The organism is Paenibacillus sp. NPDC056933 (genome assembly GCF_042674385.1).
Classification (GTDB): Bacteria; Bacillota; Bacilli; order Paenibacillales; family Paenibacillaceae; genus Paenibacillus.
This window is the reverse complement of the sequence record NZ_JBHUQN010000002.1, coordinates 57,672-288,357: the sequence shown is the minus strand read 5'-3', so window position 1 is coordinate 288,357 and position 230,686 is coordinate 57,672. Positions and strand designations below refer to the sequence as shown.

Genomic DNA, 230,686 nt, shown 5'->3' with positions numbered 1-230,686 from the left:
ACTCTTAATGTAAAAGCAGGAAGCATTGGAATTCAACAAGCATTCGAGCAAAGTGGTATCAAGCTTCCTTTGATGATCTCAGGAACGATCGAACCGATGGGTACAACACTAGCTGGTCAGAACATTGAGGCCTTTTATATATCCCTAGAACACCTTAACCCAATTTCAGTGGGACTAAACTGTGCTACAGGTCCGGAATTCATGCGCGACCATATTCGATCGCTATCCGGGATGGCTTCAGTTGCGGTAAGTTGTTATCCAAATGCAGGTCTTCCGGATGAGAACGGTAATTACCATGAATCCCCTGATTCGCTTGCTCAGAAGATCGGTGCTTTTGCCGAACAGGGCTGGTTGAACATCGCGGGTGGCTGTTGTGGAACAACTCCTGCGCACATTCGGGCAATGCGGGATACACTTGCCAAGTACCCTCCAAGAGAAATGAACGGAACACATCCACCAGCATTGTCGGGAATTGATCCAGTATACGTTGAACAGAACAATCGCCCATATATGGTTGGGGAACGTACGAACGTGCTTGGATCACGGAAATTCAAGCGTCTTATTGTTGAAGGGAAATATGAAGAAGCATCGGAAATTGCTCGGGCTCAGGTAAAAAATGGGGCACATGTTGTCGACGTTTGTGTTCAGGACCCGGACCGTGAAGAAGCCGAAGATATGGAGAAGTTCCTTGAACTGGTTGTCAAAAAAGTAAAGGTACCACTCATGATTGATACGACAGATGCAGCTGTCATTGACCTTGCACTGCAATACTCACAAGGTAAAGCGATAATTAACTCCATTAACCTTGAGGACGGCGAGGAAAAGTTCGAGCTGGTCACTCCATTGTTGCATAAATACGGCGGTGCTGTCGTTGTCGGAACGATTGATGAACGTGGACAGGCGATTAGCCGTGAGGACAAGCTGGAGGTAGCCAAGCGATCTTACGATTTGCTGGTGAACAAATATGGACTAAAAGCAGAAGATCTGATCTTTGATACCCTGGTGTTTCCGGTGGGTACGGGCGATGAACAATATATCGGTTCGGCCAAAGAAACGATTGAAGGTATTCGTGTCATTAAAGAAGCAATGCCTGAATGTCATACCATACTGGGCATTAGCAACATTTCATTTGGTCTGCCTGAAGCAGGGCGTGAAGTGTTGAACTCTGTATTTTTGTATGAGTGTACCAAAGCGGGTCTCGATTATGCCATCGTTAACACAGAGAAGCTGGAGCGTTATGCTTCTATTCCGGAGGAAGAGCGCAGACTCTCGGAAGAGCTGTTATACAATACAAATGACGAAACACTGGCCGCTTTCGTTGCCGCCTTTCGTAATAAAAAGGTCGAGAAAAAAGAAAAAATTTCGAACCTTTCGCTAGAAGAACGTCTCGCTTCATATGTTGTTGAGGGAAGTAAAGAAGGATTGCTGCCCGATTTGGAGCAGGCACTCACCAAGTATACAGCGCTTGAAGTGATCAATGGTCCCCTGATGCGGGGGATGGAAGAAGTAGGGCGACTGTTTAACAACAATGAGCTGATCGTGGCAGAGGTGTTGCAGAGCGCGGAGGTCATGAAGGCTTCTGTCGCTTATTTAGAGCAGTTCATGGAGAAGAACGAGACGTCAGTAAAAGGTAAGATCATCCTAGCGACGGTGAAGGGCGATGTACACGACATCGGCAAAAACCTGGTGGAGATCATCCTTTCCAATAACGGTTACCGGATCATCAATTTGGGTATAAAAGTACCACCAGAGCGAATTATCGAGGCGTATAGAAAAGAAAAAGTTGATGCGATCGGTCTATCCGGTCTATTGGTTAAATCGGCGCAGCAGATGATTCTTACCGCTCAGGATTTGCGAACAGCAGGTATTGATGTACCTATTATGGTTGGTGGGGCGGCATTGACACGTAAATTCACCAAAAACCGTATACGTCCCGAATATAACGGAATGGTTGTCTATGCAAAAGATGCCATGGACGGCCTGGATCTGGCCAACAAGCTGATGAATCCAAGCACGCGTGAAGTGATGCAACTTGAGATGGAGGCTGAAAAAGAGGCTGACGCTTCAGGTGCAGAAAATGTACAACCACTTCCCGAGCTTACTCGGGTAGAGCGTTCGGATATCGCAATCGACAATCCGGTTCTTATTCCGCCGGATCTGGACCGACATGTCTTGCGAAACTATCCGTTGTCACACATATTACCGTATGTGAACATGCAGATGTTGCTCGGGCATCATCTTGGTTTGCGCGGCTCTGTAGAGCAGTTGCTTGCGTCGGGTGATCAGAAAGCAACTGATCTGAAAGCGGTAGTGGATGATATTATGCAGGAGGCTGTACGTGACGGAATTATTCAGGCGCATGCCATGTATCGTTTCTTCCCGGCCCAGTCCAGCGGTAATAGTGTCATCGTCTATGACCCTGAGAATACGAGCAATATCTTGCATACATTCACGTTCCCGCGCCAAAAAGTTGAACCCTTCCTGTGCCTGTCTGATTTCCTGAAGCCGGTAGAATCCGGACAAATGGATTACGTTGGTTTCATGGTTGTAACAGCCGGACACGGTGTAAGAGAATTATCAACTGCTTGGAAGGATCAAGGCGATTATCTTCGTTCACATGCTCTGCAATCCGTAGCGCTTGAAGTAGCAGAGGGATTAGCCGAGCGGGTTCATCATATGATGAGAGATATCTGGGGATTCCCTGATCCAGCCCAGATGACCATGAAGCAACGTCATGGAGCACGCTATCAGGGAATAAGGGTATCATTCGGATATCCGGCCTGTCCTGATTTGGAGGACCAAGGACCGTTGTTCAAGTTGTTACAGCCTGAGGATATCGGTGTGGAGCTGACTGAAGGTTTCATGATGGAACCTGAAGCATCTGTATCGGCGATGGTTTTCAGTCATCCGCAAGCGAAGTATTTTAACGTAGATAAGGCATAAAAGTAAAATGTCAGGCAAAGCCCTCCGCATTGTCGGAGGCTTTTTGCTGGCAACAGAAAGAGGTGCGATCCAGAGTGGAACTATATTTCCTGGGAACTAACGCTGGTGTACCTACGCTTCAGCGGAATGTAACGTCTATAGGGCTGCGTATGTTGGATGAGCGCAGAGCATTGTGGTTGTTTGACTGCGGGGAAGGAACTCAGCATCAGATTTTAAGTTCTCCGCTTAAATTGAGCAAATTGGAGAAAATATTCATAACCCATCTTCATGGAGATCATGTATTTGGACTTCCGGGTCTACTCTCCAGCAGAGCGTATCAAGGTGGCACTACACCGTTAACGGTGTATGGTCCGCCAGGCACTGAACGAATGATCATGACTACGATGGAACTTAGCCAGTCACGTCTAAACTATGATCTAAGCATTATAGAACATACAGGTGGAGTGCTTTTTGAAGATGAGACCTTTATCGTGGAATCAGCGTTGCTGGAACACCGTATCGACAGTTATGGGTATCGAATTACCGAGAAGGATCGTCCAGGTAGTCTGGACCCTGCGAAACTGGCTGAGTATGGCTTGAAGCCTGGGCCGTTATTTGGTCGTTTGAAACGTGGAGAAACCATTACTTTAGACAACGGTGACTCACTTCGTCCAGAAGATGTATTGGGAGCGCCAAAGCGTGGAATGATCGTTACCATTTTGGGGGATACACGCCCATGTGACAATGTACAGCCACTAGCTCGTCATGCGGATGTCCTCGTACACGAAGCTACGTTTCTGCATGATTTGGCTGATACGGCTCATGAATACTATCATAGTACCTCGAAGCAAGCGGCCGAGGCGGCGAGAGCAGCAGATGCAGGACAGCTGATCATGACCCATTTTAGCTCCCGCTACAAAGATGAAGATCAGTTGCAGCCACTTCTGGAAGAAGCGCAATCGATATTCCCGAATACAAAACTTGCGATTGAACACGAGCTTATTCCAGTTGTTCACCGTAAGAGTGAATCCTAATGATGGATGTGCGAAGCAGTACAGTCAAACACGACGGGAGAAGAAGCCGTTAATTGCACGGGACTGAGGGGAAGTTACTCCCGAGGTCCCTTTTGCAATCTGGCTGGAAAGCGTGTAGGATGGGCAATATGAGCAGGGAAATGATTCAAATTATTTTCCGGGAAAGCGCAGGAAATGACAAGCTTGTACAGAAGGCGCGCGGGGTAAAGCGTCCATGTTCGATTCAGTTCGACGTGTTGCGTGCAGATGCGAGCAATCCATTTTTTTTACTGTATACATAGATCGGCATCGAAGTTCAAGGTAAATGGTTAAGGACATGAAATGTTAATGGGATAAAAGAAGGGAAGTGCTGTATATGATTAAGGCCTACCTGATTGATCTGGATGGTACACTCTATCATGGCAGACATCGTATTGAAGGAGCCGATGAGCTTATTCGGACATTAAATGAACAAGGCATGCCTTATTTGTTTGTGACTAATAATTCTTCGCGTACCCCCCAAGGTGTGGCAGATCATTTGAAGGGGATGGGTATCCCGGCCGAAGCATCTCAGGTTTGTACATCTGCGGTGGCAGCTGCGGAATATGTGGCTGAAGAAGCTCCTGGCGCGAAAGTGGCCTGTATCGGAGAGGAAGGACTGTTGCAAGCGCTAGAAGCAGCAGGGCTTAAACTCACGGATGATAAACCGGAGTACGTTATACAAGGCATTGATCGTGAATTTTCCTATGATAAACTGACCAAGGCACTTCGTTGGATCAATGGCGGCTCCAAATCCATTCTGACCAACCCTGATCTACAGCTTCCTTCTGATGATGGTCTTACACCAGGAGCGGGGACAATTGGGGCAGCGATAGAAGCAGCCACCGGAGTTCACCCTACCGTAATTGGCAAACCATCAAGTATTATTATGAAGTCTGCCATTAGTCGATTGAACTTAAAGTCTGATGAAGTTGCTGTAATCGGAGACAATATGCGTACAGATATTGCGGCAGGAGCAGCAGCGGGTTGTGAGACTATTCTGGTTCTTACCGGAATTACAACACGCGATAACATGGACAGTCACATCCAGGCGGCCAAGGTTCGTCCTGATCATGTCTTTGAAGATTTGCATAAACTGATTGAGTGGCTGTCGCAGACGACAGGCCAAGCATCCAAGAAGGGGTAGATGAACGATGCCGGAATTGCCGGAAATGGAAAACTACCGGACCTTGCTGTCCGAGAACATACTTGATTTACCAATTACAGGTGTGGTGGTTAATCGTGAAAAATCGATTAATGCCGAGCCTGATGTGTTTACCCGTGAATTGACAGGTAATCGTATCATATTTGTAGAACGCCGTGCCAAACATCTGATTTTTCATCTAGCTAATGGTAAGCGCCTGGTACTGCACCTCATGTTGGGCGGAATGATTTTCTGGGGCACGGAAGCTGAACGGCCTGATCGTTCCACTCAAGTGGAGATTCAGTTTGGAGAATATACTTTATTCTTTATTGGGCTTCGTTTGGGATATCTGCATCTGCTGACGTCGAAAGAAACAGAAGAGGCCATGTCGGACTTTGGCCCTGAACCTTTGGATCGGCGCATGAATACAGAACGCTTTGCTGCCCTGTTGAAGGGACGTCGGGGTACACTCAAAACGACACTGGTCAACCAGCACATTATTGCAGGCATCGGAAATTGTTATTCGGATGAGATTGCATTTGCAGCAGGCCTGAGACCAAGCTCCAAGACGCAAAATATTGCTGCTTCGCCTGAGCTAACAGCGCGTTTGTACCATGCGGTACAATCCGTGTTGCGAGAAGCTGCATCGGAAGGCGGTTATATGGAAATGCCGTTGATGCAGGGAGATACCAAGACGGGAAGTTATGATGAGCAGTGCCGGGTGTATGATCGTGAAGGGGAAACTTGCCCTCGCTGCGGGGGAACGATAGCACGCGTGGAAATTACGGGTAAGAAGGCTTTCTTCTGTCCGGATTGCCAGCATGAGGCCTAAAAGCGGAATAGGGGCACATGTCAGCACCAGAGGCGGATTTCTTCAGGCAGCCAAGCGGGCATATGAGATGAGGGCTACGGCATTTCAATATTTTCCAAAGAACCCTCGGAGCCTTGGCTTGAAAGAACTGGACCTCAAAGATGCTGAACAGTGTCGGGATTGGTGTGAGAAGCAGGGTCTTGCTTCGATTGCTCACTCACCCTACCCCACGAATCCGGCTTTGGGCAAAACCCGAGGAGAGGCGGGTTTTCATGCTACCATCGCATCGATACGTAATGATCTGCACATTGCAGATGCCTGCGGTTCGGTTGGGACTGTAGTTCACTTTGGACATCTCAAGAGCAATGAACCACTCGAAGGATATCAGAATCTCATATCCTGTCTGGATACCGCATTAGCGGAGTGGGATGGACAGGCAAAGGTTCTGCTTGAAAATCAGGCTGGAGATCATGGTCCCATGGGTACGACGATGGAAGAATTGATACAAATTCGCAAGCTAAGCCGGTATCCCGAGCATATTGCTTTTTGCTTTGACACGTGTCATGCTTTTGCTTCAGGCATGTGGACGACAGGCAATGAGGCATCGATGCTGGAGAAAGGCAGACTGCTGGGATACTGGGATGCTCTTGCGGCTGTTCACTTTAATGATTCGAAATATCCATCCGGTTCATGCAAGGACAGACATGCACGGATCGGACAGGGTTATATAGGAAAAGAAGCGATGCAGGAACTGTTATGTGCGCCCGAGTTTCAGCAAGCTGTAGTTGTGCTGGAGACCGAATCAGGCGAAGATGGAACACACCGCGGTGACATTGAGCTCATGCGTTCCTGGCTTTAAATGGGGAGAGGAGCGATTGTAATGCATGTTTTTTTGGATGATTACCGAGCTTGTCCAAAAGGATTTGTTCTGGCTACCAATGCAGAAGAATGCCTAATGCTGCTTAGGGAAGGTGAAGTGGACATTTTATCCCTGGATTATGAACTGGGTCCGGATTCCCCGAATGGCGGTGAAGTTGCTGCTTCCATCGTCCGGGAAGGTTTATTCCCGCGACAGATCTATTTGCACACGTCCAGCATGTATGGCAAACGTCAGATGTACGAATTGTTATACAGCAATAAACCAGACTCTGTTACGGTCCATAATGGTCCGATGTCTGGGGAGGTAATGCTTCGTGTTGCTTCGGGAGAAGAAAGCGGATGAGGCCGATTACGACCAAAATGTTAATGCGCGGTGTATGGGAAGGCATGCCTCAGGCTGTATTTATTTATACCCCGCTCTGCGGAACTTGCGGAGCAGCACGTCGAATGCTGGAAATTGCCGAGCATTTACTGCCTGAGGGAATTTTGACTGAGATGAATATTCACGATATACCTGAACTGGTCCAGCAGTTTCAGATTTCGAGTGTACCTGCGGTTATGTTGTTTGATGGTGAACATGATGTGCCCAAAATGGTCTATCGTATGAACTCTGTCGAGCATCTGCTAGGGGAAATCCGAAAGGCGGTGGTAAAATGAGTATGATCTCGATGGAGCATGTATCTCTTAGACGGGAAGATAATCAGATTCTGGATGACGTTCATCTGCATATCAAGGAAGGTGAGCACTGGGCCATTCTCGGACGCAATGGATCGGGCAAGACAACGCTGCTTGAAATGATGAATGGATATATGTTTCCAAGTCAGGGGCGCATTGAAGTACTGGGCAATCTCTATGGTCAGTGCGACGTTCGGGAGGTTCGTAAAGACATTGGTTATATCAGTCAGACCTTGATTGAAAAACTGACGCTACGTGATCCGGTATGGGAAGTGGTTGCAACAGGAGCTTATGCTTTTTTGCGTTTCTATCAAACGATCCCGGACGATGTGAAGGCCAAAGCAATGAGTCTGCTTGATGAAATGGGCTTTGCAAAATTGGCTAATCATCCGCTAGGCACCCTTTCTCAAGGGGAGCGTAAAAAAGTAATGCTGGCTCGTTCACTGATGGCAGATCCCAAATTGCTTATTATGGACGAGCCTTGTGCCGGCCTTGATCTGTATGAACGCGAGAAAATGTTGGCCGAAATTGATCGGCTGCATAAGCGTAATATCACTGTCGTTTATGTGACTCATCACGTCGAAGAGATCGTACCACTGTTCACACATGTGGCATTGATCCGCGATGGACGTATTGCTGCGGCAGGTCCCAAACATGAAGTCTTAACACAAGAAACAATTAAGCATACGTACGATGTTCCAGTTGATATCCAGTGGGATAATGGACGTCCCTGGATCCGCGTACGTTCTGGAGGGTAACACAATTTGAGTACACAGTCATCTTGGGGAGAAGGAGACTTCTCCCGTTTTATCTGCACAGCCAACCATGGCTTTGCACCCTACGCTCAGGAGGAATTGCGCCGTACGTTTGGTGCAGTCAAGAGCACGGTACTCGTACCGGGTGAAATACTGCTTGCCGGTCTTCCGATTGCCGAAGAAGAGGTGCCGATTACGCTTTTGCAGGCTAACCCAACGTTTTTACGTCATATTCAGCCTGTTCAATTTCAGGAAAACACGGAAGATTCAGCGCAAGCGATGGAAAAGTTAATTTCATTTGTGCTCAACCATACTGAATTAACAGGCACGAATGTTGCATTACAAGTTCGTAAAACTGAAGGGGCCTTCTGGCAGGAAAATGCGGCTTCTTTGAAACAGCTCTTGACCGAGAAGCTGGATGATCTTGGCTGTGAGTGGGTTGTTCGTGATGCGGAATATGTGATATCTGTCTTTGTTTCGAATGACATGATATACGCCGGAGTATCCAAGCCTGAACAAAATTTGTCTGACTGGAGTGGGGGGGCAGTTCGTTTTCAGAAGGAGGACGGACAGATCTCCCGGGCCAAGTTCAAATTGCTTGAAGCGGAGCAGACATTTGGCATCGACTTTACTTCTTTTCACAAAGCACTGGACATCGGTGCTGCACCTGGTGGATGGACTTCTTTTCTGCTTGAGCGCGGGCTTGAAGTTACAGCGGTTGATCCGGCTAAGATGGATGCGTCCCTGCTACAATCGCCCAAACTGACCTTTTTGAAAAAAAACGCAGGCGATGTACGCTTCCGCGAAGGAGAGTTCGATCTGCTTGTATGTGATATGAGTTGGAGTCCGAAGTTGATGAGCCGCCTTGTATCGGACCTGTTATATAGCCTTCAATCGGGAGGAACAGCAGTTGTTACGGTGAAGTTGCTGCATAAGAAGCCGCTCGCGTTGATTAAGGAAGTCATCGACACATTTGAGCGCTCGAGAATGCAAATTCAACGCTCCAAGCAGTTGTTCCACAACCGTGAAGAAATCACGCTATATATGATTAAATATTAAGTTATTAAAGGCATTAAACTTTATGCTTTACAATACCTCATTGCCTATACTATAATGATAGCAATATTAACCATAACAAGTTGAGGGAAAGCATCCCGAAGGTGAACGAGTCCGGTTATCCGGTCTGTTCCGCTTCGGTGAAGCTTTCCCTTTTTTGTTATGTAACTAAGGAGGGGTCCATATGAGACATCCGGCCAGGCTCGAGCACGGAAGCCTGCTGGGAGGAAGATATCGTATCGTGTCCATTCTGGGTTCGGGTGGAATGAGTCATGTATATGAAGCAGAGGATTTGAAGTTGCCAGGCAAAACCTGGGCGATCAAGGAAAGTGTGACGGCGATGCCATATGAAGGCAGTATGGAGTCAGAAGCTGCTCTCCTGACATCTCTGCGACATCCCAGATTGCCGCAAATTGTAGATTTTTTTGTTCCGGATGAGCACGGGTACACCTATCTTGTAATGGAGTACATTGAGGGATTAACATTAAGTGATTATTTCAAGCAATGTCGTGGAAAGATTCCGCTTGAACATATGACAGAGTTTGTACTTCAGTTGCTGGATGTATTGAGTTATTTGCATAGTCTGGACCCGCCTGTCATCTATCGGGATTTGAAACCATCTAACATTATGATTACACCGGAACATGAAGTCAGACTGATTGATTTTGGAATAGCGAGGAGCTATAAAGCACAAAAAGTTGATGATACGGTTAAATTGGGAACGGCGGGCTTCGCTGCACCTGAACAATATGGCTCAGGACAGACGGATGCGCGTTCAGACCTGTACGGGCTTGGGGCATTGCTGCTCTATCTTATGACTTGTGGAGCTTATACGGAATGGATTCAGGGAGTGGAGAGCTCCATTCGCAGTGATGTTCCACGTACCTATCTCCCAGTTGTGCGAAGGTTACTGCGCCTGAATCCGAATGAGCGTTTTCAATCTGCAGATGAAGTCCGCAAGGAACTGCTGCGCAGACCGGGTATAGCAGCTGGTGGTGCAGAAACCACGGTGACCATAAGCGGAGGAACCAGAGTGATCGCTCTGACGGGCGCATCATCCGGTGTTGGGGTAACGCATACGGCTATAGCCATCAGTCACTACCTGGAACGGCAGAATTTCAAAGTGGCCGTAATCGAGATGTCTCCCAGGTCTCAGTCATTTGCTCGTATTCAACAAGTGGCTTATATGGGTAAACCAGTGCCAGCCGGCAGACAGTTTGCAGTGGATGGTGTACATTACTGGAAACAATCGGGACGTGCAGACATCCTGTCTTTATTGGGAGGCAGCTACCAGTTCATTGTGATGGATCTGGGCAGTGGTCAGGATCAGAACCGGCTTGAAGAGTTTCTCAGAGCCGACTTGCCCATTGTTATAGGTTCCGGTGCTGAATGGAGACAAGCGGAGATTGGATCTTTTGTCCGTTCACACAACCGGTACCCGCGAGACAAATGGATCTACTGCCTGCCACTTGCAGCAGCTGAAGCCGTTCAACACATACGCAAAACGTTGGACACTTCCAGTGTATACGGATTACCTTTACATATCGATCCATTCGATCGGGAACCGCAGATGGATAAGGTTTTTGCTCATATTCTGACTCATATGATTGGGCAGCTTCCCAAGAAACGTTCATTCTTTGCAAGAAAAAGAGCACATGATTAGTAGAGATTGCGAAAGGAGAGCCTCTTTTGTCTAAATTAAGAAAACAAAGCCGTCAACTGATTTACGCTGGATTGACGGGAGCAGGAGCAATTGGTTTGTTGTTTGGGGCATATGTCATTTACAATATCAAAACCATGAGTGATACGAGGTCTGAAGTGGAGGCCCATTATTCAACAGCCTACGAACAAAAAGAAGCTGAATTGATGCAACAGTGGAATTCGGGAGCACAGGGATGGGTGACTATTCGGGATGTTGAAGCAGGAGAACCGATATTGTCTGAGGACATCAAACTCATTGCGGTTCCGGATGCACAGGCGCCAAGGAATCTGTGGTCCAGCTCCAAGCAGATGGATGGTCAGGTGGCGAAAATAGAATTAAAAAAGGGAACAGCTATCACAACTGAAATGGTGTATGAGGATACTCCGGCGCCGCCGGATTTAAGAAACCGTGAACTACAGGTTGTTTTATTACCATCTTCACTCGTGAAGGGTGACATTATTGATATTCGTATTCAGTTTCCAACGGGGCAAGACTATATTCTCCTGTCCAAAAAGAAAGTCGAAAGATTAAATGCAGCTACACTATGGATTACGATGACGGAGGAGGAGATTCTTTCCCTTTCAAGTGCAATTGTAGATGCTTATTTACATAAAGCTTCAATCTATGCCTTAACCTATGTAGAACCGCAGTTCCAGACTCCGGCAATCCCGACTTATCCTGCCAATAATGAAGTGTTAAAACTGCTGGAGAGTGATCCGAATCTTGTGCGACGGGCTGAAGTGGAGTTAGCACGACAGGTGCGAAGTTCACTCGAAAGCTCTCTTGCTGCCTCCTTGTCAGCACCGTCCCAAGGTGTGGAGCAGGACGTTGCACAATCCTCTGTCTCTTACAATAATCGTCCTGGAGCGAATAATTCTTCAGGTACCGATAGTGTCATCTGGAATGACGGTTCAGGTAGCGCTGGAACGACTGGCAAAGGAAGCAATGATTCTTCAGCGTCAGCTTCGAGTACGAATGAGCAGAAAAGCCTGCTGACGGGTGGGGAATGAAAAAAACGATTTATTAATAATAAGTTCATATAACAATGACTTTTAGAACCCGAAAGGAGATTTTTAGAGCTATGCCAACATGGATTTTTGCCGGGTTATGCGAGAAGAATGACCTGATGCTGTATCTTTGCAAAATACTGGCCTCCACTGGTAAACGTGTATTGCTCGTTGATGGAACATTACAACAAAAATATGGGTATGGTGTTGGAGAAAGTCAGCAATCTTTGCGAGTTACAGAGTTTGAAGGCTTTGATATAGCCTGTCAGTTTGTAACCTCAACCGCAGTTGAAAGTCACCTTGAAGCGAGTGGTGAGCAATTGGAAGCATATGATTACGTTCTTTATGACATGGAGACATCACACTTTGCATCACGTGAGCTATGGCTGAAAGCAGATATACGTATCTGGGTTAGTGACTATGAACGTTACAACCTGGAACGGGGCAAAGGCTGGCTAAGGCGATTGCTTGAAGAACAATCTCTGCCAGCAGAATTACCATTTCAACGGATTTTGATTAATGCAGTTGATTGCAAACTGGAGGCACGATATCTCTGGGCGTATCTGGAAGGCAGTCCGTTTGAATGGACGGGGGAACCGTTGATGCTTCCATGGGATGAGTTGACTGCAGCAGTCAAGCTGGAAAACGAGCATCACCGTCGAATCCATCTGGCGCCATTATCACGGAACTATAAAAAATCGCTATGCAGATTAGTGGAACAGTTGACGGGTTGGGAAAATGTCCAGAGTCGTCGGGCCATTAAAGAAGCAGAAAGGATGAGGGCATGAGCACCATTTCGTTTTGGAGCCCTTTCGCAGGAACGGGCAGCACGTCAAGTGTATTAATCGCCGCGTATGCGATGGCACTTCACTATAGAACAAGAGTCCTGCTTGTAAATACAGGGCCTGTAGGGAGCAGTGCAGAGGCTGCCCTGCCACTCAATGAAATAGGAGTAACAGGGTCAGAATTTACTTTTGAAGAGGGGGGTTGGGATGCGATTGAACGTCTCCATATCAGTGGGAGTCTGAATAAGCATAATTTGAGGGATTATACCAAGCCCCTTCTCAAAGATCGTCTAGACTTGTTGACCGGCAGAATTAACAGGATGGAACGTTCCCCACAGGAGCATGTGGAGACTTTAAAGAGACTGTTGGACGTAGCGAATGAATATTATGATCTGGTTCTTCTGGACGCAGACCGGGCAGGCGCAAGTGCTCAAATTCTGTTGGATCAGGCTGATTATGTTGTTGTAAACCTGAATCAAAATATGAGGGATTTGGAGAAATTTTTTGAAGAAATCAAACCCGAGAGCATGAGTAATCAGAACATGCATGTCGTATTGAACAAGTATGATCCCCATTCTCGCTCAACCATTACCAACATTCGGCGGCGCTTTCAATACAAGGGGTCGATATCGGTATTGCCGTATACAACCGAATTTCTGGATGCGTTCAATCGTCGCGATGCGGCGGCATACTTGCAATTGGAAGGCTTAAGGGACCATAAGGACATTCGTAAAGGGAGCTTTGCTGCAAGTATGGCTGAACTCGCTCGCTTCATTATGGACGGTGCTGGTATGCGTACCGTTCTGAAGAGGCTCGAAAGGGGCGCCTGATCCTCCCATGCTCTGGAATACCCTCTGTTTAATTTTAATTTTGCTGTTAGGCCTTGCTTATATCTGGTTCAAATATAGAGCTTCCCATCGTGAAAAGATTAACCGTTCTCCTGAACGAGAGTCTTTCACGATTGAAGTATTGACAGAGAAAGTGAAACATTCACTTCATGAGCTCAGTCATAGCCAACTTGCTGACGCTGGACTGCATGAGGAAGAATATCGCCGGAGAATCAATCAGCGCGCGGAAATGCGGAAGGCTCTTAAAGGCTGTGTATCCGGCAGCATCAGTGATAAAACGTATGTCAAAAATCTGATCGGTGATCTGCTGACTCGCAGTATAGGCTTGAACAAGTCAAATATAAATGAAGTCATTTATTTTGAAGAAACCGAGTTGCTGACGATCCAGGATCAGTTTGAAATTGTGTTTTATCTATACCGCCAGCAATTCGGTGTCGATGCTTTGTCACGCATGATTGACACGTATGACCTTGGCAGATTGAGGCTGGATGAACGTGCTGATGACGGAGGAAGTTACTATATCTCCGAAGAGGACATCCGGTATGTGTTCGAGTGTGAGTATAGAGAGCTGGGATTCAGAGAAAAAACGGATATTATCGTTCAGCGCATCTACCAGCATTACAAAGGCTTTTCGGTAGTTGATGAAATAAGGGACCAACGGATTGATGGGGTTAGTGGTGGTGTTAGTGGCATGCTGGATGCCATTCAGGATATGGGGCTGCGACAGCCGGCTTCGTGGAACGATCTGTTGGAGGATGGACTCGAAGATGTTTCCCTTGAGGAACCACTTAGTGGGATGGAAAGTGTCTGGATTTTCTATAAAGGTAAATCCATTCATCTGTCCTTCCTGTCTTTTGGGAGTATCCGTGAACTGAAAAGGGTATGTCAAAATATTTACAAATACAACTATCCAGGGCAGCTTTCAGAAGCGAATGGATACAAGGTGAACGAGATGAAGGACGGCTCCCGTGTCGTTGTTGTGCGTCCTCCCTTTGCTGAATCATGGGCTTTCTTTGTCCGGAAATTTGATATTCCCAATGCTTCACTGGAACAGCTGATTACCGGAAATAATGCAGATCTGCCAATTACGTTGCTGCAGTATCTGATGAAAGGCAGTCGAATTACAGCCGTAACAGGAGCACAAGGGTCGGGCAAAACGACGCTGCTTATGGCGATGGTGAAGCATATTTACGCCTCGTATACCCTAAGGGTACAGGAGATGGCGTTCGAACTACAGCTGCGGCGTATATACAGTCGGCGTAACATTCTAAGTTTCCGGGAGACGGAGCACATTTCAGGTCAACAGGGACTGGACTTACAGAAAAAGACGGATGGTACTGTGAATATTCTTGGTGAAGTTGCAAGTGACGAAGTAGCTGCTTGGATGATTCAGATGTCCCAGGTAGCCAGTCTGTTCACCCTGTTTACCCATCATGCCAAAACGTTTCGCGATCTGGTCTTCTCTCTCCGTAATTCACTGCTCAAAACAGGTATGTTTCAACATGAACATATTGCTGAGGAGCAAGTAGTTAGTGTCATTAATTTCGATGTACATATGAAAAAGGATGCTGAGGGACGAAGATATATAGAACGAATCACGGAATGTCTTCCACGTGCGGATAAAGGCGACAGTGTGGAAGAAAGAGCTGGTTTTGCGTTTCGCAATGTGATCGAGTACAGGGACGGAAATTACGTCGTCACAGCTCCGATCTCATTAGGGAGTATCGCGGATATGCGAGATCAGATGACACTACAGGACGCTGCACTGTTCGAACAGTTCATCAAGCAACATTGGGGTGATACCTATGACGCTTGAATTGGTTTTTCTTTTGATATTAGGGATATGTGCAGGTGGTCTGGTGATCACACTACTTGTACTGAATCTGTTACGTCAAAGAGGAGGTGACACTGCAAGTAAATCCGTAGGGATCGCTACGTTGAACGGAAATCGTACGCTGCGGTGGGGAACATTCCTGTTACAGTCCTATCGCTGGGGCATGAAAGTGCCGCTGCTCTCTGCTTATATTTTACAAGTGCAGAAACGGATCTCATTCCGGCATGTTGGCGACGAACCAGCATTAAGACGAATGACCATGAGCGTGGTTCTCATTATTTTCGGAGGATACGGAAGCATCAGTGTAATTCTGTTTATTATGCAACCAGGTATCGCCTTTGTTGTATTGTCGGTACTTTGCGCTGTAGTTCTGAACAGTCTTGTACTGGATATGTGTCTGAATCGTATAGAGAAGCGATTGTTGGTGCAGATGCTGGACCTGTTTGCCGACGTGAGACATCGTTATCACCAGCATGGAATGGTAGAGGAAGCACTGTATGAAGCAGCTGAAGCAGGTAAAGGAGAAGCTGCAGAGCAAGTACTGTTGATCTATGAGGCATTGACTTCACCAGATCCGAACGAAGCATTGGAACGGTACTATGAGATTGCACCGAATCGTTTTCTCAAGGGTTTTGCCGGCATTTCATATATGGTGATGGAGTTTGGGGACAAAGACAGGGCACAGGGTTCAATCTACTTGAAAGGTCTCGGGAATCTGACGCAGGAAATTCATCTGGAGATTTTGCGGCGGGACAAACTGGACTATCTTTTAAAAGGACTGAACATCATTGCGCTGGCTCCCGTTCTGTTCACAGCTCCAATTGAACGCTGGGCCAGAGGAAGTTTTCCGACAATGGATGAATTCTATCGCAGCAAAATCGGATTTGTAACCAAAATATCGATCTACATCATTATTATCCTTGCCTACCTCCTTTTGCAAAGACTACAGCAATATGATGAAACCCGCTATCGGACAGGACGCAAACACTCCAGAATCGATCAGTTTCTGTACAGGCAGACATTCATTCGTAAAGTTGCAATGTTGTTCGCGCCTAAACCTGGCAGTATCAACTACAGTCAAACGATAAGGCTGATGCGGGAAAGCAGCTCAGAACTAAAATACGAATGGCTGGCTATACGCAGATTAATGTTATTTGCAAGTTGTTTTGTCCTGACTATTGGCTGTGTCTTGCTGCTGCATCAGATTGAACGAAATCACGTCTTGCATGATCCTGTGAGAGATGACCGGATGTTTGGCGCGATGGGAGAGGTGGAATTGAAGCAGGCTAGAGAAAAGACAAGCTTGGATCAAGCCGTGCTTGAGAGCATCGAAATGAGGCGGGGAGCAACCTATGATGAAATATCGAATGCTTTACAGGCCCTGAACCCCATACAGCTGGATCATGATATACAGGCTGAAACCATCGCGCGCATCATGCAGAAGCTGAAGATATACAACAAACAATATCTTCACTGGTGGGAGCTGATGATTGCAGTCATGACGGGTTTAGCGGGTTATCACATGCCGATCTGGCTTATGATGTTCCAGCGCAAAATGCGGAGCATGGACATGAGGCATGAAATTTATCAATTTCAGACCGTTATATCAATCTTGCGGGAAATGGACCGTATGTCTGTCGAGGAAATATTAGAATGGCTCAATCGATTTGCAGTCATATTCAAAAGACCACTGCAAAAATGTTTGTTGCACTTTGAGCATGGGCCGGAGCAAGCACTTGAACAATTGAAAGAAGATGCGGGTCTGCCTGAATTTCAGCGTCTGGTTGATAAACTGCAACTTGCACTTGGGAAAATTTCAATTCGGGAAGCTTTTGATGATCTGGACAGCATGATGGCCTTTTACTTTGAACAACGCAAGCAGGAATATACGAAGATGATTGATGTGAAAGCATCATGGGGAAGACTGATCGGATTCACACCGATGTATGCCCTAATCTTTCTCTACCTGGTCATTCCACTCGTAGGCATGAGTTTCCTGCAAATGAACATTTATTATGAACAGATTCAGAAACTGTAACGACCATGTACGTCACAGTCTGAAATAAATTAAAAACAATAAATTTAGGAGGATTTATCATGAACAATGCATCAAGCGCTTTAAAAGTGGCCGCAGGGATTTTTCTGACCATCGCCCTCATTACGATTGTGGTCCTGTTGTTTATTTCGGCACAAGAGGCGACCAAAACAGCTCAGAACAATTTTGCTGATATCCAAACCGAGCTGTCCCAGGCGGCATTTACGGTGTATGACGGAACAACCATTAGTGGATCACAGGTAACCAATGCATTGCGTAAATATGCGGACAAGGATCAGTTTGGAATTCAGGTTATTACAGGTAAAAACAAGGGAGGTCAATGGTATGGAAATCAATTGAACATCTCTCAGGATCTCAATAATGCAGATTATGGTTCAGTCATTTCTCCAGATGATAAAGTGGGCGTTATTAATCAGACTATGAGTGAAAAAGACAACCAATATGTCAATCCAAGCGGTAAATTCAAAGCGGTTATTGTAAAAGACAGATCCAATGTGGTAAGAGGGCTTATTTTCCAGCAATCCTGACAGGAGTTGGTTGATGATGTCCCAGAATACACAGCAGCTCATGTTGTTTTGTACGGCGGTTGTCCTGTTTGTGACAGCCTGCCTGTACGGGCAACAAAATGTGAAGGTTTTGTCAGACGGTTTGAACCACATGGTGCAGACCACTGCAAACATGGAAGGACGAATAAATACAACTTTGCATATAAGCCAGCCAGAACGTTACAGCGGCGCTGAAGTCTTACATATAGTAAGACAGATGACAGGGACAACGACCAGCGTGGAGGTAGACGGGAAATCCTATGTCATTGATCCCCTTTTAAATAGAACAGTGACTATCCCTGTCCAGCTTGCTGCATCGTACAGACCGGAGTTCATTAGAAGTGAGACTGGTGAAGTGCTAAAGATTGCGTTTTGGAAGGAGGCCAGCATACCTTGATTAATGCCGCATCCAAGCTGCTTGCCGTTCTTCTGGCAGTCGTATTGCTGTATGTATATCCGGCAGCAGAGACAGCTGATCGGCAGGATGACATGGCACGCATGACCGTTGTACAGACGGTTACCCGTTTTGTTGATGCAGTCAGAACAAAGGGGTATATTTCCCCTGGCATGTATGCAGAGTTCGAAGAACAGATGGCCCGAACGGGTAATTCCTATGAAATTGCCATGGAACACCTACACAAAAAGTATGTACCTCATTATTCAGACCCGCTGAATCAAAGTACATTCTCTGGTACTTATGAGACTGTACAGGATGGCTATTATTCAGCTCAGATCAAAGCAAAGCTATTTCCATCGTCCGGTGTACTGGCGTCAGATGATCCTAGGCGCAGATATACTCTGGTTATGGGGGATTTTTTCACAGTGACCGTCAAAAATACAAATCGTACACCTGCCATGCTGATTCGTGAGTGGTTAAACGGGTCTGCGCAGGCTGCAGCCGTGTTTGCCACATATGGGGGTATGGTGCTCAATGAAGATTACTGATCTATCCATTGTGTTTGTGCTTATCTTTTTACCTATATTCTGGGTTATTTCTCACAATACAGATAATGCCCAAGAGGCACAATATTTAAGCAATCGATATAAGATGGCACTTCAGACTGCTGTAATGGATGCAGGGGCTGTGATGCATCAAAATGAGAAGCAGAACGATGAAGCAGGGTATGATTCCAGCAAATTTGTAAAAGCGGACAAAGAGCTTGCCTTGATTACCTTTACCCAAACCATGGCGCTAAATATGGGAATTCAGGATGATCCTGCTGCTATACGGGCCATGTTTAATTACATTCCTGCAATGGTCTTGCTGGATTATGATGGTTACTACATTTTGGCGAACGAAACTGAGATGACTGGTGATCTTGAATATTCATTGCGGCACGTGTGGAGTCCCAAAAAGCCCTATACATATTCTGATTCAAATGGTAACAGTATTAACTTCACACTTGATGGGTATGTGTATGCCTATGATGCAAGTTTCGGCATGTGGGTGGAGGGTTTCCAGAAAGAACTGGCATCCAGCACACACATCTCTCTGCTTCAAAATGCCGAGACGTTTGAGCAGGTCAGACGAAGTCGAATCGTGACAAGTGTGCAGGAAGATTTGGTTGAGGTTATCAACAGGCATAATGAGTTTGCAAGAAGGAATGGCGTTTCCTACACCTTTACCATGCCTTTGATTTCTCAAGAGGATTGGTACAATTCAATTAGTGATACAGGCCTTATGGCCTTTATTCAGGGGATACCTGTAGGGAATGAAAAGATTAACAATTATGCCATCGGTGGTGGCAGACTGGTGAAGAAAACAGCGATTGTAGGCGGAGTGGATCCGTTAAGTGGAATTAAATACTATTATCCCTCCACATGCCGCAATGGTTACAGAGCCGAAGAAGTGTTCACAAGTGCCAAACAAGCGGCAGTGCAAGGGTATTTTGAGTATAATTGTTCCAATAATTAAAGGCAGTTTATTTGGAATATGAAAGTGAGGTTGCATGAGATGTTTACATTACTTTCAGAAAAGGCGGCACCTGTGCTAAAATAAGGTTTCGGAACGATAGTAATGTCCAAATAGATAGGAGCAACCTCATCTTATGAGTTTATTGTCAGTTGAGAACGTGAGTCACAATTTTGGCGACCGCACGTTATTTAAAAATGTTTCTTTTCGTTTACTCGCCGGAGAGCGTGTAGGCCTTGTGGGTGCAAATGGTGTGGGCAAGTCCACATTGATGAACATTCTTACCGGGAAATTGTTAAAGGACGAAGGGAAGGTCGAATGGACCCCAAAAGTTCGCTATGGATATCTGGATCAGCATACCAAGCTAACACCAGGCAAGACCATTCGTGACGTGCTTAAGGATGCGTTCCTGCCCTTGCTTGAGTTGGAAAAAGAAATGATGTCTATTACGGATCAGATGGCAGACGCCGATCCGGACAAGCTTGAATTGTTGCTGGAAGAAATGGGTGATATTCAGGAACAACTGGAGCAAGGTGACTTTTATTTGATTGATGTGAAAGTGGAAGAAATGGCAAATGGACTTGGCTTGTCCGCCATCGGTCTGGATCGTGACGTGGCTGCGCTTAGTGGTGGTCAGCGTACGAAGGTATTGCTTGCCAAGCTTTTACTGGAGAAGCCTACAGCTCTTTTGCTGGATGAGCCGACGAACTATCTCGATGTAGAGCACATTGAATGGCTGACGCGTTACCTGAAGGATTACCCGTATGCGTTTATTCTGATTTCGCATGATACGGAGTTTATGAATGAGGTCGTTAACGTTATATATCATCTGGAATTTGCCAAGTTGACGCGTTATGCAGCGAACTATAACAAATTCCTTGAAATGGCTGACATGAATAAAGCGCAGCATATTGATGCTTATGAGAAACAGCAGGAATTTATCAAGAAACAGGAAGATTTTATTCAGCGGAACAAAGCCCGCGCTTCCACTTCCGGTCGTGCCAAGAGCCGTGAGAAGCAGCTTGGCAAGATTGAACGGATCGATCGTCCAGACGAAGCAGCCAAACCCACATTCAAATTCAAGGATGCCCGGGCGAGTAGCAAAACCGTCTTTGAGGGTATTGATTTTGAAATTGGATATTCATATGCATTATTGCCTAAAATGACGATGACGATTGAGCGTGGCGAGAAAATTGCCATTGTTGGGTGTAACGGTGTAGGTAAATCAACTCTGCTGAAGACCATCCTTGGGAAAATCCCGCCAATCAGTGGTAAGACATTCTTGGGTGACTATCTGGAAACAGCCTATTTCGAACAGGAAGTGCGTGCAGGTAATATTACTCCGATCGAAGATGTGTGGAATGAATTTTCTCATCTGACACAGAATGAAGTCCGGGGCCATCTCGCACGATGTGGATTGAAAAATGAGCATATCACCCGTCCGCTTAACGCGCTTAGTGGTGGAGAACAAGCAAAAGTTCGTTTGTGTAAGCTTCTGATGCGTGAAAGCAACTGGATTTTGTTCGATGAGCCGACCAACCATTTGGATGTGACAGCCAAAGCAGAGCTAAAACGCGCCTTGCAAGAATTCAAGGGTACCGTGCTGCTCGTATCACATGAACCTGAGTTCTATGAAAGCTGGGTAACCAAAACATGGGATGTTGAAGCTTGGTCCGAGAAACAATAGTATGTATCTTCGAACCTCGAACAAGATCAGCTACTTTTATAACTACATCAAACCTAAGCAATGAATGAACAACGTAATCCATGGAAATGTACGGTGACAAAAAAAGGTGTCTATGGTAACATAGGCTACAACTTCATATGAACACTAGGGGGGCCGCGCGATGCGGCTGAGATGGAAGAATTAGATTCCGGACCCTTTGCACCTGATCTGGATCATACCAGCGTAGGGAAGTGGCCGTTTCAACTAATGACAAAGTGAGCAATTATCGTTGATTTTATTGCGATGTTGCCTGCAGTGTGAAACATGCATATACACATTGTTACAACTATGGGTTCCGTAGTTGTTATGCAGTGAGTAACCGTATGCAGCAGTCATTCAGTTGATCCATGAATTCTAAATTCGTGGCCACTCCCCTGCGGAAGTGGCTTTTTTTGTTGTTTATATTAGTGTAATCACATGCAAGAGGAGGGCGAACAAGACGAAAATCTTCCACGAACATGTAACAAGACGATCATTCGAACTGCATGCTGTTTCACCAGGGAAAGGTGACATGAACTCTTTTTTGCATGCTGCCATGGATGTTTGGCGCTGGGTCGATTATATCCACATTCGAGAAAAAAAACTGACCCTGGAGCAACAGATGCAATGGGCCCAAAGCCTGAAAAAAAAGGGTGTTCCATCTAACCGAATCATCATGAATGGCTCAGATCAGCTGGCTCAACATGGGTTGTTTGGTGGTGTGCATTGGGGCCAAGCTGCTATTCATAGCTACGATAAGGAGCTGGGGAGAGTTGATCGGCTTCGCGTAGGGGTGTCGGTTCATTCTCTGGAAGAAGCAAGAGTTGCAGAAGAACGTGGGGCGGATTATCTCTTTTACGGGCATGTGTACGCCTCACCCAGTAAACCGAATTGCGAGCCTAGAGGACTTGCTTCGTTGGCTGAGGTATGCACCAAAGTTTCAATTCCAGTGATCGCGATTGGTGGGATTGGAACTGAGAATATTGCTGCTATTCGAACTGCTGGCGCCAAAGGGGCTGCGGTAATCTCTACGATTTGGAAAAGCAATAACCCGGAACTGGCAGCAGCTTCATTGCGGCGGGCGATCACGGATTCACAGAAGTACGCCGAACCAAGGAGATGAGATCATGAGAGAGGGAGCAAGAAGTATAAGGAAACGTTCAGGTTATCATCCAAGAGCAGTATCAAGGAGTAAACTTGGATCGGAAATTCGAGGCAATCTTCATGCTGAAACCATTATTGTAGGCGGCGGAGTGATCGGTTGTGCCATCGCATGTGAACTCGCTACCCGAGGCCATGATGTTCTTCTGGTTGAGCGTGCGCGGATTGCTGGGGGAACTTCCTGTGCAGCCGCCGGGATGCTTGCTGCTGACAGTGAGGAATTCACTCATGCCGTTATGGCGAGGCTCGCGAAGGAGAGCAGAGAATTACTTCATAAACAGAAGGAACGAATCAGTTCACTTAGTGGAGTGGAGATGGGTTTGCAGCAATATGGGTTTATTACTCCCTTTCGTTCATACAGTGAGGTCAGCAATTACAAAAATAGCAGATCTTCGAACTCCTCTGAAGAACCTTTTTGGTGGGATCGTGTCTCTGTCCAACAGGAAGCATCATGGTTAAACAGGGATATCTATGGTGCATATTACAGACCTTCCGAGAGCGAGATCCTTCCTGTTAATCTCACGCAGGCGTATGTCAGGTCGGCTCAAGCGATAGGTGCAAGGGTTATGGAAGGCATACAGGATGTACGTTTGCATATGGATGTGAACGGAGTTCAAGGGATCCAAACTTCCATTGGAACGATGACATCGAAGAACGTCATTGTTGCAACAGGGTTACATGGAGAAGAGTTGATGAGGCATGCAGGACTGATTTTGCCTGTTTTGCCTGTGAAAGGAGAGATTGCAGCGGTGCATTTCTCACCTCGCCACATCGGATACAGACCTGACAAAACGGTGTATGCAGATGATATATATATTGTCCCAAAAGCCAATGGAGAAGTGTGGCTCGGTGCAACGAGCCTTCCCGGAAGAACAGACACAAAAGTCTCGGTTCAGGGAATTCAGAAGCTGCTTACAGCTGCGACAAGCTGGGTGCCTGGCATGAAGGAAGCACATTTTCTCCGAGCATGGGCGGGTGTTAGACCTTCGACTCCGGATGGATTGCCCTACATAGGGGCTTGTGAAAGTATTCCCGGGTTATTCACTGCTTTTGGACATTATCGTAATGGCATACTGCTTAGTGCGATTACGGGCAGCTTAATGGCTGATATGATCTACGGTAAAACTTCCGAAGCGTTGGGAATTCAGGACCTTAGTCCGGATCGTATGAACCGAAAGGAGATATTGCAGTGAATATCATTGTCAACGGACAAACCATGCAAATTGAAGATAGCTTAAATCGTGTGGACAAATTGCTCCATTCGTTTAATCTGCAAGTAAAAACCGTCGTGGTTGAATTGAATCGGCAAATTTTAACGCGGGAATACCATGAGACGACGGCATTAAGAGACGGAGATCGGATTGAAATTGTACATTTTGTGGGAGGCGGTTAACTATGTTGAGGATTGGGAATTATACGTTCGGGTCTAGACTATTTCTGGGTACAGGCAAATTTTCGGATTTGGAAGTGCAGAGCCAGGCGGTTGAAGCTGCAGGTACGGAAGTGTTAACGTTCGCTGTTCGGCGTTTGAATCTGGAAGATCGAAACAAACAACATTTTCTGGACACGCTGGATTTGAAAAGGTATACCCTGCTCCCCAATACAGCGGGTGCTTCAACGGCAGAGGAGGCAGTGCGAATCGCTGAACTTGCTCGTGCTTCAGGACTTTGTGATATGATAAAAGTGGAAGTCATCGGCGATGGAATCACATTGCTTCCTGACCCGATTGAAACGTATAAAGCATGTGAGATATTGCTTGAAAAGGGATTTACGGTACTGCCTTATATCTCGGATGATGTTATTCTGGCCAAGCGATTGCAGCTGCTCGGTGTACATGCTGTCATGCCAGGGGCTTCACCCATAGGGGCGGGGAGAGGAATTATTAATCCCTATAATCTGGAGATAATTATTGAACAAGCCGTCGTTCCTGTCATTGTGGATGCAGGACTTCGAGCACCCAAAGATGCGGCTCATGCGATGGAATTGGGAGCTGACGGTGTATTGTTGAATACGGCTGTCTCCGGATCTGGAGACCCAGTGAAGATGGCTAAGGCCATGAGAATGGGGGTTGAAGCAGGCAGACTGGCTTATGAGGCAGGCATGATTCCCGTTAAGCGTTACGCGGCAGCAAGTAGTCCGGCGGAAGGAATGGTTCATACATGACAAATCAGACACGACCCTTCGAGCAGGCAGACCGTTACTCCAGACAGGAACGGTACGCTCCGATCGGTAAGGAAGGTCAGCACAGATTGAGTAACAGCAGAGTATTAATTGTTGGAGCGGGTGCGCTTGGCACCGGCATTGCAGAGTCAATGGTACGTTCAGGTATTGGCCACATTACCATTGCAGATCGTGATTATGTGGAGTGGAGCAACCTCCAGCGACAACAGTTATATGTAGAACAAGATGCCATTCAGCGAATGCCCAAAGCGATGGCAGCCGAGAAGCGCCTGTCTGACATTAACTCTACCGTTGAAGTTGTAGGCAAAGTAATGGACGTGAGAGTGGATGAACTGGAAGAATTGGTTCAAAGTGCAGATTTGATCATGGATGCAACGGATAATTTTGATACACGTTTATTAATTAATGACATGTCTCAGAAGTACCGCATTCCCTGGATTTATGGCGGATGTGTCGGCAGTTATGGAATTACCTACACGTTTCTGCCAGGAGAAACTCCATGCTTAAACTGTTTGTTAGGTGAGGTTCCGTTAGGTGGAGACACCTGTGATACGTCAGGTATTATCCCTCAAGCGGTGCAGATGGTTACGGCAAATCAGACAGCTGAAGCCATGAAGTTACTTAGTGGCAATTCAGATGCATTGAGACGCAAGTTACTGTCATTTGACGTGTGGAGGAATGAATACATATCCATTAACGTTGACGGTGCCAGAAAAGCAGATTGCCCATCATGTGGTGAAAAAGCTACATATCCGTACCTGTCTGCCTCCAATCTGGAAAAAACAGACGTGTTATGTGGAAGGGATACAGTCCAGATCCGCCCTTCACGCCAAATGAAACTGGATTTGCAACAAACGGCTGTTCGTCTGGGGAAACTGGAGGAAGGCAAAGTGGAAGCCAATCCGTTTCTGGTGTCTTTTACAACTGGAACGTACCGAATGGTCATTTTTCAGGATGGGCGGGTTCTTGTTCATGGAACAAAAGATTCCGCAGAGGCCCGTACACTGGTTCACAGATATTTTGGTTGAAACATAATGCTCTGAGTCTGTTCCTTCGAGGAATGGACTTTTTCATTTTACGGCATGATAAACATACAACATTGCTGCGATGCTACGTGATAACAAGAAGAAATTGACCGCTCGCAAGGGAACCATGCAGCAAGCGTATAGAGACAGGCCGGGTGAAAAAATGAAAACATCCATGTTACTGGTTGGCAGGGGAGAGCAGGTTACAATTATTAAAGACGTATTTTGTGCTGAAGGATATCATGTTGAACTAATGGAATGGTCTGAATTGAAGCGTGGTTCCAAAATACCATTGATGGAACTGAGCATGATCATATTAGTTAATGAAAAAAATCAGGAAGATCAGGTGAAGGTTGGACTGGAATCGTTAGTACAGATTGGCGCGATTTCTCCACTTCTTGTTATAACTCCCAAGATCTCTCCTGAATTAATCGTGGAATGGCTGGACTATGGTGCTAACGATGTGATGGAAGAGCCAATATATCGTAATGTGCTGATGGCCAGAGTGCGAAATCTGTTACGTGTGTTTGCACATGTCTCACAGGAAGATGAAGAAGTCATTGTAGTGCATGATCTAAAAGTGAATCTGCGTTCACGTCGAGTAAGTCGAGCAGGTGAATATCTAATGCTTACTCCGAAAGAATACGAATTGTTGGAGTTTCTTGCCCGTCATGTCAACGAGGCATGTGCGCGGAGCGTCATTTTAAGGGAAGTTTGGGGATATGATTTTGCAATGGATACCAATGTGGTAGACGTATATATCAAACATTTGCGGGTAAAGGTGGATAAGGGAAGGGACATGAAATTAATTCATACGGTTCGTGGAGTCGGCTATATGCTGCATACCAAATAAAAGAGTTTGTTTAACAAAAACGGATCATGTTTACCACATACCTCCAGTTTGGGAAAGGCGGTTTATCGGGTAAATATAAAAGGACCGGATCATTAGATCCGGCCCCACTCGCTTTGTTATTTTCGAAATAAACTACAGTACGCGGCGAGCTTTGATATAAGTCTTTTTCCAGTTCCCCGAGTTCAAATCGGAAAGCGTTACACCAGGAGAACCGTACGTGTGCAGAATTTTTCCGTTTCCTGCGTATACACCAACGTGAGTAATATTGGAACCTGTGGAACGACTACCACTGGAGAAGAATAGCAGATCTCCAACTTGCAGATTTGCTTTGGACACAGCTACGCCTTCTTTGGATTGCTTAACGGATGTACGCGGCAAGTCTACACCATACTTTTTGAAGATGTATTTCATAAAAGAAGAGCAGTCAAAATTTCTGGTAGTAGAAGTTGACGCACCAAATTTATATGGAATTCCTGTGAAGTTTTTACCATAGTTTACAATTTGTTGTCCTGTGGATACAGAAGCGCTTGCTGCCTGTGCAACAGGTGCATGAGTCATTAATACAGCTCCAAAACCTAGTGTAGCGCACAACCCGACGGTTACGGCCTTTTGGACAAAGATGTTTGTTTTCATGTGAGTACCTCCAAAATTCGTTTTCGTTTAGTTGCTAGAGCGAGTATAACAGCTTTGTAACAGCCTAAAAATTGGATGAGTAGCGAAAAAGCTTAGAGCCGCAACGGTTTAGGTTTGTTTATTAAAATACCATTAAAAATGTCAAAAAATTAATCATTGACGAGTCACCCCATGTTTTAAACACAGAAAAGACCCTTGATATCAAGGGTCTTTTGACGTTTTGACGATTGTTTTTAACCATAATTATAGATTACAGAATCGTAATAAGTATATTCAAAAAGTTAATCTTTGCTCTGAATAATAAGCAATAACCCGCTTTCGATCGAGACGTTCCCCGATTTTCCAAGCAGTTTGTTACTAATTCCCAAAGACTGCCCCATGCGTATGGTGGCATGATCTAACGGGTACATGAATCCCTCCAATGTAATACCGGTCACTTCATTGGTTAGTGGCAGCAGGGAGATATATTCATAACCACGGTCTTCCACAAAAGCTTCGGAGGTCGTTAGCATCATATAATTGTGTTCATCCTGAAGTGTACAGGAAATATGATGCTGCATAGCGCGAACCATAATATGTACGTTGGCGAGTGTGTGATCCATGCGTGTACCTGTTGCACCCAGCATCAGAATATCGGTAGGTTCAAGATCCAGCGCTGTTTCAAAAGCCATCTCGGTATCCGTCAAATCTTTATGAACGGGGTCGCAGGTGATGATTCGCTCGCTATGCTCACGTACAGTTTCGCGCTCCTGCTCGGTAATAGAATCAAAATCTCCAACAGATATATGAGGTTGAATCCCATGTTCTATTAGAAATAAGGCACCGCGGTCGGCTGCGATTATAGTATCGTCTTTACTGATTTCTTTGAGGAACTCAGGAGAAAGGCTTCCACCTGTAAAAATAATAACTCGTTTCTTAGTCATTCTATTTCATCCTTCCTGATTAATGAAGAAACTGGTTCCCTTCTTATACAATGTGGTCGACCTGTACAAGAATCATTCACAAAACCAGTATAATCCACAAAATGTAGTTGCACAATTTCGATCCTCGCGGATACAATGGGTAGAGCGACATGGAGATGACTTGAAAAGTGAGGTTTGAACAGGTTGGACTTGCACATTTTTGAAGTATTCAGCATTATAGGCACCATTGCCTTTGCAATGTCAGGGGCCTTTGTAGCAATGGAAGAAGAGTATGATATTTTGGGAGTACTGGTGCTTGGTCTTGTCACCGCATTTGGAGGCGGCGTGATTCGTAACGTGCTGATTGGTGTACCTGTGACAACACTATGGAGCCAGGGTGCGCTTATCATGCTGGCCCTTGTATCTGTAGCCATAGCATTCATACTGCCTCTCAAGTGGATTGGTCACTGGAAACGTACGGAAGCGCTGTTCGATGCGATTGGACTTGCGGCTTTTGCGATTCAGGGTGCATTATATGCGGCCAATATGGGGCATCCCATTAGTGCAGTTATCGTAGCCGCAGTAATGACCGGAATAGGCGGAGGGATCATTCGTGATTTGCTGGCAGGACGGAAACCGCTTGTGCTGCGTGATGAAATCTATGCCGTCTGGGCAATTACAGCTGGTTTTGCGATCGGCATGGGGTGGTTCACAACGAATGTTGGGCTGCTAATATGCTTTGGTGCTGTTGTGTTCTTTCGGATGTGTTCGGTTCATTATAAATGGAAACTGCCCCGTCGTTCTCTCGTACATAAAGAGAGTGTGAAACCTCAGGCAACACAACCGGCACTTAACCACACTTTGAGTAAGGGGGAATAACATGATTCACGTTTTGTTTGTATGTTTGGGCAACATTTGCCGTTCTCCGATGGCTGAGGCTGTACTGCGACACAAAGTTAAGGAAAAAGGTTTGCATCAACTGATTCAGGTAGACTCGGCAGGCACAGGAGACTGGCATGTCGGTAAACCGCCGCATGAAGGTACCCGTAATTTGCTTGATTCGTATCGGATTTCTTATGCCAATATGGCCGCAAGACAATTCGAGAGTGCAGACTTCTCACAATTTAACTACATCATATGTATGGATGATTCCAACGCAGCGAACGTACGTAATGTTCCAGGGGGAGAAGAAGCTGAACTGATCAAATTGATGGATTTGCTCCCTGATGAAACACTTCGTGAAGTGCCTGATCCATACTATACAGGGAATTTTGAAGAAGTGTACAGGCTCGTTGATGCGGGCTGTGACGCGTTGCTGGAACGGATTGAGAAGGAGCATTCATTGGTTGAACTGCGGTGAAGTTTGCTGTATATTTACAAGCGAGATAGAAGAGAAGAAGATGGACCAAGAAAGCAGGAGAGCCTGCTTCTTTTTTTGAATTGATTTGTAAGCGGTGTCATTTGGAGGTGAAACAATAGCGGCATTTCAGCCGCCTGTTGAAGTTGTTGAATTAATGTTCTTGTAGAAAATAAAGCAAAGCTTCGGGCAGTTCCTTCTGCCAGAATCCCCACTGATGATGACCGTCTTTCTCCCGATAGGAGACGAGTGCACCGCGTTTTTCAAGCAAATCGCGAGTATCCTGATTCAATTGTACAAAATTATAGGTTCCAGTGTCAGCTTCGAAAGCAGTTTCCTGTAATCCAACGATCATCCAGATCGAGAGCCAGGACAAGTCCTGCTCTGCAGCATAGATTTCCTGAGAAGCAGAGTAGAAGGCGCCGGACATGCTGATGACACGTGTAAACAGATCAGGGTAAAGCAGGGCAAGATGAAGTGAAACGCTACCACCGAGTGAGTCTCCAGCAAGTATACGTTCCTGGGGAGATCGGCGTACAGGATATTTCTCTTCTACATAGGGAATAATCTCTTCAGCGAAACATGCGGTATATGCCTTGAATCGATTGCCGAAGGGGGCATATTCCTGAGTTCTCACGGAAACGTCAACCTGAACCCCTACTATAATGAATGGTTCGGCTCCCTCGTCAAGAATAATACGGTTGGCAGTGGTGGCAATACGACCAAAGTTGAAAAATTCTTCACCGTCCTGACAGTATACTACAGGATAGCTTAACAATTCGTTATAGCCCGGGGGAAGATAAATTCGCAGTGTACGCTTCTCTCCGAGATAGCGACTATCAATCTCTTCTTTTACAATCGTACGTTTCAAATAGCGGGAATCCGTCATAAAACGTCACCTTTCTCGGTTAATTTTTGCAATCGACCGCGCAATACGGTAAGATTAACCGTGTGCGGGGATAGGTTAAACACGCAAACATGTATTATGCTGTTATACCAATATTAAGCCCCTGTTATACATACAATCCGGAAGGAAACATAAAAAAAATACGGATATCTTTGACGTATGCAGTGAAACAGGTGTATAATAATATTATAACAGCGGAACTTGATATTCAAATTTTTTGTTGAGGTGAAGAAAAAAATGAGCAAGGTTCCTTATGAAGTATATACGGAGGATGTAGAAGCTCTGTCCGTGCTGTCTCCTGACGGCGAAATCGTTAACAAAGACATGATGCCTAAACTTTCCGACGATCAATTAAAAGAAATTATGTATCGCATGGTATTTACCCGTACTTGGGATGACCGTGCTGTAAACCTGGGCCGTCAAGGTCGTCTTGGTTTCTATGCTCCAGTATCTGGTCAAGAAGCTACAATGGTTGGTAGTGAATTTGCAATTGAAAAAGAAGACTTTGTATGTCCTGGCTATCGCGACATTCCGCAACTCGTGTGGCATGGACTTCCTCTTTATCAAGCGTTTCTGTACTCCCGTGGACACCAACATGGTGGACAAATCCCGGATGGCGTTAATGTATTGATGCCGCAAATCATCATTGGTGCACAAATTCTGCATGCAATGGGTATTGCAATGGGTTACAAATTGAAGAAACAAAAACAAGTTGTAATTACGTACACAGGTGATGGTGGTTCTTCAGAAGGCGACTTCTATGAAGGTCTGAACTACGCTGGTGTTTACAAATTGCCTGTTATTTTCTTCGTGCAAAACAATGGTTATGCCATCACAACTCCTTTTGCCAAACAAACGGCAGCTCTGTCCATCGCTCACAAAGCGGTAGCAGCAGGGATCAAAGGCGTTAAAGTTGACGGTATGGACATCTTCGCTGTTATCAAAGCGGTTCAGGAAGCTGCTGAACGTGGACGTAACGGAGAAGGCGCAACATTGATCGAAGCAGTAACATATCGTTTCCGTCCTCACTCCCTTTCGGATGATGCTTCCAAGTATCGTACAAAAGAAGAAGAGGCTGAATGGAATGCGAAAGATCCAATCGCACGTTTTGCTAAATATCTGGAGAAAAAAGGTCTGTGGACTGAAGAAGATACAGCACGTGTGAAAGAAGAAGCAAAAGCAAAAGTGAACGAAGAGATCAAAAAAGCGGAAAAAACCGAGAAAATGACGATTTCAGGCTTGATCGACAGCATGTTCGAACAAACGCCTAAGCACTTGGAAGAGCAAAAAGCTGATTTCCAATAAGTTTTTTCCGATAAAGCATAAACATCCGGGACGGGTTCCGGTGTCCCGGTATACATCTATGAATTCAAATGTGAACTGTCAATGTTTAAGGAGGAAATGAAGCAAATGGCACAAATGAACATGAAAGAAGCAATCCGTGATGCGCTTCGCGTTGAGTTGAAACGTGATCCTAACGTTCTGCTTTTCGGTGAAGACGTAGGTAATGTAGGCGGCGTTTTCCGTGTAACGGAAGGTCTGCAAAAAGAATTTGGCGAAGAGCGTGTATTTGATACACCACTAGCTGAGTCCGCTATTGGTGGTCTGGCTGTAGGTTTGGGTGTTCAAGGCTTCCGTCCGGTTGCTGAGATCCAATTCGTTGGTTTTATCTTCGAAGCACTTGACCAAATGGTAGTTCAAGCAGCTCGTATGCGTTTCCGCTCCGGCGGTAAATACAATTCTCCAATCGTATTCCGTACACCATTCGGTGGCGGTGTAAAAGCGGCAGAATTGCACACAGATTCCCTTGAAGGTCTGCTCACGCAAACTCCGGGTATCAAAGTGGTTGTTCCTTCTAACCCTTACGATGCAAAAGGTCTGATGATCGCATCCATTCGCGACAACGACCCTGTATTCTTCATGGAGCACTTGAACTTGTACCATGCATTCCGTGCAGAAGTACCTGAAGAAGATTACACTGTTGAATTGGGTAAAGCGAACATTGTTCGCGAAGGTTCCGATGTTACGATCATTACTTACGGTATGATGGTTCACACTTCTGTGAAAGCAGCAGATGAGCTTGAAAAACAAGGAATCAAAGTTGAAGTTATCGACCTTCGTACGGTTAGCCCAATCGATATCGATACCATCGTTGCTTCCATTAAGAAAACAAACCGTGCAATCGTTGTACAAGAAGCTCAAAAGAGCGCAGGTGTTGCAGCAGAAGTCATTGCCCAAATCAATGAAAAAGCAATCCTGCATCTGGAAGCACCGGTTCTGCGTGTAGCAGGTCCGGACACTGTATATCCATTTGCACAAATCGAAGATACATGGCTTCCTAACCCAGCACGTATCGTTGCTGCGGTTAACAAAGTCGTAAATTTCTAATTTAATCATCTGACATGCCGCAAGGCGCAGTATGGTGATCCACACCGCAGCGCAAGCTGCACTGTAAACAGCCATTAGCCCCTTGAGTAACAGTTTATTGCACTAGCAGTAACGGTTGTTTCTTGGAGTTAAGGGTTGTTTTCAGGATTGAGACATAATCAAGGAGGTTTTTCAGTTGGCTAAATTTGAATACAAATTCCCTGAACTGGGCGAAGGCCTTCACGAAGGCGAAATCATCAAGATGCACATCAAAGTCGGTGACAAAGTAACTGACGACGATATCATCATGGAAGTACAGAACGACAAAGCAGTCGTTGAAGTACCTTGTCCGGTTAACGGAACAGTAACAGAAGTGTTCGCTAAAGATGGTCAAGTTTGCCACGTAGGCGAAGTTGTTGCTATTATCGATGCTGAAGGCGAGCTTCCTGAGCAAGACGACGCTCCAGCTGGCGATCAAGGCGAGCAAGAAAAAGATGCAGCTCAAGGCGGAGCGGACACTAGCGGTTCTTCCGCAGCAGCATCCAGTTCTGATGCAGCTAAAGAAGGCGGCAACAACAGCGTTCCGGCAGTACCTGCCAAAGACGTTCTGGCAACGCCAAGCGTGCGTAAATTTGCTCGCGAACAAGGCGTGGACATCGCTCAGGTTAACGGTACTGGCAACAACGGTAAAGTAACCAAAGAAGATGTTGAATCTTTCAAAAACGGTGGCGGTTCTTCCGCAGCGGCATCTTCAGAAGCTCCGGCTCAAGAAGAGAAGAAATCCGCAGCACCAGCAGCTGCAGCAGCTGATCAACGCCTTGAAGAAGAGCGCGTACCATTCAAAGGTATCCGTAAAGCAATCGCCAATGCGATGGTTAAATCGGCTTACACAGCACCTCACGTTACCATCATGGACGAAGTGGACGTAACTGAACTCGTTGCTTTCCGTACTCGCATGAAACCTATCGCTGAGAAAAAAGGTACAAAAGTTACGTATCTGCCATTCATCGTTAAAGCACTGGTTGCGGCTTCCCGTCAATTCCCTGCTTTGAATGCGATGATTGATGAAGAAGCTAACGAAATTGTTTACAAAAAATACTACAACATCGGTATCGCTACAGATACAGACAACGGCCTGATCGTTCCTGTTATCAAAGATGCTGATCGTAAATCCATCTGGATGATCGCTGATTCTATCCGTGATCTGGCAGCTCGTGGCCGCGACGGCAAATTGAGCGCGAATGAAATGAGAGGAAGCACAATCTCCATCAGTAACATTGGTTCTGCTGGCGGTATGTTCTTCACTCCAATCATCAACTTCCCTGAAGTTGCTATTCTCGGAACAGGACGCATCAGCGAAAAAGCGGTTATCAAAAACGGCGAAGTAGTTGCAGCGCCTGTAATGGCTCTTTCCCTGAGCTTTGACCACCGTATCATCGATGGCGCAACAGCACAAAACTTTATGAATTACATTAAACAGCTGCTCGCTAACCCTGAGTTGCTTGTTATGGAGGTGTAAGATATGGTAGTAGGCGACGCTTCTCTCAATATCGACACATTAGTAATTGGTGCAGGACCTGGCGGCTATGTAGCTGCCATCCGTGCTGCTCAATTGGGCCAAAGCGTATTGATCGTAGACAAATCCGAACTGGGCGGCGTTTGTTTGAACCGCGGATGTATTCCATCCAAAGCTCTGATCTCTGCTGCACACCAATACGAGTCTGCACTTCACGGTGAAGCATTTGGTATCTCTGCTGAGAACGTAAAAGTGGACTTCAGCAAAACTCAAGAATTCAAAAACGGCGTTGTTAAGAAAATGACTGGCGGCGTAGCCGGTTTGCTCAAAGGCAACAAAGTTGAAGTTTTCAACGGTGAGTGCATGTTCATCAACGAAAACGAAGCTCGTGTATTTAACGATCACGAGTCACCGCGTTACAAATTCAAAAATGCAATCATTGCAACAGGTTCCCGTCCAATCGAACTGAAACCTTTCCCGTTTGGCGGACGCATTCTGTCTTCGACAGAAGCTCTGAACTTGCCTGAAGTACCAAAAAGCATGATCGTTATCGGTGGCGGTTATATCGGTGCTGAGCTTGGTCAAATGTACTCCAAATTCGGTGCGAAAGTAACCATCATCGAAGGTTTGGATACTGTACTGCCAGGTTTCGATAAAGACATGACTAGCCTCGTAGCTAAAAACATGAAGAAAACAGGCATCGAAATCGTAACGGGTGCAAAAGCTGAAAGTGCTGAGCAAACGGATAAAGATGTAACTGTTAAATATTCTGTAAATGGTGAGTCCAAAGAAGTGACTGCAGATTACCTGCTCGTTACGGTTGGACGTCGTCCAAATACAGACGGTGAGCTTGGTTTGGACCTGATTGGCGTAGACGTTGACGAGCGTGGATTTGTCAAAGTTGACCACCAAGGACGCACAAGCATTCCTCACATCTTCGCGATTGGTGATATCGTATCCGGTCTGGCACTGGCTCACAAAGCTTCTTATGAAGGTAAAGTGGCTGCTGAAGCGATCGCAGGACAACCATCTGTAGTTGACTACAAATGTATGCCTGCAGTTGTATTCACAGATCCTGAGTGCTCCAGCGTAGGTTACACCGAGAAAGAAGCGAAAGAAAAAGGCTACAAAGTTAAAGCTGGCAAATTCCCTTATGCGGGTAATGGCCGTGCAGTATCTTTGAATCATGCTGAAGGCTTCGTGAAAATCGTAGCTGACGAAGAAAGCGGCCTCGTGTTGGGTTGCCAAATCGTAGGTCTGGAAGCTTCCAACCTGATTGCTGAGCTTGGTCTGGCAATCGAGATGGGCGCTACTCTGGAAGATCTGGCGCTGACTATTCACGCTCACCCAACTTTGGGCGAAATCGTGATGGAAGCTGCGGAATTGGTTATGGGTCACCCGATCCACATCATTTCCCGTTAAGATCGTCTAAGCTCCGGATTCGTCTGGCATTATTCGTAAATTAAAAAGGGGTGGATAACGTCATTCGATGTTGTCTATCCTTTTTTTATGTGAACACCTAAAGAGAGAGGCTATTTAAGACTTGAATTTATGAAGCTACAACAGCACAAGAATCATGCAATCTGAAGCTCAATGTGGTACACTGTAACAACGAATATGACAGCATCGACCTTAGCTCTGTGCTGTTTTCAATAAAGCAAATTGGAGCAAACACAACCTCTGTGAATGTTCTCGTTTGTTTTTTATTGCTATGAAATAAGAAGTGCGAGGGGAATATAATTTGAAAAACTATCTCGATTTATTACAGGATATCCTGGATACAGGCGTGCATAAGGGAGATCGTACCGGAACCGGAACACAGTCTGTTTTCGGTAGACAGCTTCGCTATGATCTTTCCGAAGGTTTTCCACTTGTTACGACCAAACGAATCCATTTGAAATCGGTTATTCATGAGCTGTTGTGGTTTTTGAGCGGGGATACGAATATATCCTACTTGAAGGATAATGGCGTGAAAATTTGGGACGATTGGGCAGATGAGAACGGTGACCTGGGACCAGTGTATGGTTCGCAGTGGCGTACTTGGGAAGCACCCAATGGAGAGAAAATTGATCAAATTGCAGCGGTTATTGATTCGATCAAAAATAATCCGGATTCGCGGCGTCACCTCGTTAGCGCCTGGAATGTGGCGGAGATTAACAACATGAAATTGCCTCCTTGTCATTTCGCGTTTCAGTTCTATGTGGCTGAGGGTAAACTATCGTGTATGCTTACCATGCGTTCTGTAGATACGTTCCTTGGGTTGCCATTTAACATTGCCAGCTATGCGCTGCTCACACACATGATTGCCCAGCAGTGTGACCTTGAAGTTGGAGAATTCATCTGGTCTGGAGGGGATGTACACATCTACTCGAACCATGTGGAACAAGTGAAAACCCAGTTGGAGCGCGAACCTTATGCGTTGCCTAAACTGGTGATCAAGCGCAAGCCGGATTCCATTTTCGATTATACGTTTGAAGATTTTGAGTTTGAGAACTATCAGCATCATCCGGGCATTAAAGCCCCGATTGCGGTATAAACAAACACAGATTGAAGGAGTGTGTAATCTTTGAGCATTGAACTCGTATGGGCGATGGGAGAAAACGGTGTTATTGGACTAAATAATGCCATTCCATGGCGCCTGCCTAAAGATATGGCCTTTTTTAAGCAGCGTACATTGAACAAGACGATTATCATGGGACGTAATACATGGGAGTCTTTTGGGGGCAAGCCACTTCCACAGCGCCGAAATATTGTAGTAACCAGAGATCTGAACTACAAAGCGAATCAGGCTGAAGTGGTGCACACGATTGAAGAGGGCCTGGAAGTTACAAAAGGTGAAGAGCTTTGCGTCATTGGCGGTTCCCAGGTCTATCGTGAGTTTTTGCCACTCGCAGATCGCTTGGTGGTGACCAAAATTCATGAGAATTTTGAAGGAGATACCTTTTTCCCGGAAGTGGACTGGTCGGAGTGGGAATTGAAGGAACAGATTGAAGGCGAACAGGATGAAAAAAATGTTTATGCGTATACGTTTGAATTCTATGAACGAAAACGCTAAAGGGGCATAAGCTGGTCTGGCAGAACCCGAACATTTTTCTATAAACAAATGATTTGGGACGCTGATTTACGAATTATTCGTGAACAGCGTCTTTTTTTAAAAAATACATAGATCCCCATACGAAATGACACAAAACTAACATTAACTTTACGTTAAATTGACGATACAGATGAATATTATACATAGCACTACTGGTCTTTTAGTGAAAAAGTATAAATAATGTAGAGTTTTACCGTTGTAAAGCCCTAAAATTAGGATAATATTCGGAATTGGTAATACAATACAAGGAAATTTGTTGTTTTAAGTGATAAATTAGCTCACATTTAATTGACATTCGAACTTTCGGGTACGAAATCAAACGCTTATTTTACTGGATCTAAACCTGGTTAAAGACCAAATTAAGGGTATTGACCCATGGTAGACTAGAACGATATGATGTATAAAATACAAATAATTATGCGGATAATCCATTTAATATTCAACAAGCAAAGTGCTACTATAATTGAAATATCTTCGAGAAGATTTTGTGATACAATATACAAAAAACTCAATCATGAGTAATCCATTTCATATAGAACCATGCAGATGAAGGGATTAAGACAAGAACGGATGGGGGAAACGTAAGATGTCTACACCTACTGGATTTATGGAATACAAACGGCAACTGCCTGCGGACCGTGAGCCGTCAGAGCGGGTTAAGGATTGGGAAGAGTTTCATAAACATATGGCTGAAGAAGAGCTCAGAACACAAGGTGCACGATGCATGGATTGTGGTACCCCGTATTGCCATACAGGTATAGATATGACTGGCGGAACGTCGGGCTGCCCTGTGCATAACCTGATTCCGGAATGGAATAATCTGGTGTATCGTGGATTGTGGAGAGAGGCACTTGATCGCCTCCACAAAACGAACAATTTCCCTGAGTTTACAGGTCGCGTCTGTCCTGCTCCTTGTGAAGGATCATGTACTGTTGGACTGATCGGTGAGCCTGTAACGATTAAAACCATTGAAGAAGCCATAATAGAAAAGGGTTTTGAAGAAGGATGGGTTGTTCCCCAACCTCCGGAGAAACGTACGGGTAAACGTGTAGCAGTCGTAGGTTCAGGTCCTGCGGGATTAGCTACAGCAGCTCAGTTGAACAAAGCGGGCCATTCGGTGACGGTATACGAGCGTTCCGACCGTGTGGGCGGTTTGCTGATGTACGGCATTCCAACCATGAAACTGGACAAAAACGTAGTTCAGAGACGTGTTGATTTGCTTGAAGCTGAAGGCATTCAATTTGTAACAAACACGGAGATCGGGAAGGACATTGCTGCTCAGCAGCTGGTAGACGATTATGACGCCGTTGTGTTGTGCGGTGGTGCAACCAAACCGCGTGAGTTTAGCATTGAAGGCAGTGACCTGAAAGGCGTACACTACGCTATGGACTTCCTGAATGGCAGCATCAAAAGTTACCTGGACTCCAACCTGGAGGATGGAAACTACCTGTCTGCACAGGACAAGGATGTAATCGTTATCGGTGGCGGGGATACAGGTTCTGACTGTGTCGCTACATCGCTCCGTCACGGTTGCCGTTCCGTTACTCAATTTGGTACGCACACCCAAGCTCCTATGGAGCGTGATCGCATCAACAACCCTTGGCCGCAATTTCCTAACGTATATACACTTGACTATGCCCAAGAGGAGGCCAAAGCGTTATTTGGTCAAGATCCACGCGAATTCTCTATCATGACAACCAAATTTGTTGGTGATGAGGAAGGTAACCTCAAAGAATTGCACACTGTGCAAATCGAGCGTATTGTAGATGAAACCGGTCGCAAGATTTATCAGCCCATTCCTGGAACAGAGCGTGTATTCCCGGCTCAAATGGCAATGATTGCTATTGGTTTTGATGGACCAGAACAAACTTTGGTTGAGCAGCTTGGACTTGCTACAGACCGTCGTACTAACGTTAAAGCCCGTTATGGCAAATATAATACCAATGTGGATAAAGTATTTGCAGCAGGCGACATGCGTCGTGGTCAAAGTCTGGTTGTATGGGCTATCAATGAAGGTCGTGAAGCTGCCCGTGAAGTGGACAAATACTTGATGGGTGCTACAGTTCTCGTGTAAAGAGCAGATGAAGTCTTCTGCGATGTAATCGTAATTGCACTCATATCATGTAAAGGATGAATTTCATAAAATGACAACCCTTGTGTTTATACGAGGGTTGTTTTTGTTTATAAGAAATCGAGAGTTGTTCTCATTTATCTTTTGCAAGTGTGCGTTATAGCATTGCTTTTTAATCCATAAAGACTTATTATTATATTATAATTATGAGTATGATCATGATTAAATTACGAATGAATAGTACATCTTGAAATTGACTTGAACATTTTGAATGGTGAAGTTATTAAATTCGGAGGTGCAACCTTATGACAAGTAATCGGGGCAAATCCATTTCAGAGCACATCTATGACATTAAAAATCAACTGGTTGAAAAAGGATATAAGTTGACACAGCAACGGGAAGTTACCGTACGTGTATTGCTTGAGCATGAAAAGGATCATTTTAGTGCAGAGGAAGTATTTTTGCTGGTAAAAGAACAATTTCCGGAGATTGGCTTGGCTACGGTGTATCGCACACTTGAGCTGCTAAGTGATCTCCATGTGGTCGAAAAGATTAACTTTGGAGACGGTGCTGCGCGCTTCGATCTGAGAAGTACGGATGGGTCACATCACCATCATCATCTGATCTGTACAGATTGTGGTAGTGTGGAAGAAATTATGGAAGACGGCTTGCTTCGTCTGGAACAACAAATTGAGCGACAGTATGGCTTTGCTGTAACGGATCATCGGCTTGATTTTCAGGGCGTATGCAAAGAATGCAGGGCAAAGCGGGCTGTAAATGAACAGGAAGCGGGCTAATTCCACTGGAGAGGATGCTCCTGCAATCAAAATCTGATATAATAAGGTTCAGAAGCAAGGGGCTTCCGTAGGCGGAAGGCCCCTTTTTGCCGTCATTCGGGCGGTGAAGGAGGAGAGATGGACGGATGAAGACACTGGTTATAGCGGAAAAGCCCGACATGGGCCGAACCATTGCCGCCGTCATAGAGCCAAGGGCCAAGAACAATCGCAATTATTTGGAGGGTGAGCATTATATCATCACTTGGGCGATTGGTCATCTACTGGGACTGGCTGAACCGGATGCCTATGATACGAAATATAAGCGGTGGAATATCGGGGATCTGCCGATTATTCCGGATCAGTTCAAGATTGTGCCCAACCCCAGAACCAAAGATCAGCTGAAGATAATCGGAGAACTTGCAAAGAGGGCGTCTGCCATCGTTAATGCTTGTGATGCGGGGCGAGAGGGACAATATATCTTTGCCTTGATTCAACAGCAGTTAAAGCTGCGTCAGCCCGTAAAACGTTTGTGGATATCGGATCTTACGGCTGAAAGTATTAAGCGTGGTTTCGAAGGATTGAAGGATGCCTCGGAATTTGAAAATTTAACCCAAGCTGCCAGGGCCCGCAGTGAAGCGGATTGGCTCATCGGCATGAATGCGTCACGGGCGTTTACCACGCGTCATAATGCATTGCTGTCTGTAGGACGAGTTCAGACTCCGGTACTGGCCTTGATATATGATCGTGAAATCGAAATTGAAGCGTTCCAGTCCCAAACCTTTTATGAAGTGGCCGCATGGTTTCGTCAGGAGGGAGTAGAGTATAGAGGGCTGCGTCAAGGGGACAAGTTAACCGATCCGTCGGTTGCGGAATCCATTGCTGCCAGTGTGAAGGGCAAGCAAGGACGGATTACCAAGTATGAAGCAAAACAGACCAAGGAGTATCCGTATCGGCTGTATGATCTCACCCTTTTGCAACGAGAGGCGAATGCCAAGTATGGTTATGGAGCGAAGAAAACACTGGATATTGCGCAGGCGCTTTATGAGAAACATAAGGTCATTTCCTATCCGCGGACCAATTCCAACTATGTTACAGAACAAAACATCGAAGGAATGCACAAAACACTCAATCTGCTCAAAAATGGGACCTATAGTGAACTGGCGCAAGGAGCGAAGCCTGAACTCGTTCACAAAAATAATAAAGGCGTATGTAATCCGTCCAAGGTGGAGGATCACCATGCGATTTTACCTACGTTGAAACGACCGGGTACGTTATCCAAGGATGAACAGAATATCTATGATCTGATTGTCAGACGTTTTTTGTCCCATTTCTATCCGCCAGCCGAGTATAAGCAGCATACCGTGCTCACTGACGTTGAGAAGCACGAGTTCAAGACATCTGTGAAAGAACTGCTGTCCCTGGGTTGGAAGGTGGTACTGGGCTCTGGAGATCAGGAGCAGGGTGGCTCTGGCAAGAAAAAAACGAAGAAAAACAGTAATGAAGAAGAGGAAGCCGAGGAATGGACGGACAAGGCCTTTTCTGTACAGCCTGAAATGCCTGTTCAATGTACAAAAAGTGAATTCAAGGAGAAGGCAACACAGCCTCCAAAGAGTTATACCGAAGGGACCTTGCTGAAAGCGATGGAGAGTGCAGGCAAGCAGATCGAGAATGAAGAGCTGCGTGATGCAATGAAAGACAGTGGCCTTGGCACTCCAGCTACTCGTGCAGCAACGATTGAGCGTCTCAAGAATGTGGGTTACATTACGATGCAGGGTAAAAAGATGCAACTGACGTTGAAGGGGCGAACAGCCATCGAATTGATCCGCAAGGCAGGTGTAGATTTGTTAACCTCCCCTGAGATGACAGGCCAATGGGAGAGAAGATTATACCAAATATCCAAAGGTGAAGCAGGTCAGGACAAGTTTATGGAGAACGTCAAAAAATTCACGATGTCCATCATTGATAAGGTGCGAGTGCAAGCCCCAGCACCAGCGGATGCTTTTGGCGAAGATTCACGTGGAGGGCGGGGGAAAGGCAAAGGAGCCAGAACCCAGAAGAGTAGCGCAACAACGTCTACCAAGACGTCCGGCACGAGTGCAAGCGGGGGAGCGAAGGCGTCACGTCAAGTTTCAGGAGCAACAGGGAGAACGGGCAGTGTCAAGACAGCAACTGCCAAAACGCAAGCTTCGAGTGCTGGTCAACCGGGTGTCCGCGAAACGCTGGCATCTTGTCCATCTCCAGGTTGTACGGGGCAGATTATTGAAGGCAAGAAAGGTTATGGCTGTACACGATTTAAAGAAGGCTGCGGGTTTGTCATTTGGAAAGAATACGTTGGCAAGAAAATTACCAGTACCATGTTGAAAGCGTTGATTGAAAAGGGGAGTACGCAGGTACTGTCTTTTAAACGAAAAGACGGAAGTACAGTGAAGGCACGTATTATTTTGCAGGACCCGACAACCGGTAAACTATCTGCTGAAAGGCAAGAAACATAAGTCGTGGACTTGAAGGCAGGTATGTAAGCTTCATGTAATGAAGCAGAAGTTGTTTATTTTCACCCTGGATATAAGTAAAAGGACCCTTTGTTAAAGGGTCCTTTCTTGTTGCTGCTGTTGGATATTTTCGTGGATGACCTTCGGCACCTCTTCCAATGCCGTGATGGTATACATCGATGTCTCAGGATTGGGCTGTAGCTCCACAATGTTATATTGCCACTCGTTAGGTTGTTTGATATATATGCTATGGATGCCGGCTGTCACTGCTGGCATGATATCCGTGCGCAGTGAATTTCCAATCATCCATGTTGCACGACGTTCAAACGGGCCGGTTGAGAGGATGCCTTCAAGCGCCTCAATGTTCTTGTGCTGACGAATGTAAATTCGGTCATCAAAGTAAGCCGATAGCTTCATTTGGTCAATTTTCCGTTGCTGAATTACGGTTTCTCCGCCTGTGTACAGGTAGAGGGCATGTCCAGCCGATTTTAAGTTTTCCAACGTTTCAACCATATGCGGATAAGGTTCAACCTCTTGGTCGTACACACTCATGCCCAGTTTGGTGAGATAAGACTCTTCTTGGAGAGAAGTCGGCTTAGCAAACTTCTTGGAAAAGTAACGGTACGTATCAATAAGGGATTGTGGAAAATGGTGGCTTGCAAACCCCACTTTGTTGACTCCGGTCACATCGATTTCCAGCTGTTTCTCCCGGATCTGTTGAACGGTCAGGGCATGTCCGTCAAACCATTCTTGCATGTTCTCAAAGAACTCGCCAAGCACCAGGTTAAAATATTTATTGCAATACACCAGTGTATCGTCAAGATCAAACATAATATGCTGTTTAATTAATTTCATATCAAAATTCACTCCTTGCAGCCAGCAGGTCCACAGATGTTCATATGTTTATGCGAATATAGGATTCCAGGAACATATTCAATTCAGATACGCCATCCGGCCGGATACTATATTTCTCTTTGCGGTTACTGCCAAGCAGATGAGTTCGTAGCAAACCGGCGATACGAAGAGCCATAACCTGGTCTTTAACCATATCCTCGTCTTTGCCCAGTTCTTCACACATCTCAGCAAGCGATTTCGGCTCCTCTGATACATAACGAAGCAGACGGAGTCTTTCTGGATCAGCCAGAGCATGGGTGAAACGAAGCAGGCAGGTTGGCGGCTGATCCTCATCTTCTTCGGGAGCATCCACGGGATACTGCATAATCATCATGCCCTCGTAGAAACAGTACATATTAATGGGGCGGTTGTGAACGGTTGGAAATAGAATGACCTCATCCAGCCCAGGCATCGGTTCAACCAAAACACCGGCAGTGGCATACTCAATGAGTAATTCCGGTCCCATTTTATCAAGCAAAATGCGTTTCTCCTCAGCGTCTTCCTCCAACCAGGTACGATAATCCTCACTCATATGCTGGCAGTAATGCTGATCCCAGAGTCGAAGCAGGGGAACATAGCTGTCCCGAATACGAGTTGATTCTTCTATGGTAAGACTGGGCAGCAAAGGTGAAACGCGTGCGAACAGTTCATTGGCTGTCTGGCCCGCAAGCATGTCCAGAAAATCGCGATTTTCTGTGGAAGCATCTCGGTATGCAGCCCATGCGAACAGGACGTCAAAGTCATCAAAAGGCCAAGTAGAAGCAGGTGCGAGCGCAGCTCGTACATTGGAACTTAGTTTGCCTTCCACTTCAATAATCCATTCTGGACCAACATCGAGATGTTGAATCCATTTCTTCGTTACATATACCAAAAAACTGTTGAGCATTTCATATATCGGTGAAACATCGATTTTAACATGATAAGCCATATGTTGCAGAATCCTCCCGTCACATCTAAATGTACGCAGCGACTTAAGTACTATTATGGCTTGTTTTGCAGGGCGTTGTCCACTATAATGTTCAAGTCCAGGGCAAAGCCCCGGTATAACCATGCCCGATCAACAGAATAGTTATAACATGCGAAAGGTCGTCAGTGATGGCGATTTTTCTTTGTATGCTTGCAGGAGGAATGAAATTTAGTGTCATCTACAACCAAAACCAAATTGTCAAATTCTACATCGAACTATCTCGTACTGATAACCGTTATTGTTGTAGCGGGTATAAGTCAGGGACTTTTATTGCCAGTGCTGTCCATTTTCCTGGAGCAAAAGGGAGTTTCTTCGGGTTTGAACGGATTAAATGCTGCCGCATTATACGTTGGTTCTTTTGCCATGACTCTGGTCGCTGAACGACTGCTGGGAGCGATCGGTTTCAAAAAGCTGATCATCGGTGGTCTGTTATTTGTCATGATTCCCCTCATTTTGTTTCCTTATTTTCCAGATATCAAAATCTGGTTCATTTTGCGTCTGGTTGTCGGAATCGGTGACAGTGCACTTCATTATGCTGCGCAATTATGGGTTCTCCTGGTTACGGCACCCGAGAAGCGGGGACGATACATTTCTCTTTACGGCATGTCCTATGGACTTGGATTCAGTATTGGGCCTTTGGGAATCAAGCTGCTCGGCTTTGGTGATGCTGTTCCATTCTGGGTATTATTTGTTTGTATGGGGGCTGTACTCTTCCTGGTATTAATGAAGCTTCCCGATACGAAGCCCGAAAAAACAGAACATGGGCAGCTGCCTGAACGTCGATTCCGTCGAAGCCTGGCGTGGGCATGGTATGCATTGTTGCCTGCGCTGTTATATGGATACATGGAAGCCGGGATGAATAGCAACTTCCCTGTTTACGGACTGCGTATTGGATTCGATGCCAATCAGATATCTTCGTTACTGCCGTTCGTCGGAATCGGTGGTTTGTTTCTTCAATTGCCTCTGGGTATGTTAAGCGACCAATATGGTCGGAAGAAGACGTTGATGTTTGCCGGTATAACGGGCGGCATCGTCTTTATGCTAGTTCCTGTGGCAGGCACACACTTCTGGTGGACACTTGTGCTGCTGACGATAGCTGGTGGTTTGGTAGGGTCGTTTTTCTCGCTTGGCCTGGCCTATGCCGCAGATATTCTTCCTAAAGCGCTTCTGCCTGCAGCGAACGTGGTTGCTTCGTTTCATTTTACGATTGGGAGCATTATCGGACCGAATCTGGGTGGGCAAGTCATCAACTGGATCTCACCGGGAGGCATGTTTACTTTGCTTGGATTCATGTATCTTCTTTTTGGTGCAGCAGGTGTGTTATTTCGTCGTAAACCTGCGCTCGAATCTGTGTTAAAATAGAAGCTGGTGTTCGCATGGAAATTGATGTCCATTTCCGAGTACACTAGTAGTTAGGGAAAAACATGGACAAGAGGAGACATCGCGATGATCAGAGTGGAAGGCTTAAGCAAATCCGTAGGGGCGGACCGGGTTCCGGTTCTGCGGGATATTCGATTTGATATGCAACAGGGAGAAATGATTGCAATAGTCGGTTCAAGCGGGAGCGGAAAAAGCATGCTGCTTAAATGCCTTGCCATGATGGAGAAATGGGATGGCGGCCGATTTACGGTGGACGGTGCCGAGATTTTGAAAGAGGGCTGGTCCGGAAAACGGAAAATTAAACGGGAATGGGCATACTTGGAACAGAATCCGCAATTGTATCCGAGACGTACTGCTTTGAAGAACGTATTGATCGGTAGGTCGGGTCAGACCCCTTTGTGGAGAATGGTGACGGGTATGGTACGTTCCGATGATTATATGGGCGCCATGGATTATCTGGAGGGATTGGGATTACTGGATAAAGCGCACATGACGGCAGAGAAGCTCAGTGGTGGTGAGAAGCAGCGTGTTGCCATTGCCCGGGCGCTTGCACATGGCGCCAAAGTTGTCTTGGCGGATGAGCCGGTAGTCGGTCTTGATCCTCATACCGCAGATGCGGTCCTGGAAACACTGCGCAAATTGTGCGAAGAAGAACGGGCTACCGTAATTGCGGTATTGCCGATTGAACTGGCAGAGAAACATGCCACCCGCATTTGGGGGCTATCAGAAGGCAAAATTGTTTTTGACATTCGGGGGCGTCGATTGACACAGCAAGAAAAAAATATGATTTAAACTATTGAAAAGAGTGATGAATTTGCTTAATTCTCGGTGGGGACGGCTGTTGGCAGGCGGAGCAGTAAGTATCCTGCTCGGTTCAGTCCTTAGCGGATGTACTGTCATAAGCGATCCTAAAGGCATGATGAGAAAACCATTGATGTCTACAGACAAGGAAAAATTATTAAATGTGGTCCAGCATGAGCAGCCACCCGAAAGCAAATTGATTCGTCCGAAAGACATGAATAATACCAGTATGATTCGTGTAGAAGATCTAAATGGAGATGGCACTCGGGAAGCTATCGTTTTCTATGAGACTCCTAATGAGAATGTGCGAATTCATGGCATGTTACTGGAAGAACAAGTGGGCTCTTGGGTTAAAAAGCTGACTTTTGATGTTCCGGGAAATGAACTGCAATCTTTCAAGGTGTTGGACATTACAAATGATGGGAACCCGGATATTATTCTCGGTGTCAGTTTACAGGAACAGAAAGCATTAACTGCGTATTCTTATAAAGGTGGAGCACTTGAGCAAGTATTGGGTGGTGTTCCATACAACCAATATATTATAGATGACGTTCAGGGGAACACGTTGGATCTGAACGGGGATAACAAAAATGACTTTACGATCTTATCTTTGAACAATAGCGGGTTTGTATCCATTGCGTTGTATCAATACGACGAGGGTAGCTTCAAGGAAGTTGACAGGATGCAGACGGACTATACGGTGAAAGAGATCTATAATGCTTTAGGTGGTCAGATTGCGAAAGGTAGAATGGGAGTAGTACTGGACTTGGAGCTGGATGATCGAAGTACATTCTCACAGATCGTATATGTAAAAGATAACAAATTAGTGAATGCATTCAAATCGCCTGATCAAACCTACAGAGATGACAAAATTTTAAGCGGTGATGTCAACAATGATGGTATTATTGAGTTTGGATTGAAGGAAACACCTAAAGGCTGGGAGCATTATGTATTTGATTCCCGGATGTGGTTCTATACCTTCTATCAATGGGACGGTAAAGAGGATAAGAAATTTGTCTCCTTCCAATACCGGGACGATGCCGACCTATTCCACTTAAACCTGAAACCTGAATGGTATGGAAAGATTACCATTGATACGAAATCGGAAAAAGAAAAATATATTCGTTTCAAGATGATTGATACAGATGAAACGGTAGGAGAAATCAAATATTTTACTCTTTCTCAGTGGGATCAGGAAAAGGGTAAAAATTGGAAGGAAATAACTCGTACCAATGATCGGGTCATCGCTTCACGCGGTGCGCAACTGGATGCGGATGAGGGATTGCTTAACAATATTGCAACTGAATAGAAAGGAAGAACTTAATGAGTAAAGTACTTATTCTTGAGGATGAAGAATCCATCCGCAGTTTTATTGTTATTAATTTAAAAAGAAATGGATTTGAAGTACTTGAGGCAGGGGACGGGCATGAAGCCCTTCGCATACTGCAAACTGTACCAGATATTGATCTGGCTTTGCTAGATGTTATGGTCCCTGGCATTGACGGATTCGAAGTGTGTCGGCGCATTCGTGAAACGAATGAGCGGCTTGGCATTATTTTCCTGACAGCGAAGGTACAGGAACAAGATAAGGTATATGCGTTATCAGTCGGAGCGGACGATCATGTAAGTAAGCCTTTCAGTCCAACAGAGCTGATAGCAAGGATACAATCCTTGCTGCGCCGAGTGAACGTACATCGGGAAACGGCTGCCAAGGTAACGTTCCAGTCAGGACCGTTTTCACTGGATCTGATCTCGAAGCAATTTAAAAAGCAGAATGAATTAATTGAACTAACACCGACAGAGTTCTCACTGATCCAATTTTTCCTGGAAAAAGAAAATACACCACTTAGTCGTGATGTGCTGCTGGATCATGTGTGGGGCAAAGAGTATATGGGTGATCCGAAAATTGTAGATGTAAACATTCGTCGCTTGCGCCAGAAAATTGAGAACAATCCTTCCGAACCTGAATACCTGCAGACTGTATGGGGTCACGGGTATAAATGGAAGGGCCGGGATCAATGATCAAAAAAGGAATTACCCGGCAGATCGTACTACATTATTTTATAGTAGTGTTTCTGGCTCTGCTGTTGGTGGAATTTGTATTTATGCTGGCGATTCAAAGATATTATTATGAAAGTATTTATAATACAATCAGTACCCATATCTCCAACTCAAAGGATTTTTTTGAGCCTCTAGCCCGTGAAAGCAATACCGAAGACGGGAAGAACCTTTCCAAACTTCTTGTTAATTTGGCACTTGATAATACTGAACTTGAAATTCTGGATTTGAGTGGTCATGTGGTAGCCAGTTCGACTGCTTTTGAATCTGATCGTGCCGTATTGCAAACCAGTGATATTCAACAGGCCTTGAATGGTGGCATGGGACGGTGGGTAGGTAGACAACCGGGCACTGGCGAGCAGGTGATGGCCGTCTCACACAAGTTTGATCTAGGCGGCGAAAACACCTATGTTATTCGATATCTGACCTCGCTCGACAACGTAAATTCCAAGTTATTGTTCATGGGTATGCTTGCCATTGCGGTTGGTATTGGTGTGCTTGCCATTGTCTTGATTATAAGTATTGGTATGGCAAACTCCATTGTACGTCCGATAAACAACATTACGGCAGTGTCTGCTCAGATGGCCCGAGGACGGCTGGATGTCAGGGTTAAAGGAAATTATAAGCACGAATTGGGCGAGTTGGCATCGACGCTTAACTTCATGGCACATGAAATCGTGCGAAGTAATCAGATCAAGGATGATTTTATCTCTTCGATTTCACATGAATTAAGAACACCCCTGACCAGTATCAAGGGCTGGAGTGAGACACTGGATTCAGGTGGTTATGATCCGGAAGAAACCCGTATTGGGATGGGTATTATCTCCAAGGAAACCGAACGACTGATTGGACTTGTTGAAGAGATGCTGGATTTCTCCAAATTACAACAGAATCAGATGAAGCTGGTCAAAGGAACCGTCAACATACGTGAAATTGTGCAGGAAACGATGTTGAATGTCTGGGCCAAAGCAGAACAAAAACAGGTTCATCTCAAGTTGGAAACGGATGAGACTCGTGCTTATAATGTCCATGGAGACGGCAACAGACTGAAACAGGTCTTCCTGAACGTTGTGGATAATGCGATCAAATTTTCACATGAGAATTCCTGGATCTTCTTGTCCGTCAAAGAGGAGAATGGTCAGATCATTGCAGCTGTTCAGGACACCGGTATCGGAATCAGTGAAGAACATCTTATTAAAGTACGTGACCGTTTCTTCCAGGTAAATCACCAAAATGGAGGGACAGGACTGGGGCTTGCGATTACGCAGGAATTGGTCGAACTGCATGAGGGGACAATTACGATGCAAAGTGAACTCGGAACGGGAACAACGGTAACGGTGTCGTTACCAGCTTTGCAGGAGGAAGAGACGGTGGAGGAAGACACTGTGCAGAATAATGAAGTGGAAGATAAACTCACTTCAGACTTAACTCAACCTGAATCTGATCAGGATAAGTAACCGTGTCTTCAAATACCTTAAGCGTATCAAAGAGGTTTTAAGGTTGAATATTAACAAAGAGCACCAAAAAGGCGAGCCATATTCGGCTCGCCTTTTATTATCTTTATGAGGAAAGTTCACCAGCGCGCAGGCGTCCGCTTTTCTCATACACTTCTTTTAGGATACGAACAGGTTGTGTACGCACTGCCGGTTTGGCGGAGACAATTTCATTGGGTCCTACTACCACAATTTCATCCGCAGTGCCTTTGACGATGGCACCGTCTTTAATGATGGCACCTTCACCAATGATGGCACGTTCGATATGAACCCCACGGCCTACCCTTGCGTTTGGCATAATTACACTGTCTTTAACCTCTGAACCTTTGCCGACCTCAGCCCCGCAGAAAATAACAGAGCGTTCTGCTCGACCTTCAATGGCGCAGGATTCATGAATCATGGATGCCAGAAGTTCAGCCCGCGTATTACGTGCTTTGTATGCACTTGGTTTAGATCTCCAGTCACGAGTGAACATCGGCCAATCTTCTTTATGCAGGCTCCAGTTTTCATCGTTATGAAGCAGGTCCATATGTGCATCCCACAAACTCTTAACCGTACCTACATCCTTCCAGTACCCATTAAAGTTGTAAACGAAGAGAGGTGTGTTTTCGTTCAGCATCTGAGGAATCACATCTTTACCAAAGTCATGGCTGGATTCCGGGTTTGCAGCATCTTCAATCAGGTGACGCTTTAGGTAATCCCATTTGAACATATAAATCCCCATGGAAGCCAAGTTGCTTTTCGGTTCGGCCGGTTTCTCCGCAAACTCGGTAACACGCGAATTGGCGTCCGCTGCCATAATACCGAAACGGTGTGCTTCATCCCATGGAACCTCCATAACAGAAATGGTGGCTACCGCTTCATTCGCTTTATGAGCATCCAGCATCTCACGGTAATTCATATGGTAGATATGATCACCCGACAAAATTAGAACATTTTCGGGGTTTTGTTGATCAATATAGTCTATATTTTTATAAATAGCATCCGCAGTTCCCAAGTATTCGTCATTTCCTGTATGATAAGATGGAAGTAAGGAAATTCCAGCCTCTTTTGACGTTTCGAAGCCCCACGGTTCTCCTTCACCAATGTGATCATGTAATGAATCAGCTTGATACTGCGTCAGTACACCTACAGTGTCGATACCTGAGTTTACGCAGTTGCTGAGAGGAAAATCGATGATCCGGTAGTGCCCGCCAAACGGTACAGCGGGTTTTGCGATACTTGAGGTTAAAGGGTTTAATCTTTTCCCTTCTCCTCCCGCCAACAGCATAGCGATGCAATCTTTCTTAAACATAATCGTTTCCCTCCCAAAATATTTGTGCAGTGTAGTACATACTTAACGCAATGCGGGGCTATTGAAACGATGTATATTGTAAAAATCCTGAAAAATTACAACATTTTTTTACACACCGCATTTTTCTTTTCAACTTGGCTAGAATGGGGTAATGGTTACTGTTACATCTATTTTCTGGAGAAGAAGGTGATCTCTTGGCCATTCAACCATTGGCAAACCCGGAAATATCGCCGGAGCATATTTATTTGTTTCATGAAGGAAACCTTCATCACAGTTATCGAATATTGGGCGCACAGCCTGCGATCGAAGATCATCGTCAGGGATATCGCTTTACCGTGTGGGCTCCTAATGCCAAAGAAGTAGGTCTAGCGCTTGACCGCAATGATTGGAAAGGTGAACAGGAACCATTATATAAGATACCCGATTCTGGATTTTGGACTCGTTTTTTTCCGGAAATCAGTGAAGGAACTTTATACAAATTCCGTATATTAACGGAAGAGGGTACCGAATTGCTTAAAGCGGATCCCTATGCGTTTCATGCTGAAGTCCGTCCACGTACAGCTTCTATTACAAGTTCCATAGAAGGTTACAAATGGAATGACGGAACATGGAGACGTAAACAACGATCCATGTATAACAAACCTCTACATATTTATGAAATGCATGCAGGAACATGGAAACGTAAAGAGGACGGTACCCTCTACAGTTATCGTGAAATTGCCGACTTGCTTGTTCCGTATTTATTGGAGATGAAATATACCCATGTAGAAATGATGCCCCTGAGTGAACATCCATACGACCTTTCGTGGGGATATCAAAATACAGGTTTTTACGCGCCGACAAGCCGTTACGGACAGCCCAAAGATTTGATGTACCTGGTTGATACGCTACATCAGGCCGGAATTGGTGTATTACTGGACTGGGTTCCTGCACATTTTGCAAAAGATGCACATGGTTTGCGTTTGTTTGATGGAACACCTTTGTATGAGTACGCAGATCCGCTGTTAGCGGAGAGACCAGGCTGGGGCACCTTAAGCTTTGATTACTCCAAACCTGAGATTCGTTCCTTCTTGATCTCCAATGCCCTGTACTGGATGGAGATGTACCATTTTGATGGACTGCGTGTTGACGCAGTGACCAGCATGCTTAAACTGGATTTCGAAAAGCAACCGGGACAATTTCGAACCAATAACGAAGGCGGTCTGGAAAACAAGGAAGCGGTCGCTTTTTTACAGCAGCTTAATGAGACCGTCTTTAAATACTTTCCATATGCACTGATGATGGCAGAAGAATCCAGTGCATGGCCGATGGTGACATCGCCAGTGGATCAAGGCGGATTAGGTTTCAACTATAAATGGAACATGGGATGGATGAACGATACGCTGGATTACATGAAATCAGATTTTCACGAGCGTCCCTCCAAACATCATTTGCTGACATTCCCGGTCGTATACTCCTTTGCTGAAAATTACGTGCTTCCTCTGTCTCATGACGAGGTCGTTCATGGCAAAAAGTCACTTCTAGACAAAATGCCAGGAACATACGAGCAGAAATTTGCCGGCATGCGTGCCTTTTTGGGTTACTTTATGACATTCCCAGGCAAAAAGCTGCTGTTTATGGGTGGAGAATTTGGCCAGTTTATCGAATGGAAAGATGAAGATGAACTGGACTGGTTTTTGCTGAACTATGACAGTCACCGTAAACTCCACAAGTTTGAACGGGATCTGTCCGAGTTATACTTGGGCGAAAAAGCTTTGTGGGAGCTTGATCATTCCTTTGAAGGGTATGAATGGATTGCTCCGGATGATCAGGACCAGAGCGTCATTTCATATGTGCGCAAAGGAAAAAAACCTGCGGATACACTCCTTGTGCTCATTAACTTTCAGCCTGTCAAGCGGGAGCGTTACCGGATTGGCGTCATGCGTCCCGGTATGTACACCGAAGTCCTGAACAGTGATCATTCCGATTACGGAGGATCAGGTATACTCAATGATATGCAGGTGGCTACTGAAAAGATTCCTTTTCATGGTCAGCCACATAGCCTTGAGCTGGTCCTGCCTCCGCTAAGCGTAGTTATTTTAAAAAAGAATACTCGTCGGAAAACGGATGCATCGACACTTGAAGTGAAATCCGTAAGATCAAAAACCATGGCAACGAAAGAAAGGAAAACAAGTGCTACTAGTACATCAGGTAAACCGAAGAGGAGGACGAAGGCATGAACATTCTATTTGCTGCTGCTGAAGTACATCCATTTATCAAAACAGGAGGTCTTGCTGACGTCATTGGTGCATTGCCACAGGCATTGAAGAAAGGCGGGGCAGATGTTCGCGTCATTTTGCCCAAATACAAAGGTATTCCGGATGAATACAAAGACGCCATGGAGCCAGTCATTACAACGGAAGTACCTCTAGGCTGGCGCAGACCCTATTGTGGGATTGAAAAGCTGGTGCATGACGGCATTACGGTTTACTTTGTAGACAATGAATATTATTTTGGACGTGACGGTGTGTACGGCTATATGGATGATGGCGAGCGATTTGCTTTTTTCAATCGTGCTGTTCTTGAAGTGTTGCCGCAAATCGAATTCAAGCCGGATGTATTGCACTGTCATGACTGGCACGCAGGGATGATTCCTTTATTGTTGGAAGCTCACTATGCTCATGATTCTTTTTACAGTGAGATGAGAACGGTGTTCACGATACATAACTTGTTATATCAAGGTGTGTTCCCACATGAGCTATTTAGTGATCTGCTGGAGTTGGATGATCGGTACTTTACGGTGGATGGGGCAGAGTTTTATGGTAACGTCAATTTCCTGAAAGCAGGCATTGTGTATGCGAATCATGTAACGACGGTCAGTCCCACGTATGCGAAGGAAGTACAAACTTCCTATTATGGCTATGGTCTAGATGGATTGCTTGCCTCGCTTGGGGACCGATTCAGTGGAATCGTGAATGGGATTGACACCAAAAGTTACAACCCGGCAGCAGATAACAAAATTTCTGTTAAATACAGAACGAGCCTGTCCAAGAAAATAGAGAACAAGATTGAGCTGCAGAAGGAATTGGGACTGCCAGTTCGACCAGATGCCCCACTTATGGTCATGGTTACAAGGCTTGTGGATTCCAAAGGATTGGATCTGGTATGTCGTGTATTGGATGAATTATTGTATTATGATGACATTCAATTCGCAGTTTTGGGTACGGGTGATCCGGCTTATGAGCATTGGTTCCGTGAGGCAGCCAATCGTTATCCGCTGAAAATGTCTGCTCAGATTACCTTCAATGATGGGTTATCCCGCCGTTTCTATGCAGGTAGTGACCTATTCCTTATGCCATCGAGGTTCGAGCCATGTGGTATTAGCCAGTTGCTTGCACTCCGTTATGGCAGCGTACCCCTTGTCCGTGAAACAGGGGGTCTGAACGATACTGTGCAGGCATACAATGAATTCAGCGGTGAGGGGAATGGATTTTCATTTACAAGCTTTAACGCCCATGACATGATGAATACCATTCGCCGTGCCGAGGAATTTTACCGTCAACCAGAGCACTGGAAAAAGATTGTGAAAAACGCAATGAGCGGGGACTACAGCTGGAACGTATCAGCTGAAGAGTATATGAATATTTATCGCCGCATTACGCTAGAATCCAAAAAATAGTCCTTCAAATGAGCCGCAGTTTAAACGTACTGCGGTTTTTTTGTACGATGATAAGAGGGGGCTGATGATAATGAACTTCATTAATTTTAACACTACGTACAATCCTAATTTGCAGGCTTTAAGTAGTGCTGACGGGTATAACTCGGTCAAAATGAATGAAATGTTTAGTCAGGTTATGGGCAACATCGCCGCTGTGCAATCCACCCTCTCAGGCAATATCATTGATGTGAGAAGTTTTGCGCCAGGAGATGGCAGCAATCAGTCCGTGCAGATCAAGGCTTTTTTTGATTCGGCACAGGAAGGAGATGTTTTATTATTTACGCCAGGACACTATAAGGTGGTGAAGACAGGATGGTTTTATACGTTTAGCGGAAGATCAGTCATCATTAGGGCGCTACCGGGAGCAATATTGGAGGTCTCGGATCAAGGAATACGGATTGAAGGAAGTAATCATGTAGAGATCAGTGGTTTGACCTTGGTGCGAACTACTCAAGCTGCTTGGAGTAAAAACAAGACAGGGCTACACGTCGAAAATTCGAGCCATGTAATATTACAACATAATGATATTAGCAAGTTTACCGATGGAATCGCAGTCAATGGTTCCAACAATCAAGACAATCCTGCCCGTGATATCGTTATACGGAACAATAAGCTGCATCATTTAGGAGAAGAGCCGATTGCAGTTCGTAGTAACTTGGTTTTTGTAGTGATTCGCGAGAACGATTGTTCCAGATATCTCGGAGATGGAATCCTAATTAAGGCAACGTGGCATGTTTCAATAACTAACAACTTTCTTCACTCACCTGTGCTATCCAGTGACCAGGACTATGCTAGTTTTTCAGGAGGACAACAGTCTCTTATGCCCACCGTTGGTGGGGGGATTACTTGCAACAATGAGGGTGGGGAGTCCGGGGCAAAAAACATGCATATTCACGGAAATTCCATAATCGGAACAGCATTTGGTGTAGGGTTAATTGGTTTCGAAGGTGCGTTTGTAACCTCTAATTATTTTAATGAAATCAAAAAAACTTCTGTCATTTCGGTGTCTTTCTCTCCGTCACAGTTTAATCCCGACGATGTTAGCAACCACCTGTTTATTATCCAGGGTAATCTGATTGACACAATCTCCATGTCTAGTGCGACAGCTGCCATTGAAGCCAGTACCAGTAAAGGTACAGAAGGCATGGACATCGGAATTATATCAGACAACATCATCATTCCAAGAGGAAAACACTGGGGAATTGTTGCGGATGGTCATATCATTGTAAAAGGTAATTACATTGCCAAAGCTGGCATAGCTATGAATATTACCAATGGGGTTATTGCATCGAATAACATTATTGAGGCGGGTTTTGATTCCGAAGGCCCTGACCGGATGGTCAGTTTAGTTAATAATGTTACCTTTACCAATAATTCAATAGCGGGAAAAGGCACAAGTCTCCAAATACGAGGCTCCAACAATATTATTACTGGAAACCGATTGAGATATGATGGAACGTGGTGGGCAGTTCATCTCGATAGTGTCGGTTACACGGTGGAGAACAATATTATCAGAGACAATATCTTAACTGTAGCGGCGAATGTAACGGGGCGTTATTTGTTTGGTTCCAGTCCCTGGTCAGACGGGAAAAACATAGTGGTTGACCTGGTTAAGGATAATAATGGAACAGTATATCAACTGGTAAACGAAATTGTCATGATGGGTGCGAATTCTACGCGGTGGAGAATAACGATCGATGCAAAAGGAGATTTAAAAACCACGAAGCTATAATTTTATCATACTTGTTAAACTCCTAAAAAACGTATGGAGCATCCGATGAATTGAATCATTCATCAAATACTCCATACGTTTTTGGCATGAGTTAGATCGTTTCCAGTTGTCTGTACAAAATACGATATCCGTATGGATCAAGTTTGATATTCATCATACCATCCGTTGGAGCCACAGGTTCTTCAGTCAAAGCATCTCTCCAGTCTCTCGTTTCCATCGGGTGAGACAGTGTACGGTCTTGCGGGGTATTGTTCATCCATATAGTAAAGTGAAGCGTGTCGTCCACGCGTTCATACACGATACAGGGATCGTTGTGATCTGCTTTGAGGAAACGGAAACGACCTTTCCGTAATGCCTCATTACTTTTACGCAAATCAATCATCAGGCGGTAGAAATCATAAAGCTCCCGATCTTGCTTGGCAGGGTCCCATTGCATACATTTGCGGCAATCCGGATCTGCCTCCCCACTTATGCCGACCTCATCCCCATAGAATATACACGGCGTACCGATATAGGTGAAAAGAAATACAACGGACAACTTTAACCTGCGTTTGTCTTCTCCGGACCGAGTGAGCAGGCGAGGGGTATCATGGCTGCACAGCATATTGAAAATAACTTCGTTTGTCTGTTGCGGGTACCGCATAATGAGTGAGCCCATCTCGTTGGCAAAGTTATAACCATCCATAGAACCACAGAAAAACTCAAGCACTTTGTCAGCAAAAGGGTAGTTCATCACGGAATCAAATTGATCCCCCATGAGCCAGGTCAAGGAATCACTCCAGACTTCACCTACAATATAGGCTTCCGGATTGGCGGTTTTGACCACTTTGCGGAAGTCCCGCCAGAAATGGTTATCCACTTCATTGGCAACATCCAGTCGCCAGCCGTCGAGTTTGATTTCCTTGATCCAGTATTCAGCGACGTCAAGCAAATACGCTTTAACTTCAGAATTGGCAGTATTAAACTTGGGCATATTTCCATAAAACCCAAAGGTATCGTAAGTAGGGATTCCATTCTTGATCTGGACAGGGTATTCATTGATATGAAACCAGTCTGCATATTTGGATTCCTTACCATTCTTCAGTACATCCTGAAACGGGGGGAAGTCTTCGCTGCAATGGTTAAAAACCGCGTCAAGCATGACCCGGATTCCGCGGCGATGGCATTGTTCTGCCACTTTTTTGAGCATTTCATTGTCCCCAAATTGAGGGTCTACTTTTTTATAATCAATGGTATCGTATTTATGGTAGGAGTTGGCTTGGAACAGAGGGGTAAAGTAAATGGCATTAACACCGAGTTTAGTCAGATCATCCAGGTGATTGAGAACACCTTGCAGGTCTCCACCAAAGTAGTTATCCAGTTCAGGTCGGCCGCCCCATTCCTGAGTTCCTTCCGGGTTCAGGTCCGGATTTCCATTGGCAAACCTTTCCGTCATGATTTGATAGAACACGGCTTCTTTTGCCCACTCGGGGACCTTGAATACATCAATTTCATGTATGTAGGAAAATTCATAATATCCTCCGGTCGGATAAGGGGCATCATAATGAATTCCATTATCGGCCAAAAAAATACTTTCTGTTCCGGCGGTTATGCGGAAGATGTAGGTCAGGCGCTTGAATTTGGGATTGACAGCAGCCTCCCAGTAGTCAAACATGCTGTCTGAAGCAGCCTTCTCCAGTTGAATCTCTTTGTAAGTTCCATCCCAATCGTACTTATCACCGGTCAGTGCAGTCACATATTCAACGTCATTTCTCTTGGTTCGTACACGCAGGTGAATGGTAGACGGGTTATATGCATAAGCCCATTTGTCGCGGGGAACGTGATACATTGCTTCGAGCAGCATGACAGCACCTCCTGAACTCAAGATAAAGTTATAGCTATAAATAACCAAGTTATACAGCAAATGAACCATGATTACTGCAATAAATGTGAAATTTTCAGTGACTTTCAATGTTTTCTTTTCACAGGATCTCCAGCTTGTTTCTGAATATACGTATCAAAATGAACAAAAGGAGTGCTCCATCAGCCCTGAATTGCAGGTCTGAGAGAACACCCCTTGAAGAATGCACGCCAGTTTGCGACAAATTTAGCGATTTACACCATCGAATTCTGTTCGAATCGTTTGCAGCAGTTCAGGCTGGGTCAAGACATCATACGCTGTTGCAGCAAGTGCTTTGGCTCCGAAGATCATACCATCCAAAGCCCGTTCCTGCAGCGCCAAATCACGGAACTCGATCGAGTGAAGGGTATGGACTTCGTCCACAACGCGAATATAAGGGTGGATGGCAGGACAACGCAGAGAAACGTTACCAATATCCATGGAGCCGTGATCGTTACCGCTCACAATCTCCTCTTGAGGAATGCCCAGTTCAAGCAAGTTTGCACTAAAGGTAGACGATAACGATTCATTGGTAACCATCTCATCATAAGAAGTCTCATAATTGGATGTAACCAGTCGGCACCCCGTTTGCAGAGCAGAGCCTTTCGCAATCTGAATCACACGCTCGGTGAGGATATTCAATTCTTTTCTCGTCGAGGCACGGACATAGAATTGGGCCGATGCGTAGTCCGGAATGATGTTGGCTGCCTGTCCTCCGCTATTGATAACACCATGAATACGAACCGTACTTTTCACGTGTTGGCGGAACGCATTAATTCCATTGAACGTCTGGATTACCGCATCCAGTGCATTGATCCCTTCGTGTGGACTTGCAGCAGCATGTGAAGATTTTCCATGAAACTCAAATTGTACCGCGTCAATCGCCAGAGAACTGCCTGATTTCTCATACGCATAGTATGGGTGAGCCATCAGTGCGATATCACAATCATCGAATAAACCTGCTTCAGCCATTGGCACCTTGGCACCCCGTGTTTCTTCCGCCGGTGTACCGAACACTTTCAATGTTCCGCCTGTTTCATCCAGTATAGATTTAAGACCAACGGCAGCTCCCAGGCTCATCATGCAGATCAGATGATGACCGCAGGCGTGACCGATTTCAGGTAGTGCATCGTACTCACACAGGAGGGCAATGGTTGGACCTGGCTTGGAGGCAGAATACGTACCGATGAAGGCAGTATCCAATCCAAGAACAGGAGCTTCTACTGTGAATCCGTGATAGGCAAGTTCTTCCTTTAACCGAGCAGAAGCGAGATATTCTTCATTCCCGAGTTCAGGATGGGCACCAATGTATGATGAAATCTCCTTAAAACGGGAAGCATATTGATCAATAACCGTTAAAATTTGTGTTTTAGTATGTGTCATGATGGACTCCTTAGCAAAAATGAAAATAATTCAATAATTATATCATAGTTGCAGTTATTTTTCAGAAACAAGCTGTAATCGTTCATGTCGAAATGCATTGCATAATCATGCATTCTACTTTATAATGACTCAGGCATCAACAAGAGAAGCACACAAAGTATTATAAGGGGAGAACAGGGTTGAAATTGATTAGTCGTTACACTATGATGCTGCTGGCTTTTGTGGTTTTGCTAACAACAGTTGCACCTGTTGCATCGGCAACGGGAACCACAGGCAATTCAAGCAGTAAAAAGCTGGTGCTCGGTACAAGTGCCGATTTTGCACCATATGAATTCCATAAAGTCATTGATGGTAAAGACCAAATTGTGGGCTTTGATATTTCCATTGCCAAAGAAATTGCGGCCGATCTTGGAGCAGAACTTGTGATCGAGGATATGGGTTTTGACGGACTGCTGCCTGCATTGCAGAGTGGTCGTGTGGATATGGTCATCTCGGGAATGACACCGACAGATGAGCGCAAGAAAAGTATCGACTTTTCCGATACCTATTATAAATCAAAACAAGTTATCATGATACGTAATAAGGATAAAGACAAATATCCTACGATGGCTGAACTGGAAAATGAAAAAATTGGAGTCCAAAAAGGCTCCATTCAGGAAACGATTGGTCAGGGAATCCCAGGCGCAAAACTGACAGCACTCGATAAAATATCCGATATCGTGCTGCAATTGCAGACCAATCGTGTGAATGCGGCGATCGTCGAAGATACGGTAGCTGCTGGTTATCTGGATGATATTATCGGACTAGCTCCTGCTATTCCGGATGAAGAGCAGGTAGAAGCGGCGATCGGGATTCGCAAGGGTAATACGGAATTGCTGAACGCTGTGAACGGGACGCTCGAACGTCTGAAAAGCGAAAATAAAATTGAGCAAATGGTTAAAGAAGCGAGTCAGTTGAATGCAGACAAGCTGGACAAAAATCAGAACATTTTTGAAGTGTTCTGGCAGTACAAAAGCTTTTATGCGACAGGTGTGGGCTACACCCTTCTACTGTCTGCACTCGGTGTGATATTCGGGGTTATTATCGGTTTGATCATCTGTCTGTTCCGTTTGCATGACGTTGCGATTTTGCGCTGGATCGGTACAGCTTACGTTGAGGTCATTCGCGGTACGCCAATGCTGGTTCAACTGATGATTATCTATTACGGTCTTGCACTGACTCTGGGTATTAATTTCACGCCACTTCAGGCAGGTATCATTACACTTTCCATTAATAGTGGAGCTTATCTTGCGGAGATTTTCCGTGCAGGTATCCAGGGGGTAGATCGTGGTCAACTGGAAGCGGCTCGTTCGCTCGGAATGGGGAGAACTGCTGCAATGCGTTACATCGTGCTCCCACAGGCTTTCAAAGCAGTACTACCGGCAATCGGTAATGAGTTTGTGACCATTATTAAAGAGTCCTCCATTATTTCGGTTATTGGTATGGTCGACATTATGTACCAGGCAAGTGTAGTCAAAAATATTACGTACCAAGGAATGAACCCATTCCTGATTGCAGCAGCCATATACTTTGTGCTGACGTTCATTTTGTCCAAGCTGCTGGGTCGATTGGAAAGGAAGTTGAGTGCAAGTGATAGACGTTAGACAATTACACAAATCATATGGAAATAACGATGTGCTCAAGGGCATTAACGTAACAATAGGCAAAGGTGAGGTTGTCGTGGTCATCGGTCCGTCCGGATCGGGAAAAAGTACATTTTTACGCTGCCTGAACCTGCTGGAGCAGCCGACTTCCGGCGAAATTAATTTTGAAGGTGTGTCAATCACAGATCCCAAACACAACATCAACGCGACTCGTGAAAAAATGGGCATGGTGTTCCAGCACTTCAACCTGTTTCCGCACAAAACGGTGCAGCAGAACATTACAATCGCTCCCATCAAAGTGAAAAAGCAATCCGTTAAGGAAGCTGAACAAATCTCGGCAGAGTTGCTCAAGACGGTCGGCCTGTCCGACAAAAAAGACGCTTATCCGAATCAGCTTTCCGGTGGTCAGAAACAACGGATCGCTATTGCAAGAGCTCTTGCAATGCAGCCGCATGTCATGCTGTTTGACGAGCCAACTTCTGCACTTGATCCTGAAATGGTCGGTGAGGTGCTGGATGTCATGAAGCGTCTTGCTGAAGGTGGTATGACAATGGTTATTGTAACGCATGAGATGGGCTTTGCTCGCGAAGTAGGAGATCGTATCCTGTTTATGGATGGCGGGGTCATTGTAGAAGAAGGAACCCCTGCTGAAGTGTTTGGTGAACCCAAGCATGCCCGTACACGGGACTTCCTTGCCAAAGTGCTCTAATTTAATTCAAACTTGACAAAACAGCCTTGTCGACACACAGTCGTCAAGGCTGTTTTGTCATGTGAACATAAGAATGAATTTACATAGAAAGTAACGTTTCTGTCATCAAAGGAACAACTTCAGTCAGACTGTATGTTGAAAGATTCGCATATTTTCAGCATTTGTGATGAACTGTTTCTCCATTTGGTAACATTTACTACGACTCATGGTTACAAAATTGTGATATATTTGTTCCTGCCGAAACTTCCGGACAGGAAGTGTGGGGGATGTAATGATGCAGAATGTGCAGGGGAAGAAAGATGGCACGCTGCTTGGGGTGAATTAGGGCGTACATATAGCTTTTGATGTAATTAGGACCTATAGGGTGGTCTCCTCCATCCGAATCCGACAACTAACTTCGCAGGCACAATGAGGGAGGAAGACCATGATTAACAAGAAACGTATAGCCAAAACAGCAACAGCTTTGCTGACAGCAGCAATGCTAATTCAGGCGGTTCCGGCTCACGCTGATTCAGTTCATGTGGCCAAAGAGGGGGATACCTTCTACACCTTATCCAAGCAATATGGAGTTGGGTTAAACACACTCATTAAAGCTAACAGTGACATTTCCGCTTACAACATCTACGGCGGTTTGGAAATTACGATTCCAGGCAAAACAAACGCAGTATCTGCAGCAGCGGCTACAAACGCAAAAACAATAACTACAGCCAGCCTTGATGTCAACGCAGGTAACAAGGTAGTCCAAGCCTGGGGAAAAACATTTGACTACAGCAAGTCAGTCGATGTAAAAGCAACCGCATACTCTGCCGACCCTTCAGAAAATGGAGGATGGGGTGCTGTAGATTACTTCGGTAATCCGCTCGAATTGGGCACAATCGCAGTAGACCCGAGTATTATTCCACTGGGTACGAAGGTCCTCGTAACGGGTCATACACATCCAGGACTTCCGAAACAGGCATTTGTTGCTACGGCCCGGGATGTGGGGAGTGCTATTAAAGGTCATAGGATTGATATCTTTATTCCGGGAAGCCAACAGTCTGTGAGTACATTTGGTATTCAGGATGTTGAACTTTACATTTTAAAATAACAACACAAACTAGCTGCACATATCCAGTGCAACTGTACTTTGAACTTACTAATTAGCATAGGGTGTCCTTCTGTCACGGTAATGTGATTGAAGGACACCCTTTTGTTTTATACGAACTCCTCACAAACAGATCCTACTTGCCCTTTGGCAGGCCCAGCATTTCGTCCAAAGTGACCAGCTCGTACCCCCGATTACGCAATTCCTCAATAACTTCAGGCAGCGCCTCGATAGTGCCGTTTAGATTCGAACCCACCCCGCCACCTGCATGCTGCAAAACAATGGAACCGGGTTTAACGGCCGACAGAATGTTTTTCTTTACTTTGTCTTTGCTTAGGCCCTTCCAGTCCAGGGAATCAACGTTCCAGTTCACAATGCTGTAATGTTGTTTGGCTGCCCATTGCAGCTGTTGTTCGTTAATGTCTCCATAAGGTGGTCGGATCATCTTGGGAGTGTAACCCGCCAAATTGCGAATAATGTCTCCGGTATGTAAGATTTGTTTGCGAAATGCATTCATGGACAGCTTGCTGAATTCCGGGTGATTGTAGCTGTGATTACCCACAATATGTCCTTCTTTCACTATGCGTTTCACCAAATCCGGATGTTTCTCCGCGCGACTTCCCACAATGAAAAAAGTAGCCCGTACCTTGTATTTTTTCAAAATATCAAGTACCAGCGGGGTGAACCTAGGATCAGGTACATCATCAAAAGTCAAAGCCACCTGTTTTGTTGATGGACCATTCGTTTTGAATGTATCGGCATATTTCTGCCTAAGCTGTCCAAGTGTCAATTGTTCCTCCTCGGATGAATCCGACTTGGAAACAGGTTTATCTTGTGGGCTTGAGGCAGCCCTTAATTGAGCAGGGGCAAAGCTCCCTCCCAGAAGAATGACCATGATGGATAACATAATGAGGCGTAGACGCATGTTAGTGCCTCCTTTTCCCAAATTGCGTTCTCTTTGGTATGCCCGGGAATGCAGTCATTTATTCGTGATGTGTGAGATGTTTCATTGCTGATTGATGGAATTCGATCCATACTTTCACCATTCATATTTCAGATAGAAAAGGATAGGTGGAGCAAGATGAGCACATACGACTTGAAATCCGTTCGTATACAGGTGATTGAGGCTGGAGAAGACAAAGTATTTCTGGTGACTGGAGGAAAATCACATATTGGAGCGGTAGCGACATTTTATCCGGATGGAGAACGGGTGAGCGGCGCTACGGTGCATATTCCAGGGCATAAAGAACAAGAATTGTGTGAGAGGCTTGCACGTAAAGCGGCCATGCATTTGAAAGTATCTGTGACCGTTATAATGGGAATTCATTTTGATGCAATTACGCGGATGCAGATTGATGAGATTGTGCAGACTGCAGAGAGGCTGCTTGATGAAGAGTTGATTCAATTCGATCAGCTGATTCAATAGTTTCATTGGAGCCAAAATCGTCTTTTATGATTTTTTTTGTTAAAATTGAAACGAGTAGAAGGTTGCCACGTATGTATGACTATATACAAGGATGTAATATCGACTAGGAGGAATACCATAATGTCTATTTTCAAACGATTGCGCGATTTAACGATGTCTAACATTAATTCCATTATTGACAAGGCAGAAGATCCGATTAAAATGACGGATCAATATATCCGTGACATGCAGGAAGATCTGGAAGATGCAGAGAAAGCTGTAGCCGCACAGATTGCCATTGAGAAGAAATTTAAACAACTGTTCGAAGAACAGGAAGCTCTTGTGAAAAAACGTGAAGAGCAGGCTCACACCGCTGCCCGTGCCCAGAATATGGATCTCGCACGTCGTGCGCTGGAAGAGAAGAAAGTCGCTGAAGAAAAAATGGCCGAATACAAAACAAGCTACGACCAGAACAAAGCGTCTGCTGATAATCTTCGCGGCAAGCTCGACGAAATGCGCAAACAGTTGAGTCAGATGAAAAACAAACGTGAGACATTGGTTGCGCGTTACAATGCAGCAAAAGCTCAAACCGAAATCAACAAGGCAATGAACGGATTTGGTTCTGACACAGCTAGCGCGGGTATGAAGCGTATGGAAGAAAAAATGATGCAGATGGAAGCTCAGGCAGAAGCCAGCAATGAAATGTCATCCAAAGGAAAATCACTGGATGATGAATTTGAGAAGCTAGGCAAAGATCAGGCTGTTGAGGATGAACTGGCTGCATTGATGAAGCAGTACGAAAATAAGAACTAAACCTTGTATAAGCAGGGGCACCAGCGGAGGAGAGACCAGCGTTTCTCCTTCGCTTTTAATTGCGGTTCATGTTGAGATGTGGGGGCTATGTAGATGGATTTGAACATTTTGGCAATGCTGGTCTGGACGTTATCGGGTTCGGTTTTGCTGTTTGTCTTGATGTATGTAGATTCGTTGTTCACAAAATATAAGGATTTTGCCGAAGTGAAAGCGGGCAACATGGCCGTTACGACACGCATGGTCATGAAGCTTTTTGCTCAAGGTTATGTGCTCGCTACCTCCATATCGACAGCGGGTCATCTTGGAGAAGCGTTACTGGTATCTGTCGTTTCGTTTATCATTTTGTTAATTCTGGAGAGTGTGGTTCATTTCATGATTCGGACGTGGGCTAATCTGGATCTGGATACGGGAATTCAGCAGGGAAAGACAGGTTACGGTTTATTCTCAGGTGCACTTCATATCGTGGGCGCATTAATTATTGCAGCTTGTTTATAAGATAAAGAACAGGAGTAATAGGCATGAGTGTGTGGAAACGGATTAAAGGGATATTAGCGAAACCGGAACCTCCCCGGGCAGAAAAAACGATGCTCCAATTGACACCTGGTGATATCTGCGAGGTTTCACTGGTAACTTATGAAGTTGTTGGACGTGTGCATCATCGCGCACGGAATGCGGCTGTCCTTACATTGCAGGATGGTACAGCAATTCGGCACTTGCATATTGAAGAACGAGAAATGACACGTTATGCTCTCTATACACCGATCGATGGTCGGCTTGATGCACCTGATGAGGTGCCTACCTTGCTGGACCTGGATGGGCGTGCGTATCACCTGGAGGAAGAATACGGAGGAATGGTAACCACTGCAGGAAGGACACCCTATGGTCAGGCTGGAGAGCAGCTCGTATGGCAATATCAGTCGGATGATAACAAACTTCTGCGTGTGGAGTGGCAAGACAGAAGATTTACACTGTATGAGGGAGAGTCCATTCTTCCTGCGGATATCAAAGTGATTCGTTCGAGCTAGGAGAGGTTCCAATGAAAAAGCGCTTGGCACACGGATTAAAATTAATGCTGGTTCTCAGCCTTGTGATGTCCCTGTTGTCCGCGTGCGGAGCACCTTCCGTTCAGGACACATATCCGCTTGAATCGGTCAGTGGCAGTGGTAACACAACGTCCTATGTGTACCGGGCTGCCGATCGAACGGTTCCGGAGGTAGCTCAGGAATTGTCTGAACAGCGTAAACCGGATCAGATTTCGGCGGAAAATACAGAGCGGATGTTCCTGGTGTATCAGGACCAGTACTATCATTTACAGCAAGACCCGAAAAAAGCGGAAGATACTTTGGTTGAGGTCGATTCCAAAGAGTATGTACGGCAAAATTATGATTCGTCCTTTTTGCAAGGTTACTTAACTGCAACGCTAATTGGTAATTTGTTTGATTCATTTGGAGGTAGGGGATACGGAAAGTATCGAGGCTATACAAACAAGGACACGTACAAACCGAGTGAAGGTTCTTATCGAACACCAACGAGCAGTGATAAAAAGGTGGCACCACCGATTACCGTTGATCGAAAAGGGTCGATTACCCGACGTGGCAGCGATAAGGATACGAGTGTAGGCTCGGGTGGGGGACTATTCAGTCGGAAAAAGGAACAAAGCAGAGGCACAATTGATCGTAATAAGAGCAGTGGTGGCCTGGGAGGATTATTTGATTCACCGAAGAGTTCGTATAAAAAACCCAAAACAAGGGTTGGTGGCGGCCGGATCATGAGGCGCAGATAACAGGTGATCATAAGCAAGGTTCTGATAATGCTATTGTGATTGGCAAAAGAACAGTGAAAAGGGTAGGTGGAGAAGTTCAGCCACTGAAAATTACCTTGGACGCTGTTCTTTTTGTTTTACGATTTACGGACATGTTGGGATTTACGCACGCGAGGAATAGTTGTCGCTGGTTGTAGACAGGATGGGCAGCACTTGTCACAAGCTTGCTTTCGAGCTACACTTTCTAAAACGATTAAAATGTCCTGGGGAGGATCAAATACCATTGAAAATGAACTCACATTCGGTTGATATGACGACTGCCAAATTTGTCCGTAAGGCTATTCAGGTCCCGGATGCTCAAGCAAAAATTGCAGCTCATGTCACTTCAGCTCCGACAGAAAAAGTAACTCTGGAAACCGCGCATGGCCGAACACTTGCGGAGACGATCCATGCCCCTCATCCTTATCCGTTCTTTCGCCGCTCCGGAATGGATGGCTTCGCTATTCTAAGCTCAGATACAGTTGAAGCATCAACGGACCAGCAAATATGGTTGCGTATTATTGATGAAATTCCATGCGGGTACACATCAGATCTTACGATTACATCCGGTACAGCGGCCCGGATCATGACAGGTGCTCAGGTACCGGAAGGTGCAGACGCGGTTGTCATGATGGAAATGACGGAAAGCAAAGAAGAGCATGGCGAACATTGGATTGCACTGAAGCGACGTATTGAAACGGGTGTCAACATTACACCCATTGGACTGGAAGTCCAAGAAGGACAATTGCTACTTGAAGCAGGAACCATCATTCAGGCAGGCGAGCAGTCCGTGCTGGCAACATTCGGTTTCGCTCAAGTGAATGTATATAAACGTCCTAAGGTTGCAATTTTTGCAACAGGTACTGAATTGCTGGACGTGGATGAACCGTTACAACCGGGGCGAATTCGAAACAGCAACAGTTATATGCTGCGCTCTCTGGTCGTTGAAGCAGGAGGGGAGCCGGTTATGTATGGTTCAATTGCGGATGATGTGGACACGGCACGTGTGAAGCTGGCAGAAGCGGTCGAACATAACGATATGGTGGTTACAACTGGCGGGGTATCGGTTGGGGATTATGATATTATGGGTGATCTGGTTCGGGAAGGGAATATGGATATGCTGTTCAATAAGGTAACCATGCGTCCTGGCAGTGTGACAACAGCTGCTGTAATCCGTGATAAGTTACTCTTTGCCCTTTCAGGCAATCCCGGGGCGTGCTTTGTCGGATTTGGATTGTTTGTTCGGCCAGCGATTCGCTCAATGCAGGCCGATGCACATCCATATCTGGAAGAATGGACGGCCATTATGGATGAAGCATATACGAAGGTGAATAATTTCACTCGATTTGTACGTGGACGGATCGAGATACGCAATGGGATGGTGTATGCCAAACCTGCTGCTGCCCGTATAGACGAATCCAGTGTCATGATTACTATAAAGGATAGTGATTGTCTGATTGTTGTTCCACCAGAGAAGAAAGGCATTCCTGCGGGTGAACAGGTACGCATTCTCAGACTTCCCACAGGACAAGTAAGGTAGGTCATACATGAATATGATACGCAGTACAGCACCATACATTGTTCAGATCGTCGGATACAAAAACACGGGTAAGAGCACGTTAACGGCTGCTCTAACCCGGTTTCTGACATCTATTGGACGAAAAGTAGCAGTAATTAAACATGATGGACATGACCATTTTGAGATAGATCATGCAGGAACGGATTCTTATGGCTTTACGCAGGCAGGGGCTGCTGCTGTGGTCATAATGTCGGAGAATCGTACGGCAATTATGGAGCAGCAACCGACTAGGTTGGATGATATGTTGAGATACCTATCGGACTACGACTGGATTCTCATTGAAGGGTACAAACAAGCGACTTTTCCCAAGTTGCTTCTAGTACGTGAAGAGAAAGACATTGCTTTGATTGAGACATTGCATGGGGTGATTGGTATTATCTCATGGTTGCCGGTTGAAAAAGATAAGTTAGTGCAGGCAGAGGGAGATCTTGTATGGCATTCTGTTGATGAGACTGAACAGATAGCGAAGTGGTTGGTATCGTTAGAGGGTAACATGGAGGAGAATTCTTGATTTTTACGTAATAAATATTATGTAAACAAATTCATTGTGTCAATTAAAAATATACGATTGGTTGCTTTCATGATATGAAAATTACGAATAGACAAATAGCGATCCTTACCAGAAAATCTTCTTGAACGGATCGCTATGTCGTATTTCTTTTTGATACCTTGAGATTCTGTACTGGAAAAAGGCTACATGCCATCATCCGTACGGCGTTCAATAGCTTCCGACATTGTTTTGTCAGTAAGATGAGCGTAAATCTCGGTTGTTTCTGTAGATGCGTGTCCGAGTTGCTCTTTGGTTTTATAAATATCATTCTGCAGATAATAGTCGGTTGCAAAGGAGTGACGCAGTTTATGCACGGTTAGATACGGTTTGCCAAATCGTTTGGCGTACTTCATAATCATCGCCTGTATCGCTCGTTTGGTCATCCGGCTTCCTTCGGAATCCCCGTTGCGAAGAGCGATGAACAACCCTTTTTCCCGCTTGGGTGTACGGTAACGTGATTGACGCAGATTGATATAGGTTGCGAGCTCGTCCTTGGCTTGCTCTCTGAAATAAACGGGTGTTTTAAAGGTCTCATCATTATTACCTTTGCGATATACGTATAACAGCTTGTTGTTCAAATCGAGATCATCCACGTTCAGGTTCACAACTTCCGATACACGCAAACCCGAATTCAGAATGAGGCTTGCAATACATGCATCTCTTTCTTTGTTTAACTCATGCGAATATAGTGCCTGCTTGTTTTTCTCCATATCCACAGCGTATCCTTCAAGGATATACCCGATAAATTCCAGCAGTTCTTCATCTTCCAAGAGCTTTCCTTTTAATTTCGCTGCTGTATCTTTTGGCTTATGGGTACGTTTAATTTCAATTTTTGCCATGATGTTTCGTTTTAGCAGAGGATAGAAATCTTCATCTTCAGCAATCTGACTTAAATAATGAAACAGTGAACGCAGGGATGAAAGCTTGCGGGAGACCGTGATTCTGGAGTTCGCTCCTTCACGTTTGGTGGCCAAAAATAAACGGTATGAAGTCACTGATTCCATTCGAAGCACTTCCAGTTCAGTCAGTGCAACCTCTTTATTGGAACCAGCCTGGGACAAACCTTCTGCTCGCATCCAGCCAAAAAAGGCTTCATAATCCCTTATGTACTCAAGCAAGGTAGACGGTGATAAATCGGGTAATTTATAATCAATGAATTGCTGAACGAACCAGGGCATGGAAGGAAGTTTATCATCCAGCTTGCGTCGGTCGATCTCTTTTTGCACATTGGTCAAGTTCTGCACCTCCATGGTAATATATGTTCTAAGATATGCTATAACTCAGTGTACCATATTTATATCGTCACAGCTGTTCACAGAACCCTGTAATGAAGATCGAGGTTTCCTTGCCCTTGCGGGCTTAAGGCATTAAAGTATGAATTATAAGTAGAGCAGAGGAGTTGAACCGGATGAGTATGAAAATAGAGCTGGTTCCTCGGGAACGAAGTCAGGTGATTCGTCATTTGATGCAATTTTATCTATATGATTTTACGAAGTATCTTAATATTGATGTAGACAACAATGGGATTTTTCCGGAATACCCTGGACTTGACGCATTTTGGACGGAAGAAGACACCAAGTTTCCTTTTCTCATTACGAGTGACGGGTCACCGGCTGGGTTTGCATTGGTCGAACGTTGTGAACCAGGCAGCAAGGATAATGACTATTATTTAACCGAGTTTTTTGTCATGCAGAAATATCGACGTAGCGGGGTGGGGACTTGGGCCGCTTATGAATTGTTCCGACGTTTTCCGGGGAGATGGAAAGTGACCCAGGTTCGGAATAATGTGATTGCACAGGCATTCTGGCGTAAAATCATTGGGGATTACACCGGAGGCCGTTTTCGGGAAAAGTTCCATCCTGAACTGGGCAACCCGAGTCAGTTTTTCGTAACCTGATTGACTTATTGACGAGTGTAGACACTGCTACAAGAAATCCTTCGAAGTTTTACATAATCACATTGGAAAAATGGGTGTATTGTCCAAGTATAGGGTAATAAATACGGAAGGCGGATCAGTTTTATTATACATCCTTTCATTATTCACAATTCTGTACCTAAATTTACGAAGCTCGGAGGAATGAACCCAATGGAACTACGTAATTACGGGAACACGGACATGATAGTAAGTACACTCGGGTTTGGCGGAGCAGAAATTGGCAAAAATGTATCCAAAACCGAAGTGGAGAAACTACTGAACAGTGCGCTGGATGCAGGATTAAATGTGATTGACACCGCTGAGTGCTACGGGGACAGCGAAGAATTGATCGGTGAGGTGTTGTCGCATCGCCGAGATGACTATTATTTATTTACCAAATGTGGACACGCCGCTGGGATAGAGGGCCCCGATTGGGATGCCAAAGTTCTGGAGCAAACGATTGATCGAAGTCTTAAACGGTTGAAAGCTGACTATGTGGATGTCATTCATTTGCATAGTTGCTCAGAGGAAGTACTGCGGCAAGGAGCGGTTATCGACGTGCTCCAGCGGGCCAAACAAGCCGGTAAAACGAGATTTATTGGATACAGCGGGGATACAACAGATGCCCTATATGCGATTCAGACCGGGCTCTTCGATAGTCTGGAGACCTCATTAAACATTGCTGATCAGGAAGCAATCGAACTTACGCTACCTGAGGCGCGAAAGAGAAACATGGGTGTAATCGCCAAGAGGCCGATTGCCAATGCGGCGTGGACGTATGATACGCTTCCGGAAGAAGCATACCCTTATGTTTATTGGAAGCGCTTAAGTGAATTGAATTACGGTTTTCTGAGTGAAGATGCCCAGACAATGGTAGAAACAGCACTACGTTTTACACTAAGCACTGAAGGTGTGGACACCGCAATTGTAGGGACAGCGAAACCGAATCGCTGGCAGCAGAATGCTGATCTCGTAGCTCGCGGACCACTTCCTCAGAATATATATGATGAGATCAGAACGCGCTGGAAAAAAATTGCCGGAGCTGATTGGACGGGCCGCACCTGATCCAATGAGAATGGATAAATAGGGACCATTTGCCGAAAGCCGCCATATGGCGGTTTTTATATTGCTAACAACCTTATATTTTCAATATATGAAAAATTCAAAATAGCAAATATTTTTTAAATTCAGTCGAATCCTTCCTATATGAATCATGAAAAAGTGATTGAAAAAGTGATTATTGTACTGTATCCAGTACTCTATCCAGGTTCGCAAAACCTATGTAAGTCACTATTTTCAACGAATTTGAGAAAAGCAGCCTTCAATCCTCTTTATTATATTATTTCAACATATGAAAAATTCACAATAGAAAACCGATTTATCTCCTTAGATCATCCCTTCTCATATCTTCTTCTCTGCACCCTCCATGTTAAAACGAACTATTCCTTATACGGTTGCAAGTCAACCTATTTTTTCACCAAAAAAGTGAAACGGCTACTCCCTGTATGAAAGGAACAGCCATAGAGATTTTACAATGGATATAATGGGGGAGCATCTGCGATGCAGATCGTCTAAAACTACTGAAAGTATTGCCATAGGGAGAGAACAAATTTGTACAAAAAATAGAAGGAGAATCCGATTAAAAGTACTCCTGCGAGTGCAGAGACAAGCTGGATCATTTTCTGACTCATCATTTTTCGTGTAACAGAAACGATGGTGAGCAGGCCCAGATCATGTATGAGAATGCCGCACAATACACCCAATGCCGCAATGACAAAACTCAATTTGCCTGCTGAATGATATGAATCAGACAACACAACTCCGAATACGGATATCCAGAAGATTAGATTCCCCGGGGAGATGGCAACCAATAACCCATTCCGGTATGTTCTCCAAAATGATTTTTTGATTTTATCATCTGTTGTCGTTATATTCAGGTCTGCATTTCGAATCGAATCATAACCCAAATAAGCCAAAAAACCAGCACCTGCAAGCCATAATGGAATCTGGATATAAGGAAGCGATAACAGGGAGGCAAACCCGAAATACATTGCAAGAATTAAACTCGTATCTATGGTCATTCCACCAAGACCGACAGCCCAACCATGACGGAATCCGTTTCTCAATCCCTGTTTGGTCATTTCAACGGTGATCGCTCCGACAGGCATAGCGATGGCAAGACCGATTAGTATGAATTTTATATAGATTTCCATAGTCATTTCCCTTTCATTGGAGATGAGATTCTGCATAATCTAGGGGGTTGTCCACTATAAGTCACGGCTTGTACACCAAAGCAAGGATTTACCGATCTCAGGTTGAATGAGGTAAACAAAACCAAATCCCAGGTTTACCCCGACCTTCAAGTTGAGTGAGCTCCTCCCATAAACTGATGGTATACAGCTTATTCGGAGGAGAGCCCTTTTAGAATGCGGCTTCGTACTAATCCTTAATTTTATCCAGCGGAAGTGAACGCAGAAACGGACAAGGAGAGAGAGAGGTATCATCATCTCGCAAAAAATACTGTTTATACTCCAGATTTCCCTGAGCTCCATATTGTTTGAGTTCAGGATGGGCAGGGACGGTGTCGTACGCGGCTAATCGTTCACGAATTTTTGGTGCGATGGCTGCTGCTTTTTGAGGTTGTGCATTCCATATGTCGAGCACCCAACGTGGTGTCATCGCCAACATGAAGTAAGGGAAATATCGACTCTGACGTGAAGTATGGGCAGGCGTACCGCAATAGACGAAATAACGTTCGTCACTGAAACAGAATTCCCACATGGGTTGCTCCGGATCTTCAGGAATACCTTCTGGCCAAGATTTGTCGTCCAAACTTCTCATCTGACTTAGTAAACCCCAGAATAGTTCTTCATATCGTCTGACATCGAGTATCTCCTGCTCCTTTTCGAAAAAGACAACCAATGATGAATATTGACCAAAGGAACGCGAAGATTGGCCATATTCCTTGATGATATTCGATAATGTACGGCCGGCGGATTCGCTTCCAGGGGAAGCAACAAAACCATATCGGAGGTGACCCAGAGCAAAGGCTTTTGTAGCCGGTATGCAGGGGAATCGGGCTTCTCGATTACTCATTTTGGCGGAAAACAAACGATATGCATCTCTCTTCCAGACCTCAAGATGAACTTCTTCATTCTCCATATCAGAAGATGAAAACAACAACGACATGAGCAGTCCTCCTTTACCTATAGGATATAACCCAAGGGCAAAATGGTGACAGTCCACATGAGTTCCTTCAAAAAATGAATGAACACCAGCGCGATAAGGAATTGGTGAGCTAACCAAAGATTGTTAGTTGAGCGATTATTGACGGGGGCCGGGGCAGAAGGTGCAGGCAATGCAGGGGTGGACGGTGCACCACTGGATGAAGCGATCAAACATGCTAATCGGTTTCTGTTAAGGCTTAAGTCTTTTCATATAACAACAAAGTTAAAACAAAAAAAGGAACCCTTTTTAATATAAAAGGGTTCCTTTTTCAGTGTTTTCATGCAGCTATTGGGGACGATGCTGATTCGAATAAGTTCCGAATGATTGGCCCGTAGAAATATTGGGGTTGTTGTTATATGGCTGTTCTAAGTAGGAAACTTGCTGTGTAGAGGTATTGACAATTTGTTGAGCAAGATTGGAGATTTGTTGCAGTTGCTGTATGGCTGTCTGGTGTCCTTGCAGAGCAGTTTGGATGATATGCGCAGCTTGTTGCTCCCGTTGTGCTAACTGTTCGAGTTGTTGAGCGTTGCTCTGTTCTTGTCTCAGAAGTTGTTGATATTGCATTGAAGCCTGTTGTGTCTGTTGCGTGAGCTGTTGCGCAAGTTGAGTAATTTGTTGGGTCTGTGAGAATTGATTCATATCTGTTGTAGTATGCAATGAGCTCAATATAAATATTCAAACATCCAATTTCCATGAAATCTGCTATGCTCTACAAGCTGCATCTTCAAGTCAGGCCAAATGGATGAACATGTTTAACTCTGAATTGGGAAGGCTACCTAAAGAGGCCTAAAATGATACAGAAGAGGAATGACAACATGAGCAAAGCATCAACAAGTTCAACAGAAGAAAAGAAACTGAAATGGTGGCAATTAAGTCTGCTGGGTGTGGCGGGCACGATTGGCACCGGATATTTCCTGGGTTCCAGCCTGGCCATCTCTATTGGAGGACCGGCGGTATTGCTAGCCTATGTCTTTGCTGCTTTAGGTACATATGTAGTTTTTGATGCTTTGGCGAGAATGACTTCCGATCACCCGGAACAGGGGTCCTTTCGTTCCTATGCGAAGAAAGCGTTTGGAAGTTGGGCTGGGTTTGCCAGCGGTTGGATGTACTGGTTCTCCGAGCTACTGATTATGGGAAGTCAGTTAACGGCTTTGTCCATCTTTTCTCGCTTTTGGTTCCCATCGATTCCACTATGGATCTTTGCTGCGGGATTCGGTATTTTAGGGCTGTGCATTGTGTTCTTTGGTAACAAAGGATTTGACCGGGTTGAGAATGTGCTGGCCATTATTAAAATCGCAGCAATCATCATGTTTTTGGTTATTGCTATCGCACTTCTGGCAGGGTGGATCGGGGGAACGAAGTACGAGCATAAAGTACCAATGGACATGAACGCTATTTTTCCAAAGGGTGGAATCGGCCTGTGGTCTGCATTTCTTTTTGCGTTCTATGCCTATGGAGGGATTGAAGTGCTTGGAATTATGTCCTACCGGCTTCAAAAACCGGAGGATGCCCCGAAGGCCGGGAAAGTCATGCTCATTGCGCTATCAACAGTATATGTGGTATCCATTGGACTGGCGTTGGTCATGGTTCCGTTGAAGGCATTCAATCCCAAAGAGAGTCCATTTGTGCTGGCCCTCAGTAGTGATCATTTGGCGTTTGTTCCACATTTGTTCAATGGTGTACTGATTGTGGCTGGATTTTCGACGATGACGGCTTCTCTCTACGCCGTAACCTCAATGATCATTACCCTGGCACAGGAGAGAGACGCTCCGCAGTTATTCTCTCGAAAATGGAAGAAGAAGTATCCGTTATGTGCCCTCTCCCTCATTGGTTGTGGCTTAATTGGTACCATTATTATGTCTCTATTACTCCCAGGAAAAGTATATGAATACATTACGACTGCAGCAGGTCTGATGCTTCTGTATAACTGGTCAATTATTTTGCTATCCTCCGGCAGACTGCTGAAATCAGGAAAGTTCGATAACGTCAAGCGATGGATCGGATTAGTGCTAATCGCCACTGCGATAACAGGGACGCTTTTTCATACACTCAGCAGACCAGGATTCTATATAAGCTTACTGCTTGTCTCTCTGATTGCCATTAGTGATGTCATTGTACAGCGTATTCGCAAGAAAAAGTCCACGACTAAAACATCCAACACCCTAACGGAAGAAGAGGATGAAGATGAACACGTCGCAAAGGATCTGTCCGGTTATCATATCACAGGTATTCGGTTACGCAAAAAAAAGCAAACTTAAATAAAGAAAAGAAATTGGAGCCAAAAATGATTGCACCGCTATAAATCAACAATTGGTTCATAGGAAAATCATTCACAGCTTTAGCCAGAACAGAGCCGTAAATTCCAAGCCAGAACATGAACAAAATTCTTCAGAGTGCATTTATAGGACACATAGGACACATAGGACACATAGGAAGCGGTTGCAAAAAGCAGTGTGGAGATTCCTAAAAGGAAATGAAGGCCAGAGGCTGGTTCATAAAGAGTCCCACATGAGTATGTATTACTCACATAGTAGTGAATCAAAAAACGACTCATTCAGACACTGAGTCGTTTTTTGATAACCAATTTAGTTGTCACATCTCATCCAGCAATTTCAAGCCGTATCTGACTTCTCCAAAAATACGCTACTGAACTATTTATCGCTCGATTTCCCATCCAGATCATGGTGAAGTTCTGTGGCAGGGATAACAGGTTCATGAATCTGTCCCTTTGGGACAGGATTGGAGATGTAAACATAGTCTCCGGTTCCATCAGGAGCACTTCCTGTCGCCCATAACCCTTCACTGGATTCAGTTCCCTCGGACAAATTCCAGAACTCATATGCCTGTGGCTGAGATTCTTGCTCTGCCTCAGGAGGGAAGGAAGCAGGAACAACAACTCCGTTCTTTTCCTCCAGTTCCTGAATGGCTGCCATCCATTGATACTGGTGATAGCGGACGCGTGCCAACATCTTACGGAAAGTTGCCCGAACGCCCTCATCGGTTGTCATATGGTACAGTCTGGCTACCTGAAGGCGGCCCTGACTTTCGGCATGAAGGTTAGAGCGCATGTCTGCAAGCAAATTACCGCTTGCCACGATATAGGCTCCATTCCACGGAACACCGTTTGAGTTGGTAGGTAAACCACCAAGACCACTGACCAGCAGATGTTGCGGATTAATACCACCCATAATGGCAGCTGTCACAGGATCTTCAGCAGCTTTTTGCTGTTCGGCAGGTGTTGCACCATCGAGTAACTGGCTAATTAATGAGCAGAGCATCTCGACATGTCCAATTTCTTCGGTGCCAATATCCATGAGCATATCCTTATATTTTTCCTCACCTCGACAATTGAATCCTTGAAAAAGGTACTGCATCATGACTGTCATTTCGCCAAATTGTCCTCCCAACACTTCTTGAACCTGACGTGCAAACATGGGATCAGGACGATCTACTTTGACTTCAAATTGCAACTCTTTCTGATGTCGAAACATGTAAATCCCTCCATATGAATGTCTATTAAATTCAAAATTAGTTAACCTGATCATAGGAAATTAAACAGAAGAATAAACAAAAAAGACCAAGAAGAAGAATCGACGATTCTTCTTCTTGGTCTCATAAATTCACTACAAAATGAGTTAGGTCGCCAGATTTTAGTTACTCCGAATCCGGTCTTTTAACTTGCAGCGGTGGGGGAATAAGCCAGCCTTTTTCTTTGGTCAATTGAAGAATTCGGAGCCCTAAAGCCGTTTTGGTTGCATGATATTTGGCGAACAGAGCACCGATATCTTCTCTGATTGATTGACCCATCGTTTGGCTTGCAGCAACCAGACCCAACGATGTATCTGCTGCCACTATTGCAGCAATCTCTGGATCCGTGAATCTTGCGCCTGCCGGAATATCTTCCAACTTAACAGGAGGTCTTTCCGGAAGCGTTGGAGCAGGAGCGATGCCATTCTCGGTTAATAGCGCATCGCATTCTTTAATTTCGAGTTTGGCCTGATCGAGCAGGTCATCCAGAATTTTTTTCAAGTCTTTGTCTCCAGCATGGTTCGTGAAGGCTTGGTAACAAGATACAGCGCCTTTGGCTACCATGGAACATTGCCACACACTATAGATTTCTCCATAATGCATAGGCTCATTTTTGGGATTACCGCTTAGAATACCCATGATTGATTTCCCTCCATTAGGTTGATTTTTCACCGACTTATGATCCCCTATATGCCAAGATCTTATACATAGGATAAAAAAGCGTAAAGGAATCTTAATGTTAAAATTAACGTCATAATTATTATGTAAACTTTCGCTGAGATCTTTCCCTTTCAACGATTTAAAATAAAACAAGCCAGCAGAACAGGTCTGCTGGCGAGATAGGGCGGCGTATTGAGTATTTATGCTGGAAACAACGGATTTCCGTTCATTCCGATCCAGAGTTCTGAGGCTTCAAGCTGGCCAGCCAGATGGAGCAGCCAATCTTCACGTCCTTTGGTCGCCATCACTTGAACCCCCATGGGCAAGCCTTCTGCAGTGGTATGAAGTGGTACACTCATAGCAGGTTGTCCTGTGAGATTGGCGAGTTGAGTGAACGGTGTATACGTGAGACTGGGCTCAAACATCTCGTATATTAATTGCTGCTGCTCGTTTTTGTTCAATTCGCTGATGCGCATCAGGTTCTGAATCTGTTCGTCATGAGGCGTCAATTCTCCGACCTTGGGCGCAGGAAAAGCATTAACGGGTGTCACAAAGAAATCATATCGCTCAAACAATGTAGACATCTGAGCTGCAGCAACATCCCATTCGGCGAGACTGTGTACGAATTCCGCAGCAGATACTTTTTTGCCGGCTTCAGCCAGAACCCAGGATTCAATCTCCATGTCATCCGATGTTAGCACTCTGCCCATGGATCGTTCCATGGAAGAAATCATCGCAGCCATTTCGCCGCTATTCATCATGTAATAGTTCTCCATCAGCTTGACTCCGTTGACCGGACTAAGCATTTCTTCAACGTGATGACCTTGTTCTTCCAGCCAGCGAATAAGCTTGTAGACGGCTTCTTTGGCTTCTTCACTAACAGGTGTGTCTACAGGTGAATCTGTCGTATATGCAATCTTCAGTTTACGTTGATGTGGATAGTTCATATCAGCAAGGTAACTCCCTGGGAAAAGAGGAGTATGAAACGCTGCCTCAGCCTGAATGACTTGCAGCGTATCAAGCAGCGCAGCACTGTCCCGAACAGAACGGGATAGGGCAAAGTCAATAGATGCCCCCTGCCATTGACGGCCAACACCGGGGCCCACGGGTGTGCGCCCACGGGTGGGCTTTAGTCCAAACAACCCACTGAAGGAAGCGGGAATGCGGATCGAACCGCCGCCGTCACTGGCTCCGGCAAGAGGAACAATGCCTGAAGCTACAGCGGCAGCGGCACCCCCGCTTGAACCACCAGGTGAGTGATGGATATTCCAGGGATTCCGACTTGGGCCATGCAGGCGGGGTTCGGTAATATTTTTTAAGCCAAACTCTGGTGTATTGGTGTGCCCTATGATGATAAATCCTGCTTCACGGAGTCTAGTGACATAATTCGAATTGCGGATTGCGCGATGCTTGCTGAACAGTTGGGAGCCTGAAGTCAGGATTTCTCCCTCCAGGGATTGAGAAATATCTTTTAAGAGCAGGGGGACGCCGGCGAATGGTTGTTCCCCCGGACGAACAAGCCCTGCTTCCCGACGTGCTCGTGTCTCATATGTACGTACCACCGCATTAACCTGAGGATTTACTTCTTCCATGCGTACAAACGCCGCTTCCAGTAATTCAACGGGGGAAACCTCCCGGGATCGAATCAGTTCTGCCAAACCTACGGCATCGTAGGAAGTATATGAAAATGAAGACATGATGATCGTTCCTCTCTGAATATAATTTATCTATATTATCCATATCTCATCGTACCATTGCAGTTGATAAAAGCATACAGAAAAAAGGAATCTGAGATAAGTTCTTATACTCATATATCGAAAAGCACCGTTCATCCATTCGGACAACCGGTGCTTTTGTCTTTAGCTTTTACTCTATATTTACGTTGCAAATATGATGCATTCAATCTGTACGAAGCTTTGGTGCGGCGTCAGCCGGAGTCGATGAGCGTTCCTGCTGTTTGGAGATGGCGAACAGCGCAACCCAGATGAGAATGAATCCAACCAACTGCTCCCAGGTAATCAATGTACGGAAAGCAATCCAGTTAACCAGCACCCCAGCCATCGGGAAGCTAAGTTCCGCGAGCGTGGCAACAGAGGCTTTGGTGGAAGAAAGCCCTTTATAATATAACAGAAGACTCAGTAACCCTGGCAACAATGCCTGGCCCAGAATATTGAGTGCCACAGCAGCCTGTTCGCCTGTTCCGGAAGGGAAGGTCCATGCAGCGCCCTCGTTCCATGTCATAAAGATCAGCAGTGGCAAGGCTACGACAAAGCGCAGGGAGGTGACCGTTTCATAACGGGTTTGTCCCAGCATCAGCCTGCCCATAACAGTTGAACCTCCCCATAAGGCAGCAGCGCCCAGCGAGAGCAGACTGCCTGCATGAACCCAGTTGTCCCAGTTCCCAAGGGGAAGGGTGAATCCGAATGTCAGTAGATATGTTCCTGCAAGTGCAATGATAAACAGTCCGCCAAAGCGACGTGGTAATGTTTCCTTTAACAGCAGCTTTGCCAGAACAATCGCAAATAGTGGCTGCATCTTTTGCAACAATAAAACGGTGTTGGGATCATTATGTGTGAGCGCAAGTGTGAATAATACCGTGGCGAGCGCTGATCCACCCCAGGAGATAAAAATCACGGCAATCCAGTGGCGGGCACGCAGGTTTTTCAGATCGGCCCGAAACTTCCACAGCACGGGAATCGCCACCAGGCTGACAATGATATGTTCCACAAGCACAATCTGAGTGGATGTCATCGTTTTGAGCAAAATAATGCGGAATAACGGATCTACACCCCAAAGGGCAGCGCCGAGAACAACCAGCCAAAATCCGGTATTACTTCGTTCCTTACGATAAATTGTTGATGCAGATTGGGTCTTTTCCATATTCAGGACTCCTTCGTCAGAACACGGAATCTTCAGTTGGCAAAATCGACAAAAGCCCCCGTTTTGGTATACACCAAATAAACGGGGGCTCAATCATGGACATGTCGTAAGGAAATAAGACTTCCCGTAAAGGCATGCCAATGTGTTGATCTTCTCTCATCCGGACTGTACCGTCGGCCTTGGAGTCACACCAAGTCAGTCGCTGAATATCCAAAGTCTGTTCAAACAGCGAGTCGCGGGCTGGTTCTATAAGAACATCACCGCCGGTCGGGAATTGCACCCTACCCCGAAGATCCTATTCAATTATATAGTGTATTGAACAAGCTGTAACATTAATAAGTTCATCTTATTCCTGTAAGCGCTAGCAGTTCAAGTGTTTTTTTAGAATATAATATTCCAACTTCCCTGTTGCCTACGCAGCAGTACAATCTGGCCAGCATGATAGGCATCGTGAAGGACCCAGCGGGCAAGTGCATGTGACCATTTTTCATCGGAGTTCATGTAAGGAGCTTCGAGATCGGATTCTTGTAATGTAGCAAGCTGATCTCGGAGCTGCCCTGCTAATTGAGTTGTGTCTTGCATAAGTTTTCTCCAGCCTCTGATATCGGAAGGGTCCCCGGAATCACCGAAGGTGGAATCATTGTTTTCGGCAGGTGTACCGGAGGGGGTTACACCCTGAATGCGATTCAACAAGCGTTGATTATAATAGTACATATGGTTAACCAACTGCCAGATACTTAATCCACCGGATGATGGAACCCAGGCTGCTTGTTCAGCAGTTAGTCCTTCGAGCGCCTTGGATAAAGGCACAATCCAATTACATTGATCCCAGGTGTCATCCTTCTGAATGAGCAATAGATCTTTTGCCGTTGTAGTCATTGATTTTCCTCCCTAAAATGAATTTCGTAGTAACTAGCTAAAGTGCTTGAATGTGGTTACAATTAATATAACCCAAATTCGATTGGTTGTAACTATCTTTCTTCGTTTAAATGGTTACATTTTAGTGGAGGTACGTATGGATAGACTATGGACTGATTTTGTGAATAGTGATTATCATGACTGGCGTGGTGGGGATCGTTCGGAGGACAGGCTTGGCAAAAAAGAGTGGCAGCAACGTTTTCTGGAACAATGGAAAATGAGCGCATCTATACCCGCATCTCCTGAAGAAGAGGGTGTCATGAGAATTTTCAGAAATGAATTGCAGGCGCTTGCGACTCGTTTATCTGCCGGAGAATCTTTAACGGACAAAGATCAAAAATGGCTTAACGGCAAGATGGCTGAAGGTCAGGTGATCCGAAGACTGAACTCTGCAGGTGAAGGACTCGAACTTTTGCTAATTCCTGTAGAAACTCATTGGCAGCAGGTCATGGCAGAGGTCGCAGCTGATTTTGCCATCACCGTGGTTGAAGGGGATGGGGGAAGAATTCGGATCTGTGATAATAAGGATTGTCGCTGGATTTTCTATGATGATACGCGCAGTCGCACCCAGAAATATTGTGATGATAAGATGTGCGGCAATTTAATGAAAGTTAGAAGGTTTCGGGCGAAAAAGAAGGTGGATCAGCAGAAGTAGTAAGAAGTTGACGAGAAAGTAAGTTTTTCTGTACGCGAAACAAGAAAAATACTTGAATGGAAATATTCAACTCCAGAAATTGAATATTTCCATTAGTTTCTATATAATGTATATGTACTTAAAATATTTCAGTTAGTCATTCAGCCAGAGATCAACATCCGGGATTCAAGCGTATATCCAACAAAAAACAATGATTGGAGATGTGTCTTGTGAGGACAAGTTATCTACTGAAAAATGGTTGTGTATTGTCTATGGATTCGTCAGTGGGGCAGTATAAGAGGGCGGACGTTCTAATTGAGGATTCTCTTATTACTGCCATCCAGCCCGACCTGAGTTGTACGGAAGCGGAAGTGATAGATGCATCAGAGATGATCATACTCCCTGGATTCGTCGACACCCACCGGCATATGTGGGAGTCGCTTGTCAAAACAGCGGGAACCAACTGGTCACTGCCGGTCTATCTGCAAAATCTCTACTATGGGGCGATGGGAAGCAAACTCCGGCCACAAGACAGCTATATCGCCAATTTGCTGGGTTCTTTGGAAGCGCTTAATGCTGGAGTGACCACGGTACTTGACTGGAGTATGCCGTATTCCCCAGAGCACACAGATGAACTGATTCGTGGACTTCAGGATGCGGGTATTCGGTCGGTTTTCGCTCATGGCGTACCGGGGGAGACACCCTACTGGAACAGAGAAAGCCAGCTAACCTACTCGAATGATGTGAGAAGGGTCAAGGAACAGTATTTCTCCTCACAGGATCAGTTACTTACGTTCGGTCTTGCCATTCGTGGTCCGGAGTTCAGCCATTGGGATACCACGGTGAAGGAAATTCAGCTGGCTCAGGAGCTGGATGCGATATGTTCAATGCATGTTGGATTTGGCAGCTGGGGATCTGTTGATCGTTCGGTGAGTAAATTGTATGTGGCTGGTTTACTGAGCCCCGGTCTGAATATAGTCCACGGAAACACGATGGAAACGGATGAGTATAAAATGTTGGCCGATAGCGGTGCCTCACTGTCTGTCACACCGGAAGTGGAGATGATGATGGGGCATGGATATCCCGCAACGGGTTATTTTCTTGAACATGGGGGAACCCCAACGCTTGGAGTCGACGTTGTAACATCAACAGGCGGGGATATGTTCTCCCAGATGAAATTCGCACTTCAGGCAGAGCGTTCCAGAATGAATGAACAGCTCTTGCGAGAGGGTGAAATGCCGGGGGAGCTGAACTTGCAGTCCAGCCAGGTTCTGAGATTTGCAACGTCAGCTGGGGCACAGGCTCTGGGGCTTGAGCGGAAGATTGGCTCACTTGCGCCCGGTAAAGAGGCAGATCTGATCATGATTCGTACCACCGATCTTAACTTGTTCCCGGTACATGATCCGGTTGGAGCCGTCGTTCAATTTGCCAATCCGTCGAATGTGGATACAGTATTTGTAGCCGGTCGGCCAGTGAAGCGTGCAGGCAAGCTGCTGCATGTCGATCTGAACGAGGTCCGTCGTAAAGCGTTGGAAAGCAAGGAATATCTACTATCCCAGTATCGGATGTCGGATGCGGAGCGAATTATATTTTCATAAGTGTTAATAAAGAATAATGAAATGGATGGGATTCGTTTCAGTTTCATAGATTCATATCGTTTTAATGGATGAAGGGCCGCATAAGGATATGCGGCCCTTTAATATGCCCTTTTACCGAGGAATAAGACAGAATTAGCAAGGAACAGACAGCGAAAAAAGGCGAAAAGGTCCCTTATTTCAAGAAGTGCATGTAACAACGAAAATATGATATTTAAGTCCGGAAAAAGACCATTAAAAAACTGCGCATAATATAAATTATACGCAGTTTTGTTTTAAATCCATTTTCATATGGGGCCCTGTCCAACAGATCATGATATTTTTCGTCCGAAAAGTACAAAATAAACCATCACACGAAATAAATTTAATCAAGCAACGCGACAACGTGTAGAAATCAATAGTTTTTTATAGATGTTCGTTAAGATAGAACAAACGACTTTTTCATAGAACAGATGAACCAAATGATCCATTGAAGCAAAGCGTCAGATCGTTATCATTTTCAATACGAGAGGAAATTGGGTATGAACCAAAACCAGGAACGAACTTCAGTGTTCAGAAAAAAGCCGATTGATACTGGAGGCAATGAAAGCAGCATGCTGAAAAGAGTGCTGGGTCCACTTGACCTCATGACTCTCGGTGTAGGGGCAATCATCGGTACGGGGATCTTTGTCCTAACAGGCGTTGCTGCTGCCACATATGCAGGTCCAGGATTGGTACTGTCTTTTCTGCTGGCAGGTATAATCTGTGCCTTCGCTGCATTATGTTACTCCGAATTTGCATCCAGCGTTCCTGCATCAGGAAGTGCGTATACGTATAGCTACACTGCTTTTGGTGAAGTCATTGCCTGGATTCTGGGGTGGGATCTTATCCTGGAGTATGGATTTGCAAGTGCGGCGGTTGCCAGTGGCTGGTCGGGATATTTTCAAACGTTATTGTCAGGATTCGGATTGGAACTGCCACATGTGCTCACTAGTGCATTTAGTCCTGAAAAGGGAACCTATTTTGACATCACCGCAGCGGTCATTACGTTAATCATAACGTTCCTGCTTACTCGAGGGGTAAAAGAGGCTGCGCGTGCAAACGGAATCATGGTAGCGATTAAAATTATCGTGGTGCTGATCTTTGTTGGTGTAGGTGTGTTCTATGTGCAGCCAGCTAACTGGCAACCGTTCCTTCCGTTTGGGATCTCGGGTGTAACCGCTGGAGCGGCAACGGTATTTTTTGCTTACATTGGATTTGATGCCGTCTCTACGGCTGCGGAAGAAGTAAAGCGACCACAACGGGACTTACCGATCGGAATTATTGCGTCCCTTGTGATCTGCACCGTTCTATACATCGTCGTATCGTTGATCCTGACAGGCATTGTGCCTTATCACATGCTAAATGTGAGTGATCCGGTTGCCTTTGCGTTTGAATTTGTGCAGTTGAAAGGATTGTCCTGGATTGTTTCGCTCGGGGCGATTACTGGCATTACTACGGTGTTGCTTGTCATGATGTATGGTCAGACACGTCTGCTCTATTCCATGTCACGGGATGGACTGCTGTCCCCGGTATTCTCCAAGGTCAGTGGCAAACGCCAAACACCGGCTATAGGGACTTGGGTGGCAGGGATCATCATAGCTCTATTCTCAGGGTTTATTTCACTCGGCCATCTGGCGGAATTAACTAACATCGGGACATTGTTTGCTTTCGCGGTTGTGAGTCTGGGGATTATCGTATTACGTAAAAATAACCCGGAACTGAAAAGGGGCTTCCGAGTGCCTTTCGTTCCATGGATTCCTATACTCAGTGCCGTTGGCTGCATGTATCTCATGACACGGCTTGCCGCGTTAACCTGGATTACGTTCTTTGGCTGGTTGATTATAGGTTTAGTCATTTATTTTGCCTATGGTCGTCATCACAGTCATCTGAATCCAGCACGACACATGTCGAACAGCTTCAGAACGAAGGGGAAATAACAGTATATATAGAAGTTCAAATAATGAGTATTTAACGGGTACTCTGATGAAAGAACAACCTTTTTAGCTTCGCTTCTTCGGGTTATTTCAGGGTTAACGAAGAATCGATATCGATCGGATTGATCGTAAATCAAGTGAAATGGTGAAGTAAGATGAATTTGCCCATATCGTGATTCGCCAAGGCGAAGCGGTGAGGGCTTTTTTTATGGAAACAGATCTCTTGATCTGCGCAAAACGAGTTAGTTTAGGCGGTAAATGGGTATGTAATAAGGGATGCGTCAGTCCTTGTGATCGGAACCGGGGTTGCGGTCAGATCAAATATGAAATATATTTGGGGGTGTGACATGGCATCAGACATAGGAGAGGGGATGTATCATGAACACACCATTACATACGAATCCAGATCACGTACATTCGCATTTTGGCTTTGCATTAGCTGATTCAACCGTGCTTGCCGAGACAAAAGTAATCATTTCTAATCCAGAGGACACCCAAGTTGTTCAACTGGATATCGATCCAGAGCGTCGCTTGAAGGATGGGCGAAAAGTATCGGTTGTGGCGCAACAGATGAATGCACCACTGCATCGAAAAAATGCAACAATCTTATATGGTGAGGAGTTTGGTTTTGTACAATATACAGTGAATTTGCGACCAGAGAGTACATTTACCCTTGCTCCCATAGAAGGAATAGACCAGTCCATTCAATTGCATTGGGCAAATTTTGCAGAAGGGGAGTACGAACTGCGGATTTCCTTGCATATTAAAACACCCCGGATCGCAGAGGGGCCGCTGGAGCCCGAGCAGCATGCGATGGTAAAATATGCTCAGGTCGTAACTGTAGCCATCTGTCTGTTTCCAGCCGATGCTGTGCAGAGGAACACAGAACCCGAAGCGGTGTGGACACGGGAGAATCATGTGTTTGACTCCTATGGTAGTGGCGGCTTTATTCTCGCTGATTTGCCTCGCATGGCCAAACGTGTCGAAGCGTTGATCGGACCCGGAAACCATAATCTGATCGAACGATTCGGTGAGGGCGACCTGTCGGATACCTTGCTGGATGAAGGGCTAATGGCGATGGCATGGGGGTTGAGCCCATGGTGTTATTCGATCTATTCGGCACCTGATGAAACTTCCGGTCTGAAACTTTCGGTGGACAAGCTGGGAGATAAACCCCTGACAACCGGTCTATATCGCGTGAATGCGGAAAGTAAACAATTAAGCATTTTGCCAGTGAACGAGTTAGCGAACTGGCCTGCCTGTACGGAGAAAGAATGGCCCGTCATTAATGTTGTAGGTGAAGGGGAGACGCTACGCATGGACCTGTATGTTCAGATCTGTGAATCGGTGAATGGGCTGCACGAGAATCCGCTGCCTTCCTTTGTACTTACTCGCAGTGAGGGCCGTCCTGAGGCAATTATTCCACTAATCGACGTTGTGGTCGTTGACTAATAATAAATAGAATCGTGGTGACGAATACAGATGATGACCGAGGAGATTCAGGAGCAATACGCCGATGAGCTTGAAGCTTTTCACATATGGATGAAGGATGCCGGTTACACAGGACATACGGTGAAATCATACACGGGTGACGTTGCAGAATTTCTCATCTCTATTCAAGGAAAGTCACTGGATCAGGTCAAAAAACTTCATGTGTTATCCTTCCTGTCCCGAGCCCGGGAACGCGGGGTCAGTGATGCAACGCGAAATCGGAAACATGCAGCGGTAAACTGTTTTTACAAATCACTGATTGAACTTGAATTGTTGACGAATAATCCGGCATTTGGGATCAAGAAATCCAAAACCGAACAAAACCGTGCCCCCGTCTTCCTGGACGAAAGCGGTCTGGAACGATTTTTACAATCCGTCGAGGGCAAATACCGAACACGCAATCTGGCTGTTTTTCTGCTAATGGGGTACATGGGATTGCGGGTTGGAGAGGTGCATGCCTTGAACTGCAAAGATTATAATGCGGAACGGCGTACACTGGACGTATTCGGCAAAGGCCGAAAATGGCGTACACTGCCTGTACCGGAGACCGTTGCTGAACTGTTGTCCCAGGCGATCCAGGAACGCTTGTCTCCGTGGCGGGCGAAGGAAGAAGCATTATTCGTCTCACAAAAAGGAAAGCGTTTATCGATTCGCAGCATCCAGCTCATATCAACCGAAACCTTTGAACGCTTTCAGCGGGAGTCGCCGTCCAATCAGCGTTTGAATTATTCCAGCCATAAGCTGCGCCACTCATTTGCCACCATGATGCTCAGACGTGGAGCGGATTTGCGAACCGTTCAGGAACTGCTGGGTCACTCTTCCATTCAAACCACGACGGTATACACTCATGTAACCAGCCGGGAGAAGGAGGAAGCAATGGCCCTGTTGGATGTCAAACTTCCCGCGTTTGTGGCTGAAGTATGATGGGAACGTTAATTTTGGCCAATGTTAAGGTTGACTCCATCAAAAACAGGATTTGTGAGAATAGAGTCGACATTGATGATACAGAATATTTATTATGTAAACCAAAAACAGAATCTTATATATATCTAATCCTAATGTATGTCTTTAAGAATATCGCTCATCCTATTTATAATAGGACAAAAGAGCCACGTGCATCTTCTTTAAAGAAGAAACATGTGGCTCTTTGGTTGTGCAATTTTGATAAAAGATGTTAAGAAATAAGGTGTAAAGGTGTATCCTTTAAACGTTTGGGGATTTACTCCAGTCCGGCAATTTGTTCCTTCAATTTGTTCGCAGATGCCTGGAAAGCAACTTTCTCCGTCTCATTCAAAGGAAGCGGCAGAATCTCGCGTACGCCGTTGCGATCGACTACACATGGAACACCCAGATATACATCCGATACGCCATTGTAATCTTCCAGCAATGTGGATACGTTCAATACGGAACCTTCGTTACCCAGAATGGCAGCCACGATGCGGTCCAATGCAAGCGCAATTGCATAGGAAGTGGCTCCTTTGGCATTAATAATCTCATAAGCTGCGTTTTTGGTCCGGTTAAAGATATCCTGCTGCGTTTCTTCATCCAGCTCCAGATCCGTACCTGCTACGTTCGCAAGACTCCATACCGGTACTTCTGAATCACCATGCTCCCCGATAATATGAGCGTGAATGCTGCGTGGATCAATACCTTTGTTTTTACCAATAAGATAGCGGAAACGCGCACTATCCAGTAAAGTACCTGAACCAATGACACGGGAAGCCGGCCAGCCGCTTTGTTTCCATGAGGTATAGGACAAAATATCTACTGGATTCGTAGCAATCAACAGAATACCATGAGAATTAACCTCAGTAATACGTTCAATGATTTCTTTGAAAATGCTTGCATTTTTCTTCAACAGATCAATTCGAGTCTCACCAGGTTTCTGGGAAGCACCCGCCGTAATGATGATGATATCTGCGTCCTTGCAGTCCGAATAATCGCCTGCCCATACTTTCACGCCTCCGGTAAATGGAAGACCGTGGTTCATATCCAGCATTTCGCCGGTAGCCTTATCATGATTCACATCCACAAATACCAACTCGGACGAACGCTGTCTTAACATCAGCGTGTATCCCGTTGTTGTTCCTACCGCACCCATGCCTACTATAACGACACGACTTGGTTTGAGCGCTGCACTGTTTACCATTTTCATATCCTCTCCTTTTTGGGGTATACTTCCATCCATATTAAGGGATACGTGTCCGAAAAGCGAGCGAAGTCTATAAACTTTTTCACATCCCCTGTCTATTTGCGGAATATTTCGTCGAAAACAGGGTTTTGATTCATAGAAGAAATAAACGTTGCAAGCAGATCGCTTCCTGCTTCCAGGGTGGAGAGGAGCCTTTTCGACATGGTTTGTGTTAGAATAGGAGCAGTGGATTCAGATGAATCGTAAATAAAACTTGAATGGACAGGCATGCGCGCCTGCTTATTGGATGAGAGAGGTGGAAACCACTTGCGTTCGCAATGGATCAAAATCGCGCAGACAGCATTGCTGTCTATCGGTATAGCCGCTTTGCTGGCAGCTTGTACGGATTCAGGACCGACACCGGTAGCAAAGCCGCCGCAGGAGCAAGAAGATAGCGGGAATGTGGGCCAGACATTAACAGTGGTTCCCCCCGCAAACAGTACACAATCTGCAGATACTGCCAAATATCAAATTCAGACCCGGTTAACCGATTTTCAGCTGCTTAATGGGAATGGTGGATTAGCCTGGGGAGTGACGCGAAACGCCTTGCGTCTGTATTACACTCAGGATCAGGGAAGCACTTGGACCAACATTTCTCCATCGGAGAATGTACAGTTCCCGGCGAATCCGCAATACGGACAAAGCATTTATTTTGTAGATAGTACACATGGATGGATCGTTCGTGAAGGGATGGGCGGGACGGATACGATGGTCCTCCGCACGAACAACGGGGGAGTGAGTTGGAGCTTGTCTTCTTTGTCGAAGACCGATAAGGTGACCGCCATTACATTCGTATCTCCTGAGAAAGGTTGGATACTGACCACGGCCGATACATCCATTGGCAAACAGGATAAGAAATTGTATCTGACCGAGGATGGTGGCATTACCTGGAATGAGATGTCCTCGAGTGATGTGGAGGGCAAGTCGGCCACGGCGGAGATCCCGACACGGGGATATACTACAGGTCTGACCTTTTCCGATTCACACCACGGGTTCCTGACAGCGCTGGAGTTCGGTACACCGAAACTGTATGTCACAACGGATGGCGGTGAACATTGGAAGTCGGGACCGTCTTTCTTTGACCGAAACAAATTTAACGGATGTGGCAATTTTAATATCAGCTCGCCACAATTTTTTGGAAGAGAGGCTCAGGGAGCCTGGATGTCCATGTCATGTTCCCAAGGAGAAAGCACGAAATTTAATGGCTTCTTTACAACAAATGGTGGACAGAACTGGACTCTGTCAACGTTCAGTCTGAACAAACAAACGGGCATTAATCGTAATCTGGCTCCTTCATTCCTGAACCCTTTAGAAGGTTGGGCCATGCAAAAAGGAAAAACCTATTATACCAAGGATGCCGGTAAAACATGGAAGGCACTTCCTGTGAGTAAAGTGTTGGAAAGCATTCATAAAGACTACCCGGAAATCGTTAAGCTTCAGATGGTTTCCTCGAAGCTAGGCTGGATTTTGGTTGAAAATACGGATGCCAAACGATCACTCTTACTGCAAACCGTAGACGGCGGGGTGCACTGGAAAGTACTATAATGCAGTGGAATTGAAGAGCCTAAGAAGAGGAACCTGCGGGTTTCTTTTCTTTTGAACGAGTTTGTGAAATAAATCACAATAAATCACTTCAAAAGATGTTATATTGAATTCAAGAAGAGATGGGAGTGATGAACATGAGAACGAATGAACAAGCTCAATTCACGCAGGCGGACGAGTTAACCAGATACATGCTTCAATTATGCTATACATGTGACGATGCCAACCGTTGTACAACCGAGGAAGAGGTCAAAGCTTGCATGGCCAAACATGCACAGGCTAACGAGACGGAGCAGGTTGAGGGTGGAGAAGTAACACGCGGGTTCATGGACCTGATGTACGCTTAGACTTATAGGAAGAATGTAAAGTATGCAGTATTCTGAATATTGAAGTTAGATCATCAGGGAACGACTCCAAAAGGAGGCGTTTTCTTTTTTTGGTATGTTAAATAAACACAGTACTTGAGTTGTACTACATTCGAAGTTCGCATATAAGGGCGTTTGGGGATAATATAATGGAAGTATTTTTTTGTGGATTAGTAGAATATTTCATTTGGGATTAGCACTCCATATGAAACAACCCAAGTTAAATTATGCTAAAATGTAGTTAATGTAAGATGTAGATATCCTTCATGAACAAAGGAGAACTGAAAATGAGAAAACTCGTTCTATTTCTGCACGCATCGCTTGACGGTTTTGTAGAAGGGCCGAACGGTGAAATGGACATTGGCTGGGTTTCCTACGATGCTGATTTAGAGAAACATGCGAAAGAAATTCTGAGTACTGCCGACACGGTCATTTGGGGACGTGGGACTTATCAGATGATGCACAGTTACTGGCCATCGGTGCCTTCGAACCCATCAGCTTCGCAGCATGAACGGAATCATGCCGAGTGGATCGAAAAGACAGCCAAAATCATTTTTTCCACGACGCTGGAGAAAGTCGAATGGAACAATTCCAGACTGGTGAAAGAAGATGTCGAGGAAGAGATCAAGAACCTCAAACAGCAGCCAGGCAAGGATATGGTCATTCTCGGCAGTCCTAGGTTCGCACACTACCTTATGCAGCTTGATTTAATAGATGAGTATAAAATTACGGTTTCTCCTGTCCTGATCGGCAGCGGGTTGCCGTTATTCCAAGGTCTCAAGGAGAAGATCAATCTTAAACTTATCGAAAACAAGACCTTTGATTCTGGAGCCATAGGTCTCGTTTACCAGACGATAAGATGACCGTGTCACCTAAAGTAGATTACGCTAACGGGTAAAGATCGTTCAAAAAAACGGATGAAGTTATTTCAAAGAATACGCTCAGACTACACGCGACCCAGCCTAAGATAGGAGCTATCTATGGCTGGGTCGCGTCGTGAACACGGAACGGTAAGTGAAGCACCCAAATAAATAAAACCATTTAAAACGGCCCGACCCTTGGTCCGGAAGAGGCATTTCGGAGGAGCAATTTCACCGGACACATTCAACTGACACCCGGCATTACGTGTCTTAAGCCGCTTGAACATTGTGAATGAGAAACGATCAGCAAAGGATGGTGATTAAATGATTAGAGGCATAAGTTTTGAAATTCCAAATTCATATGGAAGTTTTCTTGGAGAAATATTAACACCAATTGATGTAGCTAACTTCAACTGGTTTATAGGTGGAGAAGAATCGTACTTTGTTGATGATAATCACTTAGGAGAGAGTCTCTTTCCTGACAGGGTAATTGGAATGAATGGAGAAGAACTTAAAAAAATCATTGAAAATAACAAGTACTACTTAATATTTGCGGATTTAAAGGCATATCCAAAAGGAGCAAATATAATAGATGTAACATCTTATGAAGAATATGTTTTAAGTAATTGTCAGCTTGTTCTTCTAGTGATTGACAGCGTACATATAACGGTTTATTGCAGAGACCTTGAGAATATAGAGGACTTATATCACCATATAAAGAAACATGGGTTTGAATCTCTAGAATATATAACGGATGAAAATGATACTAGAACAGGACTTTCAGTCTGGTGATAAAATTGACACAAAGATAACAATGAGGGAGGTTAGATGCTTATGGTTTCTCTAAATTTCTATTATCCATTTGGAAAACAAGAGGAATCGAGAACGTAAAAGTTTTGCTGGGAAATAATACATTTCAATTATCTTAACTTTGCAAGTATTCTTCGGAACTGGCCGGGGCTCAATTCACAGATCCCATTCAATTTCAATCCCGATAACAAGTTCCCTGTTCATGCGCATATATATTACAGGAGACGGGTCAAGACTCCGGCTGTCCTAGGTTTGATGAACGGAGGGGAGAGACATGGGCATTGAATCATCCTGGATGTTTGATTTTTTTGGAACCGTCTTTCCGGTAGTATTTGTCCTGATTATAGGTATTGTTCTCTTGTCGGTTGGGAAAGAAGTATGGAGATGGGGGCGGAACAACTCGGAGCCGCTGCTAACCGTACCTTCACGGATTACCAGCAGGAGGATGCAGATGAGTCAGTCGCACTCTGAACCAGGAAGCACAGCCCGTACGCTGTATTACATCACTTTTGAAGTGGAGAGCGGGGATCGTCTCGAATTCAAAGTGAATGGTGATGAGTACGGCTTGTGCGCCGAGGGAGATGAAGGCCGACTCTCTTTCAAGGGAACGCGTTATGTAGGCTTTGAACGCTACAATCGTTTGTATTCAGAGCGTGTACGCGGATAAACCGGCTGGCTTGCGCCACAGTGGCGTAAGCTTTTTTTTGTATCTTTTGTGGACAGGCGTTTCTTAATGGGGTTAACGTGTTTCTATATAAGAAGAGACTTTATTCCATTTATGGTCATATTCAGTGAGTTGTATGTCGACTTATGTGCTGAAGGGGCCATCCCAATAGAGGAGGCAATAAAGATGTCATTTACTGATCAGGTCGTGGTTGTAACGGGAGCAGCCCAAGGTATCGGACGGAGTGTGGCTGAGGCCTATGCGATTGCAGGGGCTAAAGTCGTACTTGCCGACTATCAGGAAGCCGAGGGGGCTGCAGCAGCAGCTTCCATTCGCAATGAAGGCGGGGAAGCCATCTTTGTCCAGTGTGACGTTCGCAAGGAAAAGGATATTATGAATCTGATCCAGACCGCGATAGAGGAATTCAAGCGGATTGATGTATTGGTCAACAATGCAGGGGTTGCGAGATGGAAGTCGCCCTATGAGCTAACCCTCGAAGAGTGGGACGATGTACTCAATACGAATGTGCGAAGCTGCTTTCTCGCAAGCAGGGAAGCGGCCAAACATATGAAGCATAATGAAGATGGTGGAGCGATCATAAACATGGCCTCTACGCGTGCCTTTATGTCTGAACCCGAAACAGAGGCTTACGCTGCATCCAAAGGCGCTATCGTGGCGTTGACGCATGCCATGGCGGTCTCCCTGGGAAAGGATCAAATTCGGGTCAATTGTATCAGTCCGGGATGGATTGAAACTGGTAATGTCGAGGAACTGAAGCCAGAGGACCATGAACAGCACCCAGCAGGCCGTGTAGGTGTTCCTTCGGATATCTCCCGCGCTTGTTTATATTTGTCCGATCCAAGCAATACCTTTGTCACAGGGACCAACCTGATTATTGATGGGGGCATGACCCGAAAAATGATATATGAGGACTAGTACCGGGATTTATGCGACCGTTTGTAAACTTTTGAAAACATAGCAGAAATAAGCCCAAGTTAAGCACTTGGGCTTATTTGTTTTTGATAACTCGGTTGCTATAATAAATGTGATTTACCACAGTACAGGAATGGAGGGAGAATATGTTCGGGAAACCATCCCGGAAAGTGTTTTGGCTATTACTGTTGATTGGAGGGATTATAATGACAGGCTTCGAATCTACTGCAAAAGCAAATGCAGATATACGAGCAGCCTGGGTATGGCAGGCCAAGTCTGTCAGTGACGGAGGAGATGAGCTGCTGGACAATGCAGCTAAACATAAGATAAACAGATTATATGTGAATGTGGATATGAATCTGTCAGAGGAGGTCTATCATACATTTATAGCCAAAGCCAGCGAGGCTGGAATTGCGGTGGAAGCTCTTGGCGGAGATCCGTCATGGGCAGTGAGTGGGCGTGAAGGGCCGATGCTCAAGCTGGCGTCCTGGGTGAGCAATTATAATCTGGCTGCTGAGCCGAATGAACGGTTTGACGCCTTACATCTGGATATCAAACCTTATGTACTGCCGCAGTGGAAAGAAGATGCCAAGCCGCTTGTTCAATCCTGGGTTGCCAATATGAAGCTGTTGCTGAAACAGGTGAGACAAACCGGGGCAGTAGAAGTCAATATAGACTTGCCTTTTTGGTTGGATTCTTACACCGTGACGGGCAGCAAACTTGCTGAGGATGCAGATAACGAGTCGTTGTCACATTGGTTTATCGGACAATTTGATCATATTACGTTGTTGGCTTATCGTGATAACGCCCAAGGGAACAATGGTATTATACGTTTGATTGAACAAGAAATGATATGGGCTGACGCCAGAAATGTGTCGGTTACCATTGGAGTCAATACCAAACCTATGCCTGGTGAAGAGTTCACCACATTTGCCGGGAAAGGTACAGCACAACTGGAGAATGTCATTAAGGAAGTGGCGTCTGCATTCACGGATCACACTTCCTACGCGGGCTCGGCTGTACATGACATTGTATATTGGGGACAGCTGGAGCCGGATGAACCGTCTCTGCCTGAGACTCCAGCCAATCAACCAGAAATTCGGGGTACGTATATCTGGCAGGCCTCTGAGGTTACGGATGATGGTGGAGATCACATTCTGGAGTTTGCCAAAGAACAAAAAATTAACTTTTTATATGTCAGGCTTGATTTGGATCAACCGTACTCCAGCTACCGCAGTTTTGTGAAACGTGCTCAGGCTCAAGGTATTGAGGTTCACGCCATGGGAGGCCATCCTATTTGGGGGAAAAAGGAGAACCGACCACGGATCCAGCGTTTGATCGATTATGTGAAAAATTATAATGCCGAATCTGAACCGAACGAACAATTTAAGGGGATTCACCTTGATATTGAACCCTACACCTTGCCGGAATGGGAAAATAATCGGGATATGCTGCTGACCGAATGGGCTGCGAATATTGCTTATTTTCAGGAAGAGACGAAAAAGGATAGCAATTTGGAAACGAGTGCAGATCTGGCTGTTTGGCTCGATACGTTCCCGTTACCCGGAAGAGACATGTCTGTCAGTGAATACATGATAACTACCCTGGATCACGTATCGCTGATGGCCTTCCGTAACATTGCCGAGGGCTCCAATGGTATTGCTAACGTTGTCAGTCAGGAGATGGAAATTGCAGATCGTCTGGGTAAACCACTGCTCCTCTCGGTGGAAATGAAGGAGAATTTTGAAGGGAAACATATATCCTTTTATGATAAGGGAGCAGCGGAGATGGAAAGACAACTGGCCATGCTTCCAGATCTCTTAAGTGAGTATAATGCCTATAAAGGTAATATCGTTCATGCTTATGATTATTGGATTGAAGCCAAGCCCTGAATAACGGGGTATATAGGAAATCATTTTTCTCGGGACCTCACCTGCAGTGAGGTTCCGGGCTTTTTTTTACGCCAAAATGCGAAATGGTGTCACCGAATGGGCGTCTGCACAATACGATGTACGGTGAAGAAGAGATTCAACAAGGGAGGAAACAGGATATGGCTGTTATTAAAGCCAACTCGGGAGACGTCAGGTTGCTTGCAAGGCTGATGAGGGCCGAAGCTGAAGGTGACGGCGAACAAGGCATGCTGCTTGTGGGTAATGTGGGTGTAAACCGGGTGCTGGCTGATTGCTTGGACTTTGGCGATATTCGGGACATTAATCGAATGGTCTTTCAGAATCCCGGTGGCTTTGAGTCCACGCAAAAAGGATACTTCTACCAACGGGCAAGACAATCGGAAATACGTTTGGCACAGCGTGTCATCAATGGTGAACGTATATGGCCCGCCAGTAATTCGTTGTGGTTTTTCCGACCTGTAGGGGAATGTCCGCCAACCTGGTATAACCAGCCAAATACAGGCCGTTTCAAAGCGCACTGTTTCTTCAGTCCGACAGGTGAAGACTGTCCGAGTGTATATTAAATTTTGGGAGGAATCGTAATGATTAACCAGCCTTATCAACCAACACAGGTTATGGGCCAACAGGCCAATTCGCAAGTACAAGGGACTTCTTATAAAATCGGTAACGGTATGCCAATGATGTCTCCAACACCAGGCATGGTATCACCTAGTTCCACAAGTGTACCCCCGCTCGTATCGAGCGGTGCTCCAATGACTCCGGCGGGTGGAGTTGTAACAACAACTGCACCGCAGTTTGAACAATCCTACATTGAGAATATCTTGCGGCTTAACCTGGGGAAATGCGGAACATTTTACATGACTTATGAAGGGAATAAAGAATGGAATGCTCGCATTTTCCAAGGCATCCTGGAAGCAGCAGGTCGTGACCATATCATTATCAGTGATCCGAATACCGGAAAACGCATCATTCTGCTGATGGTCAATCTCGACTATGCAACTTTCGATGAGCCGTTGTTATATCAATATCCAGGTGTGATCGGGAACTATCCGCAAGCACCAAGCAGACGTTAATCGTAGTGGAAAATAGAACATAATAGAACCTGCCCTTACACAGGCTGTCTCAAATGTGGATATTATTCCGCATTCGGGACAGCTTTTCCTATAATATAAAAGTAACCTTTTTCTAAAATCAGGGCACTTAAAGATAAATACATCAAGCAGCAAGCGCACAGGAAGGAGAAAGACACATTGAAGATATGGATCGATGGGGCAATCCAGGGGGAAGCGGGGGCTTATGAACAGCTGGTGACACAATTTCGGGGGATGGCATTGGCTGTCGCTTATCAAAAATTAGATGACATGTTTCTGGCTGAAGATGTGGTTCAAGAGGCGTTCACAGAGGCCTTTGCTAATCTGTCAAAGCTGGAGAATCCCGATGCTTTTCCCGGGTGGTTCAAAGTCATCGTGGAAAGACAATGTTACCGTCAAATGAGGCGTAAGCAGCATGCCACTGTTCCAGTCCTGGAAATTCAGGACCTCATTCAGGAAGAGGATGAAGCTCACAATCCTGAGGAACAGGCTTTGAAAAGAGAAGTGCATCGTCTCTTACGAGAGTCAATTGCCATTTTACCTTCTTCCATGCAGCTTGCTGTGGATCTGTTTTATTTTCAAGGCTATTCACTCAAGGAAATGTCAGAGTTCCTTGGTGTCAAAGTTCCAGCGTTGAAGAAACGCCTGCATGATGCCAGGTCCAAACTCAGGAGATCATTGCCTGTGGCAGACGTCATCTCGGTATTTAGCGATCTATATGAAGGGGGAAAAGGAATGCTTCACATTATGAATGGTGACCATGCAGCTGACCGGTTAAGACAAAGCGGGATTCAAGGTGACATTTTGGTCTGGCGAGAGCTCTATACATTTGGACCAATAACGAGAAATATGAGGAATGAGAAGGCGCAAAGTGGACGTGCACAATATTTGGTGCAGCATTTGGGCATTCCGCAGACTGAATATTTGAAAATAAAAGAACTGGAGCAGAGGTTAAGCTCATTCCATCAATACAAAGAGATCGTTCTGTGGTTTGAGTATGACCTTTATGATCAGTCGATGCTATCGTACTTGCTGCACTATTTTAAGGAACAGAACCTAAAGGATACGAGGTTGAATCTGTTATGTATTGATTCCTATCCGGATATTGAGCATTTTCGGGGACTAGGGCAGCTTACCCCTTCGCAAATAGGGCATTTATCCGGTACTTGGCATGTAATGGAATCAGAGGAAGTCGAGGCTGGCAGCGAGTTTTGGGCTGCCTACGCATCGTCTGACATTCAGGATCATCAGGACTATTTGCGGGGAAATGCATCGGTGCTTCCTTTTGCACACGCTGCATTCAAGGCCCACCTGTCCCGTCTGCCTTCTGTATTCAATGGACTGAGCATAATTGAACAAACCACGCTGAAGGCTGTAAGCGAGGGCGTGGATCACCCCTATCCATTATTCAAGCATGTTGGTAACCAACTGCATATCTTGGGGATGGGGGATCTGGAGTACTGGGCTCATCTGAAGAGAATGACAGAGGAACCTCATGCCTTACTTCAATTAAGCGGTGTACAAGCCTTTCCTGATTTCCAGCAGCAACATGAGGATTTCCGTCAAAGTGTCCTTTCTCTGACCGAACTAGGTACTCAGGTGCTGAACGGAGAAGCGGATTGGGCGTTGGTAAGAAAAGAAAGATCATGGGTTGGCGGTCTTTCGGTCGAAAAAGGGGAAGCAGCCCCTTGGCGTTGGGACACGGATAATGAGAACGTAGTGATACAGTAGTGATACAGTATGGTGTCACAGTGAAAGAAAGTATTTGTAGTAAAGGGAGTAAAGCATTAAAGGCAGTACAGTAAGTGGGCGTACTAGCCATGCCATATCCATAAATCGTGAACAAAGAGTATCCCCGCATGCCTGAGCATGAGGAGGATACTCTTTGTTTGCCTAACGTTATTTTACTTGGACGCATCCAATTTTAATGCGGTTACCATCTTGCGGAACACATCCGTATTATCCAGATAACCGGAGAACAGGCGGGACCCAGGTCCTGAGGCATTGATTGGTACATCGTCGAATGTGTGGACTTCCTGGCCTTCATCATGAGGCAGGTTACCCGTATAGTGGACACCGTCCGGATCTTTATCCGGGTTAGCGATATACCATGTTTTGTCCTTCACATTAGGGTCCTGAATCGTAGGACTGATTGGCACCGGATTGGAGAGATAGTCCTCATTATTGTCCGGCATATTGCCCCAGCCAACAGCAATCTTCCACTCCGAATCCGGATTGTCTGGGAAGCCATCTCCGTTTGCATCCACATACGTCGGGAACTTGGAATCAGCATATGTGCCGATCAATTCACGGAGTTCGTCGCCCGATTTACCTTTGGAGGCTTCCGTGTTATATGTTCCGTTTAGGGTAAGGGAATGACCATGGTCGGATGTGACGATAACGAGCGTATCCGGGTGTTCCTTCGCATATTCCTTAACCCGACCCACCGTTTGATCGAATTCTATTGCATCCCATACAGAGCGTTCAAAATCCATGGTGTGAGCCTGTTTATCAATCGATGCGCCTTCGACCATCAGGAAAAATCCGTTCTTGTTCTGTTCCAGGACCTGAAGGGCTGTGTCCGTCATTTCCATCAACGTTGGCTGATCGGTATCCTTGCCCACGATTTCTGTGTTGTTGGGCTGAGTATATTCCCGATCATAATATACACTCATGTTGCCTTTGCGGAATAATCCAAGCAAGGATTTGGTAGAGGAAGACTTGTCCAGATTCGTTGCATCTGTAACGTAGGTATAGCCTTCTTTTTTGAACTCCTCCACGATATTGCGTCCGTCTTTGCGTTTTCCACCATCATTCGCTGGAAGGAACCACTCCAGTCCACCGCCCAGAATAACATCCGGACGATTCGCTTCATTCAGATACATACTGGCAATCGCTTCTTGCTCCCCGCGTTTACGCGTGTGAACAGCCATCGCTGCCGGTGTCGCATCCGTCACATCCGCAGTCGTTACAAGGCCCGTAGCCATGCCACGTGTCCGCTTGACCAGCTCAACGATGTTTTCCACCTTTGGATCGTCAAAAGGATCAGGTGTATTGTCCGGGTAGACCCCCTCGGCATTTACGGCCGTTTTATGACCGGTTGCATAAGCGGAAGCACTATTGGCTGAATCGGTGACGATGGAATCCATGCCAGACGTGGTGACCATGCCCATGGAATCCATTTGTTCCATCTCCAGCCAGCCATTGAATTTGCCTTCGTGAATACCCTTGGATACAACGCGAGCGGCGGTGCGAATATTGGCACTCATGCCATCGCCGATCATCAGAACGACATTCTTGGCTTGTTCACCGTTTGTTAGTATGGCTGTGTCTTTGGAAGGATTGAATACTTGGTATACGACCCGTGAATATGTACGCTTGCCTGTAGCCGTTGTTTCGGCAGTTACCACAATGGAATCACTCTCATTGAAGGTAACATCCCGGATGGTGTATTCTGTGCTAAGATCCGTGCTGCTTGTCCATGTTCCGGATTTGCCGAAATATTTGTCTGGTGACAAACCATTAACCTGGATTTTGATATCTCCCGATTTGAGCTTGGCACCGTTCAGCTCAACTCTGAAATCCAGCTTTTGTCCTGCCAGAATCTGAGCGCGGTCGATCGGTAAAATGGTAAATGCGGCCGGGGCCGTTTGTTGCTGGGTAGATACGGGTTCAGCATTGACCTGCCAAGGCACTGCAGTAATCGCAACAGCCGCGCTGAGTAGTAGAGCATTCCATTTCATAGCATGATGGCTTTTCATTTTCAATGTACATACCTCCGGAATCCAAAATTGTTGTTCTATTTGGAAGTATATAGCTGAATGATTAACTGAGCGTAAGAGAAAAGTTAAACCGTGAGCAAGAAGATGCATATATTTGTTAGTAAAACGTAAAAGAAACAGCGTATTCAGTACATTTGTTAATGAAATAACCCGTATGCATCATTTCGTTGTCATAGGACACGGATTGACTGTGTAGTGTAGAATTATATAATAAAAGAAGCATATCTTTGTTATTCGACAGAAGAAGGTGGAGGTGAAAGCATTGGGAAGTTGAAACTGCATATGAGCGGCAGAATGGCAAATATCCTACATTTTCGAAGGAGGTGGACCTATTTGCCGAAGAATGACGGCGAATAGGATGATAATTTGAGTGACCCCTTACCGAGTATATTCAATTTAATTTTAATTGCTTTGCTTGTATTGATGAATGGTTTTTTTGTCTCGGCAGAGTTCGCGATGGTCAAAGTTCGTGGCAGCCGGATCGAAGCTTTGGTGGAAACAGGCAATAAAAATGCGATTTATGCTTCCAATATTGTACGCAACCTGGATGCTTACCTATCTGCGTGTCAATTGGGCATAACGCTTGCTTCACTTGGACTCGGGTGGCTGGGAGAGCCAGCAATAGCTCACCTGTTAGAGCCCATCTTTACTGCATTTGGATTGGGTCCGGTATACGTACACGGGATTTCCATTGCGATTGCTTTTGTTATTATTACGATTTTGCATATTGTACTCGGGGAACTTGCTCCCAAGACGATGGCAATCCGCAAATCAGAGACGATCACGTTATGGTCTGCGGCGCTGCTTACGTTCTTTTACAAATTAATGTATCCTTTTATCTGGGCACTGAATGGAATGGCGAACAGCCTGCTGAGAGTGTTTCGCATGGCACCGGCCTCGGAGCATGACTCGGCGCATAGTGAAGATGAGATACGCATTCTGATGAAAGAAAGCAATAAGAGCGGTTTAATTGACAATACTGAATTGGCGCTTGTTGATAACATATTTGATTTTACGGCAACGACCGCCCGTGAAATTATGATTCCGCGGACGGAAATGATCTGCCTGAATGCCAATCAGTCCATGCTGGAAAATTTGGAAATTGCCAGTGAGAGCATGCGCACCCGTTATCCGGTTTATAACGGTGACAAAGATCATATTATCGGTTTTATTCACATTAAAGACCTGATGCGGTCTCAGCTTACAGATACGATCTCGGTAATCCGGCCGATTCTCGCCGTACCCGATTCTACCCCGATCAGTGACCTGCTCAAGCGGATGCAGCGCAGCAAGACTCAGATAGCCATCCTGATTGATGAGTACGGAGGAACTTCCGGTCTTGTAACGCTTGAAGACATCATGGAAGAGATCGTAGGCGAGATTCAGGACGAATTTGACCAAGAGCGTCCGGCGATTGAGAAAGTGGATGAAATGGAATACTCCATTGACGGCCTCATGCTGATTGAAGAGGTTAGTGAGCGCTTTGGTCTGGATATGGACCGGGCGGACTATGATACGATTGGCGGCTGGTTATACTCCAGAGTAGAGACCATCCCACCAGAAGTGGGGCAATCGGTAGAGTATGGTGGATATGTCTTTGTTATTCAGGAGACCGAACATAAGCGGATTTCTCGTGTAAATGTGATTAAGCTGGATCTGATGGTTGAAGGGGAAGGCGCCTAATCCAAAGTATTATTTTTGGAGTCAGGTGATTCCGGTCTATAGAGAGGCCGTACGGTGGATTAATTCACTGTGCGGCTTTTTGTGTTTACCCTATAATCGTAGCTTGCATGGCTGCAAACAGGGTATAATGGAACGACTTTGCAAGATAGGAGAGGTTGAGATTGAGCTATCGCATTGAGGTGGGATTTACGCCTGTATTTGAATTCATGGCCAGTTTGCATACATATATTTGCCGGAAATCGCATAAAAAGATTGATTTATCCATAGCTTGGGCGCAAGGTACAGAAGAGCAGCTAACCCCTGAGCTTGCTACTGTTTTGCAAAATATGAACGTGGATGATGATTGGAAATGGATGTATTTGCTTGTCTGTTTGCGAATGGAAGCTGAGGAACCGGAGGATTTTATTGAATGGTTCAGCCAACAAACAGTGCCTGAGCTTCGTGACATTTTTGCCCGGTACAGTTTCCCTTATACGGATGATATCGCTGCCTTTCAGACCAAGATGATCTATGTCTTAACCGGGTGGAACGAGCAATATTTTCGCTTGCTTGATCCAGCGATTATTCAGTGTTTAAGGCAGGAGGTGCTCAACCGCAAAGCGCAATTGCGCCAATTTCCTCAAGAGAATGTACTGGACGAGGCAACCAACGGTTTGATGTTCCGGGATGTAAATGGACTGGAAAAATTGCTGCTAGTGCCTCAATTTCATTTTCAGCCGTTAAATGTCATCCTGCATTTTGGGGATACCCTGCTGTGTCATTATTCCTCCAGATTGTATATGGGAGACAATGAGTATATTCCGACCCATCATTTGCGTGTGATTCGCAGTCTGGGAGAGAAGAATAGGCTGAAAATTATGCGTTTTCTGCATCAGGGACCGCGCTCGTTCATAGAGATTGTTCGTCACTTGAAGCTCTCCAAAGGAATTACTCATGATCATCTATCCAAGCTTCGTGGGGCTGGACTGGTCTATGCGCATTTTGAAGGAGAGAGCCTGGTAGAGTATTCACTCCGCCTTCATGCTCTGGAGCAAATTTTGCCAAATGTCATGGATTATCTGGAGCAATAACGTTTATCAAAATGTGGTTTTTAGTAAAAATATATTCCTCCGATACAGCCGTAGGTTTGTGGTGGCCGAACTGAAATTTATTCAGGAAATCCGCGCAGAACATACGGCTATTTTATCGCTTTAAAGTGGATATTAATGGGTTTAATATAAATATTTTTTTGTGGTTCTCTATTTACAGAACCGAATGCGGTTCTTATAATAGGGCTTATCGAACTTATACCTACTAATTTCATAGGAATTATATATATTCTGAATTATTTCGGGAATTAGGAACGGCTGAGCGAGAAAAATATGGACTATTTATGAATTGGGGAGGATTTTATGAGAGTGAAAGGTTTATCTGTGGCATCGTTAATGATCAGTAGTGCGATTGTGTTATCTGCATGTGCTGGCGGTGGAGGAACAGAGACCACTACTTCTGGAAGCGGAACAACGAATTCGGGCACAAAGGCGACTCCGGTTGCAGCAGCACTGGATGTACCCTTTCATGCGACGGACCTGAATCTATTACCTGAGACGGCAAAAAAACGGACGGATACGGTTATTGTGGGACTTACGGATCCCAGCGGGGCTTTCACACCGTATTTCCACCAGAGCGGATATGATGGCAACGTTGCCTCATTGCTTTTTGCTTCGCTGGTTACTGTGGATGAGAAAGGATTGCCTGTGCCAGACCTGGCTGAAAGCTGGGACGTATCCGACGATCAGCGTACATACACGTTTCATCTGAGAAAAGATTCCAAGTTCAGTGACGGCTCTCCGCTCACGGCAGATGATGTCGCTTTTACATGGACCATTCTGCATGACAAGTCGTATGACGGGGGATTTGATATTTTCTCCACCAAGGTGAAAGGCGGCAAAGCGTATACCGAAGGAAAGGCAGATCACATCGAGGGTATTAAGGTCATTGATCCGTTAACGATCTCAATCACGCTGGAACAACCAAACGCAACTGCTCTGCTTACATTGGGCTCAGAGGTGTTGTCCAAAGCCTACTACGGCAAAGACTATCAATTCGGAAAGCTCGAATACATTAAAAATCTTCATGCAACACCTGTAGGCAATGGCCCTTACAAACTCGAAAAGTTCATTCCGGGTCAGGAAGTACGATTCGTTGCCAACGAGTACTATTACAAGGGCAAACCAAAAACCGAGCATTTCATATATAAAACATCGGAAGGAGACACCTGGCAGTTTATTGAGACCGGAGAGATCGACTTCACTTCGTTCACGGCTACCCAGGAGAATATTGATAAGCTGAAAAATATCCCCTACCTCAACCTTCTGCCTTACACACCAAGTACATACGGATATTTACAGCTCAATCTGGAACACGAACAGCTTCAGGAAAAAGAAGTACGGCAAGCCATCACCTATGGCCTGGATCGTCAGTCCATCTATGTGGACGCCAACCAGGGGGCAGGGGCTGTTGCCAACATCCCGACTTCACCTATTTCCTGGTCATATACGGAGGAAGGTATTAATCCATACGCCTATGATCCAGACAAAGCCAATCAATTGCTGGACGACGCAGGCTGGGTGCCTGGAGCGGATGGCATCCGTGAAAAAGACGGGAAGAAGTTGTCCCTGCATTTCCTCGGAACGAAAAGTCCGGCCACGGATATCTTCATTGCAGTAGCCAAAGAAAACTTTGAAGCAATTGGCGTACAGTTCCAGCCTGAAGTCTTCGCTGATTTCAACTCGCTTGTCTCCAAAGTGGAGAGCGGCGACTACGACATGGCTTCCTTCTCTACACCGATGTTAACCGATCCTTCGGATGGGGTACTGCAATTTGTGGATGGTGAGCTGAAAGGCTACGACAATCCCAAAGTGAAAGAGCTGTACAACAAAGGTCTGGCTACGACAGACATTGAGGAGCGCAAGGCAGTATACAAAGAGCTGTACCAGTTGCTCAACGATGAGCTGCCTGTCATTTTTACCAGCTACAAAAAAACAGTCTATGCCTATAACGGTCGCATCGATGGACTATCTGTCAGTCCATACCGTGGGATTGCAACCAGCTTGCCGGAATGGTCCCTGAAATAAGCGGTGGTATGAATCAAGAAACATCAATACCGAAATAAACAAAACGTCCCTTGCGTTTGCGATGCCGCAGATGCAAGGGACGCATTGATAAGGAGCCTGATATGAGCACTTACATTGTGAAACGGATGACATATATGGTTCTTATTTTGCTGGCCGCTTCCGTTCTGATTTTCAGCTTATATGCACTTACTCCTGGAGACTATATCTCCAGCAACATTAAACTGAGTCCTGAGCGCAAGGCCGAGCTGCGCGAATTGTACGGGCTGGACAAGTCAGTTATCGAGCGGTATCTGATCTGGATGAAAAATGCCTTACACGGGGATTTTGGATATTCATTGGCCCAGCAGAAGCCCGTGCTCGCGCTGTTCAACGAATATATCTGGAATTCATTCCTGCTGGCTGCCGTGACCACGTTTCTGACCTGGTTCATTGCGGTTATTATCGGTGTGATTGCCGCCTACAAGCAGTACTCGTGGTTCGATACTTTCGTGATGATAGGCATATTTGCAGCCATGTCCGTGCCATCCTTTTTTATCGGATTGTTTTTGATTAAACTGCTGGCGGTTGACTTAAAATGGTTGCCACCGGGCGGCATGATGACCACCGGAAGTAATGCTACCGGTCTGGCATATGTCAAAGAGGTGATTCAGCATATGACCTTGCCTGTAATTGTCATGACCCTGCTCGGTGTAGGCTCACTTACCCGTTATTTCCGCAGCAACATGATTGATGTGATCAAGCAGGATTATATTCGAACAGCACGAGCCAAAGGGTTAAAAGAAAGCAAAGTGTTATATACTCATGCTTTACGTAATGCTCTTTTACCCGCGATAACATTGATTGGCTTCGAGCTGCCTTCCTTGTTCGGCGGTTCACTGATTATTGAGAAAATATTCAGCTGGCCCGGTATCGGTCAGTTATATATGCAATCCTTCTCGTTGCGGGATTACCCGCTGCTGATGGGCTTCACGATGTTTATCGCCATCCTGACTGTCATTGGAACGCTGCTGTCTGATGTGCTCTATCACATCGCAGATCCGCGTGTCCGTTTGCAATAAGGGGGATATGAAAATGACAATCACTTCATCGTCTGTAACGAGAAGTGCCGCAGAAGCTGCCTCACCTATAAAGGTTCCGGCCAAATCTTCTTTATGGAGATTATCGCTCCGAAGACTGCTCAAAAACAAACTTGCCGTTGGCGGATTCATCGTGGTTTTGTTGATGTTTGTAGCCTGTTTCATTGGACCGCTGTTCTCACCTTACACCGATAACAAGATTAATATGGCAGCGATGAAACAAGGTCCAGGCATTCATCACTGGCTTGGTACGGATGCGTTAGGCAGGGATGTGCTTACCCGTGTGTTAATGGCTGGTCGTATCTCGCTCACCGTTGGTTTAGCTTCCATGGTTCTATCCGTATTTATTGGCTCCTTGCTTGGAGCTATTGCCGGATATTATCGAGGCATTGTTGATCAGGTCATTATGAGGATTGCCGACTTGCTGCTTACGATCCCGGGACTGCCGCTGCTGTTCATTTTCGGCGCGTTGTTATCGGATTGGAAAGTTCCGCCGGATTCCAGAATGTATATCGTCATGCTGATGCTCAGCTTTGTCAACTGGCCCGGTATGGCCCGAATGGTACGGGGACAGATGTTAAGCTTGCGGGAGCGTGAATTCATGCAGGCTGCTGTTGTTCTTGGCTTGCGTGACCGTCGCAAACTGTTTCACCATCTTCTGCCCAATATCGTTCCGCTTCTTATCGTCATGGCTACTCTGAATATCGGAGGGTCCATTCTCAGCGAATCGGTACTTAGCTTTTTTGGACTGGGTGTCATGCCGCCAACGCCTACATGGGGCAATATGATCGATGCGGCCAACAACATGATTGATTTTCAACAGCATCCTTGGTTATGGATTCCGCCAGGGCTGTCCATTTTCGTGACCGTTATTGCCATTAACATTTTTGGTGATGGTCTTCGAGACGTATTAGATCCCAAACAGAGGAGAAGGTGAGCACGCCTCATGCAAAATATGATTGAAATTGAACAACTTGAAACTCATTTTTACTCCGAAGAAGGCCATATCAAAGCCGTGGACGGCGTAAGTCTGAACGTACGTGAAGGGGAGACGGTGTGCATCGTTGGTGAATCAGGCTGTGGTAAAAGTGTAACTGCCATGTCGATCATGGGATTAATTGAAGAACCGGCAGGCAAGGTAGTAGGTGGTGCGATTCGTTTTGGTGGACGGGATCTGCTCCGTGAAAGTAAATCCTCGCTGCGTACCATCCGGGGCAATGACATCTCCATGATTTTTCAGGAACCGATGTCCTCGTTGAATCCCGTGCTGAAAATCGGTGAGCAATTAATGGAGCCGCTGATTGTACACTTGAAAATGAGTAAAAAGCAGGCTCGTGCCAGAGCGGTTGAGCTGATTGCCGAAGTTGGTATTTCACGCCCGGAACAGATTGCGAACAGCTATCCGCATGAGCTGAGTGGAGGCATGCTGCAGCGCATTATGATTGCCATTGCCATCTCATGTAACCCGAAACTGTTAATTGCGGATGAACCAACCACCGCACTGGATGTGACCATTCAAGCGCAGATACTGGATATGTTGCAGCACATCAAATCCCAGTCAGGAACCTCCATTCTGATGATCACACATGACCTTGGAGTTGTAGCCGAAATGGCGGATTATGTTGTTGTGATGTATGCAGGCAAAGTGGTGGAAGAGGGGGAAGTTGTGCAATTGTTTGAGTCTCCCAAACATCCTTATACCCAGGGATTGCTTCGCTCCAAGCCGATTATCAATCAACGGCAGGATGAATTGTATTCGATACCCGGACATGTACCTGATCCACTATCCTTGAAAGATTCCTGTCATTTTGCTGATCGTTGTGAGCACTGTATGTCGATATGTACCACACAAATGCCGACGCTCAAGCAGCTTGGACCTGGACAGAAGGCTGCATGCTGGCTGTATGAGGAGGCATTAAGTCATGTCTAAACCTTTATTGGAAATCGAACATCTTAAAACCTATTTTCCTGTGCGCAAAGGCTTATTGAATCGTACAGTAGCCCATGTGAAAGCGGTCGATGATATCAGCATCACGATTCATGAAGGCGAGACGTTTGGATTAGTGGGTGAATCCGGCAGCGGCAAGAGCACCGTTGGAAGAACCATCGTGCGCTTAACAGAGAAAACGGAGGGACAGATTCGTTTTCAAGGTGTAGACTTGCATCATTTATCTATGCAGGAAGTGCGGAAGATTCGTCCGCAGCTTCAACTTATTTTCCAAGACCCCTACAGTTCACTGAACCCGCGCATACGTATTGGTGATGCGATCGGGGAGGCCGTATTGGATCACGGGTTGGCTACCGCAAGCGAGGTTCGTGATCTCGTCAAAGAGGTGCTCGGAGCCTGCGGATTGTCATCTTATCATATTGATCGTTTTCCCCATGAGTTCTCTGGTGGACAGCGACAGCGGATTGGGATTGCGCGAGCTTTGATCTTAAATCCAAAACTGATCATCGCAGATGAACCGGTATCAGCACTGGACGTGTCCATTCAGGCTCAGATTATCAACCTGTTCAGACGGCTTCAGCAAGAGCGCGGTCTTGCTTACTTGTTTATTTCGCATGATCTGAGTGTGGTGGAACATCTGTGTGACCGTATTGGCGTAATGTATCTGGGCTCCATGGTCGAGACGGCCTCCAGAGATGAGTTGTTCGGCAATCCACTGCACCCGTATACGAAAGCTTTGCTATCAGCTGTACCTGTGCCGATTCCCAAATTGAAACGGGAACGAATTGTGCTTAAAGGGGATATCCCCAGTCCAGTGAATCCGCCAACTGGCTGCAAGTTCCATACACGTTGTCCATGGGCAGAAGATATCTGCAAGCAGCAAACTCCAACATATCGGAACGTAGGAGCGGATCATTTTGTAGCCTGTCATTTGATCTGAGCATCGTTACTGCGACGATGGAGCATGAATGATGAGGTCGGCTTAGAATGACGGTGTCTTCATGATATGGATTGATGTATACGCAAGAGGTTCTGTACTATTTTAAAAAGGGATTTTTTTGAAACCGTATAGCTTCATATCTCGTAAACACCTATGAATATCCAAAATATGAAATTGGAGGAATGAACTAAATGATGATAAAGAGTTTGAAGCCTGTCTTAAAGGTGACATTAGCAGCCGCATTAACTTTACCCATGATCTTAGCAATACCTGATGGAAAAGTCGAAGCTACTCCAGATATTTCGAGTGTTAAACCCGTAGCCTTGACCGCACCACCACCGGAGAGCCAAAGCATTCAGAGCTTGGCTCAATTCGAGAACATTTATCAAGCAAGTGGCAATGTTATTCCTGTAGGAGGACTCACTGCATTGGTGAGTACAACGACAACAACTTACACCAAAATGAACAGTATAACGGTACAGTATAGTCTCCAACGGTGGACAGGATCCGCATGGGTCACATATCAATCGAATTCTGTCACGAAAAATAATGTTTCGGCATTGGATGCAAGCTCCAGCTGGACTGTTATAACTGGTTACTATTATCGTGTGGTGAGCATTCACAGCGCAAATAATGGATCAAAAACTGAAACAAGCACACATACATCATCAAATGTGCTATTCTAGTCAACTTTAATGACTGTTCCAAGGAAACCTTTGATTCTGAAGGTTATTGGCAATGGATAACATCTCTTCTTCGCTGAGAGTACCGAACAAGCTGACGTTGGTTGAACCCATCATCCATTGAAAAGTGTTATAGCGAGGGCCAATTGACATAAAAGCCTCGCTACCATCGCCCAGTTTAACGACACTTGTCTCTCGAAGTAAAGGACCTTCAACTACTTCACCAGGATGGATCCAGGCATAATCAAATTGTAATATTTCTTCTTGTCTATCTTTGATTTTACCAGTGTAGAGTACTCGCATATGGGTTGATTTAATATTACTGTCTATAGGGAGTGGCAACTCTGCATCAAGCATCAGCTCGAACTTGATGTCGGTAAATCGCTCGGGGATTACATTTGAAAGTAGAAAGTCACCAATAAACCCTGAGCGTGCTTCTTCCTCAGTTACTTCAACAGGAACCAAAATTTGTGTTGAATCTATATCGAATTCATAGGGATTGTCATCATAATTTTCAGGAGAAATTTGAGGAGCGTCCTCGATACCAGGCTCAGGTGGTACAGACGTCTTTGCGGCTAAAGGATCCAATCCAACTATTTCGTTTGTACGGTCTTTAATAATAATGGATTTCATTCCATTACCCCAATCTTTGATCGTTTGCACAAAAGGGGACACTGCCTGTGTGTTCGTAGGAACACTGAATAAAACTGCACCTAAGGCGACTGAAGCGGCGATAACGAAAGAAAGCCGTAAGGTCCGCCTTCTTTTTTTGCGTGCGTTAATCTTATTAATTTCATATTCAACTTTAAGCCAGGACTCATGCATAATTTGGAAATTTGTATTATTTGGATCTAGGGGAGCAGATACAGCCTGATGGAAGGCTTCGTCAAAAGCCATATCAAACACGGCATCGAAAAAATCGTCTTCTAGCTCTGAATCGAATGAATCAATCTGCTTATCGGACTTGCCTTTGCTCAATACTTCCACCCCATTCCTTATGTAATTTCTTCTTGATACTTCCCCGGGCTCTAAACAAACGTTGCTTCACAATTTCTTCGGATGTATCAAGCAGATCAGCCATTTCCCGATAGGAAAGACCCTCTTTCCAGCGTAGTTCCACGAGTACACGGTATTCTGGCTTAAGTTGTTCCAGGTAGAACTCGATGGATTCCTGCATCATTTGTGTCTCCACCGTGCTCTCCACGGAAGCTGCCGTCTGATTCATTGTCTCCATATCTATAAAAACACTATCCGTATCCAGTTGGTTACGGTTATTTTTATTTTTTCTCAGATAATTAATGGCGGTATTCCGTGTGACTACCTTCAGCCAGGCTTTCAGTTTGACCTCGCTGTCGAAGAGAGGTTTGTTTTTAATGATTTTGATAAAAGCTTCCTGGATAATATCTTCTGCTGCTGCACGTTCTTTGATGATGTAAACGATGAGACCATGTACCATATTATAGTACTCGTAGTACACTTCTTCTTGAAGTTGGGGGCCCAAATTATGGAAATTCGAGGCTAAAAGTAATTGGAGCCGATTGGCCATGATGTTCTCCTTTCTGGTGAACAATCCACAAACATTGGTATCATTTCATTTTACAACATTATATGGAAGCGATACAATGGGAGGTTAGTCCGACAGTAGAAAGAGAAGTATATTCAGAATTACAAAGAGGCCGCCTCATTAACCAGAAAATGATGGTTAATGAGGCGGCCTTTATGTGATATTTAATAATTATAGGATTATCGATCCAACTGTTTTAGAAAGCCCAGTTGCCTTGCAGGAAGATGGCTTCACGCTCGCCATTCGCTGTCACGCCGTAAATGTTCGTTTCCGGCGATCCCATCATGAAGTCCACGTGAGTAATGCTGGAGTTCATGCCGCGAGCTGCAAGTTCCTCGGTTGACATGGTTTTGCCACCATCGATATTGAAGGCATAGGAACTGCCGATAGCGAGGTGACATGAAGCATTCTCATCATATAACGTTGTGTAATAGAGAATACCGCTTTCAGAGATTGGTGAATGGAAAGGCACCAAAGCAACCTCACCGAGGTAATGGGACCCTTCATCCATGTTAATGAGCCGTTCGAGTGTATCTTGCCCTTCTTCGGCATGAAAATCAATGATGCGCCCCTTCTCAAATGTTAGGGAGAAGCGATCAATGATACTTCCGCCATAACTGAGTGGTTTGGTACTGGTCACTTTACCGCTCACTCCGTATTTGGCTGGGGCAGTGAATACTTCCTCTGTCGGAATGTTGGCAACAAAGTGGGTACCTTGTTCGTTAATGCTTCCCGCCTGCGCCCAGATATGCCCTTCAGGAAGCTCAACGGTAAGGTCTGTTCCAGGTGATACAAAATGCAAAGCTTTATATTTTTTGTTGTTCAGGGCAACTGCTTTGTGCTCCAAACGCTCAATATGCTGCTCCCAAGCCGCTACAGGATCATCCAGATCGGCTCTTACAGCAGCAAAAATGGCTTCCCAGAGCTGTTTCATCTGCTCGGCAGGTGAAAGGTCGGGAAACACTTTGGCGGCCCAATCCGGTGAAGGACAGGCTACTCCTGTCCAGCTCATTTTGTCGGCCTGCTGATATTGACGATATTTGGACATCGCCTGACCGTATGTACGCTGATGGGTGGAAATGCGTTCAGGATCGATGCCTTTCAATAGGTCCGGGCTGGATGACAATACGGTCAAGAATGCAGCATTGTTCGCTGCCAGCTCCTCAAGTTCAGCAGCATGCCATTTCGGTGGGTCCTGGAAGGAATCCTCAGGCGCCATTTCAAAACGCAATCGATTGACAGTCTCGTCCCCGTATTTGACGATGACTTTCTTAGCTCCGGCCTCGTAGCCTTTGCGCACCAACAAACGCACGAATTCAGCTGTATCAATCATGGCGCTGATGACGAAGATTTGCCCGGGCTGAACGTTGGCTCCAACTTTTACGGCCAGTTCAGCATAATGATCCAGTTTTTGTTCAAAACTCAACATATCGTGTTCCTCCATATCATGAATGCCCCGCTTACGCAGGAAAAGAGAGGAGTGACCCTCTCTCTCATTTACATCGTTTAAATTAGAAAGCCCAGTTTCCTTGCAGGAAGATCGGTTCTTCGCTGCCTTCGGAAGTGACCCCGTGAATGTTCATTTCTCCTGATCCAATCATGAAATCCACATGAGTGAGACTGGAGTTCATGCCATGGCTGATCAATTCATCCTTGGACATCGTTTTGCCACCTTCCAGACAGAAGGCATAGGCGTTACCGATCGCCAGATGGTTGGATGCATTTTCATCAAAGAGGGTGTTGTAGAACAAAATATTCGTATCGGAAATTGGCGATTGATGTGGAACGAGAGCTACCTCACCCAGATAATGTGCGCCTTCATCCATTTCGATCAGGCTTTTCAGTGTATCGAGTCCTTGATCGGCAGTATAGTCAACGATCCGACCATTTTCGAAAGTCAGGGAGAAGCCGTCAATCAGGTTGCCGCCGTAGCTGAGAGGCTTCGTGCTACGCACAGTGCCATTAACTCCGGTTTTGAGTGGAGCGGTGAACACTTCCTCTGTAGGCATATTGGCAACGAAGACATGTCCTTGTTCATTGATGCTGCCACCGGACACCCACAGATGGCCTTCGGGAAGCTCAATCGTAAGGTCTGTGCCAGGGGCCGTATAGTGAAGCTTTTTGTATTTTTTTTCGTTGAGCAGATCGGCACGGGAATCGAGATTTTTCAAATGCGTTTTCCATTCTGCGACAGCATCCTGTTCCCCAATGCGAACGGTTTTGAAGATAACATCCCACAATTTATCGATTTGCTGCTCTGCCGGAAGATCAGGGAATACTTTGGCTGCCCATTCAGGAGAAGGAACGGCTACGATGGACCAACTGAATTTGTCTGCCATTTGATAGGAGCGATATTTTTCCAATGCTTTACCGCGAACTTTCTGACTTGTCACGATCCGTTCCTGAGGAACACCAGCTAGTAAATCCGGGTTTTCTGCGATAACATGCAGAACGGCGGCGCCTTCTTCAACAAGTTCGGTCATTTCACCTGCAAACCATTTCGGCTCAATGGAGAATGATTCTTCTGGTGCCAGATCATAATGAAGACGTGTGATTACTTCATCACTCCAGTTCACTTTGACCAGTTTGGCTCCTGTCCCATAAGCGGCTTTGACGATCAAACGAACAAAATGTGCTGCCGAAATTGGTGCGTTCACGACGAGAGTCTGCCCAGGATGGACATTGACACCGACTTTGACCGCCAGTTCGGCATATTGCTGTAAATTCGATTCAAAATTGTTCATGCTATTTGTTCCTCCAATTTGGTATAATTTTTGTAGCTGATAGTTATTATATTCCTCATTACAAGTATGTAAGGAGTATGTATTGTTCCCTCATTGAATAAGGTATACGTTGCTACGATATATATTGTACAATTAACCAATAATAATTACCAAACTAGGTTTACCATAAATTGTGGAGACCCGCAACAGATGAGAGATTAAAGGAGAGAACGAGTGTGAATATTGAGATTATTCGTGCAGAGATGCGTCGTGAAGACGAAAAAAATTATGTGGGTAATACCGTTTTTCGTGCAGAAGGCGAAAAGTCAGTATATGAGATTACGTTCATGAGCAAGAACGGCAAGGATTGGGATTATAGTCTGCATTTCACCGAACAGTCTGGTGATGAAGAGGAATTGCTGCGCATGGACGAACTGCTGGAAAACGACGACGATATGTACAATCAGTTGCTTGATGCAGCACTGGATGCTTACCCGGCGTAATTTGTCCGAGATGTTCATGTTCTAATATGGAATGTAGCTGATTATACTAGACGGTGTATGCCTGAAACAGGGTGTACATCGTCTATTTTATTGGAAGTAAGGAATAGATGCTCCAGAAAAGGGAAGTCTATGACAGATGAATGGAACCAGAGAGACAATCCGCCTGAATGGGAGGTAACCGTGAATGGCATCTGACAATCTGATTACAGCAGGGATGACGGGACTCGAAGAAGTCGCGCACGATATCCTCAGTCTGCGTACACTGTTCGTTAATGTTGTGTTTATCGGTGAGCCGGGAAGCCGGAACTGGGTGCTCGTGGATACAGGAGTAGCGAGTTTCACCGATCAGATCCTTCATGTTGCATCTGAACGATTTCCTGGTCCTCCGTCTGCTATTATTTTGACACATGGTCATTTTGATCATGTAGGGACCGTCATCGAATTGGAACAATTCTGGGGTGTCCCGGTGTATGCACACCCGCTGGAACTGCCTTATTTGACAGGTGTGAAGGATTACCCTCCAGCGGACCCTTCCGTAGGTGGTGGTTTGATGGCGCGGTTGTCATTCACGTATCCCAATGAAGCCATCAATCTGGATGATCGGATATTCAGTCTGCCGGATGACCATTCCATTCCGGGAGTTTCTGCTTGGAAATGGATACACACCCCCGGTCACACTCCGGGGCATGTTTCGCTATTTCGTGAAGAAGACCGTATCCTGATTGCCGGAGACGCGATTGTCACGGTGAAACAGGAATCGCTATGGAGTGTGCTGCTTCAGGACAAACAGTTACACGGTCCACCTGCATATTTCACGACAGATTGGCAAGCGGCTCATCAATCCGTACGTCATATTCGTCGATTGCAGCCGAAGGTTGTTGTTACAGGGCATGGACATACCTTAACCGGCGATATGTTGAGGGGTTCACTGAAGCAACTCGATCTGGAATTCGAAGAGACTGCTGTTCCGGATCATGGCAAATATGTAGACTGACTGAGCAGGGGGTAGGAATACATTCCAAAGAATTGTGGAAGGATTCTGTTATGGCATCATGAGCCTGTAGAGACAGCTGCGTAGCTCCGTGGCTGTCTTTTTTGTCTTTCCATCATGAATTTGTTCTCTATCATAGATTGGTATTTTGTGCCCGGGCGTGATATAGTCGAGCCGTATAATATAACCTTAGTATGCAGGAGGTACATATAACGATGACACAGCAGAATACAGCTTTTGAAGAACAATTTGGAGGTATACCCGCTGTCTGGCTTCGCTTTGATCAGTTTGAAGCGGCTGTCATTCCAAGCGTGGGTGCCAACCTTGTCGCTTTCCGCGATACAGAGCGGGGATTCCGCTATTTACGGGAGCCGGATCAGGAGCATATGGACGATTTTATGGCTGCTCCTGCCGTATATGGAATTCCGATTCTTTCTCCACCAAATCGCTATGAGGATGGTCGTTTTCCCTGGGATGGCAAAGTCTATCAATTGCCTATAAACGAACCAGCTACAGGCAACCATTTGCATGGGTTTTTGCACAATGTTGAGTGGAAGGTTGAGGGTTATGGATCTGATAAGCTGGAGAGTTATGTCGTACTTAGCCAGGAAGTCAAGGAAGGACATGTGTTCCATCAATACCTGCCATTCACATTTACTGTGACGCTCCGTTATTCGCTAAGCAGCCTTGGACTTCAACAGCAATTGAATGTTCGCAATAATGGTCAGGAACGTATGCCAAATCTGTTTGCATTCCATACAGCAATCAGCGTTCCATTTGCACCGGAAAGCCAAGCATCCGATTATACGGCCAAAGCAACGATTGGACAGCGCCGGGAGTTGAATGAACGCTCTTTGCCTACGGGACAATTTCAACCGCTTACACCAGAGGAAGAACAATTAAAAGGTGAGGGTGTCAGTCCATTTTTTGCAGCCATGGATAACCACTACACGGCAGAACCTCAGAATGGGCGTAACTATATGGAACTGACTGATCATCGTACCGGCGACAAGCTGGTGTATGATGTAGGGACTTCCTACAAGCATTGGATGATCTGGAACAACAACATGGCGGGCGACTTCTTCTGTCCTGAACCACAGATGAACCTGGTTAATGCTCCGAATGTACAGGGCTTACCTGCTGAAGAGATCGGTCTTATTGGTCTTGAGCCTGGTGAAATATTCGAACAATCCAGTCGTTTGTACCCAATCAAGCCACAAAAATAAACATTTTCACATTTTGCGTCACGCTTACAATTTTGTCGAAAAGGTGAAAACCTGGCAGGCAATCATGTATAATATGACAAGATACACAAGCTTTTCTCAAAAGAGCATCTTGCATAAATCACAAAGATCACATTGGAATCAACAAATGCAAGATGCTGTGAAGCAAAGAATGTATGCGTATTTTGTAGAGACACAAACCATCTTTTTGGAGGAGGAGAAGCAAGTGGAATACCGCATTGAGAGAGATACGTTAGGTGAAATGAAAGTACCAGCCGACAGGCTGTGGGGAGCTCAAACGCAGCGCAGCAAGGAGAACTTTCCGATTGGTCGCGAGCATATGCCGATGGAAGTTGTACGTGCTCTTGCCATTTTGAAAAAAAGCGCTGCTGCAAGCAATCATAAATTGGGTAAACTATCGGCTGCCAAATCAGATGCGATCGCTTATGCAGCTGATGAAATTATTGCTGGCCGGATTGATGATCATTTCCCGCTCGTGGTATGGCAGACGGGCAGTGGAACACAGTCGAATATGAACGTAAACGAGGTCATTGCCAATCTGGGTAACCAGTTGCTTGAACAGAAAGGCAAGGAAGAACGCCTGCATCCAAATGATGACGTGAACATGTCTCAGAGCTCGAATGATACATTTCCAACCGCTCTGCATGTTGCGGGTGTGCTCGCGGTTGAAGATCAGCTCTTGCCAGCAATTGCGGTGCTGAAAGCTACTTTTGCAGACAAGTCGGAAAAATTCAAAGATATTATCAAAATTGGACGTACCCATCTTCAGGATGCAACGCCAATTACACTCGGTCAAGAGATCAGCGGTTGGGAAGCGATGCTCGACAAGAGTGAACGCATGATCCGGGATAGTGTTCAGTATATGAAGGAACTGGCAATCGGTGGTACGGCTGTTGGAACCGGAATCAATGCACATCCCGACTTTGGTGATTATACAGCCAAGGAGATTGGTAAACATACGGGTAAGGATTTTGTATCCGCTCCAAATAAATTCCACGCCCTTACGAGTCATGATGAAGTCGTTTATGCTCACGGCGCCGTTAAAGCGCTTGCAGCTGACTTGATGAAAATTGCCAATGATGTACGCTGGCTCGCGAGTGGCCCACGCAGTGGTTTAGGAGAGATCCGCATTCCGGAGAACGAACCGGGTAGCTCCATTATGCCAGGTAAAGTGAATCCAACCCAGAGCGAGGCGATGACCATGGTCGTTACGCAAGTGATGGGGAACGACGCAGCGATCGGCTTCGCGGCAAGTCAGGGTAACTTCGAGTTGAATGTGTTCAAACCGGTTATTATCTATAACTTCCTGCAATCGGTTCAGCTTCTTGCAGATTCCATCGTTGCATTTAATGATAAATGTGCAGTCGGCATTGAACCTAACCTCAGCCAGATTGAACACAATCTGAATAATTCGCTTATGCTGGTTACTGCTCTCAATCCCCACATCGGTTATGAGAATGCAGCCAAAATTGCCAAGCTCGCGCATAAGGAAGGGTTGTCTCTGAAAGAAGCAACATTGCAGACAGGTCTGCTTACGGAAGAGCAATTCGATCAGTATGTTGATCCAGCGAAAATGATAGCTCCGAAAGCCTAATTCATCCGGATTGAAAACATCGTAATCCTTAAGAAGACGACCTGCCCCGAGCAGGTCGTCTTTGGATTGGAACAATGACCATATAAATGCTTGTCAGACTATACATATACGTATAAACTACAGATGCACTCTTTGTTAGGTTTGGGAATTGTTTATTTCATTGGAGGTTTCAGCGTTGTCGAAAAAGAGAAGATTTACGATACGCTCCAAAATTCTATTGGGCTATCTTATGGTGGTGCTGCTATTTGGTGCCGTCTTACTGATTCTATCAGCTCAAATCAATGTGTTGCAGAAAGAAAATGATTTTATCAGCCACCACGACCTTGAAGTGCACAACCTGACCAACACGATTGAGAAAAATGTGCTGAACATGGAAACAGGACAGCGTGGATACATGATTACAGGGGATGAAAGCTACCTGGAGCCGTACAGACAGGGGCTTGCGCAGTGGAACTACAACTATGACCAGTTATTTGCATTAATAAGTGACAATCCTTCTCAGCAGCGGAGTTTGCAAAACATCAAAACACATATTACACGGTGGATTGAAATAGCTGGAGAACCGTTGGTGGAACTGAAGAAACAAGGGGATCAAGCGAAGGTGATTGCGTTTTTTCAATCCGATCCAGGCAAAAATGAAATGGATTTGTTGAGGTCTCAGCTTGATGCCTTTCGGACCACAGAGATTGCACTGACCGAAACGAGGGTAAACGAACTAGCTTCGCGAAGTTCTGCGTTACTTACAATCATGTACACATTATGGGGAATTATTGCTGCATTGTCCATTACGGCAGGCTTTGTTGTATCAAGTAATATTGTTAAAACTTTGCGAGATGTAATGCAAACGATCACTGATATATCCAGAGGGGGGAACCTAACACAGCGGATTCATGTACGAACACATGATGAAGTAGGTGATCTTGGGCGAGAGACCAATAACTTGCTTGATACGGTACAGGAACAGAACCGATTGAAAAGCAAGATTGCCGATATAGCCACTCTGCTGCAAAATCCAAATCATTTGGAGGGGCTGTCACGGCTGTTCCTGAATCAAATCGCGATTCTGTTGGAAATTCCTTATAGCGTCTTATATTACTGGAAGGATAATCGACTGATTCGTATTGCGGCATATGCGGCTGATGGAGATAACGAACGTTCACTTGGTAAAGTATCAATCGCACCTGGTGAAGGTCTTGTCGGTCAAAGTGCTATCGAGAAACGGATTTTGTGTATGAATGACCTGCCGCAAAACTATATTCGCATTTCCTCAGGTCTTGGACATACAACAGCTACGTCGGTTACGGTTGCTCCAGTAATATTTGAAGGTAAAACGATTGCTGTGATTGAACTCGCCTCTATGAAATCACTGCAAGAGAATGATATGAAGATGCTTGGCGAATTGATTGAAATTTTCAGTGTTTCTCTGCATTCGACAGCTACACGCATGGAATTGCAGCAATTATATAATGAGTCTCAGGTACTCAATGAAGAATTGCAGGCACAGTCTGAAAAACTTCAGCTTCAAACCGAAGAGATGGTATCTCAGACGGAAGAGTTACATATGCAGACAGAAGAACTGCATATACTGAACGAGCGTTTGGAAATACAGAAAAATGCGGCAGAAACTTCTGCCGGGGAGCTTGCCAAAGTAGCGGATCAGCTGCGGACCAGTTCCGGTTACAAGTCTGAATTTCTCGCGAATATGTCGCATGAACTGCGTACTCCGCTCAACAGTATGCTGATTTTATCCGAGATTTTGGCTGAGAACAAGCATCAGCACTTAAACAGTGAAGAGCAGAAATATGCTTCGGTGATCCATGCATCAGGCAAGGACCTGCTCAACCTGATTAACGACATTCTCGACCTTTCCAAAGTGGAAGCCGGGGAGATGGAAGTGGATTTTGATGATGTGTATCTTGAAAGTCTGCCCGAAGTGATGAATCAATATTTCCTAAAAACGGCTGAGCAAAAAGGAATTGACTTCCGGATTCAGCTTCAAAGCCCTTTGCCGGAAACGATTGTTTCTGACGAGATGCGGTTACACCAGATTTTGCGGAATTTGCTCTCCAATGCATTCAAGTTTACCAATGAAGGTGAAGTGGCATTAACGATCTCCAGAGTGAGTCTGGCCAGTCCTGAAGGGAACAGGATGGAGAGGGATGCTATTGCCTTCTCGGTTAGTGATACGGGAATTGGCATTGCTGACAACAAACTGTTACAGATCTTTGATGCGTTTAAGCAGGCAGACGGAGCCACGGCCCGAAAATATGGTGGAACCGGACTGGGACTGTCGATCTCCCAATCCCTTGCCAATCTGTTGGGCGGATCCATCTCGGCCACAAGCCGTGAGGGACAGGGAAGTGTTTTTACCCTGTTCCTCCCGCTGAGAACGGAAGAGCCAGAGGTTATGCAGACTTCCAGATTGTTCTTGAACGAGGTTGCGGTCACGGCTACTGAAACAACTAATACTTCAGAATTGACTTCAACAAACGTCGAGACGTTGCTGACTCCACTGGAAGAAGCGTTACTGAACGGGCGCCAAGTGCTTGTGGTTGACGACGATATTCGAAATGTATACGCCTTGGCGAACGCCCTTGAACAATATGGCATGAATGTGATCACAGCTCAGAATGGATACGAATGTCTGGAGATGCTGGAACGTGGGGAGGCGAAGCCGGATATTATTATGATGGACATCATGATGCCAGAGCTGGATGGGTATGAAACTACTCGCCAGATCCGTGAGAGATTGAGTCTCAAGCAGCTCCCCATTATAGCTCTAACTGCGAAGGCCATGAAAGAAGATCGTGACAAATGTATTGCAGCAGGAGCCTCGGATTATATTAGCAAACCGCTGAATATGAAAGAGGTACTGTCCCGAATGAAATTATGGCTGAGTCATGAAACATTGGGAATCTGATCTTCAGTACCTGGATAAACCATATTGAAACTAAAATTGAAACCTATGCCAGTTGCGCAATGATTGCTGCAATTGTGTCATAGGTTTTATTTTTTTCTCATGTAAGCTTTAAAAACCGAAATGATGTTATAATACTTAACAACATTCCAAGTGAATTTCAAAAATATGGACGAAAATAAGTGTGAAACCTTGGTTTTGTCCAAGTCAACCGCTATAAGTGTTATATATATGGGAGGTAAGGTCCATGCAGCTTACAGTTAAAGAGGCTTTAAAGGTATACCCATTGTCTGAGGCCAGACTGGTTGCGGGTGGGGAAGGGACTTCGCGGATGATGAAATCCGTTAACGTCATGGACGCTCCGGATATAGCGGATTGGATCAAATCCGGAGAATTGCTGTTTACAACAGCATTTATTATGAAAGATAACGAGACGGATGCACTTCGTTTGATGCGCCGCCTGAATGAACGCGGTTGTGCCGGACTTGGCATTAAATTGGGCCGCTTCTGGCAGTCCATTCCGCAAGGAATCATTGAGGAAGCGGATCGACTGAGGATGCCCCTGCTCGAGCTGCCGTTTCAATTTACGTTTTCCGACCAGATGAATGCGTTGTTCAAGGCCGAACATGAACGCAGCAATCGGTTGCTCCATGAGGTGGTACAGAAACAGAAAAAATTGATGCAGTTTGCACTGCAACAACAGCATCGGAATGTATTTGCCGAACTTGCCACTGTTTTGAATTACCCGCTTACGGTGATTGGCTCTCGAGGACATGTGCTCTATGGAAGCGACGGTATTGCCGGAGACGCGGTTGTACAGGGTTGGCCCTGGAAATCCGTCATGCACCGGGTGAAATGGAATCAGGGTAGTTGCCACCGGGTGCCCATCAAGCAGAATGATGAAGAATACGGTTTTTTGCTCGTCTTTACAGACGCGGCCCTGTCTCTTAGAGCGGAGGAAGAATTATTCCAGCAGGCTGCGGATGTTCTGGCATTCTATATGGATATGACCTATCGGGAACACATTAACCCGACCGTTCAGGATGAGATGCGTACGCTGCTAACCCAGTATCTGGATAACAAAATGACGGTAGATGAACTATCCAGGCTCAGCGAGAATAAAGGTGTTCACCTGTTTCAGGGGACCTATCAGTGCGTGTTGATCACATTGGAACCGTCTGTTTTTGCCGAAGGAAAACTGCTGAAGCAGATCCACCGTGAGTTGCAGTACAATCCGCTGATGCAGTTCACAGCCTCACAGCATTTTCAGATCGAAGATGGCATATTGTCCATCTATACCTGTCCAACGGGACGGGATTATGGAGAGGAATTATCAGCTTTCCTGCTGAATCGGTTCGGTGATGTTCTTGCTGCACAGGAAGCCAAGGGGGAATCTGCTCCGCGGTTCTGGATCAGCAAAATGAAGCATGAGCCAAAATCGTTGCGAGAAGCTTATCAGGAATGCCTGGATACCCGTCAATTGGCTCGTCGATTCGGCATGAAGGATCGGGCTCTCCAGTTCGAGATGTTGGAATTTGCCTATGTATTCCAACATGTACCGGATAACATCATGGAGAATTACTGCAACAAAGTACTTGAGCCATTATTGGCCAGGGATGGTGATCCCAATCAGGTGCTTATGAATACGCTGGAATCTTTTATCGAGAATGATGGACTCATTAACGAAGCTGCGAAGCAACTGTTTGTGCATCGGAACACCGTTACCTATCGGATGGAGAAGGTCGGAAGTTTGCTGCAAATGGACTTTAAGAAGACGAATGATCTGCTGAAATTAAAGCTGGTGTTCACCTTCCGTAAGTTTGTTCGTGACCAAACATCGGCAAAACCGCATTCGCAGCAGCATTAATCTGACGGCGGGCCCGTATACGTATATCCTTTTAGGATGATCATCAGTATCCTGAACAAGTGTTGTGCAGCATAACAATGAAACAGCCATGTTAGATAAAACCGTATTTCCCTTGAGGGAATGCGGTTTTTTTAGGTTTTTATTGCATTTGAGTAATCAAATCCCGTGCATTGCAAACAAATCACATCTATGATGTTATGTTATATTACAAATTTGCGTGATTATTGTTGCCGCAGTGCAGAGCGACACTTAGAATGAAGAACAACAATCTACAAAAGACCGGAGGTTCTAACATGACCGACTTCATTAAACTCGTTAACAGCTGGTCTATCACACAGTTCGTGCATACGTTTGGCGGACTGTTCGAAGAATCACCTTGGGTGGCAGAGCATTCCTGGGCATTACGGCCATTCGACTCTTTTGAACACATGATGAATGTAATGAAGAACGTAGTTCAGACATCCGATGAAAAGGTCAAGTTGCAGCTGCTTTGCAATCACCCGGATCTCGGTGCGCGGATCAGCATGAGCAGCAATTCCGTTCAGGAACAGGCTGGTGCAGGGCTTGATTCACTTTCGCCGGAGCAATATAACGAGCTTAGTCAATTAAATAAAGAATATACAAGCCAATTCGGCTTTCCTTTTATATTGGCCGTGAAAGGTCACACAGCTCAGTCCATCCTGGAGTCCATACGGAAACGCAATCGAAGAGGAAGAGAGGAAGAATTCCAGACCGCCCTCAAGGAAGTGTTCAAGATTGCTGCCATTCGATTGGAGCAGTGGCTGGTGCAGATGGGTCATGAACATGAATTTGAATTAAAGACATCAGAAGTAAAGCGGCGGACTATGTATTACGGCAAAGGGGATGTATGGATGTACCGTTCCTACGCCAAACCGTTGACGGGTATTCAGGCCATACCAGAATCTCCATTCACCGGACGCAATAATATCCTGTTTGGATTAAACATTAAAGTAGCTGTTCAAGGCGACGAATTTCTGCCTTCTTTTATTGATGGGGATAATTCTCTCGTCATTGCAACGGATTCGATGAAGAATTTCATTCTGAAACATGCTGCGGATTACTACGGAGCTACGGTGGAAGGTTTTCTCGCCTACGTCAGCCGACGTTTTCTGGAGACATATCCGCAGATGACCAAAGTGCAAATGACGGCAGATCAGATTCCTTTTGAAGATGTGCCTGTTCGCAGAGAGGGAAGCCTTCGTGCAAGCGAGCTGGTATTCCGTTATTCCCAGAATGATCGGGCGACGGCTGCAATTGAAGCGCAGCGAAAAGGAAGTCAGGTCGAGCTAAGCAATCATTTCAGTGGCGTCGAAGATATCAGGCTAATTAAGGTCAAAGGCAGTGAATTTGCCGGTTTCGTCAAGGATGAGTACACCACCTTACCCGAGACATGGGACCGTCCACTGTTCATTTTCCTAAATATCAATTGGCGTTACGAGGACCCGAGAGATGGCATGGACGATCAGCGCGGGCGTTATGTTGCGTCGGAGCAGGTAAGGGATGTAGCTGCTTCGGTGTTTCATGCGTGTCGTTCCGCCTCCATTCAGCATCTGATTTATCAGATTGGATTAAGGCTTTTGAAGCGATTTGGACAGCTCAGTGAAGTTTCCTTCGAGTCCAATAATCGGACTTGGGAGACGGTGCTGGATGAAGTGAAAGAAGGAGAAGGCAAAGTATTTACCGAGCCCAGGCCTCCTTATGGATTCCAGGGCTTCTCGATGACAAGGGACGATCTAGAGGCTGACAACAGTCGCTCGAAGAAAGAAGGGGAGGCATGATGTCGGTGGCTGGAGGACGGATCACTACGCATGTGCTGGATACATCCAAGGGCGTTCCGGCTGCAGGCGTACGGGTTGAACTCTATGTATTGCACAGGGACGGCGAGAAGGAAACCAAAAGGAAAGTTGCTGAATCGGTGACGAATAGCGATGGACGTCTGGATGCCTCATTGCTGGACAGTGGGAGGCTTGAGCAAGCGGTGTATGAGCTTCAATTCAACGTTGAGGGTTATTACGCGGAGCGATCTCTTGAGGAACTAGGGCAGGCGTTATGGACGGTTGTACCGATTCGGTTTGCCGTATCCGATGCTGCGAGTCACTACCACATTCCTTTATTGATTGCTCCAGGAGGTTACAGTACATACCGGGGAAGCTGAAATATATGAATCCGGTGCTGATCAGAGGAGGGTCATCCATATGACAAGATTAGATACGATCATCCGGGGGGCCCGGGTTGTATTGAGAGATAGCGTCGAAGAACTGGATATTGGGATTACAGGTGAAAAAATAACAGCTTTGTCCTTACAACTGATAGGTAATGAAGACACTGAAATCATAGAAGCGAATGGCCTTACCGTGATGCCAGGAGCGGTGGACATTCATGTTCACTTTAATGAACCTGGACTCGCGAGTTGGGAGGGATTTAAGTCGGGATCAGCATCGCTGGCTGCTGGTGGAATTACGACATATGTCGATATGCCTCTAAATGGTGTCCCCCCAACGATCAGACCAGATGCGTGGGCGTTGAAAATGAAAGCAGCCGACGGTCAATCCTATGTTGATTATGCGTTCTGGGGAGGACTTGTTCCTGGCAATCGGGCCGAGCTTGCTCCATTGGCCCATATGGGGGCGGCCGGATTCAAGGCATTTATGTCCGAACCCGGCGGAGAAGGGGAAGATATCTTCGCGAGAGCCGATGAAGATACACTTTTGAATGGAATGTATGAAATTGCAAAGCTAAACCGCGTGTTGGCGCTTCATGCCGAAGACGAAGTAATGGTTGGCGAACTGGGGTCCAGAAGTATCGCAGCTGGACGAACCGGACCGATGGATTACGTGCAATCTCGTCCAGCAGAAGCGGAAGTTCAGGCGGTGTCCCAAGCGCTGCAATATGGGGAGCAGACCGGATGTGCACTGCATTTTGTTCATATCAGTACACGGGAAGCGCTTGATCTGATTGCAGAGGCGAAACAGCGCGGACAGGATGTAACTTCGGAAACATGTCCGCATTACCTGACTCTGACTGATCAAGATGTTGTTCGGCTGGGGGCCGTAGCCAAATGTGCACCGCCATTGCGGAGTCAGACGGAGCAAGATCGGTTATGGGATGCGCTCGAAGCAGGCCTGATTGATATTATCGCCTCCGATCATTCTCCTTGTCCGCCATCGATGAAACAATCGGATAATTTCTTCGACATCTGGGGTGGCATCTCCGGAGCGCAAAGCACGCTGCTGCTTATGTTGGAAGAAGGGCATCTCCAGCGAAATATAGCCCTTCCGTTGCTCGGAAGAGTTCTGTCTTTGCAACCTGCCAGAAGGCTTGGACTGGAGAGTAAAGGTGAAATCGCCATCGGCAAGGATGCGGATCTGGTACTGATTGATTGGGAGAAGAGTACTACTTTGAATACGGATGACCTGCTCTACACACATAAGCAGAGTCCCTATGTAGGGCGCACGTTTTCCTCCAGCATTGCAGACGTGTTCTGTCGGGGCGGGCGAATATACAGCTCAAAAACAGGATTATCTGATGAGCCCATCGGACGGTTTGTCCATACCAACTCATCTGTTCAAGCTGTTGAGGAAGGAACGGAGGGAATATCATGACGGACTTTGAAGTACATGCACCGTCTGGTACGGAAGATCCCATCCAGTCTTTGCCGCAATTGGAGCAGGTGGAGCTGCAAGCTTTTCTTGACTGGTTGTCCACTTATGGAGCTGATGCCCAGGGGGGTGTGACACGTTTGTTGTATGACCAAGCATGGTGTGAAGCACAGCATGCACTTGCGGCAAAAATGAAGGAGAAAGGGTTGGCTTCTGAATTTGATCAATCGGGCAACCTGTATGGCACGCTGTCCGGTACGGGGGCGGGAAAAGGAACAGGTATGGAAGAGGCGCCGATTGTTACAGGGTCCCATATTGATACGGTCGTCCATGGTGGAAAGTATGATGGCGCTTATGGGGTAGCTGCAGGAGTGCTTGCACTGGAGTACCTGCAAACTCAATTTGGGGCACCGAAACGGACACTTCAGGTGGTTTCGCTCTGTGAAGAAGAAGGCAGCCGATTCCCTTTCGCTTATTGGGGATCACGGAGTATAACAGGTGTAACCGGACTGGAAGAAGTCCAGCATTTGAAGGATCAAGAGGGGATCACCTTTGCAGAGGCGATGCGGGATGCAGGTTTTGGATTAGACCGTAAATATAGACCCGCAGCGAAAAAATACGGCACCTTTATCGAACTTCACATCGAACAGGGCCAGGTCCTGGAACGGTTGGGGCATTCCATTGGTATCGTAACGGATATTGTCGGCCAGAAACGTTTTAGCATCACCGTAAGTGGCGAAGCCAATCATGCGGGAACTACACCGATGGCCTGGCGCAAGGATGCACTTGCAGGTGCAGCTGAGATGATCACAGCTGTAAGACACATTGCGCTTGAAGCGGGAGAACCGCTAGTAGCCACTGTGGGACGAATAACAGCCCATCCGGGGGTGGGTAACGTTGTTGCATCTCGGGCCGTATTCTCGCTCGATATCCGTCATATCAGTCAAGAGAGCATTGACCGATGCTGGCAGCATATGCTTCAGGAATTTAGCCGAATCGCAGCTGAGCAGCAGCTCGGTCTGAACTGGGAGGAGCACTTGTCTGTCACACCTATTCCGATGAACGAACAGATTACATCAGACATTCGAGATATCTGTGAAGTGGAGCAATTATCCTATATCCTCATGCCAAGCGGCGCAGGACATGATTCGCAGATCTTTCAGCCGGCTTGTCCCACGGCGATGATCTTTGTACCCAGCCAGGATGGCATTAGCCATAATCCCCTTGAATATACAGCTGAAGAGGACCTGATGAAAGGTTTCCGGGTTCTGGTCCAGCTACTCTATAAATACGGTTACGGGAGTTGAGTGAAGATGTCCAACTATAAAGAATTGTCCCCTTCCTTGCGGACGATCATGACACCGGGGCCAGTTGAAGTCGACCCTAGAGTTCTGAGGGCATTATCCTTCCCGATTCTGGGGCAGTTTGATCCAGAATTCACTTCCCTGATGAATGAGACGATGGCGATGCTGCGTGAACTATACATGACAGATAATGAGTGGTGTTATCCGGTCGATGGCACATCCCGTTCAGGTATTGAAGCCGTGCTGGTCAGTCTGATCCAGCCGGGAGACAAGGTGCTTGTGCCGATCTATGGACGTTTCGGGCATTTGCTTGTGGAAATATCGGAGCGATGTGGTGCCGAGGTTATCTTTTTCGAAACAGAGTGGGGAACGGTATTTGATCCCGAAGAGGTAATTAAAGCCATACATGCCCATAAGCCGAGTCTGGTCGCGATGGTTCATGGTGAGACATCAACCGGGCAAATGCAGCCTCTTGCCGAGATTGGCAAAGCCTGCCGTGAACTCGATATTTTACTCGTGGTTGATGCAGTTGCCACAATCGGAGGTACACCTGTCGAGACGGATGCCTGGCATCTGGATGCGGTGATGGGAGGTACGCAGAAATGTTTGTCCGTTCCGTCCGGGATGGCGCCATTAACATATAACAGCCGTGTAGAGAAGAAACTGATGAGCCGTAAAACCGTCGAACGTGGGCTTCGGGACGCGACAAGTGCTAGAGCCGAAGGTTGTACGATTGCCAGCAATTATTTTGACCTGAGCCAATTGCAGGATTACTGGAGTTCGGCACGGTTGAACCATCATACGGAGGCCACCTCCATGCTCTACGGTCTTCACGAAGGGTTGCGTATTCTGCTTCAGGAAGGGCTTGAGGCCCGTTTTCAGAGACATCGGATCAATGAACGAGCGCTGGTCGCGGGGATTCAGGGTATGGGACTGCAATTGTATGGAGAGTTGTCCAGTAAACTTCCAGTGGTCACTTGTATCAAAATTCCAGACGGTGTGGATGGTGAGGCGGTACGAAGCATGCTTCTGAACGATTTCAGTATTGAGATTGCCAGTTCATTTGGACCACTGAAAGGCAAGATATGGCGCATTGGTACGATGGGATTCAGTTGTCAGCGAAAAAATGTACTGCATGTGCTTGGGGCACTGGAAGCTGTTCTGCTTCGTCACCGCCACGTATTACCAGCGGGTGAGGCGGTGCAGGCAGCGTTGGATGTATACGCCGGGAAGGAGGGCGTCTTATGTTGAACCAGATGCCGATATCCAGAGAGGTGATGGTTACCTCTCCTCATTATTTAGCGAGTGCGGTTGGAAGTTCAATTCTCCACCAGGGTGGTAACGCTTATGATGCAGCGGTTGCGGTTAGTGCAGCACTAGGTGTGGTGTACCCACACATGACAGGGCTTGGCGGCGATTCGTTCTTCTTGATCCACGATGGAACAAGTGGTGATATAACCGCCTACAACGGCAGTGGTCGTTCAGCTGCGGGAATTCATGCCGATACATTCAAAGCGATGGGCATGAGTTCCATTCCTCAGCGGGGTGTGTTGAGTGCCATAACCGTTCCGGGAATGGTGGATGCATGGTGGGAGGTATGGTCTCGCTATGGCAAATTGAAATGGGAACAGCTGCTTGAACCTGCAGCGCAGTATGCAGAAAAGGGATGCCCTGTATCCCGGAATCTGCGACTGTGGCTGGAACGGGATGAGGATTTCATTATGGGGCATACGCCGCTGCGAGCGGTATTTGCCCCTTTTGGTACACTTTTGCAGGAAGGGGAGCTGCTCCTGCAACCGGACTTAGCCGGATCTATTCGCCTGATTCAGGCGGGAGGAAGGGATGCTTTTTATACAGGAGAGCTTGCCGATCAACTGACATCGGCTATTCGTGAAGATGGCGGCATGCTTGCACCAGCGGATTTTGCGAGTCACAAAGGGGAGTGGGTGAAGCCGGTCAGCACGAATTACCGTGGTTATGAAATTCACCAGATGCCCCCAAACTCCCAGGGTTTCTCGATGCTGATGATGCTTAATATGCTGGAGCATATTAACCTGTCTTCTGTGGCCCGTACGTCCCCTGAGTTCTATCACCTGATGGCTGAAGTCGTAAAAAAGGCTTTTCGTGATCGTGACCGTTATCTCACAGACCCGGAATTCAGGGATATTCCAATAAAACATCTGTTATCCAAGGTGTATGGAGATGAATTGTGGAATGAGATCCAGTCTGCTCCGCCTGTGGCGCAGCCTTTTCTGTCCAAAACGATGGGGCAGGATACGGCTTATGCTGCGGTTGTGGACAATGAAGGCAATGCCGTATCTTTTATTCAAAGCCTGTACTTTGATTTTGGTTCAGCCTATGTGCCAGGAGAAACGGGTGTGATCATGCAAAATCGGGGGTCCTTTTTCTCGCTTGATCCGAAGGACGCCAACGTACTGGAACCCAATAAACGCTCTTTTCACACCCTTATGCCAGGTCTTGTCACTCGAAACGGGAAACCTTATATGCTTGTAGGCACGCAAGGTGGAGAAGGCCAACCCCAGACACAGTTATCGGTTCTTACCGGTGTGCTGGACTACGGTCTGAACATTCAGGAAGCGATCGGTCTGCCGCGTTGGGTGTATGGACGGACCTGGGGCGAAGAAGGCGACACGATGCGAGTGGAGAACCGCTATCATGACGACGTATGTGACACGCTTGCCCAATGGGGGCATAACGTCGAAGCCAGAGCGCCGTGGGATGGGATTATGGGGCAATCGCAAGGGATCGTCATCCAAGAAGATGGCATGATTAGCGGCGCAGCAGATCCCAGGGGAGATGGCATGGCTATCGGGTGGTAGCGTAATTCGTGTAGACGTTATGGTTAGATCCTAAGAGTGACTTCAATGTGCAGGATCATAGAACTAATGAAATGTACGCAGATAGATACGGATAGGGGAGATTATCATGGGAACGATCCTGCTGAAAGGCGCACAGCTCGTCACAATGAATGAAGAAGAAGATGTATTTACGGGGGATCTGCTAATCGAGGATAACAAAATCAAAGAGATTGCAGAGCATATTGACGTTCAGGCTGATCAGGTCATTGATGCCCGGGGCAAAGTGCTGCTGCCAGGTTTCATCCAGACACATATTCATCTGTGTCAGACTCTTTTCCGCGGACGTGCGGACGATCTGGAGCTAATGGATTGGCTCCGTCAACGTGTTTGGCCGCTTGAGGCAGCGCATGATGAGGAATCTGTCTATTACTCGGCAATGCTCGGCTTGGGCGAATTGATCTCTAGCGGGACAACGACCATTCTCGATATGGAGACGGTGCATCATACCGATTCGGCTTTTCAGGCGATGGCACAGAGCGGGATTCGGGTGATTTCCGGTAAGGTGATGATGGATCACGGGGATGAAGTTCCTGAACCGCTGCGTGAAAATACAGCCACCTCGTTGCAACAAAGTGTCGACTTGCTGGAGAAATGGAATGGATTCGGCGGGGGGCGCATTCAATATGCGTTCTGTCCACGCTTCGTCGTCTCGTGTACGGAGGAATTGCTGGTTGAGGTGCGCGACCTGTCGAATAAGTATCATGTGAAAGTACACACCCATGCCTCCGAAAACCGCGGCGAAATCGAACTTGTCGAACACGAGCGCGGCATGCGCAATATTGTCTATCTGGATCATATTGGCCTGGCTACCCAAAGACTGGTGCTTGCCCACTGTGTATGGCTGAGTGAGGAAGAGAAAGAGATCATTCGCAAACGCGGCGTGAAAGTGACTCACTGTCCTGGATCGAATATGAAACTTTCCTCTGGCATAGCGGATATTCCTGATCTATTGAATCGCCAGATTGCAGTAGGAATTGGTGCTGATGGCGCGGCGTGTAACAACAATCTGGATATGTTTCAGGAAATGCGTCTGACCGCTCTTATGCAAAAGGTGCCGCATGGCCCAACCGTGATGGATGCCCGGACAGTGCTGCGCATGGCGACAATGGGTGGAGCAGAAGTGCTTGGAATGTCCAAGGAAATCGGCAGTCTGGAAGTGGGTAAAAAGGCAGATATGCTGCTGCTGGATCTGGATGATTTCCATACATATCCTTCCTATGAGACGGATGTGTACTCCCGTGTCGTCTACTCTGCAACTCGCAGCTGTGTAGATACCGTTATTATTGATGGAAGCATTGTGCTCAATAACCGAAAGATTCAAACGATTGATCGTGGCATCGTGCTTCGTGAATCGGATAAAAGTATTGCAAGATTGATGAAGCGCATCTAATGAATGCAGCCGGATGAAGTTTACCCGGGCAAATATCTGAGCAGAAGTTGGGTATTCAGCCCTCACAGTAAGGCTCTGATACACTTCTTCGGATCTTAATCCCTGAAAGGACGGAGACAATGATGGAAATGCATGATCTGTGTGCAATGGCAGCGCGGGAAGCGCGCTGTGTACTCGCAACAGCGGTCAAGGTAGAAGGTCATGCTTACCGTAAGCAGGGAGTCTCTATGCTTTTGACCGAAGAAGGGGTGATGTATGGCAGTATCAGTCCGGGATGTCTGGAGAGTGATCTGCAGGCCAGAGTGGGTCGGGTGCTGGATACGGAGCAGCTGGAGTTCGTGGAGTATGATATGCGACCCGCAGATGATCTGTCCTGGGGAGAAACGATTGGCTGCGGCGGATTGATTATTGTTCTGCTTGAGCCGGTTTGTGGTGAACTCAGATCGATCTTGTCCCATATGCATACGTATTTTCAATCTGGATCAACGGTGGAACTTACCCGTTCGTTTTGCAATCACTATACAAGGGTTCATTATGTGATAAAGCTCGCTGAGGATGCAGAAAACCGGACATCATTACGCCCCTTCCTGATAGCCAAGGAGGGAGGTGCAGGTAAGAAGACGGAATCTGTATCCGATGAAGAGCATGAAAATCACTATTTCGACTTCACCTGGCATATGGACGAAAAGGACGGTCCCAAAAAGGCCATAGAAGCTTCTCAAGATCCAATAAATACAATGGTTACAGTGGACACCCCACGCTTTTCTTTGGTCGTTATTGATCCATCTGAATCTGCTGCTGTCGCATCTGATTCTGGAGAGAGTGATCTTCAGAGGGGTGGATCGACTGAGGCAGAGCGTTGGGATATTCCGCCACAGATCTCAACGAGATATGTACCCAAACCCCGTCTGATTATTGTCGGAGCCGGAAATGATGTGATTCCTGTCGCCAGTCTGGGCAAATCAGCAGGATTTCGTGTAGTTGTAGCTGATTGGCGAGAGACTTTGTGTACCCCTGAACGGTTTCCGGGTGTTGAGCTTGTCCGCGGTTTCCCTCGTGAGATTATCCCTGTACTGGATATCCAAGGCGGGGATTATATCGTATTGATGAGCCATCAATTTCCGAGAGAACGGGAATTTCTTGAATTGGTTGAGGATCGGAATTATGCATATCTTGGCATTATGGGGTCCAGAACACGGACAGCACGTTTGCTGAACGATCTCCCTCCAATGAAGCATGTGCATTCACCCGTCGGTTTGACCATTGGTGCCGATGGTCCAGAGGAGATTGCGATCAGTATCGCAGCAGAACTTATTGCCTGTAAACGTGCGGCTTCTGCCGAAGAGCGTCGCAACGTACAAAGGGGGATTGCGCATGCGTCTGACGGGCATCGTGCTAGCGGCAGGTAAGAGCAGCCGACTGGGGCGGGATAAACTGTCTATCGCCATGCCTGATGGAAGGTGTTTAGCCGCATGGACCTTGGAAGCTGCCTTGAATTCCGATTTGGAGCAGGTCATCTGTGTGGTCAAACCTGAGGATTTATTGGCGTGGATCCCTGCCGTCCGCCTCAATGCAGCTTCTTATAGCAGGACTCCAGAAACGGGGACGAGACTTCAGATTGCAATCTGTACCGATTATGCATATGGCATAGCCATGTCTCTTCACTGTGGCCTTCTGACTGCTATGCCCCACCAACCTGAAGGTGTGATGATGATTTTGGCAGATCAGCCGTTATTGCAGGCACGGGATATCAACAGGGTTGCTGAGGCATTAGCTGCCAACAAGCTGTGTGATTATGCAGCAGCTACGGATGGGAGTGGAGGCAAGCCCCCTGTAGCCTTTCGGGAGCATATGCTGGGGCCTCTTTTGTCGCTCAGCGGAGATGAGGGGGCGCGAAAGATCATGCGCAATGCCAAATATACAGGAACGCATGTATCGTTGTCTGATTCATGCTTCTGGGATGCGGATACCGAACCAGAGCTGGAGCGCATTTTGGATTATGTGAATGGGATAAGGTGAATGAAGAACTCAGCAGAATGAGCGAATCACTTGTTACCTTTTCCTTATTTCCTCAGGTCAGCCAGACCGTCTGGTTGGCCTCTTTATTGTATTTTTATGTGAGGAATGAATTAGCTTGTGTTCGCTTTTGGGAGTAATTAATGCATTAGGCACAAATCGAACCACATATTTATACATTTATCCAAAATGATGTGAAGATAATTGACGTTACCCTTGCCGTCTCATATGATTTGAAGAATTATTATTTGGATCATTCGGTCATATCCAACGCCCCACAGATTCAATATGGAGAAGGGAGATGAAACGATGGTCATGCCGGCATACGGTACTGGAGCGCAGCCAACGGTTTGGCAGCCAGATAATCTGGAAGAACTTCAGGCTTTGAAGAGTAAACTGTTCGGGAAGTATTGTTATGCAGCAGGGGGGACATTATTACGCACTCAGTGGGAAGGTGGCCTTGTTCCTGTACCTGAGCATATGATCAGCCTTGCTCGTATTCCAGGTGCAGGCAGCGTTTATGTGGATGGAGATCATCTGGTCATTGGAGCACTGACGCGATTGAATCAATGTGACACAGACGTTCAGCTGCAACAACTGCCCTTATTGCAGTCCGCAATGAAGGCTATAGCTGCTCCTTCGATTCGGAATATGGCTACAATTGGCGGAAACATCGTATCCGGAGTGGGTGACTCCATACCCGCACTGCTGGTCTACGATGCACAGCTGCATTGGATAACGGACAACGGCTCTGAGATCAGCAGTCTTTCGTCCTGGCTGAACGGTGGGCATGACGGCAGTCGCAATCCGAATAATGTGTTAATTGCTATTCATATTCCAATGGCGAACACAGCTTGCCCGTATTCCCATAGCAAACAGTCCTCAGTTTCGCGTGAAATTTCATTTTACCGCAAGTTGGGTCGGCGGGAGACCTTCACGGCCTCGCTGGTGACGATAGCTTTTCATGGTGAAGTGGGCACAGATGGCCGATGGAATAAGATCGCGATAGCTGCGGGGGGAGGTTCAGGGATGGCCATGCGACTTCCCGAAGCGGAAAAGATGCTTCTTGGCAGCGTGGCTTCTGCTATGCAGGCTTCAACTCTGGCTGTTGCGGTTAGATCGGAATTCGAGACTTATAGTGATGCATTCGCATCGGAACAGTACCGCAAACAAACAGCAGGTAATATGATAGGTGCCAGACTGTGGGAAGCACTTTGCTCATAGAAGGTTACAGATGAAGAAAAGGGGAGAGAGTCCATGCTGCTGAATCGGGAACAGAGCGGAAAACGCTGGCACCTGCGGCCGGATGGGGTGGGCAAAGTGACAGGAAAGCTTCAATACCTGACGGACATGACTTTGCCTGATATGATCCATGGAAGAGTTTTGCGCAGCTCCTACCCCTATGCCCGCATAGTATCCATCGATATTACCGGAGCTGAGGCCATGGAAGGTGTATTTGCCGTACTCACCTCCAAGGATGTACCCGGATTGAACCGCTTCGGCATTGCAACTCCAGATCAGCCTGTATTTTGCGAGGATGTCGTTCGTTATGTCGGTGATGCCATTGCCGCGGTTGCTGCGGATTCCCCGGAACGTGCGGCACTTGCTCTGGAGGCAATCCGGGTAGAGTATGAGGAATGGACTCCGCTGGACAGCACAGAGGCTGCATTGGCACCCGGTGCACCAGAGCTCCATGAACATGGTCCCGGTAATGTGCTGCACCGTACCGAAATCAAGCGTGGGAATATAGATGAGGGCTTTGCTGCATGCGAGCATATCGTGAAGGAAACGTATTATACTCCTCGCCAAATGCATGCTTATATGGAGACAGAAGGCGGGTTATTTGTTCCTGAAGAAGACGGGAGACTCCATGTCTATGCGGCTACACAGCATGGTTACAAGGACAGAATGCAGCTCTCCCGAATAATCGGGTGCTCCGAAGAGGATATCAGGGTGGTCTCATCTCCGATTGGCGGTTCATTTGGCGGGAAAGATGAGCTGAATGTACAGCCTTATGGCGCACTTCTTGCTTTGAGAAGCGGACGTCCAGTGAAGATGCACAATTCACGTAAAGAATCTGTACGGGCAGGATTGAAGCGGCATCCAATGAAAATTGAAATGCAGACTGGCATCAGCCGTGAAGGGATGATTCAGGCACATCGAGTTCGCATTACCGCAGACACAGGGGCTTATGCCACGCTGGGAGCGCCTGTCCTGAATTTTTGCACAGAGCATTGCCTTGGGCCTTATTCCATCCCGCATGTAGATGTGGAAGGCATCTCGGTGTATACGAATAATGGAGTGTCGGGAGAGTTTCGCGGATTTGGCGGCAATCAGGCGATCTTTGCTATGGAGGGTCAGATGGATCGACTCGCCGAGATCGTGAAGATGGACCCATGGGAGTTTCGGAGACGCAACATGAGGGAAAAGACTGATCCTGGATCGTTGAATCAACGGATTCTGGTCACGGATGGACTGTCACAAGTATGGGAGGCAATGGACCGTTCGGAGTTATGGCAAAAACATCAGCATCTCCCGGCAGATCCTTCTCTGCCTCCCTGGATTAAACGCGGTGTCGGTGCAGCTATCGCCATGCACGGGGCAGGGCTGGGTTATGGCATTCCCGATCCGGCGGGGGGGCGCCTATCCCTGAATGCCGAAGGCAAGATTGAAGTGGCATTCAGTTACGAAGAATTCGGTCAGGGTCTCATTGCCACCCTGGAAATGATGCTCTGCGATCTGTTCCACTGCTCAACATCCGATCTGAGCATCATTATTGGGGATACGGATCGAGTGCCGCACAGCGGTTCAAGTACGGCTTCGCGTTCAACGACGATGGCCTGGATGGCTCTTCAGCGATTACAGGCACCATTCCGTTCCAAAATTTTGTCGGTAGCCTCTACCTTGTCAGGAATTCCGGCTGACGAACTGATTACTGGAATAGGGGGAGTATGGCGCAAGGGACAGCTTCCTCCAGCAGTTACAGCGAATGATACGACGATTGATTCCAGAGTTGTTGTTTCTTACGTAGATCTGGCGAAGCATGGGGAAGCGGAAGAATGGACTTTTGATACTCATTTCGAATATCCGACCACGCCGGACAATGTTGTGGGCGGGCATTATCTATATACGTATGCGGCAGTAGCCGCAGAGGTGGAGGTAAACACGCTAACCGGGGAAGCCAAATTGCTGGATACAAGGCATGTAGTGGCGGCTGGCCCTGTCATCAACCCAATGGGATTCATCGGACAGATTGAAGGCGGGAGTGTAATGGCTCTGGGTTTTACGTTGACCGAAGACGCTGTCATGCAAGACAGTCGCTATATGACAACCAATCTGGACACCTACCTGATACCGACGATTCGGGATATTCACACCAACCTGGAAGTGGAGGCGATTGAAGAGCTACCAGAGGGTGATCCGTATGGACCTCGGGGAATTGGCGAGATTGGTTCCGTAGCGCTTGCTCCGGCCATAACCGCTGCGATTCATCAGGCTACAGGGGTGTGGGTTAATCGTTTGCCCGTTCCACGAGATCAATTGATTAAATCACTGGACGTACAGCTTCAGGAAGGAGTGAATCGTTCGTGAGTGAACCTTTGAATAACCTGTGGATCGCTGTTGTGAATGGCGAGAAGAAACAATTGCAGATCGCCCAGACAACCCGCCTTGTGGATGTGCTGCGGACATATTTGAATCTGACCGGCACGAAAGTCTCCTGCGAAGTAGGCCGCTGCGGTGCATGTATGGTACTGATGGATGGAGAACCGGTCAATTCATGTCTCGTTATGGCTTATCAATGTGCTGGCAGTGAGATAACAACCATAGAAGGGTTACATGGTGAAAAGGAAGGCGGGTTGCATCCGATTCAGCAGGCTTTTGTGGAAGAGGGCGGCTTCCAATGCGGATATTGTACTCCGGGAATGGTGATTTCCACCAAGGCATTGCTGGATCGCTATCCACAGCCTAGTCAGGAACAGATTGAAACGGGATTATGCGGCAATCTGTGCCGCTGTACCGGGTATGGAGGGATTATTCGTGCAGTTCGAACCGCAGGAGAAACCTGTGCATCCTCATTCACTTTAATCACAGGAGAGAAGAAAGTGAACGACCTGTAATTGAATAACGGAATTAAAGAAGACCGGGTGCTGGAGTGCATTATCTCCGTTTCGCCCGGTCTTTGTTAACGATTAATATTTGATAATGTACCATCCGCCCCAAATTGTTACGTTCCTCCTGAAATTTGAATAAATTTTTTTGATTACAATGAATATAAACTTTGTTTAACCAACTAAAATCCGTATGATTGGTGAATACCCCCTCGAATTAAATTCAAAAATAAATGTAATATAAGGTAATTGAAGGTAATTATACTATGATATAATACTGATAATTGCAAAATAAAAATTACAACTAATTCCATATTTGATTTTGAGGAGAAAGCCTAGTGCCAAAATTTATTCCTAATAAACTCGGTTTAGTATTGTTACTTTTGGTTACATTTTGTTCAGGTTGTCAGACAAATAATGGTCAGGAAGAGTCGAGTTCATCCATTCCATTAAAGGAATTGAGAGCTCTGGCTGAGAAAGGAGAAAGCCTTTCATGGAATGATTTTAAAGCGTACCCTTATGAAGATGAAGGATCAGGACTATACATCCGAAAATACAACGTGGAAGGGGGACACCAATTGATAATTAGTGGTAAAAGCTTAGACAATAAGCCAGATCATATTTATGTAGTGAATAAAGATGGAGAAAAAATCGACCTTTTAAAAGAAAATATTAAAGATTTGAATTTTTTTATTACGTAATAATTATTATGTAAACTTATTATTTTCGATCACTTCCATAAGCTGTATCTATATTGCTTGCTAACTATTTCTTAATGTGATGGCAGTAGGGGGGACTAAGACTGTCTCTGAATTTCAGTATCATAAGAATTTTTATAGACCAACTTATGCTCTGCGGGTTGGTCTTTGTTGTTCAATGAAATATCTTACGAAAAGAGTGGACACGGGCACAGTGAGGACTTGTTAGTCAGAATGCTTTTCATTTGTCCATAGGTTACTTATAATAAATGTCCAATGAAGATGGTGTAATGGATATATACATACAAGGAGGGATGGTTCTTGAACAAATCAGATCGTATGCTGGCCATCGTACTTGAACTGCAGCGAGGTAAGGTTCAACGTGCGGAAGATTTAGCCCTCTTATTTGAAACAAGCGTCCGAACCATATACAGGGATATTCAGGCGTTATGTGAGGCGGGTGTTCCTGTCGTGGGAGAACCCGGAGTAGGCTATTCACTTATGGAAGGATACTTTTTGCCTCCGATCAGCTTTACCGCTGAAGAAGCGGTTACACTTTTGATCGGACTTGATTTTGTAGAACAGCGCTTCGATAACGATTACAAGAGTACATCTCTTACGTCCCGTTCCAAAATTGAAGCAATTCTGCCTGGCCCTCTTCGGGAAGAGGTGGGACAGATACAACAGGGTATCCGTCTCCTTCGTTCAGCGAACAGCGATGCACGTGAGCGAGAGATAGAACATATGGGTGTCATCCGAACCGCAATGCAGCATAAGCTCAAAATCCGCTTTCATTACCATAAGCCTGGCCCTGTTAATGAAACCGTGCAAAAGACCGTTCGTATGTCCTCTCCTTACGGGATGATTTGGATGCAGGGTTCATGGATGCTGATTGCCCGATGCGATTTGCGACAGGAGATTCGTCATTTCCGTATATCCCGCATGAGCGATCTGGAGATTAGCACAGATCCGTTCGATCTTCCTTCGGGTTTTAATATTCATAGCTACTCACCACCTGACAACCGTGATGTATATGTCCGTGTATGGTTTCATGGTCGAATTGCAGACAGAGTAATTGAGGCGAATAATTACTACATGGAAAAAGCAGAACTGCAAACCGATGGATTATACGCAGATTTTCGTGTAAGGCATCCTGAGGACGTGCTGCGTTGGATACTTGGCTGGGGAGCCTCGGCTCTGGTTTTGGAGCCTGAATCATTGAGAATCCGTATTCGCGATGAAGCAAGCAATCTTCTTAAACACTACTGACATAACGTTGTCAGTAGTGTTTGTTTATGATCGGTTTATAACCGATTGAAGGAGCTGTGTATTTGTATGGAAACGACAAGAACAAGAAACAACGATGAGATTCGGCATCATTTTGAAAAGTCACTGGCGCTTTATTTGCAGGAACTGGAGTCGATGAGCGATGCTCAGTTAAGCTACAAACCCAGTGAGATGGAGTGGTCGGTGGGCCAGATGTACCAGCATTTAATTCAGTCTGCGATGAAAATGCATTTAGCCAATGTTCGACTTTGTATAAACGCAGACGAGATGGCAGTCCAGAAGACAGAACAGGGCAAAACAGAAGCAGGCGAAGCTGTTTTTGCGCAAGCAAGTTTTCCGCCGATACGTATCCACGTTCCTGCTTCTCCAGAGTATACTCCACCTCAACCGGATGGAAGAGAGTCCATAATTCAAGGATTCAATGAGGTAAGGGATGAGATGCGGAGAGTGGAAGTGCTGCTGGAAGGAGCAACGCGGGAATCTACGGTGCCACATCCCAGATTCGGCGGTTTGAATGCAGAGGAATGGTTTGCATTGGTGGAGATGCATTATCGTCATCATTTTTTGCAGCTTGAGCGTCTGAAGATAGCATGGGAAGAACGTGAGCAGAGATGAATGAGCAGGCAAAACATGATTTGATGACGAACAGCAAAGAAATTCAGCAGAGTCACACGAGAGAGCTCCTGTCCCCTCAATTAGATGTCGAGGCAGAATCGGAAGAAGGAAATCGCTACTGGATCGGCGTTGTGTCCGCCTCACATGTGGAAAAAGGAGTGGAAGGAGGCTTCGCCCAGCTCTGTCACGGCAAGGCAGCATCTCTGCGCAAAATGAATGCAGGAGACTGGCTGATCTATTATTCGCCGCGAACAAGCCTGCAAGGAGGCAAGGTACTTCAAGCTTTTACTGCGATAGGACGTGTAGTAGACAATCAGGTGTACACGTACCGTATGTCGGATTCCTTTGTACCGTATCGGAGGAATATCCACTATTTTTCTTGTCAAAAGGTGAGGATCGCCGATTTGCTGGATCAACTGATCCTCACTCGGGGACAGCCACGTTGGGGATATCGTTTTAGATATGGACATTTGCAAATCCAAAGAGAGGATTTCCTGACGATAGCAGCTGCCATGTTGGGAGCTGAGATAGAAAATATAGAAGAATTGAAATTTAGATAACGTAAATTTTATTATGTAAACTTATTATTTTCGATAACCTCCATAAGCTGTATCTATATTGTTAACCATGTTTAAGAGGTGGACAGAGCTGGATTCAAGTCAATTTTCAGTTGGAATTTTAGGAGGAAATCCCCCTTTTAAGTGTCTTCAATATTGCTCCTTCGGCAGTGCAGGGCAGTTCTACGCTCCTGGTTATAAATCGTTTTCTATAAATGTGAGACTGGATGATATATTTCACTGTTGAAGTAGGTATGGTATTTTACTGCGGTTGTTATAAGCAATATACTACACTATTATGTTCCTTTTACACTCTCCAGGCAATAAAAATGGAAATATGAGAATTATAAGATGGTTAAACTGCTTCAACCCCCGATATAACTCGTTGAAATCGACCAAAAAATGAGTGCTTAAAGCAGTGTAAACTTATTCATTTGGAGATGTGGATAGGAACGGACAATATTTCCAATATAGGCCTCCTGCGCCTGTTTTAGATCAATTTCATATGGATTTGCGATGGATTTAGTACCGCTTTCAATGTATGCTTTTGGAAACTGGAAAGGAAGTGGGAAAAATGGAACGCGAACTGGCGTTGGAAATTGTCCGAGTAACAGAATTGGCTGCGTTAGCTTCAGCACCCTGGATGGGGAGGGGCGACAAGAATAGTGCAGATGAGGCGGCTACTTTGGCCATGCGCGCCATGTTCGATTCCGTGTCCATTCGCGGCACGGTAGTAATCGGTGAAGGAGAAATGGATGAAGCACCCATGTTGTATATCGGCGAGGAAGTCGGCAACGCGGAGGGACCCGAGGTTGACGTGGCTGTAGATCCATTGGAGGGTACAGAGATCGTAGCCAAGGGCCTGAACAATGCTTTATCGGTTATTGCAGTGGCGGGAAAAGGCAACCTGCTCCACGCACCGGATATGTACATGGAAAAGCTGGCTGTTGGGCCGGCTCTGGTGGGCAAGGTCAGTATCGAAGATCCGGTTGAGGTGACATTGGAGAAAGCTGCTGAAGCATTGAACAAAAACATCTCGGATCTGACCGTTATGATTCTGGACCGTGTCCGGCATGAGAGCACGATCAAAACGCTGCGCAAAGTTGGAGTGCGCATCAAGTTCCTCAGTGATGGTGATGTTGCGGGTGCAATGGCACCTGCCTTCCCGGAAGCGGGGATTGACCTGTATGTCGGATCAGGCGGAGCACCGGAGGGTGTGCTTGCTGCAGCTGCACTGTCCTGCCTGGGCGGGGAGATTCAAGGCCGCCTGATGCCCGCGAACGCAGACGAATTCCAGCGCTGTTTGCAGATGGGGATCGATAATCCCTATAAAGTATTAACGATGCAGGATATGATCGGCACGGAAGACGTCATCTTTGCAGCAACTGGCGTTACCCCGGGTGAGATCCTTGGCGGTGTGCGTTACCTCGCAGATGACCGGGCAGAGACCGATTCCATTGTCATGCGTGCCAAAACCAAAACCATTCGTTTCATCCGTTCTCAGCATTTCCTTCCGAATAAGGAAGTGCTGCATAAAGTGCGGCAGCTTCAATCAACACCCGAGCCTTCGGATCGCATTTCAAGCCAGGTCCCCATTTTGGAACAGGCTGAGTTCATTCAATCATCTGTCAGTAACAGTGTGACGACTTAAATAGGAGAGGCCTGTTGTTGGCTTGGCTGGTCCATTCTAACCTTTGTGTAGCCAACTGAATCGGCAGAGGTCATTGGACAAGTTACAAGGAAATGGCGTACGTATAAGATGGGGAATTTGTTTACACAAATCCTCATCTTTTTTTGTGTTAAAAGCATTGACAACGGTTACAGCACATGAGAAGATGTACGCGCGTACATAAATATTATTTTTTAAACAAATTGTATCTGTTTTGCATGGGTTCAGGTAACGTGAAGGAGGTGAATTCCATGGCATCCCGTAAAGAAGTGGCTGACCTTGCTGGTGTATCCGAAGCTACAGTGTCACGAGTTCTTAATGGCGTTGGTCCTCTTAAAGAGGAAACCCGTCGTAAAGTGCTCGAAGCTTCCGAGCAACTGGGGTATGTGCCCAGTGCACTGGCCCGCAGCTTTGCGAGAAGTAAAAGTGGTAACCTCGGCGTCGTGTTACCCTACGTTCCGAAGGCGCACTTATTCTCGGCGTATTTCTTCTCGGAAATGCTGAGCGGCATTGGGAGCAAAGCCAGGGACAGCGGCATGGACCTGCTGGTCATGTTCAGGACACCGGGTGAAGTGATGAATTATACGGATCTGTTTCGCCGTCAAAAAGTGGATGCTTGCATCATTCTCGGTGCGCGAGATGATCATGGGGAAATGGCTGCCTTGCAGCAGCTTCAGCAGGCAGGACATCCATTCTGTATCATGAACCAGCATTTTGCAGGAGAATCATTCATGGAAGTGGATGCCGATCATGTGGAGGGCAGCAGGCTGGCAATACGCCACCTTACCGATCAGGGCTACCGAAATATTGTTTTTCTTAATGGTCCGGACAGTTATTCTAATAGTCAGGAGCGGCTTCAGGGCGTTCGGATCGGACTGAATGAAGCCGGAATGAATGTGGATTCCAGTCTTTTGCTGGAGGGAAATTACAGCAGACGAAGCGGGGTGGAGGCGGCAGCTGCCATCGTGTCTCGGCTTGACGAGATCGATGCTGTATTTGCAGCGAATGATCGGATGGCGATCGGTGTCATGCATGGCTTACGTGAGCGCGGGATCAAGGTTCAGGACTTCCCCGCGTTCGTGGGATACGATGACTCCGATGCGGCTGAGATGGCGGTTCCGCCGCTGAGCAGCGTCAGAGTTCCCTTTTATGAAATGGGAGAACTGGCTGCATCCAAGCTCATTCAAGGATCATTGGGTGGAACCACTTCAGCGAGGGAGTCAGGTTTCACATCAGAGTCGGCAAGAGAGTTGTTGCCTACCGAGCTGGTCATCCGTGCTTCTTCGATTCGTAAATAGTGCACTAATACTTAGATTCCAAAGGAGGAAATGATCATGTCAAATCGTCTTCGTGTCGGAATGGTTGGATACAAATTTATGGGGAAAGCTCACAGCAATGCGTATCGCAGTCTGCCCATGTTTTTTCCGTCAGCTCCGCTACAGCCTGAGATGTCGGTAATCTGTGGACGTAACGAGAAGGGAGTCCAGGAAGCCGCCAGCCAGTTCGGCTGGTCTGAGAGTGTCACAGACTGGCGTGAACTGGTGCGACGTGATGATATCGATCTGATCGATATTAACGCGCCAAGTGATGCTCATAAGGAAATCGCACTGGAAGCCGCTCGTCAGGGTAAACATCTGTTCTGTGAAAAACCCTTGGCTCTTTCGCTTGCTGATTCACGTGAAATGCTTCAGGCTGCGGAAGAAGCAGGCGTCGCTCACATGGTCGGATTCAACTATCGTTTCTCTCCGGCTGTGCAGCTGGCCAAAGAATTGGTGCAAAGCGGACGTCTGGGCAAAATCTATCATTTCCGCGCGTTCTTCCTTCAAGACTGGATTATGGACCCTTCATTCCCGCTGGTATGGCGTCTGCAAAAGGAAGTGGCAGGTTCCGGCTCGCATGGTGACCTTGGCGCACACCTGATTGATCTGGCACGCTTCCTCGTGGGTGAATTCAAGGAAGTGATCGGGATGAGCGAGACGTTCATCAAAGAGCGGCCGCTTGCCTCGGAAATGACCGGACTTAGCGCCAAAGGCAGTTCAAATGCAGATGCGCCGAAGGGCGAAGTGACCGTAGATGATGCTACATTGTTCCTCGCACGGTTTGCAGATGGTGCATTGGGAAGCTTCGAGGCTACGCGCTTTGCAGCAGGTCATCGCAGTACCAATTCATTTGAGATCAACGGCAGTCTGGGCAGCGTTCGGTTTGATTTCGAACGGATGAATGAACTGGAAGTGTATTTTACGAAGGACGAGGAAGACGTGCAGGGCTTCCGCCGAGTTCTGGCAACGGATCCGGCACACAAATATGCTGAAGCCTGGTGGCCTGCGGGACACACGATTGGATTCGAGCATACGTTCACACATGAAATGCTGGAACTGGTGACCGCGATCTCTGAAGGCCGGCAGCCTGAGCCCAATTTCCATGATGGCGTTGCCTGTCAAGCGGTATTGGAAGCCGTTGAACGTTCCGTTACGGAGCGCCGCTGGGTGTCGCTGGAAGAGATGTAAGTGTCCACAATTACTAAATTGTGAAGTGAATGTCATGTGGGCACTCATTTGAAAGATATGAGCCAGATATAAGCCAGGATGTTGACCTTGAAGAGATCTTGAATTGGTGTAAGGTCCGACAGATGGACAATAACTTAACTTCCGGAAAGTGAGTGATGGGTGATGAGCAAAGCACTAATTGTATGGGGCGGCTGGGATGGACATGAACCAGAGCAGGTAGCAGCAATTTTTGAACGCATTTTGAAGGAAGAGCAATTTGAGGTTGAAGTATCGGATACACTGAATGCTTATGCGGATGCAGAGAAACTGATGGGTCTGGATCTGATCGTTCCGCTGTGGACGATGGGGCAGATTGAACAGGAACTGGTCAATAACGTATCTGCGGCTGTTCAGAGCGGCGTGGGTCTTGCGGGTCTTCATGGCGGGATGTGTGATGCGTTCCGCAACAACGTTGACTGGCAGTTCATGACGGGCGGCCAGTGGGTTGCGCACCCGGGGAACGACGGCGTGGAGTACACGGTAAACATGAAGCGTGGTTCCAGTCCGCTCCTGGATCATATTGAAGATTTCCAGGTGAAAAGTGAACAGTACTATCTGCACGTGGACCCTGCTGTGGAAGTGTTGGCAACGACACGTTTTCCAATTGTTAACGGTCCCCATGCAGCGAATGGCCCAGTGGATATGCCAGTTGTTTGGACCAAACGCTGGGGTGCAGGCCGTGTATTCTACAACTCGCTTGGACACCATGCAGATATTGTGGAGATGAAGCAAGTGACTGAGATGATGCGCAGTGGTTTCATATGGACTGCCGCAGGCAAAGCGCTCGCGCAGAGCCGCACCGATGCAGTCGCTGAGGTTTACACAGGAATGGCAGATAATCAGAGTCATTAGTTTTTATTCATACTAAATCCAAATTGAATCCGTTGAGATAAATATATACACCCACATAACCGCGTTCTAATGATTGTTCTGGAAGCGCTATATCAAGTGGGAATGCGAAGGGAGCCCAGGCATGAAAACAATGAAAGTAGGCATTATCGGCTGCGGTAAAATCAGTGGTATTTATATGGAGAATTGTCACCGGTTTGAGGTGCTTGATCTAGTTGCAGTTGCAGACCTTGACCGGAATAGAGCAGAGGAGCAGGCGGCGGCCTATAATGTTCCTAACGTATATACGGTAGATGAAATTTTGGCAGACCCCGAGATTGATTTGATTATCAATCTGACTATTCCTGCCGTTCATGCGGATGTATGCTTGCGGGCACTTGAAGCAGGCAAGCATGTCTATGTGGAGAAACCACTCGCTGTCACACGAGAAGAGGGTCAGGCTGTGCTTGAAATGGCCAAACGCAAAGGTTTACTCGTAGGCTGTGCGCCTGAGACATTCTTTGGATCAGGCATTCAGACTGCGCTCAAGCTGGTGGAGGAAGGTGTAATTGGTAAACCTGTGGCAGCTACCGCATTTATGATGGCTCGTGGGCATGAACACTGGCATCCTGATCCGGAGTTTTATTATGCCGCTGGCGGTGGGCCGATGTTCGATATGGGGCCTTATTACCTCACCGCGTTGGTGCAGCTGTTGGGACCTATCCAGGCCATTGCAGGCATGACGGGGAAAGCCATGGAAGAACGAACCATTACCAGCGAGAAAAAGAGAGGGCAGACTATCCCAGTCGAAATTCCGACGCATGTGGCGGGGTTGTTGCAGTTCGAACAGGGTGCTATTGGTACGCTGATTACGAGCTTTGATATTTTTGGCGGCAGCACGTTGCCGCCGATTGAGATATATGGCACACATGGCACTTTGCAGGTGCCTGATCCGAATACCTTTGGCGGTCCGGTTCGATACCAATTGATGGGTGAACGGGAGTGGACGGAAGTACCTCTTCTTCCAGGGTACCAGGAGAATACACGCGGCATCGGTGTCGCAGATATGGCTTATGCAGTGAACAGCGGTCGCGCTCACCGGGCGAGTGGAGAACTGGCCTACCATGTGCTCGAAGCCATGTGGGCGTTCCATGATTCGTCGGATGAACAGACTTTCTATAAAATGAAGAGCACATGTCAGCGTCCTGCTGCATTGCCGGCCGATCTGCCATTGTATACGCTGGATCAGTAATTGATAAATTTCTACTGTAAATAGACTAAGCCCTGTCTCCCGATACGAGGGAAGCAGGGCTATTTCATTTTATAGCCAAATATGATTAGGGTTCGAATCCAGCTTGGCTAATCCAGATTTCATTTTCTGCAAAATGCGCCTTCATTCGTTGGACTACCTTTTTGTAAGCCTCGGGGCTATACCAATCCTCCTGACCCACTTGCTGATAAAGCGATTCCATGCCAAGTCTCCGAGTTCGCTTGCCTTCACTGCCATCTCCCATAAAATAATCGTCAATGCATACCCGCTGGACGAGCGGTCTCAGGACGGCTGCAAATTTTTCGCTGCTGGGCAATACAGGTGCAATAGCAGCCTGTGTGGGGATACCGGCATCCCGCAGTTGTTTCAATGCTCGCAATCTGCCAGCAATTGGTGGAGCTGCTGGGCTGAATTGCTTGCGGATATCATCCAGATCCGTTTCCACGGTCATGCTGACACGCACACGGTTACCCAACTTTTGCAGCAGATCGATATCTCGGGTCACCAGTGGACTGCGGGTTTGAACCAATATAAATTCGGGTGGATATTCAACCATGACTTCAAGCAAAGATCGCGTAATCTGCTCCTTATATTCAACCGGCTGATACGGATCAGTGCTGGATGACATAAAAATTGTGACTTTCCCTTTCGTTTTTGCGCGTTTCAGCTCTTTGGCGAGCACTTGGGCTGCTTCCTGCTTCACATCAACCCAGCTGCCCCAGGGCTCTTTTCGAAATAAAGATACTGGCATTTGTCTTACATAACAGTAAGAACAGCCAAAAGCGCAGCCTGTATAGGGATTTAGCGTATGCGTATAGCCATCAAGGAACCCGGTTCCTTTGTTCAGCAACGTTTTGGGTACTTTGTATACCAGGCTGGTCTTCATCATTCATCACGCCTTTGTTCACGATAATTGGCAGGTGTGTATCCTGTATGCTTTCGAAATACAGTAATAAAATACGCTGGATTGGCTATGCCAACCTGACGGCCGATATCTGTTACAGTAAGCCCAGTGCTTTCAAGCAATTTCCGGGCTTCGGTGACTCGTTTTTCCTGAATATACTCTACCGGTGTTAGGCCGGTAATCCGTTTAAATACCCGATGCAGATGATACGGACTACCGTGACTAACATTTGCAAGAATATCAAGAGTCAGGGGCTCGGCAAAATGATGTTCAATATAGTCTGTTACAACGGAAATCCATTCCTGATCAGGGACACGCTCGCCCGTTGGTTTACATCGTTTGCATGGACGGAAATGTCGCGCCAATGCTTCTTCAGGGTTGTTAAATATAGAGACATTCTCATATTTGGGCGCTTTCGATTTGCAGGAAGGTCGGCAAAAGATGCCTGTTGTTTTGACACCGTAATAGAATTTTCCATCAAAGCTGCTGTCGTTGTGGATAATGGCATTCCACTGTTTGTCATCTATAGGAACAGAATCTGGTTGATAGGAATTGGGACTTTCCAAAAGAATCACCTCAAGTCTCATTATACCCCTGATTCATGGAGATCGAGGAATTTCCATTTAAAAAAGCAAGATATCAATATGTTGGAAAACGACCTCCCTTCATTCTGAATGAAATATAAGCTACAATGTACAGGATGACAAGCTGTTTAAGCGTGAAATTTATTTACGAAAGAGGTAGGTAGAATGGTTCGTTTTGGAGTGGTAGGTACCAACTGGATTACTGAGAGGCTTCTTGAGGCCGCTGCACAAGTCGAAGGATTCGAATTGACGGCCGTTTATTCAAGAACTGAAGATAAAGCTAATGCATTTGCAGATCAATATCAGGCTGCGCTTCGATTCACCAACCTGGAAGAGATGGCTGCGAGTGACGGGTTTGATGCCGTGTACATCGCTACACCGAATACCTTTCATGCCGAACAGGCAGAGTTGTTTCTGAGAAACGGCAAACATGTTTTGTGCGAAAAGCCTTTGGCTGCCAATGGGGCAGAGGTTCGTCGTATGATTGATACCGCGCGAGAACATGAAGTTCTGCTCATGGAAGCCATGAAATCAACCCTTGTTCCTTCGTTCAAAATGGTACAATCTCACCTACATAAAATTGGCCCTGTACGTAAATATGTGGCGAGTTACTGCCAATACTCTTCCAGATACGACAAGTATAAAGAAGGAATCGTCCTAAATGCGTTCAAACCCGATCTCGCTAATGGTGCATTAATGGATCTTGGGGTATATTGTCTCTATCCATTAATTACACTGTTTGGTGAGCCTAACCAAGTTCAGTCCCAAGCGATGATGCTGGAATCAGGGGTAGACGGACAAGGCAGTGTCATTCTGAAATATGAGGAGATGGAAGCGGTAGTGACATACTCCAAAATCTCCAATTCTCATATTCCAAGCGAAATTATGGGCGAACGAGGCAGCATCATCATTGACAAAATTGGTTCACCCGAACATGTGGAGATACGCTACAATGATGGTACGGTGGAAAAACTTACTGCCGAGCAAATTCATCCGTCGATGTATTATGAAGTGGAGGAGTTTGTCAATCTGATTCAGCAGGGCAAAAGGGAATCGGATATGAACACGTATGAACGTTCCTATGTTACCATGCAGGTGATGGATCAGATCCGGCAGCAGATTGGTCTGGTTTTTCCTAACGATTAATTCAGGAAAGTGAGCTGAGACGAGATGAGCAGAGATGAGCAGAAGAGCAAAGCAGCCGGGCTTGAGCTGGCGCAGATTATATTTATTGGGCGAACCTTCGAGGAATATATGAAGATGTTCAACCTGACCGTGGATGAGATTAAGGGGAAGTCCATTCTCGATTGTCCGGGCGGAGCTTGTTCTTTCAGCAGCCATGCGCGAGAGTTGGGTGCCGATCCTATAGCAGCGGATATTGCTTATGAATACGAGAGCGGCCAACTGGAAGTGAAGGGACTTCAAGATATTGAACATACGATGAAGCAAATGGAACAGGTACAAGACAAATATAGATGGGATGATTTCGGCTCGATCCATGGTCTGAAAGAAGAACGTAGACGTGCAATCACCGATTGTGTAGCGGATATGAGACGTTTTCCTGACCGTTATGTGGCCTCTGTACTGCCGGGGTTGCCGTTTGCCAATGAACAATTCGATCTGACATTGTCCGCACATTTCCTGTTTACCTATGCAGATCGCCTGGATGTCGATTTCCATCTTCAGACCATCCTTGAGCTGTTGCGTGTGAGCAAGCGGGAACTGCGGATTTTTCCTACAGTAAGCTTGTCTGGCAAACGTTATGAGCATATGGATGAACTAAAGGCTATACTGGAAGAACGCGGATATATTACTACTGAAGAGAAAACTTCATACGAATTCCAGCAGGGAGCACACACGATGCTCCATATTGTGAAACCCCGATAAAAACACCTGAATTGCAACAACAAAAAGCAGCACTTTTCATGAAGGTTTAAATAAGGTACGTATGATCAAAAGAGGCTAGGAGGTCTTATCGGATGAAAAAAATACTTATACTTGGTGGGACACGTTTCTTCGGCAAACGTCTGGTTGATCACTTGCTTTGGGAAGGAAAGTCTCAGATCACGGTCGCGACTCGCGGCAAAACAGATGTAGACTTCGGACCTGAGGTGAACCGGATTAAGATGGATCGCGAAGACCCGCAGTCTCTCGCCGATGTGGCGCAGATCGACATGTGGGACATTGTCTACGACAACATCTGTTACTCGCCAGATGCGGCGAAGTCTGCATGCGAAGCCTTTGCGGGGCGCACCCAAAGATACATTTTGACATCAACGCTCTCGGTATATGGAGATCCCAAACCTGGATTTAAGGAAGCGGATTTCGATCCGTACACCTATCCGGTGCAATATGGAAGCCATGAGGATTTCTCCTATGGAGAAGGTAAACGGCTTGCGGAAGCTGTATTTTTCCAGGAAGCGGACTTCCCGGTGGCAGCGATGCGTATTCCGATTGTACTCGGAATTGATGATTATACGCGAAGACTTCATTTTCATATTGAACATGTGCAAAAAGGAAAACCCATCGGCATGCCAAATCCGGACGCCGAGATTGGTTTCATCAACTCCACAGAAGCCGCTAGGTTTCTCGCCTGGCTTGGACACTCATCCATTACAGGACCTGTGAATGCAGCGTCCAAAGGGGCTATCAAACTCTCTGCCATGATGAAACTGATTGAAACGGTAACGGGTATGCAATCCCAGGTACTGACCGAAACGATCAAAGAAGACATGTCACCCTTTGGAATTTCGGAATCTTGGACCATGGATACTTCCAAAGCAGAGCAGGCGGGATATACGTTCGAAGCATTGATGGATTGGTTCCCGGGACTGGTTCGCGAAGTGGCTCTGGCGCTTCAATCCGAGGGATAGAAATTGAACTAAAGAATATATAAGAGGTACATTTCATACAAAGAAAACAGGACGCAGTCAGAGAGAGATTCTCCGATGCGTCCTGTTTGTAATTGCTTCAACAATAGCGTTTCTCCCGAGTCAGGTTTGATCTTGATTTCACTGTTTATCTGGAAGGCACAGTGGCCGACGCTCGAATACGGAGTTCAGACGGCATGATGACAGTCTGTGGTTCCTCAGGAGCCTTGCCTTCAATACGGTCGATCAGCATCTGCATACCGATAGCACCGAAGTCGTAGGCTGGCTGTGCAGCGACGGTAAGAAAGGGGTCAAAGGCGGAAGCCAGATCCAGATCATCAAAACAGACGACCGAGATGTCCTCAGGCACTCTCAGACCTCGTTTACGCAAAAGACGAATAACGCCGATGGCGAGCATATTATTTGCCGCAAATATGGCTGTAGGTTTATCCTGATGTGCCAGCAATCTGTCGATCCCTTCTTCATCGCTGAAATCCCGATATCCTGTTCGAAGGATTAAACCTGAATCAAAAGGAAGCCCGGCTTCCCGAAGTCCCTCCACGTATCCTTCTTCTCGCAGCCGTGCAGTCGAAACTTCGGAAGAGCCATTGACCAGAGCTATGCAGCGATGCCCCAGATTCGTCAGATATCGAATTAATTGCAATGCACCATCCCGACTGTCCCCTGCAATAACATCGGATGTAATCCCGGGTACGGTTCGATCCAAAATGACAAAAGGAATATTCCGTTCATGCAGCTGCTTCAAGTGATTCAGCGAGCGATCCCCTGCAGGTGCAAACAGTACACCATCAACGCGGGTAGACAGGATCGTGTCCACATAATTTTTCTCTTTCTCGTAATCCTCATCACTGTTACTGAACAAGAGGCGATAACCGCGCAGATTGGCTGCGTCTTCAGCCCCCCGGGCCAGTGTCGTATAGAATGGATTAGTGATATCCGTAATCAATAGTGACAGCATCTGGGTCCGTTGCAGCACAAGACTGCGTGCGTTGGAGTTGGGAATGTATCCGAGTTCTTCAATGACCTGTTGTACACGTTCTCGTGTAGCCGGGCTGATTCTGCCTGTTTGATTAATGACTTTGGAGACGGTCATGGCCGAGACGTTGGCTTTTTTGGCAATATCATAAATGGTAATCAATAGGATCTAACCTTTCCGCAACATAGTCTTTCCATTCTATAGGATAATGCCGATTGACAGCAACATAGGCTCATGCTATGTTAGGGTTACCGATAACCCAGATGATAAAAAAAGTAATTTTCTCTGTCTAACCGCTCTTCATTTTTGCTCACATCGCTGCCTCCATACTTCAACACAGGACAGCATAACGGAGTCGATAATTAGAGCGGTTTATTCAATTTACTAATTGTAAACGCATTCAACAGCAAGGGGAAAGGATTGGCGCTTGGCATGAAACGATAGTGTTTTCCCTCGGGTATCGGTGAGCAGAAGTATAGAATCCTTAATTTGCCCCATCAAATTGCTTACGGACAAGTCACAAGTCATTCGTACCTATTCTATGAGACCATTGAAGGAGGACGTTTTAGTATGACACATCAGGATTACCGTTATAAACAGGCATTTCCCAAGATTGGTATTCGTCCCACGATTGACGGAAGACGCAAGGGTGTTCGCGAATCATTGGAAGAGCAAACGATGCGCATGGCGACGTCCGTTGCCGAGCTGCTCGCAGCAGAACTTCGTTATCCCGATGGATCGCCGGTTGAATGCATCGTTGCCGAATCCTGTATTGGCGGCGTGAACGAGGCGGCGGCAGCGGCAGAACTATTTAACCGCTCCAACGTGGGCGTGACCATTACTGTTACACCTTGCTGGTGTTATGGAACAGAAACGATGGATATGTCTCCTTCGATTCCTACAGCGATCTGGGGCTTTAACGGGACTGAACGTCCGGGTGCGGTATATCTTGCAGCAGTACTCTCTGCACATGCACAGAAGGGGATTCCGGCATTTGGCATCTATGGCGAGGATGTTCAGGATGGAGGAGATACAGCAATTCCTGATGATGTTCGTGAGAAACTGCTTCGCTTCAGCCGTGCGGGTCTTGCCGCTGCAACGATGAAGGGACGCGCCTATCTATCCATCGGTTCGGTATCCATGGGTATCGCAGGCTCCATTGTGAACGATTCTTTTTTCCAGGAGTACTTGGGCATGCGCAATGAATATGTGGATATGAGTGAACTGACACGCCGCATAGAAGAGGAGATCTACGATCCCGAGGAGTATAAGCTGGCACTGGCCTGGGTGAAGGAGAACTGCAGTGAAGGACCGGATAACAACCCTGCCCATCTGCAGACCGACCGCAAACGCAAAACGTATGAATGGGAAACGGTTGTGAAAATGACCCAGATCGTGCGTGACCTGATGTCGGGCAATCCGAAGCTGGCAGAGCTGGGATTCACAGAGGAATCCATGGGCCACCACGCAATTGTGTCCGGGTTTCAGGGACAACGTCAATGGACGGATCATTCACCTAACGGAGATTTCCTGGAATCCATCCTGAACTCTTCCTTTGACTGGAATGGCAAACGCTCGCCTTATTTGGTGGCAACAGAGAACGACAGCCTGAATGGTGTGTCAATGTTATTTGGTTCCCTGCTTACGCATACGGCGCAGATCTTCGCTGATGTACGCACCTATTGGAGCCCGGATTCGGTGAAACGGGTGACGGGACATCAGTTGGAAGGAAATGCGAAGGACGGTATTCTGCATCTGATCAACTCCGGCTCTGCCGCATTGGATGGTACAGGGCAACAGTCAAGAGACGGTAGACCTGCGCTCAAACCTTTTTGGGAAATTACGGATGAAGAAGTTCAGAACTGCCTGAAAGCAACCTCATGGAGGCCGGCATCTGTGGAATATTTCCGGGGAGGCGGCTATTCGGCTGACTTCCTGACCAAGGGCGGCATGCCTGTTACAATGACGCGATTGAATCTGGTCAAAGGACTCGGTCCAGTGCTGCAATTGGCTCAAGGTTACACCGTCGATCTGCCGGAGGATGTGCATGATACGCTGGATCAGCGGACCGATCCGACTTGGCCATCCACGTGGTTTGCACCTATTCTGACAGGGTCAGGAGCTTTTACCTCGGTCTATGAAGTGATGAATCAGTGGGGCGCGAACCATGGCTCCATCTCTTATGGACATATCGGGGCGGATTTGCTGACACTCGCTTCCATGCTTCGTATCCCGGTGAGTATGCATAATGTGCCGGAATCCGAGATTTTCCGTCCACGTGCATGGGGATTATTCGGGACAAGTGAACCGGAAAGTGCCGATTACCGGGCTTGCAGCGTCTTTGGACCTTTATATCGTTAACATCCAAACGGCATGTCGCGAAAGCGAAGGAGGCATGAGAGATGGGAACCCAAGCAATACATGTGCTTGCTGCTGATTTTGGCGCCGGAAGCGGTCGGGTCGTCCGGGGAACTTTTGACGGGAGTAAACTCTCTTTACAGGAAATGCATCGGTTCAGTAACGATCCTGTACACCTGGGAGATGGATTGTACTGGGATTTCCTGCGACTTTTCCACGAATTAAAACAAGGGATTGTGAAAGCAACGCAAAATTTTCCATACCCGGTTCGTTCTATAGCTGTGGATACGTGGGGAGTCGACTATGGATTGGTGGACGGGGCGGGAAGACTGTGCTTCAACCCGCGTCATTACCGGGAATCACGCAATGCAAAATGGATGGAAGAAGTCCTGCGTATTGTGAATGAAGAAGAGCTGTATTCCATGTCGGGCGTTCTGCCGCAGCAGATTAATACTGTATTCCAATTGCTTGGTAGCGTACGGGAACATTCCGAAGGTATTCGGCCGGATATCCGCATGTTATTGATGCCCGATTTGTTCAACTACTATCTATCAGGTCAGCAGGCTTGTGAGTACACGATTGCTAGTACAAGCGGTTTGTTACATGCTGGAGAGGCTCGCTGGAATGAACAGTTAATGGGCCGTCTGGGGATTCCGGCAACCCTGTTCCCTCCTCTTGTTCAGCCAGGTATGGTCCTGGGTCAGTTAACGGATGACTTGTGTGCGGAGTTACGGACTGGACCGATGCAGGTGATATCGGTAGGTTCGCATGATACAGCATCTGCGTTGGCGGCCATCTCTGCAACAGGTTCGGAATTTGCTTTTATTAGCTGTGGTACCTGGTCACTCATGGGTGTGGAACGCGATACACCAGTATTGGATCATCGGAGCCGTGAACTGGGGTTCACCAATGAGGGAACGGTAAGCGGCAAGGTGCGAACCTTGAAGAATCGTTCAGGTCTGTGGCTGTTGCAGGAATGCAAACGACAATGGGAGCGAGAGAACCAACGTTTTACCTATGAGGAACTGGTCCAGCTCGCAGCTGTGGCATCCGCTCATCAATGTTATGTATCGCCAGGAGATGGAGTGTATTTGGCGCCAGGAAATATGCCTGAACGAATCCGGCAACAATGTAGCGTCAGCGGGCAAGCAATACCTGAAACGATCGGAGCGGTTGTACGCAGTATTCTGGAAAGCCTGGCGCTGGAGTTCAGACAGACTCTGGATGAACTGGAGCTAATTACAGGAGCACGGCCTCGTATGATCCATATGGTTGGTGGCGGCGTACACAATCGTTTACTGTGCCAATTTACCGCAAATGCAGCAGGTATTCCGGTGATAGCGGGTCCTGCCGAGGCAACTTCAGCCGGAAATTGCATGCTGCAACTCCTGGCCCATGGCGAAGTAAGCAGCTTGTCCGAGATACGAGAAGTTATGGCTTCTTCCTTTTCTCCCGAAACTTATGAGCCAGAAGATACCGCAAGGTGGCAGGAAGCCTACCAAGGTTACCAAAACCTGAATCAGACGTTGGCGAACAGATCCAGTTAGATGAGCACTTTGCACTTGAGCAATCAAAATCGAATTCCGCAAATTGCTAAAATAGAAGAAGTCTAAGGAGTGGAGAGGATTATGTCTGAACAACACGTAAGAGAAGAGCTGACGAAATATGCCCGCAGGGCAGTTGCCCAAGGATTGGTGGTAGGACCAGGCGGGAATCTGAGCGCACGCTCCGAGGATACGATGCTGCTTTCGCCGAGTGGTTATGCACTAGAGGATCTGGAGCCCGACGAATGGATCGCCATTGATATTGCGACAGGAGAGACACGTGCGGGGTCGACACGCCCTTCTTCCGAAGTATTGATGCATCTATACAGTTATCGCGTAAATCCTGATATTCAGGCTATTGTGCATACGCATCCGGCATATACCATCGCACTGAGTCTCGTTTTCGATGAATTGCCACATTTGTTCCCTGATCAATCGGCACTTGTGGGCGATATCGGCTTCGTTCCTTATGTTCTGCCTACGACCAAACTCCTTGCCGATGCAGTAGCTGCCAAGGTTGAAGAACATACAGCGCTTATTCTGGTCAATCATGGATTGGTGACTACAGGCAAAAATCTGCGTGAAGCCTACTACCGCACTCAGGTAGTGGAGGAAAGCGCCAAAGTATATATGATCGCCAAGGCTGCAGGGGAGCCCAAAGTCCTTACTGCGGAAGAATACAAGGAGATCCAGTCTCTTGAAAGTGAAGCCTACCGCGTGCAGCTGCTGCAGCAACTCAAGTCATAGCTGAATACTTATAATTAAACGAAGTATTGAGGTTATCTAAACAAGAGCAGATTACGTCCTCCAGAAAAAATCTGGAATAAAGGATGTGATTTGCTCTTGTTTTAATTTGGATCAAACGGGGAGCACATGGTGAAAAAAATAATACATAGTAATTGGGTAAGAATTATTGAAATTATTGTCGATTGAAGGTATACTGTCGTTAATCATCAGTGAGTAACAACAAAAGAACTACAATTATTTATATATGAGGGGTGAATTTAGTGGGTCCTGAGCTAAACGAATTGGAGTTGGAATACGATCTGCTGAAGCAGCTTCGGGACGCGAGCGCTCCCATCGGGGCCAGCACGTTGGTTCATACCCTGGGCAAAACGTACGGTCTAAGTCAGGCGACAATCGGAAGAAGACTTATGGAGATGGACGTTGAGGGTTTTACGATACTGGAGGGCCGGAAGGGAAGGGTTCTGACCGAACAGGGGCTGGAGCGAATCAAGATTCTGGAGAGGGATTTACAGCAAAAAAGTGTGAATTCCCAGCTCATTCAGATGCTGAACCATTCCGGTGAAAAGGCTCTGCTCGATGTTCTTGTAGCCAGAAGGGCTCTGGAGCGGGAGATTGCTTCCCTGGCAGCACAACGAGCCTCCAAAGAATACATATTGCTGCTGGAAGCCTCCATTGCGACCCAGCATCAATTGCTTTCCCAGAATATTATTCCTTACGAGGAGGACCGGGAATTTCACAGGCTGCTGGCTTATGCGGCTCAAAACCAGATTCTGCTGCATGCGGTTGAACTGGTCTGGGAGACAAGCCGTGATTTCCTGGAAACAGCTTATATTAGGCAAAGAGTAGGAAGCGAACTGGTCGTGGACCATCAGCGGATTCTGGAAGCTGTAGCAGCAGGCTCCCCGGAACAGGCTGAAGCGGCAATGGTGAATCACATTAACCAGATGATTGAGGATGTCAAACGATATTTTGCCATGCAGAACCTTAATATAACTTCGGATATGGCCCGGTGATAAAGGAGTTGAGCTTGTGAAAACAATTTATCGATTAGGTATAGATATCGGAGGCACATTCACGGATGCCCTGGTTATGGACAATCATGGCAGGGTGATTGCGGCACTGAAGACGCCATCGATTGCAGCAGCTCCGGAACAGGCGATTTTTAATGCACTTGATCAGCTCAAGGAAAGCGGAGTCGATCTTCATGAGATCGATCTGTTTGTTCACGGAACAACGCTTGGTGTTAACACCCTAATTGAGCGTAACGGCGCAGTTACAGGTCTGATGGTCACCAAAGGTTTCCGGGATATCCTTGAGATTCGGAGGCTTCGACTCGAGGATACAACCAATCTGTATGGTGACAAGACCGATGCGCTTGTTCCGAGACATCTCGTCAAGGAAGTGGATGAACGAGCACTTGCGAACGGAAACATACTTCAACCACTGAATCAGGAACAACTGCTTCAAGCGGTAGACGAGCTGGTGGAAGAGGGAATTACAGCCTTGGCGATCAGTTTCTTGCACGCTTATGTCAATTCTGCTCATGAGCAGCTTGCGGAAGAGTTAATCAGGGAACGTCATCCGCACCTGTTTCTCTCCAGAAGTAGTGCCATTTGGCCACAGCAGCGTGAATTCGAACGTACACTCGCCACAGCCATGAATGCATATGTTGGGGAACGCATGGGATCATACTTTCTGCGTCTGCAAGAAGGAATTGGCGCTTACGGCCTGAAAGCCAATCTGCTGTCCACGATGTCCAATGGTGGAATCATGACGGCGGCCAGAGCGGCCAAAGAGCCTGTACGTACTCTCCTGTCCGGACCTGCTTCCGGCGTAATCGCCGCAACCCATATTGCCGAGCAGGCCGGCATTCATCAAGTCATCACGTTCGACATGGGCGGGACAAGCGTTGATGTTGCCCTCATCGATAAAGAGCCTGCCTATTCTACCGAGAATAAGGTTGGGGATTTTCCAGTCATCATTCCGGCTGTGGATGTAACCGCGATTGGAGCGGGTGGGGGATCAATTGCCTGGCTCGATTCCGTAGGCGTACTCAAGGTGGGACCACGAAGCGCAGGAGCCAATCCGGGTCCAGCCTCCTATCATCGTGGGGGAGAAGAGCCAACAACGACGGATGCCTATCTGCAACTCGGCATTTTGCAAGCTGATCGATTCCTTGGCGGACAGATGCGTCTCTACCCCGAGCTTGCAGAACGTGCTCTTGGCAATCTTGGCGAACGTCTTGGACTAAGTCCCACGCAAACTGCACAGGCCATTCTTGATGTGGCCACCGCCAATATGTATGCCCAGTTCTCTCCGCTCATGGCACGCAAGGGTGTTGATCCCCGTGACTTTACGTTGCTCGCCTATGGTGGAGCTGGGCCGATGCATGCTTTTCTCATGGCGCGTGAAGTAGGCATCCGCAGTGTGCTGATCCCACCATCTCCAGGAACACTTTGTGCCATGGGCTGCACGGTTGCCAACCTTCGCAATGATTTCGTTTATACCTTGCACAAAAGCAGTCAGACGCTTGAGCCTGGTGAGTTATCGAATCTATATACCAGACTGGAGGATCAAGGGCGGAGCTGGGTTGAAGAGGAAGCACGTGGTGGAGTGAAACTGGAACATATCTATTGCTTATATAGCGCCGACATGCGTTACGAAGGTCAGGCCTTTGATTTGGAGGTTACCCTCACTTCCGAAGAAATCGCCGATCCTGAGAAAGCAAGGAACAAATTCCATATGTTCTACCACAATGTGTTTGGCATCAGCCAGCCGGAAGCTGATGTGATGTTCGTCAGTCTAAGGGCGACCATTGTTGGCATTCTGCCCACCCAAAGCACGGCATCTCCGGCAGAGTTGCCATTCGATGAGAGTGAAGCAGAAGAACGGATCATCACTTTTGACCACGCCCAGCGAACAGCAAAAGTTCTAAAGAGGGGACAGATACCACTGGATATTCCCATTCACGGGCCCATTATTGTGGAGGAATATGATACAACCATTTTCATCCCGCCTGGCTTTATGGTGTACCGGGATGGTTACGGGAATGTGATTGGGGAGGTGGAGCAATGATTGGCGACAAGGTTTTTCTTGAGATTTTCAACAACCGGATTCAGGCTGCGGTGGAGGAAATGGCCAATGTCGTGCTGCGCACGGGATTCACCGCTTTTGTTAAAGAAACGGGCGATTTTGGAACTTACCTCTTGTCACCATCCGGGGAAACGTTTGGTTCACCATTGGAGACGGGTTACAATCTGTCCCTTGGCATCCCCGCAGCGGCGACCATAAATAGCATTACAGACTGGAAGGAAGGCGATCTGGTTATCTGCAATGATCCTTATTCCACCAAAGGCATGGTGACACATCTACCAGATGTTCATCTGATCAAGCCCTATTTTCACAAAGGGGAAATCATCGCATACGGCATGTGCTTCGTTCATTCCTCCGATGTAGGTGGTAAGGTACCGGGGAGCGTATCTCCAAGTGCCTACGATATTCATATGGAAGGCATTCGAATTGCGCCAGTCAAGCTGTATGAAGCAGGCGTTCTTAACGAGCAGATACTGCGTATGTTTCTGGACAATAGCCGCATTCCGGAGCAAAACCTTGGTGACCTCAAGGCACTGATGGCAGCCTTGAATCGGGGGGAGCAGCGACTTGAAGAGCTTATCGGCCGCTACGGTGTAGAGCAAATTCAGCAGGGCATTGAGCATTTGCTGGAATACGCTGAGTTGAAGGCCCGCGCCATCGTACAGGAGATCCCGGACGGTTCGTATGAGTTCTGGGACTATCTGGAGAAAGGTCCTGGCGGTTATCCCATCCGGTTGCGCTGCAAAATGACGGTAGCGGGCAGTGACATTCACCTGGACTTTAGCGGTACCGACCCTCAGGTCAGAGCTTCGTTCAATATTCCTACCCACAATCAGCAGGGGCATTATATGCTGGTTCCCGCACTCATTCGTTATTTCCGTACGCTCGATCCAACGATTCCATGGAATTCGGGCATGATTCGTATGGTGCGAAATTACGCACCGCCAGCTTCAGTTCTCAACCCGGAGCCGATGGCTGCGGTTGGGGCACGAGCGGCTACCTTTATTCGGCTGATGGATGTCATCACAGGCGCTCTTGGGAAAGCCCAGGCCAGCAAGGTTCCCGCCGCAGGAGCCGGACAGGCATGCATCGTTATGATGGCGATGACAGATGCGTCAGATGGCAAGAAAAAGGTTGGCGTGATCCAGCCGATATGCGGCGGTTCAGGAGCAAGACCGATGAAAGACGGGATTGATGGCATGGATTTTGCCGTGGGTCATCTTCGAAATATTCCTGCGGAAACAGTAGAATCCGAGATGCCTGTGCTCATAGAGCATTATGGCCTTCGTGCTGATTCCGCTGGTGCTGGAACCTTCCGTGGTGGAAGCGGAATCGACCTGTGTGTCAAAATTCTTACACCTGATACCGTAATGACCGCCAGAAATATGGAGCGTATGGAGTTTCATCCGTGGGGCAGGCTTGGCGGGGGTGTGGGTACCCATGGGGAAGCGATTCTCAATGCTGGACGTGCAAGTGAACATCATCTGGGAAGAATTGATGAGTTGCTGCTTCAACCCGGAGAGACGGTGACATTCCTTTCACAGGGCGGAGGTGGATATGGCGATCCATTTGATCGGGATCCACTGCTGGTTCTGGAGGATGTAAGAAGAGGACTGGTATCCACGGAAAAAGCTCTTGAACTGTATGGTGTAGTCATAGAAGGCCGGAACCTGAACGAGAGTGAGACCAGACAGTTGCGGGCCAAGCGGGAACGGCAGCATGAAGAATTCGATTATGGCTGGACAAGGAAACAGTTCGAGACCATATGGACTGACGAGATGCAAGTATCGCTGAATCAGGCACTGCTGAATGTTCCGCTTGCACTCAGAGACTACCTGAAGCGTCAGACCATGGGAGTAGTGGAGGAGAAGCAAACAGCGTCCGTATCCGTATCCCCACATGAGATATCAGGCATTATGGAAGGGTTACGTCAGAAAATAGGATTGCAGTGATCAGTTACATGAAGGAAAACGATTTAATTTTGTAACATCCGTAAAACCAACTAAATCGATGGGGGAAATTCGCATGTTTAAATCAAACAAGAAACGCTTTCTCAGCCTCGCCTCACTGACACTGGCCGGTATACTGGTGCTTTCTGCATGCGGTGGAGCAAGCAGCTCCAGCAATACTGCAGGAGGATCCGATTCTTCCGGAGGAAGCGGAGACAAGGTTAAACTGACCATGTTTATCTGGGCTGGCTCCAATCAGGATGTTGTTCCAAAAGAAGTGGTTGCAAATTACGTCAAGGAGCATCCAAACGTCGAGGTTACCTTTGAGGAATCATCCAATGCAGTCATGTATCCGAAAATGGTCGCTGGCAAGCAGGCAGATCCCAACAATCCAGTTGTCAACTTTGGTTACTTCAACGCAGATGCGACGGCAAAAGGCTTGAACGATGATATGTGGGAGCCACTGGACACAAACATCGTGACCAATATCAAGGATATCCCGGAGCAGTTCCACAAGCCTGACAATAAGGGTGTTGTGTGGGGAGTTTCGAGCTTCGCTCTTGTCTATAACAAAGACCTTGTAAAAACACCACCAACAAGCTGGAACGATCTGTGGGATAACGAGGAATTCAAAGGCAAAACCGCACTCTGGGACTACATGTTCTATTCCTATATTTCTCCACTCCTTGCAGTCAAAGGACAGGAGCTTGGCGCATCGTATGAGAATCCTGAGCCAGCATTCCAGTTCTGGGCAGATCACAGTGACCAGATCGGTACATTAGTTACATCCAATGACCAGTTGAAGGCTCTCCTGGAGTCGGGCGATGCTCTGATTGCTCCTTTCAGTGCACAGGTTGCACAGACATGGATTGATGGCGGTTCTCCACTCGCTGTAGCGTATCCGAGCGAAGGAGCCATTTCCTTCCCGTACACACTTCAGGTTGTGAAGGGGTCAACACCTGAGCAGACACGTGTAGCCAACGAAATTATCAACGAGCTGCTGAGCGCAGACGCGCTGTCACAATACGCTGAAGCAACAGGTACACCGGTAACCAGCACAACTGCTGCCGTTCCGGACAAATACAAGGACGATCCTTCCTTCTCCGTGGAAACACAGAGCAACGGGATTAATCCGGACTGGGATGTTCTTGCTCAAAACAGCTCTTCTTGGAAGGAACTATGGGACCGACTCGTCAAAACCAAACTTCAATAAATGATGGTTTTCAGACAAACCACGATAACGGGTTCTATTTCGAACCCATTATCGACGGGAGGGAAACAGAGATGAGCAGTGAACAAGAACTCATTTCCATTGAAACAAGAGAAGTCACAAAGACCTACGGAGAGCGAGCCGCGGTTAACCAGGTGTCACTGCAGGTGAAGAAGGGAGAATTCGTTTCCCTGTTAGGCCCGAGTGGCTGTGGCAAAACAACACTGCTGCGGATGCTTGGCGGACTTGAGCAGCCGGATCAGGGGAGCATTATGCTGGGAGGCCGGGATGTAACTGGCATCCCGGCCTATGGTCGTAACAGCAACATGATTTTTCAGCAGCTTGCGCTATTCCCGCATATGGACGTATTTAACAACATCGCCTACGGGCTAAAGGTGAAGAAGTTACCGAAAGCCGATATCAGGAGGCAGGTACACGAAATGTTAGAGCTGGTACAGCTCGGAGATTATGGCAGACGAGCTGTTTCCCAGTTGTCCGGGGGGCAGGCTCAACGCGTAGCAATTGCTCGCGCATTAATCAACAGACCCGAAGTTTTGCTGCTCGATGAGCCACTTTCCGCACTGGACATGCAGCTGCGTCTGGATATGCAGCGCGAACTGAAACGCATACAACAAGAGTTCGGCGGTACATTCATCTTTGTAACGCATGATCAGAATGAAGCCATGAACATGTCAGACCGGATCGGCGTCATGCGCGCTGGTAAGCTGCTGCAATATGCTACGCCTGATGAAATCTATGAAAGACCAGCAGACAGCTTCGTGGCCAAGTTCATCGGCGATACCAATCTTTTGGCAACAACGGTGCTTGGACAGGATACGAATGGAATCCGGGTTGAATGCTTCGGGTATTCGCTGCTGGTGAAGACAAGTGAGGACACCCCGGTTGCCATAGTAGGTGCCCGGCACTCGTTGTCCATTCGCAACGAATATATTCGACTTGGAGAAGATGCGAACCCTTGCCTGAACAAGCTGGATGGACGTGTTATAGAAGCAGTGTATGGCGGGGCGAACATTCGTTATACGATCCAGATTGCTGAGGGGTTTCTGATTCAGGCCAGTGTACTGCATCAGCGGGGAGCCACTCGTTTTAGTCCGGGGGAGCCAATTCGGATTGGCTTTGATCCGGAGGACGCGCTCCTGTTATCCGAACCGTTGCTGCATGATCCGGTACAGGAGGAAGGGATATGAATCGGATTGCAGATCGGATCGTGAATCTGTATTCATCCAAAAACCGCCAGTGGATTACCCAGTTGCTGCTTCTGCTTCCTGCTCTGGCCCTGATGGGCATCGTGTATCTGGGTGGTCTGCTCATCTTTGGCAGGTACAGCTTTGATATCTATGAAAATGGCAAGCTCATCAGGGGCTGGGAGTGGGATGCCTATCGCGCTTTTCTGTCCGATCCGTACTATTGGAAGCTGATAGGCACCACATTTCGCGTTGCCTTCAAGGTCACGCTATGGAGCCTGCTACTTGCATACCCGCTAGCTTATTGTATTGCCGGCCTGAAGAAACCGGGCATGAAGCAATGGTTGCTGCTGCTTACGTTTCTTCCGCTGCTTGTCAGCGCGGTTGTTCGATCCTATGGCTGGCAGCTGCTGCTATCCAAACAGGGTTTCATGAACTGGCTGTTCATACGTCTTGGAATCACGGATGAAGGCTTCAGTATGATATATAACGAGACTGGTGTGGTCGTCGCACTTGTTCATATTTTTATGCCGTTCATGGTCTTTCCGATCCTGAATGTATTGTCGCAAAGTGACGCTTCGCTAAAAGCGGCTGCTCAGGATCTGGGAGCAGGAAGCTGGCGGACATTCCTCACGATTACCCTGCCTTTATCAGCGAGAGGTATTGCTAGCGGGGTACAGATTGTATTCACGCTATGCCTCACGGCCTTTACAACGCCTCAACTGATTGGCGGAGGCAGAGTCATGACACTGCCGGTATTTATTTACCAGCGAACACTGGATACCAACTGGCCAATGGCTGCGGTAGCAAGTATGTTCTTGCTCGTTTCTTCCATCATCGTTTCACTTTTGGTCAATAAAGGAGCAGAAATGCTGATGTTCCGTCGTTCCCGGAAGGGAGGTCAGGCTTATGGTTAAGTCCAACAGGTTCACCAAGCTGCTGCTCTATATATTTGCAGGGGCCGTTGCGGTTTACCTACTATTGCCACTGCTTATGATCCTATTGACATCGGTAGGTTCCGGATCGGCCAGTACATTCCCGCCGGAAGGTCTTACCCTGAAGTGGTATGCGAATCTGGGAGAGCAGGCTCAATTTCTGGTTGCATTCAAGAACAGTTTGATCGCCTCCACAGGAGCGGTACTGCTGGCGCTGATTACCGGAACACTCGCGGCGCTGGCTATCGTACATTACCCTTTCCCGGGTGCTGGCATCTTGAGAGCATTTTTTGTATCCCCAATGGTTATGCCGAAAATTACGCTCGGTATTGCGTACCTAATTTTGTTCTCCAAAATGCATATTGCAGGCGGATTGTTTGCTCTCATTTTGGGTGAAGCGGTCATCGTGCTTCCATTCGTGCTGACGCTTGTGGGCAGTGCGTTGGCCAATCTGCAACCCGCACACCGAGAGGCGGCAGCAGACCTTGGAGCAGGGCCACTGCGTATCTTTTTTACAATCACATTGCCTCAGCTTAGACTATCTTTACTCCTTTCAGGATCAATCGCATTTGTCTTCACTTTTGACCAGGTAGAGGCTGCATTGCTTCTGCTTCGTCAGGACAGCTACACCCTGCCGATACAACTGTTCCTGTACATGGAAAAGTGGCAGGACCCGACCATCGCTGTTGTTTCCGTCGTACTTATCGCTTTTGCACTAGCCCTGTTCATGATCATCAAGCTGGTACTTCGCTCAGTACCCGGACTTGAGAGTTTGTTTGGGGGCAGGAAAAACAAAAGGAGGTCTGGATCATGAACAATTCACATCATATATCCCATAGCTCGGGACTAAACCGGAACCGGGCGGAAGACGTGATGAACGCCCAGGGACTTAGTGCCCTGATCGCAACAACTCCGGAAAATATTCACTATGTCATCGGCTCCCAGCTACGCGCAAGCAATTGGACGATGCAGATTTACGCCATTCTGCCTGCCGACCGATCAGCTCGGCCATGTATCGTCATTCCGACGAATCGTTTGGGCGTTGTGGCTCAATTTGGTATCACGGGAGTAGATATATTTGCCTACAGTGACTTCTTCGTGGAAGGTTCGATCGAAGGCAAACCTTCTACAGATGACATTGATCTGTTCTACTCTCTGCTACAAACGACAGTCATTCATCCAGGACCCATCGAAGCACTTAAGGCTGCACTGAAAAAGCTCGACATCGAGAATCAACCGATTGGAATCGATGAGATGCGAATCGCTCCTGAAATTTTGGCCCGGATCACGGAGGATGCGCCTCAAGGATCGGTTGTTCCCGCTTATAAGCTATTTCGCCAAATCCGCCTGGTTAAGACACCTTTCGAAATCGAGCAGCTTCAACAGGCTGCCCAAGTGAATGAACGAATTGAGCAAGAGCTGATTGATCTGATCGCAGCCGGTGTTCATGAGAAGCAACTTGCCGACCATTATCGACTGGCTGTGATGAGAGCAGGTGGGACACCTGCAATGACTGCGGTAGGGGCGGGTCCGCGCAGTGCGCTGCCGCTCATCGAAAATTATTTTCATACCATCGAGTCAGGGGATCAGATCCGCTTTGATCTGTGCTTGCAGCTGGGAGGGTACTGGGGAGATACAGGACGTACTGTTGTGGCCGGAGAGCCAACTCCCTGGATGAAAAAGCATTTTAATGCAGTGAAAAGCGGATGGGAGACTGCACTTGAAACCGTGCGCCCTGGCGTCAAGGCTTCCGACGTATTTCATGCGGCTGTGTCTCGCGTGCAGCGTGAGGGAATTCCGCATTACCGACGTCAGCATGTTGGTCATGCCATTGGCTTGGAACTGTACGACGACATGACCCTCTCTCCTGGTGACCAGCGCATACTGGAGCCCGGCATGGTGCTTTGTGTGGAGGTACCATATTATGAGCTCGGCGCTGGTGGCTTCCAAATCGAGGATACGGTTGTTGTAACTCCGGATGGATATGAGTTTTTGACTCATATGGAGCGTAAACTGTTCATTAAATAACGATTAATGGAAGGCTTCAGCCAAGCGATCAGTCAGCAGCCGATCATGGAGCTTTCCTGCCGAGAAAGTTGGAATATCATGATTCAGCAGGGAACTAAGACGTTTCGTAACATTAGCCTTGCGCTGTTTGCCGGAGGTTTTGTGACTTTTGCGTTACTATACAGCCTCCAGCCCCTGATGCCCGAGATTAGCGAGGCATTTGCGATCTCTCCTGCACATTCCAGTCTTACCCTCTCAGTTACGACGATTGCCATGGCACTGACCATGTTGTTCATCGGTTCCTTATCCGATTCATTGGGAAGACGCTTTATTATGACAGCAGCTTTAGTTGTTTCATCTATTATTGCAATGATTAGCGCGTTAAGCCCTGGATTTACTGAGCTGCTTCTGCTTCGCATTCTCCAGGGAGTTGCACTTGCCGGTCTGCCCGCGACAGCCATGACATATCTGTCCGAAGAAATTGAGCCTGCCAGTCTAGGGTATGCCATGGGCCTCTATATCAGCGGAAATTCGATTGGAGGTATGGCTGGTCGTTTTATCAGCGGCGTGATCACAGACTGGTTCAGTTGGCGTGCCGCAATTGGTTTTATCGGTATTCTTGGCTTATGTGCGGCTGTTATCTTCTGGCTTGTCATCCCGCCCTCCCGCCATTTTGTCAAAGAGACTCCTGGATTCAAAAAGATCATTCCGCTTTTGTGGTCACAGTGTCGGAATCCACAGCTACTATGCCTGTACGGGCTGGGCTTTCTTCTGATGGGGGGCTTCGTGACGTTGTTCAACTACATCGGATTTGAATTGACAGGAGAACCTTATCATCTAAGCCAGTCGGTCGTCGGCAGCCTTTTTGTCGTGTACCTTATGGGTACGTTGAGCAGCACCTGGATGGGCAGACTTGCAGATCGGTATGGAAGATCGAATGTCCTTGGAATCGCGCTGGGTATTATACTGGCTGGTGCAGTTTGTACCGTTCACCCTGAGCTGTGGGTCAAAATAATTGGACTTGCCCTGTTTGCTTTTGGTTTCTTTGGCGGACATTCCATCGCAAGCAGCTGGGTCGGACTCGTGGCAGATCAGCACAAATCCCAGGCCAATGCCTTGTATTTGTTTTTCTACTACGTAGGATCAAGTGTCAGCGGAACTGGAGGAGGACTACTTTACAGCCATCTGGGTTGGATTGGCATTGTCGGCATGATTGGTGTGTATGTGGTCATCGGCTTTATTTTGTGTCGGTTGCTTGTAGAAAGGGTACAGGAACAAACCAAACTTACTTTTTAACTAAACATAGATCGAAAGTTTGTTCATAAAAAGCACTCATTTTGGCCCATAATCATCCAATAGTCCCTAATACATTAACTAACTTTTTTCGACAAGTCTTGCATATCCCGAAATACCGAGTATAATACTGGGTAAATAGATGCAAAGGGGATGCAATAAACGATGAAAACACATGCTGAATTGAACTCACTTCTTGTTGACGATTATCTGGATCTCCTGAACATAGCGAAACAGCTGGGTGATGAGGAGTGGAAAGAGGCCATTCTGCAGGCACTGAAAGAAGAAGTGGATGCTAATCATCATCTGGATTCAACCGAGGTCAGACAGGATCTTTGGAGTCAATTTGAAGGTATTAACGAACAGATGCATGATCTGTTAATGCAACTGAAAAATGCAGAGGGTCCTGAAGAGAAAGAACAGATTATTGAAGCCATTTGGGGACTGAAAGTAGACCGCCATGCCATTACTCGCAAACTTGAAACCATGAGCCGTGCCAGTGCTAGACAGCAATAAGCTCTTCGGTTGATTATACAAAATAGAAACCCGCGTGCTGGCCTGAGATATGATCTTGGGTTAGCACGCGGGTTTTGTGTTTGTTGCAGCTGTACCAATTTATTTAAAGATTAAAATTGTTTGGCGAATGTTCTTGCCTGTTCCATGGCTTGCTGTTTGATCTCATCTGCACGTTCCTTATATTGGTTATGACCTTCCACAAAAATACCTTCAAGCTTCGGAACACCCAGAAAAGACATAATAATGCTCAAATAACGATGGCCGGATTCCATTTGGGCCGCAGGTCCTTCAGAATAAATGCCGCCACGGGCCTGAATATGCAGTGCCTTTTTGTTGGAAAGCAATCCGACAGGACCCTGTTCCGTATAACGGAATGTTTTGCCAGCCACACAGATGGAGTCGATATAAGCTTTCATAATGGGCGGAAAGGAGAAGTTCCACATCGGTGTCACAAAAACATATTTGTCGGCAGAGGCGAATTGATCGGACAATTCATTCAAACGTTGTACTTTGGACTGTTCTCCAGAAGTCAATTCGCTGCCGGATTGAAGTTTGCCCCAACCGTTGAACACATCAGCATCAATATGAGGAATGTCAGATCGATACAGATCCAGGTGGACGACCTCGTCAGAGGGATGACTTTCACGATATGCATCAACGAATGCTTTGCCTGCAGCCATACTGAAGGAGGTTTCATGATCATGAGGATGGGCAGTAATATACAATAATGTAGACATGCTTTTCTTCCTCTCTATGATGTTTTTTTGCAAAAAAGGTCCCACATTAGTAAGCGACCGCTGTAGTATGCATCGTTTTTAACGTTTTATACTTGCATAGTGACCTGGTCCTCAATCATGTATAATACTATTGATGTAAGGTGAATTCGAACGATAACAGGAATGAGTGAGATGAGCGCATATGGGAATGGATCTGGAGAAACAACGATTAAGCATTGAAGCAGCGAAATTGTATTATCAGTCGGATTACAGCCAGCAAGATATTGCAGTCAGACTGGGGGTATCACGTCCTACGGTATCTCGGTTACTTCAGTATGCGAAAGATCGCGGTTACGTTCGCATTGAAATCATGGACCCGCTGGAGGATATCGACATTATCGCCGGCGAGCTCAAGGCCAAGTATAACCTGGATACTGCGCTTGTCTGTTTTGCCCCGTTGAAGAGTGATGAAGAGATTTTGAAACATATCAGCAAAAGAGCGGCAGATTATTTACAGGATACGGTTCAGGATGCAGACATTATTGGCGTTACCTGGGGAACAACGATGAATGCCGTAGCCCGTCAACTTCGTCCGAAGCAGGTCAAAGGAGTCGAGGTCGTTCAACTAAAGGGAGGCGTGAGCCATTCCCATGTAAATACGTATGCGGCAGAGATCGTTCATTTATTTGCTGAAGCTTTTCATACGGTTCCCCGATATTTGCCTTTGCCCGTGATCTTCGACAATATTGAAGTCAAAAAAATGGTGGAAGCGGACCGACATATTGGCAGAATTGTGGAGCTTGGGAGACAGGCTAACATAGCCATGTTTACCGTAGGGACAGTGAAGGAAGATGCACTTTTGTTCAGATTGGGATATTTCACTGATGAAGAACAGCAATTGCTGATGCATTCAGGCGCGGGTGACATTTGTTCACGTTTTTTTGATGCCGAGGGTCAGTTGATCAGTGAAGAGATTAACAACAGAACCGTCGGAATTGATCTGGCTGAGCTGCGAAATAAGGAAAAATCCATCCTCGTGGCTGGTGGGCAGCGTAAAATAGAAGCTATTCATGCCGCACTTAAAGGTCATTATGCGAACATTTTGGTTACAGACCAATACACAGCTCAGGCTCTGCTACGATTTTAATTGGATTGCATGACAACATCTGCCACGTGACATGGGCGGATGTTTTGCTTTCTTAGGCAGAAAATATACAGTGATTGCATCCTGGGAAGTCATTTCTTGAATGAAATCACCTTGGATTGCGTCATGATTCAAACTTGAACAAAAGTTCATATTGATTTTTACATATGTTCATGTTAGGGTAGGGATATAGAAAATAACTTGTTCAGATAAGGGGAGATTCAATTGACAACACCACAATTAGCCAAAATGATCGATCATACCTTGCTTCGTGCAGATGCTACACAAAGTGAAATGGCCAAATTGACAGAAGAAGCAAAGCAATATCAGTTTGCTTCGGTATGTGTTAACCCGGGCTGGGTTGCTTACGCGGCTGAGCAGCTTCAAGGTACTGGCGTAGATATTTGCACCGTTATTGGTTTCCCTTTGGGAGCTTCCACTACCGAGACCAAAGCGTTCGAAACCAAAGACGCTATTGCTAAAGGTGCTACTGAGGTGGATATGGTCATCAACATCAGTGCTTTGAAAGACAGCAAAGATGATGTTGTGGAACAGGATATTCGTGCAGTTGTTGAAGCAGCAGCAGGCAAAGCATTGGTGAAAGTCATTATTGAAACTTGTCTGTTGACGGATGAAGAGAAAGTACGCGCATGTCAGGCAGCCGTGAGAGCAGGAGCTGATTTTGTCAAGACGTCTACAGGGTTCTCTACGGGCGGAGCAACGCCAGAAGATATCGCTTTGATGCGTCGCACTGTAGGTCCTGACATTGGTGTGAAAGCTTCCGGCGGCGTGAGAAGTCTGGAAGATATGCAAAAAATGATCGAAGCAGGAGCAACTCGGATTGGCGCCAGTTCTGGTGTGAAAATCATGCAGGGCCAACAGTCTACATCGACTTATTAATTCGAGAGTTGTTGGATGTTTCAATTGAAGTGAGTTAAAGATCTACAGGAGGAACTTGTTCTTCATATTCCGTGGGAAGCGGAGGTGGAGAACAGGTTCTTGTCCTGAAGATTCTATTCCGTTTTTTTATCAAAAAATATTCCTTAAAAAGACCGAATTTATTGTAAGCGCTTTACTTGTTTTCTGAAAGGATAATTCATCACATACATGGTAAACCTTTGAGCTGAATGAACATCCGGCTTAACTACCTTCAAAGGAGAGATAGAATGAAATTCCTAATTGCCCTTCTTGGTATACTTGTTGTCTTTGGACTAGCTTATCTGGTCAGCAACGGTAAAAAGAAGATCCGATATCGTCCACTAATCATTATGGTTGTTTTGCAAGTTATACTGGGATATGCATTGTTAAACACGGAAGTGGGTACCTTTTTGATTGGCGGTTTCGCGACCGTATTTGAAAGTTTGCTTGCCTATGCGAATGAAGGTATCTCATTTGTGTTCGGCGGTTTGACTACCGTAGGTGCAGAAAGTGGGGGCGCGCCGTTCTTCCTCAGTGTCTTGATGCCAATCGTCGTCATCTCAGCGCTCATTGGGATATTGCAGTATATCCGAATCTTGCCTTTTGTTATAAAATATATTGGTCTGGTACTAAGCAAAATCAACGGAATGGGCAAACTGGAATCATATAACGCGGTTGCTTCGGCTGTATTGGGGCAATCTGAAGTGTTCATTTCTGTGAAAAAACAAATTGGGTTGTTGCCTAAACATCGGCTGTACACCTTGTGTGCCTCAGCGATGTCCACGGTATCGATGTCGATTGTCGGTGCCTATATGTCCATGATTGATCCAAAATATGTGGTTACGGCTCTCGTGCTGAACCTGTTTGGCGGTTTTATCATTGCTTCCATCGTGAATCCTTATCAGGTAACGGAAGAAGAAGATATATTGGAAGTGCAGGAAGAGGAGAAACAGTCCTTCTTCGAAATGCTGGGCGAGTACATCTTGGATGGATTCAAAGTTGCCATCGTCGTTGCTGCGATGTTAATCGGTTTTGTTGCCTTGATCGCGCTCGTTAACGGGATCTTCAGTGCGGTGCTCGGCATTTCGTTCCAGCAACTGCTTGGTTATGTGTTTGCACCATTTGCCTTCATTATGGGTGTTCCTTGGAAGGAAGCGATTCAGGCGGGAAGCATTATGGCTACCAAAATGGTATCCAACGAATTCGTCGCTATGCTTGATCTGACAAAACAGACGGCATTGTCTGCCAGAACAACAGGGATCGTATCCGTCTTCCTCGTATCGTTTGCCAACTTCTCCTCCATCGGTATTATCGCCGGTGCAGTGAAGGGACTTCATGAGAAACAAGGTAACGTGGTGGCCCGCTTCGGTCTGAAGCTGCTTTACGGTGCATCGCTTGTCAGCGTGCTGTCTGCGATCATCGCCGGACTGTTCTTATAAGCCGGATTATTGGAAGGAGTGCTTAAGTTATGTCAACTTTTAAAAGAGTACATCTGATTGTTATGGATTCCGTAGGAATCGGTGAAGCGCCGGATGCGGCTGAATTCGATGATTTCGACGTCGACACCTTTGGTCACATTGCACGTGAACGCGGAGGGTTGAAGATGCCTCATATGGCCAGTCTTGGACTGTCCAATATTAAGGAAATTGAGGGTGTCCCTGTAGCGGATGCACCAAAAGCCTTTTACACCAAGATGCAGGAAGCATCCAGAGGCAAAGACACCATGACGGGTCACTGGGAACTGATGGGCCTGTACATTGATACCCCTTTCCGTGTGTTCCCAGACGGATTCCCGGATGAATTGATTCAGCGCATTGAGGAAAAAACAGGTCGCAAGGTGATTGGGAATAAACCGGCCAGCGGCACGGAAATCATTGATGAATTGGGCGAAGAGCATGTGAAAACAGGCTCCCTGATTATATACACATCCGCAGACTCGGTTCTGCAGATTGCAGCTCACGAAGATGTTGTTCCTTTGAAAGAACTGTATGAGATCTGTGAGTTCTGCCGTGAGATTACGCTTGATGATCCCTACATGTTGGGACGTATCATTGCCCGTCCATTTGTAGGAGAAGTAGGTAACTTCAAACGTACAGCCAACCGTCATGATTACGCGCTTAAACCGTTTGGCCGCACTGTGATGAATGAACTCAAAGATGGCGGATTTGACGTAATTGCCTTGGGTAAAATCGCAGATATCTACGATGGCGAAGGTGTAACCAAGTCCGTTCGCACCGTTTCCAACATGGATGGCATGGACAAATTGTCCGAAACGATGGATGAAGAATTCACTGGACTCAGCTTCTTGAACCTGGTTGACTTCGACGCCCTGTACGGCCATCGTCGTGATCCACAAGGCTATGCTCAGGCGCTTGAAGATTATGATGCTCGTCTGCCTGAGATTTTCAGCAAAATGACCAACGATGATCTGCTGTTCATCACAGCTGACCATGGTAATGATCCAACCTACCGCGGTACGGATCACACACGGGAGTATGTGCCACTGCTTGTCTACTCGCCACGCTTCAATGGAGGTAAAAAACTCGAGCTGCGCAGCACGTTTGCAGACCTTGGAGCTACAGTAGCTGAGAACTTCGGGGTGAAACTGCCGGAATACGGCACAAGTTTCCTGAAGGACTTGAAGTGAGATAAACGCTTTTAACGGCACACGGGGAATAGAAGTTATTTTTTTAATGAAAAAGTAGGACAGGACAACGACTGGGGCAGTGCTGCTGCTCCGGTCCTGACCTTCATTCAATCACATGGATAACTGGAGGAGATTAATTATGAGTACACATATTGGAGCTAATCCCGGAGATATCGCAGAAACGATCCTTTTGCCAGGAGACCCATTGCGAGCAAAATTTATTGCGGATACGTATCTCGAAGATGTCGTTTGTTACAACGAGGTTCGCGGCATGCTCGGATTCACGGGTACATATCAGGGACACCGAATCTCGGTGCAAGGTTCCGGCATGGGGATTCCTTCGTTCAGCATTTATGCTAACGAACTGATCAGCGAATATGGCGTAAAAAACCTGATTCGTGTAGGGACTTGTGGGGGCATGCAAGAACATGTTCATGTCCGTGATGTCATTCTCGCTCAAGCTTCTTGTACAGATTCCAGCATGAACAAGCTTGTATTTGGTGGATATGACTTTTCGCCGATCGCTACGTTCTCCCTGCTCAAAGAAGCATATGATCGTGCAACTGCAAAAGGCATGAAAATCCATGTCGGTAACGTATTCAGCTCCGATTCCTTCTATCGTGACGATCGTTCCGTGACTGAGAAATTGATGCAACACGGCGTACTGGGCGTTGAGATGGAAACAACAGCACTGTACACACTTGCCGCCAAATTTGGCGTAAACGCACTGACCATCCTGACGGTAAGTGATCACTTGCTGACAGGTGAAGAAACTTCCGCGGAAGAACGCCAAAAAACGTTCAACGACATGATGGTGGTAGCCCTCGAAACAGCAATCACGCTGTAATTGTTGCACTAATAATCAATTGATTTTGATCAAAACTTTTGTTCTGAGCACGTAGTGAAGGAAACGGAATCGATTCTCAAGAAGCGTTAGCTACAAGTTTTCTGCAAGAAAACTACTTCGGAAGCATATGCATCGCCTTTGTCTCCGAGTTTTCTCCATTACAAAATGGATTAAAGAAATTTGGAGACAACAGCGATCGAAAGAACGATCCGGAGCCGGAACGGATGCAGCACAAAGTGTTCTATATAATCACCCACAACGAAGGAGAGATCATCATGAGAATGGTAGACATTATTGCCAAGAAACGCGACGGAAAAGAACTGACAACAGCTGAGATTGATTTTGTTGTACAAGGATACACACAAGGTGAAATCCCGGATTACCAAGTCAGCGCATGGGCGATGGCAATATTCTTCAAGGATATGACCGACAAGGAACGCGCGGATTTAACTATGTCCATGGTAAACTCAGGCGAAACAATCGATTTGTCCGCAATCGAAGGCATCAAGGTAGACAAGCACTCCACAGGTGGTGTGGGTGATACAACAACGTTGGTACTCGCACCGCTCGTTGCTGCTCTGGATGTTCCTGTTGCCAAAATGTCCGGACGTGGATTAGGTCACACAGGTGGTACAACAGACAAACTGGAATCCGTTGCAGGCTTCCATGTGGAGCTGGAGAAAGAAGAGTTCATCCGACTCGTGAACGAGTACAAAGTTGCTGTTATCGGTCAGAGTGGCAACCTTACGCCAGCAGACAAAAAGCTTTATGCTTTGCGTGACGTTACAGCTACCGTTAACTCCATCCCACTGATCGCCAGCTCCATCATGAGTAAGAAAATTGCAGCAGGTGCTGATGCCATCGTACTTGATGTCAAAACAGGTGCTGGGGCATTCATGAAGACTAAGGAAGATGCGAAAGAACTGGCACATGCTATGGTAAGCATCGGTAACAATGTTGGACGTAAAACGATGGCTGTCATTTCCGATATGTCCCAACCTCTGGGTCTGGCTATCGGTAACGCGCTTGAAGTGAAAGAAGCCATTCTTACACTGCAAGGTAAAGGACCGAAGGATCTGGAAGAACTGTGTCTGGCGCTTGGACGTCAAATGGTATTCCTTGCTGGTAAAGCAGACTCTCTGGAGCAAGCTGAAGAGAAATTGAAAGAAGTGATTCAGAACGGTAAAGCGCTGGAGAAATTCAAAGATTTCCTGGCAAACCAAGGTGGAGACGCTTCAGTAGTAGATCATCCGGATCGCTTGCCACAGGCAAAATATCTGGTGGAAGTACCAGCGGATAAAGACGGCTATGTAGCTGGCATCGTTGCTGACGAAATCGGTACTGCGGCAATGCTGCTTGGCGCAGGCCGTGCAACGAAAGAATCCGAGATCGATCTCGCCGTGGGGTTGATGCTCAACAAAAAAGTGGGTGACCCGGTTAAAGCTGGCGAATCGCTCGTAACCATCCATGCCAATCGTGAAGACGTGGCAGACGTAATCGCGAAGATCAAAGAAAACATTACGATTGCGGATCACGCCGATGCGCCTGTATTGGTTCATGATATCGTTACTGAATAATATATCAAGCAAACAAGGTTTAATCTTATGCCTGAATTAAATTCAATGCCCCGAAGGCTATGCATTCCATAGCTTCGGGGCTTTTCTTATTTATTTTGTAACTTATCATACGCCTTTACCGAATCTGCATTCGTGTAAATGTAAGGGGTGGATGGCTGTTCGACAGGTGTTACCTTTTCTGCTCGAATCTCAATGGTATCTTTACCATTCACCTGAGCCGATCCAATTGTGCCATCGATTTGTACCCAACTGTCTGTTGGAAAGCTGTCTGCATTCGGGACATGAATCATCACACCAAAGGGAGCAGCGTCTGCGGGGCAGCACATCACCAGAAATCGCCCTAATGCAAAATGCGATTCCTGATCCATGCTTTTATCTCGATATACAAACCCTGTCAGGGAGATGTCCTTGCCTGCAAATTGTCGTTGGAACATGTCGATGGAGCCCAACGTCTCGGAGAAGATTTCGGGATATACCTTGATGACCGATTCGGCATATAATTTCTCTGCCAGTTCGGCAAATTCAAGACTGTACTCGTCCGGGGGGACGAATTGTACTTTTGCGGAAGGCGCAGATAATTCAACAGTTGCAGTTTTTTTGGATAGGTCTTTAATGTTCAGCTCTGCTGTATCAGGTAAAGGTTCCTTTCGACGAATCTCTGGAGGTCCATAGGAAAGTGACATGCCTTTTTGACTGGCCATGGAACTGCCTAGCGCCTGATCGGGCAAAAGAAAACCAAGTACTAAAGGAATGGCAATCAAGCCATAAATCAGCGTACTGCGTACCCATCCCGAAGGAGGCGGATGCTCACAGTCACAATGGAGCTGGTTATTGCCAAACAGTCCGTGCCAGGCCATGATAGCGGCAATAAATAAAAAGGGAACAGGACAGCAGAGAAGCAATCGTTGCATTGTTGGTGCCAGATAATAATGAAGAGAATCGCTTGTATTCAAATGAATGATGTATACAGCCAACCCGCACATCCACAACGCACGAATCAGGTTATGCCATTGGATGGGTGGAGATTTTGAAACAGGAGCTTTGGACATCGTATAACCAGAATGGTTCATGTAATCACCTCTTTTAATCAGATCATGACTTCGTGAATGCTTTCTCGGATAAGCAGGATAATGAACGAGCCCATTGTAGCCAAAATGAAAGTTCATACACTTAATAATTAATGTCATTAAACATGTTCATCAATGTTCATGCCAAAAGGTTAATCAACCACGACCCGGCGAAAACCAACATAATAATGGCCAGGCTCAAACCAATAACGAACCGGGTTCGGAAGGCGGAGAGCAGCATCAATGTGCTTTTGAAATCTAGCATTGGACCGAGAACGAGAAAGGATAACAGCGGCCCTAACGCAAACGTGTGAGAGAAGGCAGAGGCTACGAATGCATCGGATGTCGAACAGAGAGACAATACATACGCAAAACCCATCATGAATGCATAGGAGGCGACAGGGCCGTTGCCCAAAGAAATGAGATCACTGCGGCTGATAAAGGTTTGAATGCTGGCTGTAATGAGAGCGCCAATCACCAAATATTTGCTCATATCGACGAATTCGTCACCGGCATGAATGAAAAAACTGCGCCAGTTCTTATCACGTGCGTGATCATGGTCGACAGCGTGCGAATGAGGCTGTGCCATTTTAAATCCAGGATGTGTCTTGATCTCCGTCACTATAGCCTTCGGCTTACGTAAGGGATTCTGGCGGACGAACATATAGACCAGACCACCAATGGAAGCTGCAACAGCAAAGGCCAGTCCCATACGGGCAATCGTAATTTCAGGATGGGAAGGAAAAGCGAGCAGAGTCGCGGTAAAAACAATTGGATTTACAACAGGGCCGCTAAGAATAAAGGTCACCGCGATATAGGTCGGCATGCCTTTATGCATCAACCGACGTACGACCGGGATCATGCCACATTCGCAGATGGGGAAAATGATTCCCAGCAGACCAGCGACCAGAACACCCCCAATGGGGTTCTTGGGCGTGAGTTTACGAATCATTTCCTCCGAAACAAACCATTGCATCAGCGAAGACAACAACACCCCTATGAGCAGAAATGGAGCCGCTTCGAGGAAAATGCTGATGAATATCGTTTTCATATTTTGTAAGGCTTCACTGTTCCATGCTTCTTTCAGATCAGGAGCCATTGTGATTAACACGGGAACAAGAAATGCACAGGGAATAAGGAATGACAGGAGCTTTAGATTAGCTGCCATTTTCATGGGATAGACCTCCAGAACCGGGACTTTGGTGAAATATATGCTTGTACTGTCCGCAACATACACGTTCCCTTCAATTAATCTATATCTTTACGATTTACAAGGCTAAGTTGCCGTTACGTTATATTTGCCCTGAAAAGAGTTATTTTCACGTAAGGGATAACGATCCCCAAATTCGGTTTCGGTTAGAGCCTTTAAAAACTTGTAATGTTGACAAAAGAAAAAGTATAGGCTAATATCATTAAATAGTAATAATTACGATTAGTTAAAATTAAAGGAGGCCATATTCATGAGAGTCATCGTAACTTTAGCCTGCACTGAGTGCGGAGATCGCAACTATACAACAACCAAGAACAAGCGTAACCATCCGGAACGGATCGAATTGAAGAAATATTCACCACGATTGAAGAAGATGACGATTCACCGGGAAACCAGATAATTTTTTTGTCATTTTTACATCGTAATATTTACGAAAAAGGGGTAACACCATGATCTTATCTTCCATGCGTGATGTGGTATTTGGATACGGCAAAGAGCCTGTCATTGACCAATTGTCGCTGGATATCCATGTTGGGGAGTTTGTGGGCATTACAGGCCCCAACGGTTCTGCGAAAACAACCATATTGAAGTTGCTGCTGGGGCTTTTACAGCCCTGGAGCGGCACGGTACATATGAATGCACAGTCCATACGTGGCAGCAAGCTGAACATCGGGTATGTACCCCAACAGGTCGCATCATTCAACAGCGGATTTCCCAGTACGGTGATCGAACTGGTGCGATCCGGATGTTACCGCAAACTCGGCTTGTTCCGTCGATTCACATCTGAGCAGGAAGCGATTGTGGAGCGCAGCTTGCGGGAAGTTGGCATGTGGGAATACCGCAACGCCCGGGTTGGCGAACTGTCGGGTGGACAAAAGCAGCGGATCTGCATTGCCAGAGCCTTGGCAGGCGAGCCGCAGGTACTTGTGTTGGATGAGCCGACTACAGGCATGGACCGACGCAGTCGTGAAGGGTTCTATGATCTGATGCGCCATTATGCCGACGTTCATGGACTAACTATCATTATGGTAACCCACGGACTGGAAGAGATGGGCAATCGGTTGGATCGGACGATTACCCTGGAGCGGCAAGAAAGTGAGGAATGGCAGTGTTTGAGTACGAATTCATGCAGCGTGCTTTCTGGGCAGGCGGACTGATCGGAGTCATTGCACCGATTCTGGGAGTCTATCTTATGCTGCGACGGCAGGTATTGATGGCGGATACGTTATCCCATGTTTCATTGGCAGGGGTTGCCCTGGGTTCCGTGATGAACCTTGATCCGGTGATCTGTGGATTTGTGATTGCGATTATCGGTGCATTACTGGTGGAACAACTTCGGCGAAATTATCTGACGTATAGCGAGGTGCCTGTAGCGATCATTATGACATCGGGGCTGGCTCTTGCTGTAGTGCTCATGAGTCTGAAAACCAATCTATCCAAGACATTCAGCTCCTACCTGTTTGGTTCCATCGTTGCGGTTAGTGATATGCAACTGTGGATTATGGCGGCTGTATGCGTCATCGGACTGATTTTTTTCATCGTGCTCCGAAGACTCTTGTACAATTTGACGTTTGATGAAGAGACAGCTTCCATTGGAGGCATTCAGGTTAAAAGTTTATCATTTGCATTTGCTGTTCTGACAGGGATGACTGTAGCTTCAGCCATGCCGATTGTCGGCGTATTGCTTGTCTCTGCATTAATCGTACTGCCCGCTGCCCTGGCACTGAGATTGTCACGCAGTTTTGCAGCAGCGATCCTTATCGCTATCGTCACCGGATTAATCGGTATTTTTAGCGGACTGACAACCTCTTATCATTTAAATACACCACCGGGAGGAACGATTGCTCTCATCCTGCTGGTCTTTCTATTGATTGGAATATCAGCACAGAAGCTGATTGGACGATATAACCGTAAACGTCATCGTAAAGAAATAAAACAACAACGCGCGACTCTATTCATACATTCAAGGGAGAATACAACACATGAAATTCAATAAAAGTTCAGCTCTTGCACTATTATTCAGTCTTACACTTATCGTAGCCGGTTGTGGACAAAATCAGGCCGCTTCGGATTCGAGCACAAGCTCTGCCAACACACCAGTGCCAGCCGAGACAGAAGAGGCCAAACTAAACGTTGAGGTTAGCTTCTATCCGATGTACGAATTCACCAAAAATGTAGCTGGTGATCTGGCCAATGTTCATACACTTGTTCCTGCCGGTATGGAACCCCATGACTGGGAACCGACACCACAGGATATGGCGAGCATCGAGAAAGCGGATGTGCTTGTTTATAATGGAGCGGGTATGGAGTCCTGGATCGATCAAGTTACGGATAGTCTGACCAATGCCAAACTCATTCAAGTGGAAGCGAGTCATGGGATCGAACTGCTGGAAGGTTCAGAAGAAGATGTGCATGAACACGAACATGCCGATACAACGGACACGCATGACCAGACGGATGAAGCCACGACAGAGGAGCATGATCACGATCATGACGCCGAAGCAGAAGAAGCACATACACATGACCACGATCACGGTGGACTTGATCCCCACGTATGGTTGTCACCTGCACTTGCCGTGAAGGAAGTACGGAATATCGAGGCTGGTCTCACACAGGCTGCACCTGAACATGCTGAACAGTTTAAGCAAAATGCCGATGCCTACATAGCTAAACTGGAGGCGCTGAATCAGAACTTCAAGGCGACTGTGGCAGACAGCAAACGTAAAGATTTCATCACACAGCATGCTGCATTCGGTTATCTCGCACAGGAATATGGTCTGCAGCAAATACCGATTGCCGGGCTATCCCCCGAACAAGAGCCTTCGGCAGCGCAAATGGCATCCGTTATTAATTTTGCCAAGGAGCACCAGGTCAAGACGATTTTCTTCGAAACGTTGGTTTCATCCAAAGTGTCTGAGACCATCGCCAGTGAAGTAGGGGCCAAAACGGCTGTGTTGAACCCGATTGAAGGGTTGACGGAAGAGGAAATTGCAGCAGGAATGGATTACATCGGTGTAATGCGCCAGAATTTGGAGGCGCTGAAACTGGCATTGAATGAATAGAGCCTTTGATTCGTCAGGAAGCTGAATACATGGATAAGATTAACTCATTTGATGCCTGTCATCGAAAAAGGTACAATAATACAACATGCTGAGGAGTGGCTGTGCCATTCCTTTATCTTTTGCCACGCAGAGAGCACAGGGATGTGCTCTTTTCGTTGTTCAAGGTGATCGGAGATAACGCAGGGACGGAGGACGTGCTTATGGATTTAAATGAAGAACAGGAAGTGCTGTTAAGCCAGCAGCCTGCCCATCTATGGAGACGACGCAAGCTGGAGTTAATGCACTGGACGGAACGCGAGAAGCAGACGGTCGCAGCGAAGAGAACGGAGATCTGGAACGGTGTTGAAGTGGATGCTGAGCTTGTCGATGCCTTGACTTTGCTTCATAAAGCAGGCGTAAGCACCGAGTTTTCTTGTGCAGGTGTAAGCCCGCTCGACGAACCGGTAGATCATTCCCTGTATGCCTATGTTACACTTGTACAAAATGAGGCAGCCGATCAATTTGTGACTTATGCGCTGACGCGGATGCGCAACAGATTGCTGGTCACATTGGAGACAGGAACGGGTCGTTATGATCTGTCTTCTTTTTTCATCGGTCATAATCGGAGTTTTTGTTGGTGGATGCAATATTGTGCTGCACATTTTATGGATCGAAACGATTACAATGTAGCGACGTAGTATACAGACAGGCAGTTTTACTTGATGGCAAGGGAGGTAGGACCGGATTGAATAAATGGCTCAAAACCATACTGTTTCTGATGGGCTCAGCGATACTGACCCGTTTTATCCCGTTTTCTTCATTGTTTCGTAACCTGGATACGATGATTCACGAATTTGGCCATGCGCTGGTGACATTGTTGTTATCCGGCAAAGTATTGCGTATTGAATTATACGCTGATCATAGCGGTGTAACCTATTCGTCCATGCTGACACCAGGAAGATCCATAGTGGTTTCCCTGGCGGGTTATATCACCGCATCCCTCTTTGCATGGTTACTATTTTATCTATATCGAAAAGGACGGCACATGTGGGGACTTGGCATCATGACAGGTGTAGCTCTTGTGTCGCTTCTCTTCTATGTAAGGGGAGAATTCGGGATGTTATGGCTTACAGGCTTCATTGCCCTGAATGTCGTGATTATGATTTTTGGTGCCAAAATTGCGAAATTCTATTATTTGTTACTGGCTTTTCTTACATTGGAAGAGTCCGTTGTCAGTGCCATGTACGTCGGGCTGTTGTCCTGGACACAGCCTTCACAGGCAGGAGATGCAGCGAATCTGGCACAGCAGACCTTCCTCCCGGCACTATTCTGGGGGACGCTATTTGCACTGTTTGCATTGTGGTGCGCGAAGGGAGCACTTACGCTCTTTTTCCGAAAGGAAAGCACGGCCCGCACGCCAAAATCCCGTGGATTACGTGGGCGTAACGTTTAACAAAACAGAGAAGGCACTCTCCTTTAATCTATATTAAAGGAGAGTGCCTTTTGTTTGTCTCAGGGTCAGTCGCCAAGATTATCCCATAACACATAAAAGTAATAAATTTCTTCCATAATCGCCTTATCATCTTCTGCGGCAACGCCGCCTTTGATCCTTGCCAGGGTACCGAGAATATCGTAGATTGTCTCACGCTCCACACTGAACTGGATGCGATTGACGATTTTTTCCCAGGCATTCATTGCATAATTAACTTGAGATTTGGCTTCCGTCCATTGTTTGCCTTCGACCTGCTTTTCCAGTTTGTGTATAGACTCAAGCAAGCGATCATCAGCGCCAAAGGGCTTCTTGAGAAAGGTCCCGCTAACCATAATCGCTGTGAACACAAGCAAGAGGCAGATCGGAAGCACATATAGCAACCAGAAACGCGTTTTCATTCAACCGCCTCCTTCATGTAAAGGGTTAGAAAGGCCCCTCATAATCGCCCATATCGATTTTATCGGTGATCTTATCCTCGAACAGATCAATATACAATTTATCGTTAGGCAATATGGCGGCAAAAGCAATATCCTGTATTGTTACTTTTTGCTTCTTAAGCTGTTCACTGAGCCAGTTGTTATCCTTGTTTCGTTCCTTCAGATTTTGCTTAATCAGGACGCCGTCAATGATAATCTCGGTCATCAGCTTGCGCTTGGCAGGATGCATATGCATATCTTTTGCCGTTACTGGTTGGTTTTCCGGTTTCAACACCACAGAGAGACTGCCATCCGGTTCAAGAATGGCATAATCCAGCGTAGTGATGTCGAATACATCCTTTTGTCGCAGCATCATGGTCAATTCGTCGAATTTCACACGCATTTTATGCAGGTTCTGTTCAAGAATTTTACCGTTCTGAATGACCAGTGTAGGATCAGAGTCCATCAGTTTGGAGATCGTACGATTTTTCAGCGTAATATACTGAAAGACGATCGTGATGATTGTAAAAATGGTCAAGGCTACAAAATGAATCCACGCTTTGGAAGATAGATCCGTCGCAAATGTACCTGCAAGGGAACCGATCGTAATGCCGTTAATGTAATCAAAATACGTCAAGTTGCCCATTTGCTGTTTGCCCAGCACCCTTGTATAGATGATCAGGGTCAAAAAGGCAATAATAGACCGTACAGCAACAACCCATGTTTCTTCCATCATGAATGTATCACCTTCCTTCACTTCGCCATACGATATGTGAAATCTTGACGCTGGAGTCCAATCTTTCATGTACTCCGGTTTAGCGGACTAATACAAGCTTTTCCTATGCTGGATATTCTTATTCTTGAACGCAAAAAAAACGAAACCTGGATAGTAACCCAGGCTTCGGATGATGATGAGGTACATAGATTTGATTTAAATGATTCATGAAATAGAACAGAGGTCATACACCGGAGTAGGCCATAAACCCGCCATCCACAGGTATAACCGTACCTGTAACAAAACCGGATAGCCGTTCATCAGCCAGCCACATCAGCGTACCCAGCAAATCTTCCGGTTTGCCGAAACGCCGCATAGGCGTGTGTGCAATGATCTTGCTTGAACGCTCTGTCGGCGAGCCGTCGGGCTTAAGCAGCAGATTACGATTCTGCTCAGTCAGGAAGAACCCTGGTGCAATGGCATTTACCCGGATTCCCGATTCTGCCAAATGTACCGCAAGCCATTGCGTGAAGTTGTTAATCGCGGCTTTCGCTGCACTGTACGCAGGAACTTTGGTCATGGGCGAAGGTGCACTCATCGACGAAATATTAATGACGGTAGCTGGTACGTCACGTTCAATCATTTGTCTTGCGAAAATCTGGGTAGGGATGAGCGAACCGACAAAATTCAGATCCATTACTTGACGGAATCCCTCAACACTTACATCAAAAAAAGTAGTAATACCCGGTTGATCCAGATCTTCCTGTCTGAAAATTTCATTCGTAGTATTAGCGCTGGCATGGTTGCCGCCCGCTCCATTAATAAGGATGTCGCAGGGGCCCAGCCTCTCCAGAACCGTTGCTGCTGCAGCTATGACGCTGTCAGCCTGGGTCACATCACAAGCTACAGCGATCGCTTTCCCGCCGGCAGCTTCGATTGCCGCAGCGACTTCTTCCCCTTTGGATACGGTACGGTTCAGAATCGCTACACTTGCGCCATGGCGCGCCAGCTCTTCAGCCATGGAACGGCACAGAACGCCTGCCCCGCCAGTAATTACGGCTGTTCTTCCTTCCAGACGTGTCGATCTTTCTTTGGCAAAGTTATTCATGATTTAGACCTCCTTTGCAGGGAGTCCCAGACGCCCCAAAGATACATAATTCCCAGAGCCCGATCATAGAGTCCATATCCCGGCCTGCAATGTTCACCCCAGAGATGGCGTCCGTGGTCCGGTCGTGCATAACCTTCAAATCCAATATCGTGATAGGCCTCTACAACACCCGCAATATCGACATTACCATCCTGACTGCGGTGGGAGGTCTCAATAAAGTCACCATTATCATAAATTTTAACATTACGGATATGTGCAAAAGGAATTCGGTCCCTGAACTCATGGATCATGCCGATAATATCATTATTTGGATTGGCACCAAGTGAGCCACTGCACAGCGTCACACTGTTGTAAGGGCTGTCATAAAGATTCAGATATCGGCGAATGTTGTCTTGACTGGTAATAATCTTCGGCAGACCAAAGATCGGCCATGGCGGGTCATCCGGATGAATAGCCATTCGAATACCTAATCGTTCAGCAGTAGGAATGATCTCCTGTAGGAAATAACGGGCATGTTCCCACATATGATCCTCTGTTACATCTTTATAAGCTTCGAACAGACCTGTTAAATACTGCAATCGTTCCGGCTCCCAGCCAGGCATCGTTAATGCGGAATTTTCGGTAATGCGTCGAACCAATTCCAACGGTTCAATATCGGCGATTTTGCTTTTCTCATAAAAGAGGGCCGTAGAGCCATCTTCCATCTCCTTATGCAAATCGGTTCGCAGCCAATCGAAAATCGGCATGAAGTTGTAACAGATGACTTTAACGCCTACCTGGGCGAGTTTTTCCATCGTTTTTTTGTAATTGGCAATATATTGGTCACGTGTAGGCAGACCGAGTTTGATATCTTCATGAATATTAACACTTTCAACGACATCCAGATGTAACCCGGCCTGATCTGCAGCGGCTTTGACCGCCAAAATTTTGTCCATGGGCCATTCATCACCTGCCGGAACATCGTGAAGCGCCCATACAATACCTTCGACACCGGGAATCTGACGGATGTGATCAAGCGTTACAGTATCATTGCCTTCACCAAACCAGCGAAAAACCATTCTCATCACGTTCACCTCATCAAGATTAGTATAAAGAACAGATCTATCCATCATTGAAAATAGGAAGGGTATGTATCCCGCAGGACAGCCAGATCCGTGACGGTTAAGTGCAGATGCTCCTGCATGATGTGCTCCGCCGTTCGGGCATCGTGCTCCTGTATGGCCTGAACCATGGATCGGTGCTGTTCAATCAAGTGATCCCAATGATGATCCGAAGACAGGCGGAGCATCCGGCTCCGGTTCAGATGCACGTTCATATGTTGGATCACGGACCAGGTATTACTTTTGTTGCAGCCTGCAAAGAGAGTACTATGGAATTCCTCATCCAATCTGAACATCCGTTCATCATCCGGTTCAAGTATGCATTCCTGCTGCTGTGTAAGGTTCTGCTGCAATATCTTCAAATGTTCATCCGGGAATTGCACACAGGCAAGCCGTATAACGGCACGCTCAAGCTGTTCACGCATGAATCGTGCTTCTTCCACGAGATCAACCTGAATTAGAGATACATAGGTACCCCGCTGCGGATATACTTCCAGCAACCCTTCCTGTGCCAATCGGACAAAGCTTTCTCGAACAGGGGTCCGGCTCACATTAAACTCAAGTGAAATCTCTTTCTCCGAGATGGCGGTCCCGGGAGGCAGCTTCAAGCTCAAAATTAATTGCTTCAACGTCGTATAGACCGCGTCACGCGAAGAGAGAGTCTGCTTTTTCAGAGAAGACGGGCTTATTAAGGATGATAATAAATCGGCTTTGGACGAAGACCTAGGGGGATATTCCACAACTTCAACTCCTTCAAAGATATACTACCATACTTGTATGGTAGTGTGGAAGCGCTTTATACAACTCATTATCAAATTATTGGGGCGCATCTTGCTGTTGACAGGGGAATGGAGTAAAATACATCTCATAGGTTTAAATGTTTAAACTGATGAACGCAGCAATATACTATCTGCAGACTGCATAGAGGTGAAACCAATGGGTCAAAAAGCGATATCCATTTTTCAAAGTTGTATCCCCTTATTTCAGGTCCTTAGTGACAACCATCGTCAGGCTATTTTACTTACTCTCAGTGAGAAAGGCAGCATGACGGTTAATGAAATTACAGACCAGTTCAGCTTATCCCGGCCTGCAATATCCCATCATCTCAAACTGTTGCTTGAGAAAGGACTCATCTCCGTGGAACAAAAGGGAACACAGCGATATTATTCCGCTTCATTAACGTCCTCAGTGGCACTATTAAAGGAACTGGTGACCGCGATGGAAGAGGAATGCTTATAAGCAAGAATGGTTTACATGCCTAGGCATGTAGGCTATATGTTCGTATGTTTAAACGAATCATCATTAACTGAAGAGGAGTTGGATTATATGAGTGTCATGCAGGAATTAAGCGAACATGAAGTGGAAAAGATTTTACTGCAGCAACGGCAATTTTTCCGCTCAGGGGCTACTCGTTCGGCCGAGGCTCGCATTGAACATTTAACCCGGCTGAAACAGGCGATTCAGAAGTATGAGTCCCGTCTAACTGGGGCGCTCTATCAGGATTTGGGCAAGAGTGAGTTCGAATCGTATACCACAGAGATTGGATTTATGCTGGATAGTATCACGCATACCATAGGGAAAGTGAGAAAATGGGTCAAACCGGTCAAAGTTAAAACCCAATTCGCGCTGGTCGGGTCCAAAAGTTATATCATTCCTGAGCCTTATGGTGCGGTATTGATTATCGGGCCCTTTAACTATCCATTCCAGCTGTTAATTGAACCCCTCGTTGGCGCGTTGGCAGCCGGCAATACGGCGGTCCTCAAAGCATCAGAGAACACACCGGCTGTCTCCGCAGTTATTCGGGAGATGATTAGCTCCGTCTTCGAACCAGCTTACGTTCACGTGGTAGAAGGAGCCAAAGACACAACTACAGCGCTCATTAACGCGCCGTTTGACTATATCTTCTTTACAGGCAGTGTACCGGTGGGGAAAATTGTCATGGAAGCAGCTGCCAAAAATCTCGTTCCGGTTACACTGGAGCTTGGCGGTAAAAGTCCGGTTATCGTGGATAAGCATGCAGATCTTAAAGTGGCTGCACAGCGGATTATATGGGGGAAACTGCTCAATACGGGTCAGACCTGCATCGCACCGGATTATCTGCTTGTTCATGAACAGGTGAAAGATCTCTTGATTACTGAAATGAAAGCAGCGGTGGAGTCATTCTTTGGTACGGATATTCAGCACAATCGGGACTATGGGCGAATCGTTAACAAGGCTCATTTCAAACGTCTTACGACGCTTATCGAACGTGATCAGGCTCATGTCATATATGGTGGTCGCTCCGATGAGGAAGATCGCTTTATTGAACCTACGTTTATTGATGCGGAATCCTGGGATGCGGCATCAATGGAGGACGAGATTTTTGGGCCGGTTCTGCCAGTGATCAGTTATACCCATATTGATGAGGCGATTGAAGGCATTCTAAGGCGGCCCAAACCACTGGCGCTGTATCTCTTTACGTCCGATAAACAGCTACAGGATAAAGTGATGCGCGAGGTTTCTTTTGGAGGCGGATGCATTAACGATACGATTACCCATGTGGCTAACCCGCGTCTGCCATTTGGCGGCGTAGGACATTCAGGTCTGGGCGCTTATCATGGACGTTACAGCCTGGAGACCTTCTCCCATATGAAAAGTGTGCTCAAAAAGAGCACCAAATTGAACTTGTCTATTTTATATCCGCCGTACGATAACAAACTTAAGACGATTAAACGTCTGTTGAAATAAAGAATCAATGTTAAATCGCATACCAATTAATATGCCATACCGAGAATGAGGTTCAATGAATGAAACTCATTCGGGAGCAGGCTGTTCCTGTCTGTAGCGTGATGGGGAAATACCGGACCAGCGCTTAAATTGACGGCTGAAATGGGCAATATCCTTGTAACCAAGCATGGAAGCGATGTTCTGAACAGATAATTCGGGATTACCCAGCAGAACTTTGGCTTCATGCAAAACCATTTCGGACAGATAGACACGCGGAGACTGACCATACACCTGACGGAATACACGGTTACAATGGGAGGAACTGATACCCAGTTCGGCTGCAATATCATCAATGCCATAGTGGCTGTCGGACTCACGCCCCTGCTTGAATTGTTGACTCACAAGGCTTTGCAGCCGATTACGGATTTGGTGAGCCAGTTCAATTTTCTCATATCCATCTGTGAATAATTGAGCTGCCTCCTGAGAGACCGCTTCCCACAAATGACCGAACAATTCAAACACTGCCGATTGCAGCTGCATACGCTGTACCATTGTACTTGCCGCCCGATTGTCAGCAGAAGACATTAATTTGCAAAGTACAGGCTCGATCTGGCGGGTAACCGGACTTTCTGCATCGAACAAAACCTGCTTGATTCGTGCAAGCAAGGAGAGAAATAGCTGATCGTCGATGTCAAAATGCATGCAAAAATAGGTGAACCCCTTGCCCTTATGGCTTTGGCTGGAATGAATGCTTCCTGGAGGGATCAGGAGCAATTCGCCAGCCTTTTGAATATACTCCTTACCGTTCACTGTCATGCATTGTTCGCCTTCTGTTACATAATTCAGTTCATACTGCGGATGCTCATGCGCGGGATAATCCCAATCTGCTCCAACACTGCGCAAATGAATAGCGAACAGATTCACCGTTGTTTGTACATCCGGGTAAAACACTTCATGTACACTTTCTCCCAAAGCGGGAGGCAAATAGGTGGAAGACATGGAAGACCCCCTTTATCATATATGGCTGTTCCTGACGGAAGTGATGGAATACGATAAAACATAAACGGTTGTAACCGCTTCATTATATTATAGTCTATCAGCTTGATTTGGGTAAATATCCGATTGATTTGACCATGGTCTATGGTGGAATGCCCATGGTAGGATGGGGCTAATGAAAACGTATGCAAACCATTTTGAGAGGGGTTATCATTTATGAGTACATCCAAAAAATCCATTTTTTATAATGCCCATCACTCACCGATCGGAGCTTTCGCCAGTTTCACGCTTGGTTACAAAGGAGCCAAAGGCGGACTAGGACTGGAGCTTGGCAAGCCAGCAGATCAGAATATATATATCGGTTTACAGTCTCGCGACAGTGAGAACTACGAAGCATTACCATTTTTCGAAGCTGTTGAGGATGCGAGTGTTCGGTATGATGTCGAGAAAGTGGAAAATTCGGATTCGGATCAGGCGTCGACCTCAACGGAAAGTGAAGAGAGCAAACCAGCTGGAGCTGGAGTTGGAGTGCAGATGTCGGGTTCGCTGATTTCAGCGTTTCGTGATGAAGATATTACCCGTGAATTTACTTCGGGCACAGATACGTGGACGGCTGGTGATCTGACTTTCCGTATCTACTCACCTGTGCGCCCTGTACCCGAACCGCTAAGTGGCGATCGTCAGGGATTAATGGATGCGCTTGTGCCTGCGGTGCTGGTGGAGATGACGATTGATAACACGCAAGGACAGCAGCCGCGCAAAGCGTATTTTGGTTATCAGGGTAATGATCCTTACTCCGCCATGCGTATCATCGGAGGACCGGAGGGGGGAGCATTAACCGGTGTTGGACAAGGACGCTTAACCGCCATTTTGTCTGCGGATGAGGGACTATGGCCTGCGCGAGGATTTACACTGGAAAAGATATTACAGGAGAAACATCGTGAGAATCTGGCTTTCGGATTGGGCGAAACAGCTGCATTATTGATGGACGTTCCAGCGGGAGAGAAGCGTACGTTTCAATTTGCCGTATGTTTCTATCGAGGCGGGATTGTTACTTCGGGTATGGACACGACCTATTGGTATACCCGTTATTTTGCGGATATCCTGGAAGCTGGGCAATATGCGCTTGACCGTTTTAGTGAGTTGACTGCTTCCTGTAAGGAAGTTGAGCAACGTCTTGGCGTAGCTGCTTTGAGTGAAGATCAGTCCTTTATGCTTGCCCATTCCATTCATAGCTACTATGCAAGCACGCAACTGCTGGATGCGGACGGCGAACCGTTCTGGATCGTAAACGAAGGCGAATACCGGATGATGAACACACTTGATCTGACTGCAGATCAGCTGTATTTTGAATTAGCTTTGAATCCCTGGACAGTGCGTAATGAACTGGAGTGGTTTGTGAAGCGCTACAGTTACACAGACCAAGTGCGGTTCCCTGGCGAAGAGAAGGAATATCAGGGCGGCAAAACGTTCACTCATGATATGGGTGTAGCCAATGTACTTTCGCGTCCGGGACACTCGGCATATGAACTGGTGGGCATTGATGACTGCTTTTCGCAAATGAGTCACGAAGAGCTGGTCAACTGGCTCTGTTGTGCAGCGGTATATATTGAACAGACACAGGATCGGGAATTTGTTAAGGAGATGCTTCCTGTCATCCGTGAATGCTTCGAAAGCATGTTAAACCGGGATCATCCGGATGAACAACAACGCAATGGCCTGATGGGTCTTGATAGCAGCCGTACGAAGGGCGGAGCCGAGATTACCACGTATGACAGCCTGGATGTGTCTCTTGGACAATCCCGGAATAACATCTACCTGGCAGGAAAATGCTGGGCTGTCTATGTTGCACTGGAGAAGCTGTTCGCAGCAGAGAAGCTGGGTGACCTGTCCCATCATGCAGGCCGTCAGGCGGATCGCTGTGCAGCCAGTATTGCAGCCCAGTTGACCGATGGGGGTTACATTCCGGCCGTTATCGCCGAAAATAATGATTCACGCATTATTCCAGCCATTGAAGGTTTGGTGTTCCCTTACTTCACTGGCTGTGAAGGTGCGCTGGATGTAAATGGCCGTTTTGGTCCTTACCTGCAAGCACTTCGAACTCATCTTAAGACCGTTCTTGTACCTGGTACCTGTCTGTTTGAAGATGGAGGCTGGAAGCTGTCCTCAACAAGTAATAACTCATGGCTCAGCAAAATATATCTGTCCCAGTTCATAGCGAGAGAATTACTGGGCGTGGCTTGGGATGAAACAGGGAAGGCATCTGATGCTGCCCATGTAAACTGGCTGTTGCATCCAGAGGAGTCCTACTGGTGCTGGAGTGACCAGATCCTGGCGGGCGTCGCGGTCGGAAGCAAGTATTATCCGCGTGGTGTAACATCGATTCTATGGCTCCTGGAAGGCAAAGGTACTCGTCTGGAGCAGATCTATGCCAGCAAGGAGGCGGCGGTGCAATGAGTAACACCACCCTTAAAACTCATATTTCCGGGCCGCAATATGATGCGTGGCTTGGTTATCTCCAAGGTCAGTCGGGGGGGAAGGGAGCTGCCAGAAAGGCAGCTCCAGTCTGGGGCCATACCGTGTCGGCGGAAGAAGATCAGGAACTTCTATCAACAGCCATAGCTGAACTGACTCAGGGGTTCGATAAGCTGTTTGGGGTCAAGCCGAAAGTTAATCATGCAGCTTTCAGCCAAGCGAGTGAGCCGGATTTGGCTCATCAGGCGGCACAAGGGGTATGGCTTGGTACCTGGAAGGGTTCGAAAGCGGTAGCTCAAGCATTCAGCGACACGGAACGCTCAGCCGTACACGGCGAAGGTTATATCATTCGCCAAGATAAGGAACGCGGCAGGCTATTTATTGGTTCTGAAACCCCTCAAGGTGTTCTGTATGGTACTTTTCATCTGTTGAGGGAGCTAGTGCTGGAGCAAGCAAGCTCAATTGAAGCGGGTACCGCCGCGGAAAGACTAAGTTATATTACCGAGCAACCCGTTAATGCCTTACGCATGATCAATCAGTGGGATAACGTGGACGGCAGCATCGAGCGCGGTTATGCCGGCAAGTCCATTTTCTATGACAACGGAGAATTCACGAAGGACCTTGGGCGTATCCGGGACTATGCCAGACTGCTTGCTTCCACAGGCATTAACGCGATCTCGATCAATAACGTAAACGTGCATCAGCGTGAAACCTTGTTCCTGACGGAGCGTTTCCTGGGTGATGTCGCCAAGGTTGCTGCAACATTCAGAGCGTTTGGCATTCGATTGTTCTTAAGTGCCAACTATGCAAGTCCAATAGAGATTGGCGGGTTGCTTACCGCAGATCCACTGGATGAGCAGGTCCGTGAATGGTGGAACGTTCAGACAGCGAAGGTGTACGCGGCAATCCCGGATTTTGGCGGCTATCTAATCAAAGCGGATTCAGAAAATCGCCCAGGTCCATTTACGTATAACCGGGATCATGCCGATGGAGCCAATATGCTGGCCGAGGCTCTTCGTCCATTCGGTGGACTGGTGATCTGGCGCTGCTTTGTCTACAATTGCAAGCAGGACTGGCGTGACCGCTCTACAGATCGCGCGCGTGCGGCCTACGACCACTTCAAGCCACTGGATGGCCGATTTGCGGATAATGTCATTTTGCAGATCAAGAATGGACCGATGGACTTTCAGGTTCGGGAGGCCGTATCCCCGTTGTTCGGGGCCATGGAGCAAACAAATCAGGTATTGGAGTTCCAGATTACGCAGGAGTATACGGGCCAGCAGCGACATTTGTGTTATCTGGTTCCACAGTGGAAAGAAGTATTGGATTTTGATACGTTTGCCAAGGGTCAGGGCTCTGAAATCAAACGTATCGCTGACGGCTCTCTGTACAACAGGCCCTATAGCGGCTTTGCCGCAGTCTCCAATATCGGCGCAGACGCTTGTTGGACAGGACACCCACTCGCTCAAGCGAATCTGTACGGATATGGAAGACTGGCCTGGAATCCGGAGCTGTCATCGGAAGAGATTGCGGAGGAGTGGGTCAGACTTACGTTTGGACATGACGAAGAGGTGGTTCGTCTCATCTCTGGCATGCTTCTGGATTCGTTGGAAATCTATGAAAGTTATACGGCACCGCTCGGTGTAGGCTGGATGGTCAATCCGGAGCACCATTATGGGCCTAATGTAGATGGCTATGAGTATTCCAAGTGGGGGACGTATCATTTTGCCGATCGTGATGGCATTGGCGTGGACCGGACAGTGAGCAGTGGAACGGGATATACATCGCAATACCACCGGGAAAATGCCGAAAGATATGAATCTGTAGATACCTGTCCGGATGACCTGCTATTATTTTTCCACCATGTCCCATATACCCACGTCCTGCATTCTGGCAAAACGGTCATTCAGCATATTTATGATACACATTTTGATGGAGCAGAGCAGGCAGCGGCGTTAGCCGAAACTTGGGGACAGCTGGAAGGCAAGATTGATCCGACTGTATTTGATAAGGTGGCTTCGTTACAGGCAGGGCAGGCGGAGCATGCCAAGGAATGGAGAGACATGATCAATACGTACTTCTATCGCAAAAGCGGCATTGCAGATGAACAAGGCAGAACGATATTTTAACTTGGATTCTGGGGATAACAGCGATCGGAAGATGGTTCTGGCCGCGCAGCGGACAAGTGCTATAATCATTCGTTTAACTTTTATAGAACAGTCGAATCTTCTTCAGTGAAGAGCACAACGTTGGCAACATGAGAAGGAGGACATATATGGGACATCATCAATTACCCGAGACTATGAAGGCTGCCGTCATGACAGCACCTGGGAACATTATCATGGAGGAACAGGCTTTACCCCAGCCTGCTGATGACGAAGTGCTTATTAAGGTAATGGCGGTTGGCGTCTGCGGATCGGATGTGCATTATTTTGAACATGGCAGAATTGGCCGATTTGTGGTTGAGAAACCGATTATACTCGGACATGAATGTGCAGGTATCGTAGCATCTGTCGGCTCGAAAGTATCACGGTTGAAAGAAGGAGATCGGGTAGCAATTGAGCCTGGGGTAACCTGCGGTCGTTGTACGGCTTGTAAAGAAGGCCGATATAATCTGTGTCCCGATGTGCAATTTCTGGCGACACCTCCGGTGGATGGGGCATTTGTGCAGTACATGACAATCCGTGAAGATATGGTCTTTCCCATCCCGGATCATCTATCTTTTGAAGAGGCGGCGATGAACGAACCTTTCTCTGTAGGCATTCATGCTGCAAGACGCAGTAAACTGGCTCCTGGAACAACACTTGCCATTATGGGCATGGGACCTGTTGGACTGATGGCTGTGGCAGCTGCCAAATCGTTCGGTGTGGAACGCATCATCGTAACCGACCTGGAGGAAGTGAGACTGGAAGCCGCTCGTCGCATGGGCGCCACCCATACCATTAATGTACGGAATGAAGATGCACTGGCTGTGATCCGTGAGTTAACGAATGGTGTCGGTGTAGATACGGCGTGGGAAACAGCAGGTAATCCAAAGGCGCTTCAGTCTGCATTATATTCGCTCCGTCGCGGAGGCAAGCTTGCCATTGTAGGATTGCCTGCACAGGACGAAATTGCACTAAATGTTCCTTTTATTGCCGACAATGAGGTGGATATATACGGAATCTTCCGTTATGCCAATACGTATCCTACGGGAATTGAGTTTCTGAGCTCAGGCCAGCATAATGTGATGTCGCTGATTACCGACCGTTATTCACTTGAGGAGACACAACAGGCTATGGAACGGGCACTGCATAATAAGAGTGGAAGTCTGAAAGTAATGGTATATCCGAACGGGAAATGAATCCATTTCAAGGGAGCCCTGATGTTCAGGGTTTCTTTTTTTGTATTTTTCACCATAAAAGGATTAAACAAGCTTCCATAACGTGGTATAATGCTTGAAGATTTTAATATATAAAATCATACACAACAAAATTGGTTGAACAGCAACTTAGCGAAAGGAACTGAAGGTTGTGAGAACACATGAATTTATGATTCACTCCGATTTCCACCGGGATGATCTGATGTCTGTATCTTCTCAAGCGGCGCGTTTTTCCTCGGATATATCATTGTCATTTACGGATGCTGATCATGAGCATCGTGTAGATGTCAAAAGCCTGCTCGGAATGGCGCTTCTTCCCATTCGACACGGGAGTGTGGTGAGATTACAAACCCGGGGAAGAGATGAACTTGAAGCATTGGAATACATGCTAAACGTACTGGAGAAAGGCATAACTTGAACTTTGAAATCTGTGCAGATCAGTGTGAATTGTAAAATAATTATCGTTTCTTCAATTCCGACTGGTACTTCGTCCAAAAAAAGAGTATAATAAAGTTTAGTTCTATTCTAGGAAGTACCCATATTAAAGGAGTGTAAATAGATTATGCCAAAAGCTGACATCCATCCAAAGACACAAACTGTAATTTTCTTCGATGCAAGTGCTGATTACAAATTCCTGAGTTCTTCGACTAAATTCTCGAACGAAACAATGGAATGGGAAGATGGCAACACTTACCCGGTAATCCGTGTGGACACTAGCTCCGCATCCCACCCATTCTTCACAGGTAAACAAAGAAACGTGGACATCGGTGGACGTGTTGATAAATTTAACCGTAAATACAACATCAAATAGTTTGTCCTACCATTACAAGAAAACCTCGGGGATTTATCTCCGGGGCTTTTTTGTGTTTTGCCTGCCAATAACCGATAGTTAACATGAGATAGCTGTCCGTGTCCAGATCAGCAACGATAAATAAATAATTGCATACAATTATTGCGCTTACATATCAAACGGAGGTACACTAGGAAGCAGAGTGAAATCATACTTGAGGAGGAAATAGAGATGAGTAGCATCAAACATATGGTAACGTTTACACTTTACGCAGGCAAGGGTACACCTGAAGCTGAGGCATTTTTGAAAGAAAGTGCGGATGCACTGACGAAGATTCCAGGTGTGGAGCAATTTGAGGTACTGCGTCAGGTAAGCGAAAAGAACGAGTTTGATTACAGTTTCTCGATGGTATTTGCCGATCAGGCTGCGTATGATGCCTATAATGATCACCCCGTTCACTGTAAGTATGTCGAAGAACGGTGGGAAAAGGAAGTTAGTCGCTTCCAGGAAATCGATCTGATTCAGCACGGAAAGTAATAAACCGATGGATCACAATGAATAAAACAGAATAATAGCCAAATACCGAAATCGTTTTCTATCTTATTATTGAGTCCAATCTTTGTCGAATCCTTTTTTCTTTATTGCTAAATTTCGTTAATACACATGTTGTTTAAAGGAGGGGACCTATCCCTATGAAATTAGATCTTACAGGTAAAACGGCGCTGGTGACTGGAGCAACCGGCCAATTGGGAAGGGTCATCGCTCGTACGCTGGCAGACTGTGGTGCAAACCTCGCGCTGCATTACATAAATAATGAAACAAAGGCCAGAGAGCTTCAAGGCGAGATTGAAGCTCTCGGTCGGAAAACGGTCATTGTTCAGGGTGATATCACCAAACAAGAAACCGCATTTCAGATGCGTGATGAAATTCAGTCCAGCCTCGGCGATGTGGATATTGTGGTTGCCAATGCGGTTATCCAATATGCCTGGACAACCGTGCTGGAACAATCACCGGACGATTATATAAGCCAGTTTGAATCTTGCGTGATGCAGAGTGTCTATCTTGCAAAAGCATTCATTCCAACGATGAAGGAAGCAAGAGCTGGTCGATTTATTGGTATCAATACGGAATGTGCGATGCAAAATTTTGCTACCCAGTCTGCGTATACGGCGGGAAAACGCGGGATGGACGGTTTGTACCGTGTGCTGGCGAAGGAGGTAGGCGAGTATCAGATTACGGTCAACCAGGTTGCGCCAGGATGGACAATCAGTGAACGTGATCGGACCAGTGAGCCGGGATATGATGAGGGTTATATTCAAACGGTTCCGCTGAAGCGCAGAGGTGAAGATCAGGAAATCGCCAATGCGGTAGCTTTTTTAGCATCCGATCTGTCCTCTTTTATCACTGGGGCTTATATCCCGGTCAGTGGCGGCAATGTGATGCCAGCAATCTAAATCTGCTGATGGATGTGCATGAATTCAAGTATGAAATAAACAGTATTATAAACCATTGTAGAACCATGATCCGCTTGTCAGTCCATGACTAGCGGGTTTTTTATTTTATATATCCATAAATACATATGATTTGTTTCGGGTTTCAAAAGATTGGGGTATAAGAATAGGTATATTAACACGGTGGAAACCTAACTCAAAATAAGCGAAAAAAGGAGACCCGACCTGACATGAAAAAAACAATAGCAGACGTTCTGGTCGAAGCATTATTGAACGCAGGCATCAAACGCATATATGGTATTGTTGGAGACTCCTTGAATGCGGTCCTCGATTCCATCCGCCGTTCGGGTAAAATTGAATGGATTCATGTCCGCCATGAAGAAGTGGCTGCTTTTGCGGCCGGGGCAGATGCCCAAGTGAGCGGAAGTATCGCCGTATGCGCAGGCAGCAGCGGACCGGGAAACATGCACTTGATTAACGGTTTGTATGACTGTCATCGGAATCGTGTGCCAGTACTTGCCATCGCAGCACATATTCCTAGTGATGAGATCGGAAGTGAGTATTTTCAGGCGACTCATCCAGAGTATTTGTTTCAGGAATGCAGTCATTATTGTGAGGTGATTACAACGGCAAAACAGATGCCGCGTTCCTTTACGATGGCAATGCAAACCGCAGTTGCGCGATCAGGCGTTTCCGTGATTGTATTGCCTGGGGACGTAGCCGCTCTGGAAGCGGCCGATCTGCCCGTACCGGAGCATGTGTATCATGCCACCCAGCCTGTTGTACATCCTTCCGAACCTGAACTGTTGAAACTGGCGGGGTTTCTGAATCAAGGCAAAAACATTACGTTGCTATGCGGAGCAGGCTGCGCTGGTGCGCGTGAACCTCTCATGCAGCTCTGTGATCGCTTGAAATCCCCTATGGTTATTGCTCTGCGAGGCAAGGAATATCTGGAGTACGATAACCCATACTCGGTGGGCCTAACCGGATTAATTGGGTATTCCTCCGGTTACCATGCCATGATGGACTGTGACGTGCTGTTAATGCTGGGAACGGATTTTCCGTACCGTCAATTCTACCCTGATGATGCAGTGGTACTTCAAGTGGATATTCAGTCTTCTCATCTTGGTCGTCGTACAAAGCTGGACTATGGGGTATGTGGAGACGTGAAAGCTACGATTGAAACTTTATTGCCTTATCTGACGGAAGAGCATAGTGACAAGCATTTGCATAAAAGTGTGGAACGTTACGAAAAAGTGCGTAAAGAATTGGATGAGCTTGCTGTAGGAAAACCCGGAAAAACGCCAATTCATCCTCAGTACTTAACCAAGCTCATCAGCGAAGCTGCAGCGGACAATGCGATCTTCACCTGCGATGTAGGTACACCAACCGTTTGGGCAGCTCGCTACATTGAAATGAGCCGCAATCGCCGCTTGCTGGGTTCATTCAGTCATGGTACCATGGCGAATGCTCTTCCGCAGGCCATTGGAGCTCAAGTGTCAGATCCGGGAAGACAAGTGATATCCTTATCCGGTGATGGCGGGATTGCCATGCTGATGGGTGATCTTCTGACGCTTAAACAGCATAATCTGCCAATTAAAGTTGTCGTGTTTAACAACGGAGCTCTCAGTTTCGTTGAACTGGAGATGAAGGCTGCGGGTTTGCTTGAATCCGGTACCGAGCTGGTAAATCCCAATTTTGCCATGGTAGCCCAAGCGATGGGCCTGGAGGGAATACGTGTTGAAGATCCGGGTGAACTGAAAGGGGCTATAGAGCGTGCATTGCAGCATGATGGTCCTGTACTGATCGACGTCGTGGTGAACCGGCAGGAGCTGTCCCTGCCTCCGAAGATTAATATGAAACAGGCCCAAGGCTTCACTTTGTGGATGATGAAGGCGGTACTGAATGGGCGCGGCGATGAGCTGATCGAGCTGGCAAAAACCAATTTGCTAAGATAGGTATTATGTCCTCTAGTATTATCGAGCCGTGTTAAACTGTTGATCTGACAATGTATTGCATGAATATAAACTATACATCTCACCCAATAGAAGGAGACCTCTACCCGCTTTTATTAAGGACTCTCCTTCTTGAGGTGTCTGGCATGTGATAAATATTATAATAACAGTCATATGCTATGAATTGTTTTAAAGTCATAACTCCATTAAAATAGGTATAGCCAGCAGGCTTTTAATTTTTTTGCCCCTACATAGTTACATACCAATGCAAGACCGCTTCATATCGAATGAACCGATCCGATGACAGATGACGAACACACACACATGGAGGAGATCAGAATGAGTCACAAAGGAAAAGTAGCAATTATCACTGGAGCAGGAAGTGGATTGGGCCAAGCGACCGCGCTGAAGCTTGCTGAGAAGGGCGCTTCTATTGTGGTTGTTGATCTCGTAGCAGAGACAGGCAAGGAAACTGTTAATCAGATTGAGCAGCTGGGTGGTAAAGCGATTTTTGTACAAGCGGATGTTAGCAAAGCGAACGAGGTAGAGAATTATGTAAACAAAACGATCGAGCAATTCGGCCGAATTGACATGTTCTTCAATAATGCCGGGATCGCTGGTCCTGGTATCAAATTAATTGAGCATACCATCGAGCAGTTTGACCAGATCATTGATATTAACTTGAGAAGTGTATTTTACGGGTTGAAATACGTCATTACTGAAATGCTCAAAACAGGCGGTGGTTCAATCGTGAATACCGCATCTACAGCAGGAATTGTTGGTGTTCCGGCAGTTGCGCCATATGCAGCGACGAAGCATGGTGTAGTTGGACTGACACGAACAGCTGCCATTGAATATGGCAAAGAAAATATTCGGGTGAATGCCATTGCCCCTGGTACGATTGAGACACCAATGGTGGTTCAGTTTGGTAAGGATAACCCGGAAGTGTTCAAAGCGACTATGGAGAGTATTCCGTCCGGCCGTCTAGGCAAGCCTGAGGAGATTGCCAATCTGGTATCCTTCCTGCTTGGAGATGAAGCTCCGTACATTAATGGCGCTGTTTATCCAATTGATGGTGCGGTAACTGCACAATAAGGCATTAATCCGAATGAATAAGAAAGAGAGGATACTGTAATGTCACAGTACCTCTCTTTTTGCATATTACCATTTTTATTCTTGAGATTATGCTCCATCAGGCCACATTGGAAGAATCGGTTTGAGCTACAGTGGCACCTGCCGAACGATAGGCCAGAATGATAATGATCATTGCAATCACAACTCCTGCAGCTCCAATCCAGGTGATGGATGACAACGAAACTGCACTCACAGCAATACCTCCTACACCGGCACCAGCAGCCATCGCCAGCTGCATAACCGAACTGTTCAGACTGAGCATAATCCCGGATGATTCCGGGGACATCGTAACGAGATTATATTGCTGTGTTGGACCGGAAGACCAGGCGGCGAATGACCACAGAATCAACACAATGAAGACGGTCGCACCTGAATGAGCCGTGACGTTCAGCATCATCAGGCTTACGACATGCAAAGCCATACCCATGAGGAGTGTTCTTTTTACTCCCAAACGATCGGCGCTGAATCCTCCGGATTTGGAACCAATGAGACTTGCAATGCCAAAGGCCAGCAAAGCAGAACTTAACAACGTTTCGCTCATGCCCGCAATAGATACCAGGTAAGGTGAAATATAGGTATAGGCAATGGAATAGCCTCCTAACCAGAAAAAGGTGACAAGCAGCGCAAATCCGATGCGAGGTTGTTTAAGCAAGGCTAGTTGTTTTTTCAAAGGAACCGGCGTTTCCCCTTCCGATGAAGGGATCGTAGATGCGATAACCACCATGGCAATGATACCCAAAATCGCGATGCCTGCAAATACAAGTTTCCAGTCCCAAGCCGCAGCAACCATTCTTCCCAAAGGAACCCCCACGATCAATGAGGCGGTAAACCCGGTAATGACCGTTGCGATGGCGCTGGCCTGTTTGCCCTCAGCGGCTATTTTGGCTGCGACGGTCAAGGCTGTAACAACGACGACTCCGGCTCCAAGAGCCATCAGGACTCGTGCAGCGATGAAGAGCCCATATCCGGGCAACAGGTAGGCCAAGACGTTACCTGCAACAAACAGACCCAGAAAGTAGAGCAACAGCTTGCGTCGATCCATGCGGGAAGTTAACGCGATGATTATGGGTGTTCCGATTGCATAAACGAGTGAAAAGATCGTAATCAGTTGTCCCGCAGCAATTAATGAAATATTCATGGTGTCCGAGATCCGGTCCAGAATACCGGCAATGACATATTCGGAGGTCCCTACGAGAAAGCTGACCAAGGCGAGAACATAGATTTTCCATGTTTTAGACATAAGCAAAAAACCTCTTTCTGATTATTATTATATTTTTAGAAATATAGAAATAAAGACGGGAGATCGGGAACACCAATTCATCAATGTCCCATGATGCTTTGTATTTCATGAAGTCGGATAGACAATAGCAATGTCATAACGATTGATTTTATATTTCTAGTATTATAGAAATATAAAACAAAATTTTATCAATCCAACAAATAAGGGGCAAATCTCTGTACAACATCCGTATTCAGGCTGTAGTAAATATACGTACCTTTCTTTTGTGATGTCAGCAAACCACAATCGGATAGCTGTTTCAAGTGATGAGATAACGTGGAGAGCGCAACGGTTACAAGGCGATTTTCCAAATCAGCAGGACACAGGTTGCCCTCACCCGCAAGGATCTGGATGATTTTATATCTCGTTTGTTCGCCCAGTGCTTTATGAATTTTGACGGCCTGTTCAGTATCATTCGAATGGGGTTGCATCAAGATCGCTCCTTTCGTCTTTATTTCTTATTTCTATAAATATTGAAATAACTTTATCATGCCTTTGGCAAAAAGTAAACTCCCCACATCGATCAATGCTCCCAGTCTGAAAACAAATCAACTGAAAGCATCAAACTTTGCGGGGGGTTGGGATTCTAGAGTTCTATGAACAAGATGAACATGAATTACCGTCGTTCAAGAGATTCAACATAGTCTTTGGCATCTTTAAGAGACAGATTTCTGGCTTCACGAGCCTTCTTGATCGCTATTATTTTTTTGCCCTGTTGTGCAAGTGCCTGTAATTCCGTATCAAGTTCGGTCCAATCAGCCGGATTCGGTGGAGGTGAAGAACTATTCATTGGAGGGGAGTTATAGCTAAAAGAGGACTGCGCAGTACTGCCTGCCCCATTCTCCAACCGCTCTACATCCCTTTTCAGTTCATTCAATTGAGCCTGTAGACTGGTGACTCGAAACAATAAGATAAGGATAAGAAGTGAAAATACGATCCAAACAATAGTGTTTATTTCCATGTAGTTCATTGCCTCGCTCTCATGATTCATGTTGATGGAGCTCATGTTGATGGAGAACTCTTATTTAAGCTGTATCGGGATTTCCTTAACCCCTCGAATATTCACTCCAGGTCTCCATTCAAGTTCATTCACATCAGCCTGAAGCTGCAAATTGGGAAAGCGGCGAAGCAGTGTATTGATGGCAATCTCGCCTTCCAGTCTCGCAAGAGGTGCCCCCAGGCAGAGATGAATGCCTTTGCCAAAGGCCAGGTGCGAGCTCTTCTCGCGAGTGATGTCAAAGACATCCGCATCCTTAAATTTCTCTTCATCTCGGTTGGCTGAGTCCAGCGCAACGATAACAAGTTCGCCTTCAGCTATGTGATGTCCATGAAATTCGATATCTTCCGATGCCCAGCGAGACGTACTGAATTCAACAGGACCGTTAAAACGGAGCATTTCCTCCACAGCTTTATGAATTAATTCAGGCTGCTTGATCAGCAGATCGCGTTGATCGGGGTGCTCCAAAAGGGCAAGTACGCCATTGCCGATGAGATTAACCGTTGTTTCGTGTCCAGCGATGATCAACAGAGCAACAACACCAAGCAGTTCCTTTTCGGATAGCTTTTCTCCTGATTCCTCTGCCACGACAAGCTGACTGATCAGATCGTCGCCCGGCTGCTCGCGTACTTTGGCGAACCAGGCATTCAGGTAATCAATGAACTCTTTGGCATGCTGATTAAAGACTTCGTCATTCTCCTCACTTGTCGCATCGATGATGGAGTTGGACCATAACCGGAATTTGTCCTGGTCTTCAAGCGGTACGCCGAGGATCTCGCTAATGACAATAATCGGTAATGGAAAAGCGAACTCATCGATCAGATTCATTTTGTCCTGGGAATTAAGATTATCCAGAAGATCGTCGGCAATATCCTGAATATGGCTTCTCATGCCCTCGATCAATTTGGGCGTAAAAGCTTTTTGTACGAGTCCACGCAGCCGTCGATGGTCAGGTGGGTCAGAAAAAAGCATGTTATGCACAAAAATGTTCTGCTGATCTTGTCCGTAACGCTTGACCACATCCTTACTGAAGCGGTTGTCTTTCAATACCTCGACTGCATCCTCATATTGTGTGATCATCCAGCCGAATTCGCCATGAGGAAACATCATTCTGAACACTGGATTGTTGGCTCTCAAGTTTTCATAAACAGGGTAGGGATTGTGGGTGAATTCCTTGGTGAAGAACTCCGACTTTGAAGTTTCATTTGTACTCAAATGGTTAATCTCCTCTCATCACAAGCTCCTAATGTCACTTGCCCTTTTCTAAGCGATCATATGTTGATTTCGGTGGCTTCATACGAAAAGCCTGCACCAAGTATATATTCAATATTTAAACGATTGAAACCTTGTTTTAACGAACCGTTTTGATATGAAAACCCAATAAAGCGGAATGACTCCAACTTAAGAGTTAAGTCAAATCATATAGCAGGTAAATAGAGGGAGGGTAAAGAAGAACTAGTATTAGGAAAGAAAATGAAAAATAACAAGCCAAGGAGAGTGCGTTATGTCCATATCACAGCTACCCCTGCACCATCGCCAGATTCCCGCTAGTCCGCTTGTACTTGGTTGTATGCGTTTCGGAGGCGATTGGGATGGCATGCCGATTACCGAAGAACTTGTATTGGAAGGACACAAGGCTGTAGAGGCAGCACTCGAAATAGGAATTAACCATTATGATCTGGCGGATATTTATACACGAGGTAAAGCAGAACATGTCATGGGCCGTGTCCTATCCGAGCGAAAGGGTCTAAGGGAGCAGATCATTCTGCAATCCAAATGCGGCATACGTCTCGTTGGTGATGACGAAGGACCTCAACGATATGATTCTTCCGGTACACATATTTTAGCGAGTGTGGATGGTATTCTTACGCGTTTGGGCGTTGAGTATCTGGACATTTTATTGCTTCATCGTCCTGATCCGCTTGCGCATCCGCAAGAGATTGGGGAAGCACTGGCGAAACTGCATCAAGCTGGCAAAGTCCGTCATTTTGGCGTGTCCAATATGGGTTCCGAACAGATTCGTCTTCTTCAACTGCATAGCAGCATGCCTTTGATTGTCAATCAGCTTGAGATGAGTTTGGACAAAATCGGGTTTGTGGAGGCGGGAGTCACCGTTAATCGACCCCAAGCCAAAGACAATGTCTTTCCTTATGGGACGATGGAATATTGTCAGGCGGAGCATATTCAATTGCAGGCATGGGGACCGCTCGCGCAGGGTCGATTTACAGGCAGGGTTGTTGAAGGACAACGCCCGGAAATTGAGCTCACAGCCCAATTGGTGGATCGGATGGCGAAGGAGCGAGGGGTTACCCCGGAAGTGATCGTATTGGCTTGGTTAATGAAACATCCGGCAGGTATTCAACCCGTGATCGGTTCGATTCGTCCAGAACGTATTCTGGCCTGTCGGGACGCTGCCAAAACGGAATTGACTCGGTATGAATGGTACGAGCTGTATTCCGCATCATGTGGAAGAAGAATGTAAAGTAAAGTTCAGATGGATAGAAGATGCCCGAATTTTTAGAGGGATACTACTTTAGGGCCAGACAATTGAATATAAGAGGAAGATGATTGGGAGATACAGGTTGCGGCCTGTGTTTCTTTTAGGATTCAGGGCTTAATCTGCTTGAACCACCCTACGGATCGTTTACTATTCAATAGGGACATATAGCCTATAACAAAAGTGCTTTTGAAACAAGAAACGGAATTCCGTTTTATTTCTTAGATATCGGCATATAAGGAAAGGAGCAAGGCGTTCACAATTGTGCTATGAACCATGTCCATGTGCTTATGCGAAATGCTGATAAGAAGGACGTTTCAACCATTTTTATCGATTTCTGCGTTCGTTGAAAGGCCCCTGTGATAAGATACTACTAATAAGAACATACGATCTGTTTGTATGAGAGGAGAAACCTTGACGATGGAGATGCTTAAGCCACCCGCCGAGACATTATATGACACAGAATTAAGGGCCTTGCGAGAAGAAGATACGGGAAAGCGTCCTCCAAACTGGCTGCTGTCCCCGGCCTATGTCAGAGATTTTATTATTGGCAGAGATAAGCCCGCCATACTGGACGGAGAAGAGGTTCCCATTACGCGGAAGTTTTATGGCAACGATGTACTGATTGAACGAGCGGTGGTGACTCTGGCAGGCAATCGGGGCTTGATGCTGGTAGGGGAACCCGGTACGGCCAAGACCATGCTCAGTGAATTGCTGACCGCAGCCATTTCCGGTACCAGTCTGAACACGATTCAGGGTACAGCAGGTACAACCGAAGACATGATCAAATATTCATGGAATTACGCCATGCTGCTGGATAAAGGCCCCTCCGAAGCGGCACTTGTACCGTCGCCGCTATATAACGGGATGAAGAAAGGGATTCTTACCCGTTTTGAAGAGATTACCCGTTGTCCTGCTGAAGCGCAGGATAGTCTGATCAGTATTCTGAGTGACAAGGTGATGAGTATTCCTGAACTGGATGGCGGTGTGCTGTTTGCCAAACCGGGGTTTAACGTGATCGCTACGGCGAACATTCGTGACAAGGGTGTCAATGAAATGAGTGGTGCGTTGAAGCGTCGTTTCAATTTTGAGACGATCAAACCGATCAGCAGTGTGAAAATGGAAGCCAAAATTATTGAATCTCAGGCGCGCAGCCTGTTATTACATAGCGGGATCGATACCGAGATTAATTCGGATGTGGTTGAATTGTTGGCCACGACATTTATGGAGCTTCGCACGGGAATAACGCGGGAAGGTTACAAGCTGGATACTCCCCAAGCGTCCATGAGTACGGCTGAAGCCGTATCTGTATATGTACAGAGTGCAATGACTTCCTATTATTACGAAGACAAGGGAATTGCTTTGGATCGGATGGTGCAGAACATGCTGGGGACTATCGCGAAAGAAAGCGACAAGGATCTGTCCATTCTCAAAACCTACTTCTCCAAGGTCGTGAAGGAGCGTTCCAGAGAAGAGGGGATCTGGAAGGATTATTATGAGGAGAAGAAATGGATCGGTTAACAGGAAAATCGAATCTGGATGTTGCCCAGTTACAGACGCTATTTGAGTCTAAAGTGTATAACCTGAACAAAGGCACGCTTTATTTTCCCATACGTCACCACAGCCCGGCCTGTTCCTATCATTTGCTGCGATTGATTGAAGAATACAAGCCTGACAGCATTCTAATCGAAGGGCCTGAAAGCGGGAATCCGTTGCTTCAAGTTCTGGCTGATGAGGCAACGATACCTCCTGTCAGTCTTTACTACACCTATGAGAGTGAAGATGAGAGAGCGGCCTGTTATTATCCGATGCTTCGTTACTCTCCTGAATATGTCGCTCTCAAAGAAGCAGCTCGGCTGAGCATCCCTGCAACATTTATCGACCTGGACTATCATCATTTCTCTAAGTCCGGCAAGGCAGAACAGCGGGAGATGTCCATTCAAGACGAAACATTACTTGCAGGGTCAGAGTTTATCCAACGTTTATGTCAAAAAACAAACTGTCGAAGTTTCGATGAATTGTGGGAGAGCGTATTTGAGATTGGTGGTCTGGAGAAGTCAACGCAGGCATTTGTACAGGATGTATTCACATACTGCACCTTATCCCGGATGTGTTATTCAGCGGAGCGGTTGCACAGCACAGGTGATCTCGCAAGAGAAGCACATATGAGGAGACGGATTGAGCAAGCCGGGCAGGAGCATGAACGTGTGCTTGTTATCACCGGCGGATTTCATACCTATGGACTGCTGATATCCGAAAATGATGGGACGGACTCAGAAGAGATGGCGATGCAAGAGCATGCGAAGGTTCAGCATTCGGTGCATCAGCAGATGTATCCCATGGTCTACACGTTTGCCGAAGCGGATCGACTGAATGGTTATGCAAGTGGAATGCCTTACGTGAATTATTATGAACTGATCTGGACCCAGCTGCTTCGGCAAAAGGGCTCCGTGTATAATTTGACTGCTTTGGACTTGTTATCCCGACTAACCCGCAAGCTAAGGGAAGGGCATGAACATGTATCAACCAGTGACGCCATTGAGGCGTATAGCATGGTTCAGGGTCTCGCAGGACTGAGGGGGAAAAGGGAAGGCGGTGTCTATGAGCTGATGGATGCAGCACGTTCTTCCTTTGTTAAGGGGGAACTTACGCTAGCTTCGGATAAACCGCTGCAAGAACTGCACAAATTGCTAACCGGGGATGTCATAGGAAAAGTAGCCCCGAACCCATTCAGTATTCCGATCGTTGAGGATTTCAAAGAGCGCTGCACAGAGTCCAAACTTCAAATTCGTACTACAGGCCAACATAAGAAAGTGCTTGATGTATATGCCAAACCAGATCATCGTCGGCAAAGTCAATTGTTTCAATGCATGATTTATCTCGTCCCAGAGTTTGCGAAGAGGCAATCAGGACCCGATTGGATTGCACAGCGTGACATGAACCTTGTTCGGGAGACGTGGGTATACACCTATTCCTCCAGAATTGAGGCTCGATTAATCGAGAATTCACTATATGGAGGCACCATTCGGGAAGCTGCCACCCGCAAGATGGAAGAAGAGATGATGGGGATACCGGATCATCACAGTGGTGACCTGGCCAAATCCATGCTTCAAGCTCTGCTCATGGGTCTGCAGGATACAGCAATGAAGCTGTATGAACAAGTGAGGTCAGCGCTTCGAAAGGATGGGAATTTCCTGTCGTTGTGTGGAAGCCTTCATCTGTTGAACCGAATTCAGCAGCACCGCAGACTTCTTGGGTTGTATGAAGAAGAGCAGCTCCTTAACCTCGTATCCGAAGCTTATAACAATGCTGTTGACAAACTGATGCAGCTCTCAAGAACGAATTCGGATGAACATGAAGCAATTGTTCAGGGACTGAAGCTGCTTGCCATGCTGGCAGAGTCGTCCGAAGAGCATTTTCGCGATGAGACTTTCAGGGCACACCTGAATGAACTTCTGTCAGACAGCCAACTTCCGGCACAGCTGGAGGGGGTATGTATAGCCATATCTTCAGGGCTTGGGGACAGGCATAAGGAGGAGATTGTGGATCGGGCACGTGGGTATATCCGTGGATCGCAGGAACAGACCCGACAGACTGCACTTTATCTACAGGGTGTGTTCTCTGTAGCGCGTGACGCTTTTCTGTATGAAGATCAGCTTTTATCAGAATTGAATTATATGATTGAGCAACTTGATTATGAAGAGTTTATTCGCATGATTCCTGAACTTCGCTTGGCGTTTACCTACTTTACACCGATGGAGACAGGCCTAATTGCAGATCGGGTTGCGAACCTGCATCAGGCAGAGGCCGAAGAGATGTCATGGTCTTCCGTTGACGAGCGACTGCTGATTCAGACGAGAACATGGGATGAAGCCCTTCGGAAGGAGTTTGACGCATGGAAGCTGATCTGAATGAGCTGGATACAACCAAGGGGATTTTGAAAGATAGTTCAAAACTTAACCGGGCAGAAACCTTAAACCGTTGGCGCCTCATTCTGGGCGAATCTGCCGAAGAAGGGTTGTCCAATGCAGATGATTACTCCCCCGATGATTTTAAATATACCGAAGTCGATGAGATTCTGGGATATCTGTATCATCGCGAATACGGTGAAGAGCAAGGTTACCGAAAAGGTGGAGGACGAGGCTCTTCGGATCTGACTGTTCCAAAATGGTTGCATAAAGTCAGGGAATTGTTCCCGAAACCAACGGTGGAAATCCTCGAGAAGCAGGCCCTTGACCGGTATGGCCTAACCGAATTGTTAACGGACAAAAAACTGCTGGAATCTCTCGAACCCAATATGAACCTGCTCAAGAATATTATGCAATTCAAGGGCCGAATGAAAGGCGACGTGTTAAAGAGCGCCAAGGAAATCGTACGAGTCGTGGTTGAAGAGTTACGACGCAAACTCGAATCTCAGACCAAAGCAAGCATTGTGGGGAAACGCAGCCGCTATGCATCCAGTTCGGTGCGCTCCTTGCGTAATCTGAATTTCAAGCAGACCATCACCAAGAACTTGAAGAATTATGACAAAAACAATCGCAGATTTGTCATTGAACGTCTATATTTTGACGGGAATATCCAGTCTCATAACAAATGGGACATCATTATTGGTGTGGATGAGAGCGGAAGCATGCTGGATTCAGTGATATACAGTTCGGTGATGGCCAGCATTTTCTATCGCCTGAATGCACTTCGTACGAAATTGTTTATTTTTGACACACAGGTTGTCGATTTGAGTGACAGGCTGGAAGATCCGGTAGATGTGCTCATGAATGTACAGCTTGGCGGGGGCACGCATATAACCAAGGCACTCCGTTATGGTGAGACGTTAATCGAAAATCCTGGAAAAACGATATACATTCTCGTTAGCGATCTGGAAGAGGGTTACCCGATCCAACACATGTATAAGGCATGTAAGGATATTCTGGATACAGGCTGCAAATTGCTTGTATTGACCGCACTCGATTTTAACGGAGATACCGTGTACAACAAACATGCTGCGCAGACGTTATCCAATATGGGTGCACATGTAGCTGCGATTACACCCAATGAGTTGGCGGACTGGATTGGCGAAATTATTACTTGAGCAGCGAGATGAATCGAATGATGCAAGTTGCTTACTTAATGGATTGGTTATATACAAAATCATGTATAAACTCATATTCAAGGAGGAATGTGTAATGCTTACCGCAGACCGTGCAGTGGAGGCTTTGGTGGAGAAGTTTGCAGAGGTGTGTTCCAACGAATATTCGTTGAAAACGGACCGGAGTTCGGAAATCGTCGATTATGTGATGGGAACGACGGACAAGTTCCCTGATATGCTGGGAAGTTCCACCCATTATGCCTACCAGACGATCGATGTACTCATGAAACTGGCCAAAAAAGATGACGGAGACATATTCTTTCGGGCTGGAGCCATTGTGATTCATATGGAATCCAATTATTCCAGAAGGAATTCGTGGAGAACCGATGGTTTTACGCTCTGTCTCGGGAACGACTCGGAAGCTTATGGACTGAGTGGAAAGAGCAAAAACAATGATCGTATCGCCGGGTTGCTGTACCGGTTGGAGAAAATCAATCGGTTTGCTGGAGAAAAGGAAATTCTGGATGAAATAAAGAGCAGATTGAAGGGGAATTTCCAGGATATAATCAATGGGATGATACTCCTTCGACTCTATTCAGATCTCAATGATAGCCCTGCTCATCTTGCCCAGGTGCAAGAGTTCACTCAATCTCTGCCAGCACTGTTTCAACATGTGATGACCAAGGATACAAGTAAGCTGCAGAACGAACTGCATACATTGATTGAGCCTCTGGTGGTTTACAATTTTCAAACCAAACATAACAGATCTGCATATGAATTGAATGCTGAATTCCTCCAGGAGAAGCATAGTCGGGTTATCGCTGAGAACTATTCGGATACTTCTCTTTCCAAAAAGGAACAACTCTCATACAGTGAGTTCGACAAAACGATGATCCTTCTGAGCAGTGCTTTGTTGTATATGGTTAACATCAGTGGAGGAAAACAACGTTTCCTAGATGACAAGAGTGAGACCGGTCGCATTTTGCTCGAAGCCATAAACCAATTACATGAGATCTATCCACTTGAAGTTCGGCGCTACTTGTTAAACATGGACCCAAGAACGAAAAATGCCAATGAGCTGTTGTTTGGGCTGATTCCTCTGGATGAGCCTTATCAGCTGATTGAAATGTTGCGTACTGAACTTGAAGCGTACACCATACCATGGAATTTTCTACAAACAGCAATTGTGAACGAACCGCAGCAGGCCATTCGTGCATACCACATATTAAAACCCCCATTCCTCAAATTGTGCATTCAAAAAATGATGGAGGACCGTGGAATCGCTCTACCAGATGCGGATGAAACTATCGAACAGGCGGTGTTCAGTGCGCTTCGGCATCCGTTAGATGGAGGGAGACAAGGGCTTGCGATTGCGCGATATTTGAACGGGGAAAGCTCACTTGAAGAATACTGGGAAGATCCGAATAGTCGTGGGCTGTTTAATAACCTGAATCGGGACAAAAGACGCGTTCATAATCTAATCAGCATTAGTTTCTTGCCCTTGGATTCGGAGGCAATGCGTCGGTTCGTGATTCTGACCACTTATCCCGAGTGGACATTGGATATTGTCTCAGATATGTATCAATCTTACGCGTTTAGCGGAGAGCAGCTGCTCGAACGGTACGGCCAAGATCCAGAGGTGAAACAAGATAAATTGCTGTCTAGCCTAATTTCGCTCAATGGCATGACCGATTACAAGTACAAATCGATGCCTCAGGATGAATATCGCCGGATCATTCAACAGAATCTGGACTATGCTATAGGCCAGTACAAGAAACTGCCAACGGATACACGCATTCTTGTTTTGGAAATTACTTTTGAACAACGTCATGAACTTTCGACAAAACAAGTAGCCGAAGCGATTCGTGCTGGCTTGCAAGATTCATCCAAAAAAGCAAATGGCGTGGCGTTATCTGAATTCAATCGGATTCCTGATCAGGACTTATATACCGCCATATATCGTTCAGAGAAAAAAGCGGGCGTGAAAGAAATGGCTCTGAGTGCTATTCGCAGTTTGGATCATAGCAAAGATATATATAGTGAGCTTCTGAAGGGCGAAAAGTCTGCAGATTGGAAGAACCTGATTCAAATTCTGCTGGATACCGCGGATCAAAGCCCAGAGTATGCTCATGCGGCGCTTGCCGATCAGGCAGATGCCAAAAAGCTGTCCAGACTAGGCTGGTTATCTCTAAAGGATTTGCCTTCTCTTGTGCGTTCAGCTGACAATCAACCATTAGATGATCGAATCAAGCAATATCTCTTGGTGCAATCGATAGATCATACCTCTGCGCCGAACGAAAGACTGAATGAACTACGAGAGTATGCAAGCGAAGGATCATTGGCTCGGTTTGCTAGCGAACTGCTTCAGTTATGGATACAGGATGGTGCTGTCGCGAAAGAGAAATGGGTAATGTACCTCTCGGCACTCTTTGGCGATAATCGAATTGTAAGTATATTGGCTCCACAAATTAAGGAATGGACAGAAAACAGCCGCGGCGCCATTGCAGCAGATGCTGTAAAAGTATTGGCCTATCTGAAGGAACCATCCGCTCTCATGGCGATTGACAAGATTAAACGTACCGTAAAGAACCGCCAGGTTAAGGGTGCTGCTGAAGAAGCGCTACAGCTTGCAGCTGAAAATATGGGACTTACCTCGGAACAGTTGGAAGACCGCCTCGTCACAACGCTTGGTTTTGATCAGAATGGAACGATGCAGCTTAGCTATGGGGAGCGTTCATTCCTGATTAAAGTCAATGGAGATCTGCAAGTCGTTGTTGTAAATGAAGAAACGGGAAAATCAGTGAAAAGCCTGCCAGCCCCTGCACAGAAAGATGATGCTGATCTTGCCGCACAGTCCAAGGCACGTTTCACACAACTGAAAAAAGATCTCAAAACAATGGTTACGATTCAAGCGCAGCGTCTGGAAGAATCACTGTCCAAGCAACGTCTGTGGACGGCTGGGGAATGGAAAGCACTGTTTGTTGAAAATGTAATCATGCAAAAGTTCGCTGTTGGATTAATCTGGGGCACGTATGAAGATGGTCAGCTGGTTAACACCTTCCGTTATATGGAGGACGGCACGTTTAATACCGTCGATGAGGATGAATATGAACTGCCTTCAGGTTCGCTGGTGGGACTGATTCACCCACTCGAACTGGACCAATCTGCGCTCGAAGGATGGAAAACACAGCTGGAGGACTACGAGATCAAGCAGCCGTTCGAGCAGCTGAATCGACAAATCCATGAACCTGAGGATGAAGACAAAAACAAGGTTGAATATGAGCGCTTGCCAGAGTCTGAGTTCTCTCCAACTGCCTTTCCCAAAGCGCTGGAGAAATACGGCTGGGTCAAAGGTCCGGCACAAGATGGCGGCTGGTTCCATGAATTTTACAAAGAGTACGGAGATCTTGTCGCAGAACTGCGTTTCAGTGGGACGAGTATCACGTATTATGAAGGGTTGGAAGAAATTACGCTGGAATCGTTGCATTTCTTTAAGCCTGGAAGTCAGAAACACTATTATTATGGCGATCATAAGGCTATTGCCTTGGGTGAAGTCGCAGGTCGTGTGTTCAGTGAGACAATCTATGATATTTTAAGAGCGTCAGGACGTTGATCACGTGAGTGGATTTGAACAGAAATTTCGGATATTTTCGATGCTGTGTACGGAGGATTATTTGATTCGGTATGCCAACAAGGGATTGTATAAACGATCTCTGAAAGAGCTGGACAATGGCGTGACTGTGCAATACACCTGGGATGAAGCATCCGTGAGTTGTCAGTTGAGTGATGGTATACAATGCACGCTAGAAAATACGCTGGACCAATGGAAATGCTCCTGTCCGGCAGATAATATCTGCAAACATATATTGATATCCATATTATATTATCAACGGGAACACCATGCAGAAGATACAGTGAATCAGGGAGAAGAAGCTTCATCAGCAGACTTCGAGTCTTCTTCTGATGTGGATGATCATGAGGCAGTTCAAATTCAAAATATACACTCCCTGGTAATGGAATCCCGCTTCCGCTGGATGATTGAATCGGATCTTGCTCCTTTGGTTAAATCGTATAGTTCTTCCTTGATCGAAGAGGTTTTGTTCCGGTTAAGGTATCCAGAACAGATTGAAGTAGTGGACGACTCTCTTCTAACGGTGCGTCTGGTGAAGCAAGAGATTGAGGTCTCGTTTACAGAAGAAGCGAGTCTGGCCAAGGCTCTGTGCAAAGTAAAACAAACGGCTGGCCATATGGCCAAGCTTGAAGCGCTGCTGCGGTACCGGATGCAACATGGTTTGAATGATACGGAAGCTTTAAGCGGAAAAGTCCATGATGCCAAATTTTCAATTGAAACCGTGCGGGAATGTCGCTCCATGCTGGCCGATCTGTTAAAGACGGGGCTTGCTCGTCTACCACAATCCTATATGGCCCAATTGGAAACACTGGCGATTGCGGCCCATAGTGGTCAACTGCCTGACGTGGAGCGGAGTTTACGCGGGATTCAGGGAGAATTGCAGTTGTTTTTTAACAGACATGTACGCTTCTCCATGCAGTCTATGCTTGATCGGGTGAGCAAATTGTATCTTGCACTCCAGGTACTTGAAGAAGAAAAGGTATCTGCGTTCAAGCAGAGCCAGCTCATTGGCCGTTTTCGCAGTAAATATTATATGGTCCCTGCACTGCATTTGTATGGTTTGGGTGCAGATGCGTGGGAGACACGATCCGGTTACCGTGGAATTACTTATTATTTCTATTGTTTTGATGATCAGGAAATATACACCTACAGTGATGTGCGGGCGGTATACTATAAAGATGATCAATTCTCATATACAGAGCATTACGGTTCCTTCACTCCATGGTTGCCCAATCTGACTTTTCGTCAATTTGCCGGGGAAGAGGTTCAGTTTCGTTCGGTGAAAGTAAATGAAGAGCACAGGCTGTCCTCGGGGGAAGGAGCGAAGCTTACGCTGTTGCCCCGAACAGGAGTGGAAGAGGTGAAACTGGGCAAGTACATGCAAGATGTAGCCTCTGTACTCGCAGAGGATTCACGCCCATGTGAGTTGTTTTCCGCTCCAAAAGAGCGACTGGCGATGATTAAGGTTGCCCGGGTTGTAGAACATCGCTTTAATAAGCAATCACAGGACCTTATTCTTACGATGGAGAGTGACAATGGCGAGACGTTGGACCTGACTCTTCCTTATTCAACGGAATGGCAGACCATGATCAAACGACTGGAGTCGGGTTATGGAGCAGGAACACTCGAACATTTTTATGCTTTTGTGCGTATAGAGCAACAACGGATATACCCGATCAGCTTCCTGAAGGGTCAAACAGTGATCAGTCTGAAACTGGATGCGGGCTATGGAAGGACGGGGAGATTTGGAAGACTATAGTCAGTTGATGCAGAAGATCAGCAGCTGGTCAGAAGAACTGTTGCTTCGCGGATTATCTCAATTTACACTGAGAGATATCGAAGTGCTGGAACAACTGGTTGTGGAAACCTTGAGGTTTCAGATGAATTTCCTTCGCGAAGTGTTGGAACACATGATCGAAGAGGGCCGGAGAATCGCTTTGGGAAACGGAAATGAGGGGCTTATGTTGCTTCATTATTGCCGCCTCACACAGTATGTACAGCTCAGCACGCAGGAAACTTCCTGAATCGATACACACTTAAAGAATTGCAGAAGCGTACGCCTCTGCAATTCTTTTTTATATGTATTGAGTAAATTGGGTTTTTGGATCGAATCTACTATAGAGTAACGTTTTAATGGAGATATCCGTAGCTTACTAACTCGTATATCACTCTATATGGAAGGGAGGGTAAGCATGAAGGAAGATCAGATCAGGAAAGCAGTTGCAAGGCGTGACCATGAAGCCATGGAATGGGTGATGAATCAGTATGCCGGATTGTTGTGGAAAATTGTTTATTCCATATTACATAATGCCTCATCTGAAGAAATTGAAGAATGTGTGGCAGACACCTTTTTTGCATTTTGGCAAAATCCACTTTCTTTCCAGCCGGAGCGCAGTAGTTTGAAAAATTATTTGGCAACCATAGCGAAGCACAAGGCCATTGCCGATATTCAATACTTCTTGAAGTACAAGCTAGTTTATCCAGGTGAAAAGGCCAGACGATTTTCTAAGGAACCTAGGACGTCTTATTTGGACTCCAAATATACTTTTTCAAACGTAAGGAACACCAGTCACCTTATTCCCAAAATTATCCTGGATAAACGCGGAAGATGACTCCGACTTTACGATATAGCGTGCCTCAAGTTCCTTCGTTTTCTAAAAGCACATCAAACCTCTAAATAACGTGTCTCAGGTTTGTTAGTGCTTACCCGCAAATGAAAGGGACGACTGAGACGGCCGGGTACCGTTAAAACAAAGATCTTCAACTTTTCGAAGTTAACGGTTATATTCGCTCCGAAGTCATATCCCCACTTAGGATGCATATCCATACATTAGGCGAATGCTGTCTTAAGGAGGAAATAGACATGTCTATGAGCGAACCTCTGTTAACACAAATTGTCAATCAACATATCCCGGCTGGCGCGACTGTCGTCACCATTGATAAACCGGTCAAACATCCGGCTATTTACGCTTCAGATCTGACGGGAGACGGAATGCCGGAGATCGCAGCCGTATATCAGCAAGGCGGAGAATTAATGCTGCTTGTTCTGAAATTTTACCAGGGTCACTGGATCAAGATGTCTTTGACCAAGGGTTTGGGATATGGTGTTACTTTGCTGACAGCGGCATCTGTGACATCCACGGCGAGAAATAATCTCATTGTGGGTTGGCAGATCGGTGCGATCTGGTCGAAGCTGGCTGTATACGATTGGACGGAATCAGGACTGACAGATCTGGCACCAGAAGATTTGTATTACAGCCATGCGGAAATCATTGATATGCCCGGTCACCACGGCAGAGATGGCAAAGTGGAGATTGCACTCTGGATTCATGACACAGGTGAAGCTTATCGGGTCGAGATCATCCGCTGGCAGAATGGGAAATGGGTTCAAGCAACAGATGTATACCCGTATTACTTTCCTAAGGTCGTACAGTATTACGAACAATTGGCAGAACAACATCCAGATTATACTTTCTATTGGTACTATCTTGCGGACGCGCAGTATAAAGCCGGATTATTTCCTGCTGCACTCGTTTCTGTTCAAAAAGCATTAAGCTTCAATGCCCCATACCCTTCACGGGAAGTTCTGCTTGAACTGGAAAAGAAGATTAGGCAGACCTTGGGCACAGAGGGTCATGCACATGAAACGACGTGGTTATTTCCCATCTCGGTTAGAACAACAACTGGAACCCGGTGGGGTTATATGGATGCCCAAGGTCGTATTCGACTTGAACCAATACTTGACGATGCCCAGAACTTTCAGTCCAACGGGCTTGCTGTTGTGATCATAGACGGGAAGGCTGGGGTCATCAATCTTAACGGCCAATTTGTCGTTCAACCTGTATACGATTCCATTAACTCTTTTGCAGAAGGCCGGGCCATCGTTATCGATTCCCAAGGGTTCAAGATGATTGATGAACAAGGCACAGTTCTTACCAAGCGGGCGTATCCGTTTATTGCCAATGTGAAGGACGGCCGAGCGCTGTTTTACCTTTCAGACAACAATCAGTCAGGCGGTGAGATCAGTCGTTACGGTTATTTGGACACCTCTGGAAATGAGGTAATTCGGGCTCAGTTCGCTTCAGCGAACGATTTTCAGGATGGCAAGGCCGTTGTGCAGATCAAGGAACATGAATTTGCGTTAATCAACCGAAATGGTCAGCAATTGGCGACGTATCCGTATGCCTATGTAGGACCTCTGGGTGACGGATTACTTGCATTTCAACAAGAGACATCGGGTAAATACGGGTATATCGACGAAAGTGGTCATATCCGAATTCAGCCGAGCTTCACCTCGGCATTTCCGTTCAGTGGTGGTCACGCTATCGTGAATACAGCTGAGGATTACAACTCCATCTATGGCGTTATTAATACACAGGGCACATTCGTCATCCAACCGGCCTACAATGATATTCGGGATCTGGGAGAGCATCGGCTGGCACTGGGGCAAGCGATTGACCCCAAACAGTCTTTTTTGGGTTCGGTCTATGCAATTGCGGATGAAAGCGGTAGAAGGCTTACGGATTTTGTATATACGGATGTATCGAATTACAAGGGAGGGCTGGCTTCAGCAACGAATGGAACGCAAACATTCTTTCTGGATCTGAGCGGGCGACCTGCATCTGGATTTCCCCTGGTTGAAGGTTCAGGTACATTAGAGGTAGTCGCTCCAGATTTGATTAAGGCGTATGTGGACCAGCGTGTATCCTATGTAAACCGGGCGGGGCAGATCATTTGGCGGCAAAATACGATCGTTCCACTCCACCCGCCGTACCGTGTACGTGAAGAGAAATATAAACCCAACCCGGACTATCTCGTGTATTACCCCCAGGTGGAAGGGTTAACGGATCAAGCCGCCCAGCTTGCAGTAAATGCCAAGTTAAAGGCGCTATCCCAAGTGAAGCCAATCCCTGCCGATCAGAAGCTGGATTACACGTACACAGGGGATTTTGATATTACGTTCTATCAGCAGCAACTGCTTCAACTCAAACTCACGGGTTATAACTACCCAGCTGGTGCAGCACATGGGATGCCTACGATGATCTATGCGATCATTAATCTGAGCAGCGGCCAGATGTATGAACTCAAGGATTTGTTTAAACCGAATAGTAATTATGTAAAGGTACTCAGCCAAATTGTAGGTGATCAGATCAAGAATGATCCGCAGTACTCTTATGTTTTTCCGGACACGTATGAGGGAATCAGCCCGGATCAGCCGTTTTTTGTTACAGCGGATGCACTGCATCTATATTTTAGCCCTTATGAAATCGCTCCTTACGTGGCGGGATTTCCGACATTTACAATTCCTTTTGCCCAAATCAAGGATATCATTAATACAGAGGGCTCATTCTGGAAAGCTTTTCATGCTTAAATGAAATGTTTCATCTTAGTGAAGCCACGAACAGACTTCACATAGGGGTGGATGAAAGCGGCTTTACCTCGCATATTATAAACATTTTTTTGCTCTATACCACAAAAGTACCCCATAAAGAGACTTTTATGAAGTGTCTAACTACAGGGTACGGTTTACTGCATCAGAGTGATGACTCTTTTGCTATTTCAAAATAAACGATTTCACATAATCGAATGTGATGCTTTTTTCCAAGAACATCAAGAGTTACGTGATCAGTGGAAACATCATCCAGAGTGCCTACCAATTTGCCGACAGTTGTCGTGATGACAATCTTTAACCCTATGTGTTGGAATAATAGCTCTGTGAATTTGGGCTCCACAGCTACTGTGTACATCACATAATTCGGTAATCCCAAAGTTTCCGTGCGTTGTGCATCTCTATTCCCATAATATTGCGGAGCTGTGGATAAGGCATAGTCCTGTGGATCTCCATAGTACTTGAATCTATACATGTGCTTCATCCTCCTTTGTCATAAATTGAATAAAACATCTATAACGTATGATAATACCTAAGGTGTTCCATGCCGGACTTCAAATGAAATGTGTTTGACTTGGTTTCAATGGTGTAATGCGGCAGTGATATGAATAGTATATACACCCAGATAGGTGATGGTGAATACCGCTTCGCCTTGGGTTTCTCAACCCATGTTGAGTTAATACAACAGAATGAAAGGAGTTAGAAATAACGTATTTATTAGTCTTTGTAGTAAAGAAAGTTTGGAGGAAACATTATGTATAAAGCAGGTTTTTGGATAAGGCTCGGTGCCAGTATTCTGGTACGGTAGAACGATAGGAAAACGCATCTGCGGAATTCGAATTCGAAAATACGATACACATGAGCCCCCTGGCATTGGAGCCATGTTGATGCGAGTTGTTGTGGCAGGAATTGTGTATGCCATAACGTTGGGCATTGGTTTCATTGTAAGTGTCATTATGGTGGCAGTACGTGAAGACAAACGTGCAATACATGATTTTATTGCAGGTACAGAAGTCGTATGGGACTGAAAATGAGAATTCGAGCTCTGACGCAATATTCCCTTATATTTCAATCAACTCATATTCACCCACGTTACAGACCATGAACGATGTTCATGGTCTGTTTTTTTGTGATGTCTGAAGAACAGTCACAAACCCGCGCCAGCACAGCTAATTCAAGAAATTGCAGATGAGGAGATAGAGAATTTGTTTATCGCTTTGGCTAAATGATCATTTGGTTTTGACGAAATCAACATGTCATTTCATCTTTTGCGAATATCGCTACGATGCCCTCACCCTTAATCTGAGGTAGAGCACAGACATTCCCAAAAGGTGGAGGATAAGGTCCATGAGAAGAAAAGTGTTATCTACGAGTTTGATGATCCTGTTATTAGGCACGACGATCCTGGGGTGTTCATCCGGAGACAGTACAGCGGGCGATACCCATAAAGGGACACCGAGCGGATCAACGGAAGCAACAACCTATCCGATTCAAACGGATAAGACGCTTACGTATTGGGGTGAAATTAACGGAAACCTGATTGGGGTCAAAAATTCGCATAGCGAAATTCCATTCTTTCAAAAATGGCAGGAAAAAACCGGCGTACCCCTCAAGTTCACGGCACCACCGACAGGTCAGGTCAGAGAATCCTTTAACGTGATGCTGGCATCCGGTGATTTGCCAGACATGCTGGAGTACAATTTCATCGGAGATTTCCCCGGTGGACCGGAGAAAGCCATCAACGATGGTTACATTCTCAAGCTGAACGATCTGATTGACCAGTATGCGCCAAACCTGAAGAAATACTTGCAGGAGAATCCGGACATCGACAAGATGGTCAAGACGGACAATGGCAGCTACTATGTATTCCCGTTCGTTCGGGGAGATGAGTATCTTCGTGTCTTCCAGGGTCCAATCATTCGTAAGGATTGGCTGGATGAGCTGGGACTGCCGGTCCCGGAAACGATTGATGAATGGACAACAACCCTGCGAGCTTTCAAAGAGAAAAAAGGCGCTGCCGCTCCGTTCTCTGTCGTAAGTAAGCCACGATTCTTTAACGATTCCGGGAATGGTGCTTTCCTCGGCGCCTTCGGTGTAAACCGCGGATTCTATCAGGAAGACGGACAGGTGAAATTTGGTCCGGCGGAAGAGGGGTTCAAAGCATACTTGTCGTTATTCCAGGAATGGTACAAAGAAGGTTTGATTGATAAAAATATCTCGACAGCGGATACCAAATCCGTTGACGGTAATCTCGCTTCGGGTGCTACTGGCGCCAGTGTCGGCAACGCAGGCGGAGGCATCGGCAAATGGCAGCCGCTTGTAGAAGCAAATGATCCGGATGCCGTTCTGGTCGCTGCACCATATCCGGTGCTTAACAAAGGTGATATTCCTAAATTCGGCCAGCTTAACCAGGGTTATGCCTCGGAAGGCACCGTTGCCATTACGACGGCAGCCAAGGACCCGGAACTTGCCGTTCGCATGCTGGATTATGGCTACAGTGAGGAAGGGCACATGTTCTTCAATTTCGGTGAAGAGGGTGTTAGCTATAACATGGAGGGCGATTATCCGAAATTCACGGATTTGCTGCTGAAGAATCCGGATAAACTGGCTCCGGCACAAGCGATTTCACTATATGCCCGCAGCAGCTATAACGGTCCATTCGTTCAAGACAAACGTTATGCCGAGCAATTTTTTGCATTGCAGACGCAGCGCGATGCCATTGATATATGGAAGAATACACAGGCCGCAAAATATAATCTGCCTTCAATCACCCCTACACCTGAAGAGAGTTCCGAATACGCGACCATTATGAATGATATCAACACACTCGTCGATGAGATGACCATCAAGATCATTCTGGGTAACGAATCGGTGGATCAATTCGAGAGTTATGTCGCGAAGATGAAGTCGTTACATCTGGATCGCGCCATTGAAATCCAGACAGCAGCACTCGAACGCTACAACAACCGGTAATTGTAAAAGGGGAGGGCTACAGCCCTCCCGATGGAAAAGAGGTGAAAAGGTACATCATGAGCAATCGTCAATCCTTCCGAAGCCGATTCGTCCGGGACTTCAAGATGAATAAGTATTTGTATATCATGATGATTCCCGTTATTGGATATTATTTAATATTTCATTACGGTCCGATGTACGGCGCAATTATTGCCTTTAAAGATTATTCTCCGATGAAGGGTATTTTGGGGAGTGATTGGGTTGGGCTGAAACACTTTGAAGAGTTTTTCAACAGTTATTATTTCTTGCGTGTTTTGAAAAACACCCTTCTCATCAGTTTGTATACGCTGCTCTTTGAATTCCCCGCGCCGATCATTCTGGCGCTGCTTATCAATGAAGTACGCAAGCGCACGTTCAAGCGGGTCGTTCAGACGATAACGTATATGCCTTATTTCATCTCTCTCGTCGTCATATGCGGTATTATTACGGACTTCACAAACGCAGATGGATTAATCAACCGTCTCATCATGATGCTCGGATATGACGGTCAGGCGATGCTGCAAAAGCCGGAGCTGTTCCGTCCGATCTATGTCTTGTCTGAAATATGGCAGCGGATTGGTTGGGAATCGATTATCTATATCGCTGCGTTAATGAGCATCGATCTGGAGCAGTATGAAGCGGCGAAGATCGACGGAGCGAGCCGTCTCAAGCAAATGTTCCACATTACGCTCCCCGGATTACTGCCTATTATTACAATCATGTTCATTCTCCGGATGGGTAATATGCTGAATGTCGGGTTTGAGAAAATCATTCTCCTTTATAATCCGGTGACCTATGAAACGGCTGACGTAATCTCTTCCTTTGTGTACCGAAAGGGATTGTTGGAGTTCGGATGGAGTTACAGCTCAGCAGTCGGTCTATTCAACTCGGTGATCAATCTCGTTCTTCTGATTTCGGCGAACTATATCAGCCGCAGAGTGAGTCAAAACAGCTTATGGTGAGGTGGTAACTTTGATTAAGGAAAGCGGTTGGTTTGACCGAATCTTTACGATTTTGAATTATACATTTCTAATTCTGCTTGTCATCGTCACCTTGTATCCGCTGCTCTACGTGTTATTTGCGTCCTTAAGTGATTCAGCGCAGCTGTTAGCAAACAAGGGTCTCCTGTGGAAGCCGGTCGGGTTTAGTCTGGAAGCATACAAGAGCGTACTTGCCAATCCAGGTATAGCCACAGGTTTCCGGAATACTTTGTTTATTCTTGTGTTCGGCGTTATCGTCAACCTGTTCATGACTGCGCTTGGTGCGTATGTGCTATCCCGTAAAAACGTGATGTGGAACAAGGTGTTTATGTTCTTTATCGTGTTCACGATGTTCTTCGGCGGCGGGTTGATTCCACTGTACCTGGTGGTAAAAGGCGTTGGACTGCTAGATACATTGTGGTCGACCATTCTGCCTTTTGCCATCAGCACGTTTAATCTGATCATCATGCGAACGTCGTTTATGGGCATCCCGGACAGTCTCGAAGAATCGGCCAAGATAGATGGAGCCAATCACTTTACCATTTTGTTCCGCATTATTATCCCGTTGTCCATGCCCGTCATTGCCGTGATGATTCTCTATTACGCAGTAGATAAGTGGAACGGATGGTTCTATGCGTCTGTGTTTATCAAAAGTCGGGAGCTGTTCCCACTGCAATTGGTGCTGCGTGAGATTCTGATCGCCAATTCCACGGAAAGCATGTCGGCAGGTGCATCGGCTGGAGATCGCTTCCAGATCGGGGAAACCATCAAATATGCGACCATAATGGTAGCGACGATACCAATCCTGTGCATCTATCCGTTTTTGCAGCGCTTTTTCGTGAAAGGTGTCATGGTCGGTTCATTGAAAGGTTAAATCTGAGAATTGAAGAAGCGGTGAGGAGGCATGATGTTACATGAGCGCATTAAATGAAGTGAACAAGGACGTCTGGGATCAGATCAAGAGCAAAGCTGACCAGATGCTTGCGGCCATAGGTCAGAAGTCTCCGCATGTCGCTGGCACGAATGGCATCTATGACGACATGAGAATCGATTGGTGGACATCGGGATTCTGGCCGGGCATATTATGGATTGTGTACGATATGACGGGTGATGAGAAATATAAAGAGGCTGCATGGAATTGGGATGAACGGCTTTCGGAACGTTTTCTTGAAAATAACTACTTCGATCACGACGTGGGCTTTCAGTTCCTGCCCACAGCCGTTATTAAATACAAGATAACCGGAGATGCCGATGTGGCTAGACGTGCCTTATTTGCTGCCAACTTCCTGGCAGGCCGCTTCAATACCAAAGGCAGCTTCATCCGGGCCTGGAATGGAGACAAACTGGGCTGGTCGATAATTGACACCATGATGAACCTGTCCTTGCTCTTCTGGGCATTGGAGGAGAGTGGAGATCCCCGTTTCGGCCATATCGCCAAAGCTCATGCGGATATGGTCATGAAGCAATTTGTCCGGGAAGATGGCTCGGTGCATCATATCATTCGTTTTGATCCCGAAACAGGTGATCGGGCAGAAGCGATAGGAGGACAGGGAGCAGCGCCGGATTCGGCGTGGAGTCGGGGAGCGGCATGGGCTTTATATGGATTAACGAATACGTATCGATATACAGAGGACCCGGCATATCTGGATGCTGCACAGCGTGTGGCGAACTTCTTCATTTCCAGCCTGCCTGAGGATAGCGTTCCGCATTGGGATTTCCGTGCTGAGCCGGAAGAAGGGGAGGAGATTCCACGGGACAGCTCCGCGGGTGCAATTGCAGCTTCGGGACTGCTTGAGCTTGCAGATGTACTTTCTGACGTGGAGGGCAGGATCTATGCTGCTGTTGCCAAACGTATCCTGAATTCCCTGCGGGATCACTATGGAAGCTGGAATCTTCCTGAGTATGAAGGCATCCTCCTGGAGGGGACCGGTCACAAACCGGCAGGTCAGAACGTGAATGTCTCTCTTATATACGGGGACTACTTTTATGT

The 230,686-nt window shown here is 46.5% G+C and carries 202 protein-coding genes, 3 pseudogenes and 3 riboswitches (2 of these 208 only partly in view); of the genes and pseudogenes, 163 read left to right on the top strand and 42 right to left on the bottom strand.

Annotated features, from left to right (window positions below):
- From metH to ACFTRD_RS16120, 27 genes are all read left to right on the top strand, one after another.
- Nucleotides 1–2,943, top strand: the 3' portion of a protein-coding gene (gene metH, locus ACFTRD_RS16250; protein WP_379381830.1) for a methionine synthase. The gene continues 498 nt to the left of window position 1, outside the view; 2,943 of the gene's 3,441 nt are visible here — the last part of the coding sequence; its start codon lies beyond the left edge, outside the window; its stop codon occupies nt 2,941–2,943.
- A gap of 74 nt (nt 2,944–3,017) precedes the next feature.
- Nucleotides 3,018–3,956, top strand: a complete 939-nt coding sequence (gene rnz / locus ACFTRD_RS16245; RefSeq protein WP_379381828.1) for a ribonuclease Z — start codon at nt 3,018–3,020, stop codon at nt 3,954–3,956.
- A gap of 128 nt (nt 3,957–4,084) precedes the next feature.
- Nucleotides 4,085–4,237 (top strand): hypothetical protein, encoded by a 153-nt coding sequence (locus ACFTRD_RS16240; RefSeq protein WP_376037390.1) that lies wholly within the window; start codon nt 4,085–4,087, stop codon nt 4,235–4,237.
- Between the two features lie 74 nt (nt 4,238–4,311).
- Nucleotides 4,312–5,121 (top strand): TIGR01457 family HAD-type hydrolase, encoded by an 810-nt coding sequence (locus ACFTRD_RS16235; protein ID WP_379381826.1) that lies wholly within the window; start codon nt 4,312–4,314, stop codon nt 5,119–5,121.
- Nucleotides 5,122–5,128: 7 nt separating this feature from the next.
- Nucleotides 5,129–5,950 carry an Fpg/Nei family DNA glycosylase gene (locus tag ACFTRD_RS16230; protein WP_379381824.1) on the top strand — a complete coding sequence of 274 codons (822 nt, stop codon included), beginning with the start codon at nt 5,129–5,131 and terminating at the stop codon, nt 5,948–5,950.
- Nucleotides 5,940–6,788 carry a deoxyribonuclease IV gene (locus ACFTRD_RS16225; RefSeq protein ID WP_379381822.1) on the top strand — a complete coding sequence of 283 codons (849 nt, stop codon included), beginning with the start codon at nt 5,940–5,942 and terminating at the stop codon, nt 6,786–6,788. The genes ACFTRD_RS16230 and ACFTRD_RS16225 overlap by 11 nt, the downstream gene beginning before the upstream one ends.
- Nucleotides 6,789–6,809: 21 nt before the next feature.
- Nucleotides 6,810–7,151 (top strand): cyclic-phosphate processing receiver domain-containing protein, encoded by a 342-nt coding sequence (locus tag ACFTRD_RS16220; RefSeq protein ID WP_379381820.1) that lies wholly within the window; start codon nt 6,810–6,812, stop codon nt 7,149–7,151.
- Entirely contained in the window at nt 7,148–7,465 is a 318-nt protein-coding gene (locus tag ACFTRD_RS16215; protein ID WP_192267917.1) for a thioredoxin family protein, read from the top strand. The genes ACFTRD_RS16220 and ACFTRD_RS16215 overlap by 4 nt, the downstream gene beginning before the upstream one ends.
- Before the next feature lie 2 nt (nt 7,466–7,467).
- On the top strand, nt 7,468–8,241 hold the full coding sequence (locus tag ACFTRD_RS16210; protein WP_379383083.1) for an ABC transporter ATP-binding protein: 774 nt from the start codon (nt 7,468–7,470) through the stop codon (nt 8,239–8,241).
- Nucleotides 8,242–8,247: 6 nt separating this feature from the next.
- A complete protein-coding gene (locus ACFTRD_RS16205; protein WP_379381818.1) occupies nt 8,248–9,297 on the top strand; it encodes an SAM-dependent methyltransferase in 1,050 nt (349 codons plus the stop codon).
- A 181-nt stretch (nt 9,298–9,478) separates the two neighbouring features.
- Nucleotides 9,479–10,957 carry a serine/threonine protein kinase gene (locus tag ACFTRD_RS16200; protein ID WP_379381816.1) on the top strand — a complete coding sequence of 493 codons (1,479 nt, stop codon included), beginning with the start codon at nt 9,479–9,481 and terminating at the stop codon, nt 10,955–10,957.
- Nucleotides 10,958–10,983: 26 nt separating this feature from the next.
- Nucleotides 10,984–12,006 carry an SAF domain-containing protein gene (locus ACFTRD_RS16195; protein ID WP_379381814.1) on the top strand — a complete coding sequence of 341 codons (1,023 nt, stop codon included), beginning with the start codon at nt 10,984–10,986 and terminating at the stop codon, nt 12,004–12,006.
- 71 nt (nt 12,007–12,077) lie between these two features.
- Nucleotides 12,078–12,791 carry a hypothetical protein gene (locus ACFTRD_RS16190; RefSeq protein ID WP_379381812.1) on the top strand — a complete coding sequence of 238 codons (714 nt, stop codon included), beginning with the start codon at nt 12,078–12,080 and terminating at the stop codon, nt 12,789–12,791.
- A complete protein-coding gene (locus ACFTRD_RS16185; RefSeq protein WP_379381810.1) occupies nt 12,788–13,618 on the top strand; it encodes a CpaE/TadZ family protein in 831 nt (276 codons plus the stop codon). The genes ACFTRD_RS16190 and ACFTRD_RS16185 overlap by 4 nt, the downstream gene beginning before the upstream one ends.
- A gap of 7 nt (nt 13,619–13,625) precedes the next feature.
- Nucleotides 13,626–15,452, top strand: a complete 1,827-nt coding sequence (locus tag ACFTRD_RS16180; protein WP_379381808.1) for an ATPase, T2SS/T4P/T4SS family — start codon at nt 13,626–13,628, stop codon at nt 15,450–15,452.
- Nucleotides 15,442–17,508 (top strand): hypothetical protein, encoded by a 2,067-nt coding sequence (locus tag ACFTRD_RS16175; protein ID WP_379381806.1) that lies wholly within the window; start codon nt 15,442–15,444, stop codon nt 17,506–17,508. The genes ACFTRD_RS16180 and ACFTRD_RS16175 overlap by 11 nt, the downstream gene beginning before the upstream one ends.
- Nucleotides 17,509–17,567: 59 nt before the next feature.
- Nucleotides 17,568–18,053: a hypothetical protein gene (locus ACFTRD_RS16170; RefSeq protein ID WP_062325412.1), complete on the top strand. Its 486-nt coding sequence runs from the start codon at nt 17,568–17,570 to the stop codon at nt 18,051–18,053.
- Nucleotides 18,054–18,066: 13 nt separating this feature from the next.
- Entirely contained in the window at nt 18,067–18,468 is a 402-nt protein-coding gene (locus ACFTRD_RS16165; RefSeq protein ID WP_379381804.1) for a hypothetical protein, read from the top strand.
- Complete coding sequence (locus ACFTRD_RS16160) at nt 18,465–19,016, top strand: hypothetical protein (protein ID WP_379381802.1); 552 nt, start codon at nt 18,465–18,467, stop codon at nt 19,014–19,016. Before ACFTRD_RS16165 ends, ACFTRD_RS16160 begins: the two co-directional genes overlap by 4 nt.
- Nucleotides 19,003–19,986 (top strand): hypothetical protein, encoded by a 984-nt coding sequence (locus tag ACFTRD_RS16155; protein WP_379381800.1) that lies wholly within the window; start codon nt 19,003–19,005, stop codon nt 19,984–19,986. The genes ACFTRD_RS16160 and ACFTRD_RS16155 overlap by 14 nt, the downstream gene beginning before the upstream one ends.
- Nucleotides 19,987–20,119: 133 nt before the next feature.
- Entirely contained in the window at nt 20,120–21,670 is a 1,551-nt protein-coding gene (locus tag ACFTRD_RS16150) for an ABC-F family ATP-binding cassette domain-containing protein (protein ID WP_379381798.1), read from the top strand.
- Between the two features lie 136 nt (nt 21,671–21,806).
- Nucleotides 21,807–21,916, top strand: a riboswitch (TPP riboswitch).
- 304 nt (nt 21,917–22,220) lie between these two features.
- On the top strand, nt 22,221–22,811 hold the full coding sequence (locus tag ACFTRD_RS16145) for a thiamine phosphate synthase (protein ID WP_379381796.1): 591 nt from the start codon (nt 22,221–22,223) through the stop codon (nt 22,809–22,811).
- Between the two features lie 4 nt (nt 22,812–22,815).
- Nucleotides 22,816–24,042: a glycine oxidase ThiO gene (thiO, locus tag ACFTRD_RS16140; protein ID WP_379381794.1), complete on the top strand. Its 1,227-nt coding sequence runs from the start codon at nt 22,816–22,818 to the stop codon at nt 24,040–24,042.
- On the top strand, nt 24,039–24,242 hold the full coding sequence (thiS, locus tag ACFTRD_RS16135; protein WP_063562837.1) for a sulfur carrier protein ThiS: 204 nt from the start codon (nt 24,039–24,041) through the stop codon (nt 24,240–24,242). The genes thiO and thiS overlap by 4 nt, the downstream gene beginning before the upstream one ends.
- 2 nt (nt 24,243–24,244) lie before the next feature.
- Complete coding sequence (locus ACFTRD_RS16130; protein ID WP_379381791.1) at nt 24,245–25,012, top strand: thiazole synthase; 768 nt, start codon at nt 24,245–24,247, stop codon at nt 25,010–25,012.
- Nucleotides 25,009–26,058: a MoeB/ThiF family adenylyltransferase gene (locus ACFTRD_RS16125; RefSeq protein ID WP_379381789.1), complete on the top strand. Its 1,050-nt coding sequence runs from the start codon at nt 25,009–25,011 to the stop codon at nt 26,056–26,058. The genes ACFTRD_RS16130 and ACFTRD_RS16125 overlap by 4 nt, the downstream gene beginning before the upstream one ends.
- A 160-nt stretch (nt 26,059–26,218) precedes the next feature.
- The gene (locus tag ACFTRD_RS16120; RefSeq protein WP_379381787.1) at nt 26,219–26,908 is read left to right on the top strand and encodes a winged helix-turn-helix domain-containing protein; all 690 of its coding nucleotides are present in this window, start codon (nt 26,219–26,221) and stop codon (nt 26,906–26,908) included.
- Nucleotides 26,909–27,040: 132 nt separating this feature from the next.
- Here ACFTRD_RS16120 and ACFTRD_RS16115 read toward each other — a convergent pair whose 3' ends face one another.
- The gene (locus tag ACFTRD_RS16115) at nt 27,041–27,541 is read right to left on the bottom strand and encodes a C40 family peptidase (protein WP_379381785.1); all 501 of its coding nucleotides are present in this window, start codon (nt 27,539–27,541) and stop codon (nt 27,041–27,043) included.
- A gap of 281 nt (nt 27,542–27,822) precedes the next feature.
- Nucleotides 27,823–28,464: a thiamine diphosphokinase gene (locus ACFTRD_RS16110; protein ID WP_379381783.1), complete on the bottom strand. Its 642-nt coding sequence runs from the start codon at nt 28,462–28,464 to the stop codon at nt 27,823–27,825.
- 189 nt (nt 28,465–28,653) lie between these two features.
- Here ACFTRD_RS16110 and ACFTRD_RS16105 point away from each other — a divergent pair, with 189 nt between their 5' ends.
- Both ACFTRD_RS16105 and ACFTRD_RS16100 read left to right on the top strand, forming a co-directional pair.
- Nucleotides 28,654–29,322 carry a trimeric intracellular cation channel family protein gene (locus ACFTRD_RS16105; protein ID WP_379383081.1) on the top strand — a complete coding sequence of 223 codons (669 nt, stop codon included), beginning with the start codon at nt 28,654–28,656 and terminating at the stop codon, nt 29,320–29,322.
- 1 nt (nt 29,323) lies between these two features.
- Complete coding sequence (locus ACFTRD_RS16100; protein ID WP_379381781.1) at nt 29,324–29,803, top strand: low molecular weight protein-tyrosine-phosphatase; 480 nt, start codon at nt 29,324–29,326, stop codon at nt 29,801–29,803.
- 151 nt (nt 29,804–29,954) lie between these two features.
- Here the strand turns inward: ACFTRD_RS16100 and ACFTRD_RS16095 are convergent, their stop codons facing one another.
- Entirely contained in the window at nt 29,955–30,689 is a 735-nt protein-coding gene (locus tag ACFTRD_RS16095; protein ID WP_379381779.1) for an alpha/beta hydrolase, read from the bottom strand.
- 255 nt (nt 30,690–30,944) lie between these two features.
- On the opposite strand from ACFTRD_RS16095, the gene pdhA reads away from it, so the two are divergent.
- The 9 genes from pdhA to ACFTRD_RS16050 all read left to right on the top strand — a co-directional run bounded on the left by pdhA (nt 30,945) and on the right by ACFTRD_RS16050 (nt 43,023).
- Nucleotides 30,945–32,012, top strand: a complete 1,068-nt coding sequence (pdhA, locus tag ACFTRD_RS16090; RefSeq protein WP_062325382.1) for a pyruvate dehydrogenase (acetyl-transferring) E1 component subunit alpha — start codon at nt 30,945–30,947, stop codon at nt 32,010–32,012.
- Between the two features lie 105 nt (nt 32,013–32,117).
- On the top strand, nt 32,118–33,095 hold the full coding sequence (locus tag ACFTRD_RS16085; RefSeq protein WP_379381776.1) for an alpha-ketoacid dehydrogenase subunit beta: 978 nt from the start codon (nt 32,118–32,120) through the stop codon (nt 33,093–33,095).
- Nucleotides 33,096–33,270: 175 nt separating this feature from the next.
- Nucleotides 33,271–34,593 carry a dihydrolipoamide acetyltransferase family protein gene (locus ACFTRD_RS16080; protein WP_379381774.1) on the top strand — a complete coding sequence of 441 codons (1,323 nt, stop codon included), beginning with the start codon at nt 33,271–33,273 and terminating at the stop codon, nt 34,591–34,593.
- 3 nt (nt 34,594–34,596) lie between these two features.
- Nucleotides 34,597–36,012: a dihydrolipoyl dehydrogenase gene (gene lpdA / locus ACFTRD_RS16075; RefSeq protein ID WP_024630356.1), complete on the top strand. Its 1,416-nt coding sequence runs from the start codon at nt 34,597–34,599 to the stop codon at nt 36,010–36,012.
- Between the two features lie 319 nt (nt 36,013–36,331).
- Nucleotides 36,332–37,126, top strand: coding sequence for a thymidylate synthase (thyA, locus tag ACFTRD_RS16070; protein ID WP_192267871.1), 795 nt, complete (start codon nt 36,332–36,334; stop codon nt 37,124–37,126).
- A 30-nt stretch (nt 37,127–37,156) separates the two neighbouring features.
- Nucleotides 37,157–37,645 carry a dihydrofolate reductase gene (locus ACFTRD_RS16065; protein ID WP_379381771.1) on the top strand — a complete coding sequence of 163 codons (489 nt, stop codon included), beginning with the start codon at nt 37,157–37,159 and terminating at the stop codon, nt 37,643–37,645.
- Between the two features lie 625 nt (nt 37,646–38,270).
- Complete coding sequence (locus tag ACFTRD_RS16060) at nt 38,271–39,758, top strand: glutamate synthase subunit beta (protein ID WP_379381769.1); 1,488 nt, start codon at nt 38,271–38,273, stop codon at nt 39,756–39,758.
- 326 nt (nt 39,759–40,084) lie between these two features.
- On the top strand, nt 40,085–40,552 hold the full coding sequence (gene fur, locus ACFTRD_RS16055; protein ID WP_379383079.1) for a ferric iron uptake transcriptional regulator: 468 nt from the start codon (nt 40,085–40,087) through the stop codon (nt 40,550–40,552).
- 125 nt (nt 40,553–40,677) lie between these two features.
- Nucleotides 40,678–43,023: a type IA DNA topoisomerase gene (locus tag ACFTRD_RS16050; RefSeq protein ID WP_379381767.1), complete on the top strand. Its 2,346-nt coding sequence runs from the start codon at nt 40,678–40,680 to the stop codon at nt 43,021–43,023.
- 90 nt (nt 43,024–43,113) lie between these two features.
- Here ACFTRD_RS16050 and ACFTRD_RS16045 read toward each other — a convergent pair whose 3' ends face one another.
- A complete protein-coding gene (locus ACFTRD_RS16045; RefSeq protein ID WP_379381765.1) occupies nt 43,114–43,875 on the bottom strand; it encodes an HAD family hydrolase in 762 nt (253 codons plus the stop codon).
- Between the two features lie 40 nt (nt 43,876–43,915).
- Nucleotides 43,916–44,842 carry an ArsR/SmtB family transcription factor gene (locus ACFTRD_RS16040; protein ID WP_379381763.1) on the bottom strand — a complete coding sequence of 309 codons (927 nt, stop codon included), beginning with the start codon at nt 44,840–44,842 and terminating at the stop codon, nt 43,916–43,918.
- Between the two features lie 234 nt (nt 44,843–45,076).
- Here ACFTRD_RS16040 and ACFTRD_RS16035 point away from each other — a divergent pair, with 234 nt between their 5' ends.
- The 5 genes from ACFTRD_RS16035 (at nt 45,077) to ACFTRD_RS16015 (ending at nt 50,577) form a co-directional block, all read left to right on the top strand.
- On the top strand, nt 45,077–46,243 hold the full coding sequence (locus ACFTRD_RS16035) for an MFS transporter (protein WP_483875045.1): 1,167 nt from the start codon (nt 45,077–45,079) through the stop codon (nt 46,241–46,243).
- An 84-nt stretch (nt 46,244–46,327) separates the two neighbouring features.
- Nucleotides 46,328–47,053, top strand: a complete 726-nt coding sequence (locus tag ACFTRD_RS16030; RefSeq protein ID WP_192267858.1) for a phosphonate ABC transporter ATP-binding protein — start codon at nt 46,328–46,330, stop codon at nt 47,051–47,053.
- Nucleotides 47,054–47,075: 22 nt separating this feature from the next.
- Complete coding sequence (locus ACFTRD_RS16025) at nt 47,076–48,371, top strand: hypothetical protein (protein WP_379381759.1); 1,296 nt, start codon at nt 47,076–47,078, stop codon at nt 48,369–48,371.
- A gap of 14 nt (nt 48,372–48,385) precedes the next feature.
- Nucleotides 48,386–49,084 (top strand): response regulator transcription factor, encoded by a 699-nt coding sequence (locus ACFTRD_RS16020; RefSeq protein ID WP_024634004.1) that lies wholly within the window; start codon nt 48,386–48,388, stop codon nt 49,082–49,084.
- Nucleotides 49,081–50,577, top strand: a complete 1,497-nt coding sequence (locus ACFTRD_RS16015; protein WP_379381756.1) for a sensor histidine kinase — start codon at nt 49,081–49,083, stop codon at nt 50,575–50,577. Before ACFTRD_RS16020 ends, ACFTRD_RS16015 begins: the two co-directional genes overlap by 4 nt.
- Before the next feature lie 103 nt (nt 50,578–50,680).
- Here the strand turns inward: ACFTRD_RS16015 and ACFTRD_RS16010 are convergent, their stop codons facing one another.
- Nucleotides 50,681–51,907: a glucose-1-phosphate adenylyltransferase gene (locus tag ACFTRD_RS16010; RefSeq protein WP_379381754.1), complete on the bottom strand. Its 1,227-nt coding sequence runs from the start codon at nt 51,905–51,907 to the stop codon at nt 50,681–50,683.
- A gap of 194 nt (nt 51,908–52,101) precedes the next feature.
- On the opposite strand from ACFTRD_RS16010, the gene glgB reads away from it, so the two are divergent.
- The 3 genes from glgB to ACFTRD_RS15995 all read left to right on the top strand — a co-directional run bounded on the left by glgB (nt 52,102) and on the right by ACFTRD_RS15995 (nt 57,336).
- Complete coding sequence (glgB, locus tag ACFTRD_RS16005; RefSeq protein ID WP_379381752.1) at nt 52,102–54,126, top strand: 1,4-alpha-glucan branching protein GlgB; 2,025 nt, start codon at nt 52,102–52,104, stop codon at nt 54,124–54,126.
- Entirely contained in the window at nt 54,123–55,565 is a 1,443-nt protein-coding gene (glgA, locus tag ACFTRD_RS16000) for a glycogen synthase GlgA (RefSeq protein ID WP_379381750.1), read from the top strand. The genes glgB and glgA overlap by 4 nt, the downstream gene beginning before the upstream one ends.
- A gap of 70 nt (nt 55,566–55,635) precedes the next feature.
- Nucleotides 55,636–57,336 carry a NosD domain-containing protein gene (locus tag ACFTRD_RS15995; protein WP_379381748.1) on the top strand — a complete coding sequence of 567 codons (1,701 nt, stop codon included), beginning with the start codon at nt 55,636–55,638 and terminating at the stop codon, nt 57,334–57,336.
- A gap of 91 nt (nt 57,337–57,427) precedes the next feature.
- On the opposite strand, the gene ACFTRD_RS15990 is transcribed toward ACFTRD_RS15995, so the two are convergent.
- The gene (locus tag ACFTRD_RS15990; protein ID WP_379381746.1) at nt 57,428–59,179 is read right to left on the bottom strand and encodes an alpha-glycosidase; all 1,752 of its coding nucleotides are present in this window, start codon (nt 59,177–59,179) and stop codon (nt 57,428–57,430) included.
- A 243-nt stretch (nt 59,180–59,422) separates the two neighbouring features.
- A complete protein-coding gene (locus ACFTRD_RS15985) occupies nt 59,423–60,598 on the bottom strand; it encodes a M20 family metallopeptidase (RefSeq protein WP_379381744.1) in 1,176 nt (391 codons plus the stop codon).
- Between the two features lie 179 nt (nt 60,599–60,777).
- Here ACFTRD_RS15985 and ACFTRD_RS15980 point away from each other — a divergent pair, with 179 nt between their 5' ends.
- From ACFTRD_RS15980 to ACFTRD_RS15970, 3 genes are all read left to right on the top strand, one after another.
- Entirely contained in the window at nt 60,778–62,241 is a 1,464-nt protein-coding gene (locus ACFTRD_RS15980) for an ABC transporter substrate-binding protein/permease (RefSeq protein ID WP_192267842.1), read from the top strand.
- Nucleotides 62,228–62,950 carry an amino acid ABC transporter ATP-binding protein gene (locus ACFTRD_RS15975; protein ID WP_379381742.1) on the top strand — a complete coding sequence of 241 codons (723 nt, stop codon included), beginning with the start codon at nt 62,228–62,230 and terminating at the stop codon, nt 62,948–62,950. Before ACFTRD_RS15980 ends, ACFTRD_RS15975 begins: the two co-directional genes overlap by 14 nt.
- Before the next feature lie 225 nt (nt 62,951–63,175).
- A riboswitch (cyclic di-AMP (ydaO/yuaA leader) is annotated at nt 63,176–63,372 on the top strand.
- A gap of 2 nt (nt 63,373–63,374) precedes the next feature.
- On the top strand, nt 63,375–64,037 hold the full coding sequence (locus ACFTRD_RS15970; RefSeq protein ID WP_379381740.1) for a 3D domain-containing protein: 663 nt from the start codon (nt 63,375–63,377) through the stop codon (nt 64,035–64,037).
- Nucleotides 64,038–64,170: 133 nt separating this feature from the next.
- On the opposite strand, the gene ACFTRD_RS15965 is transcribed toward ACFTRD_RS15970, so the two are convergent.
- Complete coding sequence (locus tag ACFTRD_RS15965; protein ID WP_379381738.1) at nt 64,171–64,959, bottom strand: polysaccharide deacetylase family protein; 789 nt, start codon at nt 64,957–64,959, stop codon at nt 64,171–64,173.
- A gap of 156 nt (nt 64,960–65,115) precedes the next feature.
- On the opposite strand from ACFTRD_RS15965, the gene lpdD reads away from it, so the two are divergent.
- From lpdD to mobB, 7 genes are all read left to right on the top strand, one after another.
- Nucleotides 65,116–65,460, top strand: coding sequence for a prenylated flavin chaperone LpdD (gene lpdD / locus ACFTRD_RS15960; protein WP_379381736.1), 345 nt, complete (start codon nt 65,116–65,118; stop codon nt 65,458–65,460).
- 120 nt (nt 65,461–65,580) lie between these two features.
- Entirely contained in the window at nt 65,581–66,252 is a 672-nt protein-coding gene (locus ACFTRD_RS15955) for a PspA/IM30 family protein (RefSeq protein WP_379381734.1), read from the top strand.
- 93 nt (nt 66,253–66,345) lie between these two features.
- Entirely contained in the window at nt 66,346–66,747 is a 402-nt protein-coding gene (locus ACFTRD_RS15950; protein ID WP_192267831.1) for a DUF350 domain-containing protein, read from the top strand.
- Nucleotides 66,748–66,770: 23 nt separating this feature from the next.
- A complete protein-coding gene (locus ACFTRD_RS15945; protein ID WP_192267829.1) occupies nt 66,771–67,277 on the top strand; it encodes a DUF4178 domain-containing protein in 507 nt (168 codons plus the stop codon).
- Nucleotides 67,278–67,288: 11 nt separating this feature from the next.
- Nucleotides 67,289–68,035 (top strand): DUF4247 domain-containing protein, encoded by a 747-nt coding sequence (locus tag ACFTRD_RS15940; protein WP_379381731.1) that lies wholly within the window; start codon nt 67,289–67,291, stop codon nt 68,033–68,035.
- 268 nt (nt 68,036–68,303) lie between these two features.
- Nucleotides 68,304–69,593: a molybdopterin molybdotransferase MoeA gene (locus tag ACFTRD_RS15935; protein WP_379383077.1), complete on the top strand. Its 1,290-nt coding sequence runs from the start codon at nt 68,304–68,306 to the stop codon at nt 69,591–69,593.
- A gap of 7 nt (nt 69,594–69,600) precedes the next feature.
- Nucleotides 69,601–70,143: a molybdopterin-guanine dinucleotide biosynthesis protein B gene (gene mobB, locus ACFTRD_RS15930; RefSeq protein ID WP_379381729.1), complete on the top strand. Its 543-nt coding sequence runs from the start codon at nt 69,601–69,603 to the stop codon at nt 70,141–70,143.
- Between the two features lie 182 nt (nt 70,144–70,325).
- Here mobB and xerS read toward each other — a convergent pair whose 3' ends face one another.
- Nucleotides 70,326–71,432 carry a tyrosine recombinase XerS gene (gene xerS / locus ACFTRD_RS15925; protein WP_379381727.1) on the bottom strand — a complete coding sequence of 369 codons (1,107 nt, stop codon included), beginning with the start codon at nt 71,430–71,432 and terminating at the stop codon, nt 70,326–70,328.
- A gap of 158 nt (nt 71,433–71,590) precedes the next feature.
- On the opposite strand from xerS, the gene ACFTRD_RS15920 reads away from it, so the two are divergent.
- On the top strand, nt 71,591–72,079 hold the full coding sequence (locus tag ACFTRD_RS15920; protein ID WP_379381725.1) for a GNAT family N-acetyltransferase: 489 nt from the start codon (nt 71,591–71,593) through the stop codon (nt 72,077–72,079).
- Between the two features lie 189 nt (nt 72,080–72,268).
- A complete protein-coding gene (locus tag ACFTRD_RS15915; protein WP_379381723.1) occupies nt 72,269–73,162 on the top strand; it encodes an aldo/keto reductase in 894 nt (297 codons plus the stop codon).
- A 512-nt stretch (nt 73,163–73,674) separates the two neighbouring features.
- On the opposite strand, the gene ACFTRD_RS15910 is transcribed toward ACFTRD_RS15915, so the two are convergent.
- Nucleotides 73,675–74,310: a LysE family translocator gene (locus ACFTRD_RS15910; protein ID WP_379381721.1), complete on the bottom strand. Its 636-nt coding sequence runs from the start codon at nt 74,308–74,310 to the stop codon at nt 73,675–73,677.
- Between the two features lie 226 nt (nt 74,311–74,536).
- Entirely contained in the window at nt 74,537–75,286 is a 750-nt protein-coding gene (locus ACFTRD_RS15905) for a YqcI/YcgG family protein (protein ID WP_379381719.1), read from the bottom strand.
- A 126-nt stretch (nt 75,287–75,412) separates the two neighbouring features.
- On the opposite strand from ACFTRD_RS15905, the pseudogene ACFTRD_RS15900 reads away from it, so the two are divergent.
- Nucleotides 75,413–75,505, top strand: a pseudogene (locus ACFTRD_RS15900) (manganese catalase family protein); the annotation flags it as partial.
- A gap of 105 nt (nt 75,506–75,610) precedes the next feature.
- On the opposite strand, the gene ACFTRD_RS15895 reads toward ACFTRD_RS15900, so the two are convergent.
- Nucleotides 75,611–75,964, bottom strand: a complete 354-nt coding sequence (locus ACFTRD_RS15895; protein WP_379383075.1) for an AMP-dependent synthetase and ligase — start codon at nt 75,962–75,964, stop codon at nt 75,611–75,613.
- A gap of 176 nt (nt 75,965–76,140) precedes the next feature.
- Here ACFTRD_RS15895 and ACFTRD_RS15890 point away from each other — a divergent pair, with 176 nt between their 5' ends.
- The gene (locus tag ACFTRD_RS15890) at nt 76,141–77,583 is read left to right on the top strand and encodes an amino acid permease (protein WP_379381717.1); all 1,443 of its coding nucleotides are present in this window, start codon (nt 76,141–76,143) and stop codon (nt 77,581–77,583) included.
- 19 nt (nt 77,584–77,602) lie between these two features.
- On the opposite strand, the pseudogene ACFTRD_RS15885 reads toward ACFTRD_RS15890, so the two are convergent.
- The 6 genes and pseudogenes from ACFTRD_RS15885 to ACFTRD_RS15860 all read right to left on the bottom strand — a co-directional run.
- Nucleotides 77,603–77,701, bottom strand: a pseudogene (locus ACFTRD_RS15885) (LysE family transporter); the annotation flags it as partial.
- 275 nt (nt 77,702–77,976) lie between these two features.
- On the bottom strand, nt 77,977–78,816 hold the full coding sequence (locus ACFTRD_RS15880) for a manganese catalase (RefSeq protein WP_379381715.1): 840 nt from the start codon (nt 78,814–78,816) through the stop codon (nt 77,977–77,979).
- Nucleotides 78,817–78,979: 163 nt separating this feature from the next.
- On the bottom strand, nt 78,980–79,492 hold the full coding sequence (locus ACFTRD_RS15875) for a DUF3231 family protein (protein WP_379383073.1): 513 nt from the start codon (nt 79,490–79,492) through the stop codon (nt 78,980–78,982).
- Nucleotides 79,493–79,713: 221 nt separating this feature from the next.
- On the bottom strand, nt 79,714–81,210 hold the full coding sequence (locus ACFTRD_RS15870) for an amidase (RefSeq protein WP_379381713.1): 1,497 nt from the start codon (nt 81,208–81,210) through the stop codon (nt 79,714–79,716).
- 202 nt (nt 81,211–81,412) lie between these two features.
- Nucleotides 81,413–82,393: a DMT family transporter gene (locus ACFTRD_RS15865; protein WP_192267316.1), complete on the bottom strand. Its 981-nt coding sequence runs from the start codon at nt 82,391–82,393 to the stop codon at nt 81,413–81,415.
- Nucleotides 82,394–82,537: 144 nt separating this feature from the next.
- Nucleotides 82,538–82,691, bottom strand: a riboswitch (FMN riboswitch).
- Nucleotides 82,692–82,774: 83 nt separating this feature from the next.
- Nucleotides 82,775–83,272 (bottom strand): DinB family protein, encoded by a 498-nt coding sequence (locus ACFTRD_RS15860; protein ID WP_379381711.1) that lies wholly within the window; start codon nt 83,270–83,272, stop codon nt 82,775–82,777.
- A gap of 136 nt (nt 83,273–83,408) precedes the next feature.
- Between ACFTRD_RS15860 and ACFTRD_RS15855 the strand changes: the two genes are divergently transcribed.
- The 5 genes from ACFTRD_RS15855 to ACFTRD_RS15835 all read left to right on the top strand — a co-directional run bounded on the left by ACFTRD_RS15855 (nt 83,409) and on the right by ACFTRD_RS15835 (nt 89,910).
- Nucleotides 83,409–83,966, top strand: coding sequence for a CGNR zinc finger domain-containing protein (locus ACFTRD_RS15855; RefSeq protein ID WP_379381709.1), 558 nt, complete (start codon nt 83,409–83,411; stop codon nt 83,964–83,966).
- A 209-nt stretch (nt 83,967–84,175) separates the two neighbouring features.
- Nucleotides 84,176–85,543 (top strand): amidohydrolase family protein, encoded by a 1,368-nt coding sequence (locus ACFTRD_RS15850; RefSeq protein ID WP_379381707.1) that lies wholly within the window; start codon nt 84,176–84,178, stop codon nt 85,541–85,543.
- Between the two features lie 518 nt (nt 85,544–86,061).
- Nucleotides 86,062–87,498 carry a branched-chain amino acid transporter BcaP gene (bcaP, locus tag ACFTRD_RS15845; protein ID WP_379381705.1) on the top strand — a complete coding sequence of 479 codons (1,437 nt, stop codon included), beginning with the start codon at nt 86,062–86,064 and terminating at the stop codon, nt 87,496–87,498.
- Between the two features lie 375 nt (nt 87,499–87,873).
- The gene (locus tag ACFTRD_RS15840; protein WP_379381703.1) at nt 87,874–88,947 is read left to right on the top strand and encodes a hypothetical protein; all 1,074 of its coding nucleotides are present in this window, start codon (nt 87,874–87,876) and stop codon (nt 88,945–88,947) included.
- A gap of 30 nt (nt 88,948–88,977) precedes the next feature.
- Nucleotides 88,978–89,910 carry a tyrosine-type recombinase/integrase gene (locus ACFTRD_RS15835; protein WP_192267322.1) on the top strand — a complete coding sequence of 311 codons (933 nt, stop codon included), beginning with the start codon at nt 88,978–88,980 and terminating at the stop codon, nt 89,908–89,910.
- Nucleotides 89,911–90,205: 295 nt separating this feature from the next.
- Here the strand turns inward: ACFTRD_RS15835 and ACFTRD_RS15830 are convergent, their stop codons facing one another.
- Nucleotides 90,206–91,135: an L-lactate dehydrogenase gene (locus tag ACFTRD_RS15830; RefSeq protein ID WP_379383071.1), complete on the bottom strand. Its 930-nt coding sequence runs from the start codon at nt 91,133–91,135 to the stop codon at nt 90,206–90,208.
- Nucleotides 91,136–91,444: 309 nt separating this feature from the next.
- Between ACFTRD_RS15830 and ACFTRD_RS15825 the strand changes: the two genes are divergently transcribed.
- The 10 genes from ACFTRD_RS15825 (at nt 91,445) to ACFTRD_RS15780 (ending at nt 101,083) form a co-directional block, all read left to right on the top strand.
- A complete protein-coding gene (locus ACFTRD_RS15825) occupies nt 91,445–92,722 on the top strand; it encodes a WD40/YVTN/BNR-like repeat-containing protein (protein WP_379381701.1) in 1,278 nt (425 codons plus the stop codon).
- 134 nt (nt 92,723–92,856) lie between these two features.
- Entirely contained in the window at nt 92,857–93,066 is a 210-nt protein-coding gene (locus tag ACFTRD_RS15820; protein ID WP_192267324.1) for a hypothetical protein, read from the top strand.
- A gap of 305 nt (nt 93,067–93,371) precedes the next feature.
- Nucleotides 93,372–93,947, top strand: coding sequence for a dihydrofolate reductase family protein (locus ACFTRD_RS15815; protein ID WP_379381699.1), 576 nt, complete (start codon nt 93,372–93,374; stop codon nt 93,945–93,947).
- A gap of 321 nt (nt 93,948–94,268) precedes the next feature.
- Nucleotides 94,269–94,736 carry a DUF2691 family protein gene (locus ACFTRD_RS15810; protein WP_379381697.1) on the top strand — a complete coding sequence of 156 codons (468 nt, stop codon included), beginning with the start codon at nt 94,269–94,271 and terminating at the stop codon, nt 94,734–94,736.
- Nucleotides 94,737–95,028: 292 nt separating this feature from the next.
- A complete protein-coding gene (locus ACFTRD_RS15805) occupies nt 95,029–95,421 on the top strand; it encodes a DUF2500 domain-containing protein (protein ID WP_062319566.1) in 393 nt (130 codons plus the stop codon).
- Nucleotides 95,422–95,604: 183 nt separating this feature from the next.
- Nucleotides 95,605–96,354: an SDR family NAD(P)-dependent oxidoreductase gene (locus tag ACFTRD_RS15800; RefSeq protein ID WP_379381694.1), complete on the top strand. Its 750-nt coding sequence runs from the start codon at nt 95,605–95,607 to the stop codon at nt 96,352–96,354.
- A 203-nt stretch (nt 96,355–96,557) separates the two neighbouring features.
- On the top strand, nt 96,558–98,243 hold the full coding sequence (locus ACFTRD_RS15795; protein ID WP_379381692.1) for a hypothetical protein: 1,686 nt from the start codon (nt 96,558–96,560) through the stop codon (nt 98,241–98,243).
- 158 nt (nt 98,244–98,401) lie between these two features.
- The gene (locus tag ACFTRD_RS15790; RefSeq protein ID WP_192267328.1) at nt 98,402–98,824 is read left to right on the top strand and encodes a cell wall hydrolase; all 423 of its coding nucleotides are present in this window, start codon (nt 98,402–98,404) and stop codon (nt 98,822–98,824) included.
- Nucleotides 98,825–98,842: 18 nt separating this feature from the next.
- Nucleotides 98,843–99,334: a spore coat protein GerQ gene (gerQ, locus tag ACFTRD_RS15785; RefSeq protein WP_379381689.1), complete on the top strand. Its 492-nt coding sequence runs from the start codon at nt 98,843–98,845 to the stop codon at nt 99,332–99,334.
- 177 nt (nt 99,335–99,511) lie between these two features.
- The gene (locus ACFTRD_RS15780) at nt 99,512–101,083 is read left to right on the top strand and encodes a sigma-70 family RNA polymerase sigma factor (RefSeq protein WP_379381687.1); all 1,572 of its coding nucleotides are present in this window, start codon (nt 99,512–99,514) and stop codon (nt 101,081–101,083) included.
- Nucleotides 101,084–101,256: 173 nt separating this feature from the next.
- Here ACFTRD_RS15780 and ACFTRD_RS15775 read toward each other — a convergent pair whose 3' ends face one another.
- Complete coding sequence (locus ACFTRD_RS15775; protein ID WP_379383069.1) at nt 101,257–103,113, bottom strand: alkaline phosphatase; 1,857 nt, start codon at nt 103,111–103,113, stop codon at nt 101,257–101,259.
- A 387-nt stretch (nt 103,114–103,500) separates the two neighbouring features.
- Here ACFTRD_RS15775 and ACFTRD_RS15770 point away from each other — a divergent pair, with 387 nt between their 5' ends.
- The 8 genes from ACFTRD_RS15770 to ACFTRD_RS15735 all read left to right on the top strand — a co-directional run bounded on the left by ACFTRD_RS15770 (nt 103,501) and on the right by ACFTRD_RS15735 (nt 112,583).
- Nucleotides 103,501–104,817, top strand: coding sequence for a hemolysin family protein (locus ACFTRD_RS15770; RefSeq protein ID WP_379381685.1), 1,317 nt, complete (start codon nt 103,501–103,503; stop codon nt 104,815–104,817).
- Nucleotides 104,818–104,978: 161 nt separating this feature from the next.
- On the top strand, nt 104,979–105,887 hold the full coding sequence (locus ACFTRD_RS15765) for an ArsR/SmtB family transcription factor (RefSeq protein ID WP_379381683.1): 909 nt from the start codon (nt 104,979–104,981) through the stop codon (nt 105,885–105,887).
- Nucleotides 105,888–106,208: 321 nt separating this feature from the next.
- The gene (locus ACFTRD_RS15760) at nt 106,209–107,933 is read left to right on the top strand and encodes an ABC transporter substrate-binding protein (RefSeq protein WP_379381681.1); all 1,725 of its coding nucleotides are present in this window, start codon (nt 106,209–106,211) and stop codon (nt 107,931–107,933) included.
- A 101-nt stretch (nt 107,934–108,034) separates the two neighbouring features.
- Nucleotides 108,035–108,991 carry an ABC transporter permease gene (locus ACFTRD_RS15755; protein ID WP_379381679.1) on the top strand — a complete coding sequence of 319 codons (957 nt, stop codon included), beginning with the start codon at nt 108,035–108,037 and terminating at the stop codon, nt 108,989–108,991.
- A 13-nt stretch (nt 108,992–109,004) separates the two neighbouring features.
- Nucleotides 109,005–109,946, top strand: a complete 942-nt coding sequence (gene opp4C / locus ACFTRD_RS15750; RefSeq protein WP_379381677.1) for an oligopeptide ABC transporter permease — start codon at nt 109,005–109,007, stop codon at nt 109,944–109,946.
- A gap of 9 nt (nt 109,947–109,955) precedes the next feature.
- Nucleotides 109,956–110,939, top strand: a complete 984-nt coding sequence (locus ACFTRD_RS15745; protein ID WP_379381675.1) for an ABC transporter ATP-binding protein — start codon at nt 109,956–109,958, stop codon at nt 110,937–110,939.
- Nucleotides 110,932–111,897: an ABC transporter ATP-binding protein gene (locus ACFTRD_RS15740; protein WP_379381673.1), complete on the top strand. Its 966-nt coding sequence runs from the start codon at nt 110,932–110,934 to the stop codon at nt 111,895–111,897. Before ACFTRD_RS15745 ends, ACFTRD_RS15740 begins: the two co-directional genes overlap by 8 nt.
- 191 nt (nt 111,898–112,088) lie before the next feature.
- Nucleotides 112,089–112,583: a hypothetical protein gene (locus ACFTRD_RS15735; protein ID WP_379381671.1), complete on the top strand. Its 495-nt coding sequence runs from the start codon at nt 112,089–112,091 to the stop codon at nt 112,581–112,583.
- A 6-nt stretch (nt 112,584–112,589) separates the two neighbouring features.
- On the opposite strand, the gene ACFTRD_RS15730 is transcribed toward ACFTRD_RS15735, so the two are convergent.
- The 4 genes from ACFTRD_RS15730 to ACFTRD_RS15715 form a co-directional block, all read right to left on the bottom strand.
- Complete coding sequence (locus ACFTRD_RS15730; RefSeq protein ID WP_379381669.1) at nt 112,590–113,558, bottom strand: hypothetical protein; 969 nt, start codon at nt 113,556–113,558, stop codon at nt 112,590–112,592.
- Nucleotides 113,536–114,126, bottom strand: coding sequence for an RNA polymerase sigma factor (locus ACFTRD_RS15725; protein WP_379381665.1), 591 nt, complete (start codon nt 114,124–114,126; stop codon nt 113,536–113,538). The genes ACFTRD_RS15730 and ACFTRD_RS15725 overlap by 23 nt, the downstream gene beginning before the upstream one ends.
- Before the next feature lie 214 nt (nt 114,127–114,340).
- Nucleotides 114,341–115,573: an aminopeptidase gene (locus ACFTRD_RS15720; protein ID WP_379381663.1), complete on the bottom strand. Its 1,233-nt coding sequence runs from the start codon at nt 115,571–115,573 to the stop codon at nt 114,341–114,343.
- An 82-nt stretch (nt 115,574–115,655) separates the two neighbouring features.
- Nucleotides 115,656–116,888, bottom strand: a complete 1,233-nt coding sequence (locus ACFTRD_RS15715) for an aminopeptidase (protein ID WP_379381661.1) — start codon at nt 116,886–116,888, stop codon at nt 115,656–115,658.
- 215 nt (nt 116,889–117,103) lie between these two features.
- Between ACFTRD_RS15715 and ACFTRD_RS15710 the strand changes: the two genes are divergently transcribed.
- The 27 genes from ACFTRD_RS15710 to ACFTRD_RS15580 all read left to right on the top strand — a co-directional run bounded on the left by ACFTRD_RS15710 (nt 117,104) and on the right by ACFTRD_RS15580 (nt 150,753).
- Entirely contained in the window at nt 117,104–117,370 is a 267-nt protein-coding gene (locus ACFTRD_RS15710; protein ID WP_174532100.1) for a hypothetical protein, read from the top strand.
- 184 nt (nt 117,371–117,554) lie between these two features.
- Complete coding sequence (locus tag ACFTRD_RS15705; protein WP_379381658.1) at nt 117,555–118,364, top strand: MBL fold metallo-hydrolase; 810 nt, start codon at nt 117,555–117,557, stop codon at nt 118,362–118,364.
- 212 nt (nt 118,365–118,576) lie between these two features.
- Nucleotides 118,577–119,587, top strand: coding sequence for an aldose 1-epimerase (locus ACFTRD_RS15700; RefSeq protein WP_379381656.1), 1,011 nt, complete (start codon nt 118,577–118,579; stop codon nt 119,585–119,587).
- Nucleotides 119,588–119,810: 223 nt separating this feature from the next.
- Complete coding sequence (gene fumC / locus ACFTRD_RS15695; RefSeq protein WP_379381654.1) at nt 119,811–121,199, top strand: class II fumarate hydratase; 1,389 nt, start codon at nt 119,811–119,813, stop codon at nt 121,197–121,199.
- Between the two features lie 175 nt (nt 121,200–121,374).
- Entirely contained in the window at nt 121,375–124,119 is a 2,745-nt protein-coding gene (locus tag ACFTRD_RS15690) for a CHASE3 domain-containing protein (protein WP_379381652.1), read from the top strand.
- A 244-nt stretch (nt 124,120–124,363) separates the two neighbouring features.
- Nucleotides 124,364–125,983, top strand: a complete 1,620-nt coding sequence (locus ACFTRD_RS15685) for a PucR family transcriptional regulator (protein ID WP_379381650.1) — start codon at nt 124,364–124,366, stop codon at nt 125,981–125,983.
- Nucleotides 125,984–126,276: 293 nt separating this feature from the next.
- Complete coding sequence (gene pucL / locus ACFTRD_RS15680) at nt 126,277–127,782, top strand: factor-independent urate hydroxylase (protein WP_379381648.1); 1,506 nt, start codon at nt 126,277–126,279, stop codon at nt 127,780–127,782.
- Nucleotides 127,779–128,159: a hydroxyisourate hydrolase gene (gene uraH, locus ACFTRD_RS15675; protein ID WP_379381646.1), complete on the top strand. Its 381-nt coding sequence runs from the start codon at nt 127,779–127,781 to the stop codon at nt 128,157–128,159. The genes pucL and uraH overlap by 4 nt, the downstream gene beginning before the upstream one ends.
- A gap of 40 nt (nt 128,160–128,199) precedes the next feature.
- Nucleotides 128,200–129,606: an allantoinase AllB gene (allB, locus tag ACFTRD_RS15670; RefSeq protein WP_379381644.1), complete on the top strand. Its 1,407-nt coding sequence runs from the start codon at nt 128,200–128,202 to the stop codon at nt 129,604–129,606.
- Nucleotides 129,603–130,910: a Zn-dependent hydrolase gene (locus tag ACFTRD_RS15665; protein ID WP_379381642.1), complete on the top strand. Its 1,308-nt coding sequence runs from the start codon at nt 129,603–129,605 to the stop codon at nt 130,908–130,910. Before allB ends, ACFTRD_RS15665 begins: the two co-directional genes overlap by 4 nt.
- 6 nt (nt 130,911–130,916) lie before the next feature.
- Complete coding sequence (locus ACFTRD_RS15660) at nt 130,917–132,158, top strand: pyridoxal-phosphate-dependent aminotransferase family protein (RefSeq protein WP_379381640.1); 1,242 nt, start codon at nt 130,917–130,919, stop codon at nt 132,156–132,158.
- Nucleotides 132,152–133,747, top strand: coding sequence for a gamma-glutamyltransferase (ggt, locus tag ACFTRD_RS15655; protein ID WP_379381638.1), 1,596 nt, complete (start codon nt 132,152–132,154; stop codon nt 133,745–133,747). Before ACFTRD_RS15660 ends, ggt begins: the two co-directional genes overlap by 7 nt.
- A gap of 106 nt (nt 133,748–133,853) precedes the next feature.
- Nucleotides 133,854–135,176 carry a 5'-deoxyadenosine deaminase gene (locus ACFTRD_RS15650; RefSeq protein ID WP_379381636.1) on the top strand — a complete coding sequence of 441 codons (1,323 nt, stop codon included), beginning with the start codon at nt 133,854–133,856 and terminating at the stop codon, nt 135,174–135,176.
- 119 nt (nt 135,177–135,295) lie between these two features.
- Nucleotides 135,296–136,585, top strand: coding sequence for an XdhC family protein (locus tag ACFTRD_RS15645; RefSeq protein WP_379381634.1), 1,290 nt, complete (start codon nt 135,296–135,298; stop codon nt 136,583–136,585).
- Nucleotides 136,551–137,195: a nucleotidyltransferase family protein gene (locus tag ACFTRD_RS15640; RefSeq protein ID WP_379381632.1), complete on the top strand. Its 645-nt coding sequence runs from the start codon at nt 136,551–136,553 to the stop codon at nt 137,193–137,195. The genes ACFTRD_RS15645 and ACFTRD_RS15640 overlap by 35 nt, the downstream gene beginning before the upstream one ends.
- Nucleotides 137,196–137,501: 306 nt before the next feature.
- Nucleotides 137,502–138,416: an FAD binding domain-containing protein gene (locus tag ACFTRD_RS15635; RefSeq protein ID WP_379381630.1), complete on the top strand. Its 915-nt coding sequence runs from the start codon at nt 137,502–137,504 to the stop codon at nt 138,414–138,416.
- A 33-nt stretch (nt 138,417–138,449) separates the two neighbouring features.
- A complete protein-coding gene (pucD, locus tag ACFTRD_RS15630) occupies nt 138,450–140,783 on the top strand; it encodes a xanthine dehydrogenase subunit D (protein WP_379381628.1) in 2,334 nt (777 codons plus the stop codon).
- Nucleotides 140,780–141,310: a (2Fe-2S)-binding protein gene (locus ACFTRD_RS15625; protein WP_379381626.1), complete on the top strand. Its 531-nt coding sequence runs from the start codon at nt 140,780–140,782 to the stop codon at nt 141,308–141,310. The genes pucD and ACFTRD_RS15625 overlap by 4 nt, the downstream gene beginning before the upstream one ends.
- Before the next feature lie 329 nt (nt 141,311–141,639).
- Nucleotides 141,640–142,002, top strand: a complete 363-nt coding sequence (locus ACFTRD_RS15620) for a hypothetical protein (protein WP_379381624.1) — start codon at nt 141,640–141,642, stop codon at nt 142,000–142,002.
- Between the two features lie 318 nt (nt 142,003–142,320).
- On the top strand, nt 142,321–143,268 hold the full coding sequence (locus ACFTRD_RS15615; protein WP_379381622.1) for a helix-turn-helix transcriptional regulator: 948 nt from the start codon (nt 142,321–142,323) through the stop codon (nt 143,266–143,268).
- 66 nt (nt 143,269–143,334) lie between these two features.
- The gene (locus ACFTRD_RS15610; RefSeq protein ID WP_379381620.1) at nt 143,335–143,901 is read left to right on the top strand and encodes a DinB family protein; all 567 of its coding nucleotides are present in this window, start codon (nt 143,335–143,337) and stop codon (nt 143,899–143,901) included.
- A complete protein-coding gene (locus ACFTRD_RS15605) occupies nt 143,898–144,461 on the top strand; it encodes an EVE domain-containing protein (RefSeq protein WP_379381618.1) in 564 nt (187 codons plus the stop codon). The genes ACFTRD_RS15610 and ACFTRD_RS15605 overlap by 4 nt, the downstream gene beginning before the upstream one ends.
- Before the next feature lie 571 nt (nt 144,462–145,032).
- A complete protein-coding gene (gene glpX / locus ACFTRD_RS15600) occupies nt 145,033–146,109 on the top strand; it encodes a class II fructose-bisphosphatase (protein ID WP_379381616.1) in 1,077 nt (358 codons plus the stop codon).
- Between the two features lie 269 nt (nt 146,110–146,378).
- Complete coding sequence (locus tag ACFTRD_RS15595; protein WP_379381614.1) at nt 146,379–147,425, top strand: LacI family DNA-binding transcriptional regulator; 1,047 nt, start codon at nt 146,379–146,381, stop codon at nt 147,423–147,425.
- 36 nt (nt 147,426–147,461) lie between these two features.
- Complete coding sequence (locus tag ACFTRD_RS15590) at nt 147,462–148,634, top strand: Gfo/Idh/MocA family protein (RefSeq protein WP_379381612.1); 1,173 nt, start codon at nt 147,462–147,464, stop codon at nt 148,632–148,634.
- 162 nt (nt 148,635–148,796) lie between these two features.
- On the top strand, nt 148,797–149,525 hold the full coding sequence (locus tag ACFTRD_RS15585; RefSeq protein ID WP_379381610.1) for a ThuA domain-containing protein: 729 nt from the start codon (nt 148,797–148,799) through the stop codon (nt 149,523–149,525).
- Nucleotides 149,526–149,646: 121 nt separating this feature from the next.
- Entirely contained in the window at nt 149,647–150,753 is a 1,107-nt protein-coding gene (locus tag ACFTRD_RS15580; RefSeq protein WP_379381607.1) for a Gfo/Idh/MocA family protein, read from the top strand.
- An 85-nt stretch (nt 150,754–150,838) separates the two neighbouring features.
- Here ACFTRD_RS15580 and ACFTRD_RS15575 read toward each other — a convergent pair whose 3' ends face one another.
- Nucleotides 150,839–151,657, bottom strand: coding sequence for an SPL family radical SAM protein (locus ACFTRD_RS15575; protein ID WP_379383067.1), 819 nt, complete (start codon nt 151,655–151,657; stop codon nt 150,839–150,841).
- Entirely contained in the window at nt 151,657–152,262 is a 606-nt protein-coding gene (locus tag ACFTRD_RS15570) for a bifunctional transcriptional activator/DNA repair enzyme AdaA (protein WP_379381605.1), read from the bottom strand. Before ACFTRD_RS15570 ends, ACFTRD_RS15575 begins: the two co-directional genes overlap by 1 nt.
- A 162-nt stretch (nt 152,263–152,424) precedes the next feature.
- Here ACFTRD_RS15570 and ACFTRD_RS15565 point away from each other — a divergent pair, with 162 nt between their 5' ends.
- From ACFTRD_RS15565 to ACFTRD_RS15555, 3 genes are all read left to right on the top strand, one after another.
- On the top strand, nt 152,425–153,405 hold the full coding sequence (locus tag ACFTRD_RS15565; RefSeq protein WP_379381603.1) for a Gfo/Idh/MocA family protein: 981 nt from the start codon (nt 152,425–152,427) through the stop codon (nt 153,403–153,405).
- Between the two features lie 24 nt (nt 153,406–153,429).
- Nucleotides 153,430–154,146: an SAM-dependent methyltransferase gene (locus ACFTRD_RS15560; protein WP_379381601.1), complete on the top strand. Its 717-nt coding sequence runs from the start codon at nt 153,430–153,432 to the stop codon at nt 154,144–154,146.
- A 92-nt stretch (nt 154,147–154,238) separates the two neighbouring features.
- Nucleotides 154,239–155,132, top strand: coding sequence for an NAD-dependent epimerase/dehydratase family protein (locus ACFTRD_RS15555; RefSeq protein ID WP_379381599.1), 894 nt, complete (start codon nt 154,239–154,241; stop codon nt 155,130–155,132).
- A 145-nt stretch (nt 155,133–155,277) separates the two neighbouring features.
- On the opposite strand, the gene ACFTRD_RS15550 is transcribed toward ACFTRD_RS15555, so the two are convergent.
- A complete protein-coding gene (locus ACFTRD_RS15550; RefSeq protein ID WP_379381597.1) occupies nt 155,278–156,288 on the bottom strand; it encodes a LacI family DNA-binding transcriptional regulator in 1,011 nt (336 codons plus the stop codon).
- Nucleotides 156,289–156,696: 408 nt separating this feature from the next.
- On the opposite strand from ACFTRD_RS15550, the gene ACFTRD_RS15545 reads away from it, so the two are divergent.
- The 13 genes from ACFTRD_RS15545 (at nt 156,697) to ACFTRD_RS15485 (ending at nt 172,983) form a co-directional block, all read left to right on the top strand.
- Nucleotides 156,697–158,487 (top strand): L-fucose isomerase, encoded by a 1,791-nt coding sequence (locus ACFTRD_RS15545; protein ID WP_379381595.1) that lies wholly within the window; start codon nt 156,697–156,699, stop codon nt 158,485–158,487.
- A 41-nt stretch (nt 158,488–158,528) separates the two neighbouring features.
- The gene (locus tag ACFTRD_RS15540; RefSeq protein WP_379381592.1) at nt 158,529–160,031 is read left to right on the top strand and encodes a rhamnulokinase; all 1,503 of its coding nucleotides are present in this window, start codon (nt 158,529–158,531) and stop codon (nt 160,029–160,031) included.
- Nucleotides 160,032–160,112: 81 nt separating this feature from the next.
- A complete protein-coding gene (locus ACFTRD_RS15535) occupies nt 160,113–160,775 on the top strand; it encodes a class II aldolase/adducin family protein (protein WP_379381590.1) in 663 nt (220 codons plus the stop codon).
- A gap of 260 nt (nt 160,776–161,035) precedes the next feature.
- On the top strand, nt 161,036–161,788 hold the full coding sequence (locus ACFTRD_RS15530; protein WP_379381588.1) for an FCD domain-containing protein: 753 nt from the start codon (nt 161,036–161,038) through the stop codon (nt 161,786–161,788).
- Nucleotides 161,789–161,804: 16 nt separating this feature from the next.
- Complete coding sequence (locus ACFTRD_RS15525) at nt 161,805–163,850, top strand: hydantoinase/oxoprolinase family protein (protein WP_379381586.1); 2,046 nt, start codon at nt 161,805–161,807, stop codon at nt 163,848–163,850.
- Nucleotides 163,847–165,820: a hydantoinase B/oxoprolinase family protein gene (locus ACFTRD_RS15520; protein WP_379381584.1), complete on the top strand. Its 1,974-nt coding sequence runs from the start codon at nt 163,847–163,849 to the stop codon at nt 165,818–165,820. Before ACFTRD_RS15525 ends, ACFTRD_RS15520 begins: the two co-directional genes overlap by 4 nt.
- Nucleotides 165,821–165,893: 73 nt before the next feature.
- A complete protein-coding gene (locus ACFTRD_RS15515; protein WP_379381582.1) occupies nt 165,894–167,030 on the top strand; it encodes an ABC transporter substrate-binding protein in 1,137 nt (378 codons plus the stop codon).
- Between the two features lie 71 nt (nt 167,031–167,101).
- Nucleotides 167,102–168,235 carry an ABC transporter ATP-binding protein gene (locus tag ACFTRD_RS15510; protein WP_379381580.1) on the top strand — a complete coding sequence of 378 codons (1,134 nt, stop codon included), beginning with the start codon at nt 167,102–167,104 and terminating at the stop codon, nt 168,233–168,235.
- Nucleotides 168,232–169,149: an ABC transporter permease gene (locus ACFTRD_RS15505; RefSeq protein WP_379381579.1), complete on the top strand. Its 918-nt coding sequence runs from the start codon at nt 168,232–168,234 to the stop codon at nt 169,147–169,149. Before ACFTRD_RS15510 ends, ACFTRD_RS15505 begins: the two co-directional genes overlap by 4 nt.
- The gene (locus ACFTRD_RS15500) at nt 169,142–169,981 is read left to right on the top strand and encodes an ABC transporter permease (RefSeq protein ID WP_379381577.1); all 840 of its coding nucleotides are present in this window, start codon (nt 169,142–169,144) and stop codon (nt 169,979–169,981) included. The genes ACFTRD_RS15505 and ACFTRD_RS15500 overlap by 8 nt, the downstream gene beginning before the upstream one ends.
- Nucleotides 169,978–171,195 carry a M24 family metallopeptidase gene (locus ACFTRD_RS15495; RefSeq protein WP_379381575.1) on the top strand — a complete coding sequence of 406 codons (1,218 nt, stop codon included), beginning with the start codon at nt 169,978–169,980 and terminating at the stop codon, nt 171,193–171,195. Before ACFTRD_RS15500 ends, ACFTRD_RS15495 begins: the two co-directional genes overlap by 4 nt.
- A gap of 78 nt (nt 171,196–171,273) precedes the next feature.
- Complete coding sequence (locus tag ACFTRD_RS15490) at nt 171,274–172,470, top strand: MFS transporter (RefSeq protein WP_379381573.1); 1,197 nt, start codon at nt 171,274–171,276, stop codon at nt 172,468–172,470.
- A gap of 162 nt (nt 172,471–172,632) precedes the next feature.
- Complete coding sequence (locus ACFTRD_RS15485; RefSeq protein ID WP_379381571.1) at nt 172,633–172,983, top strand: hypothetical protein; 351 nt, start codon at nt 172,633–172,635, stop codon at nt 172,981–172,983.
- A gap of 110 nt (nt 172,984–173,093) precedes the next feature.
- On the opposite strand, the gene ACFTRD_RS15480 is transcribed toward ACFTRD_RS15485, so the two are convergent.
- Nucleotides 173,094–173,720, bottom strand: a complete 627-nt coding sequence (locus ACFTRD_RS15480; protein ID WP_379381569.1) for an FMN-dependent NADH-azoreductase — start codon at nt 173,718–173,720, stop codon at nt 173,094–173,096.
- Between the two features lie 187 nt (nt 173,721–173,907).
- Between ACFTRD_RS15480 and ACFTRD_RS15475 the strand changes: the two genes are divergently transcribed.
- From ACFTRD_RS15475 to ACFTRD_RS15450, 6 genes are all read left to right on the top strand, one after another.
- The gene (locus ACFTRD_RS15475; RefSeq protein ID WP_379383065.1) at nt 173,908–174,846 is read left to right on the top strand and encodes a DNA-binding transcriptional repressor DeoR; all 939 of its coding nucleotides are present in this window, start codon (nt 173,908–173,910) and stop codon (nt 174,844–174,846) included.
- Nucleotides 174,847–175,092: 246 nt separating this feature from the next.
- Nucleotides 175,093–175,743 carry a deoxyribose-phosphate aldolase gene (gene deoC / locus ACFTRD_RS15470; RefSeq protein ID WP_379383063.1) on the top strand — a complete coding sequence of 217 codons (651 nt, stop codon included), beginning with the start codon at nt 175,093–175,095 and terminating at the stop codon, nt 175,741–175,743.
- Between the two features lie 266 nt (nt 175,744–176,009).
- Nucleotides 176,010–177,200 carry a NupC/NupG family nucleoside CNT transporter gene (locus ACFTRD_RS15465; protein WP_192267386.1) on the top strand — a complete coding sequence of 397 codons (1,191 nt, stop codon included), beginning with the start codon at nt 176,010–176,012 and terminating at the stop codon, nt 177,198–177,200.
- A gap of 29 nt (nt 177,201–177,229) precedes the next feature.
- Nucleotides 177,230–178,408 carry a phosphopentomutase gene (gene deoB, locus ACFTRD_RS15460; RefSeq protein WP_379381566.1) on the top strand — a complete coding sequence of 393 codons (1,179 nt, stop codon included), beginning with the start codon at nt 177,230–177,232 and terminating at the stop codon, nt 178,406–178,408.
- 139 nt (nt 178,409–178,547) lie between these two features.
- Nucleotides 178,548–179,255 (top strand): purine-nucleoside phosphorylase, encoded by a 708-nt coding sequence (gene deoD / locus ACFTRD_RS15455; protein WP_192267388.1) that lies wholly within the window; start codon nt 178,548–178,550, stop codon nt 179,253–179,255.
- Nucleotides 179,256–179,530: 275 nt separating this feature from the next.
- Complete coding sequence (locus ACFTRD_RS15450) at nt 179,531–180,832, top strand: pyrimidine-nucleoside phosphorylase (protein WP_379381564.1); 1,302 nt, start codon at nt 179,531–179,533, stop codon at nt 180,830–180,832.
- Between the two features lie 86 nt (nt 180,833–180,918).
- Here ACFTRD_RS15450 and ACFTRD_RS15445 read toward each other — a convergent pair whose 3' ends face one another.
- A complete protein-coding gene (locus ACFTRD_RS15445; protein ID WP_379381562.1) occupies nt 180,919–181,902 on the bottom strand; it encodes a TIGR03943 family putative permease subunit in 984 nt (327 codons plus the stop codon).
- Nucleotides 181,903–182,038: 136 nt separating this feature from the next.
- Nucleotides 182,039–183,073, bottom strand: a complete 1,035-nt coding sequence (locus tag ACFTRD_RS15440; RefSeq protein WP_379381560.1) for a permease — start codon at nt 183,071–183,073, stop codon at nt 182,039–182,041.
- A gap of 286 nt (nt 183,074–183,359) precedes the next feature.
- Here ACFTRD_RS15440 and rpmG point away from each other — a divergent pair, with 286 nt between their 5' ends.
- The 6 genes from rpmG to ACFTRD_RS15410 all read left to right on the top strand — a co-directional run bounded on the left by rpmG (nt 183,360) and on the right by ACFTRD_RS15410 (nt 187,603).
- Nucleotides 183,360–183,509, top strand: coding sequence for a 50S ribosomal protein L33 (gene rpmG / locus ACFTRD_RS15435; protein ID WP_024631975.1), 150 nt, complete (start codon nt 183,360–183,362; stop codon nt 183,507–183,509).
- A 49-nt stretch (nt 183,510–183,558) separates the two neighbouring features.
- On the top strand, nt 183,559–184,266 hold the full coding sequence (locus tag ACFTRD_RS15430; RefSeq protein ID WP_379381557.1) for a metal ABC transporter ATP-binding protein: 708 nt from the start codon (nt 183,559–183,561) through the stop codon (nt 184,264–184,266).
- Nucleotides 184,212–185,105 (top strand): metal ABC transporter permease, encoded by an 894-nt coding sequence (locus ACFTRD_RS15425; protein ID WP_379381555.1) that lies wholly within the window; start codon nt 184,212–184,214, stop codon nt 185,103–185,105. The genes ACFTRD_RS15430 and ACFTRD_RS15425 overlap by 55 nt, the downstream gene beginning before the upstream one ends.
- Nucleotides 185,092–186,171, top strand: coding sequence for a metal ABC transporter substrate-binding protein (locus ACFTRD_RS15420; RefSeq protein WP_379381553.1), 1,080 nt, complete (start codon nt 185,092–185,094; stop codon nt 186,169–186,171). The genes ACFTRD_RS15425 and ACFTRD_RS15420 overlap by 14 nt, the downstream gene beginning before the upstream one ends.
- Nucleotides 186,172–186,371: 200 nt before the next feature.
- Nucleotides 186,372–186,848: a hypothetical protein gene (locus tag ACFTRD_RS15415; RefSeq protein WP_379381551.1), complete on the top strand. Its 477-nt coding sequence runs from the start codon at nt 186,372–186,374 to the stop codon at nt 186,846–186,848.
- Between the two features lie 47 nt (nt 186,849–186,895).
- Nucleotides 186,896–187,603, top strand: a complete 708-nt coding sequence (locus ACFTRD_RS15410) for a M50 family metallopeptidase (RefSeq protein ID WP_379381549.1) — start codon at nt 186,896–186,898, stop codon at nt 187,601–187,603.
- 65 nt (nt 187,604–187,668) lie between these two features.
- Here the strand turns inward: ACFTRD_RS15410 and ACFTRD_RS15405 are convergent, their stop codons facing one another.
- The 5 genes from ACFTRD_RS15405 to ACFTRD_RS15385 all read right to left on the bottom strand — a co-directional run bounded on the left by ACFTRD_RS15405 (nt 187,669) and on the right by ACFTRD_RS15385 (nt 191,670).
- A complete protein-coding gene (locus ACFTRD_RS15405) occupies nt 187,669–188,040 on the bottom strand; it encodes a DUF4363 family protein (protein ID WP_053780601.1) in 372 nt (123 codons plus the stop codon).
- 25 nt (nt 188,041–188,065) lie between these two features.
- Complete coding sequence (locus ACFTRD_RS15400; RefSeq protein ID WP_379381547.1) at nt 188,066–188,794, bottom strand: DUF421 domain-containing protein; 729 nt, start codon at nt 188,792–188,794, stop codon at nt 188,066–188,068.
- 223 nt (nt 188,795–189,017) lie between these two features.
- Complete coding sequence (locus ACFTRD_RS15395) at nt 189,018–189,881, bottom strand: SDR family oxidoreductase (protein WP_379381545.1); 864 nt, start codon at nt 189,879–189,881, stop codon at nt 189,018–189,020.
- A complete protein-coding gene (gene uxuA, locus ACFTRD_RS15390; protein ID WP_379381543.1) occupies nt 189,878–190,945 on the bottom strand; it encodes a mannonate dehydratase in 1,068 nt (355 codons plus the stop codon). The genes ACFTRD_RS15395 and uxuA overlap by 4 nt, the downstream gene beginning before the upstream one ends.
- A gap of 44 nt (nt 190,946–190,989) precedes the next feature.
- A complete protein-coding gene (locus ACFTRD_RS15385) occupies nt 190,990–191,670 on the bottom strand; it encodes a GntR family transcriptional regulator (protein WP_379383061.1) in 681 nt (226 codons plus the stop codon).
- Nucleotides 191,671–191,917: 247 nt separating this feature from the next.
- Here ACFTRD_RS15385 and ACFTRD_RS15380 point away from each other — a divergent pair, with 247 nt between their 5' ends.
- Together ACFTRD_RS15380 and ACFTRD_RS15375 are read left to right on the top strand one after the other, a co-directional pair.
- The gene (locus ACFTRD_RS15380) at nt 191,918–192,220 is read left to right on the top strand and encodes an ArsR/SmtB family transcription factor (protein ID WP_379381541.1); all 303 of its coding nucleotides are present in this window, start codon (nt 191,918–191,920) and stop codon (nt 192,218–192,220) included.
- Nucleotides 192,221–192,316: 96 nt separating this feature from the next.
- Entirely contained in the window at nt 192,317–193,708 is a 1,392-nt protein-coding gene (locus tag ACFTRD_RS15375; RefSeq protein ID WP_379383059.1) for an aldehyde dehydrogenase, read from the top strand.
- A 66-nt stretch (nt 193,709–193,774) separates the two neighbouring features.
- Here the strand turns inward: ACFTRD_RS15375 and ACFTRD_RS15370 are convergent, their stop codons facing one another.
- Nucleotides 193,775–194,686 (bottom strand): AraC family transcriptional regulator, encoded by a 912-nt coding sequence (locus ACFTRD_RS15370; protein WP_192267402.1) that lies wholly within the window; start codon nt 194,684–194,686, stop codon nt 193,775–193,777.
- Between the two features lie 213 nt (nt 194,687–194,899).
- Between ACFTRD_RS15370 and ACFTRD_RS15365 the strand changes: the two genes are divergently transcribed.
- The 9 genes from ACFTRD_RS15365 to ACFTRD_RS15325 all read left to right on the top strand — a co-directional run bounded on the left by ACFTRD_RS15365 (nt 194,900) and on the right by ACFTRD_RS15325 (nt 205,810).
- A complete protein-coding gene (locus ACFTRD_RS15365) occupies nt 194,900–197,140 on the top strand; it encodes a glycoside hydrolase family 52 protein (protein WP_379381538.1) in 2,241 nt (746 codons plus the stop codon).
- A complete protein-coding gene (locus ACFTRD_RS15360; protein WP_379381536.1) occupies nt 197,137–199,287 on the top strand; it encodes an alpha-glucuronidase family glycosyl hydrolase in 2,151 nt (716 codons plus the stop codon). The genes ACFTRD_RS15365 and ACFTRD_RS15360 overlap by 4 nt, the downstream gene beginning before the upstream one ends.
- 146 nt (nt 199,288–199,433) lie before the next feature.
- Nucleotides 199,434–200,501 (top strand): NAD(P)-dependent alcohol dehydrogenase, encoded by a 1,068-nt coding sequence (locus ACFTRD_RS15355; protein WP_379381534.1) that lies wholly within the window; start codon nt 199,434–199,436, stop codon nt 200,499–200,501.
- 169 nt (nt 200,502–200,670) lie between these two features.
- The gene (locus ACFTRD_RS15350) at nt 200,671–200,937 is read left to right on the top strand and encodes an HPr family phosphocarrier protein (RefSeq protein WP_379381532.1); all 267 of its coding nucleotides are present in this window, start codon (nt 200,671–200,673) and stop codon (nt 200,935–200,937) included.
- Nucleotides 200,938–201,081: 144 nt separating this feature from the next.
- On the top strand, nt 201,082–201,330 hold the full coding sequence (locus tag ACFTRD_RS15345) for a type B 50S ribosomal protein L31 (RefSeq protein ID WP_062319704.1): 249 nt from the start codon (nt 201,082–201,084) through the stop codon (nt 201,328–201,330).
- Between the two features lie 210 nt (nt 201,331–201,540).
- On the top strand, nt 201,541–201,846 hold the full coding sequence (locus ACFTRD_RS15340; RefSeq protein ID WP_379381529.1) for a Dabb family protein: 306 nt from the start codon (nt 201,541–201,543) through the stop codon (nt 201,844–201,846).
- A 155-nt stretch (nt 201,847–202,001) separates the two neighbouring features.
- The gene (locus ACFTRD_RS15335; protein WP_379381527.1) at nt 202,002–202,763 is read left to right on the top strand and encodes an SDR family NAD(P)-dependent oxidoreductase; all 762 of its coding nucleotides are present in this window, start codon (nt 202,002–202,004) and stop codon (nt 202,761–202,763) included.
- 227 nt (nt 202,764–202,990) lie between these two features.
- The gene (gene poxB / locus ACFTRD_RS15330; protein WP_379381525.1) at nt 202,991–204,718 is read left to right on the top strand and encodes a ubiquinone-dependent pyruvate dehydrogenase; all 1,728 of its coding nucleotides are present in this window, start codon (nt 202,991–202,993) and stop codon (nt 204,716–204,718) included.
- A 336-nt stretch (nt 204,719–205,054) separates the two neighbouring features.
- Nucleotides 205,055–205,810, top strand: a complete 756-nt coding sequence (locus ACFTRD_RS15325; protein WP_379381523.1) for an SDR family NAD(P)-dependent oxidoreductase — start codon at nt 205,055–205,057, stop codon at nt 205,808–205,810.
- 97 nt (nt 205,811–205,907) lie between these two features.
- Here the strand turns inward: ACFTRD_RS15325 and ACFTRD_RS15320 are convergent, their stop codons facing one another.
- The 4 genes from ACFTRD_RS15320 to ACFTRD_RS15305 form a co-directional block, all read right to left on the bottom strand.
- A complete protein-coding gene (locus tag ACFTRD_RS15320) occupies nt 205,908–207,089 on the bottom strand; it encodes an MFS transporter (protein WP_379381521.1) in 1,182 nt (393 codons plus the stop codon).
- 188 nt (nt 207,090–207,277) lie between these two features.
- Nucleotides 207,278–207,559 (bottom strand): ArsR/SmtB family transcription factor, encoded by a 282-nt coding sequence (locus ACFTRD_RS15315; RefSeq protein WP_379381519.1) that lies wholly within the window; start codon nt 207,557–207,559, stop codon nt 207,278–207,280.
- 185 nt (nt 207,560–207,744) lie between these two features.
- The gene (locus ACFTRD_RS15310) at nt 207,745–208,089 is read right to left on the bottom strand and encodes a hypothetical protein (RefSeq protein ID WP_379383057.1); all 345 of its coding nucleotides are present in this window, start codon (nt 208,087–208,089) and stop codon (nt 207,745–207,747) included.
- Between the two features lie 60 nt (nt 208,090–208,149).
- Nucleotides 208,150–209,340, bottom strand: a complete 1,191-nt coding sequence (locus ACFTRD_RS15305; RefSeq protein ID WP_379381517.1) for a cytochrome P450 family protein — start codon at nt 209,338–209,340, stop codon at nt 208,150–208,152.
- A gap of 289 nt (nt 209,341–209,629) precedes the next feature.
- Between ACFTRD_RS15305 and ACFTRD_RS15300 the strand changes: the two genes are divergently transcribed.
- The 9 genes from ACFTRD_RS15300 to ACFTRD_RS15260 all read left to right on the top strand — a co-directional run bounded on the left by ACFTRD_RS15300 (nt 209,630) and on the right by ACFTRD_RS15260 (nt 224,707).
- Nucleotides 209,630–210,607 (top strand): aldo/keto reductase, encoded by a 978-nt coding sequence (locus tag ACFTRD_RS15300; protein ID WP_379381515.1) that lies wholly within the window; start codon nt 209,630–209,632, stop codon nt 210,605–210,607.
- Nucleotides 210,608–211,042: 435 nt separating this feature from the next.
- Entirely contained in the window at nt 211,043–212,143 is a 1,101-nt protein-coding gene (locus ACFTRD_RS15295) for an ATP-binding protein (RefSeq protein ID WP_379381514.1), read from the top strand.
- A complete protein-coding gene (locus ACFTRD_RS15290; RefSeq protein WP_379381513.1) occupies nt 212,131–214,533 on the top strand; it encodes a DUF5682 family protein in 2,403 nt (800 codons plus the stop codon). Before ACFTRD_RS15295 ends, ACFTRD_RS15290 begins: the two co-directional genes overlap by 13 nt.
- On the top strand, nt 214,518–215,708 hold the full coding sequence (locus ACFTRD_RS15285) for a VWA domain-containing protein (RefSeq protein WP_379381511.1): 1,191 nt from the start codon (nt 214,518–214,520) through the stop codon (nt 215,706–215,708). Before ACFTRD_RS15290 ends, ACFTRD_RS15285 begins: the two co-directional genes overlap by 16 nt.
- A gap of 94 nt (nt 215,709–215,802) precedes the next feature.
- A complete protein-coding gene (locus ACFTRD_RS15280; protein WP_379381509.1) occupies nt 215,803–219,318 on the top strand; it encodes a DUF4132 domain-containing protein in 3,516 nt (1,171 codons plus the stop codon).
- 4 nt (nt 219,319–219,322) lie between these two features.
- Nucleotides 219,323–221,095 carry a hypothetical protein gene (locus ACFTRD_RS15275; RefSeq protein WP_379381507.1) on the top strand — a complete coding sequence of 591 codons (1,773 nt, stop codon included), beginning with the start codon at nt 219,323–219,325 and terminating at the stop codon, nt 221,093–221,095.
- Nucleotides 221,082–221,360 carry a hypothetical protein gene (locus tag ACFTRD_RS15270; RefSeq protein WP_379381505.1) on the top strand — a complete coding sequence of 93 codons (279 nt, stop codon included), beginning with the start codon at nt 221,082–221,084 and terminating at the stop codon, nt 221,358–221,360. Before ACFTRD_RS15275 ends, ACFTRD_RS15270 begins: the two co-directional genes overlap by 14 nt.
- Before the next feature lie 168 nt (nt 221,361–221,528).
- Nucleotides 221,529–221,948: a sigma factor gene (locus tag ACFTRD_RS15265; protein ID WP_379381503.1), complete on the top strand. Its 420-nt coding sequence runs from the start codon at nt 221,529–221,531 to the stop codon at nt 221,946–221,948.
- Nucleotides 221,949–222,199: 251 nt separating this feature from the next.
- Nucleotides 222,200–224,707: a WG repeat-containing protein gene (locus ACFTRD_RS15260; protein WP_379381501.1), complete on the top strand. Its 2,508-nt coding sequence runs from the start codon at nt 222,200–222,202 to the stop codon at nt 224,705–224,707.
- 163 nt (nt 224,708–224,870) lie between these two features.
- Here the strand turns inward: ACFTRD_RS15260 and ACFTRD_RS15255 are convergent, their stop codons facing one another.
- On the bottom strand, nt 224,871–225,200 hold the full coding sequence (locus ACFTRD_RS15255) for a DUF2642 domain-containing protein (protein ID WP_379381499.1): 330 nt from the start codon (nt 225,198–225,200) through the stop codon (nt 224,871–224,873).
- 310 nt (nt 225,201–225,510) lie between these two features.
- Here ACFTRD_RS15255 and ACFTRD_RS15250 point away from each other — a divergent pair.
- From ACFTRD_RS15250 to ACFTRD_RS15230, 5 genes and pseudogenes are all read left to right on the top strand, one after another.
- A pseudogene (locus ACFTRD_RS15250) lies at nt 225,511–225,753 on the top strand (RDD family protein); the annotation flags it as partial.
- Between the two features lie 319 nt (nt 225,754–226,072).
- Entirely contained in the window at nt 226,073–227,698 is a 1,626-nt protein-coding gene (locus ACFTRD_RS15245; RefSeq protein WP_379381497.1) for an extracellular solute-binding protein, read from the top strand.
- A 56-nt stretch (nt 227,699–227,754) separates the two neighbouring features.
- A complete protein-coding gene (locus ACFTRD_RS15240; protein WP_379381495.1) occupies nt 227,755–228,678 on the top strand; it encodes an ABC transporter permease in 924 nt (307 codons plus the stop codon).
- Nucleotides 228,679–228,688: 10 nt separating this feature from the next.
- On the top strand, nt 228,689–229,570 hold the full coding sequence (locus ACFTRD_RS15235; protein WP_024631936.1) for a carbohydrate ABC transporter permease: 882 nt from the start codon (nt 228,689–228,691) through the stop codon (nt 229,568–229,570).
- Between the two features lie 40 nt (nt 229,571–229,610).
- Nucleotides 229,611–230,686, top strand: the 5' portion of a protein-coding gene (locus tag ACFTRD_RS15230; RefSeq protein ID WP_379381492.1) for a glycoside hydrolase family 88 protein. Its footprint extends 46 nt past the window's final position; 1,076 of the gene's 1,122 nt are visible here — the first part of the coding sequence; its start codon is at nt 229,611–229,613; its stop codon lies beyond the right edge, outside the window.

Excerpts from the sequence above, each read along its gene's own strand:
- ACFTRD_RS15590 (WP_379381612.1), top strand. The coding sequence starts at position 147,462 with ATGTCAAATCGTCTTCGTGTCGGAATGGTTGGATACAAATTTATGGGG.
- ACFTRD_RS15940 (WP_379381731.1), top strand. The coding sequence starts at position 67,289 with ATGAAAAAGCGCTTGGCACACGGATTAAAATTAATGCTGGTTCTCAGC.
- ACFTRD_RS15945 (WP_192267829.1), top strand. The coding sequence starts at position 66,771 with ATGAGTGTGTGGAAACGGATTAAAGGGATATTAGCGAAACCGGAACCT.
- ACFTRD_RS15370 (WP_192267402.1), bottom strand. The coding sequence starts at position 194,686 with ATGTCTTCCACCTATTTGCCTCCCGCTTTGGGAGAAAGTGTACATGAA.
- ACFTRD_RS15725 (WP_379381665.1), bottom strand. The coding sequence starts at position 114,126 with ATGGCCAATCGGCTCCAATTACTTTTAGCCTCGAATTTCCATAATTTG.
- ACFTRD_RS15830 (WP_379383071.1), bottom strand. The coding sequence starts at position 91,135 with ATGGTAAACAGTGCAGCGCTCAAACCAAGTCGTGTCGTTATAGTAGGC.
- ACFTRD_RS15265 (WP_379381503.1), top strand. The coding sequence starts at position 221,529 with ATGAAGGAAGATCAGATCAGGAAAGCAGTTGCAAGGCGTGACCATGAA.
- ACFTRD_RS16060 (WP_379381769.1), top strand. The coding sequence starts at position 38,271 with ATGTCTACACCTACTGGATTTATGGAATACAAACGGCAACTGCCTGCG.
- ACFTRD_RS15415 (WP_379381551.1), top strand. The coding sequence starts at position 186,372 with ATGGATTTAAATGAAGAACAGGAAGTGCTGTTAAGCCAGCAGCCTGCC.
- ACFTRD_RS15260 (WP_379381501.1), top strand. The coding sequence starts at position 222,200 with ATGTCTATGAGCGAACCTCTGTTAACACAAATTGTCAATCAACATATC.
- ACFTRD_RS15705 (WP_379381658.1), top strand. The coding sequence starts at position 117,555 with ATGGCATCTGACAATCTGATTACAGCAGGGATGACGGGACTCGAAGAA.
- deoC (WP_379383063.1), top strand. The coding sequence starts at position 175,093 with ATGATCGATCATACCTTGCTTCGTGCAGATGCTACACAAAGTGAAATG.
- ACFTRD_RS15995 (WP_379381748.1), top strand. The coding sequence starts at position 55,636 with ATGAACTTCATTAATTTTAACACTACGTACAATCCTAATTTGCAGGCT.
- ACFTRD_RS16010 (WP_379381754.1), bottom strand. The coding sequence starts at position 51,907 with ATGTTTAAGAAAGATTGCATCGCTATGCTGTTGGCGGGAGGAGAAGGG.
- ACFTRD_RS15515 (WP_379381582.1), top strand. The coding sequence starts at position 165,894 with ATGTTTAAATCAAACAAGAAACGCTTTCTCAGCCTCGCCTCACTGACA.
- ACFTRD_RS15315 (WP_379381519.1), bottom strand. The coding sequence starts at position 207,559 with ATGCAACCCCATTCGAATGATACTGAACAGGCCGTCAAAATTCATAAA.
- ACFTRD_RS15475 (WP_379383065.1), top strand. The coding sequence starts at position 173,908 with ATGGATCTGGAGAAACAACGATTAAGCATTGAAGCAGCGAAATTGTAT.
- ACFTRD_RS15540 (WP_379381592.1), top strand. The coding sequence starts at position 158,529 with ATGGGAACCCAAGCAATACATGTGCTTGCTGCTGATTTTGGCGCCGGA.
- ACFTRD_RS15465 (WP_192267386.1), top strand. The coding sequence starts at position 176,010 with ATGAAATTCCTAATTGCCCTTCTTGGTATACTTGTTGTCTTTGGACTA.
- ACFTRD_RS16215 (WP_192267917.1), top strand. The coding sequence starts at position 7,148 with ATGAGGCCGATTACGACCAAAATGTTAATGCGCGGTGTATGGGAAGGC.
- lpdA (WP_024630356.1), top strand. The coding sequence starts at position 34,597 with ATGGTAGTAGGCGACGCTTCTCTCAATATCGACACATTAGTAATTGGT.
- ACFTRD_RS15450 (WP_379381564.1), top strand. The coding sequence starts at position 179,531 with ATGAGAATGGTAGACATTATTGCCAAGAAACGCGACGGAAAAGAACTG.
- ACFTRD_RS15290 (WP_379381513.1), top strand. The coding sequence starts at position 212,131 with ATGGATCGGTTAACAGGAAAATCGAATCTGGATGTTGCCCAGTTACAG.
- ACFTRD_RS15855 (WP_379381709.1), top strand. The coding sequence starts at position 83,409 with ATGGATAGACTATGGACTGATTTTGTGAATAGTGATTATCATGACTGG.
- ACFTRD_RS15425 (WP_379381555.1), top strand. The coding sequence starts at position 184,212 with ATGGCAGTGTTTGAGTACGAATTCATGCAGCGTGCTTTCTGGGCAGGC.
- ACFTRD_RS15740 (WP_379381673.1), top strand. The coding sequence starts at position 110,932 with ATGTCTAAACCTTTATTGGAAATCGAACATCTTAAAACCTATTTTCCT.
- ACFTRD_RS16185 (WP_379381810.1), top strand. The coding sequence starts at position 12,788 with ATGAGCACCATTTCGTTTTGGAGCCCTTTCGCAGGAACGGGCAGCACG.
- ACFTRD_RS16190 (WP_379381812.1), top strand. The coding sequence starts at position 12,078 with ATGCCAACATGGATTTTTGCCGGGTTATGCGAGAAGAATGACCTGATG.
- ACFTRD_RS15990 (WP_379381746.1), bottom strand. The coding sequence starts at position 59,179 with ATGCTGCTCGAAGCAATGTATCACGTTCCCCGCGACAAATGGGCTTAT.
- ACFTRD_RS15245 (WP_379381497.1), top strand. The coding sequence starts at position 226,073 with ATGAGAAGAAAAGTGTTATCTACGAGTTTGATGATCCTGTTATTAGGC.
- ACFTRD_RS15510 (WP_379381580.1), top strand. The coding sequence starts at position 167,102 with ATGAGCAGTGAACAAGAACTCATTTCCATTGAAACAAGAGAAGTCACA.
- ACFTRD_RS15240 (WP_379381495.1), top strand. The coding sequence starts at position 227,755 with ATGAGCAATCGTCAATCCTTCCGAAGCCGATTCGTCCGGGACTTCAAG.
- ACFTRD_RS15355 (WP_379381534.1), top strand. The coding sequence starts at position 199,434 with ATGGGACATCATCAATTACCCGAGACTATGAAGGCTGCCGTCATGACA.
- ACFTRD_RS15735 (WP_379381671.1), top strand. The coding sequence starts at position 112,089 with ATGATGATAAAGAGTTTGAAGCCTGTCTTAAAGGTGACATTAGCAGCC.
- ACFTRD_RS15720 (WP_379381663.1), bottom strand. The coding sequence starts at position 115,573 with ATGTTGAGTTTTGAACAAAAACTGGATCATTATGCTGAACTGGCCGTA.
- ACFTRD_RS15480 (WP_379381569.1), bottom strand. The coding sequence starts at position 173,720 with ATGTCTACATTATTGTATATTACTGCCCATCCTCATGATCATGAAACC.
- uxuA (WP_379381543.1), bottom strand. The coding sequence starts at position 190,945 with ATGAGAATGGTTTTTCGCTGGTTTGGTGAAGGCAATGATACTGTAACG.
- ACFTRD_RS16085 (WP_379381776.1), top strand. The coding sequence starts at position 32,118 with ATGGCACAAATGAACATGAAAGAAGCAATCCGTGATGCGCTTCGCGTT.
- mobB (WP_379381729.1), top strand. The coding sequence starts at position 69,601 with ATGAATATGATACGCAGTACAGCACCATACATTGTTCAGATCGTCGGA.
- ACFTRD_RS16170 (WP_062325412.1), top strand. The coding sequence starts at position 17,568 with ATGAACAATGCATCAAGCGCTTTAAAAGTGGCCGCAGGGATTTTTCTG.
- ACFTRD_RS15360 (WP_379381536.1), top strand. The coding sequence starts at position 197,137 with ATGAGTAACACCACCCTTAAAACTCATATTTCCGGGCCGCAATATGAT.
- ACFTRD_RS15405 (WP_053780601.1), bottom strand. The coding sequence starts at position 188,040 with ATGAAAACGCGTTTCTGGTTGCTATATGTGCTTCCGATCTGCCTCTTG.
- deoD (WP_192267388.1), top strand. The coding sequence starts at position 178,548 with ATGAGTACACATATTGGAGCTAATCCCGGAGATATCGCAGAAACGATC.
- deoB (WP_379381566.1), top strand. The coding sequence starts at position 177,230 with ATGTCAACTTTTAAAAGAGTACATCTGATTGTTATGGATTCCGTAGGA.
- ACFTRD_RS15860 (WP_379381711.1), bottom strand. The coding sequence starts at position 83,272 with ATGACTACAACGGCAAAAGATCTATTGCTCATTCAGAAGGATGACACC.
- ACFTRD_RS15585 (WP_379381610.1), top strand. The coding sequence starts at position 148,797 with ATGAGCAAAGCACTAATTGTATGGGGCGGCTGGGATGGACATGAACCA.
- ACFTRD_RS15295 (WP_379381514.1), top strand. The coding sequence starts at position 211,043 with ATGGAGATGCTTAAGCCACCCGCCGAGACATTATATGACACAGAATTA.
- ACFTRD_RS15485 (WP_379381571.1), top strand. The coding sequence starts at position 172,633 with ATGAAAACACATGCTGAATTGAACTCACTTCTTGTTGACGATTATCTG.
- ACFTRD_RS15575 (WP_379383067.1), bottom strand. The coding sequence starts at position 151,657 with ATGAAGACCAGCCTGGTATACAAAGTACCCAAAACGTTGCTGAACAAA.
- ACFTRD_RS16045 (WP_379381765.1), bottom strand. The coding sequence starts at position 43,875 with ATGAAATTAATTAAACAGCATATTATGTTTGATCTTGACGATACACTG.
- ACFTRD_RS16165 (WP_379381804.1), top strand. The coding sequence starts at position 18,067 with ATGATGTCCCAGAATACACAGCAGCTCATGTTGTTTTGTACGGCGGTT.
- ACFTRD_RS15500 (WP_379381577.1), top strand. The coding sequence starts at position 169,142 with ATGGTTAAGTCCAACAGGTTCACCAAGCTGCTGCTCTATATATTTGCA.
- ACFTRD_RS15840 (WP_379381703.1), top strand. The coding sequence starts at position 87,874 with ATGAACACACCATTACATACGAATCCAGATCACGTACATTCGCATTTT.
- ACFTRD_RS15815 (WP_379381699.1), top strand. The coding sequence starts at position 93,372 with ATGAGAAAACTCGTTCTATTTCTGCACGCATCGCTTGACGGTTTTGTA.
- ACFTRD_RS15285 (WP_379381511.1), top strand. The coding sequence starts at position 214,518 with ATGGAAGCTGATCTGAATGAGCTGGATACAACCAAGGGGATTTTGAAA.
- ACFTRD_RS15535 (WP_379381590.1), top strand. The coding sequence starts at position 160,113 with ATGTCTGAACAACACGTAAGAGAAGAGCTGACGAAATATGCCCGCAGG.
- ACFTRD_RS15650 (WP_379381636.1), top strand. The coding sequence starts at position 133,854 with ATGGGAACGATCCTGCTGAAAGGCGCACAGCTCGTCACAATGAATGAA.
- ACFTRD_RS15935 (WP_379383077.1), top strand. The coding sequence starts at position 68,304 with ATGAACTCACATTCGGTTGATATGACGACTGCCAAATTTGTCCGTAAG.
- ACFTRD_RS15645 (WP_379381634.1), top strand. The coding sequence starts at position 135,296 with ATGATGGAAATGCATGATCTGTGTGCAATGGCAGCGCGGGAAGCGCGC.
- ACFTRD_RS15865 (WP_192267316.1), bottom strand. The coding sequence starts at position 82,393 with ATGGAAAAGACCCAATCTGCATCAACAATTTATCGTAAGGAACGAAGT.
- ACFTRD_RS15775 (WP_379383069.1), bottom strand. The coding sequence starts at position 103,113 with ATGAAAAGCCATCATGCTATGAAATGGAATGCTCTACTACTCAGCGCG.
- ACFTRD_RS15965 (WP_379381738.1), bottom strand. The coding sequence starts at position 64,959 with ATGCGTCTACGCCTCATTATGTTATCCATCATGGTCATTCTTCTGGGA.
- ACFTRD_RS15605 (WP_379381618.1), top strand. The coding sequence starts at position 143,898 with ATGAATGAGCAGGCAAAACATGATTTGATGACGAACAGCAAAGAAATT.
- ACFTRD_RS15445 (WP_379381562.1), bottom strand. The coding sequence starts at position 181,902 with ATGAACCATTCTGGTTATACGATGTCCAAAGCTCCTGTTTCAAAATCT.
- ACFTRD_RS16150 (WP_379381798.1), top strand. The coding sequence starts at position 20,120 with ATGAGTTTATTGTCAGTTGAGAACGTGAGTCACAATTTTGGCGACCGC.
- ACFTRD_RS15580 (WP_379381607.1), top strand. The coding sequence starts at position 149,647 with ATGAAAACAATGAAAGTAGGCATTATCGGCTGCGGTAAAATCAGTGGT.
- ACFTRD_RS15255 (WP_379381499.1), bottom strand. The coding sequence starts at position 225,200 with ATGTATAGATTCAAGTACTATGGAGATCCACAGGACTATGCCTTATCC.
- ACFTRD_RS16235 (WP_379381826.1), top strand. The coding sequence starts at position 4,312 with ATGATTAAGGCCTACCTGATTGATCTGGATGGTACACTCTATCATGGC.
- ACFTRD_RS15635 (WP_379381630.1), top strand. The coding sequence starts at position 137,502 with ATGGTCATGCCGGCATACGGTACTGGAGCGCAGCCAACGGTTTGGCAG.
- poxB (WP_379381525.1), top strand. The coding sequence starts at position 202,991 with ATGAAAAAAACAATAGCAGACGTTCTGGTCGAAGCATTATTGAACGCA.
- ACFTRD_RS16210 (WP_379383083.1), top strand. The coding sequence starts at position 7,468 with ATGATCTCGATGGAGCATGTATCTCTTAGACGGGAAGATAATCAGATT.
- ACFTRD_RS15810 (WP_379381697.1), top strand. The coding sequence starts at position 94,269 with ATGATTAGAGGCATAAGTTTTGAAATTCCAAATTCATATGGAAGTTTT.
- ACFTRD_RS16040 (WP_379381763.1), bottom strand. The coding sequence starts at position 44,842 with ATGGCTTATCATGTTAAAATCGATGTTTCACCGATATATGAAATGCTC.
- ACFTRD_RS15800 (WP_379381694.1), top strand. The coding sequence starts at position 95,605 with ATGTCATTTACTGATCAGGTCGTGGTTGTAACGGGAGCAGCCCAAGGT.
- ACFTRD_RS16130 (WP_379381791.1), top strand. The coding sequence starts at position 24,245 with ATGTTGAGGATTGGGAATTATACGTTCGGGTCTAGACTATTTCTGGGT.
- ACFTRD_RS15375 (WP_379383059.1), top strand. The coding sequence starts at position 192,317 with ATGCAGGAATTAAGCGAACATGAAGTGGAAAAGATTTTACTGCAGCAA.
- ACFTRD_RS15430 (WP_379381557.1), top strand. The coding sequence starts at position 183,559 with ATGATCTTATCTTCCATGCGTGATGTGGTATTTGGATACGGCAAAGAG.
- ACFTRD_RS15660 (WP_379381640.1), top strand. The coding sequence starts at position 130,917 with ATGTCCAACTATAAAGAATTGTCCCCTTCCTTGCGGACGATCATGACA.
- ACFTRD_RS16030 (WP_192267858.1), top strand. The coding sequence starts at position 46,328 with ATGATCAGAGTGGAAGGCTTAAGCAAATCCGTAGGGGCGGACCGGGTT.
- ACFTRD_RS15570 (WP_379381605.1), bottom strand. The coding sequence starts at position 152,262 with ATGAGACTTGAGGTGATTCTTTTGGAAAGTCCCAATTCCTATCAACCA.
- ACFTRD_RS15520 (WP_379381584.1), top strand. The coding sequence starts at position 163,847 with ATGATTGGCGACAAGGTTTTTCTTGAGATTTTCAACAACCGGATTCAG.
- ACFTRD_RS15820 (WP_192267324.1), top strand. The coding sequence starts at position 92,857 with ATGAGAACGAATGAACAAGCTCAATTCACGCAGGCGGACGAGTTAACC.
- glgA (WP_379381750.1), top strand. The coding sequence starts at position 54,123 with ATGAACATTCTATTTGCTGCTGCTGAAGTACATCCATTTATCAAAACA.
- ACFTRD_RS15395 (WP_379381545.1), bottom strand. The coding sequence starts at position 189,881 with ATGAATAACTTTGCCAAAGAAAGATCGACACGTCTGGAAGGAAGAACA.
- ACFTRD_RS16120 (WP_379381787.1), top strand. The coding sequence starts at position 26,219 with ATGAAAACATCCATGTTACTGGTTGGCAGGGGAGAGCAGGTTACAATT.
- bcaP (WP_379381705.1), top strand. The coding sequence starts at position 86,062 with ATGAACCAAAACCAGGAACGAACTTCAGTGTTCAGAAAAAAGCCGATT.
- ACFTRD_RS15310 (WP_379383057.1), bottom strand. The coding sequence starts at position 208,089 with ATGGAAATAAACACTATTGTTTGGATCGTATTTTCACTTCTTATCCTT.
- rpmG (WP_024631975.1), top strand. The coding sequence starts at position 183,360 with ATGAGAGTCATCGTAACTTTAGCCTGCACTGAGTGCGGAGATCGCAAC.
- ACFTRD_RS15890 (WP_379381717.1), top strand. The coding sequence starts at position 76,141 with ATGAGCAAAGCATCAACAAGTTCAACAGAAGAAAAGAAACTGAAATGG.
- ACFTRD_RS15905 (WP_379381719.1), bottom strand. The coding sequence starts at position 75,286 with ATGTCGTTGTTGTTTTCATCTTCTGATATGGAGAATGAAGAAGTTCAT.
- ACFTRD_RS16095 (WP_379381779.1), bottom strand. The coding sequence starts at position 30,689 with ATGACGGATTCCCGCTATTTGAAACGTACGATTGTAAAAGAAGAGATT.
- ACFTRD_RS15325 (WP_379381523.1), top strand. The coding sequence starts at position 205,055 with ATGAGTCACAAAGGAAAAGTAGCAATTATCACTGGAGCAGGAAGTGGA.
- xerS (WP_379381727.1), bottom strand. The coding sequence starts at position 71,432 with ATGGAGGTGCAGAACTTGACCAATGTGCAAAAAGAGATCGACCGACGC.
- ACFTRD_RS16100 (WP_379381781.1), top strand. The coding sequence starts at position 29,324 with ATGATTCACGTTTTGTTTGTATGTTTGGGCAACATTTGCCGTTCTCCG.
- ACFTRD_RS15560 (WP_379381601.1), top strand. The coding sequence starts at position 153,430 with ATGAGCAGAGATGAGCAGAAGAGCAAAGCAGCCGGGCTTGAGCTGGCG.
- ACFTRD_RS16240 (WP_376037390.1), top strand. The coding sequence starts at position 4,085 with ATGAGCAGGGAAATGATTCAAATTATTTTCCGGGAAAGCGCAGGAAAT.
- ACFTRD_RS15365 (WP_379381538.1), top strand. The coding sequence starts at position 194,900 with ATGAGTACATCCAAAAAATCCATTTTTTATAATGCCCATCACTCACCG.
- allB (WP_379381644.1), top strand. The coding sequence starts at position 128,200 with ATGACAAGATTAGATACGATCATCCGGGGGGCCCGGGTTGTATTGAGA.
- ACFTRD_RS15795 (WP_379381692.1), top strand. The coding sequence starts at position 96,558 with ATGACAGGCTTCGAATCTACTGCAAAAGCAAATGCAGATATACGAGCA.
- ACFTRD_RS15970 (WP_379381740.1), top strand. The coding sequence starts at position 63,375 with ATGATTAACAAGAAACGTATAGCCAAAACAGCAACAGCTTTGCTGACA.
- ACFTRD_RS16230 (WP_379381824.1), top strand. The coding sequence starts at position 5,129 with ATGCCGGAATTGCCGGAAATGGAAAACTACCGGACCTTGCTGTCCGAG.
- ACFTRD_RS15420 (WP_379381553.1), top strand. The coding sequence starts at position 185,092 with ATGAAATTCAATAAAAGTTCAGCTCTTGCACTATTATTCAGTCTTACA.
- ACFTRD_RS16220 (WP_379381820.1), top strand. The coding sequence starts at position 6,810 with ATGCATGTTTTTTTGGATGATTACCGAGCTTGTCCAAAAGGATTTGTT.
- ACFTRD_RS15685 (WP_379381650.1), top strand. The coding sequence starts at position 124,364 with ATGCAGCTTACAGTTAAAGAGGCTTTAAAGGTATACCCATTGTCTGAG.
- ACFTRD_RS16115 (WP_379381785.1), bottom strand. The coding sequence starts at position 27,541 with ATGAAAACAAACATCTTTGTCCAAAAGGCCGTAACCGTCGGGTTGTGC.
- ACFTRD_RS16020 (WP_024634004.1), top strand. The coding sequence starts at position 48,386 with ATGAGTAAAGTACTTATTCTTGAGGATGAAGAATCCATCCGCAGTTTT.
- ACFTRD_RS15910 (WP_379381721.1), bottom strand. The coding sequence starts at position 74,310 with ATGGAAATCTATATAAAATTCATACTAATCGGTCTTGCCATCGCTATG.
- ACFTRD_RS16200 (WP_379381816.1), top strand. The coding sequence starts at position 9,479 with ATGAGACATCCGGCCAGGCTCGAGCACGGAAGCCTGCTGGGAGGAAGA.
- ACFTRD_RS15300 (WP_379381515.1), top strand. The coding sequence starts at position 209,630 with ATGTCCATATCACAGCTACCCCTGCACCATCGCCAGATTCCCGCTAGT.
- ACFTRD_RS16050 (WP_379381767.1), top strand. The coding sequence starts at position 40,678 with ATGAAGACACTGGTTATAGCGGAAAAGCCCGACATGGGCCGAACCATT.
- ACFTRD_RS15665 (WP_379381642.1), top strand. The coding sequence starts at position 129,603 with ATGACGGACTTTGAAGTACATGCACCGTCTGGTACGGAAGATCCCATC.
- pucD (WP_379381628.1), top strand. The coding sequence starts at position 138,450 with ATGCTGCTGAATCGGGAACAGAGCGGAAAACGCTGGCACCTGCGGCCG.
- ACFTRD_RS15950 (WP_192267831.1), top strand. The coding sequence starts at position 66,346 with ATGGATTTGAACATTTTGGCAATGCTGGTCTGGACGTTATCGGGTTCG.
- ACFTRD_RS15835 (WP_192267322.1), top strand. The coding sequence starts at position 88,978 with ATGATGACCGAGGAGATTCAGGAGCAATACGCCGATGAGCTTGAAGCT.
- ACFTRD_RS16125 (WP_379381789.1), top strand. The coding sequence starts at position 25,009 with ATGACAAATCAGACACGACCCTTCGAGCAGGCAGACCGTTACTCCAGA.
- ACFTRD_RS15790 (WP_192267328.1), top strand. The coding sequence starts at position 98,402 with ATGGCTGTTATTAAAGCCAACTCGGGAGACGTCAGGTTGCTTGCAAGG.
- ACFTRD_RS15335 (WP_379381527.1), top strand. The coding sequence starts at position 202,002 with ATGAAATTAGATCTTACAGGTAAAACGGCGCTGGTGACTGGAGCAACC.
- ACFTRD_RS15755 (WP_379381679.1), top strand. The coding sequence starts at position 108,035 with ATGAGCACTTACATTGTGAAACGGATGACATATATGGTTCTTATTTTG.
- ACFTRD_RS15595 (WP_379381614.1), top strand. The coding sequence starts at position 146,379 with ATGGCATCCCGTAAAGAAGTGGCTGACCTTGCTGGTGTATCCGAAGCT.
- lpdD (WP_379381736.1), top strand. The coding sequence starts at position 65,116 with ATGAGCACATACGACTTGAAATCCGTTCGTATACAGGTGATTGAGGCT.
- ACFTRD_RS15870 (WP_379381713.1), bottom strand. The coding sequence starts at position 81,210 with ATGTCTTCATTTTCATATACTTCCTACGATGCCGTAGGTTTGGCAGAA.
- thiO (WP_379381794.1), top strand. The coding sequence starts at position 22,816 with ATGAGAGAGGGAGCAAGAAGTATAAGGAAACGTTCAGGTTATCATCCA.
- ACFTRD_RS16110 (WP_379381783.1), bottom strand. The coding sequence starts at position 28,464 with ATGACTAAGAAACGAGTTATTATTTTTACAGGTGGAAGCCTTTCTCCT.
- ACFTRD_RS15490 (WP_379381573.1), top strand. The coding sequence starts at position 171,274 with ATGATTCAGCAGGGAACTAAGACGTTTCGTAACATTAGCCTTGCGCTG.
- ACFTRD_RS15640 (WP_379381632.1), top strand. The coding sequence starts at position 136,551 with ATGCGTCTGACGGGCATCGTGCTAGCGGCAGGTAAGAGCAGCCGACTG.
- ggt (WP_379381638.1), top strand. The coding sequence starts at position 132,152 with ATGTTGAACCAGATGCCGATATCCAGAGAGGTGATGGTTACCTCTCCT.
- glpX (WP_379381616.1), top strand. The coding sequence starts at position 145,033 with ATGGAACGCGAACTGGCGTTGGAAATTGTCCGAGTAACAGAATTGGCT.
- ACFTRD_RS15440 (WP_379381560.1), bottom strand. The coding sequence starts at position 183,073 with ATGAAAATGGCAGCTAATCTAAAGCTCCTGTCATTCCTTATTCCCTGT.
- ACFTRD_RS15915 (WP_379381723.1), top strand. The coding sequence starts at position 72,269 with ATGGAACTACGTAATTACGGGAACACGGACATGATAGTAAGTACACTC.
- ACFTRD_RS15345 (WP_062319704.1), top strand. The coding sequence starts at position 201,082 with ATGCCAAAAGCTGACATCCATCCAAAGACACAAACTGTAATTTTCTTC.
- pucL (WP_379381648.1), top strand. The coding sequence starts at position 126,277 with ATGACCGACTTCATTAAACTCGTTAACAGCTGGTCTATCACACAGTTC.
- ACFTRD_RS15555 (WP_379381599.1), top strand. The coding sequence starts at position 154,239 with ATGAAAAAAATACTTATACTTGGTGGGACACGTTTCTTCGGCAAACGT.
- ACFTRD_RS15610 (WP_379381620.1), top strand. The coding sequence starts at position 143,335 with ATGGAAACGACAAGAACAAGAAACAACGATGAGATTCGGCATCATTTT.
- pdhA (WP_062325382.1), top strand. The coding sequence starts at position 30,945 with ATGAGCAAGGTTCCTTATGAAGTATATACGGAGGATGTAGAAGCTCTG.
- ACFTRD_RS16015 (WP_379381756.1), top strand. The coding sequence starts at position 49,081 with ATGATCAAAAAAGGAATTACCCGGCAGATCGTACTACATTATTTTATA.
- ACFTRD_RS15380 (WP_379381541.1), top strand. The coding sequence starts at position 191,918 with ATGGGTCAAAAAGCGATATCCATTTTTCAAAGTTGTATCCCCTTATTT.
- ACFTRD_RS15760 (WP_379381681.1), top strand. The coding sequence starts at position 106,209 with ATGAGAGTGAAAGGTTTATCTGTGGCATCGTTAATGATCAGTAGTGCG.
- ACFTRD_RS15700 (WP_379381656.1), top strand. The coding sequence starts at position 118,577 with ATGACACAGCAGAATACAGCTTTTGAAGAACAATTTGGAGGTATACCC.
- ACFTRD_RS15895 (WP_379383075.1), bottom strand. The coding sequence starts at position 75,964 with ATGAATCAATTCTCACAGACCCAACAAATTACTCAACTTGCGCAACAG.
- ACFTRD_RS15875 (WP_379383073.1), bottom strand. The coding sequence starts at position 79,492 with ATGGGTATTCTAAGCGGTAATCCCAAAAATGAGCCTATGCATTATGGA.
- gerQ (WP_379381689.1), top strand. The coding sequence starts at position 98,843 with ATGATTAACCAGCCTTATCAACCAACACAGGTTATGGGCCAACAGGCC.
- ACFTRD_RS16175 (WP_379381806.1), top strand. The coding sequence starts at position 15,442 with ATGACGCTTGAATTGGTTTTTCTTTTGATATTAGGGATATGTGCAGGT.
- ACFTRD_RS15805 (WP_062319566.1), top strand. The coding sequence starts at position 95,029 with ATGGGCATTGAATCATCCTGGATGTTTGATTTTTTTGGAACCGTCTTT.
- ACFTRD_RS16145 (WP_379381796.1), top strand. The coding sequence starts at position 22,221 with ATGAACTCTTTTTTGCATGCTGCCATGGATGTTTGGCGCTGGGTCGAT.
- ACFTRD_RS15715 (WP_379381661.1), bottom strand. The coding sequence starts at position 116,888 with ATGAACAATTTTGAATCGAATTTACAGCAATATGCCGAACTGGCGGTC.
- ACFTRD_RS15495 (WP_379381575.1), top strand. The coding sequence starts at position 169,978 with ATGAACAATTCACATCATATATCCCATAGCTCGGGACTAAACCGGAAC.
- ACFTRD_RS16180 (WP_379381808.1), top strand. The coding sequence starts at position 13,626 with ATGCTCTGGAATACCCTCTGTTTAATTTTAATTTTGCTGTTAGGCCTT.
- ACFTRD_RS15340 (WP_379381529.1), top strand. The coding sequence starts at position 201,541 with ATGAGTAGCATCAAACATATGGTAACGTTTACACTTTACGCAGGCAAG.
- uraH (WP_379381646.1), top strand. The coding sequence starts at position 127,779 with ATGATGTCGGTGGCTGGAGGACGGATCACTACGCATGTGCTGGATACA.
- ACFTRD_RS16155 (WP_379381800.1), top strand. The coding sequence starts at position 19,003 with ATGAAGATTACTGATCTATCCATTGTGTTTGTGCTTATCTTTTTACCT.
- ACFTRD_RS15880 (WP_379381715.1), bottom strand. The coding sequence starts at position 78,816 with ATGTTTCGACATCAGAAAGAGTTGCAATTTGAAGTCAAAGTAGATCGT.
- ACFTRD_RS15545 (WP_379381595.1), top strand. The coding sequence starts at position 156,697 with ATGACACATCAGGATTACCGTTATAAACAGGCATTTCCCAAGATTGGT.
- ACFTRD_RS15320 (WP_379381521.1), bottom strand. The coding sequence starts at position 207,089 with ATGTCTAAAACATGGAAAATCTATGTTCTCGCCTTGGTCAGCTTTCTC.
- ACFTRD_RS15280 (WP_379381509.1), top strand. The coding sequence starts at position 215,803 with ATGCTTACCGCAGACCGTGCAGTGGAGGCTTTGGTGGAGAAGTTTGCA.
- ACFTRD_RS15745 (WP_379381675.1), top strand. The coding sequence starts at position 109,956 with ATGCAAAATATGATTGAAATTGAACAACTTGAAACTCATTTTTACTCC.
- ACFTRD_RS16225 (WP_379381822.1), top strand. The coding sequence starts at position 5,940 with ATGAGGCCTAAAAGCGGAATAGGGGCACATGTCAGCACCAGAGGCGGA.
- ACFTRD_RS15565 (WP_379381603.1), top strand. The coding sequence starts at position 152,425 with ATGGTTCGTTTTGGAGTGGTAGGTACCAACTGGATTACTGAGAGGCTT.
- ACFTRD_RS15985 (WP_379381744.1), bottom strand. The coding sequence starts at position 60,598 with ATGACACATACTAAAACACAAATTTTAACGGTTATTGATCAATATGCT.
- ACFTRD_RS15400 (WP_379381547.1), bottom strand. The coding sequence starts at position 188,794 with ATGATGGAAGAAACATGGGTTGTTGCTGTACGGTCTATTATTGCCTTT.
- opp4C (WP_379381677.1), top strand. The coding sequence starts at position 109,005 with ATGACAATCACTTCATCGTCTGTAACGAGAAGTGCCGCAGAAGCTGCC.
- ACFTRD_RS15920 (WP_379381725.1), top strand. The coding sequence starts at position 71,591 with ATGAGTATGAAAATAGAGCTGGTTCCTCGGGAACGAAGTCAGGTGATT.
- ACFTRD_RS15955 (WP_379381734.1), top strand. The coding sequence starts at position 65,581 with ATGTCTATTTTCAAACGATTGCGCGATTTAACGATGTCTAACATTAAT.
- ACFTRD_RS15505 (WP_379381579.1), top strand. The coding sequence starts at position 168,232 with ATGAATCGGATTGCAGATCGGATCGTGAATCTGTATTCATCCAAAAAC.